208 protein-coding genes, 1 tRNA gene, 1 other RNA gene and 3 pseudogenes (2 of these 213 only partly in view) are annotated in these 230,686 nt (G+C 40.3%); 96 read left to right on the forward strand and 117 right to left on the reverse strand.

Annotated elements, in window-relative coordinates:
* Positions 1 to 411: the start of a methylisocitrate lyase gene (gene prpB, locus ACE01U_RS04080; RefSeq protein WP_086210224.1), read on the reverse strand. It extends 474 nt beyond the left edge of the window; the window shows 411 of its 885 coding nt (coding positions 1-411); its start codon is at positions 409 to 411; its stop codon lies off the left edge, out of view.
* Between the two features lie 248 nt (positions 412 to 659).
* On the opposite strand from prpB, the gene ACE01U_RS04085 reads away from it, so the two are divergent.
* The 3 genes from ACE01U_RS04085 to ACE01U_RS04095 all read left to right on the forward strand — a co-directional run bounded on the left by ACE01U_RS04085 (position 660) and on the right by ACE01U_RS04095 (position 2,915).
* Positions 660 to 1,310 carry a TetR/AcrR family transcriptional regulator gene (locus ACE01U_RS04085; protein ID WP_086210225.1) on the forward strand — a complete coding sequence of 217 codons (651 nt, stop codon included), beginning with the start codon at positions 660 to 662 and terminating at the stop codon, positions 1,308 to 1,310.
* 120 nt (positions 1,311 to 1,430) lie between these two features.
* Positions 1,431 to 2,351 (forward strand): ornithine carbamoyltransferase, encoded by a 921-nt coding sequence (gene argF, locus ACE01U_RS04090; protein WP_395578774.1) that lies wholly within the window; start codon positions 1,431 to 1,433, stop codon positions 2,349 to 2,351.
* Between the two features lie 90 nt (positions 2,352 to 2,441).
* The gene (locus ACE01U_RS04095; protein ID WP_395578775.1) at positions 2,442 to 2,915 is read left to right on the forward strand and encodes a hypothetical protein; all 474 of its coding nucleotides are present in this window, start codon (positions 2,442 to 2,444) and stop codon (positions 2,913 to 2,915) included.
* A gap of 29 nt (positions 2,916 to 2,944) precedes the next feature.
* Here ACE01U_RS04095 and ACE01U_RS04100 read toward each other — a convergent pair whose 3' ends face one another.
* The 8 genes from ACE01U_RS04100 to rpiA all read right to left on the reverse strand — a co-directional run bounded on the left by ACE01U_RS04100 (position 2,945) and on the right by rpiA (position 10,877).
* Positions 2,945 to 3,298, reverse strand: coding sequence for a YnfA family protein (locus ACE01U_RS04100; protein ID WP_395578776.1), 354 nt, complete (start codon positions 3,296 to 3,298; stop codon positions 2,945 to 2,947).
* Between the two features lie 92 nt (positions 3,299 to 3,390).
* Positions 3,391 to 5,667 carry an ATP-dependent Clp protease ATP-binding subunit ClpA gene (gene clpA / locus ACE01U_RS04105; RefSeq protein ID WP_086210229.1) on the reverse strand — a complete coding sequence of 759 codons (2,277 nt, stop codon included), beginning with the start codon at positions 5,665 to 5,667 and terminating at the stop codon, positions 3,391 to 3,393.
* 9 nt (positions 5,668 to 5,676) lie between these two features.
* Positions 5,677 to 6,093, reverse strand: coding sequence for an ATP-dependent Clp protease adapter ClpS (gene clpS, locus ACE01U_RS04110; RefSeq protein ID WP_086210230.1), 417 nt, complete (start codon positions 6,091 to 6,093; stop codon positions 5,677 to 5,679).
* Between the two features lie 17 nt (positions 6,094 to 6,110).
* Positions 6,111 to 6,857, reverse strand: a complete 747-nt coding sequence (locus ACE01U_RS04115) for a DUF6776 family protein (protein WP_395578777.1) — start codon at positions 6,855 to 6,857, stop codon at positions 6,111 to 6,113.
* A 79-nt stretch (positions 6,858 to 6,936) separates the two neighbouring features.
* Positions 6,937 to 7,992 (reverse strand): N-acetyl-gamma-glutamyl-phosphate reductase, encoded by a 1,056-nt coding sequence (gene argC, locus ACE01U_RS04120; RefSeq protein ID WP_171405790.1) that lies wholly within the window; start codon positions 7,990 to 7,992, stop codon positions 6,937 to 6,939.
* A gap of 107 nt (positions 7,993 to 8,099) precedes the next feature.
* Positions 8,100 to 9,212: a GGDEF domain-containing protein gene (locus tag ACE01U_RS04125; protein ID WP_395578875.1), complete on the reverse strand. Its 1,113-nt coding sequence runs from the start codon at positions 9,210 to 9,212 to the stop codon at positions 8,100 to 8,102.
* A gap of 182 nt (positions 9,213 to 9,394) precedes the next feature.
* Complete coding sequence (locus ACE01U_RS04130; protein ID WP_395578778.1) at positions 9,395 to 10,078, reverse strand: M48 family metallopeptidase; 684 nt, start codon at positions 10,076 to 10,078, stop codon at positions 9,395 to 9,397.
* A 127-nt stretch (positions 10,079 to 10,205) separates the two neighbouring features.
* Positions 10,206 to 10,877, reverse strand: coding sequence for a ribose-5-phosphate isomerase RpiA (gene rpiA, locus ACE01U_RS04135; RefSeq protein WP_086210234.1), 672 nt, complete (start codon positions 10,875 to 10,877; stop codon positions 10,206 to 10,208).
* A gap of 106 nt (positions 10,878 to 10,983) precedes the next feature.
* Between rpiA and ilvA the strand changes: the two genes are divergently transcribed.
* Positions 10,984 to 12,522 carry a threonine ammonia-lyase, biosynthetic gene (ilvA, locus tag ACE01U_RS04140; RefSeq protein WP_086210235.1) on the forward strand — a complete coding sequence of 513 codons (1,539 nt, stop codon included), beginning with the start codon at positions 10,984 to 10,986 and terminating at the stop codon, positions 12,520 to 12,522.
* A gap of 36 nt (positions 12,523 to 12,558) precedes the next feature.
* Here the strand turns inward: ilvA and ACE01U_RS04145 are convergent, their stop codons facing one another.
* Positions 12,559 to 13,056: a hypothetical protein gene (locus tag ACE01U_RS04145; RefSeq protein WP_395578779.1), complete on the reverse strand. Its 498-nt coding sequence runs from the start codon at positions 13,054 to 13,056 to the stop codon at positions 12,559 to 12,561.
* A 148-nt stretch (positions 13,057 to 13,204) separates the two neighbouring features.
* Here ACE01U_RS04145 and ACE01U_RS04150 point away from each other — a divergent pair, with 148 nt between their 5' ends.
* Together ACE01U_RS04150 and ACE01U_RS04155 are read left to right on the forward strand one after the other, a co-directional pair.
* On the forward strand, positions 13,205 to 13,858 hold the full coding sequence (locus tag ACE01U_RS04150) for a potassium channel family protein (RefSeq protein ID WP_395578780.1): 654 nt from the start codon (positions 13,205 to 13,207) through the stop codon (positions 13,856 to 13,858).
* Positions 13,855 to 15,204, forward strand: a complete 1,350-nt coding sequence (locus ACE01U_RS04155) for a TrkH family potassium uptake protein (protein ID WP_110974109.1) — start codon at positions 13,855 to 13,857, stop codon at positions 15,202 to 15,204. Before ACE01U_RS04150 ends, ACE01U_RS04155 begins: the two co-directional genes overlap by 4 nt.
* A gap of 62 nt (positions 15,205 to 15,266) precedes the next feature.
* On the opposite strand, the gene ACE01U_RS04160 is transcribed toward ACE01U_RS04155, so the two are convergent.
* From ACE01U_RS04160 to ACE01U_RS04175, 4 genes are all read right to left on the reverse strand, one after another.
* Complete coding sequence (locus ACE01U_RS04160; protein ID WP_086207563.1) at positions 15,267 to 16,406, reverse strand: phospholipase A; 1,140 nt, start codon at positions 16,404 to 16,406, stop codon at positions 15,267 to 15,269.
* A 17-nt stretch (positions 16,407 to 16,423) separates the two neighbouring features.
* Positions 16,424 to 19,363 (reverse strand): insulinase family protein, encoded by a 2,940-nt coding sequence (locus ACE01U_RS04165; protein ID WP_395578781.1) that lies wholly within the window; start codon positions 19,361 to 19,363, stop codon positions 16,424 to 16,426.
* A 173-nt stretch (positions 19,364 to 19,536) separates the two neighbouring features.
* On the reverse strand, positions 19,537 to 20,328 hold the full coding sequence (locus tag ACE01U_RS04170; RefSeq protein ID WP_395578782.1) for a COG4705 family protein: 792 nt from the start codon (positions 20,326 to 20,328) through the stop codon (positions 19,537 to 19,539).
* 178 nt (positions 20,329 to 20,506) lie between these two features.
* Positions 20,507 to 20,959 carry a GNAT family N-acetyltransferase gene (locus ACE01U_RS04175; protein WP_086207566.1) on the reverse strand — a complete coding sequence of 151 codons (453 nt, stop codon included), beginning with the start codon at positions 20,957 to 20,959 and terminating at the stop codon, positions 20,507 to 20,509.
* 138 nt (positions 20,960 to 21,097) lie between these two features.
* Between ACE01U_RS04175 and ACE01U_RS04180 the strand changes: the two genes are divergently transcribed.
* The 8 genes from ACE01U_RS04180 (at position 21,098) to ACE01U_RS04215 (ending at position 26,955) form a co-directional block, all read left to right on the forward strand.
* Entirely contained in the window at positions 21,098 to 22,102 is a 1,005-nt protein-coding gene (locus tag ACE01U_RS04180; protein WP_395578783.1) for an adenosine kinase, read from the forward strand.
* 14 nt (positions 22,103 to 22,116) lie between these two features.
* Complete coding sequence (locus ACE01U_RS04185; RefSeq protein ID WP_171264395.1) at positions 22,117 to 22,428, forward strand: Rieske (2Fe-2S) protein; 312 nt, start codon at positions 22,117 to 22,119, stop codon at positions 22,426 to 22,428.
* A gap of 18 nt (positions 22,429 to 22,446) precedes the next feature.
* Entirely contained in the window at positions 22,447 to 23,064 is a 618-nt protein-coding gene (locus tag ACE01U_RS04190) for an OB-fold-containig protein (RefSeq protein ID WP_086207569.1), read from the forward strand.
* A 545-nt stretch (positions 23,065 to 23,609) separates the two neighbouring features.
* Positions 23,610 to 23,801 (forward strand): cytochrome oxidase putative small subunit CydP, encoded by a 192-nt coding sequence (gene cydP / locus ACE01U_RS04195; RefSeq protein WP_086207570.1) that lies wholly within the window; start codon positions 23,610 to 23,612, stop codon positions 23,799 to 23,801.
* Entirely contained in the window at positions 23,801 to 25,381 is a 1,581-nt protein-coding gene (locus ACE01U_RS04200; protein WP_086207571.1) for a cytochrome ubiquinol oxidase subunit I, read from the forward strand. The genes cydP and ACE01U_RS04200 overlap by 1 nt, the downstream gene beginning before the upstream one ends.
* Positions 25,378 to 26,523, forward strand: a complete 1,146-nt coding sequence (cydB, locus tag ACE01U_RS04205; RefSeq protein ID WP_086207572.1) for a cytochrome d ubiquinol oxidase subunit II — start codon at positions 25,378 to 25,380, stop codon at positions 26,521 to 26,523. Before ACE01U_RS04200 ends, cydB begins: the two co-directional genes overlap by 4 nt.
* Positions 26,524 to 26,547: 24 nt before the next feature.
* Positions 26,548 to 26,649 carry a cytochrome bd-I oxidase subunit CydX gene (cydX, locus tag ACE01U_RS04210; RefSeq protein ID WP_002120988.1) on the forward strand — a complete coding sequence of 34 codons (102 nt, stop codon included), beginning with the start codon at positions 26,548 to 26,550 and terminating at the stop codon, positions 26,647 to 26,649.
* A 3-nt stretch (positions 26,650 to 26,652) separates the two neighbouring features.
* Positions 26,653 to 26,955 carry a cyd operon YbgE family protein gene (locus ACE01U_RS04215; protein ID WP_086207573.1) on the forward strand — a complete coding sequence of 101 codons (303 nt, stop codon included), beginning with the start codon at positions 26,653 to 26,655 and terminating at the stop codon, positions 26,953 to 26,955.
* A 48-nt stretch (positions 26,956 to 27,003) separates the two neighbouring features.
* On the opposite strand, the gene ACE01U_RS04220 is transcribed toward ACE01U_RS04215, so the two are convergent.
* Positions 27,004 to 27,618 carry a MarC family protein gene (locus ACE01U_RS04220; protein ID WP_086207574.1) on the reverse strand — a complete coding sequence of 205 codons (615 nt, stop codon included), beginning with the start codon at positions 27,616 to 27,618 and terminating at the stop codon, positions 27,004 to 27,006.
* 12 nt (positions 27,619 to 27,630) lie between these two features.
* Positions 27,631 to 29,691: a choline transporter gene (locus ACE01U_RS04225; RefSeq protein ID WP_086207575.1), complete on the reverse strand. Its 2,061-nt coding sequence runs from the start codon at positions 29,689 to 29,691 to the stop codon at positions 27,631 to 27,633.
* A 536-nt stretch (positions 29,692 to 30,227) separates the two neighbouring features.
* Here ACE01U_RS04225 and betI point away from each other — a divergent pair.
* The 6 genes from betI to ACE01U_RS04255 all read left to right on the forward strand — a co-directional run bounded on the left by betI (position 30,228) and on the right by ACE01U_RS04255 (position 38,118).
* Positions 30,228 to 30,854, forward strand: a complete 627-nt coding sequence (betI, locus tag ACE01U_RS04230; protein WP_086207576.1) for a transcriptional regulator BetI — start codon at positions 30,228 to 30,230, stop codon at positions 30,852 to 30,854.
* The gene (gene betB / locus ACE01U_RS04235; protein ID WP_395578784.1) at positions 30,847 to 32,325 is read left to right on the forward strand and encodes a betaine-aldehyde dehydrogenase; all 1,479 of its coding nucleotides are present in this window, start codon (positions 30,847 to 30,849) and stop codon (positions 32,323 to 32,325) included. Before betI ends, betB begins: the two co-directional genes overlap by 8 nt.
* A 111-nt stretch (positions 32,326 to 32,436) precedes the next feature.
* Positions 32,437 to 34,101 carry a choline dehydrogenase gene (betA, locus tag ACE01U_RS04240; protein WP_395578785.1) on the forward strand — a complete coding sequence of 555 codons (1,665 nt, stop codon included), beginning with the start codon at positions 32,437 to 32,439 and terminating at the stop codon, positions 34,099 to 34,101.
* Positions 34,102 to 34,593: 492 nt separating this feature from the next.
* Positions 34,594 to 36,228: a malate dehydrogenase (quinone) gene (mqo, locus tag ACE01U_RS04245; protein ID WP_395578786.1), complete on the forward strand. Its 1,635-nt coding sequence runs from the start codon at positions 34,594 to 34,596 to the stop codon at positions 36,226 to 36,228.
* Between the two features lie 73 nt (positions 36,229 to 36,301).
* Positions 36,302 to 37,576, forward strand: coding sequence for an MFS transporter (locus ACE01U_RS04250; RefSeq protein WP_395578787.1), 1,275 nt, complete (start codon positions 36,302 to 36,304; stop codon positions 37,574 to 37,576).
* Positions 37,577 to 37,632: 56 nt separating this feature from the next.
* The gene (locus tag ACE01U_RS04255; protein ID WP_395578788.1) at positions 37,633 to 38,118 is read left to right on the forward strand and encodes a hypothetical protein; all 486 of its coding nucleotides are present in this window, start codon (positions 37,633 to 37,635) and stop codon (positions 38,116 to 38,118) included.
* 82 nt (positions 38,119 to 38,200) lie between these two features.
* Here ACE01U_RS04255 and rodA read toward each other — a convergent pair whose 3' ends face one another.
* From rodA to pyrG, 6 genes are all read right to left on the reverse strand, one after another.
* Positions 38,201 to 39,337, reverse strand: a complete 1,137-nt coding sequence (gene rodA, locus ACE01U_RS04260; protein ID WP_086207582.1) for a rod shape-determining protein RodA — start codon at positions 39,335 to 39,337, stop codon at positions 38,201 to 38,203.
* 114 nt (positions 39,338 to 39,451) lie between these two features.
* Positions 39,452 to 40,162, reverse strand: a complete 711-nt coding sequence (gene ispD, locus ACE01U_RS04265) for a 2-C-methyl-D-erythritol 4-phosphate cytidylyltransferase (RefSeq protein ID WP_395578789.1) — start codon at positions 40,160 to 40,162, stop codon at positions 39,452 to 39,454.
* Complete coding sequence (locus tag ACE01U_RS04270; RefSeq protein WP_291373854.1) at positions 40,131 to 40,526, reverse strand: septum formation initiator family protein; 396 nt, start codon at positions 40,524 to 40,526, stop codon at positions 40,131 to 40,133. Before ACE01U_RS04270 ends, ispD begins: the two co-directional genes overlap by 32 nt.
* 13 nt (positions 40,527 to 40,539) lie before the next feature.
* The gene (gene eno, locus ACE01U_RS04275; RefSeq protein ID WP_110974122.1) at positions 40,540 to 41,829 is read right to left on the reverse strand and encodes a phosphopyruvate hydratase; all 1,290 of its coding nucleotides are present in this window, start codon (positions 41,827 to 41,829) and stop codon (positions 40,540 to 40,542) included.
* A gap of 60 nt (positions 41,830 to 41,889) precedes the next feature.
* Positions 41,890 to 42,747: a 3-deoxy-8-phosphooctulonate synthase gene (gene kdsA / locus ACE01U_RS04280; RefSeq protein WP_086207586.1), complete on the reverse strand. Its 858-nt coding sequence runs from the start codon at positions 42,745 to 42,747 to the stop codon at positions 41,890 to 41,892.
* Between the two features lie 31 nt (positions 42,748 to 42,778).
* The gene (pyrG, locus tag ACE01U_RS04285) at positions 42,779 to 44,419 is read right to left on the reverse strand and encodes a CTP synthase (RefSeq protein WP_395578790.1); all 1,641 of its coding nucleotides are present in this window, start codon (positions 44,417 to 44,419) and stop codon (positions 42,779 to 42,781) included.
* A gap of 226 nt (positions 44,420 to 44,645) precedes the next feature.
* Between pyrG and ACE01U_RS04290 the strand changes: the two genes are divergently transcribed.
* Positions 44,646 to 45,044: a hypothetical protein gene (locus tag ACE01U_RS04290; RefSeq protein WP_010326968.1), complete on the forward strand. Its 399-nt coding sequence runs from the start codon at positions 44,646 to 44,648 to the stop codon at positions 45,042 to 45,044.
* Positions 45,045 to 45,102: 58 nt separating this feature from the next.
* Here the strand turns inward: ACE01U_RS04290 and ACE01U_RS04295 are convergent, their stop codons facing one another.
* Positions 45,103 to 45,993, reverse strand: a complete 891-nt coding sequence (locus ACE01U_RS04295) for a LysR family transcriptional regulator (RefSeq protein WP_087526769.1) — start codon at positions 45,991 to 45,993, stop codon at positions 45,103 to 45,105.
* A 110-nt stretch (positions 45,994 to 46,103) separates the two neighbouring features.
* On the opposite strand from ACE01U_RS04295, the gene dkgB reads away from it, so the two are divergent.
* Both dkgB and ACE01U_RS04305 read left to right on the forward strand, forming a co-directional pair.
* Positions 46,104 to 46,928, forward strand: coding sequence for a 2,5-didehydrogluconate reductase DkgB (dkgB, locus tag ACE01U_RS04300; RefSeq protein WP_395578791.1), 825 nt, complete (start codon positions 46,104 to 46,106; stop codon positions 46,926 to 46,928).
* Positions 46,918 to 48,089 (forward strand): annotated as a pseudogene (locus tag ACE01U_RS04305) (MFS transporter). The gene dkgB and the pseudogene ACE01U_RS04305 overlap by 11 nt, the downstream one beginning before the upstream one ends.
* A gap of 57 nt (positions 48,090 to 48,146) precedes the next feature.
* Here ACE01U_RS04305 and ACE01U_RS04310 read toward each other — a convergent pair.
* The 3 genes from ACE01U_RS04310 to ACE01U_RS04320 all read right to left on the reverse strand — a co-directional run bounded on the left by ACE01U_RS04310 (position 48,147) and on the right by ACE01U_RS04320 (position 51,940).
* Positions 48,147 to 49,244, reverse strand: a complete 1,098-nt coding sequence (locus ACE01U_RS04310) for a YheT family hydrolase (RefSeq protein ID WP_395578792.1) — start codon at positions 49,242 to 49,244, stop codon at positions 48,147 to 48,149.
* 79 nt (positions 49,245 to 49,323) lie between these two features.
* A complete protein-coding gene (locus ACE01U_RS04315; protein ID WP_110974126.1) occupies positions 49,324 to 49,737 on the reverse strand; it encodes a nuclear transport factor 2 family protein in 414 nt (137 codons plus the stop codon).
* 178 nt (positions 49,738 to 49,915) lie between these two features.
* Positions 49,916 to 51,940: an NADPH-dependent 2,4-dienoyl-CoA reductase gene (locus ACE01U_RS04320; protein ID WP_110974127.1), complete on the reverse strand. Its 2,025-nt coding sequence runs from the start codon at positions 51,938 to 51,940 to the stop codon at positions 49,916 to 49,918.
* Between the two features lie 169 nt (positions 51,941 to 52,109).
* On the opposite strand from ACE01U_RS04320, the gene ACE01U_RS04325 reads away from it, so the two are divergent.
* Together ACE01U_RS04325 and ACE01U_RS04330 are read left to right on the forward strand one after the other, a co-directional pair.
* Entirely contained in the window at positions 52,110 to 52,649 is a 540-nt protein-coding gene (locus ACE01U_RS04325) for a PadR family transcriptional regulator (RefSeq protein ID WP_086208224.1), read from the forward strand.
* 21 nt (positions 52,650 to 52,670) lie between these two features.
* On the forward strand, positions 52,671 to 53,582 hold the full coding sequence (locus ACE01U_RS04330) for an alpha/beta fold hydrolase (protein WP_395578793.1): 912 nt from the start codon (positions 52,671 to 52,673) through the stop codon (positions 53,580 to 53,582).
* A gap of 157 nt (positions 53,583 to 53,739) precedes the next feature.
* On the opposite strand, the gene ACE01U_RS04335 is transcribed toward ACE01U_RS04330, so the two are convergent.
* Genes ACE01U_RS04335 through ACE01U_RS04345 form a run of 3 tightly spaced genes read right to left on the reverse strand, consistent with a single transcriptional unit; the run spans position 53,740 to position 55,750 of the window.
* Positions 53,740 to 54,519 carry a glutathione S-transferase N-terminal domain-containing protein gene (locus ACE01U_RS04335; protein WP_395578794.1) on the reverse strand — a complete coding sequence of 260 codons (780 nt, stop codon included), beginning with the start codon at positions 54,517 to 54,519 and terminating at the stop codon, positions 53,740 to 53,742.
* Positions 54,520 to 54,563: 44 nt separating this feature from the next.
* Entirely contained in the window at positions 54,564 to 55,076 is a 513-nt protein-coding gene (gene rraA / locus ACE01U_RS04340) for a ribonuclease E activity regulator RraA (RefSeq protein WP_086207595.1), read from the reverse strand.
* An 8-nt stretch (positions 55,077 to 55,084) separates the two neighbouring features.
* Entirely contained in the window at positions 55,085 to 55,750 is a 666-nt protein-coding gene (locus tag ACE01U_RS04345) for a Rossmann-fold NAD(P)-binding domain-containing protein (RefSeq protein ID WP_110974130.1), read from the reverse strand.
* Positions 55,751 to 55,963: 213 nt separating this feature from the next.
* On the opposite strand from ACE01U_RS04345, the gene rpsT reads away from it, so the two are divergent.
* Positions 55,964 to 56,230: a 30S ribosomal protein S20 gene (rpsT, locus tag ACE01U_RS04350; RefSeq protein WP_086207597.1), complete on the forward strand. Its 267-nt coding sequence runs from the start codon at positions 55,964 to 55,966 to the stop codon at positions 56,228 to 56,230.
* A gap of 236 nt (positions 56,231 to 56,466) precedes the next feature.
* Here the strand turns inward: rpsT and ACE01U_RS04355 are convergent, their stop codons facing one another.
* Positions 56,467 to 59,178 carry a M66 family metalloprotease gene (locus ACE01U_RS04355; protein ID WP_395578795.1) on the reverse strand — a complete coding sequence of 904 codons (2,712 nt, stop codon included), beginning with the start codon at positions 59,176 to 59,178 and terminating at the stop codon, positions 56,467 to 56,469.
* Between the two features lie 388 nt (positions 59,179 to 59,566).
* Here ACE01U_RS04355 and ACE01U_RS04360 point away from each other — a divergent pair, with 388 nt between their 5' ends.
* A complete protein-coding gene (locus ACE01U_RS04360; protein WP_086208226.1) occupies positions 59,567 to 60,007 on the forward strand; it encodes a hypothetical protein in 441 nt (146 codons plus the stop codon).
* A gap of 149 nt (positions 60,008 to 60,156) precedes the next feature.
* Here the strand turns inward: ACE01U_RS04360 and ACE01U_RS04365 are convergent, their stop codons facing one another.
* From ACE01U_RS04365 to ACE01U_RS04385, 5 genes and pseudogenes are all read right to left on the reverse strand, one after another.
* Positions 60,157 to 60,888, reverse strand: coding sequence for a histidine phosphatase family protein (locus ACE01U_RS04365; protein ID WP_086207598.1), 732 nt, complete (start codon positions 60,886 to 60,888; stop codon positions 60,157 to 60,159).
* 54 nt (positions 60,889 to 60,942) lie between these two features.
* Complete coding sequence (locus tag ACE01U_RS04370) at positions 60,943 to 61,797, reverse strand: 3'(2'),5'-bisphosphate nucleotidase CysQ family protein (protein ID WP_086207599.1); 855 nt, start codon at positions 61,795 to 61,797, stop codon at positions 60,943 to 60,945.
* 416 nt (positions 61,798 to 62,213) lie between these two features.
* Positions 62,214 to 62,450, reverse strand: coding sequence for a hypothetical protein (locus tag ACE01U_RS04375; protein WP_086207600.1), 237 nt, complete (start codon positions 62,448 to 62,450; stop codon positions 62,214 to 62,216).
* A gap of 308 nt (positions 62,451 to 62,758) precedes the next feature.
* Positions 62,759 to 63,004, reverse strand: a complete 246-nt coding sequence (locus ACE01U_RS04380; protein ID WP_086207601.1) for a hypothetical protein — start codon at positions 63,002 to 63,004, stop codon at positions 62,759 to 62,761.
* Positions 63,005 to 63,229: 225 nt separating this feature from the next.
* Positions 63,230 to 63,709: pseudogene (locus tag ACE01U_RS04385) on the reverse strand (LysE family translocator); the annotation flags it as partial.
* Between the two features lie 306 nt (positions 63,710 to 64,015).
* On the opposite strand from ACE01U_RS04385, the gene ACE01U_RS04390 reads away from it, so the two are divergent.
* Together ACE01U_RS04390 and ACE01U_RS04395 are read left to right on the forward strand one after the other, a co-directional pair.
* Positions 64,016 to 64,543 carry a GNAT family N-acetyltransferase gene (locus ACE01U_RS04390; RefSeq protein ID WP_395578796.1) on the forward strand — a complete coding sequence of 176 codons (528 nt, stop codon included), beginning with the start codon at positions 64,016 to 64,018 and terminating at the stop codon, positions 64,541 to 64,543.
* Between the two features lie 171 nt (positions 64,544 to 64,714).
* On the forward strand, positions 64,715 to 65,257 hold the full coding sequence (locus ACE01U_RS04395; RefSeq protein WP_395578797.1) for a GNAT family N-acetyltransferase: 543 nt from the start codon (positions 64,715 to 64,717) through the stop codon (positions 65,255 to 65,257).
* 204 nt (positions 65,258 to 65,461) lie between these two features.
* Here the strand turns inward: ACE01U_RS04395 and ACE01U_RS04400 are convergent, their stop codons facing one another.
* Complete coding sequence (locus ACE01U_RS04400; RefSeq protein WP_086207605.1) at positions 65,462 to 65,839, reverse strand: MerR family transcriptional regulator; 378 nt, start codon at positions 65,837 to 65,839, stop codon at positions 65,462 to 65,464.
* Positions 65,840 to 65,934: 95 nt separating this feature from the next.
* Here ACE01U_RS04400 and ACE01U_RS04405 point away from each other — a divergent pair, with 95 nt between their 5' ends.
* The 5 genes from ACE01U_RS04405 to ACE01U_RS04425 all read left to right on the forward strand — a co-directional run bounded on the left by ACE01U_RS04405 (position 65,935) and on the right by ACE01U_RS04425 (position 70,459).
* Positions 65,935 to 67,014: an SDR family oxidoreductase gene (locus tag ACE01U_RS04405; protein ID WP_395578798.1), complete on the forward strand. Its 1,080-nt coding sequence runs from the start codon at positions 65,935 to 65,937 to the stop codon at positions 67,012 to 67,014.
* A 462-nt stretch (positions 67,015 to 67,476) separates the two neighbouring features.
* Complete coding sequence (locus ACE01U_RS04410) at positions 67,477 to 68,151, forward strand: HAD-IA family hydrolase (protein WP_086207607.1); 675 nt, start codon at positions 67,477 to 67,479, stop codon at positions 68,149 to 68,151.
* On the forward strand, positions 68,144 to 68,587 hold the full coding sequence (locus tag ACE01U_RS04415) for an RNA-binding S4 domain-containing protein (protein WP_395578799.1): 444 nt from the start codon (positions 68,144 to 68,146) through the stop codon (positions 68,585 to 68,587). Before ACE01U_RS04410 ends, ACE01U_RS04415 begins: the two co-directional genes overlap by 8 nt.
* 114 nt (positions 68,588 to 68,701) lie before the next feature.
* Positions 68,702 to 69,745: a recombinase RecA gene (gene recA / locus ACE01U_RS04420; RefSeq protein WP_086207609.1), complete on the forward strand. Its 1,044-nt coding sequence runs from the start codon at positions 68,702 to 68,704 to the stop codon at positions 69,743 to 69,745.
* 108 nt (positions 69,746 to 69,853) lie between these two features.
* On the forward strand, positions 69,854 to 70,459 hold the full coding sequence (locus ACE01U_RS04425; protein ID WP_395578800.1) for a regulatory protein RecX: 606 nt from the start codon (positions 69,854 to 69,856) through the stop codon (positions 70,457 to 70,459).
* Between the two features lie 501 nt (positions 70,460 to 70,960).
* Here ACE01U_RS04425 and ffs read toward each other — a convergent pair.
* Positions 70,961 to 71,057, reverse strand: an RNA gene (gene ffs, locus ACE01U_RS04430) — signal recognition particle sRNA small type.
* Positions 71,058 to 71,331: 274 nt separating this feature from the next.
* Between ffs and ACE01U_RS04435 the strand changes: the two genes are divergently transcribed.
* A complete protein-coding gene (locus ACE01U_RS04435; RefSeq protein WP_395578801.1) occupies positions 71,332 to 72,186 on the forward strand; it encodes a tetratricopeptide repeat protein in 855 nt (284 codons plus the stop codon).
* A 59-nt stretch (positions 72,187 to 72,245) separates the two neighbouring features.
* On the opposite strand, the gene lpxA is transcribed toward ACE01U_RS04435, so the two are convergent.
* The 12 genes from lpxA to rimO all read right to left on the reverse strand — a co-directional run bounded on the left by lpxA (position 72,246) and on the right by rimO (position 84,540).
* Positions 72,246 to 73,034: an acyl-ACP--UDP-N-acetylglucosamine O-acyltransferase gene (lpxA, locus tag ACE01U_RS04440; protein WP_110974141.1), complete on the reverse strand. Its 789-nt coding sequence runs from the start codon at positions 73,032 to 73,034 to the stop codon at positions 72,246 to 72,248.
* Positions 73,031 to 73,516: a 3-hydroxyacyl-ACP dehydratase FabZ gene (gene fabZ, locus ACE01U_RS04445; RefSeq protein WP_162900230.1), complete on the reverse strand. Its 486-nt coding sequence runs from the start codon at positions 73,514 to 73,516 to the stop codon at positions 73,031 to 73,033. The genes lpxA and fabZ overlap by 4 nt, the downstream gene beginning before the upstream one ends.
* Before the next feature lie 7 nt (positions 73,517 to 73,523).
* Complete coding sequence (lpxD, locus tag ACE01U_RS04450; RefSeq protein ID WP_395578802.1) at positions 73,524 to 74,591, reverse strand: UDP-3-O-(3-hydroxymyristoyl)glucosamine N-acyltransferase; 1,068 nt, start codon at positions 74,589 to 74,591, stop codon at positions 73,524 to 73,526.
* Positions 74,592 to 74,595: 4 nt separating this feature from the next.
* Positions 74,596 to 75,090, reverse strand: coding sequence for an OmpH/Skp family outer membrane protein (locus ACE01U_RS04455; protein WP_110974143.1), 495 nt, complete (start codon positions 75,088 to 75,090; stop codon positions 74,596 to 74,598).
* Positions 75,091 to 75,126: 36 nt separating this feature from the next.
* Positions 75,127 to 77,601: an outer membrane protein assembly factor BamA gene (gene bamA, locus ACE01U_RS04460; protein WP_395578803.1), complete on the reverse strand. Its 2,475-nt coding sequence runs from the start codon at positions 77,599 to 77,601 to the stop codon at positions 75,127 to 75,129.
* Between the two features lie 45 nt (positions 77,602 to 77,646).
* A complete protein-coding gene (gene rseP, locus ACE01U_RS04465) occupies positions 77,647 to 79,002 on the reverse strand; it encodes an RIP metalloprotease RseP (RefSeq protein WP_086207617.1) in 1,356 nt (451 codons plus the stop codon).
* A gap of 2 nt (positions 79,003 to 79,004) precedes the next feature.
* On the reverse strand, positions 79,005 to 80,201 hold the full coding sequence (ispC, locus tag ACE01U_RS04470) for a 1-deoxy-D-xylulose-5-phosphate reductoisomerase (RefSeq protein WP_395578804.1): 1,197 nt from the start codon (positions 80,199 to 80,201) through the stop codon (positions 79,005 to 79,007).
* Positions 80,202 to 81,026, reverse strand: a complete 825-nt coding sequence (locus ACE01U_RS04475) for a phosphatidate cytidylyltransferase (protein ID WP_086207619.1) — start codon at positions 81,024 to 81,026, stop codon at positions 80,202 to 80,204.
* Positions 81,027 to 81,782 carry a polyprenyl diphosphate synthase gene (gene uppS / locus ACE01U_RS04480; RefSeq protein ID WP_086207620.1) on the reverse strand — a complete coding sequence of 252 codons (756 nt, stop codon included), beginning with the start codon at positions 81,780 to 81,782 and terminating at the stop codon, positions 81,027 to 81,029.
* An 8-nt stretch (positions 81,783 to 81,790) separates the two neighbouring features.
* Positions 81,791 to 82,345: a ribosome recycling factor gene (gene frr / locus ACE01U_RS04485; RefSeq protein ID WP_086207621.1), complete on the reverse strand. Its 555-nt coding sequence runs from the start codon at positions 82,343 to 82,345 to the stop codon at positions 81,791 to 81,793.
* A 79-nt stretch (positions 82,346 to 82,424) separates the two neighbouring features.
* The gene (pyrH, locus tag ACE01U_RS04490; RefSeq protein ID WP_086207622.1) at positions 82,425 to 83,153 is read right to left on the reverse strand and encodes a UMP kinase; all 729 of its coding nucleotides are present in this window, start codon (positions 83,151 to 83,153) and stop codon (positions 82,425 to 82,427) included.
* Positions 83,154 to 83,196: 43 nt separating this feature from the next.
* Positions 83,197 to 84,540 (reverse strand): 30S ribosomal protein S12 methylthiotransferase RimO, encoded by a 1,344-nt coding sequence (gene rimO / locus ACE01U_RS04495; RefSeq protein ID WP_395578805.1) that lies wholly within the window; start codon positions 84,538 to 84,540, stop codon positions 83,197 to 83,199.
* Positions 84,541 to 84,891: 351 nt separating this feature from the next.
* Here rimO and glnL point away from each other — a divergent pair, with 351 nt between their 5' ends.
* The gene (glnL, locus tag ACE01U_RS04500; RefSeq protein WP_004696555.1) at positions 84,892 to 86,001 is read left to right on the forward strand and encodes a nitrogen regulation protein NR(II); all 1,110 of its coding nucleotides are present in this window, start codon (positions 84,892 to 84,894) and stop codon (positions 85,999 to 86,001) included.
* A complete protein-coding gene (gene glnG / locus ACE01U_RS04505; protein ID WP_086207624.1) occupies positions 85,988 to 87,469 on the forward strand; it encodes a nitrogen regulation protein NR(I) in 1,482 nt (493 codons plus the stop codon). Before glnL ends, glnG begins: the two co-directional genes overlap by 14 nt.
* 54 nt (positions 87,470 to 87,523) lie before the next feature.
* Here glnG and ACE01U_RS04510 read toward each other — a convergent pair whose 3' ends face one another.
* Positions 87,524 to 87,850 (reverse strand): hypothetical protein, encoded by a 327-nt coding sequence (locus ACE01U_RS04510; protein WP_086207625.1) that lies wholly within the window; start codon positions 87,848 to 87,850, stop codon positions 87,524 to 87,526.
* Between the two features lie 62 nt (positions 87,851 to 87,912).
* Here ACE01U_RS04510 and ACE01U_RS04515 point away from each other — a divergent pair, with 62 nt between their 5' ends.
* The gene (locus tag ACE01U_RS04515; RefSeq protein WP_395578806.1) at positions 87,913 to 88,356 is read left to right on the forward strand and encodes a phosphohydrolase; all 444 of its coding nucleotides are present in this window, start codon (positions 87,913 to 87,915) and stop codon (positions 88,354 to 88,356) included.
* A gap of 101 nt (positions 88,357 to 88,457) precedes the next feature.
* Entirely contained in the window at positions 88,458 to 89,366 is a 909-nt protein-coding gene (locus ACE01U_RS04520) for a LysR family transcriptional regulator (protein WP_086207627.1), read from the forward strand.
* A 307-nt stretch (positions 89,367 to 89,673) separates the two neighbouring features.
* On the opposite strand, the gene map is transcribed toward ACE01U_RS04520, so the two are convergent.
* The gene (gene map / locus ACE01U_RS04525) at positions 89,674 to 90,468 is read right to left on the reverse strand and encodes a type I methionyl aminopeptidase (RefSeq protein ID WP_086207628.1); all 795 of its coding nucleotides are present in this window, start codon (positions 90,466 to 90,468) and stop codon (positions 89,674 to 89,676) included.
* A gap of 350 nt (positions 90,469 to 90,818) precedes the next feature.
* On the opposite strand from map, the gene brnQ reads away from it, so the two are divergent.
* Together brnQ and ACE01U_RS04535 are read left to right on the forward strand one after the other, a co-directional pair.
* Complete coding sequence (gene brnQ, locus ACE01U_RS04530) at positions 90,819 to 92,105, forward strand: branched-chain amino acid transport system II carrier protein (RefSeq protein ID WP_110974147.1); 1,287 nt, start codon at positions 90,819 to 90,821, stop codon at positions 92,103 to 92,105.
* 493 nt (positions 92,106 to 92,598) lie between these two features.
* The gene (locus ACE01U_RS04535) at positions 92,599 to 92,835 is read left to right on the forward strand and encodes a hypothetical protein (protein ID WP_086207630.1); all 237 of its coding nucleotides are present in this window, start codon (positions 92,599 to 92,601) and stop codon (positions 92,833 to 92,835) included.
* Between the two features lie 63 nt (positions 92,836 to 92,898).
* Here ACE01U_RS04535 and ACE01U_RS04540 read toward each other — a convergent pair whose 3' ends face one another.
* Complete coding sequence (locus ACE01U_RS04540; RefSeq protein WP_395578807.1) at positions 92,899 to 93,357, reverse strand: hypothetical protein; 459 nt, start codon at positions 93,355 to 93,357, stop codon at positions 92,899 to 92,901.
* Between the two features lie 123 nt (positions 93,358 to 93,480).
* Between ACE01U_RS04540 and ACE01U_RS04545 the strand changes: the two genes are divergently transcribed.
* From ACE01U_RS04545 to ACE01U_RS04555, 3 genes are all read left to right on the forward strand, one after another.
* Positions 93,481 to 94,338, forward strand: coding sequence for an alpha/beta hydrolase family protein (locus ACE01U_RS04545; RefSeq protein WP_395578808.1), 858 nt, complete (start codon positions 93,481 to 93,483; stop codon positions 94,336 to 94,338).
* A gap of 219 nt (positions 94,339 to 94,557) precedes the next feature.
* Positions 94,558 to 95,922, forward strand: coding sequence for an amino acid permease (locus tag ACE01U_RS04550; protein WP_395578809.1), 1,365 nt, complete (start codon positions 94,558 to 94,560; stop codon positions 95,920 to 95,922).
* Between the two features lie 216 nt (positions 95,923 to 96,138).
* On the forward strand, positions 96,139 to 96,624 hold the full coding sequence (locus tag ACE01U_RS04555) for an Lrp/AsnC family transcriptional regulator (protein ID WP_086207634.1): 486 nt from the start codon (positions 96,139 to 96,141) through the stop codon (positions 96,622 to 96,624).
* A gap of 175 nt (positions 96,625 to 96,799) precedes the next feature.
* Here ACE01U_RS04555 and ACE01U_RS04560 read toward each other — a convergent pair whose 3' ends face one another.
* The 9 genes from ACE01U_RS04560 to ACE01U_RS04600 all read right to left on the reverse strand — a co-directional run bounded on the left by ACE01U_RS04560 (position 96,800) and on the right by ACE01U_RS04600 (position 110,450).
* Entirely contained in the window at positions 96,800 to 97,021 is a 222-nt protein-coding gene (locus tag ACE01U_RS04560) for a hypothetical protein (protein ID WP_395578810.1), read from the reverse strand.
* A 59-nt stretch (positions 97,022 to 97,080) separates the two neighbouring features.
* The gene (locus tag ACE01U_RS04565; protein WP_395578811.1) at positions 97,081 to 98,262 is read right to left on the reverse strand and encodes a putative phage abortive infection protein; all 1,182 of its coding nucleotides are present in this window, start codon (positions 98,260 to 98,262) and stop codon (positions 97,081 to 97,083) included.
* A 124-nt stretch (positions 98,263 to 98,386) separates the two neighbouring features.
* Positions 98,387 to 101,026: a bifunctional aconitate hydratase 2/2-methylisocitrate dehydratase gene (locus ACE01U_RS04570; RefSeq protein WP_110974152.1), complete on the reverse strand. Its 2,640-nt coding sequence runs from the start codon at positions 101,024 to 101,026 to the stop codon at positions 98,387 to 98,389.
* A gap of 293 nt (positions 101,027 to 101,319) precedes the next feature.
* Positions 101,320 to 101,589: a hypothetical protein gene (locus ACE01U_RS04575; protein WP_395578812.1), complete on the reverse strand. Its 270-nt coding sequence runs from the start codon at positions 101,587 to 101,589 to the stop codon at positions 101,320 to 101,322.
* Positions 101,590 to 101,708: 119 nt separating this feature from the next.
* Positions 101,709 to 102,068, reverse strand: coding sequence for a hypothetical protein (locus ACE01U_RS04580; RefSeq protein ID WP_395578813.1), 360 nt, complete (start codon positions 102,066 to 102,068; stop codon positions 101,709 to 101,711).
* Between the two features lie 108 nt (positions 102,069 to 102,176).
* Positions 102,177 to 102,611: an I78 family peptidase inhibitor gene (locus ACE01U_RS04585; protein ID WP_395578814.1), complete on the reverse strand. Its 435-nt coding sequence runs from the start codon at positions 102,609 to 102,611 to the stop codon at positions 102,177 to 102,179.
* Positions 102,612 to 102,755: 144 nt separating this feature from the next.
* Positions 102,756 to 102,959, reverse strand: a complete 204-nt coding sequence (locus ACE01U_RS04590) for a hypothetical protein (protein ID WP_086207640.1) — start codon at positions 102,957 to 102,959, stop codon at positions 102,756 to 102,758.
* Positions 102,960 to 103,157: 198 nt separating this feature from the next.
* Entirely contained in the window at positions 103,158 to 107,672 is a 4,515-nt protein-coding gene (locus ACE01U_RS04595; protein ID WP_395578815.1) for a translocation/assembly module TamB domain-containing protein, read from the reverse strand.
* 24 nt (positions 107,673 to 107,696) lie between these two features.
* Positions 107,697 to 110,450 carry an autotransporter assembly complex protein TamA gene (locus tag ACE01U_RS04600; protein ID WP_395578816.1) on the reverse strand — a complete coding sequence of 918 codons (2,754 nt, stop codon included), beginning with the start codon at positions 110,448 to 110,450 and terminating at the stop codon, positions 107,697 to 107,699.
* Between the two features lie 176 nt (positions 110,451 to 110,626).
* Here ACE01U_RS04600 and ACE01U_RS04605 point away from each other — a divergent pair, with 176 nt between their 5' ends.
* Together ACE01U_RS04605 and coq7 are read left to right on the forward strand one after the other, a co-directional pair.
* Complete coding sequence (locus ACE01U_RS04605) at positions 110,627 to 111,946, forward strand: MFS transporter (protein WP_086207709.1); 1,320 nt, start codon at positions 110,627 to 110,629, stop codon at positions 111,944 to 111,946.
* A 4-nt stretch (positions 111,947 to 111,950) separates the two neighbouring features.
* Positions 111,951 to 112,586 carry a 2-polyprenyl-3-methyl-6-methoxy-1,4-benzoquinone monooxygenase gene (gene coq7 / locus ACE01U_RS04610; RefSeq protein WP_004696505.1) on the forward strand — a complete coding sequence of 212 codons (636 nt, stop codon included), beginning with the start codon at positions 111,951 to 111,953 and terminating at the stop codon, positions 112,584 to 112,586.
* A 65-nt stretch (positions 112,587 to 112,651) separates the two neighbouring features.
* Here coq7 and ACE01U_RS04615 read toward each other — a convergent pair whose 3' ends face one another.
* From ACE01U_RS04615 to ACE01U_RS04650, 8 genes are all read right to left on the reverse strand, one after another.
* Positions 112,652 to 113,209, reverse strand: a complete 558-nt coding sequence (locus ACE01U_RS04615) for a hypothetical protein (RefSeq protein WP_228199368.1) — start codon at positions 113,207 to 113,209, stop codon at positions 112,652 to 112,654.
* A 73-nt stretch (positions 113,210 to 113,282) separates the two neighbouring features.
* Positions 113,283 to 113,726 (reverse strand): 2-amino-4-hydroxy-6-hydroxymethyldihydropteridine diphosphokinase, encoded by a 444-nt coding sequence (locus ACE01U_RS04620; RefSeq protein WP_151706689.1) that lies wholly within the window; start codon positions 113,724 to 113,726, stop codon positions 113,283 to 113,285.
* Entirely contained in the window at positions 113,683 to 114,063 is a 381-nt protein-coding gene (gene folB, locus ACE01U_RS04625) for a dihydroneopterin aldolase (protein WP_151706690.1), read from the reverse strand. The genes ACE01U_RS04620 and folB overlap by 44 nt, the downstream gene beginning before the upstream one ends.
* A 146-nt stretch (positions 114,064 to 114,209) precedes the next feature.
* The gene (locus tag ACE01U_RS04630) at positions 114,210 to 115,508 is read right to left on the reverse strand and encodes an ABC1 kinase family protein (RefSeq protein ID WP_110974157.1); all 1,299 of its coding nucleotides are present in this window, start codon (positions 115,506 to 115,508) and stop codon (positions 114,210 to 114,212) included.
* A gap of 57 nt (positions 115,509 to 115,565) precedes the next feature.
* On the reverse strand, positions 115,566 to 116,336 hold the full coding sequence (locus tag ACE01U_RS04635; RefSeq protein ID WP_119062893.1) for a HesA/MoeB/ThiF family protein: 771 nt from the start codon (positions 116,334 to 116,336) through the stop codon (positions 115,566 to 115,568).
* Positions 116,337 to 116,900: 564 nt separating this feature from the next.
* On the reverse strand, positions 116,901 to 118,547 hold the full coding sequence (locus ACE01U_RS04640) for an AMP-binding protein (protein WP_395578876.1): 1,647 nt from the start codon (positions 118,545 to 118,547) through the stop codon (positions 116,901 to 116,903).
* Between the two features lie 258 nt (positions 118,548 to 118,805).
* Entirely contained in the window at positions 118,806 to 119,942 is a 1,137-nt protein-coding gene (locus ACE01U_RS04645; protein ID WP_395578817.1) for an acyl-CoA dehydrogenase family protein, read from the reverse strand.
* Positions 119,943 to 120,203: 261 nt separating this feature from the next.
* Positions 120,204 to 120,974, reverse strand: a complete 771-nt coding sequence (locus ACE01U_RS04650; RefSeq protein ID WP_395578818.1) for a 3-hydroxyacyl-CoA dehydrogenase — start codon at positions 120,972 to 120,974, stop codon at positions 120,204 to 120,206.
* A gap of 143 nt (positions 120,975 to 121,117) precedes the next feature.
* Between ACE01U_RS04650 and ACE01U_RS04655 the strand changes: the two genes are divergently transcribed.
* From ACE01U_RS04655 to ACE01U_RS04680, 6 genes are all read left to right on the forward strand, one after another.
* Positions 121,118 to 122,143, forward strand: coding sequence for an AraC family transcriptional regulator (locus tag ACE01U_RS04655; protein WP_395578877.1), 1,026 nt, complete (start codon positions 121,118 to 121,120; stop codon positions 122,141 to 122,143).
* Between the two features lie 330 nt (positions 122,144 to 122,473).
* A complete protein-coding gene (locus ACE01U_RS04660; protein WP_395578878.1) occupies positions 122,474 to 123,796 on the forward strand; it encodes a sphingomyelin phosphodiesterase in 1,323 nt (440 codons plus the stop codon).
* Between the two features lie 9 nt (positions 123,797 to 123,805).
* A complete protein-coding gene (locus ACE01U_RS04665; protein WP_119062898.1) occupies positions 123,806 to 124,765 on the forward strand; it encodes a hypothetical protein in 960 nt (319 codons plus the stop codon).
* Between the two features lie 479 nt (positions 124,766 to 125,244).
* Entirely contained in the window at positions 125,245 to 125,598 is a 354-nt protein-coding gene (locus ACE01U_RS04670) for a hypothetical protein (protein WP_110974163.1), read from the forward strand.
* A 290-nt stretch (positions 125,599 to 125,888) separates the two neighbouring features.
* Positions 125,889 to 126,848 (forward strand): aliphatic sulfonate ABC transporter substrate-binding protein, encoded by a 960-nt coding sequence (locus tag ACE01U_RS04675; RefSeq protein ID WP_395578819.1) that lies wholly within the window; start codon positions 125,889 to 125,891, stop codon positions 126,846 to 126,848.
* Positions 126,848 to 127,669, forward strand: coding sequence for an ABC transporter permease (locus tag ACE01U_RS04680; protein WP_395578820.1), 822 nt, complete (start codon positions 126,848 to 126,850; stop codon positions 127,667 to 127,669). Before ACE01U_RS04675 ends, ACE01U_RS04680 begins: the two co-directional genes overlap by 1 nt.
* A gap of 56 nt (positions 127,670 to 127,725) precedes the next feature.
* Here the strand turns inward: ACE01U_RS04680 and prmC are convergent, their stop codons facing one another.
* Positions 127,726 to 128,544 carry a peptide chain release factor N(5)-glutamine methyltransferase gene (prmC, locus tag ACE01U_RS04685; RefSeq protein WP_395578821.1) on the reverse strand — a complete coding sequence of 273 codons (819 nt, stop codon included), beginning with the start codon at positions 128,542 to 128,544 and terminating at the stop codon, positions 127,726 to 127,728.
* Complete coding sequence (prfA, locus tag ACE01U_RS04690; protein ID WP_110974166.1) at positions 128,544 to 129,632, reverse strand: peptide chain release factor 1; 1,089 nt, start codon at positions 129,630 to 129,632, stop codon at positions 128,544 to 128,546. Before prfA ends, prmC begins: the two co-directional genes overlap by 1 nt.
* 463 nt (positions 129,633 to 130,095) lie before the next feature.
* On the opposite strand from prfA, the gene ACE01U_RS04695 reads away from it, so the two are divergent.
* The 4 genes from ACE01U_RS04695 (at position 130,096) to ACE01U_RS04710 (ending at position 133,351) form a co-directional block, all read left to right on the forward strand.
* Positions 130,096 to 130,524, forward strand: a complete 429-nt coding sequence (locus tag ACE01U_RS04695) for a glycine zipper domain-containing protein (protein WP_086207722.1) — start codon at positions 130,096 to 130,098, stop codon at positions 130,522 to 130,524.
* Positions 130,525 to 130,747: 223 nt separating this feature from the next.
* Positions 130,748 to 131,275, forward strand: a complete 528-nt coding sequence (locus ACE01U_RS04700; protein ID WP_086207723.1) for a YMGG-like glycine zipper-containing protein — start codon at positions 130,748 to 130,750, stop codon at positions 131,273 to 131,275.
* 280 nt (positions 131,276 to 131,555) lie between these two features.
* Positions 131,556 to 132,557 (forward strand): LLM class flavin-dependent oxidoreductase, encoded by a 1,002-nt coding sequence (locus tag ACE01U_RS04705; protein ID WP_395578822.1) that lies wholly within the window; start codon positions 131,556 to 131,558, stop codon positions 132,555 to 132,557.
* Between the two features lie 230 nt (positions 132,558 to 132,787).
* The gene (locus tag ACE01U_RS04710; protein ID WP_395578823.1) at positions 132,788 to 133,351 is read left to right on the forward strand and encodes an NAD(P)/FAD-dependent oxidoreductase; all 564 of its coding nucleotides are present in this window, start codon (positions 132,788 to 132,790) and stop codon (positions 133,349 to 133,351) included.
* Between the two features lie 33 nt (positions 133,352 to 133,384).
* On the opposite strand, the gene ACE01U_RS04715 is transcribed toward ACE01U_RS04710, so the two are convergent.
* Together ACE01U_RS04715 and ppsR are read right to left on the reverse strand one after the other, a co-directional pair.
* Complete coding sequence (locus ACE01U_RS04715) at positions 133,385 to 134,062, reverse strand: hypothetical protein (protein WP_395578824.1); 678 nt, start codon at positions 134,060 to 134,062, stop codon at positions 133,385 to 133,387.
* Between the two features lie 144 nt (positions 134,063 to 134,206).
* The gene (ppsR, locus tag ACE01U_RS04720; RefSeq protein WP_086207727.1) at positions 134,207 to 135,043 is read right to left on the reverse strand and encodes a posphoenolpyruvate synthetase regulatory kinase/phosphorylase PpsR; all 837 of its coding nucleotides are present in this window, start codon (positions 135,041 to 135,043) and stop codon (positions 134,207 to 134,209) included.
* Positions 135,044 to 135,199: 156 nt separating this feature from the next.
* Here ppsR and ppsA point away from each other — a divergent pair, with 156 nt between their 5' ends.
* From ppsA to alr, 14 genes are all read left to right on the forward strand, one after another.
* The gene (ppsA, locus tag ACE01U_RS04725) at positions 135,200 to 137,578 is read left to right on the forward strand and encodes a phosphoenolpyruvate synthase (protein WP_119062902.1); all 2,379 of its coding nucleotides are present in this window, start codon (positions 135,200 to 135,202) and stop codon (positions 137,576 to 137,578) included.
* Positions 137,579 to 137,923: 345 nt separating this feature from the next.
* Positions 137,924 to 138,691, forward strand: coding sequence for an RDD family protein (locus ACE01U_RS04730; RefSeq protein ID WP_395578825.1), 768 nt, complete (start codon positions 137,924 to 137,926; stop codon positions 138,689 to 138,691).
* A gap of 302 nt (positions 138,692 to 138,993) precedes the next feature.
* Positions 138,994 to 140,067, forward strand: coding sequence for a ubiquinol oxidase subunit II (cyoA, locus tag ACE01U_RS04735; RefSeq protein ID WP_086207730.1), 1,074 nt, complete (start codon positions 138,994 to 138,996; stop codon positions 140,065 to 140,067).
* 3 nt (positions 140,068 to 140,070) lie between these two features.
* Entirely contained in the window at positions 140,071 to 142,059 is a 1,989-nt protein-coding gene (cyoB, locus tag ACE01U_RS04740; RefSeq protein ID WP_086207731.1) for a cytochrome o ubiquinol oxidase subunit I, read from the forward strand.
* Between the two features lie 4 nt (positions 142,060 to 142,063).
* The gene (cyoC, locus tag ACE01U_RS04745; protein ID WP_086207732.1) at positions 142,064 to 142,684 is read left to right on the forward strand and encodes a cytochrome o ubiquinol oxidase subunit III; all 621 of its coding nucleotides are present in this window, start codon (positions 142,064 to 142,066) and stop codon (positions 142,682 to 142,684) included.
* Positions 142,681 to 143,010, forward strand: coding sequence for a cytochrome o ubiquinol oxidase subunit IV (locus ACE01U_RS04750; RefSeq protein WP_171264398.1), 330 nt, complete (start codon positions 142,681 to 142,683; stop codon positions 143,008 to 143,010). The genes cyoC and ACE01U_RS04750 overlap by 4 nt, the downstream gene beginning before the upstream one ends.
* A gap of 10 nt (positions 143,011 to 143,020) precedes the next feature.
* Positions 143,021 to 143,899, forward strand: coding sequence for a heme o synthase (gene cyoE / locus ACE01U_RS04755; RefSeq protein ID WP_086207734.1), 879 nt, complete (start codon positions 143,021 to 143,023; stop codon positions 143,897 to 143,899).
* A 112-nt stretch (positions 143,900 to 144,011) separates the two neighbouring features.
* The gene (locus ACE01U_RS04760) at positions 144,012 to 146,120 is read left to right on the forward strand and encodes a PA5441 family protein (protein WP_395578826.1); all 2,109 of its coding nucleotides are present in this window, start codon (positions 144,012 to 144,014) and stop codon (positions 146,118 to 146,120) included.
* Positions 146,121 to 146,125: 5 nt separating this feature from the next.
* Positions 146,126 to 146,887: a DUF3142 domain-containing protein gene (locus ACE01U_RS04765; RefSeq protein WP_395578827.1), complete on the forward strand. Its 762-nt coding sequence runs from the start codon at positions 146,126 to 146,128 to the stop codon at positions 146,885 to 146,887.
* 141 nt (positions 146,888 to 147,028) lie between these two features.
* Positions 147,029 to 147,415: a 30S ribosomal protein S6 gene (gene rpsF / locus ACE01U_RS04770; protein WP_004696436.1), complete on the forward strand. Its 387-nt coding sequence runs from the start codon at positions 147,029 to 147,031 to the stop codon at positions 147,413 to 147,415.
* An 11-nt stretch (positions 147,416 to 147,426) separates the two neighbouring features.
* Entirely contained in the window at positions 147,427 to 147,654 is a 228-nt protein-coding gene (rpsR, locus tag ACE01U_RS04775; RefSeq protein WP_004278792.1) for a 30S ribosomal protein S18, read from the forward strand.
* A gap of 9 nt (positions 147,655 to 147,663) precedes the next feature.
* Positions 147,664 to 148,110: a 50S ribosomal protein L9 gene (rplI, locus tag ACE01U_RS04780; protein WP_086207736.1), complete on the forward strand. Its 447-nt coding sequence runs from the start codon at positions 147,664 to 147,666 to the stop codon at positions 148,108 to 148,110.
* A gap of 263 nt (positions 148,111 to 148,373) precedes the next feature.
* On the forward strand, positions 148,374 to 149,819 hold the full coding sequence (gene dnaB / locus ACE01U_RS04785; protein WP_086207737.1) for a replicative DNA helicase: 1,446 nt from the start codon (positions 148,374 to 148,376) through the stop codon (positions 149,817 to 149,819).
* A 47-nt stretch (positions 149,820 to 149,866) separates the two neighbouring features.
* Complete coding sequence (alr, locus tag ACE01U_RS04790) at positions 149,867 to 150,940, forward strand: alanine racemase (protein ID WP_395578828.1); 1,074 nt, start codon at positions 149,867 to 149,869, stop codon at positions 150,938 to 150,940.
* A 498-nt stretch (positions 150,941 to 151,438) separates the two neighbouring features.
* Here the strand turns inward: alr and ACE01U_RS04795 are convergent, their stop codons facing one another.
* From ACE01U_RS04795 to ACE01U_RS04810, 4 genes are read right to left on the reverse strand one after another with little or no spacing between them, the layout of a single operon-like run.
* Positions 151,439 to 152,173: a proteasome-type protease gene (locus ACE01U_RS04795; RefSeq protein ID WP_086207739.1), complete on the reverse strand. Its 735-nt coding sequence runs from the start codon at positions 152,171 to 152,173 to the stop codon at positions 151,439 to 151,441.
* 23 nt (positions 152,174 to 152,196) lie between these two features.
* On the reverse strand, positions 152,197 to 152,976 hold the full coding sequence (locus ACE01U_RS04800; RefSeq protein WP_119062906.1) for a transglutaminase family protein: 780 nt from the start codon (positions 152,974 to 152,976) through the stop codon (positions 152,197 to 152,199).
* Positions 152,973 to 153,575: an alpha-E domain-containing protein gene (locus ACE01U_RS04805; RefSeq protein WP_086207741.1), complete on the reverse strand. Its 603-nt coding sequence runs from the start codon at positions 153,573 to 153,575 to the stop codon at positions 152,973 to 152,975. Before ACE01U_RS04805 ends, ACE01U_RS04800 begins: the two co-directional genes overlap by 4 nt.
* A 24-nt stretch (positions 153,576 to 153,599) precedes the next feature.
* Positions 153,600 to 155,150 carry a circularly permuted type 2 ATP-grasp protein gene (locus ACE01U_RS04810; protein ID WP_395578829.1) on the reverse strand — a complete coding sequence of 517 codons (1,551 nt, stop codon included), beginning with the start codon at positions 155,148 to 155,150 and terminating at the stop codon, positions 153,600 to 153,602.
* 239 nt (positions 155,151 to 155,389) lie between these two features.
* On the opposite strand from ACE01U_RS04810, the gene ACE01U_RS04815 reads away from it, so the two are divergent.
* Entirely contained in the window at positions 155,390 to 156,391 is a 1,002-nt protein-coding gene (locus ACE01U_RS04815) for a helix-turn-helix transcriptional regulator (RefSeq protein WP_086207743.1), read from the forward strand.
* Between the two features lie 387 nt (positions 156,392 to 156,778).
* On the opposite strand, the gene mhpT is transcribed toward ACE01U_RS04815, so the two are convergent.
* The 3 genes from mhpT to mnmG form a co-directional block, all read right to left on the reverse strand.
* On the reverse strand, positions 156,779 to 157,981 hold the full coding sequence (gene mhpT / locus ACE01U_RS04820) for a 3-(3-hydroxy-phenyl)propionate transporter MhpT (protein ID WP_395578830.1): 1,203 nt from the start codon (positions 157,979 to 157,981) through the stop codon (positions 156,779 to 156,781).
* Between the two features lie 280 nt (positions 157,982 to 158,261).
* Positions 158,262 to 159,017 carry a tetratricopeptide repeat protein gene (locus ACE01U_RS04825; protein ID WP_395578831.1) on the reverse strand — a complete coding sequence of 252 codons (756 nt, stop codon included), beginning with the start codon at positions 159,015 to 159,017 and terminating at the stop codon, positions 158,262 to 158,264.
* A gap of 209 nt (positions 159,018 to 159,226) precedes the next feature.
* Entirely contained in the window at positions 159,227 to 161,107 is a 1,881-nt protein-coding gene (gene mnmG, locus ACE01U_RS04830) for a tRNA uridine-5-carboxymethylaminomethyl(34) synthesis enzyme MnmG (protein ID WP_086207745.1), read from the reverse strand.
* Between the two features lie 254 nt (positions 161,108 to 161,361).
* Between mnmG and ACE01U_RS04835 the strand changes: the two genes are divergently transcribed.
* The 8 genes from ACE01U_RS04835 to purD all read left to right on the forward strand — a co-directional run bounded on the left by ACE01U_RS04835 (position 161,362) and on the right by purD (position 169,351).
* Positions 161,362 to 161,712, forward strand: a complete 351-nt coding sequence (locus ACE01U_RS04835) for a hypothetical protein (protein WP_395578832.1) — start codon at positions 161,362 to 161,364, stop codon at positions 161,710 to 161,712.
* Between the two features lie 138 nt (positions 161,713 to 161,850).
* Complete coding sequence (locus ACE01U_RS04840; RefSeq protein WP_395578833.1) at positions 161,851 to 162,729, forward strand: bile acid:sodium symporter family protein; 879 nt, start codon at positions 161,851 to 161,853, stop codon at positions 162,727 to 162,729.
* A 53-nt stretch (positions 162,730 to 162,782) separates the two neighbouring features.
* Complete coding sequence (locus ACE01U_RS04845) at positions 162,783 to 163,670, forward strand: bile acid:sodium symporter family protein (RefSeq protein WP_395578834.1); 888 nt, start codon at positions 162,783 to 162,785, stop codon at positions 163,668 to 163,670.
* A 109-nt stretch (positions 163,671 to 163,779) separates the two neighbouring features.
* Positions 163,780 to 164,682 carry a 50S ribosomal protein L11 methyltransferase gene (prmA, locus tag ACE01U_RS04850; RefSeq protein WP_395578835.1) on the forward strand — a complete coding sequence of 301 codons (903 nt, stop codon included), beginning with the start codon at positions 163,780 to 163,782 and terminating at the stop codon, positions 164,680 to 164,682.
* An 18-nt stretch (positions 164,683 to 164,700) separates the two neighbouring features.
* Positions 164,701 to 165,600, forward strand: coding sequence for an MJ0042-type zinc finger domain-containing protein (locus ACE01U_RS04855; RefSeq protein WP_086207750.1), 900 nt, complete (start codon positions 164,701 to 164,703; stop codon positions 165,598 to 165,600).
* Positions 165,601 to 165,981: 381 nt separating this feature from the next.
* Positions 165,982 to 166,251: a DNA-binding transcriptional regulator Fis gene (gene fis / locus ACE01U_RS04860; RefSeq protein WP_001086304.1), complete on the forward strand. Its 270-nt coding sequence runs from the start codon at positions 165,982 to 165,984 to the stop codon at positions 166,249 to 166,251.
* 92 nt (positions 166,252 to 166,343) lie between these two features.
* On the forward strand, positions 166,344 to 167,918 hold the full coding sequence (gene purH / locus ACE01U_RS04865) for a bifunctional phosphoribosylaminoimidazolecarboxamide formyltransferase/IMP cyclohydrolase (RefSeq protein ID WP_395578836.1): 1,575 nt from the start codon (positions 166,344 to 166,346) through the stop codon (positions 167,916 to 167,918).
* A gap of 149 nt (positions 167,919 to 168,067) precedes the next feature.
* Positions 168,068 to 169,351: a phosphoribosylamine--glycine ligase gene (gene purD / locus ACE01U_RS04870; RefSeq protein ID WP_291373945.1), complete on the forward strand. Its 1,284-nt coding sequence runs from the start codon at positions 168,068 to 168,070 to the stop codon at positions 169,349 to 169,351.
* Between the two features lie 50 nt (positions 169,352 to 169,401).
* Here the strand turns inward: purD and ACE01U_RS04875 are convergent, their stop codons facing one another.
* Positions 169,402 to 170,490, reverse strand: a complete 1,089-nt coding sequence (locus tag ACE01U_RS04875) for an AraC family transcriptional regulator (RefSeq protein WP_291373946.1) — start codon at positions 170,488 to 170,490, stop codon at positions 169,402 to 169,404.
* A gap of 201 nt (positions 170,491 to 170,691) precedes the next feature.
* On the opposite strand from ACE01U_RS04875, the gene ACE01U_RS04880 reads away from it, so the two are divergent.
* The 10 genes from ACE01U_RS04880 (at position 170,692) to ACE01U_RS04925 (ending at position 184,253) form a co-directional block, all read left to right on the forward strand.
* Entirely contained in the window at positions 170,692 to 171,582 is an 891-nt protein-coding gene (locus ACE01U_RS04880; protein ID WP_395578837.1) for a 3-hydroxyacyl-CoA dehydrogenase, read from the forward strand.
* 674 nt (positions 171,583 to 172,256) lie between these two features.
* Positions 172,257 to 173,132 carry a MetQ/NlpA family ABC transporter substrate-binding protein gene (locus ACE01U_RS04885; protein ID WP_395578838.1) on the forward strand — a complete coding sequence of 292 codons (876 nt, stop codon included), beginning with the start codon at positions 172,257 to 172,259 and terminating at the stop codon, positions 173,130 to 173,132.
* A gap of 73 nt (positions 173,133 to 173,205) precedes the next feature.
* Positions 173,206 to 174,231, forward strand: a complete 1,026-nt coding sequence (locus ACE01U_RS04890) for a methionine ABC transporter ATP-binding protein (RefSeq protein ID WP_395578839.1) — start codon at positions 173,206 to 173,208, stop codon at positions 174,229 to 174,231.
* On the forward strand, positions 174,228 to 174,923 hold the full coding sequence (locus ACE01U_RS04895; RefSeq protein ID WP_086207757.1) for a methionine ABC transporter permease: 696 nt from the start codon (positions 174,228 to 174,230) through the stop codon (positions 174,921 to 174,923). The genes ACE01U_RS04890 and ACE01U_RS04895 overlap by 4 nt, the downstream gene beginning before the upstream one ends.
* Positions 174,924 to 175,078: 155 nt before the next feature.
* Positions 175,079 to 175,651 carry a hypothetical protein gene (locus tag ACE01U_RS04900; RefSeq protein ID WP_395578840.1) on the forward strand — a complete coding sequence of 191 codons (573 nt, stop codon included), beginning with the start codon at positions 175,079 to 175,081 and terminating at the stop codon, positions 175,649 to 175,651.
* Positions 175,652 to 175,833: 182 nt separating this feature from the next.
* A complete protein-coding gene (gene dnaE, locus ACE01U_RS04905; RefSeq protein ID WP_395578841.1) occupies positions 175,834 to 179,403 on the forward strand; it encodes a DNA polymerase III subunit alpha in 3,570 nt (1,189 codons plus the stop codon).
* 34 nt (positions 179,404 to 179,437) lie between these two features.
* Entirely contained in the window at positions 179,438 to 180,286 is an 849-nt protein-coding gene (locus ACE01U_RS04910; RefSeq protein WP_395578842.1) for an RNA methyltransferase, read from the forward strand.
* The gene (cysE, locus tag ACE01U_RS04915; RefSeq protein WP_086207760.1) at positions 180,279 to 181,088 is read left to right on the forward strand and encodes a serine O-acetyltransferase; all 810 of its coding nucleotides are present in this window, start codon (positions 180,279 to 180,281) and stop codon (positions 181,086 to 181,088) included. The genes ACE01U_RS04910 and cysE overlap by 8 nt, the downstream gene beginning before the upstream one ends.
* A 123-nt stretch (positions 181,089 to 181,211) precedes the next feature.
* Positions 181,212 to 182,114, forward strand: a complete 903-nt coding sequence (locus ACE01U_RS04920) for an ABUW_2363 family tetratricopeptide repeat lipoprotein (RefSeq protein WP_086207761.1) — start codon at positions 181,212 to 181,214, stop codon at positions 182,112 to 182,114.
* A 132-nt stretch (positions 182,115 to 182,246) separates the two neighbouring features.
* Positions 182,247 to 184,253, forward strand: a complete 2,007-nt coding sequence (locus tag ACE01U_RS04925) for an esterase/lipase family protein (protein ID WP_395578843.1) — start codon at positions 182,247 to 182,249, stop codon at positions 184,251 to 184,253.
* A gap of 132 nt (positions 184,254 to 184,385) precedes the next feature.
* Here ACE01U_RS04925 and ACE01U_RS04930 read toward each other — a convergent pair whose 3' ends face one another.
* On the reverse strand, positions 184,386 to 185,138 hold the full coding sequence (locus ACE01U_RS04930) for an SDR family oxidoreductase (RefSeq protein ID WP_395578844.1): 753 nt from the start codon (positions 185,136 to 185,138) through the stop codon (positions 184,386 to 184,388).
* A gap of 125 nt (positions 185,139 to 185,263) precedes the next feature.
* On the opposite strand from ACE01U_RS04930, the gene ACE01U_RS04935 reads away from it, so the two are divergent.
* Complete coding sequence (locus ACE01U_RS04935; protein WP_086207764.1) at positions 185,264 to 186,160, forward strand: LysR family transcriptional regulator; 897 nt, start codon at positions 185,264 to 185,266, stop codon at positions 186,158 to 186,160.
* Between the two features lie 58 nt (positions 186,161 to 186,218).
* Here ACE01U_RS04935 and ACE01U_RS04940 read toward each other — a convergent pair whose 3' ends face one another.
* The 6 genes and pseudogenes from ACE01U_RS04940 to ACE01U_RS17050 all read right to left on the reverse strand — a co-directional run bounded on the left by ACE01U_RS04940 (position 186,219) and on the right by ACE01U_RS17050 (position 194,628).
* Positions 186,219 to 186,920, reverse strand: coding sequence for a response regulator (locus ACE01U_RS04940; RefSeq protein ID WP_395578845.1), 702 nt, complete (start codon positions 186,918 to 186,920; stop codon positions 186,219 to 186,221).
* A 10-nt stretch (positions 186,921 to 186,930) separates the two neighbouring features.
* Complete coding sequence (locus tag ACE01U_RS04945; protein WP_395578846.1) at positions 186,931 to 189,579, reverse strand: ATP-binding protein; 2,649 nt, start codon at positions 189,577 to 189,579, stop codon at positions 186,931 to 186,933.
* Positions 189,580 to 189,591: 12 nt separating this feature from the next.
* Positions 189,592 to 190,227 (reverse strand): potassium-transporting ATPase subunit KdpC, encoded by a 636-nt coding sequence (kdpC, locus tag ACE01U_RS04950; RefSeq protein WP_395578847.1) that lies wholly within the window; start codon positions 190,225 to 190,227, stop codon positions 189,592 to 189,594.
* A gap of 9 nt (positions 190,228 to 190,236) precedes the next feature.
* Positions 190,237 to 192,249: a potassium-transporting ATPase subunit KdpB gene (gene kdpB, locus ACE01U_RS04955; protein WP_395578848.1), complete on the reverse strand. Its 2,013-nt coding sequence runs from the start codon at positions 192,247 to 192,249 to the stop codon at positions 190,237 to 190,239.
* A gap of 16 nt (positions 192,250 to 192,265) precedes the next feature.
* Positions 192,266 to 193,963, reverse strand: coding sequence for a potassium-transporting ATPase subunit KdpA (kdpA, locus tag ACE01U_RS04960; RefSeq protein WP_395578849.1), 1,698 nt, complete (start codon positions 193,961 to 193,963; stop codon positions 192,266 to 192,268).
* A gap of 144 nt (positions 193,964 to 194,107) precedes the next feature.
* A pseudogene (locus ACE01U_RS17050) lies at positions 194,108 to 194,628 on the reverse strand (hypothetical protein).
* A gap of 290 nt (positions 194,629 to 194,918) precedes the next feature.
* Between ACE01U_RS17050 and ACE01U_RS04965 the strand changes: the two are divergent.
* A complete protein-coding gene (locus ACE01U_RS04965) occupies positions 194,919 to 196,148 on the forward strand; it encodes a GGDEF domain-containing protein (protein WP_395578850.1) in 1,230 nt (409 codons plus the stop codon).
* Positions 196,149 to 196,735: 587 nt separating this feature from the next.
* A complete protein-coding gene (locus ACE01U_RS04970; RefSeq protein ID WP_395578851.1) occupies positions 196,736 to 198,100 on the forward strand; it encodes an amidohydrolase in 1,365 nt (454 codons plus the stop codon).
* Positions 198,101 to 198,289: 189 nt separating this feature from the next.
* Here ACE01U_RS04970 and ACE01U_RS04975 read toward each other — a convergent pair whose 3' ends face one another.
* The 9 genes from ACE01U_RS04975 to ACE01U_RS05015 form a co-directional block, all read right to left on the reverse strand.
* The gene (locus ACE01U_RS04975) at positions 198,290 to 198,577 is read right to left on the reverse strand and encodes a winged helix-turn-helix transcriptional regulator (RefSeq protein WP_395578852.1); all 288 of its coding nucleotides are present in this window, start codon (positions 198,575 to 198,577) and stop codon (positions 198,290 to 198,292) included.
* Between the two features lie 74 nt (positions 198,578 to 198,651).
* Positions 198,652 to 199,836, reverse strand: coding sequence for an acetyl-CoA C-acyltransferase (locus ACE01U_RS04980; protein WP_395578853.1), 1,185 nt, complete (start codon positions 199,834 to 199,836; stop codon positions 198,652 to 198,654).
* Positions 199,837 to 199,850: 14 nt separating this feature from the next.
* Positions 199,851 to 200,768, reverse strand: a complete 918-nt coding sequence (locus ACE01U_RS04985) for an SDR family NAD(P)-dependent oxidoreductase (protein ID WP_395578854.1) — start codon at positions 200,766 to 200,768, stop codon at positions 199,851 to 199,853.
* Between the two features lie 12 nt (positions 200,769 to 200,780).
* Positions 200,781 to 201,236 carry a MaoC family dehydratase gene (locus tag ACE01U_RS04990; RefSeq protein WP_395578855.1) on the reverse strand — a complete coding sequence of 152 codons (456 nt, stop codon included), beginning with the start codon at positions 201,234 to 201,236 and terminating at the stop codon, positions 200,781 to 200,783.
* A gap of 12 nt (positions 201,237 to 201,248) precedes the next feature.
* Positions 201,249 to 202,016, reverse strand: a complete 768-nt coding sequence (locus tag ACE01U_RS04995) for an SDR family oxidoreductase (protein ID WP_395578856.1) — start codon at positions 202,014 to 202,016, stop codon at positions 201,249 to 201,251.
* Positions 202,017 to 202,024: 8 nt separating this feature from the next.
* Positions 202,025 to 203,791, reverse strand: coding sequence for an acyl-CoA dehydrogenase family protein (locus tag ACE01U_RS05000; RefSeq protein WP_395578857.1), 1,767 nt, complete (start codon positions 203,789 to 203,791; stop codon positions 202,025 to 202,027).
* A gap of 14 nt (positions 203,792 to 203,805) precedes the next feature.
* Complete coding sequence (locus ACE01U_RS05005) at positions 203,806 to 204,594, reverse strand: enoyl-CoA hydratase/isomerase family protein (protein WP_395578858.1); 789 nt, start codon at positions 204,592 to 204,594, stop codon at positions 203,806 to 203,808.
* Positions 204,595 to 204,658: 64 nt separating this feature from the next.
* A complete protein-coding gene (locus ACE01U_RS05010) occupies positions 204,659 to 206,233 on the reverse strand; it encodes an AMP-binding protein (RefSeq protein WP_395578859.1) in 1,575 nt (524 codons plus the stop codon).
* Between the two features lie 86 nt (positions 206,234 to 206,319).
* A complete protein-coding gene (locus ACE01U_RS05015) occupies positions 206,320 to 207,000 on the reverse strand; it encodes a Crp/Fnr family transcriptional regulator (RefSeq protein ID WP_395578860.1) in 681 nt (226 codons plus the stop codon).
* 376 nt (positions 207,001 to 207,376) lie between these two features.
* Here ACE01U_RS05015 and mutS point away from each other — a divergent pair, with 376 nt between their 5' ends.
* The 4 genes from mutS to ACE01U_RS05035 all read left to right on the forward strand — a co-directional run bounded on the left by mutS (position 207,377) and on the right by ACE01U_RS05035 (position 212,172).
* Positions 207,377 to 209,992 carry a DNA mismatch repair protein MutS gene (mutS, locus tag ACE01U_RS05020; protein WP_395578861.1) on the forward strand — a complete coding sequence of 872 codons (2,616 nt, stop codon included), beginning with the start codon at positions 207,377 to 207,379 and terminating at the stop codon, positions 209,990 to 209,992.
* Positions 209,993 to 210,199: 207 nt separating this feature from the next.
* Complete coding sequence (gene fdxA, locus ACE01U_RS05025) at positions 210,200 to 210,523, forward strand: ferredoxin FdxA (protein WP_010327061.1); 324 nt, start codon at positions 210,200 to 210,202, stop codon at positions 210,521 to 210,523.
* 131 nt (positions 210,524 to 210,654) lie between these two features.
* Complete coding sequence (locus ACE01U_RS05030) at positions 210,655 to 211,374, forward strand: D-Ala-D-Ala carboxypeptidase family metallohydrolase (RefSeq protein ID WP_086208353.1); 720 nt, start codon at positions 210,655 to 210,657, stop codon at positions 211,372 to 211,374.
* 132 nt (positions 211,375 to 211,506) lie between these two features.
* Entirely contained in the window at positions 211,507 to 212,172 is a 666-nt protein-coding gene (locus tag ACE01U_RS05035; protein WP_395578862.1) for an O-methyltransferase, read from the forward strand.
* A 141-nt stretch (positions 212,173 to 212,313) separates the two neighbouring features.
* On the opposite strand, the gene ACE01U_RS05040 is transcribed toward ACE01U_RS05035, so the two are convergent.
* From ACE01U_RS05040 to nirD, 20 genes are all read right to left on the reverse strand, one after another.
* Positions 212,314 to 213,156, reverse strand: coding sequence for a universal stress protein (locus ACE01U_RS05040; RefSeq protein WP_110975168.1), 843 nt, complete (start codon positions 213,154 to 213,156; stop codon positions 212,314 to 212,316).
* 128 nt (positions 213,157 to 213,284) lie between these two features.
* A complete protein-coding gene (locus ACE01U_RS05045) occupies positions 213,285 to 213,896 on the reverse strand; it encodes an acyltransferase (RefSeq protein WP_086208356.1) in 612 nt (203 codons plus the stop codon).
* Positions 213,889 to 214,485, reverse strand: coding sequence for an IMPACT family protein (locus ACE01U_RS05050; RefSeq protein ID WP_086208357.1), 597 nt, complete (start codon positions 214,483 to 214,485; stop codon positions 213,889 to 213,891). The genes ACE01U_RS05045 and ACE01U_RS05050 overlap by 8 nt, the downstream gene beginning before the upstream one ends.
* Before the next feature lie 263 nt (positions 214,486 to 214,748).
* Entirely contained in the window at positions 214,749 to 215,495 is a 747-nt protein-coding gene (lptB, locus tag ACE01U_RS05055; RefSeq protein WP_086208358.1) for an LPS export ABC transporter ATP-binding protein, read from the reverse strand.
* Positions 215,495 to 216,061, reverse strand: a complete 567-nt coding sequence (gene lptA, locus ACE01U_RS05060; protein WP_086208359.1) for a lipopolysaccharide transport periplasmic protein LptA — start codon at positions 216,059 to 216,061, stop codon at positions 215,495 to 215,497. Before lptA ends, lptB begins: the two co-directional genes overlap by 1 nt.
* Positions 216,051 to 216,593 (reverse strand): LPS export ABC transporter periplasmic protein LptC, encoded by a 543-nt coding sequence (gene lptC / locus ACE01U_RS05065; protein WP_086208360.1) that lies wholly within the window; start codon positions 216,591 to 216,593, stop codon positions 216,051 to 216,053. The genes lptA and lptC overlap by 11 nt, the downstream gene beginning before the upstream one ends.
* A gap of 34 nt (positions 216,594 to 216,627) precedes the next feature.
* A complete protein-coding gene (locus ACE01U_RS05070; protein WP_395578863.1) occupies positions 216,628 to 217,167 on the reverse strand; it encodes a KdsC family phosphatase in 540 nt (179 codons plus the stop codon).
* Between the two features lie 3 nt (positions 217,168 to 217,170).
* Positions 217,171 to 218,148: a KpsF/GutQ family sugar-phosphate isomerase gene (locus tag ACE01U_RS05075; RefSeq protein WP_086208362.1), complete on the reverse strand. Its 978-nt coding sequence runs from the start codon at positions 218,146 to 218,148 to the stop codon at positions 217,171 to 217,173.
* A 276-nt stretch (positions 218,149 to 218,424) separates the two neighbouring features.
* Positions 218,425 to 219,168 carry an adenosylcobinamide-GDP ribazoletransferase gene (locus tag ACE01U_RS05080; protein WP_395578864.1) on the reverse strand — a complete coding sequence of 248 codons (744 nt, stop codon included), beginning with the start codon at positions 219,166 to 219,168 and terminating at the stop codon, positions 218,425 to 218,427.
* The gene (locus ACE01U_RS05085) at positions 219,168 to 219,770 is read right to left on the reverse strand and encodes a histidine phosphatase family protein (protein ID WP_395578865.1); all 603 of its coding nucleotides are present in this window, start codon (positions 219,768 to 219,770) and stop codon (positions 219,168 to 219,170) included. The genes ACE01U_RS05080 and ACE01U_RS05085 overlap by 1 nt, the downstream gene beginning before the upstream one ends.
* Before the next feature lie 2 nt (positions 219,771 to 219,772).
* On the reverse strand, positions 219,773 to 220,825 hold the full coding sequence (cobT, locus tag ACE01U_RS05090; RefSeq protein WP_395578866.1) for a nicotinate-nucleotide--dimethylbenzimidazole phosphoribosyltransferase: 1,053 nt from the start codon (positions 220,823 to 220,825) through the stop codon (positions 219,773 to 219,775).
* Entirely contained in the window at positions 220,822 to 221,340 is a 519-nt protein-coding gene (gene cobU / locus ACE01U_RS05095; protein ID WP_119063489.1) for a bifunctional adenosylcobinamide kinase/adenosylcobinamide-phosphate guanylyltransferase, read from the reverse strand. Before cobU ends, cobT begins: the two co-directional genes overlap by 4 nt.
* Positions 221,331 to 221,978, reverse strand: a complete 648-nt coding sequence (locus ACE01U_RS05100) for a 2'-5' RNA ligase family protein (protein ID WP_395578867.1) — start codon at positions 221,976 to 221,978, stop codon at positions 221,331 to 221,333. Before ACE01U_RS05100 ends, cobU begins: the two co-directional genes overlap by 10 nt.
* 148 nt (positions 221,979 to 222,126) lie before the next feature.
* A tRNA-Gly gene (locus ACE01U_RS05105) sits at positions 222,127 to 222,202 on the reverse strand.
* 64 nt (positions 222,203 to 222,266) lie between these two features.
* Positions 222,267 to 223,688 carry a cysteine--tRNA ligase gene (gene cysS / locus ACE01U_RS05110; protein WP_395578868.1) on the reverse strand — a complete coding sequence of 474 codons (1,422 nt, stop codon included), beginning with the start codon at positions 223,686 to 223,688 and terminating at the stop codon, positions 222,267 to 222,269.
* A 145-nt stretch (positions 223,689 to 223,833) separates the two neighbouring features.
* Positions 223,834 to 224,376 (reverse strand): molybdenum cofactor biosynthesis protein MoaE, encoded by a 543-nt coding sequence (locus ACE01U_RS05115; protein ID WP_395578869.1) that lies wholly within the window; start codon positions 224,374 to 224,376, stop codon positions 223,834 to 223,836.
* A 1-nt stretch (position 224,377) separates the two neighbouring features.
* Positions 224,378 to 225,403: a GTP 3',8-cyclase MoaA gene (moaA, locus tag ACE01U_RS05120; protein ID WP_395578870.1), complete on the reverse strand. Its 1,026-nt coding sequence runs from the start codon at positions 225,401 to 225,403 to the stop codon at positions 224,378 to 224,380.
* Positions 225,404 to 225,750: 347 nt separating this feature from the next.
* A complete protein-coding gene (gene mobA, locus ACE01U_RS05125) occupies positions 225,751 to 226,377 on the reverse strand; it encodes a molybdenum cofactor guanylyltransferase (protein WP_086208371.1) in 627 nt (208 codons plus the stop codon).
* Entirely contained in the window at positions 226,377 to 229,181 is a 2,805-nt protein-coding gene (locus ACE01U_RS05130; RefSeq protein WP_395578871.1) for a molybdopterin-dependent oxidoreductase, read from the reverse strand. The genes mobA and ACE01U_RS05130 overlap by 1 nt, the downstream gene beginning before the upstream one ends.
* Before the next feature lie 286 nt (positions 229,182 to 229,467).
* Positions 229,468 to 230,686, reverse strand: the 3' portion of a protein-coding gene (gene nirD, locus ACE01U_RS05135; RefSeq protein WP_086208373.1) for a nitrite reductase small subunit NirD. Its footprint extends 392 nt past the window's final position; only the last 1,219 of its 1,611 coding nucleotides appear in the window; its start codon lies beyond the right edge, outside the window; it ends in the stop codon at positions 229,468 to 229,470.

Genomic DNA, 230,686 nt, shown 5'->3' on the forward strand with positions numbered 1-230,686 from the left:
CATTTCTTGTTGGGTCACGATCTCTTTATTTGGGCGATGACCACAGCGTTTTTGTGCCACTTGGTCTTCGATGTGGACAGCAGCAGCTCCAGCAGCAATCATTTGTTTCACGGTACGTGCAATGTTAAATGCCCCACCCCAACCTGTGTCAATATCAACCAGTAGTGGTGTATCTACACGTTCGGTAATACGACGTACATCTTCCAAGACATTGTCTAAGCTGGTCATTCCCAAATCAGGAAGACCGTAAGAGTAGTTCGCAACACCAGCACCCGAAAGATAGATGGCCTTGTAACCCACCTGTTTCGCCATCATTGCTGCATAAGCATTGACTGTACCGATAATTTGTAATGGTTTTTCCACTTCCAGTGCTTGTCTAAATCTTAAGCCTGCAGACGTTTGTTCTGTCATAGTCCTTTCCACGGCATTTACTTTAATTTTCGAGTTTTGAGTATAGCCATAATGTTCCAATTGGCTATGACATTTTAGAATGATCACTCTAAAACTTTAGTCCCATGGTTCACGTTTTTATTGTGTAATTTTCTTCCATAAGCAGACCTTTAGTGCTAAACAGATACACCTCAAAAAGACAATGTGTGCATATTTTTGCTATGATAGCAACTAGAGATACACATTTTATTAGGCTGTTTTTAGTTATTATGCACACTTCTGTTCAACTTGAACCACTAACGCGGGATACACCACAAACTAAACGTGGTCATGAACGTTGCTTAGCGCTTTTAGAGAGTGCGACTAATCTTTTTCTAGAACACGGTTATGAAGCTGTATCACTGGATGATATTGTGAATCATGCAGGCGGATCAAAAGCCTCAATCTATAAATATTTTGGGAACAAAAAAGGCTTGTTTAAAGCAATTTGTGATTATCGGCGTGATCAATTTTATCGCGATATTACCCTGACTTGTATCTGTGAGACTGAGGAATTACGCACTTATCTTATTCGTATTTTAACCAACTTCCTCAAACACATCATTCAACCTAAAAACATTGCCTTTATTCGTTTAATACTCAATCAAACACAGAAAGATCCTGCGCTTGCACAATACATCCATGAAAATGGTGCACAAATGATTCAAAAAACTATTGCTCAAGCCTTATCTCAAGCACATGAAAAGGGACAACTCAATTGCCCCCAACCCAACAATTCAGCCATGCTGTATTTCGGTATTTTACGCGACTATGAGTGGCGAATTATTTTGGGGGTCGATCTTGTTCTTGATCGTGAAGAACTCAACAATCATATTGAATATTGTGTAGACCGCTTTTTAGCAGGTCATCAAAAACTCTAGTTTTTTTGCAATTTCCTTTGCTTATAGTATATTAATCAACTCTCGTTTTCTTTTAACCAACCAACAACTAATTGTTGTTCTGTTTTTATTTCAGTTTTCAGCAATTATTGTGGAGTAACAATGGCTCTACGTCACTTTCTTACCTTACGCGATTTATCTACTTTAGAACTTAACCAAGTTGTGCAACGCGGTATTGAACTGAAACGTAAACAGCACAATAGCGAAGTCTTCCAACCTTTTGTTGGTAAAGTTATGGGTATGATTTTTGAAAAATCGAGTACTCGTACCCGTGTATCGTTTGAAGCAGGCATGAGCCAGTTCGGTGGTAGCGCAATTTTTCTTTCTCCACGAGATACGCAACTGGGGCGTGGTGAACCGATTGAAGATTCAGCACGTGTGATCTCAAGCATGTTGGATATTGTGATGATCCGTACTTTCGGACATGACATTGTTGAACGTTTTGCGTCTTATTCAAAAGTTCCTGTGATTAATGCTTTGACCGATGATCACCACCCTTGCCAACTGCTTGCAGATGTTCAAACTTTTGTTGAACACCGTGGACCTATCGCAGGTAAAACTGTAGCGTGGATTGGTGATGGCAACAATATGTGTAATTCATATATTGAAGCAGCGCACATGTGGGGCTTCAAGCTCAAAATTGCAGCACCTAAAGGTTATGAACCCAAAGCAGAATTTTTAAGTGAATTTGCACACTGTGTAGAACTGGTTAACTCTGCTGAAGATGCTGCTGTCAATGCAGACCTGATCGTGACCGATGTATGGGCAAGCATGGGCCAAGAAGAAGAGCAAAAAATTCGTGAAGCAGCTTTTGCTGACTATCAAGTGAATGAACGCCTGATGGATCTTGCTCATCCTGATTGTTTATTTATGCACTGTTTACCTGCACATCGCGGCGAAGAAATTTCTGAAACAATGCTCGACCATAAAAATGCTGTGGTTTGGGATGAAGCCGAAAACCGTTTACATGCACAAAAAGCATTGGTTGAATTTTTAATCAATGAAAATGCAAAAAAAGACTGATTTATTTTTCCAAAGAAAAGCACCTAAGGGTGCTTTTTTTATACGTGCAAAGCTATAATTGGAACATAATTTTTATAAGCGACACTTTCCATGCATTTCAAAAAGACTGGCCTGTGCCTTGCTACACTCCTAAGTACTATATTTTGTCAGGTTCACGCTTCTGAATTCGATGACTACCTACAATCCAAACAAATTATTGATGCAAATTTTAAAATTCAACAACCTGAAACGTTGAATGAAATATTAACGGTATTAACAGCAGAAGACTCCAGAACACTTCCCATTGAAATTGATAATAACACCATCATTGAACAATTTAATCTATATGCAGACCGTACCGAACTTAAAGGGATGATCATTACCCCAGATTTCGCCCAGTTTGAACAAGATTTAGGTGAAAAAGAAGTTCAAAAAGTGATTAAAAATAATGTCCTGCAAAACTGCAATATTTTCTTCGAGCATCAATATCAGCGCCATAATCCCTACATTGTAAAACTACAGCTTAACTCCGAAAAAAACAGCTACGATCTAGAGCTAAAACAGAAAGACTGTGGTATCAAATAATAATGCCTTATAGTGATTGGTTCTCTGCTCTAGCGAACCAATCCTTGTGGTTGCAAAATAATCATAGCAGCACCCATTAAAACTACTGCACCACCCATTATATCCCAACGGGAAAGCTGGACCTGATCGACATAACGCAACCACAGCAATGCGGTAAAGATATAGATTCCACCATAAGCCGCATAAATACGTCCTGACGCAGCCGGATGTAAAGTTAACAGCCACACAAAAGCACCTAACGCTAAAGCTGTAGGAATCCACAACCAATGGCTTCTCGCCTGATTTAAAATCAAATAAGGAAAATAACAGCCTAATATTTCCATCACTGCTGTAATTAAAAACAGTACAAATGTACTAAAAATCTTAGTGAATTGAATATCCATACAGTCTATTTTTACTCGCTATTGGTCTTTAAATCGTTTGCTTTCAATAAAAAACCCGTGCGAACACGGGTTTTTAGATGATGTAAAAATCTTTAAGCAGGTTCAGCCGTTTGGTCTTCAAAAACTTCGAGTTTCAAACCAACCGCTTTACCATTTTCTTTTTTCACAGAGACCGCAACATTGCCACCATGTTCTGCAAGCTCACCGAATAGAATCATTTCAGCCAGTGGTTTTTTCAAATGCTCTTGAATCAATCGTTGCATTGGGCGAGCACCCATTAGACGATCATAACCATTTTCGGCCATCCACTCACGCGCACTTTGGTCCACTTCAAGAATGACTTTTTTCTCGTCCAGTTGCGCTTGTAATTCAGTTAAGAACTTATCCACCACATTTTCAATCACAGTAGTAGGCAGCGCTTTAAACTGAATTACGCTATCCAAACGATTTCGGAACTCTGGAGAGAACGCTTTTTTCATCGCATCTTGGTTATCATTGCTGTTGTCTTGATCCATGAAGCCAATACTCACACGAGAAATACTTTCCGCGCCAATATTTGTAGTTAAGACCAACACCACATTACGGAAGTCTGATTTACGACCATTGTTATCGGTCAATGAACCATGATCCATAATTTGCAACAATAAGTTGAACACGTCTGGATGTGCTTTTTCAATCTCATCTAGCAATAATACACAGTGCGGATTCTTATGAATCGCATCGGTCAACAGACCACCTTGATCAAAGCCCACATAACCGGGAGGCGCACCGATCAAACGTGAAACCGCATGACGCTCCATATACTCCGACATATCAAAACGAACCAGCTCAACGCCCAATAATTTCGCAAGTTGTTTGGTAACTTCTGTTTTACCTACCCCAGTTGGACCCGCAAAAACAAAACTACCTACAGGTTTATCAGGTGATTTTAAACCTGCACGTGACAGCTTAATTGCTGAGCCTAAAGCTTCGATGGCTTCATCTTGACCAAAGACCACTCGTTTTAAATCGCGCTCAAGATTTTCAAGAACAGTCTTGTCATCTTTAGATACGGTTTTTGGTGGAATACGTGCAATTTTCGACACGATATCTTCAATATTTTCCACCGTAATAAGCGTATCATCTTGTTCAGCTTTCAGACGACGCTGCGCCCCTGCTTCATCAATCACATCAATGGCTTTATCTGGCAAGAAACGGTCATTAATGAACTTTGCAGATAACTCAACCGCTGAAATTAAAGCTTTGTCATCATATTTAACATGATGGAAATCTTCAAACTTGCTTTTCAAGCCTCGTAGGATATCAATCGTTTCTGAAATAGATGGCTCATTCACATCAATTTTTTGGAAACGACGTGACAATGCATGATCTTTTTCAAACACTTGGCGATATTCTTGGAACGTGGTTGAACCAATGCAGCGTAATGAACCATTGGCCAAAGCAGGTTTAATTAAGTTTGATGCATCCATCGTGCTACCCATACTAGAGCCTGCACCAATAATCATGTGGATTTCATCAATAAATAAAATCGCTTCTGGTTTCTTTTTTAAGGCATTCAACAATTGTTTTAAGCGCTTTTCAAAGTCTCCACGATATTTTGTTCCTGCAACCAGCGCCCCAATATCTAAACTATACACTTCTGCATTTGCCAATGGTTTAGGTGCTTTACCATTGACAATAAGCCAAGCCAAACCTTCTGCAATAGATGTTTTACCGACACCAGGATCACCCACCAATAACGGGTTATTTTTACGACGACGGCATAGAATTTGTGCTGCACGCTCAATTTCTTTTTCACGACCAATTAAAGGATCTGTTTTTCCCTTTTGCGCTTCAACATTTAAATTGGTTGTGTAAAGCTCTAACGGGCCAGCATTACTTGAACTGCTCGACTCACCATCTAAATCTTCAACTTCTTCTTCAACTTGCACTTCGTCTTTACGAGTACCATGTGCTAAATACTGAGTTAAGGTTAAACGATTAATTTGATGACGTTTTAATAAATAAACAGCAAAAGAATCACGCTCAGAATACATTGCGACAAGGATATCTGCACCTTCAACTGTACGGTCTCCACCACTCGATTGCACATGGAATATCGCACGTTGCAAAATACGGTCAAAACTCTCAGTTGGATGCGGTGCTTGGTCGCTGTTCTCGCCCAATTTAGGGGTATGTTGCTCTACATATTCTTCGAGCTCTTTACGAAGCAAAATAATATCCGCACCACATGCTTTCAATGCATTCACGGCTGAATCATTATCAAGTAAAGCCAATAACAAATGTTCTACTGTTAGGAATTCATGTCTCTTTTGTCGAGCCATACTAACAGCCAAACGTAAGGATACTTCTAATTGACGACTGAGCATGGAACCCCCTTAATCTTTCGGCTCAATCTGACAAAGTAGCGGATGACCTTGAGACCGAGCGTAATTATTGACTTGGTTTGCTTTTGTTTCCGCGATGTCTCTCGGGTAAACGCCTGCAACACCCTTTCCTTCATAATGTACAGTTAGCATTACTTGAGTGGCTTGGTCAAGATTCAAAGCAAAGTATTGTTGTAAAATTTCAATAACAAAGTCCATTGGGGTATAGTCATCGTTCATTAAAACGACAGCATAAAGTGGCGGACGTTTCAATTCAGGTGGCGCTGTTTGGACAGCGACATCACTATTTTCGTCTTCATGCGGTTCATCATTGCTCAAGCGCGGGCTGATATGCCAATCGACATAGCCAGACTCATGAAAAGACTGCTTAATTTCGTTTAAACACGTTGAACGCTTAGAAATACCCATAAACTTACAATTCACAATTATTGTGCATTCGCCTCTGCCTGAGGAATTTCAGAGACAAATGCAGATTGACTTTCTACGGCCTCACCACGTGACCAACTAAAGCGTCGTGTCACTGGCGTGCTGCCTGTTAAACGGACTTCGATAAACTGTGGCGTAAAGCCTTTAGGCATCGTCCAACGCCCTGTTAAACGCTCATAGTTTTCAAAGTTAAAATTTTTGTCTTCCAAAGGAACAACCAAAACTTCTGTACCACGAATCAGTCTGAGCTCAACGGTACCAGAGGCTGCACGTTTTGAGGGACTGACTTGAACCAAATCAAGTTGGTATTCAAATGCATTTTCAGGCAAAGGTTTGATCGTAATATGCTGAACAGCCAAAGGAATACCGCCGCGTTGACGTAAAACCTCACGATAAATGACTGCTGTCGTTTCAGACTGTGCTTGTTGATCTAGCGCTTTTTGCAAAGACAAATATAGCTCGTTTGAATTGGTGACAGCCACATCACGCTCCTGAACAGCAGCATTATAGTTTTTATTTAAAGCATCCAGACTGATCTTTTGCTTTTGTACTACTTCGACCAGTTGCTCAGCATCTGCATCAAAACCCACGACCGTTAAACCCTGACGATGTCCAACGGTATAACCCAATAATCCGCTCGCAACAACCAATATTACTGCACCAATCGCTAAGGGCTTATTGGTCTGTAAAAACGGCTTTGCAGGTTCAGGCTGTTGTGACGTCATATTTGTGTCAGTGTTCGGCATCGTCATCTCTTATTTTGATTCAATTCAAAACACACATTTAAATCGAAATCTAAATGTGTGTGAAGTTTTAAAACGTTTTTTATGGTAATAAACCAATTCCATCTAGACCCGCAGTTTCGACAAATCCAAACATTAAGTTCATGTTTTGAACAGCCTGACCTGCTGCACCTTTAACTAAATTGTCTTGTACAGAAATTACCACCAATTTTTTCGGTTGTGGCTTATACAAAGCAATGCGTAATTGATTTGCACCACGCACAGAGCGTGTCTCTGGTGAACTTCCCGCAGGCATGACATCGACAAAAGCTTCATTGGCATAAAACTGCTCATATAAGCTCTGTACATCTATAGCTTCACCCGCATCAGTTAAATCCACATAGATCGTACTGAGCATGCCACGAATCATAGGCACCAAATGTGGCACAAATAAAATGTGATTAAACACATTTTTTAAGCCTGAAATATTTTCCAATGCTTCCACAATTTCAGGATGGTGACGGTGACCTGCAACGCCATAAGCTTTAAAATTATCCGCATTTTCAGAATAGATCATACCAAGGCTGGCTTTACGTCCCGCACCAGACACACCAGATTTCGCATCAATAATAATACTTTCAGGTTTAACTAATGTGTCGTTTTGCTTAAATAATGGCGCTAAACCCAGTTGCACTGTCGTTGGATAACAACCTGGATTACCAATGACATTGGCTTGTTTAATCTGTTCGCGGTTTAACTCAGATAAACCATAAACTGAATCTTTTAATAGTTCAGGACACGCATGTTGCATGCCATACCATTTTTCGAACTGTTCTAAATCTTGTAGACGGAAGTCTGCAGCAAGATCAATCACTTTGGTATTTGCAGTGACTAATTCTTCAGCATGCTTCATGGCAACGCCATGCGGGGTTGCAAAGAACACCACATCACATTTCTTCAGTTCATCAATATTCAAATCTGAATATTTGAGTTCAGTATGTCCACGTAGGCTTGGGAACATATCATCTACACGGCGACCATCTTCTGTACGCGATGTTAATACGCTTACTTGCACATTTGGGTGTCGTAGTAAAAGACGCAACAATTCAACGCCTGTATAACCTGTACCGCCGACAATACCAACTGAAATCACGTGTATTACCTCAAACTTAAACTATCCACTTTGTAGCTGCCTAGTATGACAGGAAGTTTCTGCTTTCTAAACTGTTTTACTTGGAATTTATGCGTTTTTGGTGCTATAGACATTTAATGTTGCGCATCTAATACAGTCAGTGATGGCTCAAAACAAATTTGGTTTCGTCCTGAATTTTTCGCATCATATAACAATTGATCGGCAGCATTTATAGCATATTTTAAATTGTGTTGATGCACTGCAGCGAGTCCAAAACTCGCTGTCACAGTTATATTTTCTGAGGATAATTGAGTATCCGAAATGCGTAAACGAATACGATTGGCAATACTATAAGCCAACTCTAGATCATCCACTTGCAATAAAATAATAAATTCCTCTCCACCGAAACGTCCAACAAGGTCATGACCACACACGTTTTGCCCAATAATTTGACTCACCTGCTGTAAAATTTGATCTCCAATCAAATGTCCATAGCGATCGTTAATTTTTTTAAAATGGTCAATATCACACATCAGTAAAAAATAAGACTGTTGAGATAAACAATGCAGCTTTACTTTGGCTGCTTCATTAAAACCACGTCGATTAAATAAATGTGTGAGTGGATCTCTTAAACGCTCATCATTCAGTTGATGGATAATATCTCGGACTAAAGTGCCCAATAAAACAATAGCAAACCACATGCTCAAGATAATGCTGGCAGCAAGCATCATTAACCACCAGACAGAAGTTGCCAACATATCTGCTTGTATATTTTTTAAAAAGAAAAAAGTGATGATGCCACGTGCGAAAGTATAAAGCACAATGAACAAATAGGAGAAATCAACTATTTTATTAAGAAAATCAACATTTTGATAATTTTTAAACATTAAAAATAACACCAATGACTCAACTACAGCAATGGATATATTTAAAACGAGCATTCTGATCCACAACTGATCGTCAATATAAGAATAATGGCTCAACAAAACCAATGTGATTGCAATCAATATCGCACATCCAGACGAATGTGCGTTGGCTGTTTTTCTTAGCCCCATAGCATAAGCACTAGACCATGCCCCGAACAAATAAAATGATCCCAAAATCGGAGCGAACAATGCTAGTTGCTTATTCGACATGAAACACTGCGTAGCCACAGAAAAAGACGGCACGATATACCCTAGACCCAACCACAAAAGATATGCAGGAGCCTTAAAAACAAAATGACATATTAAAAGTAAGCTACCCATTAAAATCAGGCATGCTGGAACAATTAATATAAAATAGTGGATATCTGCAAAATTCACATTAAATGTCTGTCGACTGAAATTGGTAAATATTGATGTTACTGCATGAGGTTTATAGCATTTTTTAATGGCATCTCAATCAATCTCAAGAAATATATTTTATATTTTTTGGTCAAAACTTGCTTTTATTTTTGGTACCACCAATGCGGCAATGCCGTTGTTTTTAGCGTTCTACGATGTTGTTGAAACGCTGGATCATGTTTCTCGACTTCCGACCAAAAACGTACACTGTGGTCAAAGTGCCGTGTATGCGCCAACTCATGCACACAGACATAACGCGTAATCGCTTCAGGGAACAGAGCCAAAGCACTATTCAGCATAATATCATGCTTTACACTACAACTTCCCCAGCGGGTTTTAGGCTGACGAACCGCGCATTGTACAAATTTTAAACCAGTTTCATGACTAATCTGTTGCAAATAGGCAGGCAAGTACTGTTTGGCATATGCAATTACAAAAGACTTTAAATAACTTTCAGGCTGGCGATCACTAACCCACAGTTGGTTAGATTGCTCATCAAAAAGATAAGCATGTCTTTGTGTTTTATAGCTGATCGTTAACGCATGCTGTCGATTAAATAAATGTAATTCTGACGGTAGGGTTCGATCGACTTGTACAAGGCTCACTTGCTGCTTTTGCCAAGTTTCAACCATCCATTGCTCAGACTGATTTAAAAATTCCTGAATTTGTCGTTTACTACAGAACTTAGGCACGGTTAAACGAATTTGAGTCCGTTCAACACGCAGTCGTAAACGGGTCGCACGTGCATGATGGGTGATTTGGATTTCGGGTAGGTCTGTTAAGGTCATTAAAATTATTCTTTTATTGAATCATCCTCCCCAGCCCTCCTTTGTTAAAGGAGGGAGAAAAACACCATAAAAATGCTGTTGCTTTTAGCCCCTCATTTTTTTAAGAGAGACTTGGGGAAATTTAAAATTAAACTGCAGTACGTTCTTCAATCCCGTTATCCGTTGCAACCACAGCAATATCCGCTTTATTGATCGCAAAAATACCGTTACATACCACACCAGGAATGTTATTGATGGTCTTTTCAAGCTCAAGTGCATTTAAGATGTTCAGGTTATAAACATCTAAAATCACATTGCCATTGTCGGTCACTACACCCTCACGGTAAGCTGGATCTCCACCAAGTGCCACAATTTTACGTGCTACAGCAGAACGTGCCATTGGAATCACTTCAATCGGAAGTGGGAAGTCGTGACCTAACTGATTGACCCATTTTGAGTCATCCACGATACAGACAAATTTTTTCGCAATTGAAGCTACAATTTTTTCGCGAGTCAGTGCGGCACCACCGCCTTTGATCATATGCATATGACGGTCAATTTCATCTGCCCCATCTACATAAGCATCTAAACCGCCAACAGAGTTCATATCAACCACTTCAATGCCTAATTTCTTTAAGCGCTCAGCCGTTGCTTCTGAACTTGCCACAGCCGCTTCAAGCTGAAGCTCAGGTAAAAGTTCAATCAAGAAATTGACAGTACTGCCTGTACCCACCCCTAATATGCCACCTTTAGGTAAGTGCTTTAAGGCAGCTTTTGCAGCAGCTTGCTTTTTTTCATCTTGGGTAGCATACAGACTCATAATTTGGCTCAACTATTTTTGACATTTGTTGCTGATTTTACAGCCCAAATGTACAGGGGTTTGTTACAATGATCCCCTATTTTAAACTGTTAAATGGGAAATTAACATGCTGTCTCGTTTGGTTCGACAAATATTACAAGCAACAGTCTATGATGTTGCAATCGAAACTCCACTCGAAGCGGCACCTCGAATTAGTGAGAAACTCAATAACAACATTCGTTTTAAGCGCGAAGATTTACAACCAGTCTTTTCATTTAAGCTACGTGGTGCTTATAACCGCATTAGTCAATTGCCTCGAGCACAACTCGAACGTGGTGTCATTACTGCATCTGCTGGCAACCATGCCCAAGGCGTAGCCCTGTCAGGTAAAAAGCTCGGAATTCGTGCCATTATTGTCATGCCGAAAACCACCCCAGATATCAAAGTACAGGCAGTGAAGCGTTTAGGCGGTGAAGTAGTCCTACATGGCGACTCTTTTGATGTTGCAAATAAATATGCGATTCAACGTGCAACCGATGATGGTATGACATTCATTCCGCCTTATGACGATGAATTAGTCATGGCAGGTCAAGGAACCATTGGTAATGAAATTTTACGTCAATGGCGCGATATTGATTATGTCTTCGTGGCTGTGGGTGGTGGCGGTTTAATTGCTGGTGTTGCCGCTTACTTAGGTGATGTAGCACCGCACGTCAAAGTGATTCCTGTTGAATACGATGAATCTGCTTGCTTAAAAGCTGCATTTGAAGCGGGTGAACGTGTAGTACTGCCTCAAGTCGGACTATTTGCCGATGGTACGGCTGTCGCGCAAATTGGTGAAAAACCATTTGAAGTGATTCAACTGCAAAAATCAGATAACTCTGGCCCAATCGTTGAACGTGAAGTAGTTTTAGTCAATACCGACGAAATTTGTGCAGCAATTAAAGATACCTATGATGAATGTCGTAGTATTGTTGAACCATCGGGTGCAATGGCTTTAGCAGGCATTAAAAAATATGTTGAAGCCCATGAGCTGATTGGCAAAAACATCGTCTCTATTGTTTGCGGTGCAAACATGAACTTTGACCGTTTGCGCTATATTGCAGAACGTACTGAATTAGGTGAACGCAAAGAAGCTATTTTTGCTGTGACCATTCCAGAGAAAAAAGGTTCATTCCTGAATTTCTGTCGTGCGTTACAAGGTCGCAACATCACCGAATTTAACTACCGTGCGAGCGATGCCAGTGCAGCACAAGTCTTTGTCGGCATTAGCTTAAAAGGTGGCGAAAAAGAACGTCACGATATTTTCGAGGCACTAAAAACGCAGTTTGATGTCGATGATTTGTCTGATGATGAAGTGGCGAAATTGCATATTCGCTACCTGATTGGCGGGCATGCAGACATTGAAAATGAGCGTTTATTCCGTGTTGAGTTCCCTGAGCGTCCAGGTGCACTATTAATGTTCCTTGAACGTCTTGGTCCAACGCATAACATCACCTTGTTCCACTACCGTAACCACGGCGCTGCTGAAGGTCGTGTACTGGTTGGTTTAGAAGCAAGTGATGCAAAACAGAACCCAGACGGATTGGTTGAAACTCTAGAAAGTATTTCATATCCATACGAAGAAATTACCAATAACTTAGGTTATCAACGTTTCTTAAAATAAAAGATTCAATACATAAAACCGCCTTTCGAGGCGGTTTTATTCTATGAGCTGGATTGGCTCTTCATCACCAAACGTATGGTTATATGTCACAATGATTCTCTCGATCAGCTCATCATTATGCGGAACCAACAGCCAATATGGATTTTCTCGCTCTATCACCAACAGGCTAAGTTCATAAGGTTCAATAAAAATCTTAATGTGGTTAAAAATCACATCAAAACTAAACTCAAAATCATAGCTGTGCATATCTGAGTTTTCTTTAAGTTCATCACTGTCGTACATATGGTAAAAAGAAGCCATATCATCGTTGATTTGATTTTTCAGCTGATCTAAATCAACCCCAAGTTGTTGTAGTCTGTGGCATTCATCAATCCCATTTTGCTGAAAATCATCGAGTGCTATTTTTTGTATATTTGAATAATAGGTATTTAACCAACGAACAAAGTGCTCGAACTCATCTTGTTCTTCAGGAATTGCGGTATCATTTAGTTCTGGAAAGGCAATTCTAAGGGATTCATATAGTGTCTTCCGCATTTATATACTCCTCTGTATGAGTGATATATTCGGTATAACTCAAAAATGATTGATCAAAAAAGTGTGTCTGTATAAAGATGACATCTTGTGAAATTCGGCACAACATGCGTTAACAATCGACGTATAAAAAATTTAAGGAAAAGATGACATGGCGCAATTTGCAGTGATTGGTTTAGGAAGCTTTGGAGCCACAGTTGCAACTCAACTTATTGAACTCGGGCATGATGTGATTGGCATCGACAGTGAAAAAAAGTATGTTGAAAATATCTCTGAACAAGTAACCCATGCTGTTATTGCCGATGCAACGGATGAACATGTGCTCGATGAACTCAATATTAAAAACTGCGATGCGGTTGTGGTCGCAATTGGTGAAAATATTGAAGCCAGTATTTTATGTGTATTACACCTCAAAAATATTGGGGTCGAGAAAATTTGGGTTAAAGCCAAATCCAAATCACACCATATGATTTTGAGCCATTTAGGTATCAGTAAAATTATTCACCCCGAAGAAGACATGGGCGTTCGGATTGCACAATCTTTATGTTACCCGATGGTCAGTCGCTACATGGCGCTTGAAGATAATCACTATATCGTCAAAATTGAAATTGACGAAAAATTGCAAGGTACACGCTTCCGCCAACTCATGGATCAAGCACCTGATGTAAAAACATTACTCCATAAGCGTAGTACAGAAGTTTTGTACAGCATAGATCCCAATTTAATTTTACAAGTGGGTGATATTTTAGTTGTTGAAGGAGTCCTTGAAACATTACGTCGTCTTTCAGCACGGTTCAAATCATGAAAAATCTAAAAGAATGGCAACCCAACCCGCAAAATACAATTAATTTAAGCCCGCCTAGCTTATTAGCTTTGGGTTTTTTAAGTTTTATTATTCTTGGTACGCTGTTATTAAAACTCCCTATTTCACACCATGGTGAACTCAGCTGGCTCAACTCTTTGTTTACAGCTACATCTGCTGTGACCATTACTGGACTATCTGTGGTGAATGTGGGGGAAACGTTTACCGTAACAGGTAAAGTCATCATTATGCTATTAATTCAAATTGGTGGCTTGGGGTTTATGACCTTTGCAATTTTGGCGGCATTAAGCCTATCGGCCAAGTTGGGCTTAAAACAACAAATCATGGCGCAAGAAACCATTGGTCAAACCAGTTTATCCAAAGTATCTTTTACCATTAAAGGCGTACTGCTTTATTCCTTATTTTTTGAAGCCATTGGTACTGTTATTTTAACCATTGCATGGATGGAAGACTATAACTTCAATCAAGCCTTTTTCTATGCTGCCTTTTATAGTGTCTCAGCATTTAATAATGGCGGGTTTTCACTCTTCCCGAACAGCTTGATGAGCTTCTCAGGTCAATATCTCATTACCTTTACCATCAGCATGTTATACATTATTGGTGGGATTGGTTTTGTGGTGCTGATGGATATTAAACGTAGTAAACGTTGGAAAGGCTTAAGTACCAACAGCAAACTTATTTTGTCTACGATTGCAGGCTTAAACATCATCGCCTTTATTCTTTTATGGGCAATTGAATCCAACAACCCCCTTACCTTAGCGCCAATGAGTTTAGGTGACCAAGCACTCAATGCATGGTTCCATGCAACCGTTCCTCGCTCATCGGGCTTTAACAGTCTCGATTTGGCACAAATGAAAGATGCTTCAACCCTAGTGACCATGTTACTGATGTTCATAGGCGGTGGCTCAATGAGTACTGCAGGCGGGATTAAAGTAGGTACTTTTATTATTGTTTTACTTAGTGTCATTAGTTTTTTAAGACGTGAAGATGAAATTCGTGTCTTTAATCATGCCGTTTCTGAAAAAACATCCTTCAAAGCAATGGCTGTTGTTTCTATTACCGCGACTCTGGTTTTTTTAGGCATCTTTAGCTTGACGTTAATTGAACCGAATCATGAGTTTATAGACTTATTATTTGAAACCATTTCCGCAGCCTGTACAGTTGGTTTGTCCCGCGGGATTACAGGCGAACTTCAACCTGCCAGTTTATTTGTTCTGATGCTTCTGATGTTTGCAGGCCGTTTAGGGCCATTAACATTGGCATACCTCATTGCAACACCGAAGAAAAGCCGGCTTAAACACCCAACCACAGATATTCAAATTGGTTAATCCTTAAAAACAATGTCATAAAAAAACCACGTTTGAAACGTGGTTTTTTTATTTACAGAGGCTTAGTACCAATTCATTAAAGACACACCCAAGCCCACATAAGTTGCCCGGTGATTATAATCAATCAAACTTTCTCCATAACCATCAAACAGTTGAAAATGTCCTCGTAGTTTGCCAGAGATAGGAAAAGCCCAATCAAACTGTGCCGCGCCACGAGAGTCATCCCCCCCTTTTAAACTATGTCGTAACATAAGCGAAAAATCATGCTCATTCCAACGATAGAATGCCGTTAAATCACCACGTCCAATATAGTCTTTAATGTCTGGGTTATTGTCATCTTTTGCATCTTCTTCTATTCGATACCATGGGCGCAGCATGAGAGCAAAGTTATCTCTTTCAAATCCAAGATTTAAAATGACACGATTCCAGCTACGAGAAAGCGGATCAGAGCGACCATTGGACTGATGGTTTAAAGTCAGCCCTAATAGGCGACCATTTAAACCAAACAATTCATAATTGGTTCTAAAGACCAAACTGGCTTCAGGCTCATAGTTGGTTTCACGAAATGGACGGGATTCATCCGCATTGTAGACTTGCCAACGCGAAGACTGGGTATACCCCAACCAGACATCGCCATTGTCCCCAAACAGATTTTCAACAGCTTTCGTTTTTAAAGACAGTTGGAATTTTGCTTCCATTGAATTTAAGTTTTGATCTTCATCCACCGTATTGGAAGGGTTTGGACTTTGAGGAAATTCATTTTTATCAGTCGTCCAAAAGCCTGGCATTAAATACACAGGCTGATAGGCACGAATATTCCATGTCCCGAGTTTACTTTCTGGAGAAAGCTCCCAACGGCTATCCATAAGAGATAAATTGGGCGTTATTTTAGGACCTTCCGAGGCAAAAACAGAGCTAACGCCTTGTGCGATCTTCCCTGAGATATTTTCAGGCGCTGGCGCGATTTCCATCGCTGCACGTTGTTCAGAAACAATATGCGGCTTTGCTACTGGAGGAATTTTAAATAATGCATCATAACAAGCCAAACGGTCTGCATTTGACTCTAATGCTACACATGCCTCAGCTGTTGCGGGAGCCGCAGGCACCTCTGAAACTTGTGCATGCGTTTTAGCGACAGCCAAAGCACTGAGCAAACTTACGCTCAGTGCTAAAGTTGAACGCTCAAATGGTTTAAACGCCATACGACCCTCTTATTATTTTACTGAACTTGTTGAATACTGAAACCTAGCTCAATCAAGGTATCACGCTTCGCAATAGGTGCAACCACTGCTTTCGTTGGTTTTTGTTCAAGCAAATATTGTACCGCAACACGCTTTAAATCTTCAAAATTCACTGCTAGAAGACGGCTACGCAACTGCTTGCGGAAGGCTGGAGTACGGGCATGTAATAGTGCATAACATGCAGTAATGGCTTCACCCGCTGGCGAACCTGGCTTATCCATACTTGCAATTAAACCCAAAATCGCTTCCTCAAGCTGATGTGGTTTTTGCTCAGTATTGAGTAACCATTGCACACTCCCTTCAAAGTCACTGAAAGTTTCCGCTAAACGTGGATCACGATAACTATAGAAGCGGAATGAGCATGCATTGCCATCATAGCTTGCACCGCCACCATACGCACCGCCTTTTTCACGAATCGCACTGTGTAGGAATCCATTGCGTAAGTAAGCAGCAAGAACCATCAGTGCTGCTGCATCTGGATGTGAAACTTCAACTGCTGGGTAAGCCGATGAACAGAATTGAACATTGGCCTGAATTAACCATGCTTCATCTGTATCTGTGTTTTCCTGCTCCACAGCTTTAAGACTCACAACTTGCTCAGAAACCTCTAGTTTGTCCCAGACATTTTGAACTTCTTCTAGCAAGCGCTCAGATTGGTGTTCTTCACACACCAACAAAAATTGTTTCGGTGCTTGTAAAAGTTTTAAATGAATGGCTTTTAATTCATGAATGAAATCTTCATAAGCAACTTCATCTTTTTCAATACGGCTAATCAACTCACCCAACCAGTTTAATGCACCTAAACCCGTGTTGTGATAATCACGATTAGCTAAAGCACTGTGGTTACGCCCTGCAATTTGCATAGCATAACTATGACCCGAGCCTGAAAGACGTGATGCCCAACGTGTTTTACGTTGTTGCAAGAGTTCAATAATGCGGTCTTTTTCATCGAAACGTAACTGCTCAAACGCCAATTTCAACAAGTTAATACTTTCTAAACTACTCACCAGCGATTTTGTAGTCAGCGTGAGCCACGCACTGATTTGGTTTTTATCATTCACGTGAGAACGTAACGACGCACCCATTCCTAAACCACCACTTACAGCAGTTTGCAGTTGTTGTAGCTCAAGATAATCGTACTGACCTGCCCCCACTTCACCCATCAAAATAGACAGTAAGTTAAAGTATGGTGACTGCACCACATCTTGTGGAATCTGAATCAGCACTTGGTTGTAGTAAATACCGTTCGTGCCTGCATGATAGAGATTGAGCGGGTAATCAGTACGATTAGAGATAATCTCCCGCAATTGACCTTGTACAATTTGCAATTCAGCTGGCACATCTTCCAAGCCCACCTTTGGCAATAAATTTAAGTCATCTGGTGTATCCTGACGGACTTTCAATGCCTCTGTCTGTGCTTCAATTTCTGCTTTTTGAGTTTCTGTAAGTTGCGCACCAATTGCAGCTAAACGTGCTTTCTCATCTGCGGCTTCCACCGCAGATTTATTGGCATCTGGCACCAAAGTCATTTGTACACGGTGTGAGTTATCAATTAGATGCGTCTTGATGAGATTGGATAACCACATCGGGTTTTTTAATTCTTCTTTCACCGCAGCAATAGCTGAGTCTACATCCCAAACAGTGACTGGATCGCTGTGGTGAATCGCACTACCCAAACCATTTAAAATCAGGCTTAGACCATAAGGCATACCGTCACCATTGATTTCACGTTGATGCAATTCAATCTGATGTAAAATCGCATCGACCATGTTTTGATCGACAGGTTTTGCAGCCACATCTTCTAAGATTTTAAAGACACCTGCTTTAAACTCTGCCGCATGTTCAGGGTTTGAACCCTGCACACCGCAGTAGAAGGTCATTTCGTAGTTCGAATCATCTACACCCATAATCGGGCCTGTAGACTGTGCATAACCACAGGTCTCAAGATAATGACGCAGTGGTGAAGCTGAGTCTTCTAAAAGTATACCTTCAACCAATCGCATACCTAAGCGAAGTTTTATATTGCTAGCTTTAGGCAATAACCACGAAATAATGTGATAAGTTTTATCTTTTAAATCTTCTGCATCTACCGCATAAGTTTCAGTCACTTCTACGGGTGCTGTTAAACGACGTTCTTCTTTAGAATAAAGCGTTTCACCTTTAGAAAATTTAGCCAAAGCCAAAGTTTCAAATTGCTCCTGCAAATTATAGGCAGGCTCATTACCAAAGGTCATGAAAACTGCGTTGCTTGGGTGATAATGCGACTTGTAGAAATCCACCAACTCAGGATAAGTCAAGTCTGGAATATCTTTCGGGTCGCCACCTGAATTGTAATGATAGGTCGTTTCTGGAAATAAGTGATGTGCAAGCTGATGATACAACTGGTCTGAAGGCGAACTCATCGCCCCTTTCATTTCGTTGAAAACCACACCTTTATAAACAGGTTCACTATTTTCAAGCTCAATACGAATACCTTCTTGAGCAAAATCAAGCGGATTTAAATTAGCCGCAAATGCTGCATCTAAATACACTTCCAATAAATTTTGGAAATCTTTTTTATTTTGCGTCGCAAATGGATAAGCCGTCCAATCCGCTGCTGTAAAAGCGTTCATAAACGTATTCAATGAACGACGAATCATTAAAAAGAACGGATCACGCACAGGGAATTTTTCTGAACCACAAAGCGCAGTATGTTCTAAAATATGCGCTTCGCCTTTTGAATCCATAGGCTGAGTACGGAATGCAACCAAAAATACATTTTCATCGTGATTGGTGGCTAAGTGATAATGCACCGCCCCAGTGATTTTATGTTTATATTCAGACACTAAGATGTCTAAAGCTTCAACATGGTGTTGACGTACCAACTGAAACGCAGGATGTACAGTTTGTGAAATGGTTTCAGTGACATCTACAGTCATGTGATCTCCTCAATTCAAAGCATTTTCTAAATGTTTCAAGTATAACCTGAAAATCAAGAACAAGACTCATTCATTGACAATTTTCCAAGTAACTTGGTCAACTTTTAAAAAGCGTTGAACTGATGGGACCTATACCCAACTGAATCCACCCGCAAATACTGAATCAATAACGATTAGACAGGATCATTAACCAGTTTTTCGGTTTTTTTTGCCCACCATACACAAAGCACTATTGCGATCAGTAACACTGCAGATGCGCCAAAACGACTCAAATCTAAACCACCAGAACTTAAAGGTTTATCTAAGAAATCACCAACAACCGCCCCTAAAGGACGCGTTAAAATAAAAGCGGACCAAAACAGAAAAGTCCTCGAAATGTGGCTCAACTTATACAAAAGTAAAATAAATAAAATCAGTCCACTAAATAGTGCAATCCCACCGCTATAACCTAAACCTGCTGTGTCTGCAGACCAATCACCTAAAGCAGTACCTAAAGTTTGGGAAAATGTCAGCGTTAACCAATAGAAAAGCTCAACTCGTGGCTGATTCACCACATGCGGTGAAATACTGCCTTCAGATTTATGCCAAATAAAAAGCGAAATCCCGACCAAACTTAATAATAATGCGCTCCCACCCACGTAACCAATGCCTAATGAGCGATCAACAAAGTCAGCTAAAGTTGTCCCCACAGTTGTACTGGCAATAATGGCGAACCAATATAAAAAGGGAAGATAACTCTTCGATCTGATTTGAAAAAATACAGCAACAATAAAAACGAGTGAAAAGATAAAAGTACTGAGTAAATAACCCAAGTTCATCGACATTGAAACAGCATCACCCGCCGTTTCACCAAATGTCGTTGCAAAAATTTTAGTTATCCAAAAAAGAGCCGTGATTTGTGGCACTTTCATTAATACCTGATGTACATCTTGTACACTTGCGGAGGAATTCACATCAATAGGCATTATTAACACCCCAATAAACAACAGATGCCCATTGTCAGCTTATTGGCTTAATATCAGATTAAAATAAGACCTAATCGGTGTCATAGCCCATTATAATTTTAGCTCTCATCGAAGCATTCAGCTGTATCACAAGCGGCGACAATACAGCTGTTCATGAAGACAATGTTCGCTATACTGATTAACCAATCAGGTATTTGAAATAATTATAGTTCGGATGATTTTCGACAAAAACATAATTTTGCTTTTGATAAAAACTTACAGCAGATAAATCTGCTGTGTTTAAACACAACGCAGAGAAATTCGGACGTGCATATTTTTCCAAATGTGCCAATAGTTGACGCCCCACACCACTTTTACGATATTTAGGATGCACATAGAAACGACGTACACGACCAATACGTGCCTCGATTTCGTTTTCACCCCATTGCTGGTTTAATCCACCACAGGCAATAAGCTGATCTTGATCATAAGCCAACAACAGCACTTCACCCTTTTGATTAAAACGATTTTTCCCACTTTGATATTCTTCGATCAAGCGGGTCAACGGTTCATATCCTTCTTTTGCTGCCAGTTGCGCCAAAGCTTGCATTTGAGGAGGTAATTGTTCTGCCGCTTGAATTAAAATTTCCATCTAAACTTCCTTGAATATAACCACAGCCATTTCACTACATTTGCCATGTAAATAAAATGAATTTTACTCAACAAACTACAGCAATTATGAGCATTAGTGTAAAATGTCGCTTTAATTTCAATACGTGACGAAAAACACATGGCAACTGTTGATCTTTTTGCAATTGGTAATGCACTAATCGACCAAGAATTTAAAGTCTCTGACGACTTCCTTATTCAACAAAATTTGCAAAAAGGCACTATGCAGTTAACTGATGGTGAAACACAAGCAGATCTGTATAAAAAATTAAAAGAAACACAAAGCTATAAAGGTCAAGCATCAGGTGGTTCAGCAGCAAATACTACCGTTGCCTTTAGTGCCTTAGGTGGCTCAGCCTTTTATGCATGTCGTGTAGGTAATGATGAATTGGGTAAAATTTATCTCAATGGTTTGCACGAAGCAGGGATTAAAAACACTGAGAAATCAATCAGCGAAGGCGTCACAGGCACGTGTATGGTTTTGGTCAGTGAAGACTCTGAACGGACGATGCACACTTATTTGGGTATTACCGCTGAGTTGACTGAACAACAGATAGATTTTGAACCTTTAAAAACAGCGAAATGGCTCTATATCGAAGGTTATCTTTCAACCAGCGATAGCGCACGTTTAGCTGTTAAACAAGCGCGTGAAATTGCCAAAGCACATGGTGTTAAAATTGCATTAACCCTCTCTGATCCAGCGATGGTGCAATATGCACGTCATGGATTGGATGAAATGATTGCAGATGGTGTGGACTTATTATTCTGTAACCAGCAAGAAGCCATGATGTACACCGAAACGGAAACGGTTGAGGCAGCTTTGGCAAAACTCAAAACGTTCAGTCAACACGTGGTCATTACCCTTTCCGCTGAAGGTGCTCTTATTTCAAATGCGCAAGAAACATTTAGTGTCGCAGGCCGTAAAGTTGATGCTGTCGATGCAAATGGTGCTGGCGATGCCTTTGCAGGTGCTTTCTTGTACGCTGTGAACAGAGGCTTAGGCTTACATACCGCAGCGCAACTGGCTATTTTGATTTCAAGCGAAGTGGTCGCTCAATTTGGTCCTCGCCTAGATATCGCTGATTACACTAAATTGTTCCAACAATTGCAAAAGGAATGCGCATAATGCACAAAATCTGCATGACGGAAGACATCCCAGAACGTGAAGCACGCTCCTTTGAGACACCCAATGGGGATACAATTTTTATCACCCAACGTGACGGTGCATTTTTTGCCTATCAAAATATCTGCCCTCACCTCCAAGTTGAACTGGAGTTTTTGGAAAATCAATTTTTAGATCGAGACCAAGAATTTATTGAATGCTCAACGCATGGTGCATTATTTGTAGTTGAAACAGGTGAATGCATCTCGGGGCCTTGCCAAGGTGAAGCACTTGAAAAAGTGCAGATTACCGTGCATTCTGATGGTGGAATTTACCTCACAGAAGAATAATATATTTGGACTTTCACCATGTATGAGCTGCTACACCACCCTGATTTGATGATTTTTCATTTCAGTTTATTGGCTTTGCTTTTACTCAGCATGGTGGAAACCCTTGGCTATTTTTTTAATTCACGCCCAAGTCACTTTCTCAAAAAACTATCTCCACAAAAGCTCACACAATCTCCATTATTAGACGTGAAATTTTCAAAAACCCTGATTGTGGTTTTTCTTTTGCTGAACTTCAGTGTCGCGGGTTATTTCCTTCAATTTTGTATTTATGCAAAGGAACAAGCCTTTACCTCCGCATACTACCTCATCCTGCCAGCCCTGATTATTGCAATCTTCTTCACCGTTTTTATGATTCACTGTCTAGATCAGGTGATTAAACCCAGACCCATCAAAAGACAAACCAATTTATTGGGTCGCCTTGCCACTATTTCCAGTGGCAATGCCCGTCCTGGCTTTTCAGCTCAAGCACGTGTGCGCGATGAGTATGGTCAACTACACTATGTCCAAGTTGAACCTGAGTTTGGCGAGCTCGAATTTCAGTCGCAAATTATTCTGATTCGACTAAAAAAATCACATTACATCGCCAAAAGAATTTCAAAATCTAACCAACTGTTTAGTGGTGAGATCAGCAACTAAACACGGCTCTCAAACATCCACTTGAGCTCCACTATTGGTCTGTTACACATTTTCAGTGTATCGGCTTTGCTTGCGCCATCATTGTAATATTCTCAGATCAATACAGAATAACAATATTTAAATATAACCTTGTATCACTCAACCTTACAAAAATGCTGCTGCCTAAAGCAAAGCCACACCAGAGTTTCGAGGCAAAAGGGCTATCGCTTCGACCAGCTATTCTTCAATGATTTAAAAGACCTATCAATTTTATAATTTTAAGACGAATTCTCGATAAAATGACATTTTTTTAAATATAAGCGTTTTAGTCGGATTTAAAATAAATATATACAAGTATTTCAGTCAGGTTTTTAAATATAAATATAAGTATTTTAGTCAACTTTAAAATGCTTAAATATTAGTTTATTTTTCATCACATAGCATCATTAAGTATTTGTATATAAACAAATTAATAATATATTTTTTATTTAAGTTTAAAGGCTATTTATTTTTTGTATGTTTTTGTTTAATAATATAAAGCAAGTTAAAAAAATAGGCTTTATGAAATGAGCTTAGTCCCCAAAAATCTCAATCAAAAAGTCACCAGAGAGATTATTGCCATTTTAATCATTAAAGTGATTATTTTAATGGTCATTAAGAACATTTGGTTCGACGCCCCAACGATTCCTAAAAATTTTGACAATCAAGTTGCTGAGCGTATTGCTGGCAATCCATCCCCAATCAAGGAGACACGTTGATGATTTCTGAAAGCGTGGTCGATCTCTCGCGGTTCCAGTTCGCTATGACCGCGATGTATCACTTTATTTTTGTTCCACTTACTATTGGTATGGCTTTTATTCTTGCCATTATGGAAACCACTTATGTGATTTCTGGCAAAGAAATTTATAAAGACATGACCAAATTCTGGGGAAAACTCTTCGGCATTAACTTTGCACTTGGGGTAACAACAGGTTTAACAATGGAGTTCCAGTTTGGTACAAACTGGGCGTACTACTCACATTATGTAGGCGACATTTTTGGCGCACCATTGGCAATCGAAGGCCTGATGGCTTTCTTCTTAGAGTCCACTTTTATTGGCCTATTCTTCTTTGGTTGGGATCGTCTTTCCAAAGTCCAGCATTTGGGTGTGACATGGTTGGTTGCACTTGGCTCCAATATGTCAGCCCTCTGGATTTTGGTTGCTAACGGCTGGATGCAAAACCCTGTTGGTTCTAAATTTAACTACGAAACCATGCGTATGGAACTGGTCGATTTTGGTGCCCTCATTTTCAACCCCGTTGCTCAAGTTAAATTTGTACATACTGTATCTGCAGGTTATGTAACTGGTTCGATTTTCGTTCTCGCTATTTCCAGTTATTACTTACTGAAAAAACGAGACGTTCCTTTTGCCCGTCGTTCATTTGCTATTGCAGCCATCTTTGGCTTGGCATCAACCTTATCTGTCATTTTACTCGGTGATGAATCAGGCTATGAAATTGGTGATGTACAAAAGACTAAACTTGCTGCCATTGAAGCGGAATGGGATACACACCCTGCACCTGCATCCATTACTTTGTTTGGTATTCCAAATAAAGAAACAATGACCACAGATTATGCCGTGAAAATTCCATATGTGATGGGCATTATTGCGACACGCTCGTTGGACAAACAAGTAACAGGCATTAAAGACTTAATCGCACAGCATGAAGTCCGTATTCGTAATGGTATGGTTGCATATTCTCAACTAGAAAAGCTTCGTGCAGGTGACACATCACCCGAACTTCAAGCAGCCTTCGAACATTCTCAAAAAGATTTAGGCTACGGTCTACTTTTGAAAAAATATACACCAAATGTTGTAGACGCATCTGAAGATCAAATTAAAGCTGCCGCAAAAGATACAATTCCGCATGTACCAAGCTTATTCTGGGCATTCCGTGCCATGGTGGCATCTGGTTTCTTAATGCTGTTGTTATTTGCCCTAGCAACCTTTGCTGTTGCAAAACGCAATGCAGAGAACAAACCATGGCTACTAAAATTTGCACTTTTCGCTCTGCCTCTACCATGGGTTGCTGCGCAAACAGGTTGGTACGTTGCTGAAGTAGGTCGTCAGCCTTGGACGATTGGTGAGGTTTTACCTACACACTTGTCAGCATCAAGCTTAAGCACAGGTGATGTATGGGGTTCTATCGCTGCCTTAGCTGCGTTCTATACTGTACTTTTGATTATTGAAATGTATTTAATGATCAAATTCTCACGTCTTGGTCCAAGTTCGCTTCACACAGGTAAATACCATTTTGAAAAACTTGAAGCAGCTCGCAATGAGGAGACTCAAGCATGATCGAATATGAATTACTCAAAATTATCTGGTGGGTTTTAGTCGGCGTCCTGTTGATTGGCTTTGCCCTCACCGATGGCTTCGATATGGGCTCTATGGCGATCATGCCATTTGTAGGCAAAACAGATGAAGAACGTCGCGCAGCCATCAACACGATTGCTCCGCACTGGGATGGTAACCAAGTTTGGTTCATTACTGCGGGTGGTGCATTATTTGCAGCATGGCCTATGGTTTATGCAACCGCATTCTCAGGCATGTATTGGGCGCTACTTTTAGTTCTGTTTGCCCTATTCTTGCGACCTGTAGGCTTTGACTACCGCTCCAAACTACAAAATACCAAATGGCGTACATCATGGGACTGGGGTTTAGCAGTTGGTGGTGCTGTGCCTGCGTTAGTCTTTGGCGTAGCCTTTGGCAATATGTTCTTGGGTGTTCCATTCAATTTAGATGAAACAGTACGCTCAACTTACACAGGGAGCTTCTTTGCTCTACTCAACCCATTTGCTTTGGTCTGCGGCCTAGTCAGTTTATCTATGCTGTGTGCCCACGGCGGTGCATGGCTTATGCTCCGTACTGACGGTGACTTACGTAACCGTTCAGCACAAGCAACCAAACTGATGGGTATTGTTTACCTCATCTGTTTCTTAGGTGCTGGTGCTTGGTTGTATTTTGGTGGGATCGAAGGTTATACCCTAGTGGCACCATTTGATACCAACGGTGTTGCTAACCCATTAGCCAAAGAAGTGGTGACCAATGCCAATCCAGGTTGGATGAATAACTATTCAACTTACCCAATCACGATGATTGCACCTATTGCAGGCATCTTAGGTGGTCTAATCGTCGTTCTTGCTGCAAGCAAAAATAAAGCGGGCTTAAGTTTCTTAGGTTCAAGCTTAGCTGTTATTGGTGCAATTTTGACTGCTGGTTTTGCACTATTCCCATTCCTTATGCCATCAAGCATCAACCCTGTTGCAAGCTTGACCATGTGGGATGCAGTTTCAAGTAAAACGACGTTGACTGTAATGACCGTTGCAGCCTGTATCTTTGTCCCACTTATTTTGTGTTATACCACTTGGTGTTACTACAAAATGTGGGGTGTTATTACCAACACTCACATTAAAGAGAATTCACACAGCCTTTACTAAGGTTGTGTCTAAGGAGATCAAATTATGTGGTATTTTGCATGGATTCTCGGCATTTTAATGGCTTGCTTTGCTGGCGTATTGAGTGCTTTATATATTGAACATCATCAAGACCTTGATGAGGAATAAACCATGACAGACGTTGCTATGGAAAACCAAACTGTAGATAAAAAGCCGAACAAAATTGCGATGCTAATTTCCTGCCTGTTGGCCTTTCCACTTGCAGCGGTGTTGTTAGTGCATCCTGCTGCTATGTTGGATGACAATGGTCACTATAGCCACAGCGCACTGATGTATATCATGATTGGTATTTCAGGTGGCTTTATCCACGGCGTTGGCTTCGTGCCACGCCACTGGATTTGGAAATGGTTATTTAGCCCGTTTCTATCGTGGCCACTGATGCTCTGGGGTTATTACACTTGGTTCTTCAGTTAAATAAAAAAGCCTTCATTTATTGAGGGCTTTTTTATTTGCATATGACAATTACATATCTGCAATCACACCTGTAATACCATTGATAATCATATCGACCGCGATGGTTCCAATCAGTAAGGCCGATAGTCGCCCAACGATATCAACATAACGGTCGATATATTTAGCATGCTTATAGCGCAAATGATCATGTGCAAATTTCATTAAAATCATCAATGCGCAGGTTAACGTTAAAGTTAAGAAAATAATCATGGCTGCGCCACCAATCGGTAAAGATATACCTGTCACCACAGCAGCACTGATCGTACCTGGACCAATCATAAAAGGCATCGCAATGGTTCCTGCCAAATGCTCAGGTGCACCACGCATTTCACCAATGGTATCTGCCCCCTGAAACACGTAGCGATAACCAATCACCAAGAAGATCAAACCACCAAATATTTGAAAGGCTTCAAAGCGTACATTTAAATATTTACTAAAGATCGCTTCTCCGCCCCATGCAAACAGCATAAATACCACAAAGGCAATGAGACAGCCCTGAATCAAGGCCTTATTAAACACTTTGGCTTCGGAGTTCCGAATCATGCCAATCATGTAAATACTCATTAAAAACGGATTCAACAATGAGAAGAACAAAGCAAAAGCATGTAAATATGAGGTCAACATGGTTCCTCCTAATTATCCTTGAGGATCTGGAAATAAGGGACGATTCCCCGGACTGATTCGATTGATATGTAAGAAGGTCATGTGGCGTTCATAACGATCCAGCACATCATTAATCACCTGCTCTTTGGTATAGCCGACTAGGTCGTTGCCTTGAGAGCCTTCATACAAATAGGTTTCAAGACGGTAATAGAAGCGTTTACCCAGTTTTCCGCGTTCACTAAAAGTCGGCGCGATATAACGTACTGGCCAAATTTGATAGACAAAGTTTTGTTCTTCTTCCAAATGAATCATCAAATCTAAATGATACAGATTTGGGTCTTCTTCTAAAGCACTCTCTTGAACACTGATGTCGATACCGCGTTTTTGCATTTCTTCTGCAACCGCCATCACTGCGGGTCGGCAAATATCATCAAGCATACGCCGAGTATCGGTTGTTCCTGGATGGTGCATGACTCGGGACAAGCGTTTTTTCCAGTTAAGGATGTCGACATTGCCCACCACGGGTGCGGCATTTAAACTGCTACTGGCTTGTCGATAGTCTTCTAACCGTAACGACTTATACAAACCTGCCATCACTAAGAACATCACAAAACTGAACGGCAACCCCATAATGATAGTGGCATTTTGCAGTGCCGTAATCCCATTAGCCATCAACATTGCAAGGGTCAATAAACCAATGGCTACGGCCCAAAAGACACTCAACCAGCGTGGTGCATCATGGTCGACATTGGTAAATTGAGTAGTGAAATTACCCAATACCAGTGCACCAGAGTCCGCCGAGGTCACATAAAACAATAAGCCTGTAATTGTGGCTACACCTGCAATAAACGGAAACCACGGATACTGTGCCAGCAAGTCATAAAAACCATGTGCAGGATTTGCAATGACACTTTGTGCAAGGGCTAAATTGCCATCAAAAATCACACTATGTAGTGCACTATTTCCAAATATTGATAACCACGTGAGTGTGAAAAATAAAGGAATAATGAGTGTCCCGCTAACAAACTCACGAATGGTTCGCCCACGCGAAATACGTGCTAAAAACAAACCTACAAATGGTGACCAAGCCACCCACCATGCCCAAAAGAACAATGTCCAACTGTTCATCCATTCTTTGGGTTGTTGAAAGGCAAAACTTTCCAAAGTCATACTTGGAAAACGGTTAATGTAATCCCCAATATTTTGCACAAAAGCATTTAGTAGAAATTCAGTATTGCCTAAAAACAAAATAAACAGCATCAACCCAACAGAGACATAGATATTGATCTCGGAGAGAACACGCAGTCCTTTATTGACTCCTGACGTCACTGAGATAATGGTCATGACAACCGCCACCCCAATTAATGCCGCTTGCATCCAGAGGTTCTCAGGTAAGTCAAACAGCACATGTAAACCATAGTTCAACTGTACCACCCCAATCCCGCAGGTGGTCGCAATACCAAAAATAGTCCCGATCACCGCAGCAGTATCGACGCTGTGACCAATTGGGCCATGAATCTTTTTCCCAAAAATTGGATAGAGTGCTGAGCGAATGGTCAGGGGTAAATTATAACGATAACTAAAATACCCTAATGCCATGCCAATCAAAGCATACATACACCATCCAGTGAGGCCATAGTGAAATAGCGTCCACACCATACCTTGACGTGCCGCTTCTAGGGTCTGCCCCTCACCCACAGGTGGATGCATATAGTGGGATAAAGGTTCCGCCACCGAGAAGAACATCAAGTCGATGCCGATCCCAGCTGAGAACAACATGGCAGACCAACTTAAAAGGCTAAATTCTGGCTTGGAATGTTTGGGGCCTAATTTAATGTTGCCATAGCGAGAACAGGCAATGAAAATGACAAAGACCATATACAAGGTCGCTGCGAGTAAGTAGTACCAACTAAAGGTAGAACTCACCCAAGCCAAGACCGTATTTAAGGTTCGATTGGCAAAGTCATTAAACAAAATGGTGGTAAGAGAAAAAATTAAAATAATGAGAGCTGAAATATAAAAGACCACACCATTTAAACGGTCTTTAGGCGCTAATGTTTGATCATCAACTGCTCTTGGATTATCTGTTGCCATACAATCCTCAAGAAAGTAAATAAAAAGACAAAAGCCAATTTTTAAACTTCTCGTGGTCGAGAGCTTAAAAATCGACTAACGAAAACGACAGTATTTTTATATGCAATAAAAATGCTATCTCTTTTAAACCCACAGGTCTAAATCATTTATTGGGTCGGTTTATTGGTACATATTAAAATATGTAAACCCGTTCCCTTTTCATCTATATCCCAATAGGAAACTTGTATCTTTCTCCCCACAAAATGACTATATGAGCTTTTGCCATCCTTAAAAAGTATAAAACCGTAATTTGCTTAAAATTTACACAAAATAAAACTACAGCTATTCATACCATTTATCTACCTGATAAATATAAATTTAGCTAAAAACCAAACCGCCAAATTGCTGACGCTTGCTGTGAATTTAAGCACCAGTGTACTTATTATTGATTGAACGTTCAATCAATAATAAGTATCATAAAAAAATGCTATGATACTTTCCATGTAAGTTATTGAATCTAACGCCTTTAAATTTAAGGCAAATTGTTCTGGATTGTGATGAATAAACGTAGAGTAAAACCTGAGCATGAGCGTCGTGAAGAAATTATCAATGCTGCCTATGCAGTCATTCACGAAGTAGGCTTATCCAACACCACCATTGCTCAAATTGCGAAAAAAGCACAGCTTTCTACGGGCATTGTGAGCCATTATTTTGGCGATAAACAAGGTCTTATTCACAGCTGCATGCGCCAAATGCTCAATGTCTTAGCCGAGACCACGGCAAGCTATAAGGCAAAGGTCGTGCAGCCCAATCCAGAACATTTACTCAAAGCCATTATTGATGCCAACTTTGACATCAGTCAGGTCAACAACACTGCTATGCGGGTTTGGCTAGATTTTTGGTCTGCCAGTATGCATCAAGCCGACTTAGGTCGCCTGCAACGAATAAATGATCAACGTCTTTATTCAAATTTGAAGTTTCATTTCTTGCAACTCATGCCGAGACCACAGGCAAGCCAAGCAGCTAAAGGGTTAGCAGCACTGATTGATGGATTATGGTTACGTGGAAGTTTAAGTGGTCATCAAGCATTTGATCGTGATTTGGCACGTTCTATTGCATACGACTATGTCGATATGCAACTTCGCTTAATTCAACAGATACGGCAGGAACAACAAAATGAGTAATGTACAGCTTCACTCGCTTTATATTCACGGACAATATTTCAATGCCACCAGTGGTCAAAGCTTTGACAGTATCAACCCTGCTACAGGTGAAGTCATTGCCACCATTCAACAAGCATCCAAAGCTGATGTCGATGCAGCCGTGCAAAGTGCTGTACAAGGACAGCGTGAATGGGCTGCCAAAACTGCGGTCGAACGTGCCCGTATTTTACGTCGTGCAGTCGATATTTTACGCGCTCGTAATGACGAGTTAGCTCGCCTAGAAACACTCGATACAGGTAAAGCATTCAGTGAAACCTCTATTGTCGATATTGTCACTGGTGCAGACGTTTTAGAATACTACGCGGGACTTGCAACTGCGATTCAAGGTGAGCAAGTGCCATTACGTGAAAGTAGTTTTTTCTACACGCGCCGTGAACCTTTAGGTGTAGTCGCAGGCATTGGCGCTTGGAATTATCCCATTCAAATTGCACTTTGGAAATCAGCTCCTGCCCTCGCTGCGGGGAATGCCATGATTTTTAAACCCAGCGAAGTGACACCGCTTACCGCCTTAAAACTAGCAGAGATTTATACTGAAGCAGGCGTACCCGCTGGAGTTTTCAACGTTGTACAAGGCTTTGGTGCTGACGTCGGTCAATGGTTGACTGGACACCCAGACATTCAAAAAATTTCGTTCACAGGCGGTGTGGCAACGGGTAAAAAGGTCATGGCCAGTGCTGCGGCTTCTAGTCTCAAAGAAGTCACCATGGAGCTCGGTGGCAAATCACCTCTGATTATTTGTGCCGACGCCAACCTTGACCGCGCAGCCGATATTGCGGTGATGGCAAACTTCTTTAGTTCAGGTCAAGTGTGTACCAATGGCACCCGTGTGTTTGTACCGCAAACCCTCAAGACTGCATTTGAACAAGCCATTATTGCACGTGTCAAACGTATCCGTATCGGGAACCCTATGCAAGCTGAAACCAACTTTGGACCTTTAGTCAGCTTTCCCCATATGGAAAAAGTCTTGTCTTATATTGAGTCAGGCAAACAACAAGGTGCAACCTTATTGATGGGTGGACAACGTGCCACCGAAGCAGCGCTTGCTCAAGGTGCGTATGTATTACCAACCGTTTTCACCGACTGTCATGACGACATGCACATTGTGCAGGATGAAATCTTTGGTCCAGTTATGAGCATTTTAAGCTATGACAGTATTGAAGAAGCCATTCAACGTGCCAACAACACCAGTTATGGTTTAGCTGCGGGTGTGGTCACACAAGATATTTCCCAAGCGCATCGCATTATTCATCAGCTTGAGGCAGGCATTTGCTGGATCAATACTTGGGGCGAATCCCCTGCTGAAATGCCTGTAGGTGGTTATAAACAATCGGGCGTTGGACGTGAAAATGGCATCACCACACTTGAACACTATACCCGCATCAAATCGGTTCAAGTTGAACTGGGCGAATACCAAAGTATTTTTAAAGTCTGAATTTTAACTATCTAAATCCTTAATCCATTTTATTTATTCTCTTTTCATCCTCAACTCAACATGTGGCCACGTTCTCATGCAACGTGGCCCTGCCATAGAAAAAGGATCATTATGCATTCTCAACACTACGATTATATTATTATTGGCGCAGGTTCTGCAGGTAATGTACTGGCTGCTCGCCTAACCGAAGACCCAGATGTTTCGGTACTCTTACTCGAAGCGGGTGGACCTGATTATCGTCTCGACTTTCGCACCCAAATGCCCGCTGCTTTGGCCTATCCTTTGCAAGGGCGTCGTTATAACTGGGCATATTTAACCGACCCAGAACCCCACATGAACAACCGTCGTATGGAATGTGGACGCGGTAAAGGCTTAGGCGGTTCGTCCCTCATTAATGGCATGTGTTATATCCGTGGAAATGCCATGGATTTAGAACAGTGGTCAACCCTTAAAGGTCTTGAAGACTGGAGCTATGCGGACTGTCTTCCTTACTACAAAAAGGCTGAAACCCGTGATATTGGTGGCAATGATTATCATGGTGATGCTGGCCCTGTTTCTGTTGCCACGCCTAAAGCAGACAATAACGTTTTATTCCACGCCATGGTTGAAGCGGGTGTGCAAGCAGGCTATCCACGCACCGATGATTTAAATGGTTATCAACAAGAAGGTTTCGGCCCAATGGATCGAACCGTAACCCCCAAAGGTCGACGTTCAAGCACCGCACGTGGCTATTTGGATATGGCCAAAGGTCGCGCGAATCTAACTATTACTACCCATGCCATGACCAATCAAATTTTGTTTAATGGCAAACAAGCAATTGGTGTTGAATATATTCAAGGTGCTAATCAAAACAACTTGCTTCAGGTCTATGCCAATAAGGAAGTTCTACTTTGTGCTGGAGCGATTGCATCACCGCAAATTTTGCAACGTTCAGGTGTGGGTTCAAGCACCTTACTTCAATCTCTCGACATTCCAGTTGTACACGACTTACCGGGTGTAGGTGAAAACCTGCAAGATCATTTAGAAATGTACTTACAATATAAGTGCACGCAACCCGTTTCTCTCTACCCTGCTTTAAAATGGCAAAACCAACCTGCAATTGGTGCAGAGTGGCTATTTAACGGTACTGGGATTGGAGCAAGCAACCAGTTTGAAGCAGGCGGCTTTATTCGATCATCTAAAGAGTTTGCTTGGCCAAATATTCAATATCACTTTTTACCTGTTGCAATTAACTATAATGGCAGCAATGCTGTCAAAGAACATGGCTTCCAAGCCCATGTCGGTTCGATGCGCTCACCTTCACGCGGTCGAGTACATGTGACCTCTAAGAATCCTTTCGACCATCCAAGTATTTTATTTAACTACATGTCGACAGAACAAGACTGGCAGGAATTTCGTGATGCCATCCGTATTACTCGAGAAATCATGCAACAACCTGCGCTTGATCCTTATCGAGGCGAAGAAATCAGCCCTGGAAAAGAGATACAAACCGACGCTGAATTGGACGAGTTTGTACGTAATCATGCTGAAACGGCTTATCATCCATCCTGTAGTTGTAAAATGGGGGAAGATGATATGGCGGTAGTCGATGGACAAGGTCGTGTACATGGGATGCAAAATTTACGTGTTGTTGATGCGTCGATTATGCCGCTCATTATCACAGGTAACTTAAATGCAACCACCATTATGATGGCTGAAAAAATCGCGGATCAAATACGTGGTCACCAAGCCTTACCACGTTCAACTGCTCCATTTTATCGCGCCGAAATCGCATAAATATTAATGGCGTAAAACCTGACCTTTTATTTAGCTTTAGGATAATAAGGTCAGGCAATTATTCATATTTTCTAAAACAACATAATCACAACTTACTTTATTTTTAGGACTTACTTTCCAACTCAACTTATACATTTAAACGTTAAAAAAATTGGACTCTTGTATAGATATTCAACATCTGTATTTTAAATACAGAAATTACACCTAAATAAAACTCAATAAAAACAATGAATAAAAGCAAACATCACTGATATTTATAATTTAACCGAACTCATTTACAATAAAAATTACTAAGTCAATACATATTTAGTCTAAAATATCCATAAATCAAAAATGCGTGATAGCTTAAAAAGTTAATCTTTGGCTGCTTGAGCTTTTAAGTATTACTTCAATTCTGCCAAGCTAATTTTTTACAAGCATCTCTATCACCATAATTGTTATTTTCTCTTCGCTATAAAGCGATCCAAAACCTGTCCCCAAGGTCATAATCGCATGAACAAATTTTTAAAATACCTTTTTGTATTGATCGTACTGCTTATTATTGCAGTCGTAATTTTCTTATTTAGACCCGTCACGTCTAAAAAAATTCAAACCACCAGCAACGAGCCTGTTGTTGACGCAGTCTTAGTTGGTGGTGGCATCATGAGTGCAACCCTAGGCACATACCTTAGTGAACTTGAGCCAAACTGGCAAATTCGCATGTATGAACGCCTAGACAAAGTTGCACAAGAAAGCTCTAATGGCTTCAACAATGCAGGCACAGGTCACTCTGGCTTTATGGAAATGAACTATACCTCTGAAAAAGATGGGAAAATGGACATTACCAAAGCTGTAAAAGTGGCTGAACAATTTGAAGTTGCAAAACAGTTCTGGTCTTATCAAGTCAAAGAAGGTGTTTTGGGACAACCCAATAGTTTCATCAACCCTGTACCGCACATTGCTTTCGTTTGGGGCGATAACGTGAATTTCCTCGAAAAACGTTATGCTGCAATGGTTAAAAACCCAATGTTTTATGGCATGAAATTCTCTGAAAATCCTGCTGAAATTAAACAATGGGCACCTTTGGTGATGAATGGCCGTGATGCTGCACAGAAAGTAGCTGCAACACGCATGGATGTAGGTTCGGATGTGAACTATGGTTCAATCACCACTCAATTGGTCGATCACCTTAAAAAACAATCTAACTTCCAGCTACAAACATCGACTGAAGTGACTGGCATTAGCCAAAACGATGATAAAACGTGGACTGTTGCATTTAAAAACCTCACTACAGGTAAAACAGATCATGTGAAAACGCGCTTTGTCTTTATTGGTGCAGGCGGTGCAGCGGTTAAACTTTTACAAATGACAGGCTTACCAGAAGCGAAGCAATATGCTGGCTTCCCTGTAGGTGGCGTGTTCTTAATGACCGACAACCCGAAAGTCACCGAAGGCCATACTGCAAAAGTTTATGGTCGTGCTGAATTAGGCGCACCTCCAATGTCTGTTCCACATATTGATACACGTTATATCGACGGTAAAAAATATGTGTTGTTTGGTCCATTTGCGACTTATTCAAACAAGTTCTTAAAACAAGGTTCTCAGCTTGATTTATTGAAATCAACCACTAAGAACAACGTTTTACCCATGACTGCTGTGGGTATGGAAAATCTTGATTTGGTGAAATACTTAGTTAGCCAAGTCATGATGACCGATGCCGACCGTTTTAACGAGTTGAAAAAATACTACCCTGATGCAAAACCAGAAGACTGGCGCATGAATCAAGGTGGTCAACGTGTTCAAATCATTAAGAAAGAACCAGGCAAACCTGCAAGCTTGCAATTTGGTACCGAGATTTTTGCATCCCAAGACGGTGCTGTGACTGCCCTATTAGGTGCATCCCCTGGTGCTTCAACTTCTCCTTATATTATGTTGAGCTTGCTTGAGAAAGCATTCCCTCAACAAGTAGAAGGTAAATGGAATCCGAAATTACATGAAATTGTAAAATCGTACCAACAAGAACTCAGCACCAATCCTGTTCTTCTTGACCAAGTTCGCCAGTACACCAGCACAACCCTAGGTTTGAAATATACACCTATGGCAAAAGCTGCAAATGACGAAACTGTTGCGGTAGCAAAAGCACAGTAATCCGCTTTAAACCCTAAAAAGGATGGACTTTGCGCCATCCTTTTTTTAATTCATATTTGAAACTATTCTGTTTATGTCGCTTTTCCATTCCGACGCTTTTTTGGCTTTTCGTTCACGTGATTTTTCACTTCTGAGTGCCAATCAGTTGTGTTTAATTCTAGCCATCATGATTCAAGAAGTCGTCATTGCCTATAGCGTCTATCAACTCACTCAGAATCCACTGAGCCTTGGCATCATTGCCTTAATTGAGTTACTTCCCTTTATTTGCCTCTCTCTTATTAGTGGTGACTGGGCTGACCGCTATAACCGGCAAAAAATTGTGCAGTGGAGTTTTAGCTGTAGCACTCTAATTCCCTTACTATTTATGGTTCTTTTTTCTCAGTACCAACAACAACACATTCAACAAAATACACTTTTATGTGGCATTTATAGCCTCATCTTTTGCTTAGGCATACTTAGAGGAGTTTACAGCCCATCATTTAATTCATTACGCCCTTTTCTCACCCCAGAATCAGCCTATAGCAATGCAGCCACTTGGACTGCACTCATTTGGCAAATGGGCGGAATTTTAGCACCTTTATGTGCAGGACTTTTACTTGGCCAACTTGGGCTTGAAAAAACCCTCTTTATTGTTTTTTTCTTATGTTGCATGGGTAGCATCTGCTTATTCGGATTAAGTCCTCGTCAATTCCCTAGTCCGCATAAACAACATTTAAGCAAAAGCTTAAAAGAGGCCTATTTGTTTATCTTTAAACATCCACTGATGTTTTGGAGTATGCTGCTAGATCTCAGTACTATGCTTTTTTGTAGTGTCATTATCTTACTACCTATTTTTGCACACGATATCCTGCATTTGGGCGTTGAAGGCTTAGGTATACTCAGAGCAGCACCAGCTATTGGCGCCTGTATCATGATGTTAATACTGACCTGTTATTCTCCAATGCAAAATGCATGGAGAAACATGCTCTATAGTAGTTTTGCAATTGCTTTGTGCACTTTAGCTTTTGCACTCTCCTCACATCTTTGGCTCTCAGCCTTCTTCCTTGTTTTAATCGGCGCCTTTGATAGCATCAGCATGGTCATTCGACAAACCTTATTACAGCAACTCCCACCGAAAGTACTATTAGGGCGTGTTGCAGCGTTAAATGGCATCTTAGTGACTTCAGGCAATCAGCTCGGTGCACTACACATGAGCCTGATGACGCGTTATTTTTCTGTGGTGCCAGCAGTGCTTATTGGTGGGACACTATGCTTAATAATTTGTGGTCTAAGTTCAACTCGTACGCGCCATTTATTCAAAACATCGCCAATACAGAAAAAACATACCATCATGGTAAAAAGTGAATAGCATGTTAAGCTTCAAATCCCCTTTTAATACGATGTGAGTTTTCAATAGAGCAAATTATGAAACAGATTCTGCCCTTTTCACACACTCTCTATGCCAGACTCTATTCTTTCGTACTATCCGTGTTGTTGGCTTATTGCCTATTCAATGCAATCTATAGTGTGATTATTGGTGGAAAAAGTGCGTACCTTTTCAGTGGTCTGGTTTTAATTTTTCAAACCATCCTTGTTTTTAAAGCATCTGTAAATAAAAAGATCTACAACTATATGGGATTGATTGGACTCATTTTAAGTCTGGTTTATCTCAATCATTGGACGTTTCTTTCTCAGCATGAAAGTATTGCCATTCTTCCCTCAGTCATACTCACCCTACTTAGCTTAGGCTATTTTTCACAGCAACATTCGCATTTAAATCTATTGAAGGCGGCTTTAATTTTTGGGCTATTAGTACTGGTCTATACGCAACATCACGACTTGAACACTCTGCAAAACTATTATGACAGCCTACATACAGGCGAAACATGGCAACAATATGGTGCTTTATAAAAAAACAAAAAACAGTTAGCGTTTTCTTCTTATTTTAAGCACAAAAAAGCCAGCAATGTCGCTGGCTTGATTCTTTTAAACTTTAGCGATGAGTATGAATCGACATTACAATTCCCATGCTAGCCAGCATGGTAATCACCGCGGTTCCACCATAACTCATCAGTGGCAATGGATCACCTGTTACAGGTAAAATCCCACTCACCATCCCAGAGTTTAACAATACAAAAAAGAAGAATGTTAAGCCCACAGCACCCGCATATAAACGCCCAAAATTATGGAAGCTGTTCATACCAATAATCAAACAACGAATGATAATGGCCGCAAACAAACTAAACAGCAAGAACACCCCAATAAAGCCAAACTCTTCCGCATAGGTTGACATAATGAAGTCGGTATGGTGCTCAGGCAAATACCCTAAATGTGACTGTGTGCCTTCCGTAAAGCCCTTCCCCATTAAGCCACCTGAACCAATGGCAATCTTGGATTGGATAATATTCCAACCCGCACCCAATGCATCTGACTCAGGATCAAATAAAGTGAGCACTCGCTTTTTCTGATATTCTTGTAAAAAGAACATCCACAGCAAAGGTGTAGCAACAGCTAAAGCACCACAGGCCAAAGCAATCAGACGCCAAGAAATACCACTGAGGAAAATGACACATACCCCGGGAATCAAGAGGCCTAAGTTTAAGTCAGGTTGCAAAGCTGCCAATAAAAACGGCAACATCATAATGCCCAACGAAATCACAATATGCATAAACTTCGGTGGAAAAGCACGACCTGCGAAGTACCACGCCATCATTAAAGGCATAGCAAACTTCATAAACTCAGAAGGCTGCATACTGCCTATACCCGGCAGACTGATCCAGCGCCTTGCTCCCATTCGAGTTTCACCCACAACCAAGACCAGTACCATCAAAATCACTGCGAAGATGAAAAAATAAGGACTAATGGCCTGATAGACTTTGGGTGGAATTTGCGCACAGATAATCATCACAATGAAGCCTACAGCAAAACTGGTGGCTTGGCGAAATACCATCCCCATATCTTGTGCTGAGGCACTATAGATTACCAGCAAGCCCAAAATGGCATTTAAAATAAGAAAACATAAAAGCCATGGATCTAAATGTAGTTTAGCCCAACGAGATGAGTCATGTTTAATGCTTCTGCCGTCACGTAAAGACTGACGTAAAAAACGATACTGTTGTGATGGTATCATTTGCGTAATTTGAATGAGCTAAAGACAGGGCAAATTATAAGTTTAAAGTGTTTTAGATAACATCATTCAAACCCATATTTCTGTAGTTTTAACCCAATAAACCCAATTATTTTTTTATTGTGCTGCTAAAATGAGGCGTGCAAGCTCTAGGTCATCAGGATAGGTAATTTTAATATTATCGGAGCGGCCTTGTACAACCTGAACGGGTTGACCTACAAACTCCAAAGCACTAGCTTCGTCGGTAATGACTGCATTTGCTACAAGTGCATGCTCAATGGCTGACTTCAAAACACCCAGTTTAGCAATCTGTGGGGTTTGTGCCTGCCAAAGCTGTGAACGGTCAATCGTTTCTTGAATATTTTGCGCTGAGACCACTCGCTTTAAAGTATCTCTAACAGGAATCGCTAAAATCGCCCCTGTATTGAACTGAATAGCAGTATCAACCAGTTGCCATAGACAATCCTGCGTTACACATGGACGTGCTGCATCATGCACAAAGACCCAGTCGTCAGCATTAGCGATTGTGGAAAGATAATTGAGCGCATTGAGCACCGAGTTTACACGCTCGGCACCACCTTCACAGAAATGTGCTTTTTCCATATTGGTAAAAGGCAAACTTTGAGCAACATCATCATCTGAACTAATCGCCAAAACATAGCCTTGTAAAGGTAAATGATTTAGACGAGAAACTGTATGCTCAAGCACAGTTTTTTGACCAATCATTTGGTATTGTTTCAGCTCTGATTTAGAGAAACGACTTCCAGAACCTGCAGCAGGAATAATCGCCCACAATTTATGGGGTAGCTGGAGGGAGTTCAGGCTCATCGTCTTCATTGGTCCGCAAATCAATTTGGGCGTTTGGATTAATATAAACAGGTTTATATTGAGTACTGATGGTACTCATTTGAATAAACGTTTCACGCGGTTTGATTAAACCCAAGTCCAAGCGCGCATGCTCTTCAATGGCTTCAATACCATTCTTCAAATCATACACTTCTGCCGCCAAGACACGATTACGTTCTTTTAAGTCGTTATTAATTTCAGTTTGTTGTTGAATTTTTTGTGTGAGTTGTAAATGGTCTTGATAACCACCCTCACCAAACCAGTATAAATACTGAAACCCTGCGATCAAAATGATCGCAAGGCCTAGTAGTACTTTACTCATCAACGAGTCGAATACATTTAACATTGACATCAGTCGCTTAGTTTAAACCTTTAAACTCAGCTTTACCGCGGTAAGCAGCATTTGTCAATTCTTCAATACGAAGCAATTGGTTGTATTTCGCTACGCGGTCAGAACGGCAAAGTGAACCTGTCTTGATTTGACCAGCAGCAGTACCTACCGCAAGATCCGCAATAGTAGAATCTTCAGTTTCACCTGAACGATGTGAAATAACAGTGCTATAACCATTTGCTTTCGCAAGATAGATCGCATCTAGAGTTTCAGTCAACGTACCGATTTGGTTGTATTTGATTAAAATAGAGTTACCTACTTTCTCATTAATACCACGTTGAAGGATTTTTGGGTTTGTAACGAACAAGTCATCACCCACCAACTGGATTTTATCACCAAGGATAGATGTCAAGTAAGACCAACCTTCCCAATCTGACTCATCTAAACCATCTTCAATAGAGATAATTGGATATTGGTTTACAAGGCCCGCTAAATAGTCAGAGAACTGGTTGCTTGTGAATGCTTTATTGCCTTCACCAGCAAGGATGTACTGACCATTTTTGTAAAATTCTGAAGATGCACAGTCAAGCGCAAGCATAATATCAGAACCTGCTTTGTAACCAGTTTGACCAATCGCTTCAAGAATAACAGTGATCGCTTCTTCGTTTGAACGTAAGTTCGGTGCAAAACCACCTTCATCACCTACAGCAGTGTTTAAACCTTTTTTGTTTAAAACTGATTTTAGAGAATGGAAGATTTCCGCACCCGCACGAAGCGCTTCAGAGAATGAAGTAAAACCTACAGGCTCAATCATGAACTCTTGGATGTCTACGTTGTTATCTGCATGCGAACCACCATTGATGATGTTCATCATTGGTACAGGCATAGTCAAAGTAGTTTGACCGCGTAAGTCTGCGATGTATTGGAAAAGAGGAATTTTCTTTTCATCAGCAGCAGCACGTGCAGCAGCTAGCGATACCGCTAAAGTTGCATTTGCACCCAATTTTTCTTTGTTTTCAGTACCATCAAGTGCGATCATCGTGTTGTCGATGTCTTTTTGTTCAAATACTGATTTACCCACTAGAGCATCACGGATCAAAGTGTTTACGTTATTAACCGCATTTTTAACACCCTTACCTAAATAGCGTGCTTTGTCGCCATCACGAAGTTCTAAAGCTTCACGAGAACCAGTTGAAGCACCAGATGGTGCACATGCACGGCCAACTACGCCAGATGCTAAGATTACGTCTGCTTCGATGGTTGGGTTACCACGAGAGTCCAAAATTTCACGTGCACGGATGTCAACGATTTGGCTCATGAACAATTCCTCAGTAGATTAATAACGAGATGCTTTAGATAGCACCAATGAGTTTATAATTTAGTGTGTATCTAACTTTTTGAAACCTTTAACCAAGGTATCCAATTCTTTGAGTTGTGCTAAGAATGGCTCAAGCTGAGACATACGTAATGCACATGGACCATCACACTTGGCTTTTTCTGGATCTGGATGTGCTTCCAAGAATAGACCAGCTAAACCTGTTGCCATACCTGCACGAGCAAGCGTCGTGATTTGCGCACGACGACCACCCGCAGAATCCGAGCGACCACCTGGTGTTTGAAGCGCATGAGTCACATCAAAAAACACAGGGACATTCATTTCTTTCATGATGTCAAAACCCAACATGTCTACAACCAAATTGTTATAGCCAAATGCTGAACCACGTTCACAAATAATGAGTTTGTCATTTCCTGCCTCTAAACACTTATGCAAGATATGACGCATTTCGTGTGGTGCAAGAAATTGTGCTTTTTTAATGTTGATAATAGCATCTGTTTTTGCCATCGCTTCAACCAAATCAGTCTGACGACTCAAAAAAGCAGGAAGTTGGATAATGTCTGCAACTTCAGCTACAGGTGCAGCTTGGTAAGGCTCATGTACATCTGTAATGATAGGCACATTGAAGTGTTTTTTAATGTCAGCTAACCACTCAATTCCTTTTTCTAGGCCTGGACCTCGAAACGAGTTCAAGCTCGAACGGTTGGCTTTATCAAAGCTCGCTTTAAATACGTAAGGAATCTCCAAACGCTTACAGATATCGACATAAGTCTCTGCAATTTCAAAAGCCAAGTCTTTAGACTCAAGTACATTCATGCCGCCGAATAGTACAAATGGCAAGTGGTTTGCCATTTGTATATCGCCTAAACGTACAATTTCTTGTGGTTTTAATTGTGACATTTAAACTTCCTAGTTTATTTATTAACCCAGATTACTTTGCTTTTTTATGCTGTGTTTTAGCAGCGTCAATAAAACTAGCAAATAATGGGTGTCCATCACGTGGTGAACTTGTAAATTCTGGGTGGAATTGTACAGCAATAAACCAAGGATGTTGAGGAATTTCAACTGTTTCTACCAAGTGCTGCACTGGTGAGTAACCAGAAACTTTCATCCCAGCCTCTTCAAGCGCAGGAATAAAACGGTTATTCATCTCATAGCGGTGACGGTGACGCTCAATAATGTCTGCTGAACCATACACTTCACGGGTTTTTGTGCCTTCAACCAATTCTGATTTTTGAGCACCCAAACGCATCGTACCACCAAGGTCAGAATCAACATTACGCTGTTGAACTTCGCCACGCTCATCTAACCATTCAGTAATAAGACCAATTAATGGAGATTTTGTTGAACGGTTAAATTCAGTAGACGTTGCATCACTAATGCCAGCAACATTGCGCGCATATTCAATCACAGCCAACTGCATACCTAAACAGATACCTAAGAATGGAACACCGTTTTCACGTGCGAATCTAATCGCTTGCATTTTCCCTTCAGTACCACGCTCACCAAAACCACCTGGCACCAAGATTGCGTCCATATCTTTTAATACTTCGCTTACATCTTGGCTTTCAAGTTCTTCAGCATTGACATAGTCAATTTGCACTTTAACGCGATTCTGAATGCCTGCATGTAATAGTGCTTCATTGACAGACTTATAAGCATCTGGCAGTTCAACATATTTACCCACCATTGCAACACGTACAGTGTATTCAGGGTTAAGTAATGCCTCTACGACATTGTCCCAGTCCGTCAAGTTAGCTTCAGGCAAGTCGTTAAAACCAAAACGTTCACAAATTAAATCATCAACATTTTGTTCGTAGAAGGTACGTGGAATTTGGTAAATGCTACGCGCATCTTTACACACCACAACTGCACGTGCTTCAACGTTGGTAAACAAAGCAATTTTACGGGTCGTGTCTGCATCAACATCGTGTTCAGTACGACAGATTAAAATGTCGGGTTGAATACCAATTGATAGCAGTTCTTTTACCGAGTGCTGCGTTGGTTTTGTTTTCAACTCTGCCGCAGATTTGATATATGGAAGCAAAGTTAAGTGCATAAGCATGGTGCGCTTATGACCTAGCTCAACCATCAGTTGACGTACAGATTCCATGAATGGGAGAGATTCGATGTCACCTACTGTGCCGCCAATTTCAACAATCGCAACGTCATAACCTTCGCCGGCACGAAGTACACGCTCTTTGATGTTGTCTGTAATGTGTGGAATAACTTGAACAGTTCCACCAAGGTAGTCACCACGGCGTTCTTTATTTAAAACGTCTTGGTATACGCGACCAGAAGTAAAGTTATTTAACTTGGTCATTTTCGCACGACGCAAGAAACGTTCGTAATAACCCAAGTCTAAATCGGTTTCTGCACCATCCTCTGTGACAAAAACTTCACCATGTTGGAATGGGCTCATAGTCCCTGGATCGACATTAATGTATGGATCCATTTTTACCATGGTTACTTTTAATCCACGGGCTTCTAAAAGCGCAGCAACTGAAGCAGCTGAAATACCTTTACCTAGTGATGAAACTACACCACCAGTCACGAAAATAAAATGGGTCATTGGGTTTCTCGTACAATCGAGCCTAATTCGGCCTGCAATGTTGCGCAATTTTACTTTACCTTGCACCAATAAAGCAAAGTCAATCCGCATCAATTCATAGAACAATAAACAATTGGATATTCTATCAGCATTTGGCAGATAAAATTAAGCTAAGTTCATAGGATTTTCATCTTGCATTTTGCTGTTATACTAGTGAAATCCCTCAAACACTCAATTTTGTGTAATTATGAATAAAAAACTTTTAATTTGTGGTGCAATTGCAGCAGGTTTACTATTAACAGCATGTGTAAAGAAAGAAGCACCTAAAGAAGATGAACAAGAACAAGTTGAAGTAACAACAGAGCAACAACAACCTGTTGAACTTCAACCCTTAGAAGCATCAGAACCTGAGATTCCAGCACAAGTTGAAGTGATTCGCGAAGAAACGCCGAACACCACCACTGAAATACGTCGTGAAACACCAGCACCTGCTCCAGCAGCAGAGCCTGCACCTAAAGCAGAGGCACCAAAGGCTGAAGAAAAACCAACGCAAGCGCGCCCAAGCAATACAAACCCAAATACACAAACTGAAGATGATGCGGTTGCAGCAGCAATTGCAGCAGCGACACCAGCTTTAGAAAACTAATCATCGCTGTTTAGACGATTAAAAAACCCGATTAATATCGGGTTTTTTTATTGTCAACTTATAAATAAGCTTTTAATTTTTCTGCAAGAAAGTCGATAAACAAGCGAATACGTTTTGGCACATAGTTCTGTTGATAGTAGACCGCATGTATTTTCTGCTCTTTAATCTGAATCTGATCTTCCAGCAAAGCAATAAACCGCCCATGTTGAATATCTTGTTCAACCATAAAACGTGACAAACATGCAATCCCTGCCCCTTGCAATGCCAACTGGCGAACCGTTTCTCCATTTGAGCATTTAATTTTGGCCTGAATAGTTAAAGGTTCATCCTCCAACTGAATAGGCCACGTATTTAAATGTGCAGGTTGGCTAAAACCAAGCAAAGTGTGTGAGCTTAATTCTGCTGGATTTTTAGGTAGACCATGTTTTTGCACATAAGTAGGGCTTGCCACTATATATAAACGACTTTTACAAAGCAGCTTGGCATGTAAGCTTGAATCCGCCAACTCACCAAACCGAATCGCAACATCGGTTTTATGTTCAAGTAAATCTATGACCTGATCGTGATTGGTAATTTCTATATCAATTTTTGGATAGCACTGCATAAACTCTTCAATCAGCGGCACAATCACATGCAATACAAAGGGCGTTGCTGAATCAATCCGAATCAAACCAGACGCCTCCGCATCAGTATTTTGCAGACTCTCTTCAGCTTCGGTCAGATCAAGTAAAATCTTACGCGCCTTTAGCAGGAACTGCTGCCCTTCATAAGTCAGCTTGAGCTTCCGTGTCGTTCGCTCCAGCAAAGTCACATTCAACTTCGACTCTAAACGTTGCAATGCACGGCTGACACCCGATGTAGTTTGATCTAACTGCTGCGCAGCTTTGACGATAGAGCCACTATCAACAATGCTCACAAAAGCCGTTAATTCTTCTATGGTTGATTTCATGTTTAATTATTGATTATTAGTCAATAATATTTTGCAAATTACCCAGTTTTTAAGCAAGCCCTTTTTCTACAAAATAGCCTCATTCCATGAAACAAGTTATCGAGTAAAAAATGAATATCGTTCCTCAATTCGGCTTAGGCACTTTCCGTTTAACAGGTGATACTGTCATTCAGTCTGTGAAAACTGCGTTAGAAGTCGGTTATCGCGCAGTCGATACTGCTCAAATCTATGGTAATGAAGCCGAAGTTGGTCAAGCCCTTGAGCTGAGTGGTATCAATCGTCAAGATCTTTTTCTCACCACAAAAATTTGGACGGAAAATTATTCAGCCGAAAAATTGATTCCAAGTTTAAAAGAAAGTTTGAACAAATTAAAAACCGATGCAGTAAATCTAACCTTGATCCACTGGCCTGCCCCAAGCGCAGGTGTGAACATTACAGAACTCATGCAGAATTTATTGGAAGCAAAACAACAAGGTTTGACCGAACACATTGGTATTTCTAACTTCAATATTGAGCTGACTCAACAGGCAATAGAGAGTATTGGGTTAGAAAATATCGCAACCAACCAAATTGAGCTCAGCCCCTATCTACAAAACCATAAGTTGGTTGATTTCCTCCAAGCTCAAAACATTGATGTCACTTCATATATGACACTCGCTTACGGTAAGGTTTTGCATGATCCAATTCTAATGCGGATCGCGCAGCAACATCAGGTATCCACTGCACAAATTAGCTTAGCTTGGGCATTACAACGTGGTTTTGCAGTCATACCCTCTTCAACCAAACGCGAACACTTGATATCCAACTTAAAGGCACAAGAGATTCAACTCTCGACTGAAGAAATGATGGCAATTACGCAATTAGACCGAAATCAACGTGAAGTGAATCCTGAAGGATTAGCTCCCATTTGGGATGAGCATCGCTATGAAAATTAATTTTCCACTTTTGGCGCTTGCAGTGGGTGCTTTTGCCATTGGAACCACCGAGTTTTCACCCATGGGCTTTTTGCCTGAAATTGCCAATGATTTGTCCGTGTCAATTCCACAAGCTGGACTGCTGATTAGTGCTTATGCAGTAGGCGTCATGATTGGGGCTCCGCTCATGACCTTATGGCTGGCACGCTTTCCTAAGAAAACAGCTTTAATCCTATTGATGGCAATTTTTACGATCGGAAATGTGTTGGCAACCGTTGCGCCTGATTATATAAGCCTGATGGGAGCACGTTTAATGACCAGTTTAAACCATGGCGCATTCTTCGGTTTAGGTTCAGTCGTAGCCTCAAGTGTAGTGCCTAAAGACAAACAAGCCAGTGCGGTCGCTATGATGTTTATGGGCCTCACCATTGCCAATATTGGCGGTGTCCCACTTGCAACGTGGCTCAGTCAAAATACCAGTTGGCGCGTGGCTTTTGCTGCAATTTCAATCTTAGGCATCATGACCATGTTGGCACTATGGAAAGCGCTTCCACAAGATCACGATGTGGTTAAACCGAATGTGGCAAAAGAATTGCGCGTTTTAACACGTGCGCCTGTCGTCCTTGCCTTACTAACCACGGTCATGAGCGCGAGCGCAATGTTTGCGTTATATACCTACATTGCTCCGAGCGCCTACACGTATTTATGCATGCATCACCACAAACCATCACCTTCATGTTGGTTTTAATCGGGATCGGTTTCTCTATTGGTAACCATTTTGGCGGAAAGTTTGCCGATCTATCCTTAGAGAAAACCCTGATAGGCTTCCTTGTCCTTTTAATGCTGATGATGCTTATTTTCCCCGTACTAGCGCAAACAACTACTGGTGCAGCGATTGGCTTGGTGATTTGGGGTGCGGCAGCATTTGCGGTTGTACCGCCACTGCAAATGCGCGTCATGTCGGTCGCAGAAGATGCGCCTGGACTCGCCTCTTCAGTCAACATTGGTGCGTTTAACTTAGGTAATGCCTTAGGTGCCTTTGCAGGTGCAACGGTACTGAGTCTGCAACTCAGCTATGCAGCAGTTTCATATACAGGTGCCGCGCTCAGCTTTATGGCCTTGATCTTAGTTTTACTGCAGATGAAATTTGGTCTCAGCAAGAAAGCTTGTGAAGCCGTCTAAGTTTTAGATGACGAATCCAATCAAAAAAGACCTACACTACTGTAGGTCTTTTTATATTTAGTGTTTTTGTTGTTCCAGTTTCAAAAAGTCCGCAATCAACTTGGTTGCCCAAGACTCGGTATTGAGCGTCCCTTCATAGAAACCACAATGACTGCCCTTTTTCGTCGTCACTACAGCAATATTCGGCATTTTTTGAATCATATCTTTATACGGTTCGAAGTTCTTAATGTGACAGACGGGATCATCCTCTGCATTTAAAATCAGCAATGGAATGGCGACATTTTCAAATACATAGATTGGATTTGTGGCTTGGTTATAACTGTCATAGTCTACATAACCCGCCATTTCATAATAACTCGATTCAAACTCAGCCAAGGTTTTGGTCATTAAGACTTGCGATACAGAGGTCGTTTGTTGCCACGTTTGGTGGTAAGGAAAAATAAATTTCTTAAACAGTTTCTTGGTCATGACTTTACTGTAAAAGGGATGTACATTTACAAAACCCAGCTCCGTATTATAGCCTGGGCACAGGGCAAAAGCCGCTTTAAAAGGGGTTTGATTACCCTCTTCTCCCAAATAACGCACTAAAAGCCCCGTGCCCGCAGAAGAACCTACGGCAAAAAGAGTTGAAGTTGGAAATGTGCTTTGAATAAAGGCAATTTGTTCACGTAAATCATCAGTTGAACCGAAAAGATTCATTTTCGGTACAGGCATAGGTAGGTCAGCATGACCACGGCGTAAACAGAGTGCAATGCGCCAACCTGTATAGCGATTTAAGTCACGTACCACCTCACGCATACTTTCAGGCGAACCTGTAATCGTATGCATGACCACAACCGTTGGCGTCGCTTCAGGTAAGTCATAACCGAACCACATAATGCCTGTGACCCCACCGTCTTGCATCTCTAATTGATCAAAATGATCATACTCTAATTGAATTTGACGTTTCCGAATCACATCAAAATACAAAAGATGGGCATGCGAGTTGGATAACCACGGTGTCGGTCGGTACTTTTGTTGAAGCTGTGGTAGTGCACCTATCGTCTCTTGAATTTCACCTTGCGGATTAAGAAAAAGTTTCGGGTGTTCCGCACCAGTTACTCGATCCAATGCCGTTTGACGTAATTGATTTAGCAAACTGAACACAGCATTCATATCAATACCTTCTTTTCCTATCTTTCTTAGTGATGCATCAATTTTCGTGCCTAACTATAAATAACAAGTCACACCTTTATCATCCAGCTTGAGGTGCAAACGCTGCCATTCGCTGTCCCATTTGTACAGCTAAGGCCTCTAGCCCCGACTTAGGACGAATCATCACTTCAAAATCTACAATTTGACCTTGCTCATTAAAACGAATCATGTCAATCCCTTTGAGCTTTTTTTCGCCTACATTGGCTGAAAACTCAAGAACGACACTTAAACCATCTTCTGTAAAAAATTCACGGTGGTAAGTAAAGTTTTCAAAAACCTGAATCACATTACTCAAAATAAAAAAAACAACTTGCTTCCCTGAGTAAGGATTAAAAGCCACTGGAGAGCGAAACACGACATCTTCGGCCAAGAGCTCACTTAAAGCACCCATATCACGGTTGTTGATCATCTCATGCCAACGTTGCAGTGCTTGTTTTGTTATTGCTATGCTCATTATTCTATCCCTATGAATTTGAATGTTTTTAATAAATCAAATGAAGACAGTTTGACCTTCTAGAAAAGGTAGAGGTGAGGAAAAATACTCATATTTCTGACAACACCTCTCATCCCCCTTCCTTAAAGGAGAGGGACTTGTTTACAATTTATTCAACTGATTCAAAAATGATGATGCTTTAAATAGTTGCAGCTAATTCAGCGCCTTGACGAATTGCACGCTTTGCATCTAACTCACCCGCTTCTTTTGCACCACCAATTAAATGCACATTCTTACCATCTGCTTTTAACTGATCATACATAGCTGTGTAAGACTCTTGACCTGCGCAAATAATGACATTATCCACTTCTAATACTGTTGGCTGATCATTGACAGTAATGTGTAGTCCTTGATCATCAATCTTGTCGTAACTTGCACCTGCAATCATTTTTACATCACGATGCTTCAAACCAGTACGGTGAATCCAACCTGTCGTTTTACCCAAGCCTGCACCTACCGCATTCGACTTACGCTGCAATAAGTAAATTTCACGCTCAGACTGCTCAACGCTAGGCTGTTTTAAACCGCCGACATGTGCATAACTGGTATCAATACCCCATTCATCATAGAATTTTTCAGGGTTTAGACTACCGCTTTCACCTTCATGGCTTAAATATTCTGCTGTATCAAAACCAATCCCACCTGCACCAATAATGGCTACACGGCGCCCAACAGGTAAACGCTCTTTAAGTGCTTGGATGTACGTTAGTACTTTTGGATGATCCACACCCGGAATGTTCAATTCACGTGGCGTCACCCCTGTCGCAACAACGATATCGTCATAATCTGCATCTTGTAGTTCTTCATAAGTTACTAAATGATTAAGAACCAAACGGATATTAGGTTGCAACTCTATTTTACGTTTAAAATAACGAATAGTTTCGTAGAACTCTTCTTTGCCCGGAACCGTTTTTGCAATATTAAACTGTCCACCAATTTGATTGGCTGCATCAAACACTGTCACTTGATGCCCACGCTCAGCAGCATAAGTAGCAAAGCTTAAACCTGCAGGGCCAGCACCAATCACTGCGATATTTTTCTTTTCTGCACTTTCTTTAAAAATCAGTTCAGTTTCATAGCATGCACGCGGGTTGACTAAACAGGTCGCAATTTTCATCGAGAAAATATGGTCTAAACACGCTTGGTTACAGCCGATACAGGTATTGATTTCATCACTACGACCCTGCTCTGCCTTAAGGACAAACTCTGAATCAGCTAGCATTGGTCGTGCCATAGAGATCATGTCTGCGTGACCTGACGCCAATACATGCTCAGCCATTTCAGGAGTATTGATACGGTTTGACGTAATCAATGGCACTTTGACAATGCCTTTTAATTTTTCAGTTACCCATGTAAATGCAGCACGTGGGACTTTGGTTGCAATGGTCGGAATACGTGCTTCATGCCAACCAATCCCTGTATTAATAATTGTTGCGCCCGCTTTTTCGATTTCTTTAGCAAGCTGAATTACTTCTTCTAAGCTTGAACCACCTTCGACCAAATCCAACATGGATAAACGATAGATAATAATGAAGTTTTCACCCACCTCTTCACGTGTACGTTTGACAATTTCTATTGGGAAACGAATACGGTTTTCATAACTTCCACCCCATTCATCATCACGATGATTGGTACGCGCTGCAATGAATTCATTAATTAAGTATCCTTCTGAACCCATGATTTCGACGCCATCATAGCCTGCATACTGTGCCAACTTTGCACAATGAGCAAAATCTGCAATGGTCTGATTCACCTCAGCAGACGTTAAAGCATGTGGCTTAGTAGGATTAATAGGTGCTTGAATTGCAGAAGGTGCAACCAACTCTGGCTGATAAGAATAGCGGCCTGTATGTAAAATTTGCATTGCAATTTTACCACCAGCCGCATGCACAGCTTCCGTAATCACTTTATGTTTGTCAGCTTCTTCACGGCTATCTAACTTTGCACCACCTGCAAAAGTCAAACCTGCATCATTCGGTGAAATACCACCTGTTACGATCAGTCCTACACCACCTGCTGCACGCTCTGCATAGAATGCGGCCATACGATTATAACCGTTTGGTGCTTCCTCTAATCCAATATGCATAGATCCCATGAGTACACGGTTTTTTAATGTGGTAAAGCCTAAATCTAAAGGCGCAAGTAAATGCGGATAATTAGACATATATACTCCTTGGCGTGCTTTCGCTGGCTGGTATTTTAAATACAAGGTTAAATCAAACTATTTAATGCAACAAGTTGCATACTTTTTATCTTTATAATCGAGATTTGTTTTTTATGCAACATGTTGCATAATGACTCTACGTCCATTTTATTTGCGAAATATTACCAAAATGTCATTAGCTCATGTTTTATTGACCAGTTTGATTGAAAAACCAAGTACAGGCATTGAGTTAGCACGTCGCTTTGACCGTTCAATGGGCTTCTTTTGGAATGCAACACATCAACAAATTTATAGAGAACTCAGCGCTATGCAGAGCAAAGGCTGGATCTCAACCATAGAAGAAGATGGTGCAACGTCTAGAAAAAAAACCTATCAAGTTGAACAACTTGGACGCACAGAATTGGCAGATTGGTTGGTAAAACAAAGTCCACCTGCTCAACTAAGAGAAGAAGTCATGGTGAGACTTCGTGTTGAAGCTCAGTTAGGTGGTAACGCTGTCTTACCTGAGCTGGAACGCCATTTAGCTCTACATAAAGAAAAATTACAGATTTACCAAACGATTTTTGCTAAAGATTTTGGACAGGCAGATCCTCATGATCGAACCTTGTATATTCATAAAATGATCTTACAACTTGGGATCAATTTAGAGGTCGGCTGGATTGAATGGTTAGAAACCATTATTCCCACGCTTAAAACATTTGAAAAATAAAAATCATACAAAGGATTGACCATGCCACACTATACGATGCCCGATGGTGAAAAACTCTATGTTCGCGAATTTGGACAAGGCGAGCCTGTACTCGTACTTTCTGGTTTAGGCATGCAAAGCTGGCAATGGCTCCCTTTTTTATTTCAACATCGGAAAAAATATCGTTTTTATATTCCCGATTGGCGTGGCTTTGGTGGTTCAGCACAGTGTCGAATTCCAAAACTAGACGCTATCTCTAGCCATTGGCAAGATTTAAATTGTTTTTTAGAACAACAAACACATCATCAATTTCGTGTTATTGCCTATTCTATGGGGGCCACCACAGCTATGCATGGCCTGCAATACGGTCACTTTCAAAAACATGTACATAGTTATCTACACATTGACCAAACCCCTAAAATTTGCGTAGATGCAGAATGGTCACATGGTCTATTTGCAGAAAAACATAAAGATTTTAAAACCATCTTACAAAACATTACGGAACTTTTGGCACAAAATACTCAGTACAATTTGGTGTCTGAACTAAAGCCAACGACTCGCACACAACTGGTCGACTACTGGTTCGCGTTTATGCAACTGCAAGCCAAGCCATCTCGAAGCACAGTTTTATTTCAAAAAGCTTTTCAACAGCCACGCTTACAGAAGTTTATGCTTCCTATTCAGCGTTTAGACTATATGGCTTGGTACATCCATAATTATCTTTACCATCAAGAAGATTATCGTCTCGCGCTGAGTCAGATTGACCGTCCCACCACATTCTTTATAGGTGAGATGTCTAAGCTCTATCCTTCACAAGGACAAAAACTGATTGCATCAAGCGTACCTTATGCCAAAACAGTGATCTTCAAAAAGTCAGGGCACACACCGCTGTTAAGCGAACCGCTCAAATTTTCCAAAGAAATTATACGTTTCCTCAAAGCTGCGGATGTTTAAATGTATATCGTATTATCAGTCAAATGATAAATATTTTTATAACAGCTGAAGATAAATACAATTAATCATTCCATTGTAATGACAAAAAAATCAGATCAACCTGATAAAACATCAATGCTTAGAAATCAAAAGAGGCATCTCTTTGAGATGCCTCTTTTTATGCTGCATAGGTCTGCTTGAGATAAGCAACAATATCCGCTGACTCAAACAATGCCGTGCCTGTATTCGGATCGACGAGATAAGGCACTTGAATATCACGCCCCATCACTTGCACAACTTGCTCACGCTTTCCACCTGCAAGTGGGACATATTTGCCTGGCTTTAAGCGTAGTACGGCAGGACCTTGATCTTGCCAACGTTCTTTCGGCACATTATTAAATTTAAATGCTAACTCCAGTTCAGTCAGCACCCCCCGCACAACACGTGTATATGGACTGGCTTCAAATCCCCACAGTTGAAGCAATTGTTCAGGTGCGGCACGATTTTTAATTTTTTTATTCAACCAAACACCACGCGCGCCATTTACCAACGTGCCCACATAAGCGACATAAGGTGTTTTAGGATAATGTGCATACTTTTTCGGCGTGTTACCACTTCGACCATACTGTGCAAATAAATAGTGAATGATGTCTTCTGACTCGTACAACTTGGTATCTGTATTTTCATCCACCAAGAATGGAAACTGAGTCTTACCACCTAACTGTTTCACTAGGGGACGATATTTAGTACCACCCTTAGGACATGGATACACTTCATAATCCAAATTGAGCAAAGTCAACACTTCACGCACACGGCGACAGTATGGCGAACCTTCAAATTCATAGAGCTTTAAAGCTTGCTCTGGTTGGTTAGGATACGGCGTTCCCGTTACACCACGCCCACCTTGAGTCAGTCCCGAAAAAAGAGCTTGAATCACTTTAATTTGATGCTTCACCATAATGTACGTCCCTATGTTGTATTCAGGTCACCATGAAAAAGTTTTTATACTTCTACTAATTTTTCTTTTGAAATCACAATACCGTTATTATCTGCATAGATATAGTCACCCGATTGAATGCTGACTCCACCAAAATGCAAGTCAATATCTACCTCACCTACACCTTTACGCTGACTTTTTTGCGGGATAGCTGCTAAGGCATGTACACCCAAGTCTAATTCAGCAATGGCGTCAACATCACGCACACAACCATAAATCACCACACCATTCCAATGATTTTTCACAGCCGATTCAGCAATCAAGTCCCCCATCAATGCGCAGCGCATCGAAGCTCCACCATCAACAACCAACACCTTACCTGCCCCTTCAGTTGCGAGAAGCTCTTTCACACGAGAGTTATCTTCAAAGCATTTCACTGTCACGACCTGACCCGCAAAGGTTTTGCGTGCGCCATAACTTTGAAAGAACTTACCATCCATGGATGGCGTTACCACTTGTAAATCAAGCTCAGGATGATCATCCAATAAATCACATGTCACAAATGCTGTCGTCACCACACTTCCCCTCATTTTGTCTTTTGTATGCGTAAATTATCATAGATTTCAAATTTATTGGTCTGCGTTTGAGCAGCCTCCACCATAGTATGAGCCACTTGCTCTGCTGTCACTGGCTTATATTTAAAATGATTCGGTATAAAGTGCGAAAGTTTCAAATAGCCTTTTTGGAAAATATCTTCAAGTAAACGATTTTCACTACGTTGGCCAATCAATAAAGACGGTTGTAATATACTTACTTTATCTAGCCCAAGCCCCCGAATCGTATCTTCAAGCTCGCCTTTGACTCGGTTATAGAACAGTTTTGAATTTGCTTGTGCACCTAAAGCACTAATCAACAAATAATGCGTTTTGGTTAAAACAAATAATTCAGCAAAATGTGCATTCACTACATAATCTATGGCATAGAAATTTTCTTTAGAGCCTGCTTTTTTCAGTGTTGTGCCCAAACAACTAAAAGCATGACTAAAGCCTTGTACATCCTCATGGTTTAGCAAGAGAAAGTCATCCAGCTCAAGTTGCTGTACTTTATCATACCGATCGAGCTCAACATTATGTCTTCTAACTACCGCTAAAATTTTGCTACAATCTTCGAGTTGCTGTAATTGTTGAATCAGGTTTAAACCCACTAAACCTGTTGCTCCAATCACAATCGCTTGTTCTATATTTTGTGTCATTTTTATACAAACTCCCATGTAGATGGCTAATCTTAACGTTTCTTTAAAATTTTTATGTATCTTAAATATGGTCAAGGCATGTCAAGACTTGACTTCATGGCGTATATTAATCAAAATATGGCACTTGTTTACGGGCTGGTGATTGTTCTTCTGATGTGGTTTTCAGTTTGAATTTCAGCCCGCCCAGACCAATTTAATTCAAGGAGTGCACGAGTGGCAAACTCTGCTCAAGCTAAAAAACGTGCTCGTCAAAACGTTAAAGCACGCAAACACAACGCTAGCTTACGTTCTATGGTTCGTACATACATCAAACGTACAGTAGCTGCTATCGCTGCTGGTGATCATGCAGTTGCTTCTGAAGCATACAAAACTGCTGTACCAGTAATTGATCGTATGGCTGATAAAGGTATCATCCATAAGAACAAAGCTGCTCGTCATAAGAGCCGTTTAAATGCACAAGTTAAAGCTTTAGCTAACTAATTTATGCATTAAAAAAAGCCCTTTTTAAAGGGCTTTTTTTGTATCTAATTTTCCCTACGGCCGCTCATATCACTTTTGATGCATGTATCTGATACATAAACCTGTCTATTTGTTCTATAGAAATAGAACATCACAGTTATTCAAACCCATCCAAATATTAACTTACAAAAAAAGCCCCCTGCCGAGAGCTCTCTTTTAATTTCACTTTAAAATACATTACTCACTTAATAACGTACTTAATTCACAGATCCAGTTTTTAAGTGTTTAACTAAAATACCAATGTTTTTTGAGCTTGCTCCAGCCAAAATCAAACTTGTATTTTGGTTCAGCATCGTCCACCTTTGATTATTATTACCAGAGCAACTGTATCGAATTGCAATTTGACGATTACTCACCAAATTACCAGTATTCAAATCTAGGCATTGTCCAGCTTGCTTAATGGCAGAAGTCGATACATCCATTGACCACACTTGTGCTGAGTTATTCTTCACACACTCCGTGAGAGTTACTTTTGCACTCCCTCCATTGCCTGTTAAACACTGCCCGATTGCAGCCTTATTATGAATACGACCTAAGCCATCATAAACCCATTGTTCCGTATCATCACCCACACAGCCCGATGGCCCACTAATATAAACATCTATATTCTGGCCAGATGTCAGCTCGGTTTTTAAGCAGTTTTTATTGTTTTTCAATAATGCACTTTGCTCAAGCGGGTTATCTTGTTCCAAGCCTAATTTCACAACAAAAGCATTCATTGCATCAACAGCTGCAGATACCTCTTTGGCTAAATCGTCATAGTAGACATTTATCCAACGGTTTAAACGCATCAACTTGTTTTCTTGCTCTTCATAACGCACCAATTGCTGTTGAGCAGCTGCGCTCATTTCATTCTTATAAGACTTATAAGCTTGATAAAGCATTAAACCATTTGGAGATAAAACAATCATATTGTTTGTCGCTTGGTTAAGTAGCTCTTGTTCAAGTAGTGGCAACTCTAAATCACGTAAGGCTTTATAGCCTTGAGCCTTTCCAATTTTTACCGCAGGCGTAATCGCCGTAGCATATTGTGGAATCACAATGGTTGATAATAATTTTGCCTCCGCATTGGCTTGCTTACAGTATAAATCAACTTTTTGCGGCTGCTCCGCAAGCGCTAAATTGACATGCAATTTATTGGCATTACTGCCTAAACGTGTCGGGGCTAGAGCGATATTGGTCACTGTCTTTGGATACTGTACATTTAACCAACATGCAGCCTGACCCAACGCCGTGTTGGCTACAGGTAAATCATAGACATTACCCCAGTTTGAGCGTGCTGCTGGATATAATAATCCAACTTGGGCTACCGGATCGTAACCACCTAAAATGGTCAATACAGGTTCGCCAAAGATTCGTGGACGTAGATAGTTTTGCTTTGGCTGATACCAAACAGGGGCAGTAGAATCTGGCATGATTGGCTGTGCCACATCCATCTGACGTGTGACTTCATTCCACTTTTTATAACCTGTAGGCGAGCTCTTATCCCAAACATAACGGTTAAAGTGTGGTTGAATTTTCAAGTAGGTACTATAACCCGTATAGTGGGTATAGCGTGAAACTGAGCTTGATGCATAACCACCAGACATGGCATCTCGGCTATGTGGATATAAAGCCAAGAAGTTCGCAATTCCTGTGGAAGCCGCCCATAAGTCCTTGCTATTCCAAATCAAATTACCCCGCATCATATTCCGATACGGAATATAGCCCCAGCCACTGTCAGCATGATGAGAAGTCCAAAACTGATTCTCACCTTCCTGCCCTGGATAATGTCCAAGTCCATAATGATGCCCTATTTCATGGCTAAATTCGTTGCCAACCGAATCATATAAGGTCAGCATGCCATTCCCCCCACTTAAACCATGAGTACTTTCACCATTGGCATATTTCCCACGACTATGATGTGCAACCACCGTTTGAGTTAACTGAGGCTGACTTTGGCTAGCCATTGAGGCACTGGTGACACCCCAATTCGCCAAATTTATTCCTACACTAAAAGTCGATTTACCAACATTTTCACGCATGTCACCTTCATACACACCACCTTGATCCGCACTTGCTGTATCGTAAATAGTTCCATCCGCAATCATGACCCGATCAAGCTGAATATCATCATATTTTGCAATAGTCATTTCAGCAGCAGGGATTGTTTGGAAGTAATCCGAACCTGCACGTACTGGATCATTCAACATATAGTGCCCTGTAGCGACAGGCGATGCAGTTAGCATCCCGATACGAATATTGTTTAAGACCAACTCTCCTGGAGAGGCAAAATCAATTTTATCTTGCGTAATTTGTCCTTGACGGCCAGTAGAGTCTTTCAGTTGAATACTCAACCCTGGACGAATTTCATCCCAATTGAGTCGCGCACTCCATGCACGCTGACTATATTGCACTCGAGCCCGATCATCAGTATTGGTCTGATCCGATGCAGGAATCTGTGTTGGGTCATCCAGCTCAATGGTTCTTAACCATTGGTTATTCATATAAATATCTGCTCTCAGACTCTCAATTTTCCCCATAGCATCATTTGGCGTAACTAACAACAACGCTTCTTTTTCCATCGTTAGACGTGGCATTTTTTTACTTTCATTGCCATTTGGATCAACCACATGACTCTGACCGAATTGCAACATGGCCTCAAAACTACCAGTTAAATCGTTACGTATTACGCGTGTCTTCGCGTTTGCATCGTAATCAAAATAACCCAAGGTATTTGAGTCTGAAACATCATGTGTAGGCTCAGCATAAGGTGTTACGACAGGTGCTGTGGAATCTTCAACTCCTTTATCCCCATCATCATGACCACCGCCACCACCACATGCTACGAGCATCAGCGTCACAACACAGAGGCTTAACTTACAATATATAAACCCATTCGCACTTTTCACAACTTTCCCCAAAATCATCACAAAAAAACTTTAATTTTTTAAATTTAAACATATAAATCAAAAACTTAATTATTAAACCTGATTTGGCGTTTATATTCAATTCACATCATCTGTTACATAGTGACGAATATTTTCAACTCTAGAAAATGCAAGTCCGAAAAATATAAATTATGTGATACAGCTTAAATTTATAAAAAAGAATGCTGAACGTTACAGCTAGATTCTCAGCAATTTAGTAGAAAGTTTTTATCAATCAATTTTAAAAATTTGAATCTTTTTTTAGCAGCCTGACTTGTCGCTCTCATTTTCAGATTCGTAGCGATTAAAAACATAATTCCATAAAAATAATATGGTATTCTGTTTTCCTACAATGAAACCAGATAAAACCTGCACCTGGGGGAATAAAATGATCAGCAAATTTCTGCCAACACTTGAAAAGTTTCAACCTACAGAACAACAATATATTGACTATTTTAATACCAAAGGTGAAAAAGATGTTCTCGCCAAAGTAATTTCAAATATGCGTGGTACTGCTGAAATTCAAGCCTCACAAGGGGTCGATGCATGGCTAGGTTATGGTGTGTATTTACCAGCCATTGAACGTATTTTTGCTTTGCACCAAGGCGAGACTGAAGCTGAATTTTATGCGCGTACACAATACCCTGTCGATGTTGTGAATGCGTACACGCTTGCCAATCATGAAATTGCAACACTCATTGCTGCAGATAAATACAGTCGAATGCATCAGCAAACTGTGGCAGTTAATACTTCTTTATGGCCGTTGAATGATGAAGGACTAAGTATCGACTTACATGACTTCCCTAACCGACTGAAAGCAAAAATTTAGTTTTTTACACGACAGTACATGCTTTGATTAGCATCATAATACCTTGCCATCTCGTTGATTATTTTCAATATTAAGTTTATTAAAAACAATAAAATCAATGAGATGCCATGAAGAAGCAACAAAAATATCTATGTTTTTAAACCCCAAACTTAAAGCTGCTGAAACTCTTGAATATTCAGCTCATGAATTTCACCGCGCCAAATCCATTTTAATTTAGATTCCAAAAACACATCGCCCTCAAACCAGACAAATAGACCTTCCATCATTTTTGGCCAATCTTCTTTGGTTACTATAGTACGCCCCGAAATCACTGCCAAAATTGCAGCTAAGATCGTATCGTGGCTAACAGCAAGGCTCAAACCATAAGGGTTGCTCGGATGAGTGTTATATATGAGTTCCAAGACATCAACCACACCATGAATCGGATGCTTCATACCTGGCAAGGCATTATTAACAAAACTATTAATAAAACCCAATGCGCCTTGCCGCTGAAAATAAGGACCTGCTTGTTTAATGTCTAACACAAAGCTTCCGGGTTCAACCAATAAACCCTGCTCAATAATTTCTATGCGGTGAGTATTCGGTTCAAGCGTTTGCGCATCTGCACCCTGAATCATTAACGCAGCAGTATCAATACAACGCTGAATTGGGCTAGAAATACAGTGTTGAATAACTCGGTCAGTATTATCAATTAAATATGAGCCCCAAGCTTCAGCCAAATCACGCCCTTGATGGGTCAATTGTAAATCATAGCCTGCAAGACCCTGACCAGTGACAACTTCACGAATAGAATGACGTGTAAATAACGTCACCGGCGTTTTTGCATCGGGCAATAAGTCGATGGCTTTCAGCATACTAGGCGGGAGCAAGTCTAAGGCCATAATCAACAACAACTCAATAATTCAAAAAACACTATAGCACGCTTAATTTTTAGCTCAAGCCAATGAAGGCATTAGTTCAAGTGCTTGTAATGCGAGTTTTTTCATATCGTTATTTCGATAAGCAATAAAACCGCCATTTAATAAACTCGCTCTTTGGTTATATACGAATGGCCGTCCCTGAAAATCAATCAAGCCACCACCGATGCGCTCCAACAAGCATTGACCTGCACTGGTATCCCATTCAGACGTTGGGTGGAACCGTGGATAAATGTCTACACGATCTTCAAGCATCATACAAAACTTGTAAGCGCTTCCTGCACGGTATTCTGTAATTTCAGTCAGCTTTTCTAATTGATCTAAATAAAGTTGATATTGAGGCTTGCTCTGGCTACTTTGGCTTAAACCGACTTGTACGGTGTGTTGCTGTTCCGATAAATAATATTCAGACCATACATCTTTTTCAATAGCGTATTTTAAAGGCTGACCTTGCTTTGGGCAGAAGTAAATTTGTTGCTCACATGGAATTGCAAGCACGGCAAAACTTGTGTGTGCTCCATCAATCAAACTCAAATTGATAGTAAATTCGGGACGCTGATGTAAGAACTCTTTAGTACCGTCTAAAGGATCAAGCATCCAAAAAGATGTCCAGTGCTGTCTATGTGTATGCTTCCCTTCTTCAGACAAAATAGGCATTTGAGGGAATATTTTTTCTAAAGCCTCTGTAATGTATTGATTAACACGATAGTCCGCTTGCGTCACAGGCGAATCATCTGTCTTTTTTTCAATGCTAAAATCATCGCCTGCAACATACGCTTGGTATTCTGCACGCAAAATTTCACATGCCTGAGTCACAATAGGTACAAGTTGCTGAATTAAAGCATCTTGCGGTGCAATGATTGTTCTGAACATGCGATACCCTTTTTTATTGAATCAAGCAACTCAAAAAATTTTCAACACTTAAATGCCGATACATACCCATAAAGACGCTCTAGATCTTAAAGTATCTTTTCAAAAAACATTATACGCTGATGATACTAGAAAAATGTAAAACGATTGTGCAGCCTAAACCAATCTCTACTTGGGGCCACTACATGACATGATCATTTCATCAAGCACATCTCATGGGCAAATGTTTACATGATCACTGATGACAAAAATTTTGAGCAAAAAAAATCCCACGCATGGAAGCGTGGGATATAAAACGAGAAAAGCTACAGCACTTTAATTTCGTGACACAGTATAAACCTATATTTTGAATACATCAATTAAAAATGCACAATCCGACACATTTTTATGCATTTTGTACAGACCGCTGTTATTTACTATTAATCTGCGCACTTTACTTCAAGCTGATACTCATCCTGTGTCACTTTAATTTTAATTTTTTGATATTTTCTTTTATTCGGATCCATCGCAGAACCCGCGACTTCAGATAAGAACTTCCGATCATTCATTAGTTCACTATAAGCTTTATATCCAATCAAAATTTTTTCGGGTTTTTTATTTTTGGAAATTAATGCGTTCAGAATGTCGTCTAGTTCATTTGCAGTAACAATTGGCATATAAATCAACTCAAAATAAAAAAGAGTATCTATGAACAATATGATGAAATGATGTCAAAACAATATTTTGAAAAATATAAATTAAAAATAAAGCCCGATCACCACAAAAATAGATAGGGCTTTTGTCTAAAAATCAGACCATAAAATTATTTTATTTAACAAAAAAGCCTGTTTATCTCTCTCCAAATAAACAGGCTTAAACTACACACCGCATTTAATCATTTAGCATTTATATTTATGACACAGATACTACAGCTTAAATATTTCAAATTGATGAAGCTGAATTGCTTTTATAAAACCACGCCGACTCAATCGTCATTTCTTAAAAATGTGAGCTCGTATTCATCATGGGTAATTTTAATCTTAGTATTCCGATAGGTCCGCTTTTTCGGGTCTAGCGAAGAATTGATGACGTTATCTGCAAATTTCGGATTCGACATAAATTTTGCATATAACATATAACCGATACGAATCTTCTTAATTGCTTTTTTCTTTCCTTTTGCCTCATATTTATCTAGGGTTTCATCTAAAAAATCTAAACTGAGTTCACTCATTTATTCATCTCTATTTTATTGTCATTCGATCCATGTTTTACCTGATTCTAAGTTAAATAACCAGTGCAACATCTTTATTTATTAATCATTCTGATCAATCACCAACATCATTTTCTTAGCATAAGTCAGCCAATTTTTATCTACTTTTGCTACACATATACAAAAGCCACCTTAAAGGTGGCTTTGATTTTAACAATGCAAAATGAAAATCTGATGAAAATCACATTACATAGACATAACTGCAGAATAACTCAGTGGAATTGAAAAACTAACCAAAACTAAAGAAGCTGTACGCTGCAAGTTTTTTTGATTTAGCCATGAAATTCTATTAGCAACCAATACAGAACCAATAAATATCCAAAATAACGCAATTGGAGTAATTAGACATAAAAATAACCCCATGTGCACCGTATATGATTGAAGACTTGACCATGCAGCAATTGGAAAAACGGCTGAAGCAAACAACAGAGCTTTTGGATTGAGCATTGTCGCGCAGAAAAGTGACTTGGCTGTAATTGAGGGTTGGTTTAAATCTGCATCAACTGTAGAAGTTTTCCATAATTTAAAGGCTAAATAAATAATATAAGCTGCACTGCAAAGTTTCAGTACTGGCGGTAAAATGGGGAGAGATTCAGCAATTGAGTCAATTAAAACGCCCCATACGGTGATTGCAATAAAGTAGCCTATCACTTCAGCAGGAATCAATTACAAGTTAAGAATCGTCCTCTCTCAAAATTTTTCAGTAGTGAAATAGACGGCGAAAAATTAAATAAACAAGCAAGCGTCCTCGCAATTATTGCTCTGGCTCTACTCATCAGCTCTACAATTTTGTTTTATATGAGTTAGTTTGAATAGCAACCCGTTTCTTGATTGGCTGACATTACTGATTGAGAAAAAAGTTCAACCATAGTAATCACACCGACAACTATTGCTGATTGAAAGAGCTTGATGAAGGCTTATATTTGTTTATGTATTATGCAAATTTTATCAAAATCATAAGGTGTCTTTAAAGTGAGAATACATATTGATAAGTTAAGTATTCGTTCGACCACCGAAGAAGATTGGGAAATATTAAAAACTGTGCGCTTAGAATCTCTCTTAGAGAGTCCTAATGCATTTTCTGCAACATACTCTACCACTGAGCTGTATAGTGAATTGCAATGGCGTGATCGTGCAGCACATAAAACTCAATATCACTATATCTTAGCTCTAAATGGGCAACGCGCTATTGGTATAATTGGTGGAAAACAAAGTACTGAACTAGAGTTTGGCTTGATCGCCATGTGGGTCAATCCAGAGTTTCGCGGTAATGGTATAGCAGATATGCTGATCAATGCTATAAAGAAATTAGCAATTTCTAAAGGGCATTTTAGAATAGCCCTGAGTGTTTCTCAAGATAATATTCGGGCAATAAATCTTTACTCTAGGCACGGTTTTTCATATATAGCCGACTGGGAAAACTCATCTATAAATGCTCGCCCAAGAAATCAAAAAATGGAATGTGTCGAATTAGACAGAGTGATACCCAAATTTGCATAAAGCTTACTTGTAGGTTCAATGGTATATCAGGGCACTCCCGTACAAGTCTATATGTTTAAAACATCAAAAATGACTGACTTATACAAAGTCAAAAAAGTGAATATGATTTTTCAAATACTTGAGAAATGTATTATTTTACTAAATAAAATTAGGTGTATAGAGAGTAAGTTAATGAACCACCCTGAGTCTAAAATTGATGATATACAGATTGTAGGTTTACAACATTGCAAGTCGGAAAATTTAGTTCATTTTTATATAAAAAATAAAACTCATTTAGCCGATGCAATGCCCCTTAGAGATGAATCTTTTTATCAGTCTCACTACTGGGACGAGCAGATTGCTGATTATGCTCAATTATTTAAAGAAAAGTGCGCGATTAAATTTGTTTTACTCAAACATGAGCAGGTGATTGGAACCATTACATTTGATCAAATTTGCTATGGTGCCTTTCGTTCTTGTTATCTTGGATACTTGTTAGACCAAGATTATCAAGGAAAAGGCATAATGACTAAAGCTTTACAGTTTTGTTTAAGCTATATAATTAAAGACCTCAACCTAAATCGTGTAATGGCTAATTACGTTCCTGAAAACCTTCGTAGTGGAAAACTACTCCGTCAGTTAGGATTTGAGCGAGAAGGCTATGCCAGAAAGTATCTTTTACTCAATGGTGTATGGAAAGATCATATTTTGACCAGCTATATTAATGACACCTAATATTAACCAAATAAAGTTCCAGTTTAAATTTTCGTCTGTAAACCAATTAAAAAAAATCGCATCTACCCAGAGGATTTTCAATTCACACTCTTAAGACAGACAGTGATATGAGCGTTTCTGGAAAGCGAGTCTGCGTTACAAATAACAATTTCACACAGACCGTTTAAAGCAACGTGAAATTTTTAATTTAGTTGGGAGGATTGATTACCCAATATCCCCTATTTCACACCCACTCCTTAAAGGGCAAGGCTCACCATCCAATAAGTTTTCAAGCATGCTCTGCATCTGTAGCAATTGAAATATTTTCTCCTGTATCACCCCTAGTTTTTCCGACAAAATCGAACGAAATTGTGTAGCCGGAATTTCATTCTCATTGATTAATTGAGTGATTTGCCTTATCTCAGCCAGTGTAAAACCTAGATTTTTAGCCGTCTGGATGAGTTTCAATTGTTGCAGCGTCTGTTCAGGATAATCCTTATAACCATTATTACGGACTAAAGGTTGAATTAACTCCATTTTTTCATAAAAACGGATGGTATCTCGACTCAAATTCATCTGTTGTGATAGTTCACCGATCAACATATCTCATTTCCATGCATATTTTTAAAACCCTCTTGACCATGGAGTATACTCCATGCTTTAGCGTAAGCAATGACTAATGAATAGGAGTTAGTTCTATGTTTACATCACCCCAAACCGCCTTAATAGTCGGCTCAACTGGATTTATTGGTAAATTCCTTGTCGCTCGTCTGCTCCGTGATAATGCACGGGTCTTTGCTCTCTGCCGTAATATAAATGAGCAACCGCATAAACTAAGATCTTGGCTAACACAACAGGGAATTGACTATCGCCAACTTAGTTTCATTCAAGGTGATGTTACCCTTCCCCATTTAGGTCTATCACCTCAGGATTGGGAAACATTAAAAGAAGTTAACTATCTCTACAATACGAGTGCATTGTTTAAATGGAATCTCACTATGGAGCAAGCTAAAGCAGTAAATGTTGATGGGCTGACCAACCTGTTACATAGTGTATGCAAGCATTGTCATTTAGAACGTGCAATACACTTGTCTGGCTATATGCTAACTCTAGACAAGCATTTACAGGCAGCAGGCATCTATAGAAAGAATATTGAAAAAACGGATTGGCCCAAAATTTATGACAGATTGGGTGCTTATGAAGCCTCAAAGATCCAAGGGCATTTTAACTGGATCAAGCAGGCTGACACTCTCAATATCCCATGGACAGTCATTCACCCGGCCACAGTAATAGGTGATGAAATGAGTGGAGAAATTCCTGCAAACCAGCCTATTGCCACCCTAATTCAACAGCTCAAACAAAGAAAAATGAAGGCACTGCCCGGGACACCTCAGCATTCACTGCCTCTAGTATCCGTAACAATGCTTGTGAATGCTATTTTCCATGCAGGCAAAGATATCCAAACTCTAAAACAAGAAATTTTAGTAGCCAACCCTGAACAATTATCCTTACAGACTTTGGTCAGCATTATTGCTAATGCTATACAGGTCAAAGCTCCACATCATTTTGTATCACTCTACTGTTTAAAATGGATTTTAAAATGGCATTGGTTGGCAAAAAAATTAGATATGTCTGGAGAAATGCTAAATTTTATTAGAACTGAACAGATTGACCTGAGCTTATTCAACCAACTCAATCAAAAGTGGGAAATTCCACCGACCGTACTACTAGAAACCATAGAAAAGACTGCAGGATGGGTGATTAAGCAATCGAAATAAAACAATACTAAGCATGGGCAATATTGAGTGACTCAAGATGGGGACTCTCCTCTCTAAGTTTCAGCAGTCATGGATTTATTCACTTATTCAGTTCTGATTTATATTTGCATACTTGTGAACAAGCATCTGTTGTTAATCCAAGTAATGGGTAAGTGCATAAATCCATCTATTGAGTTATTGGGAGTAAAAGAATACAAAATTGGAAAATAATCTTACCCTTAGGTAAAACCCTAATAAAAAACCTTCCGATCCGTAGCCATCAACTTCTTATCTCAAAGTTTTCTGTTGCTAGATTTAAGCTAACTATCACTTAATGCCATTCGTTTTTTTCAAGCTAGTTGTTTTATACTCTAATGCTGCTATGTACAGATAGAAAATATGTACACAGATATGTACATAATTTTTCTTGAAAGGTTTTTCTATAAACTTTGTTGAACTTGAAAAAACATTGGAGATTTTTAAATGGAAAAACCGCTTATTATTTTTGATATGGACGGTACATTACTGGATCTTGCTTACGATGATTTTATTTGGAATCATCAACTTCCAATTCGTTATGCGGAACAGCACCAGTGTTCTTTAGAGCAAAGTCGACAGGCTTTGTTTCAGTTCTATCAAACCCATAATCACACTTTAAATTGGTATTCAACCCGCTTTTGGACAGCAAAAGTTGGTGTAGATACGCTGGCTTTACAGCACGAATTTAAGCATAAAGTCAGCCTCCGCGAAGGTTGTATTCAACTTCTCGACTACTTGAAAACCAATGGTTATCCTTGTTGGCTTGCAACCAATGCGGATTGCGAAGGCTTAAAATTTAAGCTTGAACACACTGAACTGGCCTCATATTTTGATGTCATCATCAGCAGTGAAACACTTGGTCATGCCAAAGAATTTACCGAGTTTTGGCAACATCTTCATAAGCACCATCCTTTTAACCCATCACATTGCTATTTTATCGACGACACGGAGAAAGTGCTTAAAGGTGCTGAAAGTTTTGGAATTCAAAACTTATTTACCATTGCTCAGCCTTCATCACTGGGACAATCTAAAGTATCGAGCTCTTATCCCATATTAAATCAACTCACCGATTTAATTCATTATTTAGAGCAAGCTGAGGTCACTACAAAATATGCGTAAATCCGCTTTAGCTGAAGATGCTATAGGCATGCGTATTGATAAATGGTTATGGGCAGCACGTTTTTTTAAAACGCGCTCGATTGCCAAAAATGCCATCGAGGGGGGTAAAGTCCACCACAATGGCGAACGTGTCAAAGTATCACGTGAAGTCCGTATTGGTATGGAACTCACGATTCAACAAGGTATTGATAAGAAAACTGTGGTAATCAAAGAGCTCTCTGATGTTCGCGGTCCTGCACCAGTCGCACAAAAGCTTTATGAAGAAACCGAAGTCAGTATTACACGACGGGAATTGATTGCAACCCAAAGAAAGTTGCATAATCTAGCTCGACCTGATCATCGCCCGAGTAAAAAAGATCGACGAGATATCAGCAAGTTTAGACAAGAAAATGATCAACAATTTGACCAATACTGGTCTTATAATGATGATGAATGACATGCGTCATATTGTGTCGTACACGATATGACTTTTATAGAAGATACGGACTAAATCTGTCACTATAGTGATCATATTCAGTAACTATCCGTGACATCGTTTTGAGGTTGTAAGATGGATGATAATAAAAGCAAGGCGCTTAATGCTGCGCTAAGTCAAATTGAAAAACAGTTTGGCAAAAACACAGTAATGCGCCTTGGCGATAACACGGTACAAGCTGTTGAAGCGGTATCGACGGGTTCTTTAACACTTGATATTGCGCTTGGTATTGGCGGCTTACCTAAAGGTCGTATCGTTGAAATTTATGGTCCTGAATCTTCAGGTAAAACAACGATGACTTTGCAAGCGATTGCAGAATGTCAAAAAGCAGGTGGCACTTGTGCATTTATTGACGCCGAACACGCTTTAGATCCTCAATATGCACGCAAACTAGGTGTAGACATTGATAACCTACTGGTTTCACAACCAGATAATGGTGAACAAGCTCTTGAAATTGCAGATATGTTAGTTCGCTCTGGAGCGATTGATCTGATCGTTGTCGACTCAGTAGCTGCATTAACACCACGTGCAGAAATTGAAGGTGAAATGGGCGACTCTCACATGGGCCTACAAGCACGTTTGATGAGCCAAGCATTACGTAAAATTACAGGTAATGCAAAACGTTCAAACTGTATGGTGATCTTCATTAACCAAATTCGTATGAAAATTGGTGTGATGTTTGGTAGCCCTGAAACCACAACTGGTGGTAATGCGCTGAAGTTCTATGCTTCTGTTCGTTTAGACATCCGCCGTGTAGGTCAGGTCAAAGAAGGCGATGAAATTGTTGGTTCTGAGACCAAAGTCAAAGTTGTTAAAAACAAAATGGCACCGCCATTCCGCGAAGCACTCTTCCAAATCCTCTATGGTAAAGGTGTGAACCACTTAGGTGAGCTTGTAGACTTGGCTGTTCAGCAAGAAATCGTACAAAAAGCCGGCGCTTGGTATTCATACCAAGGCGACAAAATCGGTCAAGGTAAAAACAACGTGATTCGTCACCTTGAAGAAAATCCTCAGTTGGCTGAAACCATTGAGAAAATCATCCGTGATCAACTGCTTACCACTTCAAATGCTGCACCCGTAGAAGAGAATGAAGAAGAGCCAGACTTTTTAGATGCTTAATTTAAAGTATCTTTCTAAAGAATAAATGTGATTACACAACATTTAGGCTTACACTAAGAAACGCCCTACGGGGCGTTTTGTTTATTCAGATCTATTTCATAGCCGATTATGCCTAATTCAAAATTCCCCAAACTTCTTGACTATGATGCTCTCAAACAACAATTTGGTGAGGAAGAATCCCCTGCTACTCAATACAGCCACACGCAGGCAACACAAGAAACGGTTGATGCCTTAGATTTTGATGAAGAGAATCAGCCCAAACCCACAGGTTTAACAGGTTCCCGTCTACGTTCTTATGCATTTGCGGTACTGACACGTAAAGAGTATTCAAAAGCAGAATTGATTGAAAAATTAGTCACATGGGCAATGTACCGTGAAGAAGTGATTACACTGGTTGAAGAGCTTTCCGCACAAAACTACCAAAGTGATCAACGCGTTGCCGAAATTATGCTATCGAGCCAAAAACGTAAGGGCAAAGGCCCTAACCGTATCAAAATGGCGCTAAAAACAAAAAAGATAGATACAGGGTTAATTTTAGAAGAACTGAGAGAAACCGATTGGGTCGAACAAGCCTATCAACTCAAAATTAAAAAGTATGGAACTGAGGTCGCAACAGATCCAAAACTCAAAGCCAAACAAATCCGTTTTTTAATGTATCGTGGCTTTGAAATGGATGCGATTATGAAAGCCATTTCGAGAAAAATGGAAGATTGAATCGTCATTTAACACTCATATCATAAGGAATTTAAGGCTGAGATACATCACTAAAACTTGAGCATACGAAGAAGTCTTTGAGACTTTAAATACAGATAAAACCCTCAACTTACTGCAATTCATAACTAGACCCAGTAATGCCTAAATTACTTTTATGTAGTGTCATCTTATAAGCACCATCAATGCTTGTATTATAGTAGTCACCCGATCTAGCCTCGATCCTCTGGATCTCGCCATTAGGCATACGCACATCTAAATAATAATGCGAAATAATACACATAGATAAAATATAACCATACCTATGGAGATATAATTTAAAAAGCCATTTGAAATAAAATATAAAATCGAGAAATAGATAAAAATAATGGTAATTACAAAAAAGAAAATAAAAAGTAAGACACTTTTAATTTTTTAGAGGATTCAATAGTAAGAACTAAACCAGCATCAATGCCGTAATAATCTTTCATTTTTATTCTTTTATATTTATAAAACTGGTGGCAACCCTACCAGCAAGCCTTCGGCACATCATATTTCTACTACCGTTGCTACCTTCCGGTCCTGGCGGGGTTCGTAGAGTACAATTGCGAAGTAACCGGCAGGGCTACCATTGCAAGAACAGAGTATAGAGATTTTCTCCCAAGTTGCAAGCCTATAAATGCTTTTTAAGTAAGCATTTCATTCAATTGATTATTTATAAAACAAACTGAGAAAAAGACATTCTATTTTGAACAACATCGGTACTACAATCCTTTACCTAAATACACGACAACAATGTAAAAGCTTATTGCATTTCAGAACATTGCCGTTTTTAATGGGGTAAATAAATTTTGTTTGATGTGTCTACATCAAAAGCATGACAACACGGATATTTCATGATGCTAAAGAAGCATAGCCTATGTGCCCTCACCCTACTTTGCACAACGTCTGTTTTCGCCAACGTTCCAATTGAATCACTAGGCTTAAGTCAAGCCAGTAATAACAGTGTCAGCTCAACTAGCTTAGCTGTAGATACGGGTGCAGGAGCCACTGCAACCAATATCAATTGGCAAATCATGCAAAAAAACCAGCAACTAGAAAATGATTTGCGTATCTTGCGTGGCAAGATGGAAGAACAAGATAATGAAATTGCTCAGCTTAAACATGAATTAGAAAACCGCTACGCTGACCTAGATCAGCGTTTAGAATTACTTCAACAAAAACTAGACCCTGAAGCAAATAATGCAGCGGAGGATAATCAACAGGATATTACTCCCAGCACCAACACAACCAACACAAGCTCCGGTAACAACACAGCCCCCCCAGTAAACCCAGCAAATAAGCCGCCTGTAGTTGTCAGCACACAGAATACGTCTGAACCATCGGAACTAGAAAAAGCAGCCTATACCGTAGCTCTAGATGCGTATAAGCAAGGCGGTGCAAAGAAAGCGATTGCACCTATGCAAAATTTTATTAAGAACAATCCCAATAGTGTTTATATTAGCAATGCCTATTTTTGGTTAGCAGAATTCAACTTAGCCGTTGAACCCACTAACTATGCAGAAGCAAAGAAAAACTATGGTATTGTGGCGAACAAATACCCTAACTCCTCGCGTGCACCACGCGCTGTTTATCAGCTCTATAATATTGCCAAAGAAGTAGATAAAAACACGACTCAAGCCAATCAATATAAAGCCAAGCTACTTAAACAATATCCTAAGTCTGAAGAGGCTTCTTTCTTTAAAAAATGATTTTCCTATAGATATAAAAAAAGACACGCGAAGTGTCTTTTTTTATATTTAGAATGAGCTTAACGCACAATGCCTCGTTCTGACTGTTCTAATGAGTCGATGAGCAGTTGTACCTCAGCAACTTCAGGCAAAATTTCTGCACGGATACGTTCTAAAGCCTGCTCTGTCGTTAGACCTTCTTTATAGATCAATTTAAATGCTGTGCGTAAACCTTGAATCACATTTTTAGACCAACCTTTACGACGCATGCCTTCAACATTCATCGCAAAAGCATGTGCAGGATTACCAGAAACCATTACATAAGCAGGTACATCTTTCACGATCAAGGATGCACCACCAATCATACTGTAAGAATCAATCTTACAGAACTGGTGTATCCCTGAGTTACCGCCGACAATCACATAGTCTCCTACATGAACATGACCAGCCACACCAACATTGTTTGCAAAAATATTATGATTACCTACCACACAGTCATGTGCGATATGTGTATTAACCATCAATAGATTATGGCTACCAATCTTAGTAAGACCGTGATCCTGAACTGTACCACGGTGTAAACTACAATGTTCACGAATTTTATTATGGTCGCCAATTTCTAACCAGGTTTCTTCACCTGCATATTTTAGATCTTGGCAGACCTCACCCACGCTTGCGAATTGGAAAATTTCATTCTGCTCGCCAATACGCGTATAACCACCGACCACCACATGTGAGTGTAACTGTGTACCTGCACCAATGGTGACATTTGGACCAATAACACAATACGGTCCAATCTTTACATCTGCTGCAATCACGGCAGATGCATCGATAATTGCTGTAGGGTGAATAAATTCGTTATTGCTCATGATTGCTCTATTTTCTGATGCGAAACCATAATTTCCGCAGATGCTGCTACTACACCGTCAACGGTGGCAATACAATTATATTTGTAAATACCACGTTTCTGCATAACCAATTCTGATTTTAACACCAATTGGTCACCTGCAACGACTTGCTTTTTAAAGCGAACTTTCTCTGCACCTGCAAACAAGAACAAAGAGCCTTCACTCGGTTTTTCATCGTTCATGATAAAACCAAGAATGCCTGATACTTGTGCTAATGCTTCGACAATCAAAACACCTGGCATAATTGGATAATTGGGGAAGTGTCCTTGAAAAAATTCTTCATTAATAGACACATTTTTATAAGCCACAATACCATTTTCAGTCACATCAACAACACGATCGACCAATAAAAAAGGATAGCGGTGTGGCAAGTATTCACGGATCGTTTGAATTGTCATTGGCAATTCAGGTTTCGTGAAACTAGTAGAATTCGACTCAGTCATCATATTTCTATTTACGCAATTTAATTGTTGATTCAAGGGACTCTATTTGAGTCTGCATATGATCAATTTTTTTGACCAGTTGGGTCAATGGCACATCTGCTAATTGTCTTAAACGCACAACCGTACGTTTCCACTTTTGATTTTCAAAAAGCCCTATGCCTGAAGAATAAGTTCCAGCCACAGAAATATTATTTGTGACCATTGACATTCCTGTTAACGTCACATTATCAGCAATATTTAAGTGTCCAGCAATTGCAGAACCACCACCAACAATACAATTTTTGCCAATGGTCGTGCTACCAGCTACAGCTGTCTTTGCAGCAAATGCAGAATTTGCACCGATTTTAACGTTATGTGCAATTTGCACAAGGTTATCAATAATGACACCATCTTCCAAAATCGTGTCATCCAAAGCACCTCGATCGACACTACAATTCGACCCAATTCGCACATCATTTCCAATAATGACAGAACCCAATTGTGCAATGCGATGCCATTTACCTTGGTATGGAGCGAAACCAAAACCTTCGCCACCTATTGCAGTATTGGCATGGATACGTACACGATCGCCAATTTTACATGACATTAAATTTACATGCGATTCAATCAGACCATTACGTCCAATTTCAACACCATCATGAATGGTGACATGCGACTGGATAATTGTATGATCACCGACCACACAATCTTCGCCAATCACAACATAATGACCAATATAGGCACTATCCGAAATAATTGCTGAGGAATGAATCTGTGCAGTACTTTCGATACCCTGCTCAGTATGCTTAGCCTCAAAAGCATGCGTTAAAATTGCAAATGCTAAATAAGGATTAGCAACAATAATAAAGTTTTGATGTTCAACCAAGTGATCTTTCAGAGCTGCTGTAACAATGAAGGCTCCAGCTTTAGACTGTCGTGCTTGATCTAAGTATTTTTCACTATTCACAAAAGCAACATGTCTAGACTCAGCAGAGTCTAGACTAGCCAATCCTTTGAAGATCAAGTCTGCTTGACCTACGCACTCACCCTGAACTAAACGAGCAAGATCTTCTAAGCGATATTGTTGAGGATTCATTGGATTACTTAATTGCGTTAACCTTTTGAATCATTTTATCAGTTAAATCATACTTAGCGTCATAGGCAAGTGCCGAGTTTTTATTCAAAACAACATCTAATTGATTTTCTTTACGCAATTGTTCAGCAACTTGCTTCACTCGCGTATCAAAAACTGAACGAACTTGTTGAATAGAACTTTGTACACTACTTTGCATTGTTTGCTGTAAAGCATTGAACTCTTTCAGCTTCGTTTGGTATTGAGCCACTAATTTTTGCTTTTCTGCATCGCTTAATTTATCGCCAGTCTGCAAACGCTGTTGCAAGTCCTGAAGCTCTTTACCTAGTTGATCAAGCTTAGTGCTTTGTGGCTGTATTTTTTGTTGGAAGCTTGAGTTTTGTTGTTTTAAATATGTGCTATTTTCAACCACACGCTCAAGATCCACGACACCATAACCTGCCGCATTGACTACTGTTGAAGTTAAAGCCGTTAAAACCAATGCTGTAAAAATTTTTTTCATGATTTAATCTATCATATAAATAAAGAAAGGTCGACCTTAGAAGGTACGACCAATTTCAAATTGAATGCTCTTCGTCTCATCACCGTCTTTATCATTCAGTGGGAACGCATAGCTTAACGATAATGGGCCAATCATCGTAATCCACGTAAAGCCAACACCAACACTATAACGCAAATTACTTAGGTCAAAACCATATTCATCTTTACAAGTTTTTCGCTCAGTTTCTGTAGAAAATACATCACATTGCGTATCGAAAACCTGACCACCTTCAGCAAAAATCACTGGGCGAACTTGACGCGTCCAATCGCCTTTAAATGGTAAAGGTAATGCCAATTCCGTACCAAATTGTACAAGTGCGTTACCACCCACTTCTTCAGGAGAAGGATCATTTTGACCTGTTTCAGTATAATAAACACCATCGTATTTAGGACCCAATGTACTTGTGTCATAACCACGAACCGAACCAAAACCTCCAGCATAGAAGTTTTTGTAGAATGGAAGGTCATTACCATAACCCAACTTACCATAACCACGAAGTACGAAGTCCTTACCTAGTGGAAAATACCCTTGTGCATCATAGGTAATTTTTTGATATTCAACATCACTACCAGGTAATGCAATTTCACCATTCACACGATGCGACATACCTGATGTTGGGAATACTGGACGGTTTAATGTATTATAAGACCAGCCAAGGTTAATATTATAAGTAAAGAAATCGCCTTGATACTCTGAACTATATTCTTGGGTTGAAAGGATATTATCATTTTCATCAACACATACACCATCGCTCCAAGAACCCGGACAATATGTACTTGTGCCAGTTTTCTTACCGCCATGCGCTAACAAATAATCACGCACATAGGTGGATACGTATGGACCAGTGGTTACTTTAGTTTTATCAATCGTTAAGCCTGCACTAATATTTTGGTTTTCATCAATTGGATAACCAAAAGTCAGACCACCACCTAAACTGTCTGTAACATAGTTGTTGACGTTATAGTCATCATCAAGCTTGGTTTTACGGTAATACATGTTATAACCACGTTTTACACCATCAATGGTGAAATACGGGTCAGTTACACTTAAATTATAATAGTCTTGCGTCTCTGAGCGTGTTAAATCAATAGCAACCGAATTACCCGTGCCCAAGAAATTCGTTTGACTTAAGCCTGCTTGGAACGTGACACCACCACTTTGCGAGAAACCAACAGCTAATGTTGTTGTACCAGAATGTTGTTCTTCAACATTTACATTAAGATCGACTTGGTCTGCAGTATTCGGTACACGTGCTGGTTTAATATCAACAGTTTTAAAGAAACCTGTACGCTCTAAACGCACTTTAGATAAATCAATCTTTTCATTGCTCGCTAATGCACCTTCCATCTGACGCATTTCACGACGTAAAACCTCATCCGCAGTCTTGGTATTTCCTGCAAAGTTAATACGACGAACTGTCACTTGTTGACCCGGATTAATATAATAATTTAAGCCAACCAAGTGGGTTTCTTTATCAATCTGAGGCACTACATTAACTTCGGCATAGTAATAACCAGCATTGCCGTATTTACGTAGAAGCAACTGTTTAACTGCATTTACTTTTTCTTGCGAGTAAATATCGCCATCTTTATAAATTTGTAATGCTTTTAGTTCTGAAGGTGTATATAAAGCATCACCTAAGAATTTGGTTTCGCCAAATTTGAATTGCTCACCTTCATCAACAGAAACTTCAACAAAAATATTCTTCTTGTCTTCACTTAAGTTTAAGCTTGAGTGATTAATATTAAAGTTGATATAGCCTTTGTTTAAATAAAGTGCACGCAACGACTCTAAGCTTGCGGCCATCTTTTCACGTGCATAACGATCATTACGCGAAATAATAGAGGTCCAACCACTCTCTTTTACTGCAAACGCTTGTTCAATTTCGCTTTCTTTAAAAACGGTATTACCAATAATATTGATATCTACAACTTTTGCAGCTTTACCTTCTACAAACTCAATCGTCAAATCTACACGATTGTTCGGCTTTGGTGTACTGACAACTTTTACATCAGCATCATAACGACCTTGCTGCATGTACTGTTGTTCAAGTTCAGACTCAACAGTTTGTAAGGCTGATTTTTTCAGCACTTCACCTTCTGTAATACCCATTTTTTTGAGACCTTCTTCTAAGGCCTCTTTAGGGATAAGCTTATTTCCTTTAAATTCAACTTTAGAAATAAGAGGACGTTCGACAACCTTGAAAACCAGCGTATCGCCCTGCTTTTCTGTTTTAATGTCATCAAACAAACCTGTTGCATACAAACTACGAATGGCATTGGCAAGCGCAGCATCGCTCACACGATCTCCACTGTTCAACGGAATCATTCCATAGACATTTGCTGGCGTTAAACGAACAAGTCCATCAACCTTAATATCACGTACTATATAATCTTCTGCTGCATATACTTGTTGTACTGTTGCCATAGCACTAACGAGCGCCAGAGGCATAAATAAATGTGTGTGCTGCATGCCAGTCTTTTCCGATGTAAAATTTAATTCCGTATCTACGCTTTCTTACAAACGCATAAAATCATTGAATAGTGCCAGAAGCATCATACTTCCGAGCAATACCATACCAATTTTCAAACCAACCAATTGTATTTGTTCAGAAACAGGTTTACCACGTATCAGTTCTATAAAATAATAGACCAAATGTCCACCATCAAGCATAGGAATAGGTAATAAATTTAATATCCCTAAACTAACGCTCATCAGCGCCATAAATGAGATGAAAGTCTGCCACCCCATTTCTGCACTTTGTCCCGCAACTTTGGCAATGGTAATCGGCCCAGATAGGTTATCTAAACCAATCAAACCGCGTACCATTTTCACAATCGAGTTTAAAATCATACTCGACAATTGACCAGTTTTGTCCACCGCCATCATGAAGGCTTCGGCAGGATTATATTGTATCGTTTGTTTATATTCTGTAGGAATACTGATCTTTCCTGAGTCACTTTGTACACCCAAGACACCAGAAACCTTACCCATATTGTCGCGTTTACCTTGTGGCATCACTTCAAGCTGTACCAACTGATTATTGCGAAGCACCTCAATTTTTAACAACTTTTCAGGCGATGCTTGAACAACCTGCACCACATCAAACCAGTCTTTCATTTTGACGCCATCAATTGCAACAATTTTATCGCCTTGTTGCATGCCTTGACGAATAGCTGCGCCATCTTCACTTAGCTTTGTAACAACGGCTGGAATTTTAGGCCTGTATGGCATAAAACCAAGCACATCAAGTGGAGACTGTGTTTGATCTTTCAGAAAATGCTGTATAGGCAGATTAAAAGTCTTGATCTGACCATTCCGTTCGGCCTGAATCTGAATTGAACCTGTTTCACCCACACGATCAACCAAAGCAAAATTCAACTTTTCCCAAGTCGGTGTTGTTAAACCATCAACTGCGGTAATTTTATCGCCGACTTGCATTTGAACTTGCGCCGCGGGGGTATTCGGTAACACTTTACCCACACGCGTATTCAATTGCTCTTGTGCAGGTAAAAAGAGTATCCAGAACAAAACTATTGCTAATGCTAAATTAATCAACGGGCCAGCTGCAACAATCGCAATACGCTTCCACGGATGCTGACGATTGAATGCTTTAGGCAAGTCTTCTTCAGATACATCGCCTTCACGCTCATCAAGCATTTTGACATAACCACCCAATGGCAGTGCTGACAGTTGATACTGAATGCCCGATTTTTTAGAAGTCCACTTTAAAAGCGTTGGACCAAATCCAATAGAATAAACTAAAACCTTTACGCCCAATTTACGCGCAACAAAATAGTGCCCAAACTCATGTATTGCAATAAGTGGGCCTAAAAGCAAAATTGCCGCAACAATAATAAACAAGGCGCTCATGCTTAAATTCCTATATTCACCACATATTGCTGAGCAACATGACGTGCGTTTCGATCTGCTTCTAAAATAACATCAAGTTCTGTTGCAGCTTGATATTGGATAGTATTTAAAGTGTGTTCAACAATAGCAGGAATATCCATAAAACCAAGCCGTTGATTCAAAAATGCAGCAACGGCTACCTCATTAGCAGCATTTAAAATTGCTGGAGCCGTACCACCTGTTTTCATCGCTTGACGCGCTAAACCCAATGATGGAAAGCGTATAGTGTCTGGTTCCTGAAAATCTAACTGATGATTTTTAAATAAATCCAAAGCAGGTACATGTGTTTCAATACGCTCAGGCCATGCTAAAGCATGCGCAATCGGCGTACACATATCTGGGTTACCCATTTGTGCCAACGTTGATCCATCCACATACTGCACCATGGAATGAATGATACTCTGTGGGTGCACGACTACTGTAACAAAATGTTCTTCAATTGAAAAAAGATGACACGCTTCAATCAATTCCAAACCTTTATTCATCAGCGTCGCTGAATCTACTGAAATTTTTTGCCCCATCGACCAGTTCGGATGCTTACACGCCTGCGCAGGAGTTACCTTTCGAAGCTCATCTAAACTATGCTTTAAAAAAGGGCCTCCTGATGCTGTAAGCAAAATCCCCGAAACGCCAAGTTTGGGTTGTCCTGAACGCTCAGTATCTAAATAACTGTGTGGAAGACACTGAAAAATTGCATTATGTTCAGAATCAACAGGAAGCAATAATGCCTGATGATCATGAGCAGCCTGCATCATGATGTCACCAGACATTACCAAAGCTTCTTTATTTGCAAGCAGTACCCGCTTGCCTGCTTTAACCGCTGCCAACGTCGGCATTAAGCCTGCTGCTCCAACTATAGCAGCCATCACAATATCAACTGCGGGATGCTCAGCAACTGCAATCAATCCCGCTTCATCAGCTAGAATTTCAATATCCTGTAAATTGACTGCAACTAAAAGCTGACGCAACTCATCAACTTTAGTTTGGGGAACCACCACAATTTTAGGATGAAACTGTTGGCATATTTCAACAAGCTCACCAAGTCGACTGTGAGCCGTAACCGCAAATACTGAATAGCGTTGAGCATGTTGCTGCAATATTTTTAAGGTGCTCTGTCCAATTGACCCAGTAGCACCCAAAATACAAACTGATTGTGACATTTACAAATCTACGCCAATGAGTTTTAACACATATACACCTGCTGCAAAGATTGGTGCAGCAGCGAGTAGGGAATCAATACGGTCGAGCACACCGCCATGCCCTGGCAAGATACGGCCTGAATCTTTAATTCCAGCACGACGCTTGATCATGGACTCAAACAAATCACCCAACACTGAACTAAATACTGTCACTACAGATAAAATAAGAAACAATAAATGCTGTGCATAAGTTAAGTTTAAATAGAGGATTTCAACTGCAACCACGATGATCATGGCAGTAATCACACCACCATAAAGACCTTCTAATGATTTATTTGGGCTGACTTCAGGTGCAAGCTTACGCTTGCCCAGTTTTCGCCCAACAAAATATGCTCCACTATCAGCACCCCACACCAACAAAAACAGATACATGAGCCACCAAGGCGACATTTTCCATAATGCAAAAATAGCGGTCACTGCAGAAGAAACAAGTACGATCCCAATAACATTTAGTGTTGAGTTATACCAAGCATCGTATTGCGGATAAGTTTTCACCCAATAAAGACTTAGTAGCCAACAGAGAATAGACGCCGCCCAGAGCAACAGTGCGATATCATTAAAATATAAAGCCAAGGTTGCTAAGCCTGCGGTTAACAGACCAAAACCCCATGCAAGAGGCTTATTTACATTTTTTGTTGTGCGGGGCATGAGTTTAAACCACTCATAGCCTGCAACCCCTGCCGCAATAATCATCAGCACAAACATTGGATAGTGTGACTGGGTTGCAAACATACAACTCAATACAACGGCCACCAAAACCAATGCGGTTATAATCCGCTCTAACATTTATTTTTTCTCAATTTTATCTTGTAGAATTTGTTCAGTCGTTTTTCCAAAACGACGTTCACGACCACCAAATACAGCCAAGGCGTCATCAAACTCTTCCACACTAAACTCCGGCCAAAGCGTTGGAGTAAAGTAAAGCTCTGCATAAGATGCTTGCCACAACATAAAGTTCGATAAGCGAAAATCCCCACCTGTTCGAATCAATAGATCCACAGCGGGTAAGTCACTCAAACTGACATATTTTCCAAACAATTGTTCATCAACTTGCTCAGGATCTAACGCTTGAGATTGAACAGCAAGTGCAATTTGCTTGGCAGCATGTGCCATATCCCACATCCCACCATAACTGATAGCAATGGTTAAAGTCATGCCCTTGAAATTAGCAGTCTCTTGTTCAGCATGCAACATCAAGTCACGCAATTGCGGGGATAATTTTGCTCGATCACCAATAAAACGCAAAGACATTTGATATCTATGCATACGAGGCAGTTGTTCATGAATAGTATCTTCCAACAACTTCATGAGCAAATCGACTTCAGCTTGGGGGCGCTTCCAATTCTCACTCGAGAAAGCAAAAACGGTTAATGCTTCTATATTTTTTGTTCGACAATGCTCAACAATCGGATCTAGGACATTCTTACCTTCACGATGACCATCCCCCTTTTGTAAAGCATTTTTTTTGGCAAAACGATTGTTGCCATCCATAATGATGGCAACATGTTTTGGAAGAGAAAGGTTGTCTTCTGAATCGGTCATTATAAAGTTTAGACCTTCAACAACTCAGCTTCTTTAGTCGCAAGACGTTTGTCCACTTCTGCAACAAACTTATCTGTGATTTTTTGAATATCATCAGATGCACGGCGCTCATCATCTTCAGAAATTTCTTTTTCTTTCAATAATGCTTTGATATCACCCAGTACATCACGGCGAATATTACGAATTGCAACTTTTGCATTTTCTGCTTCGTTACGTGCAACTTTCTGCATGTCACGACGCGTTTCTTCAGTCAACGCCGCCATAGGAACACGAATCGCATCAGCTGTAATTGGGTTTAAACCCAAGTCTGATTCACGAATCGCTTTATCAATTGCTGCAACCATTGTGCGTTCAAATGGCTGAACCAACAGTGTACGTGAGTCTTCAACACCCACGTTTGCCACTTGGTTTAATGGCACGTCAGAGCCATAGTAAGGAACCATTACACCGTTTAAGATAGATGGATGCGCACGGCCTGTACGAACCTTAGCAAAACCATGCTCTAACGAGTCAAGTGACTTGTTCATACGGTCTTCTGCGTCTTTTTTAAGATCGTTAATCATGTGATCTTCCTTACTTAATTCGAAAAGATATAAATTCTAAAATAGTGTGTAGTATAGAGAGCTTTCAAGGTCACGTACATTAGTTCGTTACGTGAGTACCCTCTTTTTCACCCATAACCACTGAAAGCAGTGAACCTGCTTTATTCATATCAAAGACTTGAAGCGGTACATTATGGTCACGGCATAAGCAAATCGCTGTTAAATCCATCACACCCAATTTTTCATCTAGCACTTGATCAAATGTCAGACTGTCATATTTCACTGCATCATCATATTTACTTGGGTCTTTGTTGTAGACACCGTCAACTTTCGTTGCTTTCAAGATAAGGTCTGCTTCGATCTCAATACCACGTAAACATGCTGCTGTATCTGTAGTAAAGAATGGATTACCTGTACCTGCTACAAACACACATACTTCACCTTGGGTCAGGTGGCGAATTGCATCACGGCTTGAATATGATTCAACCACTGCACCAATTGGAAGTGCTGACATTAAACGGGTTTTGATGTTACGACGTACCAAAGCATCGCGTAGAGCCAAACCATTCATCACGGTTGCAAGCATACCCATTTGGTCACCCGTTACACGACCAACCAAACCATCTTTCTGTAATTGACTACCACGATACAGGTTACCACCACCCACAACGATTCCGACCTGCACACCCAAACCAACTAAGTGAGCAATCGACAAAGACATCTGATCAAGCACTTGTGCGTCGATCCCCATATCTTTATTTCCAGCCAATGCTTCACCAGAAAGTTTCAGCAAGATGCGCTCAAAACGTGGTTTTTTAGAATCCAACATCGCAATAACTCCAATATCTAAATTTTAAAATTTTATTTGTGTCTTAATTCGATTTAATCGAAATCAATTGTGCATACAGATCATATTCATCTGCATCGGTAATTTCGACTTCTAACAAATCACCTGATTTAATCTGGCTTTTATCAATGTCTTCCACAAAGACATTGCCATCAATTTCAGGAGCATCTGCGTATGAGCGTGCAATCGCAACTGGGAACTCTTCGTCCAGTTCATCGACCAGCACCGTCATTTTCTGACCAACACGCTTTTGAAGTTTTGCAGCAGAAATCGCCTGTTGCACTTCCATAAAGCGTTCATAACGCTTTTGCTTAATTTCTTCAGGCACATGATCTGGCAAGTCGTTTGCTGTTGCACCTTCAACAGGCGAATAGGTAAAGCAGCCTACGCGATCCAGTTGTGCTTCTTTTAACCACTCAAGTAAGATTTCAAAATCTTCTTCAGTTTCGCCAGGGAAACCCACAACGAAGGTTGAACGAATCACCAAGTCAGGACATTTTTCACGCCACAACTTTAAACGCTCAAGGGTATTTTCACTATGTGCAGGTCGTTTCATTAGTTTTAAAACTTTTGGACTTGCATGTTGGAATGGAATATCCAAATAAGGCAAAATTTTGCCTTGTGCCATCAAGTCAATCACTGCATCCACATGTGGATATGGATAGACATAGTGTAAACGTACCCAAATACCCAGTTGACCTAAGGCCTCACACATGTCATAGAACTTTGTCTTAACAGGTTGACCATTCCAGAAGTCTAATTTGTATTTGGTATCGAGGCCGTAAGCAGAAGTATCTTGGGAGATAACGAGTACTTCTCTAACACCCGCACGTTTCAGCGCAGCCGCTTCCTCTAAAACAGAACCGACTGGGCGAGACACTAAGTCACCACGCATGCTTGGAATAATGCAGAAGGTACAACGATGGTTACACCCTTCTGAGATTTTTAAGTACGCATAATGCTTTGGGGTTAAACGAATCCCTTGTTCTGGAACAAGGTCAATAAATGGGTTGTGTTTTGGTGGCTCAGGCACGTATTGGTGCACGGCTTCCATCACTTCTTGATATGCTGCAGCCCCTGTCACTTTTAAGACATTTGGGTGCATTTGGCGAATTTTGTCTTCGTCTTTGCCTAGGCAGCCCGTAACGATTACACGACCGTTCGCACTCATGGCTTCGCCAATGGCATCTAAAGACTCTTGCACTGCAGATTCAATAAAACCACAGGTATTTACAACGACTAAATCCGCACCATCATAATCTGATGCCACATCATAGCCTTCAGTCTTCAACTGAGTTAAAATTCGTTCGGAATCAACCAATGCCTTAGGACAACCTAAAGAAACAAAACCGACTTTGGGGGATTTCATGAATCTGCGCTCCACTAGAATGCGCGTATTGTATGTCTTTTCTGTTTATAAAAATAGGTCGATTCCATACTCTTTGTGCAATGCACTAAAATAAAGCCAATAGTGTAGTAAAATTTAAATAACGCACCATTTTAAACCACTTTCGGTTTACTTGATTTTTAGAATCCGCTATATCTTAAGCCAATCGTTCATTTACAGCGCATTCCGCAAAAAAAGTGTGCTCATTCCACTATACAAAATCAAAGTTGGCGTGCATTTTGCTTAATTTGCATCAATTCAGTCCGCTATTTGGAACGCTTAATGCTTTATCAAGATGCCATTGCGCTATTTTAATACAGGATACATTCGCTAATGGATCACCCTATTTCTATCGACTACCGACTTTTAGTGGACAATTTGACCACTGCGATTTTATTGGTCGACAGTAAATTAAATATTTTTTACTTAAATTCCTCTTGCGAAGCATTATTTGATATCAGTCTTTTACGTGCCTCTGGCCAACCTGCGCTTAATTTACTCCATGCGCCCAATGATGAGTTCAATACAGAAGAAGCACTTCTCAATACTTTAAACTCGGGACAACACTACACCCGTCGTGAAGCCATTATAAAGGTTAACTTTAAAGATATTCATGTTGACTATACAGTGTCACAGCTGAATTCAAATAAACCCTATCACCCTTTGCTTTTAATTGAGATCAATCCGATTGATCGAATGCTCAAAATTTCCAAGGAAGAAAATTTTTTACAACAACATCAAGTCGCACGCCAACTCATTCGCGGTGTTGCACATGAAATTAAAAACCCTCTGGGCGGGATTCGTGGTGCTACACAACTGTTAGCACGTAGTCTCAATGATCCGCAATACAGCGAGTTCACTGATATTATTATTAGTGAAGTCGATCGCTTACGTAATTTAGCAGACACCATGCTTGGTTCTCGTCAGCTCCCAAGTTATGAGTTGGTGAATGTACATGAACCCTTAGAGCGTGTTCGTTCACTCATTACCAACCAAACCAAAAAGAAAATTAAGATCACCCGTGATTATGATTTGTCATTACCTGAAGTGATGGCCGATCGTGATCAACTAATCCAAGTCATGTTGAACATTAGCGTCAATGCAGTGCAAGCCATGACTGAAAATAAAGAGTTCTTTGTCGACCACCAACCTGAACTCATGTTACGCACCCGTATTCAACGTTTAGTGACCATCAATGGTGTACTGCAACGTTCCGTGGTACGGATTGATATCGAAGACAATGGTCCAGGCGTTCCAGAAGAAATTTTAGAATCCGTGTTTTACCCACTGGTCACGGGTCGTGCTAAAGGCACAGGACTGGGTTTAAGTATTGCGCAAAATATTATGCATCAACATAACGGAATGATTGAATGCCAATCTGTTCCCGGAAAAACAACTTTTAGCTTATATATACCTTGGGAGTTAAACCATGTCGCGAAATAAAATATGGGTAATTGATGACGATCGCGCCATGCGCTGGGTGCTGGAAAAAACGTTCAAAGAAGAAGGTTTTGACGTCACAAGCTTTGAAGAAGCTCAATCCGCTTTAGACCAACTCAGTTTAGATGCACCCGATGTGATTTTGACTGATATTCGTATGCCCGGCATTGATGGCTTAACTTTTTTAGCGAAAGTTAAAGCTAACTATCCTGACCTACCTGTCATTATTATGACGGCTCACTCCGATCTGGAATCTGCTGTTTCAAGTTATCAAACAGGTGCATTTGAATATTTACCTAAGCCTTTTGATATTGATGAAGCCTTGGCTTTAGTGAATCGTGCGATTTTGCACATCACCAAAATGCAGCAGCAAGAATCAGCAAAAACGGTACAACCGATTCAATCGACCGAGATCATTGGCGAGTCTCCTGCCATGCAGGAAGTTTTCCGTGCGATTGGTCGCTTGTCTCAGTCACACATTACCGTGCTGATTAATGGTGAATCTGGTACAGGTAAAGAGTTGGTTGCACATGCTTTACACCGCCACTCACCACGTAGCAGCAAGCCTTTCATTGCACTCAACATGGCCGCGATTCCAAAAGACCTGATTGAAACAGAACTTTTTGGTCATGAGAAAGGTGCATTTACAGGGGCAAATACACAACGACAAGGTCGCTTTGAACAAGCCAATGGCGGAACGCTGTTTTTAGATGAAATTGGCGATATGCCTTTTGAAACGCAAACGCGTTTACTGCGGGTACTGGCTGATGGCGAGTTTTACCGTGTCGGTGGTCATATTCCAGTAAAAGTAGATGTCCGTATTGTCGCAGCAACACACCAAGACTTAGAAAAACTGGTACATGATGGCCGCTTCCGTGAAGACTTATATCACCGTCTGAACGTGATTCGTATTCACATTCCAAAACTGGCACATCGTAGCGAAGACATCCCTATGTTGGCACAGCACTTCTTGGCACGTGCGGGCAAAGAATTAGGTGTAAGCCCTAAAATCCTTCGCCCAGAAACGCAAGAATATATGCAACAGTTACCTTGGCAAGGCAACGTACGTCAACTCGAGAACACCTGTCGCTGGCTAACAGTCATGATTACAGGACGTGAAGTCTATCCTGAAGATCTACCATCAGAACTGAAGCAAATTCCAATTACACGCTCAGGTGAAGATGCGCAGTCCGCACATAATCTAGACCGTATTGCAGTTCATCATTGGGATGAGTTATTGGGTCAATGGGCTGTACAGAAGCTAAAAAATGGCGAGATGAAAATTCTCGATATCGCCACCCCGATGTTCGAACGCACTTTAATCATTGCTGCGCTACAACAAACCCGTGGCCGTAAACGGCATGCGGCTGAGTTACTCGGTTGGGGGCGTAACACTCTCACCCGCAAACTCAAAGAACTCGGTATGGATACCGCAGATGATGAAAGTGAAGAAGAAGCTTTAGAAAACTAAAAGCAGCTTCATAACTGACTCAAAATAAAAGCGCCACAATGGCGCTTTTATTGTTTAAGCCGTGAAGCCTAAATAGCGTGAATAACCTTCAACACCAAGTGGTGCTTTTAATATAATAAATTTCGGGTAACTGGCTTGCGTTAACTCTTCAAACATAATGACTTGATCATCATGTGCATGGAGATCATCAACACTGCGCTGCATAGTCACTTCAAACTCATCTGTGATATATTCAAAGCCAATATCCATTGCAATAAATAAGGTATGTTCACAGGGCTGAACATACTGTTCTTGTGACCAATCAATCACCTGTTGTTGGCAGTGTGGACACGCTACAGGATCTGTCGCTTCACAGTCTAATGAGATCAATTGGTAAGTCATAATTTAGTTTTTAAACAAAGATGCTGCGAAGTTTAGCATAGGATAAAGTGCCTAGAACAATCATGTCGACTTTGGAAAATGCCATTGTATTGGCTACAACTCAACATGCAGGACAGCTCGATAAGGCTGGACAACCTTACATCCTGCATCCACTACGCCTCATGTTGCAATTTTCCAATCCCACCCTACAAATCATTGCTGTGTTGCATGACATTTTGGAAGATACCGCAACGACTGCTGAAGACTTAAAAGAGCTTGGCTTCAGTACCGAAATTATTCAAGCCATACAAGCCCTCACCAAACAAACAGGCGAATCCCGTTTGGAAGCAACCAAACGCACTGTATTAAACCCTCTTGCAACCCAAGTCAAATATGTTGATGTGCTAGACAATATGAACCTTGCGCGCATAAACAATCCAACATCTCGCGACTTTGCACGTTTTGAGGAATATAAAATGGTACTTGAGATACTCGAACAAGCAAAAAAACACAGTGAAACATCTTGAATAATTAAGTCTTTTTAATTGAATCTCTACAATTTCAAAATTGACAAATCGCAACGATCACTTTTTAATTAAGCACATCGTTGCACAAATGGACATGGTGAATGTTAAGCGATTTAGATGATTTTTATTGTTTTGCTCAAGTGGTTGAACATGGCGGGTTTAGTGCAGCAGAACGCGCAACAGACATTCCCAAATCCAAGCTCAGTCGACGCGTGTATAATCTTGAAGAACGCTTAGGGGTCCGCCTCATTCAACGCAGTTCTCGACATTTCGCAGTGACCGATATCGGGATGAACATTTACCGTCATGCACAAGTGATGATGAATGCTGCACAAGCCGCACACGACTTGGTCGATCATCTCAGCTTACAACCCCGTGGTGTGATCAAACTCAGCCTACCTGTCTCAATTGCACAAAATGAAATTGCACGTATTCTCCCAGGATTCTTAAAAGCCTACCCTGAAATCAAAGTACAAATGATGGTGACCAATCGCCGAGTTGACATTATCAATGAAGGTTTTGATATTGCTCTTCGTGTCCGCTCTAACTTAGATGATGATCCAAGTTTAGTGATTCGCAAATTTGAGAACATCGAACAGCATTTATTTGCCAGCCAAGCGTATTTGAATGAATTTGGCGAACTGAAACAACCCGAAGATTTAAGCCAACATCATATTTTGAGTATGGTCGATGAGCATTTAGATCAACACATCATCGTACATAATGATGCACAGCAACAAAAGAAAATACGCGTAAACCCTGTAGTGATGGGCTCTGATTTAAGCATGTTGGCTCAACTAGTCCGTAAAAACTGCGGTATTGCCTTACTTCCAGACAGCATCGTACAAGATATGGTAAAAAGTGGTGAGCTGGTTCGTGTCTTGCCCGACTGGAAAGCACCGCATGGTATTTTTCATGCAGTATATCCTTCACGTCGTGGTTTACTGCCTGCTGTCCGCGTGTTTATTGATTATTTAATTGATCAATTGAGTTCAAATAAGTCCCTTTAAACCAAGCCAATATAGACTCAATGCCTAAAAAATAAATATTTTTGGAAAAAAAAGAGCTTAACCGAGGTGGATAAGCTCATAAACTTTCAAAAATAAGAAACTACAGCGAGTATCTTGGAAACTATTTTAGTGAAAACATAAAGTCCAGACCAATAGCTTACATGTATAAGTTTTAATCAAAAAGCATCAAAGATGCGACAAATAAAGGGGCTTAGAAATATCAGTTATTGCTTTTAAGACTTAATTTAGCTTTTAGACCACAAAGCTAGACCAAAGTCTAAAATTTAACCGCACACAAAACATCAAGTTAAATTTCTGGATAACTGCCCGTGCCTTCAGGCCAAGGAGACAGCAACTCAAAACCTGTTTCAGTCACGAGTACCATATGCTCCCACTGCGCAGTCAAAGAGTGATCTGCTGTAACAACGGTCCAACCATCCTTAAGTTCTTTGACATGTGCTTTACCCATATTAATCATCGGTTCAATGGTAAACACCATGCCCGCTTTAAGCTGCATTCCCTTACCCGGTTGACCATAGTGCAATACGCTTGGCTGTTCGTGATACACCTTACCGATACCATGACCACAATACTCGCGTACCACACTATAGCCTTCACGGTGCGCAACTGTCTGGATGGCATAACCAATATCACCAAGTGTTGCACCTTGCTTCACAGCATGAATACCTGCAACCATCGCCTCATAAGTCGTATCGACTAGCTTTTTAGCTGCTGGCTTTACTGTACCCACGTAATACATACGACTAGTGTCACCAAAGTAGCCATCTTTAATAATCGCCACATCAATATTAATAATATCGCCATCTTTCAATACAACATTCGGCGATGGGATGCCGTGACAGACCACTTCATTTGGTGAAATACAGGTAGTCTTGGTATAACCGTGATAACCAATATTGGCAGGCGTTACTTTTAGAGTATTTACAATGAAGTCATGACAAATATCATCTAGATATTCCGTCGTAACGCCTGGCTTCACATGCTCACCAATCATCGCTAAAACTTCGGCAGCCAAACGACCAGATATACGCAGTTTTTCTACATCTTGTTCAGTTTTTATGCTCACATTTAAGCCACGCATTGAAATACCCTCAATTATGAAGTCGCAAGTATAGTCCTTTTCACATTGTTTTTGTTCAAACTTAAATCGTCTTGCGATAGTAAAGCCTCATATTGAAAATAATTTGTATAGTTTTAAGCCACTCAAACTACAATATTGGATGATCAAAATATTAAAACCCAAGCTTTTAATATTTATAATTTTTCTATTTTAAAATGGATAATCAAACACATATATCAACCCATTTTTTACGTGTTGATATATTCACTTTTCATCTTATAAAAAAATTTAATACTACCCATGAAATAAATTAGCCAAAAATACACTTATGCACTAAAATCGTCCCCTTTGTTCAACTCGATCTCCCTTTTATGACAAGTCTCCGTACTCGGGATATTGTTGCTTTGGGTTTTATGACTTTCGCACTCTTCATTGGTGCGGGCAACATTATCTTTCCACCGATTGTGGCTCAACAAGCGGGTGAACATGTTTGGCTAGCAGCGTTTGGTTTTCTAATCACCGCTGTAGGCTTACCTGTCATCACTATTATTGCACTATCTCGTGTCGAGGGTTCGATTCAGATTTTAAGTTCGCCATTGGGTAAAATAGCCAGTCTCATTTTAACCATTACATGTTACTTAACTGTCGGACCACTGTTTGCAACACCACGCACAGCAACCGTTTCCTATGAAATAGGTTTTTCATCTTATCTTGGAACATCAAGTAGCAGCTTGCTGATCTATAGTGCAATTTACTTTAGTGTCGTCACTCTCATTGCACTGTATCCAAACAAGATTTTAGATACGGTTGGTTATGTACTTTCTCCGTTAAAGATCTTATCTTTAGCCACCTTAGGTATCGCCGCAATGGTGATTCCAACAGGTTTTGTTCCACCAGCCATTAACAACTATATTGATAGCCCTGTTTCTGAAGGTTTTGTCAATGGTTACCTGACCATGGATACTTTAGGTGCACTGGTTTTTGGTATTGTAATTATTCAAGCCATTCGTTCACGTGGGGTCAGCAACCCTAAGCTAATTACACGTTATGCAGTGATTGCAAGTATTATCTCTGGTATTGGCTTAACTTTAGTTTATCTAAGCTTATTCAAACTTGGCCTCGGAAGTCACGAAGTCGCAGCAAATGCGAGCAATGGTGCAGTGATCCTGCATGCATATGTTCAACATGCATTTGGTGACTTAGGTTCATTTTTCCTGTCAGGTATGATTTTCATTGCGTGTATGGTTACTGCAATTGGTCTAACCTGCGCATGTGCCGAATATTTCAGCTCAATTTCTAAAATTGGCTACAAAACTTGGGTCTTCATCCTGATTGGCTTCTCTTTTGTTATTTCCAATTTAGGTTTAACCAAACTGATTGCCTTTTCTGTGCCTGTTTTAAGTGCAATCTATCCACCAGCGATTGTGGTGATTATGCTGAGCTTTGGCTGGAAATACTTTAACCATCCTAGACGTGTAATTGCACCAGTTACAGCTATTTCATTAGTCTTTGGTATTCTTGATGGTTTAAAAGTGGCCAACTTTGAACTTCCTTATGCCCTCACTCACCTGCCACTTGCGGAACAAAATCTTGCATGGCTAATTCCATCACTCATTGTATTTATCATTGCAGTTGTGATCGACAAAGTGAAAAAGTAAACACAAACTGATGTCATTAAAATCTTGTTTTACCCAAACCTGATTTTAATTATGATCAATATTTGTCACATTTTATCCAAATGGACATATATTGTTTCATTTTAGCTCACATCAGTTTTTGTACATTTCTATACATAAACCATACACCGCTAAAGTCGTATACCAAGCACTTCATATCTCTTATAAATTTAGAATTAGAAAACAAAAAACGTGTTAAAGCCCATCCTATCATGCCATTCATGGCATCAATATTGCTTTATACAATGGGCATATAAGCTTAGGCACAACATTTATTTGCTATCTTATACCGTACGGAAATACTATTTATTCGCTAAAAAAATGCTACATACTTATATTTTGATTGGTATAGCATAATTTTTCTGAAAAATAGTTTGTTTTGCTCTTGATCAACTCAAATTTTAGCAGTACAACAGTATGAACTAACCCGACTAAATACATTGGTTTTTAGTCAAAAACTCAAGGAGGGATGGAGATGTTATCATTACATTTCAACAAGCAAGTCTTCATTAGCGCTCTGAAGGCAAACAAGAATATGGTGACGTATTTAAGTACCACCATTGCCCTGATGGTTATTATGATCATGCATGGCTTAATTCAAGGTAACCTTAAAGCTGAATATTTTATTTATGCTATTGTCGTTTCACTGGCCTTTTACTTATGGGCAGTTGTCGACCAAAAATTCCGAAAGGCCACACAGTCAATTGACTAGCAAACAGGTGGATGATCAGTCATCCACCTTTGTAAAAGTACCAAGACTAAAAATCATAACAACTTAGAATAAACCTAAAAACATACCCCATAGTAATCCAAAAGTTGCCACAATTTCCCCTACAACCAAAGCCATCATTGCCATCACCATGACGGATTTGGGTAAAGTCCATTTGCCTAAAATGTGCGGACTACGAAACTGGTTATTGGTATCTTGTAATACACCATGCACAATATAGCTCAGTATCGAAAAGCTAAAAAAGAATAGATTAATTCCCACAAACAACATGTTTACAGGCTCTGACCACACTGAAATGACCGCCATGACGGCAATGATTAAGCTAGCAGGTGCATATAGCAAACTACTACGATGAGCAATGTCAACATAATAATGTGCGCGAAATTGTGGCGAATGGCGAATTTGAGCATATTTCCACACCCCAGTTAGCATGCCTACAAATAGAAAAATTGCACTGAATAAAAGTGCGAATTTAACTGACATCTCTAATTCAACAAACTGCATGTGTTTTCCTTTTTATTTTCGACCCATTCTATACAAATCCACTTGACTTTAAAGTCATAGATTTGACAAGTTTCTTTTTGGAACTCAAGTAAAGTATGAACAACTTAAATCTATACGCCAACCATGCAGAATTACGAAACGCTCAACATCACCTGTTCCGACCATTATTTACTCAGTGGACGCTTTTATGCTGCCCAAGCTACGCAGCAAACCTTTCCTATTTTAATCTGCCCTGCAACTGGCATTACCCAACAGTTTTACCACCATTTTGCATCGTGGCTTGCTGAACAAGGTTATGCTGTTTTGGTTTTTGACTTCCGTGGAATTGGGAAATCTCTGCACGAACCACTTAAACAGTCAAAAGCGAGTATTGTACAGTGGGGACAATTGGATATTCCTGCTGCGGTAGATGCTCTATTAGATAAAACCCAAGCAACTCAAGTGATCTTGCTCGGGCATAGTGCAGGTGGGCAACTTTTAGGTATTAATCCCAACTTTAAAAAAGTAGCAAAGGTCGTAGCTATTGCTGGTTCTACTGGACACGTTAAAGACTTAAAGGGCCGCACCAAACTACTCGCTCCAGTCATGTTTAAACTAATCTTCCCAATTGCTCGATATACATTGGGCTACGGCCCAACTCAAGCCATCGGGATGGGTGAAAACTTGCCTAAAGATGTGGCACGTGAATGGGCACAGTTTTGTAGCAAACCTGGTTATGTCATGAATGCCATAGGAAATACAGTCCAAGAGGACTTCCACCATCAAATTCGTTGCGCCATTACCTCAATTTGGGCATCGGATGATGAAATTGCCACTCAGGCCAATGTCAAAGGACTGCTTAACCTCTATCCCAATGCACAAACAGAACATATTGAATTAAAACCACAGGCTTATGGGCACAAAAGCATTGGTCACATGGCCATGTTTAAACGTTCCCACCAAAACTTATGGCCCGAAATTGCAGCACAACTGCAGGCTTAACTTCATATAAATCACGACCTCACGTATTACACCAGTTCAAGCACTCAATGTCTGAACTGGTTTAATTCTAACCAGCAAGCGCTATATTTCACTAAAAACCACAAGCATTGATAAATTTAGTTTTATTAATTGATAAATAAATATTATATTTCCATCACAAATTTTTATTAAGTCATAGTTCATGTGATGTCTATCGCATGTGCTAGAGATGGATGAATCATGTCTGCACAACAGCAACGTCAGCTTAATCATGGGCTGAGCAACCGCCATATTCAGTTGATTGCTTTAGGTGGCTCTATCGGTACAGGTCTATTTTTAGGCATTTCTCAAACCATTAAACTGGCGGGTCCCGCTGTCATTTTAGGTTATGCACTTGCAGGTTTAATTGCCTTTTTTATGATGCGCCAATTAGGTGAAATGGTGGTTGAGGAACCAGTGAGTGGCTCTTTTAGCTATTTCGCCTATAAATTTTGGAGCCCTTTTGCAGGCTTTATGTCGGGCTGGAACTATTGGGTGCTCAATGTCTTAGTCTGCATGGCAGAGCTAAGTGCCATCGGCCTCTATGTCCAATATTGGTGGCCTGAAATTCCAACGTGGATTTCAGCACTTGCTTTCTTTGTACTGATCAATGCCATCAACCTGCTACATGTCAAAGTCTTTGGCGAAACAGAATTTTTATTCTCCATGATTAAAATTCTCGCGATCATTGGCATGATTGCTTATGGGGCTTGGTTGCTTACCAGTGGGCAAGGTGGCGAAACCGCTTCCATTTCCAACCTATGGGCTCTAGGTGGTTTCTTTCCTAATGGTCTTTCAGGCTTAATCATGGCAATGGCCATCATTATGTTTTCTTTTGGTGGAATTGAATTGGTCGGTATTGCTGCGGCAGAAACCAAAAATCCAACGACAACTATTCCTAAAGCCGTAAACCAAATTGTCTATCGTGTTTTATTGTTTTATGTACTGACCATTGTTGTTCTGCTTTCCTTATTTCCATGGAATCAAATTGCAGAAGGTGGTAGTCCTTTTGTGTTGATCTTTGACTCATTGGGCAGTCAAGGCGTTGCAACTGTACTGAACTTTGTAGTTTTAACTGCAGCCATCTCGGTATATAACGGCACCAGCTATGGCACCAGTCGCATGCTTTTGGGACTTGCTGAGCAAGGCAATGCACCACAGTTCTTAAAGAAAATTAACCAGCGCGGTATCCCTTATGCTGCTATTTTATGCTCTGCACTGGTGACATTGATCTGTGTGATACTGAATTATATTTTTCCAGAAAAAGCCTTTAAATTGCTGATGAGTCTTGTGGTTTCAGCCATTGTAATTAACTGGATGATGTTGGCACTGACTCATTTAAAGTTCAAGCAACACATGCTGGCTTTGAAAAAGCCGACTTTATTCCCTGTGCTGATGTATCCGTTAAGTAATTACATTTGCATTATATTTATGCTAGGGATTTTAGTAGTGATGTGGCTGACACCTGATATGCGTATTGCGGTGGCATTGATCCCACTCTGGATTGGATGTTTAACGCTTACCTATTGGTTTAAGCAAAAGCGAATGAAGCAGAAGATACTGTAAATAAGTGCGTAAATAACACCATGTAAAGGCACCCTTCCCTTAAATGGTGTTATTTACAAATCAAAGCCAATCTCCCAAATGACTTTGATTGAATAAGCTTATTGTAATCAGAAGACGCTTCAATAGTTTCTCTATTATTTGCTTGTTTCAAAGTATTTTTGAGAAATATTTTCACATAAAATCATTTATAAAGAAAATTATTAGCAGGAATTGCACATGAATGACAATCGCCATGTTTTAGATAAAATTGACCGCCGTATTTTGTCAGAACTTCGTCAAGATGGGCGTTTGACTGTGACTCAGTTAGCTGAAAAAGTTGGTCTTTCCTCCTCCCCTTGTTGGACACGGCTTAAACGTCTTGAAAATGCAAAGATTATTGAAGGCTATACTGCCAATATCAATCCCAAAGCGATTGGGATTAATGAATTGTTTTTTATTGAAATTACACTTGAGCGCCATGATGATGAAATTTTGGAGCAATTTAGTGAAGCACTGGCCTATATGCCTGAAGTCGTTGAGGCGCACTTAGTCACAGGTGATTATGACTACTTACTCAAAGTCGCTGTAAAAAATGCAGAACACTATGAACGCTTTTTACGTAAGAACTTATACTCCATGAAAGGTGTGCGCCATACGCGGTCTATTTTTGCCTTACGTCCATTAAAACTTGAAAACAAAGCAGATTTAACCCTCATTGAATAAGAGCTGAAAATATTTAAGGAATATGCTTTAATATACTTAGTATGAGATGAGCCTTATATGAGTATGGCGCGAGCTATACGACTAGCCCCTGAAAAATGGGGCTTTTTAATGTCTATTATTTAACAACATCCGCGTGTCGTATTCTATTTTTTGGATTTTTCCAAATGAATCGAAATTAATTGGGCTCAATGTCATAAACCCAATTCCTAGCTTGTTGCTCTGTTGTCGTTTCACACACATAGTAGTCATGGTCCCATGCGTCTTGATGGAAAATTTCCATTTTTCGATAAGTCACGTTTTTAGCGTTTTCGACACAGACGAAACTACCGCCTTGGTCTTTGACTTGAGTTCCATTGAGGAAACCACCAATACAGAGGAATCGAGATTGTTTGGGCATTTCACAACAACCTTAAAAACAACATCAAAAAGAAAGAATTATACTCGCTAAAATTTAATTTATTTTAATCCATGTTTACTGAACTCGAAATAACTTATCATAAAGCTATTAACATCTTGTTTACATTCTTTTTTTATAAAAGCTTTATATTCAGTTGCTATTTTTCTAACTTCACTTTCTAAATCAAACCAATAATCACTTCCAAAAAAATCTTTAGGTATATTTTTTACTAATTTATATTTAACAATATATCCTTCCCAATCTTTACCAAAATCACTTTTACAATTGACCATTAGTAAAGCTTGCTCAAAGGTATTTAACTGAACTCTAAAATTCTTTATATAGGAGACTTTTTCCTCAAAAAATAGATTACTATTGGAATCAATAAATTTTACCACATGGAACATATTTCTATAATAATGTCCCAATCTAGATTGATGTCCACCAAACAGCTTATATTTAAATTTATAGTTCTCTTTTATTTTATCTCTAAAATTTTCATCAGAGAACATTTTTATCACTTGCTCTGAATCCAAAATATCATCAAATTTCAATAGGTAGTTTTTTAATATTTTACTTGATCTTTCACCACAACCTATAAACATTATTAAAAAAGAAACCTCATATATAATAGAATTTGCTCTAGAACAAATTTCTTTATTTTTTTTAAAAATTTTATAGTCGCCTTCATATGAGAACATTATAGAAAGTAAGCTATTTTCTCTTTCAGAAAAACTCAATTGAAAAATTTTTTCTACATCAGTTTCCATGAACACCTTTATTTTTAGTATTTTTACAATAACCTCTAACTCTCTAAATATATTTAATATTGCTTTTGAATTCTCCAATCTCCCACCATTATAATCAATATTCATTGACTTTACATTTTCATTGTGCATCATTAATAAATGATAAAATCTATCCTCCAATCTCTGAGTATTCACACGTTTTCTTTCTATTGAAAATGTAATAAAAACAGTGAACATTATTACTATTGATACTATTAAGCCAATACTTCCTTGTAAAAAGCTACCCAAATACCCTAAGTGAATTATGTAACTATCTTGCTGATTGATCAAAACACCATTTTCAGGTGCTACTCTTGGATAGTTATTTATAAGATTAATAACATTAGAAATACTTTCACCAAAAAAGAAACAACTTAGAAAAAAAATAAAAAAAACAACTAAAAAGAATATTAGAATCTCTTTATTGGCTAAATTTTTAAAAAAATTACACATAAAAAATAAGGGCTGAATTAATCAGCCCTTATTTTATACCGCTTATTGCTTAATTTTCAAAGCAAATCATAGATTTGCTCTTGCGCTAGGGAAAAGCCTTTCGGCTTTTCTTAATCCTAGCTCATTAAGTTAATTGAGCAGCAGCAATTTTCTTCGTATCAATCTCAGATGCAGGTTTAGTATAGTCTGTCATCTTGTCGAAGCTTAAGTATTGGTAGATGTCAGCAGACATGCTATCAATCTGAGCTGCATACTGTTGATATTCTTCTGGAGTTGGTAATTTACCAAGTACAGCAGCAACAGATGCAAGTTCAGCAGACGCTAAGTAAACGTTCGCACCTTGACCTAAACGGTTCGGGAAGTTACGAGTAGAAGTCGATACACAAGTAGTGTTCGGAGCTACGCGTGCTTGGTTACCCATACACAATGAACAACCTGGCATTTCAGTACGCGCGCCAGCTTTACCATAAGTATTGTAGAAACCTTCTTCCATCAATTGACGTTCGTCCATACGCGTAGGCGGAGCAATCCACAAACGAGTTGAAAGTACGCCACCAGGAACTTTCTCTAACAACTTACCAGTTGCGCGGAAGTGACCGATGTTAGTCATACATGAACCAACGAATACTTCGTCAATTTTCACGCCTTGAACATCAGAAAGCAATTTCGCATCATCTGGGTCATTCGGGCAGCAAAGAACTGGTTCAGTAATTGTCGCAAGGTCAATTTCATACACTTTCGTGTATTCAGCGTCAGCATCAGCTTTAAGAAGTGATGGGTTCGCTAACCATTTTTCCATGTTCTCTACACGACGAGCCATCGTACGCGCATCGCCATAACCTTCAGAAATCATCCACTTCAACATTGTGATGTTTGATTTCAAGTATTCAGCAACTTTCTCTTCAGAAAGTGTAATAGAACAACCCGCAGCAGAACGTTCAGCAGACGCATCAGAAAGTTCGAATGCTTGTTCAACAGTGAGGTCAGTTTCCATTTCTGTTAAGTCGATCTCAAGGATACGGCCAGAGAAGATGTTTTTCTTACCTTTCTTCTCTACAGTTAAGTCACCTTGCTGAATCGCAACGTAAGGAATTGCATGTACAAGGTCACGTAGTGTGATACCAGGTTGCATTTTACCTTTGAACTTAACAAGTACAGATTCAGGCATATCTAGTGGCATAACACCAGTCGCAGCAGCGAATGCTACAAGACCAGAACCCGCTGGGAATGAAATACCAATTGGGAAACGTGTATGTGAGTCACCACCAGTACCAACGGTATCTGGAAGAAGCATACGGTTTAACCAAGAGTGGATAATACCGTCACCTGGACGTAGAGATACACCGCCACGGTTCATGATGAAATCAGGAAGCGAGTGTTGCATTTGAACGTCAACTGGCTTTGGATATGCAGCTGTGTGACAGAAAGATTGCATAACTAGGTCAGCAGAGAAACCTAGGCAAGCCAAGTCTTTCAATTCGTCACGTGTCATTGGACCAGTGGTATCTTGCGAACCAACAGTTGTCATCTTAGGTTCACAGTAAGTACCTGGAAGTACGCCTTGACCTTCAGGAAGACCACATGCGCGACCAACCATTTTCTGTGCTTGAGTGAAACCTTTGCCAGTAGCAGCAGGTTGAACTGGAGTACGGAATAAAGTAGATGGAGCAAGACCTAAAGCTTCACGTGCTTTAGCAGTTAAGCCACGACCAACGATTAAGTTGATACGACCACCTGCACGTACTTCATCTAGAAGTACTGGCGTTTTAAGTTCAGCATCAGCAATGACTGCACCATCTTTAGTTGCAGTTACTTTTGCAGCAGCATGATCAATGTTAAGAACGATTTCATCGCCCATGTTCATGTTTGCAACATCAATTTCGATTGGCAACGCGCCAGCATCTTCCATTGTGTTGAAGAAAATTGGAGCGATTTTAGAACCTAAGCAGTAACCACCGTCTTTTTTGTTCGGGATGTGAGCAATTTCGTCACCGAAGAACCAAAGTACAGAGTTAGTTGCAGATTTACGAGATGAACCTGTACCAACAACGTCACCAACGTATGCAACTTGGTTGCCTTTCGCGATCAAGTCTTTGATTTGGTTTAATGGACCAACTTCACCAGGAACTTCTGGGTTGATACCGTCACGTACGTTTTTCAACATTGCATTTGCGTGCAATGGAATGTCTGGACGGCTCCATGCGTCTTGTGCAGGTGACAAGTCATCAGTGTTGGTTTCGCCAGTAACTTTGAAAACTGTCAGTTTGATTTCAGTAGGAACGTCTTTACGAGTCGTGAACCATTCAGCGTCAGCCCAAGATTGCATAACCGCTTGTGCATTCGCGTTACCCGCTTTTGCTTTGTCTGCAACGTCATGGAACGCATCAAATACAAGAAGCGTTTTCTTCAATGCTTCAGCTGCTAATTCAGCAAGTTCAGCATCATCAAGAAGTGCAACTAAAGGAGCAACGTTATAACCACCAAGCATAGTGCCTAGTAAGTAAACCGCACGTTCTTTAGAAACTAGTGGTGAAGTCGCTTCGCCTTTAGCCAAAGCAGCTAAGAATGCAGCTTTAACGTATGCAGCTTGGTCAACACCCGCTGGAACACGGTTTTCTAGTAAATCAACTAAAAATGCTTCTTCGCCAGCTGGTGGGTTTTTTAATAATTCAACTAATGCAGCTGTTTGAGCATCGTCAAGTGGCTTCGGTGGGACTCCGAGTGCGGCACGTTCTGCAACGTGTTGGCGGTAAGCTTCTAGCACGGTGTTATTCCTCTTTTTTAAAAAATTATTTACGTATTCCTGCTTTAATTAAAGCTACGTAAATAATATGGACTGCTAAATTTTACTAAAATTCCAGTTAAAAGTTAATGCAAGCAGCGTGTTTCTTCGTGATGCCCATTATTTTCTAACTAAATGATGTTCATACCGATTGCACAATGAATACCACATTTACTGCTATTTGCTCAGTCTTTAACACATTAACTTTGGACTGACATTTAAAAACAAAAAGGCAACTCATGTTGCCTTTTTTTTCCAAATATAAGTATTCAACCTTAGTGTACTGTTGTGGCTTGAATATATTGTTTGAAACTTTCACGGCAGCCTTCAAATTTCATCTGAATTTCGTCGTCATGTAAGTTTTGGTGCGCAGAACTTGCAAAAGAAATTTGAACCAAAAACCTTGTAGGTTCCTGAGCAAGCGCGTGTTTGAAGTAAACCTGATCGCCCAAGCTAAGGACATAATGCCCTCCACCAATCACAGCCACACCATTTTCATCTTCCAAGAGTAAATCTGCTTGATTTAAATAGCCGACAACTTCCATTTTCTGCTCCTCTCGTTTTTGTTCTCTTTTTATTATTCTTTATTTTTATATGCTTTTCTATATATATGATTTAGTGTTTTGTCACAAAAGAATACCAACTTAAAATAAAAAACCGTTCATTAGAACGGTTTGTAATCTGGCATGTCTTTATGAGGGGTCGCTATACATTTTTCAGTATATGCCACACGAATTTTTTCTCGTGCCCCTTCAATATCACTCTTGATATCCGCTTCAGGCAAAGCATATACATGCTCAATAATATCTAAGATAAATGCTTTGGTCGTCGCATCTTCTACTTTATTGGCATGTTCAATTGCTTTGTCTTTTTCAATTGCATTTTGACGATCTAGCATAATCGAACGTGCTGCATTTCCTACACTTTTACAATAGCCATGCCATTGCTCTTCTGGCGTTAACGGTTTTTTTTCTGCACAACCCACCAAAGCAATGGCAGCAGCCAAAACAAATAACTTTTTCATTACAACTCTCCTATGTGCTCTATCATAATCAAACTTTTAAAAATGAAGAACCACTCCCCTGCTTTAAATGTGAAAAAAGCCCAGATTTGGGCTTTTTGACTGAACAAATCAACCGCAGCTTGCTTGAACTACTTTATTGGTTTTTGGATCGACTGTTACCGTTACACGTTCTTCACGATAATCCATCGTGACTGGCTGCCCTGGTTGGACTAAACGCACGATCTTCGCACTGGTTTTTTGTTTGATTTGCGCTTCGGTTAAATTTGACTGGCCAATTAAGGCTGTCGCTTGCTCAGTAACACATTTACTCTGACTAGTGCGAAAAAGTTCCCATTCTTCAATGACTTGACCATTAGGTAAATGACAATAACCCACTTCACCATTGGCCTCTTTTCTAATCTCTAATTTTCCACCCTGTTCAACACAGTACGTACTGGCAGGATTAGCCATACCAATATTCGGCTTTTCTGCGTCATTCTTTTGGGCAGTACTACAACCAGACAAAGCTGCCACAATCAATCCGAACATTACAGTTTTTTTCATAAAGGGGATTTCTTTAAATAAAAGATCAACATAGCAAATAAATACGAATGAAACTGTGCGAGTTTTGCAAAAGATTAAACAAAAAAGAAAAGTCCATCAAAAGATGGACTTCTTATACTTAAAACTTGCCTTGTTAAGCCTGTTTTAGTTGACTGAATGGATATCTAGTTCTTCATTTTTCGCTAAAACGACCGAAGCTAAAATTGGAGTACCTAAAATGAATGGTACGGAAAAAATCCAAAAAATCACGGTATAGTGAGGATCGAAGAAAAATTGAATAGCAAGTGCCACCAAAATTAAAACGGAAAATAGAATTGCAGCAAAACGCATTACAAATTTGATCGGCATTATGATCTTCACTCTTAATTTAGCTAATCCATTTACTATACACCTACTTTTAATATGGCTTAATTGATTTTAAGTATCTACTGCCTGTTATTTATAGATTTTATTCATCTACACAAAGACTATTTATTCTGAAATATAATGCGCCATTTAACCGAAGATAAGCCTACATTGATGTAGGCTTATCTGGAAATAGATGCGTTAGAACTTCCAATTGTAGAACAAGTCTATTGCACGCTCTACTGATTGACTCGCCTCTAAGTACATTCGCTTATTCATTTGATAGCGTAATGTCAATTTATTCACAGGAGTAAACACCCCCACACCATAACGAATATACAAATCAGGAGTGATATAACCCGTCAGACTCACTTGAGTATCATCGCCAGTTCCTTGCGCATCTAAAGCCAAACCACTTAATCCAAAAGTACGCCCAAGTTGGTTGGTAAATGCACGTGTTCCTCCCAAACCTAAACTAATCCCTGCAGCAGCAATCGTATTATTAACATCTGATTTGAAACCTTCCGTTTGGCTTAGGCTACTAGAACCTTCATTAATTCGTCCGGTCAGTAATGCATTTAATGCTTCTTGCTCAGACAAACCAGCGTCGTTATACACTTGAATATTCGGTGAGGTTGCCGTACCTGTTACGCGTACTCCAACCGTACTGCCCTGTACGGCTTTGTTTGCATCAATATCTAAAGTTGGGTTACTTAGAGCTCCATTGAAACGCGCAATTGCACGGTTTAAATCTAAACTTTGACCATAGGCTTCAATTTTAACCCGTTGACTAACCCCAATTGCGCCATTAGCACGCATAGCAGTTTCTGCACCACGCTGTGACAAATACAAACGTCCTAATAATGGAATGCGACTGTTAAAGCCCTGGAAAATGACCTGATTACCTAAGCCAACCATGACATCAGCACGGATGTCCCAAGGTTTAGAACTATTTAAAATTGCTAACTGATTTTGCCCTTCTTTGACTATACGAACATCAGAAGATACATTCACCACAGGTACAGACGCTTCTGGCATTGAAATTAAAGCACGCGGAACTTGAATTTCACCATTTAAAGTGAGTTTCTTACTTAATGGTAAAACATCAAGCATAACTTTAGGTGTTACTAATGCCGTAATTAAAGGAGCTTGACGAATAAGTAAATTCTCACCATTCAGCTGCAACTGAATACGCGGATCATTCTTCCAGTCGACGGTTCCTGTTAATTTGCCAACACCACGACCACTATTAAACGCACCATTGATTGTTGCTTGGTCTTGGCGAATTGCTGAATAAAGCTGGATATTGGTCAAGTTCACTGGCAGTGAGATCATGCTAATTGAACCATCTTTTAAACGGACATCCCCCGTCAATAATGGTGCTTTCAACGTACCATTGATTTTACCTGCATAAGAAAGTGTACCTCCCATAGAACGTACATCGGCTATGAATGGCTTAAAGACTTTGAGTTGTACTTGATCAAATGCAATTTCACCACGCATAGGCATGTTGTCACGGTAAGGATCAATAACCACATTGGCATATCCCACGCCAATTTCTGGCGTTTTAACATCCAAACGGATTTGTAGACCTTCAGCCACGCTTTTTGCAACCAACGCTACTTGTTCATATTTTAGTGTTGAACCTAAGTCTTGTGGATCATCTGCAGCTAAGCCAATCACGCCATCACGCGTGACTAGACGAGCATCAATTTTCGGTTTGGCTCCTTGTGCCCAAACCGCTTTTGCATGCCCATTTAGCTTACCAGTAATCGCTAAACCTTCAGGCATAAATGCAGCAAAATCATTTAAGTCTAAATTTTGTGTTAAAAATGAAACATTACCACGTGTTTTGCTCACCCGAATTGGTTGATCAAAACAAAGTTGACTTTGCTGACTCATCCAACAATGCGCACCGATCAGTAAATCTGTATTCGCGCTACTATAAATAACCGAGGCATTTTGGCGCTGAACCAAACGCGCACGCACAGAGTCAAAATCACCTTTTTGAATTTGCCCTAACCAATCATTTTGACTATTAAAGCCACCAGCAAGTTGCACATAAAATTTGGACTTTTCATTTTTCGCAGTGACTTTTAATAGATGTGCTTTACGTGTTCCTGCAAGTGAAATTTCACCTTGTTGAATTTCACGATTACCACTACGTAAACTTTCCATTTTTGCCGTCATAAGTGACGGTGTCGTTTCTGATGTCGGCAGCTGCCCAATAATACGCAATTTACGCATATCTATTAGATCTTTAAAGCCAAAATTATCTACCGCTAAGTTTGCTGTTGCTCTTAATCGGGGTTGCGACTGAACATTTAAATATCCGTATGCGCGACCACGCAAGCCTGCATAAATTTCATACAGTGCAGGTGCATTAATATTCAGTCTTAAATTTTGCGCATTACCCGTCGCTTGAATTTGGTTTTTAGCATAAGCCAACAGCAAGTTATTCGCTTCAAACTGCTGAGGTAAAAAGCCTTTTTGATTAGAGTTTAATACCAAAGCCAAGTTACCTGTACCACGTACAGGTTTGTTATTCAAAGTACCTGCCAAATTTAAACTTTCAATGTTAATTCGCTTTAAAGCATCCGACCATGTGCCTTTCGTCTTCACCACACCAGACAATTCACCTGTGACACTCGATGCAAAATACTGTGGCTTGAAACGAATGAATGCTGCATTCACATCCCAAGTGATGCCGTGAATAAAATGCACCAGACCACTGGCATTAATTTGACCTGCAACTCCGTTATGCTTGAGCTCAGTTATTTTAATAAACTCAGGTGTTCCTGATAATCTTAGGTTTAATGTACCTTGACTGGCTTCAAGCTGGCTGGCTTTTAAAGCCCCGTCATAGTTCATAGCATAACCTTTAAAGCCACCACCTGCTTTTTCATCATTAAACAACAATGCTGCAGTTGACTTGCCAGTTAAGTGAACAGTTTCATTGTTGCTAACCATTTTTCCAGTCAGATCAATACCCTGTAATTGAATAATCTGTTGATTCGGCTTGGCATACCCACTAGCTTGAAGTTTTCCATTCAATAGATTAATCGGTGCTGCTGCTGTAACAGTTTGCGGATTAAAGTCTTTTGCGTTTAAAACAGCTTTCCATTTTAATTGACGTTTATCACTTGGAAGCTCAACAAATGCATTACCTGTTAAACTTCCTTGGCCTGCAACATAGCTAAAACTTGGAACATTTAAGTTATTATTTTTAAGATTTAACTGTGCAAGGTAATGACCCGCAGGTAAGGTCGCTTTTTCGTGTTTACTCACAACAGTCGCAACATGAATATCTTGCTGACCTTCAACTAAAGCCAGTTTTACATCACCTGAAGCACTACTTAACCAGCCAACATAAGGTACGGCGCGATCAATATTTTTCCAAGAGACATCCATCAACATTGGCTGGACTTTATTATTTTTCTCTGGATTTTGGTCTAGCGCAAGATGCCATGATTCATAACGATCAAAGTCAAGATTTGCAGTTAAATGCAGGCCTTTTTCAAGTGTACCCTTCGATGCAATTTTGGCATCTAAGCTGGGCGGTAAAAAATCAGAAATAACTTGAGGCAATACATCATCTTTAGGATTTAGTTTATCCAAACGACCTTGTAAATTCCAAGTAACATGGTCTTTCCAGCTCACCACACCACCGACATTAACAGAACCCTTCATCAACTGCGCATTTAGGTTATCAATGTCAAGTTGATGAACCAAATCGGTATGCATCAAAGCAGTGTATTGGCCTTTAGGAATGTCTTTACCACTCAAATCTGTGTTTAAGTCGATATCCAACCGTTGAATATCACCTGCAAATTTAGCAACACCTTTTTCAGCATACAATTTGTAATCGCTGAGCAGTGGCACATGATAATGATTAAATTTGAGCTGTCCTTGCATCGGCACATGTTTACGTACGGGATGTATAATCGCCCAACCTGTTAGTAAGTCAGGCGTTCGGGTCGCAACACCCGCTTGAATGGTATCTAAGCTACCTTTGGCATGAACGGCAATATCATGTACGTTTAAACTGTTATTTAAGGAAGGGATGTTTGCAATTGCTGTCGCTTCAAGCGGATATTTTCCTGAAAATTTCATTTTTCCAGTTGCATTACGTACAGCCAAATACCCCATATTCATACTTGAATTTTCAAACTCAAGCTCTGTACCCGACCATAAGGCATCATTTAAATGTACATCATAAAAATCAACATGCGCGCCTGTCGCAGTTTTAATATTTAAATGATCAACATCAGCCGTATCTAAGCGCAACACAAAAGGGAGTTTAATTTCATTAAACTTAAATGGTTCATCGCTTGGCTTACCTTTGGTTATAATTCTAAGGTTGCGAACATCAGCTCTACGTAAGTGAATTTCTTTATCTAATATAGCGCGCCACCCCAAACTGACATCGGCACGATCAATTTTGACATCAACAGGCTTTAATGTGACCACTACATTTTTAAGAATAATACCTTTCCACAGATTACCGCTTTCATATTCATAGTTAATAATCTTTTGGCGCTCTAATACTTGATCGAGTAAGAACTTACTGCCTCTATCTGTAGAAAACATAACTGCAAGTGATATCACCAACAAGATGAGTGTCAACATCAGCGTCAAAATGACACTTCTAAAAATGCGCCGCTGTTGTTTTAACGGCGTAGGTGTTGGTTCTTGCTGCTGCTCTACTTCAGCCATAATCTTCCCAAAAAATGCTAAATTTTATAATAATGAACCGATAAAGAAATGTAGACGGATAGGATGACTGTCATCTGAAATCCCTGATGCTACATCAATACGAATTGGACCAATCGGTGATGCCCAACGAATGCCTAAACCAACACTGTATTCGGTGTCATTGCTAAAATCTTTATCATACGCATTACCAAAGTCACTAAAAATAGCTGCACGCCAGCCTTCCTTAAATTGATAGTTGTATTCCATTGAACCTACAGCTAAGGCTTGACCACCTACTTTAAACCCGTCCACAGTTGGAGATAAACTCTTATAATCAAAACCACGAATACCTTGGTCGCCACCCGTAAAGTAACGTAAGTTATATGGTACTTTACTAAAGTCTTGAGTAAAGATATAACCGAGATCTCCACGTCCTACGAATTGGTGATTATCATTTTCACCCAATGAATAAATAAAACGCCATCCTGCATTCACAATTGCCATGTCTGCATCTGAGAGTAGGCTTTCACTCCCCAGTTCAAGCTTATAAGTTTGTTTAATGCCCTTACTTGGATTGACACGTTTATCGCTATCAATTCTGGAAATTTCATAACCAAATAGCAGTGACTCTTGCTCAGGGTCGTCATTTGCAATAAAGGCATCTGGAATATCGTCTTCATCTGCAACCCCTTTTTGGGTTAAACGATCTAAACGATAACGCACACCATAGGTATGTTGCCAATTTCCCATCGGATTTTTAATAACACGGTCTGCACCAATAACTGCTGATTCAGTTTGTAAACTTACGCCCTGTCCAACATCATCTTGTTCTTCACGCTCATAACCACCCACAAGGCTCACATAGTCATTCAATGGATGCTTATAGGGGATGTTATATCGACCGTCAATAGACTGACGGATTTGTGAAAGTTCTAAGTTCGCATCAAACGAGTGGCCACGATTGTTAACAATGGCACGGCGATATTGCGCACGTAAACGAGCACCTGTATCACTACCATAACCAGCACCCAGTTCAGCGCTATTCAATTGATCGGCATTTAACGTGACTTTAACAGGGATGACCTTTGTATCTCGCGCTTCAATTTTTAGACGTTCTTCTTCGCTTTGTTTTAATTCTTGTGCAGTTTTTAATGCCGCTTGTGCTTGATTTTGTTCTACATCATTCACACCTGCAAACTGAGTTTCGCTTACGACAGACTGAGTCACTTCACGATTTGACACAACCTGTTGTTTTTCCTGAGCCAAAACATCTTGACGAGAAAGTTGCTGTTCATCGACCAATTTCTGCAAATCAGGAGGTAATTCGCTTGGCATTTCAACTGGATCTGGTCGAACAGCATCTACCAAACTATAGTTAAAGTAACGTGAGTTGGTCAAATTGTTGGCCAAACCATTTACACGCCAAAAGGTATAATCCGCCCCGGGCTCCCATGTCACTAGACTTTGTAAAACATCTAGATCAATTGGTAGCGGCTTATCGGGATCACTCATTACAAACTCTACGTCGCCCAGCTTATAACGACTGCCTGTCTCAAAACGCAGGTTAATATCTGCTGTATTTTGTGGTTGTTCCACTTTCACATCGTGTAAGCGCCAATAACTATCAAAGAAACCGTTATTACTTGCAGCCTCATTGACTCGTCCTTTAGTTGACTCATATAAGCCATGATTTAATACATCGCCCACGTCTTGTTCAGGCAAAACCCGTATCACTTGGAACTGCGGTAAATTTGCACCTGCACCACTAAATTCAATGTTTTGCTCTTCGATACGAACGGGTGTATTCGGCGTGACTTGAACACGGACACGACTACTACTGGTTTTTTCAAACTTAAACTCAGCATTATAAAAACCAACCGCTTGCGCTGCTTGATTCGACAGTGTACGAAGTTGCGGTAATGCCGATGGGAAATCATCAAAAGATTCTTGGGTGAAACTCGATAACTTGCCCTTAATATTGTCTTTTAAATTAACCAATGCTGCTTGATAAGCTTTATTCGATATCTCACCTTCATATTTTGCATTGATAATTTCAACATCAGCACTGATCCGTGGAACTTTGGCGCTATCCATTTCTTTTGGTGGTCGAATCTTATAGAGCATCCGTTTAAAGAAATTCGGTTCTTTGGCGATTTTCTCTTCGGTACTCATGTCAAAATCTAAGGTATTTCCGGCGGTATTTGCCTCTACCGAAATTTGACTATCCGCCTGAATATTTCGCATCAAATCGTCGACATTAACAGGTGCTTGATTAATCTCAGCCATTTCCTGCTGTGTCGCATCTGCCACGACAAGCTCTTTCTTTTGACCACTGCGGTAGGCCTGTGCTTCTGCTTTGGCTTGCTCTGCTACCTGATAAATATCATTTGCCATATTCTGATCAACTTGAACATCAGGCAAATCCTCAAGGTCTTCAAATTGAATTGGTGCAAATTCAGCTAAGTTTTTTAAAGAAGTTTGTTGCTGTTGCAACATTTGCATACTGTCTGGAACAGTAGGTTCAACCGCCATATTTTTAACTTTCTGTAATACTTCAGTACTGCTCACCCCCTGAAGAATCGCTTCTTTTTTAATCTCTTCAGTCATTTGTGCATTTGTTTGCGTATTCACTTGCACACTGCTTGGCTCAATAGCAACAGGCGTTTCTGCAAAACTTGCTTGTGACAAAAGCGTTAAAAAGATACTCAGGCATAAATATTTATTGTTATGATGCCACGGTATGAAAGAATTCATACTCAATGAAAGAGTCGACTTTTTAAAATTTGTTTTGGCAAGCATAGAAAACTCTAAATTTATTTAATCTTTATGGATTTGCTCTAATGAAATGACCCAAAAGAACTGAAATCTATTGATTATTTTACCCAATTTCAGGTTTTAAATATCTTACATGATTTTATTGAACGATTGAGCAATTAGTCACATTTCTTAATAAAACTTAATGCAGTGCAAAAAGCATGAAAAACAATGAACATCTATTAAGTACCCGTCGCTTTCTTCCCATGTTTATTACCCAATTCTTTGGTGCATTAAACGACAATGTTTATAAACAAGCTTTGCTTTTAGTCATTACTTATGGATGGATTAATCAACAAGCAGCCAGTGTAAGTACACTCAATAATCTAGCTGCACTTTTATTTATCCTACCTTACTTTATTTTCTCCGCAACAGCAGGACAAATTGCTGACAAATTTGAACGCTCACAGTTGATTCGCGGCATTAAAATTTTAGAAATTGTGATTATGCTGATTGGCTCAGCAGGATTCTTATTGGGAAATCTATGGTTGCTGTTGTTGGCTTTATTTATGATGGGCACACACTCCACCTTCTTTGGCCCAATCAAATACGCCATTTTACCTGAGATTCTCAAGCCAAATGAACTCATGTCTGGCAACGCATTGTTCCAATCAGGTACATCTATTGCCATATTGGTGGGCATGATTTTAGGTGGTGCGGTCATTTCAGCGTCAAATGGCAATTTGTTTTGGATTAGCCTGACTGTGGTTACGATTGCTATTTTGGGTTATTTCTCTAGCCGCTATATTTTAAAACAAAAAGTCAGCGCACCCGATTTAAAGATCGACTGGAATTTCTTTAGAACCAGTTTTCAAACACTTCAATATGCCAAAAGCCTGCCCCTCATTTTTATGGTTTTACTGGGGAATTCATGGTATTGGTTTTATGGGGCGACCTACCTCACTCAAATTCCGCAGTTGACCTTGCAAAATCTACACGCTTCAGAAAATGTCGTAAGTCTACTCTTGACCTTTTTCTCTGTCGGCATTGGGGTCGGTTCGCTGTTATGCCGTAAGATTGGTGGTTCAGAAGTAAATATAAAAATGGTGCCTGTGGGTGCTATTGGACTGACTTTATTTGCCTTTTATTTGGCCTTGAGTCTCGCTTATGTCCCAGAACGTACAGGGGCAATGCTCAATGTTAGCGATATGTTCAACCACGGTATGGTTTACTATCATGTCATGCTCGCAGTGACTTTGCTTGGCATTAGTGGTGGTTTTTATATTGTACCCTTGTATGCCATGATGCAAGCGTATTCTCCGCGGTCACACCGTGCACGTGTTGTTGCCGCAAACAACATTTTAAATGCGGTGTTTATGGTGTCATCTGCTGTATTTTCGATTATCATTTTAAGTGTTTTAAAGATTGATATTAAAATACTTTTCAGCATTACCGCTATATTAAGTGCAGTTTTTACAGTATGGTTGTTATATCGACTTAAGCCTATGCTAAAAACTGTACAACCTGAGTTAGAGGACTAAAGTTATGCGTCATTACACTGGCATAGATAAATTTATCAATTCTTTTGATCAAGCCCTGCGCAGCTTAGTTCCTGGCACAACGTCTGCTCAACGCGAGAACCCAGGTAAGGCGGTAGAAACCCAACTGGCCGTCAGTGAAGCGCGTCATGTTGCTGGTTTAATGCGAGTCAACCATAGTGGCGAAGTCTGTGCTCAAGCGCTCTATCATGGTCAGGCCTTAACTGCAAAACTGCCAAATGTACGCCGTGAAATGGAACAAGCCGCGATTGAAGAACAAGACCATCTCGCATGGTGTGAAGACCGCTTAAAAGAACTGGATAGCCATACCAGTCTGCTCAATCCAATTTGGTATGGTTTGTCTTTTGGTATGGGCGCAATCGCAGGCATTGCAGGCGATAAATATAGCTTAGGTTTTGTTGCAGAAACGGAGCGCCAAGTCAGTCTGCATTTACAACACCACATCAGCCAACTCCCTGCTCAAGATGATCGTTCACGCAATATCCTTGTACAAATGAATGAAGATGAATTACATCACCGTGATACAGCACTAAATGCTGGCGGTGTCGATTTACCTATTCCTGTCAAAATCACCATGACGGCTATATCAAAACTCATGACCAAGACCAGTTATTTTATTTAAACAACAAGGGTTTAAATAAAAAAGCAGTGGAATCACCACTGCTTTTTTATTGACTTAGTTCTGAGTTATTCCACAACGATCGGCAACAATAAGGTATTGCTTACTTGTTTCAAATTCGCTGTATATTTAGTTGCCAATGAAGGGTTGGATGGATAACTTTTTCCGTTGAACTTGAGTATGACCTGTCCTAAACCACGTGTGTAAACCGACAAATCATGCCAACCTTGCGTCTGTGTACTTAAAGCATAAATTGGGGTAGATGATACGGTCATTTTGCTATGTGGTTGGAAGCGTCCATTAGCAAGTCCTTTAAAGACCAATAAAGTACATCCACCAGAACCACACCATTCTGAACCATCCAGCAGTACCACTGCATCAGCCAGACCATCCTGATTCAAATCAAAAGTATTAGTTTGATAATTTGACTGATCTTGCGTATAGGCATGCACCGCCTGCTCTAGCGCTTTATTTTCAGCAGATTTCGATGCTGAGACTTCATTCCCAACTGTACTTGTCACTACTGAAGTCAGATCTGATTCCGCTTCAACCATGTTTGATGGATTTGATTGACAACCCGCTACAAGCATTGCTAAAAAAAGCGCACTCAAAATTTGTATTTTCATGAAATAACTCGCTTTGAATTGTATTTTTATATACATCTTAAAGCAGTTATAAATGCAATCACACTTCAATATGTTAATTGGTTTCTAAACAACTGACCGTTGGAAATGTATGCTCTGCATGTTGAAAGGCAGCATCCTTCCACACATCAAACATTGGAATTTTAACATCTAAAGCCAAAGGCAGTTTCTTAGGATTAAATTGCATATGCTCTAGGTTGTCACCCCATGCAATCAAATCAACATCCAAAGCAATTTGATGCGATGGACGAATTCGTCCAGAGGCATTTTCCATTTTTTTCAGCAGGACTGAAATCTCAGAAGCAGACAAAGTTGATTTCAGCAAACACGCTGCATTCCAATAATCTGCTCCGACACCATCACGACATGGAATTAAATAAATGTTCGAAAATTGCAACTGCCCAATTTTAGATAACTCATCAGAGGCATATAAAAAATGTTGCTGAGGGTTATTATTACTCGCCAGAGCTAAGGCGAAAATCGTTTCGGTGGCGTTCAAGACGAATTCCTACAGAATTTGCTTGCGCGATAATGGCAGGCTTACGGATGGTAATATTAATTGATTCAATCGCATGAAAGGTAGAAAAAAGTGCGTTGATGACCAACTTTGCCGCATGTTCAATCAGTTCAGGCTTGGCTTCTTGAATAACCTTTGCCGCGATTTCACAAATTTCAGCATAATTTAAGGTATGGTCTAAGTCATCTGAGTTTGATGCTTGCTCCAAATCTGTTTGAATAATCATATCCAACATTAAAGGCTGAATAATCTGACGTTCCCAGTTAAAACAGCCAATCACTGTTTCAACTTTTAAACCTTCAATGATAATTGCGTCCACATTATTACCTTTAACCGATTTTGACTTTTTAATTCCTGCATTACGAAACCATGTTTCTCACCCCTTTAACAGGAAAGCGTTTTTCAGTCCCTCTTTTCAAAAGAAGGACTGAAAGGGATTTTTTGGAGAATGTGCTTCAAAAGAATTTAGTTTTTTAACAACACATTTGGGTCGATAGTTTGCACCATTTGCAAACGCTGGTCAGCATAGATGTCGGTATACGGTGCAAGGATGCGCATGAAACGATCGAAATACAGCATCTGTTTAAATAACAAGGCAAAATCACGTGGGAAGCGAATGCCGTGACGCTCGCCCACTGCGACCATATCCATCATAATGTCATTCAAATCTGCTGGGTTTGAACTCAGCAATTCTTGCGGATCTGCCAACAGCACACCACTAAATAAACGCTCAAGATCTGCGGCCAACACTTGCGTATCAATCTGCACTGCGGTCATGCCCATTTTCAGCATGTTTTCCGCCATGAGTGCATAATCGGTTTTTTGTAAGGCATCCATAAAGGCGATACAAGCTGTCCAGACTTCAGGTTTCAACTGGCCCACAATTCCAAAGTCAATAAAACCGACACGACCATCATCAAGCAACATCAAGTTTCCAGCGTGTAAGTCAGCATGGAAGCTATTACACATCATCAGACTACCAAACCATGTATTCATGGCAGTAATCAGGACTTGTGATGGATCTTTGCAACGCTGTTTCACCACATTAAAATCGGTTAATGGTACACCATATAACCGTTGCATGGTCAGCACACGGCGAGTCGAATATTGGTGATAGACCTTCGGTGCCATGGCTTTATGGTTTTGTGTGATATTGAGATAGTTCACAAAGTCATCCAGATTACTGGCTTCTTCAATAAAATCGACTTCACGAACCATGCGGGTTTTGATTTCTTCTACAATGTCTGCAAGAGATGCAAATTTGACTTTAGGCACCGCTTTTTCCAAGACCTTGGTTGCCCAGTGCAGCACATTTAAGTCAGTATAGAGAATTGTTTCTACACCTGGCTTTTGCACTTTAATCACTACATCTTCGCCCGTTACCAGTTTTGCGGCATGGACTTGGGCAATAGATGCCGAAGCTAACGGTGTTTCATCAATTGATGCAAAAATCTCAGACAGATTTCGACCTTCAAACTCAGACGCCAAAACCCCTTGTACATAACTAAACGGTAAAGATGGGGTTTGGTCTAAACAGCCTTGGAATTCTTCAACGTATTCACGTGGAAAAAGTGAAGGTGTACTGGCAATAAACTGACCCAACTTGATATAGGTTGAACCCAAAGACTCAAAGGTTTCACGCATCAGTTTGGCATTACTTGGTTTTTCAGTTGCGTACTTAATACCTGCACGCGCTGCAATGACTGCTGTTTCCCCAACACGGGCAACAGAGCGCAGTCCATCTAAAAAGATATTGTTTTTCATAATATCGGTCAAAAATAAATTGTATTGAGTGTATCAAAGAATGAAAAAATTGCAGGCTTATCTTGCCTGACAAACTGGACAATCTGTATCTTTTTCGAAAGCAAGCAAACGTTGTTTCATACTTAAGCCATCCCAAAGCAACAGGCGTTGTTTGAGTGCGGAGACATTTAAACCTAAGTATAAAAGTGCATGATGCGCTTGAAGACTAGCCATTACGTTCGGAGTGGTGGCAAGAACGCCCGAATCTGCACAGCGTAGGCTTTCATTTTCATGTTCTTCTTTCGGGAACAGACATTCATAGCAAGCGGACTCACCTTCCACCATAAAGAGTTGCCCTTGAAAACCAATAGCTGATGCACTGATGAGTGGAATATTGGCCGCTTTACACTGCTGATTGACCAAATACCGCGTCGTAAAATTATCACAACCATCAAGAACTAGGTCTTGACCAACAATTAAGCGAGCTGCATTAGATGTATCAAGCTTTACAGTATGCGCATGGACTTGAATATAGGGATTGATCTGCTTTAAACGCTGGGCCAAAACCTCTGCTTTATAGAAACCGACATTGTTTTCTACATAGGCAATCTGTCTTTGCAGATTGCTTACTTCGATCGTATCTGCATCAATCAGAGTGATTTGCCCTACGCCAGCACGTGCCAGTAACTCCGCAGTCAAACAACCGATGCCTCCACAACCCACGATGAGTACATTGGCTAACTTGAGTTTTTCTTGTGCCTCTATATCCCATCCGTCCAATAAAATTTGGCGGCTATAGAGATGCATTTCAGCATTACTGAGTTCTAGACTTTCATCTAACTCGTCCATGATTCAGCCTTTTGCTAAAGAAAATATTGATGTCGAATTATAACTATGAAACTAAGATTGGCTATGCACAAATTCAATAAATGCGATGTGCTTCAAATGGCTCATCTTTTCATTTTTAAATTACGGATATTGAATCATAGTAGTTGCCTAGTTAAATTTACTTAGGCTATTTATACATCTAGCTATATTTCAGGCAGTGTTCCCACAGGTCACATATCACTATAAATGGAGCAAAGAAAAGCCAGCCTATTTAGAACTGACTGGCTTTAATTCTAATTAGAGTTCAACAAAAAATATGATACGCGAAAATGTCATCTGCAACCTGCATGGTCTAAGCAAGATAATGTTTCTTCGATATCTTTTAATAAATCCAAGAAAAGAACAGGTTTTGCAGGTGACAATGGTTTTGCCTACTTTTGCCGAAACAAAAGTAGGGCGAGCAGCAGGCTAATGACAAAATTGGATGAAAATTCGATAAAACTCCGCCAAGATAATTTTTTTCAATCGGTTAGATCAACAATTACTGCGAATTCGACTTACCACTAAGACCCTTTTATTTTTAAATTAAATTGCAGCTTGTATGGTTTGTATCTTTGCCACTTCTTGCTGTTTCAGTAAATTACGTTGAATTTTGCCACTCGACGTTTTCGGCAAGCTTTCAACAAACTCAATCTCTTTCGGATATGCATGTTTAGATAAACGTGAACGCACATAGGCTTGGAGTTTGCTATCCAATTCTTTAGAGGCTTGGTACTGAGGTTTCAGCACCACAAAAGCTTTCACCACTTCAGTGCGTTCTGGGTCAGGCTTACCAATCACAGCCGACTCTAAAACCTCTACACACTCAAGCAAAGTACTTTCGACATCAAAAGGCCCAACTCGATAGCCTGACGTTGTAATGACATCGTCAGCACGTCCAACAAAATCGACACCGCCAATTTCATTCAGTTTGACCGTATCACCAGTTAAATAATACTGTCCCACAAAGGACTTTCGATTATTGCCACCATAGCCCTTAAACCATGTCAGTGGTGACTGGCTAAAGTCTATCGCCAACGTTCCAATCTCTCCGCGCTTCACTTCTTGGTGGTTCGCATCCAGTACAGCAAAGCGGTGTCCAGGATTGGCAAAGCCTGCCGACCCGACTTTTTTCTCATGCTCCAGTGCATGATGGTTGGCAATCACCATGCCCAACTCAGTTTGTCCATACTGGTCATAAATGTTGACGTTCAGATCATTATTGAACCAATGAATCACTTCTGGGGTCAAAGGCTCACCTGCACTACTGACGGCACGTAAGTGAGTTTTAATGGAAGGATCAAACTTTTCTTTGAAACCGAAGAACATTCGAAAAGCTGTAGGCGACCCCGTTAAGTTACTGACACGATACTTTTTAATAACCTCAACCGCATGATCCACGCTAAATGCACGCTCATCCATAATGATGCTATGCCCCAAGCTGAGCGGGCCTGTGATTCCATAGTACAACCCATAAGCCCAGCCCGGATCGGCTAAATTCCAGAATGAATCATCATCTCTTAAATCTACCGCATATTGCATATAGCCCTTAAAAGCCAAAACTGCTTTTAAAGGGACAGGCACTGATTTCGCCAAACCTGTGGTGCCCGAGGTAAACATCATCAGGAAATCATCATCAAAGCTACGTAAAACAGCTTCACATTGATCGGACTGTTGTTCTGCTTCCTGCCAAAAATCAGCTTCATTACTGGTGAAATTTATTCCCGCATTCACAGTCAGAATATGTTTGACTTCAACATGATTTAACTTTGGACGTTGCTCTGCATTGGTCACAATCAATTTAGTATTCGCAGTTAAAACTCGATGTTCAATCGCCTTCGACTCAAAAGCGGTGAACAGAGGTTGATAAATTGCACCGATCCGCCATGTTGCTAAAATCGTAATCAATAGTTCTGGCGTACGCGGTAACAGCCCTGCGATGCAATCACCCACTTGAATGCCAATATGTTTAAAATAATTTGCCAACTGTGCTGAGGCAACATCGAGCTGTTCAAAACTCCATTGCTCAGACTCTCCATTTTTTCCTTCCCAAATGAGTGCTATTTTTTGCTGCCCGACATAACGCTGACAACACTCAATATAGGCATTCATTGCATTGGGTTGACCGACCAATTGTTCTTGAATCAGTTGCTCATAGTTAAATTCTTGATGGGCTTGTTCTAATGTCTTCATCACGACAACCTCGTATTATCCATTTTAAAAGGCCAAATCCACTTTGGCCGTCCATGTTCTTTATCGTTTTAAGCGTTGAACTGACCTCATTGTCAGTCCTTATTGTTTGAATACCCAGAGCAGCTCAGCTACTCGACTTAATACCTGTAACTAACGGCTACACCTAGATAACCATGTTTTAAATGCACCTACAATTTCCAAATCCCTCAATGAAAATGCAAGCTTTGAACATCGACCAAGGTCTAAAACTGAGTCAACTTAAACCTTGGTGACTTCACGTGCAATGACCAGACGTTGAATATCAGATGCTCCTTCATAAATCTGGCTCACACGAACATCCCGATAAATTCGCTCAACTGGAAAATCTGAGACATAGCCATAACCACCATGAATTTGAATAGCATCAGAACAAACACGCTCCGCCATAGTTGAGGCAAACAGTTTGGCCATAGACGCTTCTTTTAAACACGGCAATCCTGCATCCTTCAAAGCGGCTGCATGGAAAATTAACTGCCGTGCCGCTTCAATTTGTGTCGCCATATCAGCTAAACGAAAAGCAACCGCCTGATGTTGTACAATTTCAACACCGAAGGCTTTACGGTCATTGGCATATTCAACCGCAGCATCTAAAGCGGCGCGCGCCATGCCTACTGATTGTGCAGCAATACCGATACGTCCTGACTCCAAATTTGAGAGCGCAATTTTATAGCCCTCACCTTCCGCGCCTAGCAAATGATCTGCTGGAATGCGGCAGTTCTCTAAAACAATGGTTGCCGTATCTGAACAGTGCTGCCCCATCTTTTCTTCTATACGAGAGACGATATAGCCTTCGGTATCGGTTGGGACTAAAAAGCAAGAAATACCTTTCTTATCCGCAGCCTTGTCTGTGACTGCAAAAACCAAAGCGACTTGAGCATGCTTTCCTGTGGTAATAAATTGTTTGGTTCCATTCAGCACCCATTCATCGCCCTCACGAACGGCTTTACACTCCAATGCTCCTGCATCTGAGCCTGCTTGTGGTTCAGTGAGACAAAAACATCCTAACCACTCACCTGTGGCAAGCTTACTTAAATATTTCTGCTTTTGCGCATCAGTGCCATAACGCTGGGTAATGCCACACGGCAGTGAGTTTTGCACACTGACAATAGTCGAAATAGCACCATCACCTGCTGCAATTTCCTCAAGTGCCACCACCAGTGAAATATAATCTAGGCCCGCACCACCCCACTCAGGTGAAACAGTCATACCCAAAGCACCTAACTCACCCAGCTCTTTGAGTTCTTGCGCAGGAAACTGTGCCGTTTTGTCACGTTCAGCTGCGGTTGGTTTCAGTTTTTCCTGCGAATAACTACGCAACATATCCTGAACCATTTTTTGTTCTTCATTTAAAAGCATGGAGTGTCCCTTCTCTGTTCAGGTTATTAAATTTAATAAATATTTGATACACGGTGACCCATTCGCAACCTGAAAGCCTTTCAAAAGATAATGTTTCTGCGAGAAAGTAGTCTGTAAATTCAATAAAACAGGTTTTGCGAATGGAGATGGTTTTGCCTACTTTTCCCGAAAGAAAAGTAGGTCGAACCGAAGGTTATAAGAAGCCTTTACTTATCGACGCAAGACTCCGTTATAAATTCAAAGATCACAAGTCAAAATAAATTATTTAGGCTGCATACGAATCGCGCCATCTAAACGAATCACTTCACCATTCAAATAACTATTTTCAAAAATATGCCCCACAAGCTGAGCAAACTCCTGCGGTTTTGCCAAACGCTTCGGAAATGGAACCATTTCACCTAGCGCATCTTGTACATTTTGCGGCATCGCCTTCAACATTGGCGTTTCCATAATGCCTGGAGCAATGGTCATCACTCGAATTTTTTCACGTGCTAGCTCGCGTGCCAGCGGCAAAGTCATTGAGACAACCGCGCCTTTCGATGATGCATAAGCGGTCTGGCCAATTTGTCCGTCATAGGCTGCAACTGAAGCTGTATTCACAATCACGCCACGTTCTTCTTCACCGGCTTGAGGTTCATATTTCGCGATTAACTGCGCAGCAAAACGCAGCATATTAAAAGTACCTGAGACATTGATGTTTAATACTTTTTGGAATAAAGCCAGCTCATGAATACCCTCACGACCCAACACTTTGGCTGAAGGCGCTACACCTGCACAGTTCACCAAACCATTCAATTGTGCATATTCCGCCTCGACTTCTTGGAAGAAACTTTGCACGGCGTGCTCATCAGTAACATCAAGGCTTTTAAACTGAGCATTTTCACCCAACTCACGCTGTAGCTCTTCACCTAAAGCTTGGTTCATATCTACCAAAATGACTTTCGCGCCTTGTTCAATCAAATGACGTGCTGTTGCCGCACCTAAACCCGATGCACCACCTGTAACGACAAAAACCTTCCCTTGAATCTTCATTTATTTTTCCTTGTATGATTGAATGCTACCACTTAAGAAGAAATGTAAACACAGAACCCTTTAAGTACAATTTCCAAATATTGCATCTTCCATGATGGTTTTGGACAATGCTCAAAATGCACAATAAAAATATGGAAGCCACTATGACTGCATCGGAACATGCAAACGCCAAGAAAGATTCCATTTCAATTGCTTTGGTACACGAAGCATTGTTTGAAGCTGAAAAGCAGGGATATGCAGTTGCTGATATTTTGAAAAATGCAGGCATCAATAACGAACTGTTAAGTGCGACAAAAGCACGAGTCTCAGTCAATCAATATGCACAGCTCTGGATTGAACTGGCCAATGTCATGAATGATGAGTTTTTTGGGATGGATCGTCATGCTATGCGCCGTGGCAGTTTTCAGTTTTTGTCTAAATCACTATTACACACCACCCAGCTGGACCAAGCCATTCAACATATTTTGCAGTTTATGAATCTGGTGCTAGATGACTTTAGCAGTCAACTCATGGTGCAAGAGCATTATGCCTATATTGTGATTTATGAACGACAACAGCCCCAACGCATGTTTAGTTACGCGACTTATATCATGCTGATTCATGCACTTATGTGTTGGCTAGTGGGTCAACGGGTGATTTTGAATCAAATTCAACTCAAATGTGATGCGCCTAGAGATGATATCGACTACAAAGTTCGTTTTTGTGAAAATATCCAGTATCAAATGGCTGAAAACTACATTCAGTTCGATGCCAATTATTTAAAAATGCCAATAAAACAGGACAGTAAATCGTGGTATCAATTTATTCAGCAAACTCCACATATTTTACTGACCCGTTATAAAAACCCACATTCAACCAGTGCCCAGATTCGTCGCTACTTAATGCAAGAGCCACCTATACAATGGCTTGAACTGTCTGAAATTGCCCATCATTTCAATATGTCTGAGGCGACTATTCAGCGGCGACTGAAAAGCGAAGGTTTCAGTTATCAGCAACTGAAAAATGATATACGCCGTGATATGGCGATTGAGTTGCTCAGTAACAGCCAAGTATCATTACAAGACATTAGCACTGAACTCAATTTTCATGATCCGAGTGCGTTCCACCGTGCTTTTAAAAAGTGGACTGGGGTCAGTCCCGGTGCTTATCGTCAAAATAAGGACGCTTAACTCAGGTCGATTGGTATAAGCAACTACGAGATGCTCTTGCTCTTTCTACATCACAAATCACTAGCCAATAAAATTCTCTCGTTCAAGTAAAACCTTAACATTCTATTGTTCTGACTTGGGTTTTAATTTGCCAAATGAAATGTCAACAGAGCTTATACATTAAATTGAATTTTTGATGCTCATTCATCGGAAAATCAAGGTGCTGTCGCACTTTGTCACTGACTTCAAAAAATTAACTGCCATAGTGATCTCGTCATATTGTTCTTGACACAATGTTGAATAAAAACATCATGGAGGGAAAACATGAGTAGCCAATTAAATAAAAACTTAATGAAAAATATCGGATGGTTATCATTATTAGTGTGCAGTCAGCCAGTGATAGCCGACTCATACGTTTATGTGACCAATACCACCCCTGAAACAGTCTCCGTCAATATTAATCATCATGGTACACGCACCTTAACGCAAGGGAGTCAATGGGCTCAAGAAGCCACTCAAATTGCCCCTTATGAAACCAAACGTGTACTGCGTTATAACCGTTATACTGGGCTAAAGTCAGGCCAAACCTATAATTTTGATACCGTGATTACAGGCGGTGGTTCAAGCGTCACCCTGAAACAATCTATGACTGGCACTTGGTCTGGCAGCGATATTAAACATTCTGCATCTGGCAGTGATTTCTCTGCACCATGGTTCAACGACCGTAACATTCAGCGTTTCAACACCAATTATGCAGGAAAAACGGCGCAGACTGCTTTTAAAGCTGAATACACTGGTGGTTATGACGACTTCCACTACACCATCCATCAAAATACCGTGCCAGAACCTGTTGCCAGCAGTGCCGATGAGTTTAAAGTTTTAACCTACAATATTTATGCCCTTCCTTTGGTGGCAAGTAAAATTGATGAACGCTTAGAACAACTACCACAAAACCTAAAAGGCTACGACGCGATTTTATTCCAAGAGACCTTTGCTTCTGGTCGTACCGCCATGTTGGCCAAATTAGCTCAGGAATATCCGTACCAAACTTATATTCCAGTCGGTTCAGGCTACAACATTTATGACAGCGGCATATTGGTTGCCAGTCGCCACCCGATTGTACAAACGGATCATTTTATTTACCCAAGCTGTACAGGGATTGACTGTTTTGCCGATAAAGGCGTGATTTATGCTGAAATTCTCAAGAATGGCAAAGCCTATCATGTGACCTCCACGCATACCGCATCGTTTGATACCGACGCGGCACGTGATATGCGCCAGCAACAATTTAAGCAAATCCGCGCTTTGGTCGATAAGCAAAATATCCCGTCATTTGATGCAGTACTTATGGGCGGTGACTTTAATGTCAACAAGCTACTGTGGCCGCAAGATTATGCACAAATGCAAATTAACTTGAATGGTACGGTACCAGTCAGCACAGGATATACCGAATCAACCTTCGATCCACGGGTGAATAAACTCGCAGGTGCAGGACTCACGGGCGGCTCTACCGTAGAGTATTTAGACTATGTGGTGTCATCCAATAACCACCGTCAGCCTATACAAGCACGTAATGATGTCCGTATTCTTCGCTCGGCTACCGATCCCTTGTTTATGACTTGGGACTTATCTGACCACTTCCCTGTCATGGGCCAATTCCAATACAACCCATGAGGAAGAATAATGAAGCGCTTACGGCTTATCGCTTTGGTGCTGAGTGTATTGGTGATCGGTGTGGTGATATGGTTGGGCCTTGGCCCATCCTATGCCACATCGGGTCAAACTCAGGCATCCTCACCGTCCCTTACAGAGACTGCTCAACCCAGCAGTTTGCAAGAGAAGCTTGCTGCTGCAAACAACGACGAGTCAAAAATGCAGCAACAACAGCAACAAGAATCCATCCAACAAATTATTCAACACTTTCAAAAAAATCCGGGCAATATCACACAATTATTAAACCAGTTACAGCTAAACTGCCCCGATACCAACTGTCAGGCATTATTAAAACAGGTATTGGACAAATATCCAGATCAGCAGTTTGCCCAGACTTTAAAACAATTGATAGAACGCCTGCCACTGTATGAAAAAGAAATGCAAGCTAGAACTATGTCCACACAAATGACTCCACAACAGCGTTATCAGGAAATTTGGAACTTACGTGAACAGACTTTAGGTAAGCAAGAAACACAACTCGGCTTTGCTGAAGAAAAAGAATTTGCCAGCTATCAGTTTGCTTATGGTGAACTCTTGGGCCGAGCACCGCAAATGACGCTACAACAACGTCTGAGTGAACTCTCGCAATTACAGCAACAATATAAAAACCCGAGCAAAAACATTGATGGTCAAAGTGGTGGTTATGATAAAGCCCTTAAATTGGCTTTAATTGGCGTCACCGATCCAATACAACAGCAAGAAATTACCCAACAAATTCGTAACAGCTACTTTTCAGGCAAAGAAGCAGCGCAAATGGCTGAACGCGAACAACAAGTCGCTCGTCAGCAACAACAGATCGCCAGTTACCAATCTGAGCTTACTGCTCTAAACCAAGAAATGAACCAGCAAAAACAAAACTTAGCTGAAAGTACATGGCAACAGCAGTACCAACTCCGCCTAGAACAACTGAGGCAAAAGCACTTTAACTAGTGGCTTAAACGTTCATCATTCTCCACCCCAAACAAAGACAGCTAAAGCAAGGTGATGTACCTCATCTTGCTTTAGCTTGTATTTATAAATTGAAATTCCACAATCTTTTGAATCTGCATCTGTAATCTCAAAATAAAGTAATTTGCAACAGCACTGACAACATAAGTAATATATTTCAATAGCTTAAAATAAACTCAAATAAATTTTTAATTAAAATTTCACAATATTCCATATTAAATTGCTTCTTTTTGATCTATCCGAGCCCCTTGCAACAGTCGTATGAAATGCACACAGGCACTCAATTTAATAAATTTAAGCTTTTCATTCACTTAACAAATCCATCTTTCATTTATCGGAATCTATTTGCAAAAAGCTCCAAAATGGATTATTTTTCAACCAATTTTAAAGCATTCTTTAATGCTTACTTTCTGGCTGTACTCCCCCTGTTTAATCACCTTATTTCTTTTAAAGGTTATGACATGCTTAAAATGATTGATGTTCTCGATCAACGTCTGGTGCAAAACTTTACTCAAGCTTTGCAGTCTCCTACCCCACAATTTGAAGAGCAACTGGATCAAGGCATTCTCAATGCATCAGACCTCGAATTAAATCATGCTGTTACTGCATTTTTTAATGAAGTTGATGCGATTGAAGCTGCTCAAGCGTTGGATATTAGCGCTGACCGTATTCAAGCCCTGCAGTTAGGTGCATCGTTTAAAGATGAACAATATCTAGCCGATCTAAAGAAAATTGTGACGCTTTGCCTTGCACTTGAAACTGATGCTTTAGAGCAAGTTGAAGTGTCTGACAGCTTACAAGACTATCCTATGTAAGCGTGTCATCCCTCAAAAAAAAGCGACTTTTACAGTCGCTTTTTTACATTCAAAATGAATGATTTAGTTATGCAATCTTCATATAAGAAGAAATTATTCTATGCTTTTTGGAAGTTATTCTATACTCCAAAAACTGCACATAGCTCAATCAAGTTATTAAAATTCAGATAGTTAAACTAAGACCACCCGTTTATTTCAATTTAATATTTTGTTATCCATTTTTCTTTTTTTATTTTTCGCATCCATCAGGTTAAAAGAACCCACAAATGAACTTATTTAAATGATGCAACATGAAAAACTTTAAACTACTGAGCACTTCACTGATTTTAGGTCTGATCGGCTCTTATGCCCATGCCGCTATTCCAAACACACTCAAACTCGATTATGCCTATTACGCACCAACCAGTCTTGTGGTGAAAGAGCAAAAACTGTTAGAAAAAGCCCTACCTAAGACTGAAATTAAATGGGTGTTTAGCCAAGGCAGTAACCGTTCGCTGGAATATTTAAACAGTGGCAGTGTCGATTTTGCTTCAACCGCAGGGCTTGCAGCCGTACTCAGTCGTGCCAACGGCAGTCCAATTAATACCGTATATATCCAGAGCCAACCTGAATGGACCGCTTTGGTGGTTGCTAAAAACTCCCAGATTAAAAGTTTAAAAGACTTAAAAGGAAAGAAAATTGCAGCAACTAAAGGCACAGATCCATTTCTGTTTACCCTACAAGCATTGGATACAGTGGGTCTAAATAAACGTGACGTGCAACTGGTCCATTTACAACATCCAGATGGCAAAACAGCTTTAGAACGTGGTCAAGTCGATGCTTGGGCAGGCCTAGATCCGCTGATGGCTTCGGCACAAGTGCAATCTGGCGCAAAACTACTGTATCGAAATATTGGGTTTAATAGTTATAGCGTGCTCAGTGTCAAAGAGTCTTTTTCTCAGCAAAGCCCCGAAGCCATTGAAGCGGTAATTAAAGCCTATGAACAAGCACGTAAGTGGGCCAAAGCTAATCCAGAGAAACTGGCGGAGTTATTGGCACGCGAGTCCAAACTTCCGTTGAATGTCGCAAAATTACAATTAAGCCGTACCAACTTTGATCAAAACATTCCTTCAGCCAAACAAATTGCAGCATTACAAAAGTCTGGCAGTATTTTGAATGAAGAAGACTTAGTCCGTAAAGGAACAAATGTCAATCAAGTCGTGACTCAGTTGTTTAAGCCACAATATGCACAAAAGGTTGTAAGCAAATAATGACCAAGTCAGTCGCGAGCTCTTTCACCCCTATTGAAGTGAAAAAGGGTTCCTCATTTCAGTTGAAATTGAAGAGTGTTCTCAAAGCGATCACCCTTCCAGTGCTCTTACTGATTGCTTGTGAATATCTGGTCCGTGCAGGTTTTATTGAACCTTATTTATTGCCTGCACCCAGTAGTTTATGGCAAACCTTTCTAGATTTATGGCAGGCAGATTTATGGATGCATGTCTGGACCAGTACATGGCGGGTATTCTTAGGCTTTTTTATTGGCAGTGTTCTGGCATTAATTTGTGCGATTTTGGTCGGACTCAACAAACAGGTTGAAGCATTTTTAGAACCCAGTTTTTCAGCGATTAAATCCATCCCAAGCTTAGCGTGGATTCCTCTACTTTTACTGTGGTTGGGAATAGATGAAGCATCAAAAATCACCCTGATTGCGATTGGCGCATTTTTTCCGACCTATACCAACACGGTCGCAGCGATTAAAGGTGTCGATCGTAAGCTCATCGAAGTCGCGCAAGTCTATCGACTGAAATACTGGCAGCAAGTCCAACAGATTATTTTACCTGCGGCATCTCCGGGAATTTTAACGGGACTACGCAACAGTTTAAGTTTGGCATGGATGTTTATGATTGCCGCAGAACTGATTGCAGCGACACAAGGCATTGGTTACTTACTGAGTGATGGACGAGAAACTTCGCGTCCCGATATTGTGATCTTAGCAATTATTCTTTTAGCCGTACTTGGAAAATTCAGCGATGGCATTATGAAAGCCATGGAGACTTGGCTACTGCGTTGGCGTGACGTATTTGGAACATAAGGTAGAAAAAATAAAAGCGCATCAACTGCGCTTTTATTTTGAAGGGAACAATGAAATTATTGTGTCCACTGCCCTAAAGTGACGCGGTCATTCCCACCATAATCTTTTACCGTACGGACTTGCTTATAGCCCGCTTCTTTAAAGATTTTCTGTACAGCGGCAGCTTGATCATAACCATGTTCAAGCACCACCCAGCCATCGAGGGTTAAATGCTTTTTGCCTTGCTGGATAATGACTTTTAAATCAGCCAAACCATGATCCGCAGCAACCAAGGCACGTTCAGGTTCAGTTGCTAAGTCTTGCATGTGTGTATCATCAGCATCAATATATGGCGGATTCGATACAATCACATCAAAAAACTTTCGATTCAGCGGTGCAAACCAACTACCACACACAAAAGTTACGTCATTTAAGTCATGTTTTTCTGCATTTTGCTGAGCAACGGCTAAAGTCGGCTCATAAATATCGGTCGCCGTGATGTCCCACGTGTCCCGTTCACTGGCCAATGAAAGCGCAACCGCACCCGTCCCCGTGCCTAAGTCGACAATGCGCGCATCTTCAGGTAAGTCTAAACGTAGTACAGTTTCAACCAGTACCTCGGTATCTGGACGTGGCACTAAGGTATCAGGAGTGACAATCAGATCCAGCGTCCAAAATGGCTGTGAACCTGTCACATAAGCCAAAGGCTCTCCTGCTTCGATTCGCGCAAGTGCTGCAACATAGGCTTGCTCTTGCTCATCGGTCAGCACTTGGTCTTTTTTCATAACCAAATCAAAAGAATCAATTTTGGTAATGTGTTCCAGCAACCATGCATTTTCTTGACGTTCGTAACTCTCAGCTTCACCACGTAAAGCCAAAGCTTGGGCAATATTCATTATCCACCATTCTGCTGTGCAAGCATCGCAAGCTGATCTGCTTGGTATTCGCGGTGTAAGCTATCTAATAGTTCAGTTAAATCGCCTTCCATAACCGCATCTAACTTGTATAATGTTAAGTTAATACGGTGATCGGTCATACGACCTTGCGGATAGTTATAGGTACGGATACGCTCTGAACGATCACCCGAGCCGACCAAGTCACGGCGCATTTCAGACGTTGCTGCATCAGCTGCTGCACGTTTTGCATTTTCCAAACGTGAAGCAAGTAAAGCCATGGCTTTAGCTTTGTTTTTATGCTGTGAACGCTCTTCCTGACATTCCACCACCGTTCCTGTTGGAATATGGGTAATACGCACAGCCGAATCGGTTTTGTTGATGTGCTGACCACCCGCACCTGAGGCACGGTAGGTATCAATACGTAAGTCTGATGCATTAATCTCGACCGTTGTATCAACATCAATTTCAGGCAAAATCGCAACAGTACACGCCGAAGTATGCACGCGTCCTTGAGACTCCGTTGCAGGTACGCGTTGTACACGGTGCGCGCCACTTTCAAACTTCAAGCGGCCGTAAACGCCCTCACCATTCACCAAGCAAATGATTTCTTTATAACCACCGTGTTCGCCTTCATTTTCAGACAACACCTCAATACGCCAGCCTTGTGATTCAGCGTACTTGGTGTACATGCGGTATAAGTCACCCGAGAAGATAGCGGCTTCATCACCGCCTGTACCCGCTCGAATTTCCAAATAGGCAGAATTGGCATCATTTGGATCTTTCGGAATCATTAAAATATTTAAATCAGCTTCTAGAGACTCAATAATGGCTTTATTTTCTTTAATTTCTTCAACAGCCATTTCCTTAAAGTCAGGATCTGACAACATCGCTTCAGCCGTTTCAATGTCTGCTTCTGCTTGTTTGTACTTGGTCCAAACTTCTGTAATTTCAGTCAAATCACTATGTTCACGTGACAGTTGGCGGAAACGCTTGTTATCTGAAATCACTTCTACATCTGCAAGTAATGCTGTTAATTCTTCGTGACGGTCAGAAAGTTGATCTAATCGTAAACGTAACGATTCTTTCATTAGGAAAATATCTCAATATAAAGGCTGCAATACAGTTTCACAGCACCAAAAAATTTGCGCTTAGTTTAACGACTCTATCGCCCAAAGAACATCTTTATTCAATATGGACTGATTTTTACTCCATATAAGCTAAATCGAATTTGTATATTTTTGAAAATAGGTTCAGCCATTGACGTTAAAAATTAAAATAATGATCTACACCCACTCCAACTACTTTTAATAGCACTTCATTCGTCTATGACGCAGAGTGTGAATTACATCACTCCTAGGTTTATCCACATTTGCACGAGTCTGGATAAATTTCATTCGCATTATTCACATTTGTAATAAAACTGATACAAACAAGAAACCAACGGGTTTCAATTTGGTTTCAACTCTTCACAATTAACTAGAATCTTTTTGTTACATTAGCGCCATCGAAATAAATACGACAGTTCAACCAATGTTGGACATGGAGAAACACATGAAACTAAATACACTCTTAATGTCAGCAACATTAGCGACAGCATCCATGTTTACTGCAACTGCGTATGCAGATAATACAACCCGCGTTGCTGCTGCAAGTGCTTTAGGTAGTGTTGCAGGGACTGCAATTGGGAAAAACATGGGCGGTAACACTGGTGCAACCATTGGTGCAGCACTGGGTGGCGCAGGTGGTGCAGCTGTTGCAAGTGACAAACGTAATCGTACAGAATCTGCTATTGGCGGTGCCATCGGTGGTGGTGCGGGTTATACCGTAGGTAAAAGCATGGGTGGTACCAACGGTGGTTATGTCGGTTCGGCATTAGGTGCAGCAGGTGGTGCAGCACTAGGGAATAAAATCTCAAAAGACAAACAAACCAGCTCTTACCATGGAAAAAAATGGAAAAAGAAACACCGTAAACACCATTAATTTACAGCATTGTAAAGATGTCATAGAAAGCACCTTCGGGTGCTTTTTTATGGCACAGATCAAGACGTAATTCCACAGAGCTAAACTGGTAGAAAATACGAAGAGTCGTTACATAGCATTTACCAAAGCAACAATTTTGATAAAGTTTCTCTTCATTATTCTTCCTATATGTTTCGCTAAAGTGAAATCAAGACGAAATGAACATACTCTTAGGAGTCTAAAAATGAAAATCAAATCAATTTTAATGAGTACTGTAATTGCAACTTCTGCATTAACAATGACGACTACATACGCAGGCAATAGTACGAATACAGCACTGACTTCTGCGCTTGGTGGTGTAGTCGGTGCCGCAATTGGTAACCAAATGGGTGGACAAACTGGTGCTATGATTGGTTCTGCCATTGGCGGTGGTGCAGGTGCAGCCGCTTCAGCCAACAAACGTGACCGTAATGGCGCAATCATTGGTGCAGCACTTGGCGGTGCAGGTGGTTATACAGTAGGTAAAAACATGGGTGGCACCAATGGTGGTTATATTGGTGCGGGCTTAGGTTCAGCAGGTGGTGCCGTTCTCGGTAAAAAAGTCTCAGAAGACCGCCGTTACGATGATGAAGATGACCGTCGCTACAATGATCGTTATGACCGTCGTGATAACAACCGTGGTTACCGCTACAATAACTATAAATACAATGATCGCGACTACCGTGGTGACAATGGTCGGCACTTAGGCTGGTACAAAAACGGCAAACGTTAAGTCATCTATAAAAGTTTCCAAATAAAAAAGCACCTTCGGGTGTTTTTTTATTTAAGAAATAATCTCTGTCTCAAAAAGCTAAAGTACAACCGATCAACAGCACAATTTGAATATGATCTTCTCATTCATTTTTAATGGTTGTATTAAATTTATCACTGTTGCAATTCAACATATTAGCGACTGATTTATCGTGCAGACAAAATACATCGAATAAAAACGATATACAAAACCCTGCTTATATCGTATTATTTCGATATACACCGCAAATTTGAGAAGCCGAATGCGCACATTGTCCGAAACTCAATTTTCTATTTTAGAATTAGCTCCTGTCCGCGAAGATCAAACTGTACAACTCACCCTACAGCATAGCTTAAAATTGGCCCAACAAGCTGAACGTTTAGGCTATAGCCGACTTTGGCTTGCAGAACATCATAATATGGATGGTATTGCCAGCTCTGCTACTGCGGTGCTACTCGGCTATTTACTCGCGAATACCTCAACTTTAAAAGTCGGCTCAGGTGGCATTATGCTCCCAAACCATGCGCCACTTGTGGTAGCAGAACAATTCGGTACACTTGCTACACTCTACCCGCACCGTGTTGAGTTAGGTTTAGGTCGCGCACCCGGTACAGACCAAGTCACCATGCGCGCACTTCGTCGTGGTCGTCAAGAAACTGAAGAACAATTCCCACAAGATGTCTTAGAAATTCTGCATTACTTTAAAAATGCTGAGCCGAATCAACGTATTGTTGCAACGCCGGGACAAGGGACTCATGTGCCAGTATGGTTACTCGGTTCAAGTTTATTTAGCGCACAACTCGCAGCAAAACTCGGTCTTCCCTACTCATTCGCATCACACTTTGCACCGCGCATGCTGAAACAAGCGATTCAGCTCTATCGTGAAAACTTTGAACCTTCTGAATACTTATCAAAACCTTATGTGTCGATGGGTGTTCCTACGGTCGTTGCTGAAACTGATGCTGAAGCGGAGTTCTTGGCAACAAGTGCCTATCAACGTGTTTTAGGTCTGATGCGCGGTCAAAGCTTAAAGTTAAAAGCACCGATTTCCAGCATGGATGGCCTTTGGTCAGCTGCGGAAAAAATGTCCGTAGACAGTTTCTATGCTATGGCACAAATTGGTTCCAATGGCACCGTAAAAGAAGGCTTGAAACAACTTCTTTTAGAATATGATGTCGATGAATTTATTTTCACTTGTGACATCTATGATACAGAGAAACGTTTAGAAAACTTTGAACGTTTAATGCAGATCAAAAATAGCTAAGCGGACGTGAACCTATTTGCCCAATGACTGTTCTATCGACATTCATTGGGCAAAATGAATACTAACCCTTTGCATCTCTGTCCATCCTTAAAAGCATAATCAAAATATGTTATCGCCTTAGACTAAAGTTAACGTGACTGCTCAGACAGTTAATCATTTTGCCTTTTTAGAGTAAAAACACTAAAAATAAAAGATTAAGGAAAAACTAAAAAAACAATTAAGGATCGAGCATGGTTAATTTACATCCAACAGATAGCCTATCGGGTTTATTTCAAAACTATCCCGAATATTTTCAGCATTTCAGAGGTCAACTGATTGCATCATCAGACATTAAACAGCATGATTTTAACCAACAACGTGTTGCGATTATTGGCACCAATCAGCACACGGTAAGTGGACTTGAGTCAATCTGTCAGGTGGCACAATCTGTTCGTGTTTTTCAAAATGAACCTCACTTCATTTTACCCAAAACAGAACGCGGGGTTCAGCGCTTAATCCAGCATCCATTAGTCATTAAAAACCGCCGATTATTTAGTACCCGTATTAAATGCCTATTGGCTTTACGTTTTTTAGAAACCCAAGTTGCTGACCCATGGCTCAGACACCAACTTAAGCCTAATACTGCTGCCAATAAACTCAAATTCTTTAAGTCCGATTTCTACTACCATGCTTTACAGCGTGAAAACTGTAAATTGGTGACTTGGCCAATTGTGAAAATTCGAGAACATGATATCCAGAGTCTTGATGGTGCAGAACATCCAGTTGATGTGATTATTACCACCTATACACACTAGACATCCGTGGGTAAGCATTTTAGCTTGCCCTCTTTAATTCACTACACCTTGATATTGATAAGCTGACTTTCCACGTGTATAGCGCAAATACTGACCTGTTGGCTGACTATTTTGATTCAGTAATTTGATATCAACATACTTTAAATCTTTCGAAACCCGAATATACGAACCCTGACGCGCTTCATCATAATGACAGTCATAATCTACTTCTATCGAACTCAACTGCTTCTTATTTTTCGTTTGAAAAATTGGGGCTGGTGTTAAAGCTTGAGCATGCATTTTAAAGGCTTGAATTTGATATAGACCGTGGCAACTATCCCCTTTGTAATAGCTTTGCACCAAGTAAATCGGTTGCGTCCCCATTTTCACTTGATCAATATTTAAAATATAGCCCGTATTGATCGCTTGAAGCTTGCTAGACGGTCTCGATTTCATCTGTACATAGGATGAAAATTCACCCATAGTGCCACCACCGCCCACATCAAAGGTATAGAATTTAAGCAGTCGATCAGGTGAGCTATTAATCTTTAGTCTAAGATCTTCAGTTAATTTGGGGAAAGAATAAGCATAGCTTGCAGTATTTTTCTGGATTAAATCGACAATATCCTGTTCGATTTTCTGATTGACTTCATAAAAATCCAGTGCTGCATATTTTAAAATAATCGCTTGTTCGGACTGCTGAATGGATATATTTTCCGCATAAAGTGTCATATTAAAAGAACTGAACAAAATAAGACTAAAAATGCGTTTTGATATTATTTTCATATAATCTGATCTATATTTTTCTATTTATAGCGAAATTAATAAACAGTATAAAGCATCACCACGATGACCCTTTATACTGTCATCTCGATATCAACCAATGCGACGTTTTAGACCCGTCATTTGGAGTACACGAGTAGAAATTTCCTCAATTGACATTTCAGAGACATTTAAATATTTAATCCCCTCAGAAATATAGATCCCTTCAATGGCGCGTAGTTCCATTTGGCATTGACTAAAGCTTGCATAGCGACTATTCGCCTTACGTTCAGAGCGAATGGCAACCAAACGTTCAGCATCAATCATTAAACCAAACAGCTTATGCTTATGCGCTCGAAGTACTGCAGGTAAGCGGTTATCATCCAAGTCTTCTTCAGTCAGTGGGTAATTAGCAACACGAATTCCAAACTGTAATGACAAGTAAATCGAGGTCGGTGTTTTCCCCGAACGTGAAACCCCAATCAAAATCAAATCGGCCTTGTCATAGTGACGTGTACGTGCACCATCATCGTTATCTAAGGCAAAATGCACCGCATCAATACGCGCTTTATAAGACTCAGAATCGGTCACCGCATGGGTCTGTCCGACTAAAGTTGTAGGTGGAGTGCCTAACTCTTCAGACAACTTACTTATAAGCCCCTCAAATACATCAAGATTTACTGCATTTGCAGTATTAATAATATCCCGCACATACGGGTCAACCAATGTGTCAAACACCAATGGTTTTTGACCATCTTGTAATGCTCTTTGATTAATCTCAGCTACAACATTGGTCGCAGCTTCTTCTGAACTAATATAAGGAATAATATGAATGTCAAAGTCAACATTTGGAAACTGCGCCAATAGAGAGTGCCCAAGGGTTTCTGCGGTAATTGCAGTGCCATCTGAAATAAAAAAAACACTCCGCTTAAACTGTTTACTTTCTGACATTAAAATTCTCCTTAAACATTTGTCTTAGTGCTATATAATCTTTATAGTAAACCGATCTTACATGACTGTCGCTTAGTAAAATCAAAAAGCTAAGTAGATTTGTTATAATCTGATGCCAAGATAGTGATTAAATACTGCAAAAGTGGAGTAACAACTTTGGAAGCGCGCGTAATTGGTCTAGAAAAATTAGGGAAACACGACGTTGAACTCGTAGGTGGGAAAAACTCATCTCTAGGTGAAATGATCAGCCACCTATCAAATGCAGGTGTATCTGTACCAGGTGGCTTTGCTACTACAGCTCAGGCATATCGTGAATTTCTCGAGCAAAGCGGCCTAAACGCTAAAATCAATGCAGAGCTAAAAACACTCAATGTTGATGATGTAAATGCTTTGGCTGAAACAGGTGCTAAAATTCGCCAATGGATTGTTGACACTCCACTTACAACAGAACTAGAAAAAGAAGTTCGTAAAGCATTTGAAGAACTTTCAAACGGCAACCCTGACATCGCGGTTGCCGTTCGTTCTTCTGCAACAGCAGAAGATTTACCAGATGCGTCTTTCGCAGGCCAACAAGAAACTTTCTTAAACATTCGCGGTATCGACAACGTTTTGATCGCAATCAAAGAAGTGTTTGCATCACTATATAACGACCGTGCAATCTCTTATCGCGTACACCAAAACTTTGCGCATGATGTGGTGGCTTTATCTGCTGGCATTCAACGTATGGTCCGTTCTGAAACGGGTGCAGCGGGTGTAATGTTCACTCTTGATACTGAATCTGGTTTCCGTGATGTCGTCTTCATCACTGCTTCTTATGGTTTGGGTGAAATGGTTGTTCAAGGTGCAGTCAACCCTGACGAATTCTACCTCTCTAAACCACTTTTAAATGCAGGCAAACACGCTGTATTACGTCGTAATTTGGGTTCTAAACACCAAAAAATGATTTATGGCGAAGAAGCATCTGCGGGTAAATCAGTTGTTGTGGTTGATGTTGAAAAGCAAGAGCGTCAACAATTTGCATTGAACGATCACGAACTTCAAGAACTTGCAAAACAAGCGCTCATCATTGAAAACCATTACGGTTCTCCAATGGACATCGAATGGGCAAAAGATGGTGATGACGGTCAAATTTATATCGTTCAAGCACGCCCTGAAACAGTGAAGAGCCGTGAAAACGTCGGCACAATGGAACGCTACCTTTTGAAACAAAAAGGTACAGTAATTTGTGAAGGTCGTTCAATTGGTCAACGTATCGGTTCTGGTAAAGTACGTATTGTTACGTCTATTAAAGAAATGGACAAAGTACAAGACGGTGACGTTCTTGTATCAGACATGACTGACCCAGACTGGGAACCAGTAATGAAACGTGCAGCTGCGATTGTTACTAACCGTGGTGGTCGTACTTGTCACGCTGCAATTATTGCGCGTGAACTGGGTGTTCCAGCAATCGTGGGCTGTGGTAATGCAACTGAAGTTCTAGTAGACGGTCAAGAAGTGACTGTTTCATGCGCTGAAGGTGATACAGGTTTCATCTATGAAGGTTCACTAGACTTCGAGATTCAAACCAATTCAATTGAATCTATGCCAGCACTTCCATTCAAAGTAATGATGAACGTTGGTAACCCTGACCGTGCATTTGACTTTGCACAAATTCCAAATGAAGGGATTGGTCTTGCGCGTCTTGAGTTCATCATTAACCGTATGATCGGTGTCCACCCTAAAGCATTGTTGAACATTGACAGCTTGCCACGTGAAACACGTGCTGCGGTCATGGCGCGTACTGCGGGTTATGCATCTCCAATCGAATTCTATGTTGAAAAACTAGTTGAAGGTATTTCTACCCTCGCTGCTGCATTTGCAGACAAGCCTGTGATTGTTCGTATGTCTGACTTTAAGTCAAATGAATATGCAAACTTGATCGGTGGTAAATTATACGAGCCTGAAGAAGAAAACCCAATGTTGGGCTTCCGTGGTGCAAGCCGTTACGTGTCTGACAACTTCCGTGACTGCTTCGAGTTAGAATGTCGCGCGTTGAAAAAAGCACGTGACGAAATGGGCTTAACCAACATTCAAATCATGATTCCTTTCGTCCGTACTGTACACGAAGCAAAACGTGTCATCGAATTATTGGCTTTAAATGGTTTGAAACGTGGTGAAAATGGCCTGAAAGTAATCATGATGTGTGAGTTACCAACGAACGCATTATTGGCTGAACAGTTCCTTGAACACTTTGACGGCTTCTCTATCGGTTCTAACGACTTAACCCAGTTAACACTCGGTCTAGATCGTGACTCTGGTATCGTATCTCACCTATTTGATGAACGTGATCCAGCTGTTAAAGCGCTTCTATCTATGGCAATTCATGCATGTCGCAAAGCAGGTAAATATGTGGGTATCTGTGGCCAAGGTCCTTCAGATCACCCAGATCTTGCGCAATGGCTCATGGAACAAGGCATCGAATCTGTATCACTAAATCCTGACTCAGTATTAGACACATGGTTCTTCCTTGCAGCAGAAAAAGTTCAAAAATCTTAATTTTTTGATGCGATAAAAAAAGACCCTTTCACGGGTCTTTTTTTATGCCGACTACTTTTAGGTGTCGTCATTAAAATAAGCCCCTTTATACAAAGCTTCAGCTAAATTCAGCATTCATATATCAACATCTTGATTTAGCAAAGATCGTATTGCGATAAAACTAGAAGAGACGACTCATTCCTTGCTACACTGTCATAAGTTTTGTGTATCTTTGGTTAATTTCATCTTGAATTTTCCCAGACTATCCACAAGTTTTAACATAAGATTTTTCTATTTGTTTTTAATTTGAAAACAAATACATCTATTATTTTGACATCCCAATTTATATTTTGAGATTAAGTTTATATGCAGATTTACTTGGCACGAAATAATCAACAAGCCGGTCCATATACCTTAGAGCAACTGAATCAGATGCTCGCAAGCCAACAAGTTTTATTGACGGATTTAGTTTGGCATCAAGGTATGCCTGAATGGAAAGCTTTAGGTGAACTCACCCAAGGAAAACTGGCCTATGAACCTGCAGGCTATCAAGCTCAGCCTCCTATTCCTGAACCAGTACAGCTGACAAACCAATTCGCACAGCAGAACCGTACGACTGCAAAAGCGGTTCAACCTGAACTTGCCTCTATTGGTACTCGTGTTTTGGCGAAAGTCATTGATTTATTATTATGGTTACCTGCAGCTGCCATTCCCTCATTTTTCTTGCAAGCCGATCAGTTCGGTGAACTCACCGAAATTCAGCAGAAAATGCAAGCAGCTACAACGGCAACTCAAGCCAGTGAACTGCAAGCGCAACTATTTCAATTGATTCCCACTGAAGCTTGGACAAGCATGGGCATTTATTTGCTGATCATGCTTGGTATTCAAGCCTTTTTCTTGGCAAAAAATGGTCAAAGTATGGGTAAAAAAATCACCAAAATTAAAATTGTAGATATTGAAACCAACGAAAAAGTTAGTTTAATGCGTGTATTCACATTACGCAGTGTTGTCTTTATTGTGCTCAACATGCTATTTATGCCATTCATCACGATCGTCGATCACGTCTTTGGTTTAAGCGCAAAGCGTCAAACTTTGCACGATAAGCTGGCTAAAACCAAGGTTATTAAGCAATAATTTGGGCATATTCGGACTGAGGTTTAGCACACCTCTATTTCCCGCAGTATATTGATATTCAATATAAATATCCAAGGAAAAACACCCAATTCCGAGTAAAAAAATCGGTTTTTATAACAGTCATTTAAAGCATCTTTACGTATAGCTTAGTTTGTCGATATGAGGCATAATGCCCTACAACGTAGCGGTGTCTTATGATTGAGAAGTGTTTTTAGTCTTAAAAAGAAACTTTTCAATCATGCGACACTTTAATCGCTATCCCAATTTTATTAGGGAATGGGACTCTTCACCGAGGTTGTAAAATGAGACAAACGATTTTAGCTGTATTGTCTTTATCTACGATTGCCGCGCTCTTGACTGGGTGTGGCGGTGATATGGTACTTCTAAACTCGAAAGGTCCAGTTGCACAAGGTCAATCTGACTTAATGATGACTGCGATCTATTTAATGCTGTTGGTGGTTATTCCATCAATCATTATGGCATTATGGTTTGGTTGGAAATATCGCGCGTCGAATAAAGATGCAGACTATAAACCTACATGGGCACACTCTACTACAATTGAAATTGTAGTTTGGGGTATTCCTGTCATTATTATTGGTATTCTGGCGTGGTTAACTTGGTGGGGTTCACACAAGTATGACCCTTACCGCCCTATCGAATCCGATAAAGCACCTGTAAATGTTCAAGTCATTGCAGAACAGTTTAAATGGATCTTCATTTATCCTGATCTTAATATTGCTACGGTTAACGAAATTCGTTTCCCTGAAAAGACTCCAATTGCACTTAAATTAACTTCTAACTTTACGATGAACTCATTCTTCATCCCTTCGTTAGGCGGTCAAATTTATGCAATGGCAGGTATGCAGACTCACTTGAATTTGTTAGCAGATGGAACTAGCCCAGCTGAAGGCTACCGCGGTTTCTCTTCAAACTATTCAGGTTATGGCTTCTCGCAAATGCGCTTCCGTGCTCACTCTTTAACAGACGCTCAATTCGCTGAATGGGTTGCTGCTATTAAAGCAGGTAACGGTACAAGCATTAATCCAAAAGCTGTACAAAAAACAATTTTAGATCAGTCTGAATTTGCATCTTTACGTGACGGTAACCGTGGTAAGCATCAAATTGAAGCTTTAATTGCAAAAGCAAAAACTCCTGAAGAGAAGGCTGCTGCTGAAGCAATGAAGCCTTACCCAACTAAGCCACATCCAGTGACTTACTACTCTTCTGTAGAGCAAGGCTTGTTTGAATCAGTGATCAACAAATACATGAGTAACTATCACGGTGCTGATCATTCAGCAACTGCGGGTGCTCACGGGGCTGCTGCTTCTGAAGCACATGCCGCAGTTGAACCTGCTTCATCAGTTGTAGGGGAATAAGACATGAGCTTCTTAGGTAAGTTAGGTCCGGACGCTATTCCATATGATCCAATTGTACTGGTAACAGTTGCAATGATGATCTTAGGTGGCATCGCAGTTGTTGCTGGTGTTACCTACTTTAAAAAATGGAGCTACTTGTGGAACGAATGGTTCACATCGGTAGACCATAAAAAAATTGGTATTATGTATCTAATTGTATCAATCATCATGCTTGTGCGTGGTTTTGCTGATGCATTTATGATGCGTTTACAACTTTTCCTCGCTCGTGGTGGCGGTGAAGGTTATTTACACCCAGAACACTACGATCAGATCTTCACCGCTCACGGTGTGATCATGATCTTCTTCGTAGCAATGGGTCTTGTTGTAGGCTTAATGAACATCTCTGTACCTCTTCAAATTGGTGCACGTGACGTTGCCTTCCCATTATTGAACTCACTCAGCTTCTGGTTATTTGCTGGTGCTGTTGGTTTGATGATGGCATCTCTTGCAATTGGTGAATTCGCTGCTACAGGTTGGATGGCATACCCTCCTCTTTCAGGTATCGAATACTCTCCAGGTGTGGGTGTGGATTACTATATCTGGGCACTTCAGATTTCCGGTTTAGGTACGCTCTTAACAGGTGTTAACTTCTTCGTTACCATCATTAAAATGCGTGCGCCTGGTATGTCGCTTATGGACATGCCGATCTTTACTTGGACATCTTTGTGTACAGCAGTATTGATCATTGCGTCATTCCCAGTGTTAACAGCAACCATTGCAATGTTAACGCTTGACCGTTACTTCGGTTTCCACTTCTTTACAAACGACATGGGTGGTAGCCCAATGTTGTACGTAAACTTGATTTGGACATGGGGTCACCCAGAAGTTTACATCTTAGTATTACCAGCATTTGGTATTTACTCAGAAGTTGTAGCGACGTTCTCTCGTAAAACGTTGTTCGGCTACAAATCAATGGTGTATGCAACTATCGCGATCACAGTACTTGCGTTCGTGGTATGGGTTCACCACTTCTTTACTATGGGTGCTGGTGCCAACGTGAACGCGTTCTTTGGTATCATGACCATGGTGATTGCGATTCCCACTGGTGTGAAGATCTTCTCTTGGTTATTCACCATGTATAAGGGTCGTATCAGCTTCACAACACCAATGCTATGGACACTTGGCTTCCTTGTGACTTTCGGTATCGGTGGTTTAACAGGTGTATTAATGGCAGTTCCACCAGCGGACTTCTTGGTACATAACTCGTTATTCCTTATCGCTCACTTCCATAACGTAATTATTGGTGGTGTAGTATTCGCAATGTTCGCAGGTATCATTTTCTACTGGCCAAAAATGTTTGGTTGGAAGCTCAATGAAGCTTGGGGTAAAGCTGCGTTCTGGTTCTGGTTCTTTGGTTTCTATTTTGCGTTCATGCCGCTTTATATCCTTGGTTTCATGGGTATGACTCGTCGTTTGAACACTTATGACAACCCAGAATGGGACCCGTACATCGCCATTGCATTCTTCGGTTCAATTTTAGTCGCGCTTGGTATTGCATGTTTCATTATGCAAATTGTTGTTGGTTTCCTACAACGCAACGACCATCTCGACCTTACAGGCGATCCATGGGATTCTCGTACGCTTGAATGGGCGACTTCGTCTCCTGCTCCGTTCTATAACTTTGCTCATGTTCCAAAGATCAATGGTATTGATACCTTCTGGAATGACAAAGAAAACGGTGTGGCTTATGCGAAACCAACGTCGTACGAAGACATCCACATGCCAACGAATCGTGCTGCCGGCTTTGTTATTGCAATGTTCATTACTGTGATGGGCTTTGGCTTAATCTGGCATATCTGGTGGTTGGTTGCTGTGACTTTCATCGCTGCTATTATCAGCTTCATCACTTCTTCATTCACGAAGAAGGTGGACTACTATGTTCCTGCTGCTGAAGTTGAGCGTATTGAGAATGAACGTTACGCGATTCTTGAAAAACACTTGAAGAAGGACTAAGACAATGGCTGACGTACTTCATCACGAAAACCACGGACACGATGAGCATCATCACCACGATGATACGGATATCACCGTCTTTGGTTTTTGGACTTATTTGATGAGTGACTTGATCTTATTCGGTACACTCTTCATTGCATTCGCTGTATTAAGTAGCCATGTACCTATGGGTACACCAAGTGCAAAAGAACTATTTGGTGAGTCTTTAGGTTTCGTTTTAACTGAAACTTTTGCTCTCTTGATCTCTTCTGTGACTTTTGGTTTTGCGGTTCTTGCTGCATACAAAAAGAACGTCAACCAAGTGTTAGCTTGGTTAGCGATCACTTGGTTATTCGGTGCTTCATTCATCGGTATGGAACTATATGAGTTTCATCACTTAGTTCATGCTGGCCATGGTCCAAGCGTGAGTGCGTTCTTATCGTCGTTCTTTACTTTAGTAGGTACGCACGGTATTCACGTAACTTCTGGCTTAGTCTGGATGATCGTGTTAATGATTCAAATCAAGAAAAATGGTTTGACTCTTCCAAACACGCGCCGCCTTGCTTGCCTAAGCTTGTTCTGGCACTTCCTTGACATCGTTTGGATCTGTGTATTCAGCGTAGTTTACTTGATGGGAGTTCTATAATGAGTCACGATCATAACTCTGCTGGTGCTTCACACGGTAACACGAAGCAATATACGATTGGTTTCATCCTTTCAGTTATCCTCACCGTAATTCCATTCGGTATGGTTATGACTGGCGGTTTTGGCCGTGGTATTTTGATGACTGTTATTGCAATTACAGCGGCTGCTCAGGTTCTTGTTCAATTAGTTTACTTCTTGCACATGAACTCATCTTCAGAGCAACGTTGGAACGTGATTGCATTTATCTATACAGTACTTTGTATTGCCGTACTTCTGGTTGGCTCTGTATGGATTATGAACTACTTACACTACAACATGATGATCTAAACTGGTTGTCATGCTGAAAAAGTATTTATTCCTGACTAAACCAGGAATTCTCTTTGGTAACTTCGTTACCACTCTGGGCGGCTTCTTTTTAGCCGCTCAGGGGTCTGTAGATTTCCTTCTTCTTATCATCACACTACTTGGTACAACATTAGTTGTTGCTTCTGGCTGTGTCGTCAATAACGTCATTGATCAAGATATTGATCAAAAGATGGAACGGACGATGAACCGTGCATTAGTTAAAAAAACCATCAGTCCTTCCGTTGCTCTAGCATTTTCTGCTGCGCTCGGAATATTGGGCTTTGCCCTACTCTGGTTCTTTGTAAATGCCTATGCCTTTGGCTTTGCTGTACTTGGTTTCGTGGTTTATGTGATTTTTTATAGTCTATGGAGCAAACGTACATCTATTCACCAAACCGTGATTGGAAGTATTTCTGGTGCTAGTCCACCAGTGATCGGTTATACAGCTGTAACCAATGAATTTGATGTTGCCGCATTACTAATTTTCTTAGCATATGCACTTTGGCAAATGCCTCATTCATGGGGAATTGCGGTATACCGCTTTAATGACTATAAAAATGCAGGCATTCCAATTTTACCTGTCGCACGTTCAATTTTTCGTACAAAAGTTGAAAGCTTGATTTATGTCTTGCTGTTTGCTGCGGTGTTAAATGGTTTGTATTGTTTTGGCTATACCAATGTGTTTTTCCTCATCACTTTTAATGCACTTTGTGCTTATTGGGTGTATTTATCACTGATTGGTTTTAAAGCCGAAGATGATCAATTATGGGCAAAACGCTATTTCTTATATTCAGTGATTTTAATTACCGCATTAAGTTTTAGTTTTAGTTTTAGCTACGTTTCACCTGCTCCACATTTGCCACTGTTTTAAAAAAGATAGAGTTCTCTCTATCTTTTTTTATTTCAACTTATTTAATATTTAAGTCTAATCTTTAAATTGTTACTATAGCAGGCACAACAATAACTCATGCACTGCAATCAAAATGCCATCACAATTCCTAAAAAAATCTATTTTTATTGGTTTGTTTCCTATCAGTCTTGCTTATAGCACGCACAGTTTTTCTGGTTTTGATGTTTCTTGCTACCCATCGACCAACATCCAAACCAATGCCTATACAGCCTGTGACAATTTACCAGCACTCACGCCTGCTAATGACAACCAAACCAATATGCTTCTACTCCTGAGCGACATGGGGTTGGCCAAATTGAATTTTAATCAACCAAATAGCCCGCTTTGGGAAACCGAATATAGCAACGTACCATTTGCGGCTAAAACACTGTTTGAAAGTGTAACCAATAAACGCCCCAATGCTCGCTTAAAACCAAGTAATGAAAAGACACCCTACCAAGAACATTGCTCTAGTTTAGACAATGGTTCGGATCAATTTACACAGCAGGTAAAAGCCGACAAAAATCTCAGCAAAGCGGAAAAAGATTTACTGATTCAAGAAAGACAAAATATCTCGGCCTGCGACCGTGATCTAGCCCTCATTCAAGTTAATCCGAACTGGTCAATTCAAGCACGTCAATATGCGTCTTATCTAAATGCAACCATTGCCTTTTACAATAGTAACTTTTCCATAGCAACTAAAATTTACTCAGTATTAACTACGGTTGATCATCCTTGGATCCAAGAAACCTCTCAATATATGTTGATTCGTAGCAGCCTCAATGAAAGCTACCAATCTGGAGTTGGTAAATATGGTGACTTAAAAATAGATAAAGTAGATCAGACTTTACTCAAAAACACCTATGAGCATATCGCTACATATTTCAAGCGTTTTCCCAATGGAAAATATGCAGCCAGCGCACGTGGTTTGCTGCGTCGTTGTTATTGGCTAAGTGGCAATACCGAACTCTTAACCAACGAACTCGCATGGCAAATCAATCATCCAGAGTCGAAATACTATAATTTAGAACTCGATAATCTAGTTTTCGAAATGGATCGCCATGTTTTTCAAAGCCGCTCATTCAATGCAAAAAATTTAAAAGATCCCTTCTTTCTAGCCATTTCAGATTTAATGCAAATGCGTCAGGCAACATCGGCAGAAGCTAAAATCTTGAGCTGGTCTGAACTCAACAACCAAAAAACACGATTTAAGAGTCAGCCAGAACTGTTCCAATACCTACAAGCCAATCACTTATTCTTTGTACAGAACAAGCCAGCCGAAGCTTTAAAATATTTGCCAGAACATTCCTCAAATTCAACCAATAGTTACCTGCAACTCAGTCAAATACTGTTAAAAGGTCGTATTTTAGAAAAACTCGGACAAACTCAAAATGCCCAGCAATATTGGGAAAATTGGTTAGACCGAGCTAAAACAATCGAACAGCGTGGTTTATTTGAGCTGATGTTGTATCCACATTATGCCCAACAGCAAAATGCCAGCGCTTTTATCAGCGCAGATGCTAAAATCAAACAAGCTTCATTGCAAAAAAGCTTTATTGAAAATGAAGCCAATGAAAAAAGCTTAATGCACATCATTCAGACTAAAACATCAAGTACTGACCAAAAAAATTTAGCCTTGTATAAAGCTTTGCAAAAATCATTAATTCATCAAAACTATAAGCTGTTTAATCAAGGCTTTGTACTGCTACCACAAGACGCAGCAAAGTATAAATATAATTCGGAAACATATACGAACTATAAAAATCAGCCACCCTTCAGTGATTTCATTTGGACAGGAACAAAAATCACTGCGCATATTCAATGCCCTGACTTATTCAACCTGACTCAAAAACTGGAAAATTCACCTCAAGATTTAAAACTCCAACTGTGTCTGGGTGAATATGCACGCTCGCCTCAAGGCTACAACATCACTTATGTCACCGCTTTAGAAAAAGAAACCGCTCGCTTCCAAGGTTCAATTTTTACCCGTGGGCAAGTGTATAAAAACATTATCAAATCCAGTTCTATACCCGATTTAAAAGCTTATGCACTTTATCGCTCAATCATGTGTTATTCACCAAGCGGAATGAATGACTGTCAGGATGCAGAAGTTGCTAAATCCACCCGTAAACAATGGTTCGATCAAATGAAACAAGACTATCCAAATACCTCTTGGGCACAATCTTTAAAGTATTACTGGTAAGATTCATGATAAAGCAGTTTTTTTCATTTGGCCTAATGTTGATCTGTATGTTGGGCATCATGGCTTGTCAGCCAAGTCAGTCAGCTTCAACATTAACATCTAGTCAAGTAAATGCCGAAGACTATGATTCATTTTGGGTTTGGGGCAACATTTCATCAGCCCCTTATCTCAAAACAGCCAAAGAAATTTATATATTACAGGGTGAAGTTCGTCTACATCCGCAAACTCATCATTCACACCTCATTCCACAAGGGGTGCAGGTTTTAAATATTCCTCAACAAAAGGTGTGGCTGGTTTTTCGTAATTATCATTTAAATTGGCAAGGCCATGAGCTTACACAAATTTTAAAACGCGTTCAGCAATGGGAAAATGCAGGGAATCATATTCAAGGCATACAAATTGATTTCGATGCCAAAACCAAACACATTCAACAATATGCCCTATTTTTAAGTCAATTAAGAAAACAATTGCCTCAGCACTATCAACTCAGTATCACAGGTTTAATGGACTGGACCAATGTCACAAATCAGGAGACGTTAAAGCTCCTCAATAACACCATCAATGAGTTGGTTATTCAAACTTATCAAGGCTCAACGACCATACCCAATTATGCAGCTTATCTAAAGAAAGTTTCAGCACTGAAACTTCCTTATAAAATTGGCATCGTTCAACACGGTGAGTGGCGAAGCCCGCCAAAGCTTGCGAATGATACAAACTTTAAAGGTTATGTGGTCTTCCTTTTACGCTCAAAACCTCAAAATAATTAGGGCTTTTTAAGAGAAGTCCTTGAATTTGGCGAGCAAAGTCTCTAAAATTCCCCCTTCGCATCTAATGCGACACAACCTTGGTTGTGACTCCTTGCTTCTAACAATTATGTTAGGGGCTGTATAATCCGTAAGGAGCTGACAATGCGTCACTACGAAATCGTACTTCTGGTACACCCAGATCAAAGCGATCAAGTTGTGGGTATGGTAGAACGTTACCTAACTCACATCAAAGAAGCTGAAGGTCAAATCCACCGTCTTGAAGACTGGGGCCGTCGTCAATTGGCTTACCCAATCAACAAGATCCACAAAGCTCACTACATTCTTATGAATGTTGAGTGTGGTCAAACTACTCTTGATGAGTTGGAAGAATTGTTCCGTTACAACGATGCAATTATTCGTAGCTTAATCATCCGTCGTGAAAACGCTATCACTGAAGAGTCACTATTGGCTAAGAGTGCTGAAGAAAAACGTGCGCGTAAAGCTCAACGTGAAGAAGCACAACAAGCTCAAGACTCTGCTGAAGCATAAGGAGAACATCAATGGCACGTTTTTACCGTCGTCGCAAGTTCTGCCGCTTTACAGCTGAGAACGTTACGTACATCGACTACAAAGATATCGACACTTTAAAACAGTACATCACTGAAAACGGCAAGATTGTTCCTAGCCGTATTACAGGTACTAAAGCTCGTTACCAACGTCAATTAGCGCTTGCTATTAAACAAGCTCGCTACTTGTCTTTGATCCCTTACACTGACAATCATAAGTGAGGTTGAGCTGTGGATATTATCTTATTACAACGCATTAAAAACCTTGGTAAATTAGGCGATAAAGTTTCAGTTAAAGCTGGTTACGGCCGTAACTACCTTATCCCTCAAGGTCAAGCAGTTGCAGCTACTGAAGCTAACACTGCTGCTTTTGAAGCTCGTCGTGCTGAACTTGAGAAACAAGAAGCTGAAATTTTAGCTGCTGCTCAAGCACGTGCTGACCAATTGAACGAAGTTAACATCGTGATCACTGCTAAAGCTGGTGACGAAGGTAAACTATTCGGTTCTATCGGTACTCGTGACATCGCTGACGCGTTAACAAATGCTGGTCTTACAGTTGACCGTGCAGAAGTTCGTTTACCGAACGGTGCACTTCGTCACACTGGCGAATTCAACATCGCAATCCAATTGCACCATGATGTTGTTGCTGAAGTTCTCGTTACTATCGTATCTGAGTAATTTCTTGCAAAAAAAAGAGCATGCCTTGGCATGCTCTTTTTTTATCTCTATCAAAAAGCCATTTTTTACACAGTCCTATTTAGGCTTCCAAAATCCATTTTTAACATGATGGTTTTTATCCATAACACAGTTTTTCAATTCAACACACAGCACGCACATTTTTTGGTAAAGTGCATATTGCTGATCAACTGAAATTTTAAAAAAAATTTCAGTGAAATTGACTTTTGTTTCAACATTTACTGCATTAAAAATCAGGGCGTTATATGTCACAGGCGACTGCCACTGCTCAAAAGAGCTCATCGAAACAAGACAATAAACCGAATGAGTCAGGGCAACTGAAAGAATTCCGCACGCCTCCGCACAATTTAGCATTAGAACAAGCTGTTCTTGCCGCGCTAATGACGGTTGCTGAGTCCTTTGAACAAGTCGGCGATGTACTTACTGAAAATGACTTCTATGCAACACGCCACAAGTATATTTTCCGTGCCATTGCACAACTTTCTAAAGACAGCTCCCCCTATGACGCTGTTTTAGTGCATGATTGGCTCACCACACAAAACCTACTCGATGCTGTAGGCGGTGAAGAATATCTAATGCAACTGATGGCAGACTCCCCTTCCAGTTTCTATAACATGGAAACTTATGCCACCAAGATTAAAGAGTTTTCAACTTTACGCAGCATGATTAAAGTCAGCTCTGAGATTCTACAAAATGCCTATGACACCAAAGGTCGTAGTGTCAGTGAAATTTTAGATTTGGCAGAAACCAATATTTTCTCATTGGCTGAACAACACAATAACAATGCGAAGGCACAAGGCCCGAAAGCTATCAACACCGTTGTAGCAGATGTTTTTGATAAGTTAAATGAACTGTCTCAGATGGAAGGTAGCATCACTGGTTTAACCACAGGTTTTGTTGAACTAGACAATAAAACATCAGGTATGCAAGCAGGAGACTTGATCATTGTCGCAGCACGTCCCTCAATGGGTAAAACCACCTTTGCAATGAATTTAGTGGAAAGTGTGCTATTTAATAATGACTTACCTGCTCTGGTTTATTCCATGGAAATGCCAGCAGATTCGATTGCTATGCGTTTGATTTCTTCTTATGGGAAAGTGCATCAAGGGCATTTGCGTGCGGGCAAACTTGATGGGGATGAATGGTCTAAAGTTACGGGCACTATTTTGCAACTGCAAGAAAAAAAGCTCTATATTGATGACTCCTCTGCACTTCCCCCAACAGAAGTTCGTGCGCGTGCACGTCGTATTGCGAAACAGCACGATGGTAAATTGGGCTGTATCATGGTCGACTATTTACAGTTGATGAAAGTGCCTGGCATGGGTGATAACCGCGTAGGCGAGATTTCGGAAATTTCACGAAGCTTAAAAGCCCTAGCCAAAGAAATGATGTGCCCTGTGATCGCACTATCTCAGCTTAACCGTTCTCTTGAGAACCGTCCCAACAAGCGCCCCGTAATGTCGGATTTACGTGAATCTGGTGCGATCGAGCAGGATGCCGACTTAATCATGTTCATTTACCGTGACGAAGTCTATAACAAAGAGTCCAAAGAAGCAGGCACAGCGGAAATCATTATTGGTAAACAGCGTAACGGACCTATTGGTACCGTACGACTTGCCTTTGAAGGCCAATATACCCGCTTTAGTAATCTATCCCCTGAGTTTTATGCTCAGTACGATGATGAAGAATAGTTAATGCTTCATCATCGCCTTTCCATGACCCTGTAGGAGTAATGAGGGTGCGTCAAGCAACAGTTTATATTGACAGTACAGCACTGCAATATAATTTAAACCGTGTCAAACAACTTGCCCCAAACGCGAAAATCGTCAGCATGGTCAAAGCCAATGCTTATGGACACGGAGTCAAAGACTGTTTAGCAGCCTTAAGTGAAACAGACGCCTTTGGTGTCGCCTGTTTAGAAGAAGCACTGGAAATTCGTGCACTCGGTTTTGAGCAACCGATTACCCTGATTGAAGGGGTTTTCACGGCCGATGAAATGTCGAGTGTCATCGAACAAAAGCTTGAATGCGTAATTCACCATTCACAACAAGTCGATTGGTTACTCGCGAATAAAACTGCATATATCGAAAACAAGCTTAAAGTGTGGGTCAAACTCAACAGCGGTATGAACCGTTTAGGTTTTAAAGTTGCTGAAATTGTAGATGTAATCAACACACTGAAAGCCGAAGGCTTTACATGTGTACTGGCTATGCACTTTGCGAATGCTGATAGCGAGCAGCACCCACTGAATGACCAACAGCGAGAACAATTCCTACAGGTTAAAAATGCCTGTGCTCCGATCCTCGCATCTTGTTGTAATTCGGCTGCTATTTTTAAATGGCCAGAACTTAATTTTGATTTTGTCCGTCCGGGCATCATGCTTTATGGCGCATCGCCTTTTGCCGATAAAAATGCACATGACTTGGACTTAAAACCTGTTATGACTTTCACAGCAGAAATCATTGCGTTGAATACCATTCAAGCAGGTGAAGCAGTTGGTTATGGTTCACATTTTGTCGCAAACAACAAAACTGAGCTGGCTATTGTGTCTATTGGTTATGGTGATGGCTACCCACGTGCATTTCCAAAGCAAAACTATGTTGCTATTAAAGGACAAACTGTCCCAGTGGTTGGACGTGTGGCAATGGACATGATTGCAATTGACGTGACTGGACTCAATGCTCAATTAGGCGCAAAAGTTGAACTTTGGGGCAATACCCGTTTAGTCGATGAAGTAGCTGAAGCCAATGGAACCATTGGTTATGAGTTACTTTGCCGTTTAAGTAACCGCCCTACCCGCAAGCAAATCTAACAAAAAAGCCCAAGTTTTAACTTGGGCTTTTTTCAGTGCGAACCATCATCAGCCTGAGCATCATCAAGATCTTGCAACAACTAAACAATTTACTGTTGGTGCATGGTCTGTGGGGCAAATTAAGTAGAACTCATCTCATACATTTTATGATGTACACGCTTCAGGTGTTACAGATACTTCATGCCTCAAGTCTGAAAATATCTTGCCCGTATGGTTTTCATCTCAAAGACCTTGATATCTTTATGTCTGGGGTGCTTTTAATAATTTTGACATTAATCATCATAAAACAACGTCATCACCTACTAAGTATTAAAAAATAATGCTGATCTACACCGTAAAGAACAACCGAAATATCCAACAACGCATTAAAATTGCGCGCTTGCTTTAAAATATCTCAAACATCTTAAAACAGTTGTACATGACTTGAAGTTGAAATACTTGCATAGAAAATTTGCCGCATAAACTTCTACAAGTTTCTATTTTTAATACCGAGGACTATTATTCTAAATAGTCATCTGTAGGTTTTGCCAGTTCTTGCAACCCTTTTCTTAAAGTGTCTGACCATTGCTTACTGATACTTGAAAAGTACGGATCCTCTTCGTAAATCCTTTTACCTACAGGAACATGCAGACTATCTTTTTTATATACCAATGCGTCTAAGGGTAAGCCAACAGAGACGTTAGAGCGTAAGGTCGAATCAAACGAAATGAGACTACATCGTACGGCCTCATCTAAAGGCATGTCATAGCGTAGCGCGCGGTCTAAAATTGGTTTGCCATACTTACTTTCACCAATTTGAAAATAAGGGGTATCTTTCGTTGCACAAATAAAGTTACCTTGTGGGTAAATATTATAAAGTTGCATTTCTGCACCTTTAATTTGCCCGCCGACCAATAAACTACAGTAATAATTACTTTGTTCCTGCGTATCTGAAGTCACATCTGCCAAAACCTTTTTTAAGGTATGCCCAACCAGCTCTGCGGCCTCAAACATAGTGTTGACACTATATAAATTGGGCTCTTGGCTTAACTCCAAATGATTTTTTAGATGTCCTATCACAGCTTGGGTTGTGGCTAAGTTTCCAGAGGTCTGAATGGCAATAAATCGTTCACCCTCAATCCCAAAGGTATACAGCTTTCTAAACACTGATATATGGTCTACGCCCGCATTGGTACGTGTATCACTAATAAAAACCAAACCATCTTGAAGACGAAGAGCACAACAATAGGTCATAGAACATCCTTTTCAGCTAAACCTTAACAACTTAAAACTTGTACAATGGAATGCATAGATTCCACTCCACCTTTTTCACGTACACCGCGAACGGGTGCAACATCCCAGTAATCACGTCCTATAGCTACATAAATATGCGACTGCGGTCTAAATAATTGATTACTGGTGTCAAAACAATACCATACATCATCAATATACACCTCTGCCCATGCGTGACTGGCGAGGTGCGAAGTTTCAGGTACATGTAAATAACCCGAAACATAACGTACTGGCAAGCCTAAATGCTTACACATCGCAATAAAAACATGACTATGGTCCTGACATACGCCTTGCTGACCATTAAATGCATCAATTGCAGATGTATGTACCGACGTTTCTGCAGCTACATAAGGAATATGCCCCAAAATTGCATTGGATAGTTGCATTAAATTTTCACGATTAACTGTCGGCACATACTGATGTGCAAAAGCCTTCATTTCAGCATTACATTGAGTATTCGGCGTAGGCTGTAAAAATAAATTTGGGTTAAGATGATCTTGAATACCATGCTCGGCCTGCGTGTTAATCTCAACAATACCTTGTGCCATAATGGTCAATTGTTGATAAGCTTCACGCTGTGAACTCGTGATCCAAATATTTTGAAAGGCATCTCGTTTCTCTTCACGTACTCCTGGCACACTCACGTGCCAGTGGCAAACTTCCTGATGCGAATTATCCGATGGTGTCATTTTAATATATTGGATGCTATTGCATGCAACTTCACTATATTGATAATGCGTCTGATGGTTGATCATAAGTCTCATACATCTACCTCAAACAGTTGTTGGATATAATCACTAAAATGATAAAAACTCATTGCATCTGGCTGTGCTTTAAGTTGTGTCCACGCTTGAGCGAGAGCAATCCACCCCATTCCTTTTAACACATCAACAATATTATCAATCTCAACCAATGTACGATGCTTCTCTTGCTTCAGACGAATTTGCCTATCAAGCTGTTCAATCATTTGTCCTAAACTAAAAAATAAAAATACATCACTTGCTTCTGCTTCGAGCACATCCTGACATTCACCAACAACATCACAAATATAAGCTGCATTTTCTGTAGCATTTTTTATAAATTGATTTAGTTCCGCATAGGCTTTTGCCGATAAAATACCACGCAAGTCTTGCACATTGGATTTAGCATTTTGAAATTGTTGATTAAATGATGCAGGATTGCTTTGGTCTAAAATCAGTTCATTCAACGAACAAGCATCAAAAGCAGGTAGGCAAAACGCATGTGCATAGTCCATTGCAGGTTGATCTTGTGTAAACGGAAACTGTGAACACAAATATTGAGTACGAGTTAAATAGCGTCCTAACCAAAAAATATTTTCTGCATTGGTGCTTAATAAAATCATTCTTATACCCTCATATTTAGTTATTTATGAATGTAAATTTTCTACAACCCAAGTATCTTTAATTCCTCCTCCTTGGGATGAGTTGACCACCAGTGAACCTTCTTTCATCGCAACACGGGTTAGTCCACCAGGGACGATTTCGGTACGATATGGGGAACTAAGTACAAAAGGTCTTAGATCAATATGGCGCTCTGAAACACCCAATTCAGTCATCGTTGGGCTAACAGAAAGCTCTAATGTAGGCTGAGCAATATATAAATGTGGCGTAGCCATCAGCTTGTCTCTGAACTGCTCAATTTGGCTTTTGCAAGCTTGCGGTCCAATCAGCATACCATAGCCACCTGAGCCTTGTGCCTCTTTAACCACTAATTGCTCAAGGTTATCCAGTACATAAGCCAGATCTTGCTTGTTACGGCATTGATATGTTGGAACATTTTTTAAAATAGGTTTTTCACCTAAATAGAATTGGATCATTTTATCGACATAAGGATAAATTGCCTTATCATCTGCGACTCCTGTGCCAGGCGCATTTGCAATCACCACGTTATGGCTGAGATAAGCCGACATTAATCCAGCTACACCTAAAGTACTGTCTGGCATAAAACATAAAGGATCAAGATAAGCATCATCCAAACGGCGGTAAATGACATCAACACGCTGACGTCCACGAATCGTTTTCACATAGACTTTATCATGCTCAACAAAAAGATCACGTGATGTCACTAAAGGCACATCCATTTCACGGGCTAAAAAGGCATGTTCATAATAAGCACTGTTAAAACGTCCCGGTGTTAACACCACAATAAAGGGCTGATCGACATAGGCATTTTCAGCCAAAATTTCTTTGAGTAATTGTGGATATTGTTCTATGCCTAAAATATTGCTTTTTTGCATTAAATCAGGCATTAATTTTTCACTAATTTTGCGACTCTCTAGCATATAAGAGACGCCTGACGGCGTTCTTAAATTATCTTCAAGTACATAAAACTCACCCTGACCATCACGTATAATATCTATACCACTGATTTGACTGTAAATTTTACCTTTTAAGCTATGTTCATACATATGTGGCTGATACGCTTCATGTGTTAGCACTTGAAGTTCTGGAATAATCTTAGCTTTGAGAATCTCTTGTTGATGATAAATATCATGTAAAAATAAATTTAAAGCCCTTACACGCTGTGCGGAACCCGAGGAAATTTTATTCCATTGCTGTTTCGCAATTACTCGCGGAATCAAATCGTAAGGAATAGTGCGTTCAATGCCCTCAGATTCTCCATAAACAGTAAAAGTAATACCTTCATATAAAAAATGTTGCTTTGCGACTTGGTTTAATCCTTCAAGTTCTTTTAAGTTGTACTGTGACAACCATTGCTCAATCCGTACACAGGCATCGCCTGACATCGCGTTATCATCCGTCATTTCGTTAAAGAAATTTGACGTCATTTGATGGAATAATCCAACAGATTGGCTCAATAAGCGATCTTGAGAGTCGATCGGGTTCAATACAGGTTGGTCTAGGTTGTAGCCTTCCAACATCGTATTCACATTTGTATCTTTATCTTCTTTAAACATACAAACCTCTCAATTATTATCGGTATGTAATACTTATGAAGCAATAACTATGCCATAGGTATGGTGATTGCTTTCTTTCATTAATTGATAAAAAGCCAAACACTTCAATTCTATTTCGCATTAAGTTGTGTCAAAAAATATAACTGAAAAAATTAAAGCAAAGCTTGCTTAAACGAGTGAGTTTTTTTATTGTGTTCTCATTCAAGTAAGTAATTTCGCCTTCTATATTTTATTCCATTATGTCTGCACAAGAAAAAGAAACGTCCAATAGCCTCTACCGTCAGTGGCAAATTTTATCCCGCCTTTCTACTGGAAAATGGATGGGGACACGCGAGTTGCAAGAGATTTTGCAACGCGAAGGCATCGACATTACTTTACGTACCATTCAACGTGATTTAAATCAAATTTCGCAACGTTTTCCTATTGAAAATAATGGTACGGTTCCTCAAGGTTGGCGCTGGCGCTCCGATGCACCTATTCAGAGTTTACCGCACATGACCAGTTCGCAGGCGGTCACTTTTATGATGGTTGAGGAACACTTAAAACATCTGCTGCCACCAAGTTTGATTGAAGAAATGAATCCTTGGTTTGACTTGGCTCGCCGAAGTCTATCCACACAAAACAATGTGCGTCAATGGATTAACCGTGTACGCATCGTGCCTGCAACTCAACCTTTGATTCCTCCGATTGTTGAAAAATCAGCACAACAAGCAATCTACGAAGGACTACTACAAGACAAACAACTTGAATGTGTATATCAAGGCTTAAATCAAGCTATTGAAGCAAAAACCTATACATTAAACCCACTGGCATTGGTCCAAAAAGGTGCAATTATTTATCTGATTTGTACCCGCCACGATAAAACGGATATCCAAACTTTCGCGCTGCACCGTTTCAAGTCAGCCACAGTTTTGAACTCTCGCGCCTTACATCCTGTTAATTTCGATATTGATGAATATATCGAATCAGGTGCTTTGGGTTTCCGTGTTGACTTCTCTAAACCCACAGAGAATGTTGCACTCACTCTGACCATGACTGAAATTGATGCGTTGTATTTGGAAGAAACCAAACTCAGCACCAATCAAGTATTAGAACCGCTTGGAAATGGACATATTTTGGTTCATGCTACAGTACCTTTCACCTCGCAACTGGTGTGGTGGTTACGTAGCTTTGGCAATAAAATTAGCCATATTGAACCCAAAGAAGTGCGTGATGCTGTGAATCAAACAGTTACAGATTAAAATAAAAAAAGCCCCAATCTCAGGGGCTTTACAGTTTTTTTGGTATTAGATATTTGAATTGCTTGTGGTTGTCATTTTCATTGCTCATCTTGATTTGATACCTCCCCTAAACCAAGACGAGTGCGCTGTTTTTGGTGATTCATACAAACTAGCATTGGCATGCAAGTTTTCCACTGTTAAAACGGATACATTTCATCGTCATGTTATTGACCTCATATTAAGAACGTAAAATCAATTTAAGATACAGCGACGATTTTGTGAAATAACATAATTGGCAATTTTTATCTATTTTTCTATTAAACAACTCTTAAGCTTAGTTTATCTGTCAAAACAAAAAGCAGACAATCTCGTCTGCTTCTTAAATACCCCTTTACACCAAAAAGTTACTTATGCTTTCGTTTTATAACGAGACAAGACTGTCACAGCTGCCGCTGAAATCATTACTGCTGGTAGGCTTGCGACTAAAATTCCTGTAGCTCCAAGGCCAAGTGCTAAAATTTTTCCCGTTAACAATGGTCCAGTCATTGCACCCAGACGACCTAGAGAAATAGCACTTCCCACCCCTGTAACCTTGCCCGTACCAGAGTAAAAGATAGGTGAAATACCATATAAAATCGACTGTCCACCCGTTGAAAATATTCCACCCATTACACCAGCAAAAACCAATAGCGGAATTGATGTGGTTGTGAACAACAAAACAAGTGCTACAGCAAGCCCGATATAAATAATGCTAGCCATTTGCCAAAGTTTCAAACGATCTAACAAATAGCCCAAACCCAAAGTACCGACTACAGCCCCGACTTGAAAAATCAGCATAATACTGAAGGCTTGTTGCTTCGTTAAACCTTGTTCCATCAATAAATTCGGTAACCAACTAATTAAAATATAGTTGATCATAAGGGTAAAAAAGAAACCTAACCATAAAGGCACTGTTCGTTGATATTGCTGTGCTTTAAACAGAACATCTGCCATTTTTGGAACAGCTTGATTAAATTCAGTTTCGATCTGTACAGTTCTAGGCTTATCTTTCAAAATCATCGCCATAAACGGCAACAAAAGTAGTGGAGTCAATCCACCGACTAAGAACAAAGTTTGCCACTGAATGTCTTTAAAATAAATCGCTAAGCCTGCAACAAAAATTGCTCCTACAGGCAAACCACAGTACATCAAGCTATTGAGCTTACCGCGGTTGGCTTCCGTAGCTTCATCTCCAACCACCGAAATCATGGTTGGCATAGCTGCCCCTAAACCGAGTCCAGTCAGGAAACGAGCAAGATATAGAACTTCAAGATTCGGTGCGATGGCTGTGATTGCGAAAAATACCCCAAAAATACCAATAGACAACATCAAAACTTTCTTTTGTCCCAAGTAGTCTGCAATGCGTCCACCAAAAAAAGCTCCAAACAACATACCAAACACACCAAGGCTAAACACATAACCCATTTGCACTTGATCTAAAGCAAAGCTTTGCGCAATTCCCTTTGCCGCAATTCCTGGGGCTTGCAGGTCAAAACCTTCAAAGAAAGCGACCCAAAAGCATAAAAAAACCACCAGAAATTTTTGTAATTTTTCACGTTGTGTTAACGCCATGATTGATCTCCATCCATAGTAAACATCCTTATGGCAAAACACGCATAAGCACGTGACTAAATTGTCAGCTCAAACATAATCAATAAACACCACGACAATGGTCGGGATTCACTCTCTACAATGTATAAATAGCTTCATTATTTAGACCTAAATCATAATAAACCTATAGTTTAAAGCTATTTCACATAAAAATAGTTTATTAAATACATATATTTAGATTTATAAAAGCTATTAACGATACAACCATAGCAAATAGCAATCGTTGCAAAAAATTTACTTTTTATTTCTTCCAAAATTGCCACCTGCTACGTTTCGGTCGCTTTTCTTCAATACACACCAATCCCTTGAGTGCTTCATTATTGATGCTGTCATACATTTTTAAATACTCAGGATTCAGCGGCTCTCCGACATATTCAGGCGTATACGCTGTACAAAGTTTTCGTAATGAACGCTCATACCATTTTTCTGCAATGTCTAAATCTGCATTAAAATAGAGCCCTTTTTCATATATATATCCAATCTTGCATTCTACATACGGGTCTTTCTGATCCGCCGCTTTATGAATCCAATACGCCGTTTCCTCTAAATTTTTTTCGGTATAGAAACCATTTAAATACCAATAACCCACTTGATACTGTAAGGAATCAATTTTTCGGATCTGATCATTAATCTGATCAATTGAGTAATCCCTTGCGTTTTTAAGAAAATATTGTGCCTGCTGCAATGAGTTGTCTTCTGTAAAGGACGCGATTAATTGCATTGCTTCTACCCGCATCTCATCTGTCCCACTAATCCGGGCATCCAGTACCACATTTAAATGTTTTCGAGCCAATTTGAAGTCTTGATCAACACCTCGTCCCTCTAAATACATACAACCCAAACTTAAATCTGCCACTATGACCTGACCTGCTACTTGTTGATATAGTTCAATTGCCATATCTAAATCCAGCGGTACACCTAAACCATACTCATACTTATCTGCTAAATTATTGATCGCGACTAGATTCCCCAAATCGGCAGATTTTGGTTTTAGCAAGCTCCCAAACTTTCATAATGGCTCAATCAAATTGATAAAACTCACCACTTTGATTGAGCCAGATAACCACATCACCCGCGCGAATCTCTTCTCCGCTTTTATACTGTAATGACATAATTCACCTTATTTTTTATTGTATATTCCCCCTGCGCAGTTTTTACCCCAAAAAAAGCCCGCATAAAGCGGACTTTTTCAATAACTTTCAAAGATTAAGCAGATTTTTTCGCTTGTGCATTTTTACGGATCGTAATCATGATCAATTGCACTGCTGCAGGTGTTACCCCTGGAATACGATTTGCTTGAGCTAATGTTTCAGGACGTACATCTTTCAATTTTAAAGTAATTTCACGGGATAAGCCTGAAACGACATCATAATTAAAATCGGCAGGAATTTTAGTTTCTTCCAAACGCTTCATTTGTGCAACGTCTTCATGCTGACGGTTAATATAACCTGCGTATTTCACCGCGATTTCAATTTGATCGCCCACTTGTGCAGACACTTCTGAACCTGTGAGTTCTGCAATTTGAGCAAATGAAATATTCGGACGTTTTAACAAATCAATCGCAGAGCATTCTTTCGATAAATCCGCACCCGTCATTTCGACAAATTTCTTGCCCATCGGGTTGTTTGGTGCCGCCCAAAGGTGTTGTAAACGGCCTGTTTCCAATTCAACTGCTTCCATTTTTTCACAGTAAGCAGCCCAACGCTCGTCATCTACCAAGCCCATTTCACGACCCACTGGCGTTAAACGTTGATCCGCATTGTCTTCACGTAGCATCAAACGATATTCGGCACGTGAAGTAAACATACGGTATGGTTCTTTCGTGCCTAGCGTAATCAAGTCATCCACCAACACACCCATATAGGCTTCATCACGTTTTGGTGTCCACTGCTCTTGATCCCACGCACGACGTGCAGCATTTAAGCCTGCAAGCAAGCCTTGCGCACCCGCTTCTTCATAACCCGTTGTACCATTAATCTGACCCGCAAAGTACAAGTTATTGATGGCTTTGGTTTCTAAAGTAAACTTTAACGCTTGTGGGTTGAAGTAATCGTACTCGATGGCATAGCCCGGACGTAAAATGTGCGCATTTTCCATCCCGCGAATTGAACGAACCAACTCAAACTGCACATCAAATGGCAGTGAAGTTGAAATACCATTTGGATAAAGCTCATGTGTATCTAGGCCTTCAGGCTCTAAGAATACTTGGTGTGAGTCTTTATCAGCAAAGCGGTGAATTTTGTCTTCAATAGATGGACAGTAACGCGGACCCACGCCTTCAATAACACCAGTATACATCGGTGAACGATCTAAACCGCCACGGATGATGTCATGGGTTTTTTCATTGGTGTGTGTGATATAGCAGTTGACTTGTTCAGGGTGCATAGATGCATCACCCATGAAAGACATGGTCGGTGATGGGAAATCACCTGGCTGCGGAATCATCACAGAAAAATCAACTGAACGCGCATCAATACGTGGTGGCGTACCTGTCTTTAAACGTCCCACTGGCAAATTCAATTCACGTAAACGGTGAGCCAATGAAATTGAAGGTGGATCGCCTGCACGGCCACCGCTTGATTTTTCAAGCCCTACGTGAATTACCCCCCCCAAGAAGGTTCCTGCTGTGAGTACCACTGTTTTCGCATCAAAGCGAATCCCCATTTGGGTCACAACACCTTTTACGGTATCACCATCAACAATTAGGTCATCTGCCGCTTGTTGGAAAATATCGAGATTAGCTTGGTTTTCTAAGGTGTCACGAATTGCAGCTTTATAACGAATACGGTCTGCCTGTGCACGCGTTGCACGAACGGCTGCACCTTTACGTGAGTTTAGGATACGGAACTGAATCCCCCCTTTGTCGGCAGCCAATGCCATTGCACCGCCCAAGGCATCAATCTCTCGTACTAAATGCGATTTGCCAATACCACCAATCGCTGGATTACAGCTCATCTGCCCTAAAGTCTCAATATTGTGAGTTAAGAGTAAAGTCTGTCGCCCCATACGTGCCGCAGCCAATGCTGCTTCTGTACCTGCGTGACCGCCGCCGATAACAATGACATCGTAAACTTTAGGATAATGCATAGTGGTAAGGAGATTAAAAAAATGATAACGAAAGATTATAGCAAATTTTCAATTGTAAGTTGACTGCTTCCGTAGAATTTATTGTATATGCCATCAACGTATTAGACCGTTCAAAGCTAATTTTATGTAAGTTGACTTGCAGTACAATAGCAAAAAATCAACAAATGAATCGTTTTGTTACCTGAAAAGCCTTGTATTAATTTGATCATTTTTTATTCTATAAATTGATCATACAACAACCAAAGGTAAACATTATGAATAAGAAGATTCTTTTTTCATCCATTCTCTGCGGTTTATTCTTTTCACCTTTCGTATCTGCCAATGACAAGGTCGAAAAAGTTTATGATAGCCAACGCTATCAACAAGTATGTAAAGGTAAATCTCAAGGAACAGCCGTCAGTTTTGCTTACCGTGGCATTATTTGGAATGGTACTTGTGAACCTCAATTTTTCCCGAGCTCAAAAAACGCCAACATTCATGGTGATGAGGCTGAATTAACCAGCATCTGCCACGGTGATCCTAAAGCAATATCCATTAATATTGAAGGTAAAGAAATTAAAGGTAAATGTGCACTCGGATTTAGCGCACCAAAACCTAAAATGTAGATTAAGCCACTAAAATCAAGTTGTTTCACTAGGGTAAAAAATCGTCTTTTTTACCCTTTTTTTGCGTCTTGTAAATTATTGGATTCGGTATACACTCAAGCAAAGATGAAAAATAAAAACCAATAAAAAAGGGATTCCATGGATTCGGAATTATTTACTGTTTTTTTGCCTTTGACCTTGGCATTGATGATGATGGGATTGGGTTTACACCTACGACCCGTCGATTTTTATCGCCTCGCACAATACCCCAAAGTGATTTTTATTGCCTTATTTTCACAGTTAGTGCTACTGGTGGGCATTGCATTTCTCATTTGTAATTTTTTAAATTTATCTCCTATTTTTTCTATTGGCTTAATGCTTGTTGCAGCGTCACCCGGTGGACCAACATCAACTATCATGACCTATTTATTTAAAGGTGATATTGCACTCAATATCACCTTAACTGCGGCTAACTCAGTCATCGCGACATTTACCCTGCCGTTTATTCTTAATCTCTCCATGATATATTTTTTGCAAACAGCTCAACCCATTGATATACCTGCAACAAAAATCGCAAAAGTCTTTTTCCTGACTTTAGTTCCAGTCAGTACTGGGATGTGTTTACGTTATTTTCTTCCAAAATTTGCCATACGACTACACCACCCTATGCGAATATTATCGCTTAGCTGCTTATTTTTTATTTTTTTCATTGCTTTATATCTAGAACGACACAATCTGATTCAATATATTTTTGAAGTTGGACCAGCAATTGCGTTATTTTGTTTCAGTAGCATGTTCATTGGTTTTTTTATACCTCACATTGCCGATATTACAGAAAAACAAGCATTAACCTGCTCATTTGAGATCACCATTCATAATACAGCGCTTGCGATTACTGTTGCACTGTCAGTATTGGGTAATACAGCCATGGCAATTCCTGCGGGAATTTATTCTATTTTCATGTTCGTTTTTGCCACCCTCTTTGGCTTATTGGTATCACAAAAAAAGACCGTTTATTTTTCAAAAGGCAAAACTTAATAGACTAATTTCACAGCCGTTATTAATAATGATTTTAAGGAGAAAATAAGCGAATGGATTCTAGTATTATTACCATTTTTTTACCTATTGCTCTTGCTATTGTTATGGCAGGTTTAGGTTTAGAGTTAACCCCAAATGACTTTAAGCGAGTTAGCAAACATCCTAAGGCTGTTCTTTTGGCATTGTTCTGTCAGCTCGTCATTTTGACCAGTATCGCGTTTGTCATTTGTAAAGTTTTGACATTACCACCATTACTCGCAGTTGGACTCATGCTACTCGCAGCTTCTCCAGGTGGACCAACAGCAAACTTATTTAGCTATTTATATAAAGGAGACATTGCTCTCAATATCACCCTCACCGCAGTTAACTCAATTATTGCTGCATTCACCTTACCTTTAATTGTCAACTTTGCAATTCAACATTTTATGAATGATGGTCAACATGTGGGCTTACAGTTCTCTAAAGTCATACAAGTCTTTCTTATCATTATTATCCCCGTATGCTTAGGGATGCTAGTTCGGTATTTCAGACCTGAACTCGCCGATAAACTGAATAAACCCGTTCGGATATTTGCTGTGGTATTTTTAATCATCATCATTATTGGCGCGGTGGCTAAAGAGCGAAGCAATATCATGCAATATATTGGTGATGTAGGCGCAGCTACTGTTCTGTTCTGCATCTGTAGTTTAGTTATCGGTTATTTTGTTCCTCGTCTTTTTGGTATCAGTAGTACTCAAGCACGTGCTTGTGCCTTTGAAATTGGTATTCATAACAGTACTCTTGCCATGACGATTGCACTGACGGTAATGGCGAGTACGACCATTGCAATGCCCGCAGCTGTTTATTCTATATTTATGTATATCTTTGCTGCTATCTTTGGAACATTGCTCAACCGTTATGCTCCTTCCGTTCAACCCAGTATAGAACAAGCCCCAAATTAATGTTGTGCATAAGGATGCTTCGGCATCCTTTTTTATTTTGAGGAATGCTGTCGAACTGCGCACCGTTCCGCTACAATATTTATTTATACATAAATATTAGGTTATTCCTGTGAAGTGGTTACAAATTCATATTACGGTTGATCAAGCGCAAGTCGATTTTACTGAAACCCTTTTAGAATCGTTGGGTGCAGTCAGTGTCACATTAGATGATGCAGAAAACCAAGACTTACTTGAACCACTTCCTGGTGAAACACCACTTTGGAATAAAGTTATTGTAACGGGTATATATGCGCAAGAAGACGACGAAGAAATTGATGTAAACGCATTAGAAACTTTTATTCGTACTCAAATGCCTGATGCACCGATGCGTAGCGAATTTCTTGAAGATCAAGAATGGGAACGCACATGGATGGATGCCTATGAACCAATTCAAATTGCTGACAAGTACTGGATCGTTCCTGAATGGATGGATGCACCAGTGCCTGATGCGGTCAACATTAAACTCGATCCAGGTTTAGCGTTTGGTACAGGTAACCATGCCTCTACATTCCTTTGCCTTCAATGGCTAGGTAAAACCGATGTTAAAGACAAAATCGTGATCGACTACGGCTGTGGTTCAGGTATTTTGGGTGTTGCCGCTTTATTGTTAGGTGCAAAGAAAGTCTACGCAACCGATATTGATCCGCAAGCTGTTTTAGCTACGGAACAAAATGCACTATTGAATGGTGTTTCTGAAAACCTATATGTCGGCTTACCAGATGAGTTCAATTTAGAGCTAGCTGACCAAAAAGCAGATGTTTTTGTTGCCAACATTTTAGCAGGGCCTCTCATGATGTTAGCGCCACAGTTCGCAACTTTAATTAAATCTGAGGGAGAGTTCGCACTTGCAGGTGTAATTGAAGAGCAAGTTTCTGATGTTTCTAGTGTTTATTCTGAATTTTTTGATATATTAGAGGTCGAAAAACGCGATGAAAACTGGTGCCGAATTTCGGGTAAACGCCACACCCTTTAAACGAACCACTAAAACACTATGAGCGACAAACAAACATCTTGCCCAAAATGCTTAACTATCTATAAAGTAAGTGTTGCACAACTGACCGTTGCACAAGGTATGGTTTGTTGCCCAAAGTGCTCAATGACCTTTAATGCCCTTTCACATTTGACGACGGGTCATGCGGTTAATGAGAATGAGGAAAAAGCGTCGAATTTGAATAACTATTTAGAGCCTTCAAATCCAGCGCTTTCATCCACTCATATCGACAGTATCCATTTTGATCTATCACAATCTGCTGCTCTTTCGATGACCACAGCGAACTTGCTCGATATTTTCAATTTGAAAATTGAACATTCCAACATTGATCTCAAAACCTATTTAAATAATTTAAATTACTTTAGTACCGATCCAATTGGTAACTATCCTGCGATGAACTTAGCTGAGCATAGTCCAGCTAAACCGCCAAAACGTCCCATGTATTATGTGCTTTGGGGAATGATCAATTTTGGTTTATTGGCACTATTGTGCTTTCAATATTTATGGTTTAACCCACATATCATTAATAACAGCCCAGCATTGGGTGCAACATATAACAAAGTTTGTCTTGTACTGAATTGTAGTAGCCTTCAGGAACGCTACAGCCTCATCAGTATTAATAAGTTAAAAGTGAAAAGTACAGGCTCACAGGAAACCCAGTTTTCAGGAGAGCTCATCAACTACCATGAAACGAGCTTACCTTTGCCGATCATCAAAGTGATCTTAAAAGAAGATGGTGAAATAGATTCAACTTATCAATTGCATTCCAATGACTATTTGATCGACAGTCTAGTTGGAATTAAGCGGATTCCTAAAAATAGTCCATTCAAATTCAAATTTAGCCTGCCAGTAAGCCGTAAAAGCTTCAATCATTACAGTTTAGAAATAGTCCAGCCCTAAAATTTAAAAAAAATGTAAAAAAAGTGAAAAAAAATGCAGTTTTCTTGCTCACTTTTTCTTAGACAATGGTATGATACGCGCCACGAAAGCTTAGTGCTGCAATCTCCTCAGTCTTTTAATACAAATAGAACATCAGCTAAAATACGCGTTATCCAAATATCGCGTATCGAGCAGATTTTTTTTGTTTAAAAAAGGTCAGTAACAAATATTTAACTATTGTTACGCTTATATTTCGACCAACTTAGCGATATTGTGGCATGCTAAATGTACAGTTTTAGAACTACTCGTTTTAGGATCTAAAACGAAGTTCATTTTAATTTTAGACCACTTTATATATGTCACTTTACCCAAGTGATATTTAGATTTTTCGGATTAATTCGCATGAATAGCAAATCTCCTATTTTTACTGCACAGTCTGATGTCGCTCTTCGTATTCACGTAGATCGCGCAGTTCGCCACTATTTTGCACAATTGCAAGGCGAGCAACCATCTCAGGTCTACGACATGGTGCTAGCAGAAATGGAGAAACCTCTTCTATCTGTAGTTTTAGAATATACCCGCGGTAACCAAACACGTGCTGCGGAGATTCTAGGTCTTAACCGTGGCACTTTGCGTAAAAAGTTGAAAGCTCACGGTTTAATGAGTGAATAAATGATAAAATGCTTGCGGCTTCCGCGGGCATTTTTTTTTACCTGCTATTTTTGGCTTTTTTGTTTTAATTCTTGATAACTGTGACGAAGATCATGACCATTAAACGCGCTTTAATCTCTGTTTCCGATAAAACTGGCATTGTTGAGTTCGCTCAAAACCTTGTAGCTCTTGGGGTAGAAATTTTATCTACTGGCGGTACATATAAGTTGTTAAAAGACAACAATATCGCTGTAGTCGAAGTTTCAGAGCATACGGGTTTCCCAGAAATGATGGATGGTCGTGTAAAAACGCTACACCCGAAAATTCATGGTGGTATCTTAGCTCGTCGCGGTCTAGACGAAGCTGTGATGGCTGAACACAACATTGATGCGATTGATCTTGTGGTTGTGAACCTTTATCCATTTGCTGCAACTGTAGCTAAACCAAATTGCTCACTTGCAGATGCGATTGAAAATATCGACATTGGTGGCCCAACTATGGTTCGCGCTGCAGCAAAAAACCATGCGTCTGTGGGGATTGTAGTTAATGCTACAGACTACGACACTGTTGTTGCTGAGCTAAAAGCAAATGGTGCTTTGTCTTATGAAACTCGTTTTGATTTAGCCGTTAAGGCATTTGAGCATACAGCACAATATGACGGCATGATTGCTTCTTACCTAGGCGCTCGTGTAGGCAAGGAAGAAGGTCAAGCAGACAAGTTTGCACGTACTTTTAATACACAGTTAAATAAAGCTCAAGACTTACGTTATGGTGAAAACCCGCATCAGTCAGCAGCATTCTATGTAGAAAGCACAGCAACTGAAGCTTCTGTTTCAACAGCGAAACAACTGCAAGGTAAAGAACTTTCTTATAACAACATTGCAGATACAGATGCCGCACTTGAATGTGTGAAATCATTTGCAAAACCTGCTTGTGTTATTGTTAAACACGCAAACCCTTGTGGCGTTGCGGTGTCTTTAGATGGTATTCAAGCAGCATACGACTTGGCTTATGCAACTGACCCTGAATCAGCTTTTGGTGGCATCATTGCATTCAACCGTGAATTAGACGTTGCAACTGCACAAGCCATTGTAGATCGTCAGTTTGTTGAAGTGATCATTGCACCGAGCATCGCTGAAGGCGTGCTTGAAGTCACTGGTGCAAAGAAAAATGTTCGTGTACTCGTTTGTGGTGAATTACCAGCAATTGACGCACGCCAAGCTCAACTTGACTATAAACGCATCAATGGCGGCTTATTGGTTCAAGACCAAGACTTAGGTATGATCACCAAAGATGACCTAAAAGTTGTGACCAAACGCGCACCAACTGAAGCTGAAATTGATGATTTGATCTTCGCTTGGAAAGTTGCGAAATACGTGAAATCAAATGCCATTGTTTATGCTAAAGGTCGTCAAACCATTGGTGTAGGCGCAGGTCAAATGAGCCGTGTTAACTCAGCGCGTATTGCTGCGATTAAAGCGGAACATGCCGGTTTAGTGGTTGAAGGTGCGGTTATGGCATCGGATGCATTCTTCCCGTTCCGTGATGGTATTGATAATGCAGCGAAAGCAGGCATTAAATGTATTATCCAACCAGGCGGTTCTATGCGTGACGAAGAAACCATTGCTGCTGCGGATGAAGCAGGCATTGCGATGGTCTTTACTGGTATGCGTCACTTCCGTCATTAATTGATTAGAAGTCATATTTATTAATCCCCCTAAATCCCCCTTTGTAAAAAGGGGGACTTTTCACGTAAGAAACCTTGGTTTTCATGCGTGATCCCTTCCCTTTTTTAAAGGGAGGTCGGGAGGGATTCTTTTCTTTGAGGGATTTTTAGATGAACATTTTAGTTTTGGGTAATGGCGGTCGTGAACATGCATTGGCATGGAAAATCGCACAAGATGAGAAAGTTGCAAAAGTATTTGTAGCTCCAGGTAATGCAGGTACAGCGACAGAAAATAAATGTGAAAATGTTGCGCTTAACATTTTAGACAACCCTGCAATTATCGACTTTGCAAAAAATAATGCGGTAGATTTGATTATTGTTGGCCCAGAAGCACCTCTTGTAAATGGTGTAGTGGATGCCTGCCGCGCGGCAGAGCTTAAAATTTGGGGACCAACTCAATTTGCTGCTCAGTTAGAAGGCTCGAAAGCTTTTGCTAAGCACTTCTTAAAGCGCCACAACATTCCTACAGCATTCTATGATGTATTTACTGAAGTCGATGCAGCGAAAGCTTTTGTTGAAAAAAATGGTGCGCCTATCGTAATCAAGGCAGATGGTCTTGCTGCGGGTAAAGGCGTGATTGTAGCCATGACCAATCAAGAAGCTTTTGATGCAATTGATGACATGTTGGCAGGCAACAAATTTGGTGATGCAGGTTCACGTGTCGTAATCGAGCAATTCCTTGCAGGTGAAGAAGCCTCTTTCATTTGTATGATTGATGGCGACAACATTTTACCAATGGCAACGTCGCAAGATCATAAACGCATTTTTGAAGGTGACCAAGGTCCAAACACAGGCGGTATGGGAGCTTACTCTCCTGCTCCTGTGGTGACTGCCGATGTCTTTGACAAAGTCATGAAGGAAGTGATGCGTCCGACAGTTGATGGTATGAAAGCCGATGGTCATGTCTATACAGGCTTCTTATACGCAGGCTTGATGATTGATGATGCGGGTCAACCACGTGTGATCGAATTCAACTGCCGTTTTGGTGACCCTGAAACTCAACCGATTATGATGCGTTTACAATCATCTTTGGTTGAATTAGTAGAAGCAGGTATTGCAGGAAAGCTTCCAGAAGAAGCACAGTGGGATGACCGTAAAACGGTCGGTATCGTACTGGCATCTAAAGGCTACCCTGAAACATCAAGCAATGATGATGTGATTTCAGGTTTAGATACACAAATGACCGATGCTAAAGTGTTCCATGCTGGCACGAAGGCCAATGAAAATGGCGAGATCGTGACTGCTGGTGGTCGTGTACTCTGCGTAACTGCACTAGGGAATACAATCGGTGAAGCACAAGCCAAAGCTTTAGAACTTTGCCAAAAAGTAACTTTTGAGGGTGTTCAATATCGTAAAGATATTGGTTACCGCGCGATTGCTCGTGAAAATGCTTAATTTCAACTGAGTCAGTTAAGTTAAAAACCCGCATAATAATGCGGGTTTTTTTATTGATCTTGATTTCTCAGCTTTTTCAACTGGCGCGGTGCCACACCAAACCAATTTTTACAAGCACGACTTAAAGCAGATTGTTCAGAAAAACCCAATACTGAAGCAATTTGGCTCATTGATGCTTTTGAGTCGGCTAAATATTGCAGTAATAATTGCTGTCTAAGTTTATCTCGGATCTGTTCGAAACTTGTGCCCTCTTCATCTAATTTACGTTGTAAGCTTCGCGGGTGCATCGCAAGCATACATGCAATATCCGTTTTATTGGCTTTAGGTCCAGACAAATGAATACGTATCGCATGTTGTACGCGATCACTCAATGAACCCTGATGACTGCGAAAGCTCCGCTCAAGATAACTATCCACAATTTCACGTAGACCATGATCAATACTAGCCAAAGTAATATTCAACATATCTTTATGTAAAAATAAGGCTGCATGTTGTTGGTTTTCAAGCACATCTGTATGAAAAAAACGCTTATACGTACTTAAAGGCGCGATTGGACTATGTGGTAATGTCACCTTCAGTGGCTGATATTGTTCACCACTTAAATAGCGCATAACACGATGACATACGGCAAGCCCAAGATCCATAGACTGGCGTTTACTCAAAATAGGAGTCGAATCATTTAGCTGTATATCAAAAACGATTGCAACAATATCCGCATGTGGCTCAAATAAATCGGCGGCAATGGCTTCATTAATATATAGCCGCAATGCCGAACCATGAAGAAACAATAAATCTGAACTGTACTTAATCACTTCTCGCAGTGTAGAAGCACTCTGTAAAATTAGCCCGAGCACACCTAAAATACCAATGTCTTGATACTGGGAAATACGTAAGCCGAAATCAGGACAATGGGTCTGCTGTGCACTATCCTCTAAAAGCTGAATCATTGCAGTGTGTGATATCCACGCATTATCATCTTGTAATTGCCCAAGTTGAATACCATATTTTTCCAATAACGGTATTGGGTCTATTCCCAATTGTTGCATAAGATCCAAGTATCCCCGTAAACCGGAACTATGCACCATGTCATCATGGATATTTTTATGGCGTAAAACCGCGAGCGAATCTTCCTGATTCATTCCAACAATTCCTGTCTCAACAAGTCAAAAAATAGACTCATTCTGTCAAGTTAACATATAAATGTCTCGGCAGAATAGCTCCAATGAACATTTTATTGCTTCATTGATACTGTATATCAAGCAAATAAAATGTTGTCCTAAAAATGTAGCTCATGGATATGAAAACTACATTCATCATTAAAGACAAAAAAGGAAAATAGAATGAATTTTAAAAATGTCACTGTTGCAGGTAGTGGTGTACTCGGCTATCAAATTGCATTTCAAACCGCATTTCACGGCTTTAAAGTCAGCGTTTATGACATCAATGATGAAGTGCTTGGCAAAGCCAAAGCCAAATTTTTTGAATTATGTGAATGCTATAAACGTGATCTCAATGCAACCCAATATCAACTCGACAATACATTTAACAATCTTAGTTATCATTCGAACCTTGCCGAAGCAGTCAAAGATGCAGACCTTGTGATTGAAGCTGTACCAGAGGATCCAGCTATTAAACGGGATTTTTATGAAAAATTAAGCCAAGTTGCACCTGAAAAAACTATTTTTGCAACCAACACGTCGACGTTATTGCCAAGCGAATTTGCTGAAGTGACTGGACGCCCAGAAAAGTTTTTAGCCTTGCATTTTGCTAATATGATTTGGGTGAATAACATGGCTGAAATTATGGGACATGCATCTACAGATCGTAGCGTCTTCAACCAGTTAGTTGAATTCTCCAAAGCGATTGGAATGTTACCACTGCCAATTTACAAAGAACAACCTGGCCATCTCCTCAACTCAATGCTGGTTCCGTTTTTAATTTCGGCACTAGATCTTTGGATCAATGAAGTGTCTGATCCACAAACCGTAGATAAAGCATGGATGAAGTCATTTGGTTCACCCAAAGGTCCGTTTGCAATCTTAGACATTATTGGCATTAACACAGTATATAACGTTGCAAAATTGCATGCCGATACCAACCCACTGATGGCACGTCTCATGAATCGACTGCAAACAGAATTTATTGAGCCTGGTCACCTCGGTATGCCAACAGGACAGGGTTTTTATAGTTATCCGAATCCAAATTATGAATCTAAAACCTTTTTACAGTAATTTGAGTTTTTAGCCTTAGCCGCCTATGGCTATTCTAGGATAGTCGTAGGCAATACCAACGAATATGCTCGATTCTCCTGTCTTCACTACTATCTAAGAATAAACAGCGATAGGCTCAGTTTTTGCATTGACTCAAATACTCAAACAAACCTAATCATAAGCATTGAACTGCTTACATCTTTATAATTTCATCTGATTCAGCCTTTCAATCGCAGAAATATCCGTATTTTCGTCCGAGACTTTATTCAGCTTATATCTATTTTTTGTATTTAGTTTAGATAAAATCTTATAAAGAACAAAATTTAAACAAACCATTATTTTTTAATAGTTTAATTAAAAATAATATATTGTTTTCACTATAAAAATATAAAGTACCGCGCCATTGCTAATCTTAAAATCAGATAAGTATTAAATTTTTATGCTCTATATCGAATATTACTTTGTTGATATGATGTGCAAAATTTAACGATTGAGCATATATGTTACTCGTTATTTGAAAAGCATCATTTTTTAAATATGAAGGAAACATATACGACTGATATAGCATTGCAAGCTTGCAAAACACACATTACAGTCTTATGCATCAAATCAGGAATGTCTGATTTAAAATCAATTGATCTCTCTATAGTTCAGGTAAGTGATACCTCATTTGGATGCTTACTCGGGAAGAAAAAATGAAAAAAATTCTAGGAATTGCACTGGGTTTATCTGTTGTTTTAACAGGTTGTAGTAAACCTGAAGCACCTGCAACAGATGCAGCTAAAAAGGATACAGCAACCACTGCTGAGCAAACAGTAACTATCGCATCGACAGGGTCTGATGCGGACATTTGGCGCTATATTGCAACTTTGCCAGAAACCAAAGAAGCAGGTTTAAAATTAGACATTAAAAACTTCACTGACTATGTTGCAATGAACACTGCTGTTGCAAACAATGAAGTCGATGTCAACGCATTCCAATCTTATGCTTATCTGGTTGCCTACAACGAAGCAAACACAGCGAAGATTGCTCCGCTTTCTACCACCTACCTAGAGCCAATGGGTATTTACTCAAGCAAAGTAAAAACACTGGCTGAGTTTAAAACAGGTGCAACGATTGCGATTCCAAATGACGGTGCGAACGAATCACGTGCATTGTTATTATTACAATCTGCGGGTCTCGTGAAGTTAAAAAATGACTTTGACTTTGTGAAAGGTACATCTCAAGACATCGTTGAAAATAAAAAAGCATTGGTGATTAAACCCATTCAAATGGCAACGGCTGTACGTGTGAAAGACGAAGTTGATGCAATTGTCTTGGGGAATACCCTTGCAATGGAAGGTGGTCTAAACGTATTGAAAGATGCGATTTACTATGAACCAATCGACCAAACCACGAAAATGAACGTCAACGTTCTCGCTGTGGCTGAAGCGCGTCAAAACGACCCTGTACTGAAAAAAGTTGGTGAGCTTTACCATGTCGCTGCAGTAGGCAAATATGTTCAAGAGCATTTTGGTGGCACAAAAATTGATGTGAACAAGCCAGTAAGCTACCTTACTCAAGCTAAATAGTAATATAATCAAATCAACGAAACAGGCAAAGTCTCTTTGCCTGTTTTTTCATTTTTGTGTAGTTTTTGACGATATGATTCAATTTAAAAACATTTCAAAGCACTATCAGCTAAAAGGCCAAACCATTCCGGCACTGGACCAAATCAATTTGGACATTCCAGAAGGCAGTATTTTTGGCATTATTGGCTATAGTGGTGCAGGTAAAAGTACCCTCATTCGATTGATCAATTTACTTGAACGCCCAACCCAAGGCCAAGTGATTATCAATCAAAAAGACTTTACTGCATTAGATGCAAAAGCATTACGTCAAGAACGTGCAAATATTGGCATGATTTTCCAGCATTTCAATTTACTGCAAACCAAAACTGTTGCAGCCAATATTGAAATGCCAATGAAACTTTTAGGTTATAGCAAAGCTGAACGTGAAAAACGTTTAAATGAGCTACTTGAGTTTATTGACCTCAAGCATAAAAAAGAAGCTTATCCAGACGAGCTCTCGGGTGGTCAAAAACAACGTGTCGGTATTGCTCGTGCGCTTGCCAACCATCCTAAAATTTTACTTTGTGATGAAGCAACTTCTGCACTAGACCCACAAACCACCAAGTCGGTCTTAGACTTGCTCAAAAAAATCAATCAAGAGCAAGGCATTACCATCGTCATGGTGACACATGAGATGGATGTGATTCAAAGCATCTGCTCACATGTGGCCGTGATGGAACTCGGCAAAGTAGTTGAAACAGGCAAAACGGTAGACTTATTTAGTCGCCCGCAACATGCAACAACACAGAATTTTATCCAAACCATTTTGCATCAACAGTTACCGATTAAACTGCTGAATAATTTGGAACATAAGCACCATCACAGTATTTATCGCTTACAGTTCCTTGGTAACTCTGCACATGAAACCGTAATTCAAAATTTAATTAAACAGTTTGATATTAGTCTCAATATCCTATTTGCCAACATGATTGAAATTGATGGCAATGTGATTGGCCAAATGTTTGTTCAGTTATTAGGGGATGAAACTTTAATTACTGAAGCAGTGGAGTTTTTAAAACAGCATGGTGTGGCTGTTGAGCAATCAGGAGAACTGGCATGAGAGATTTAATTGTCCAGTGGTTAACTCAAATTACCGCGCCGTTTTGGAAAAGTTCACTATCTATTGATCAGTTCATTACCGCTTTGCAAGAAACCTTTCATATGGTGTTTTTTGCAATGCTATTTGGCTGTATTTGGGGCTTTATTCAGGCCATCATTTTATTGGTGACACGCCCAGATGGTATTTTGCCCAACAAAGCGATTTATCACATTCTTAACCCGATTGTGAATGCCCTGCGCTCTCTACCCTTTATTATCTTGCTCATTGCAGTTCTACCTTTAACTAAACTGATCGTAGGCACCTCGATTGGCACGTGGGCGGCAATTGTTCCTCTTACGATCTACGTTGGACCCTATATTGGTCGTTTGGTCGAAACGTCATTGCTTGAAGTGAATGAAGGAATTATCGAATCTGCTCAAGCCATGGGCGCAACGCCACTACAAATCATTTTTAAGTTTATTTTACCTGAAGCACGTAGTTCACTGATTTTGAACTTAACCACAGCCACGATTAGCTTAATTGGCGCAACCGCGATGGCTGGTGCAGTAGGTGCAGGTGGTATTGGTGACCTTGCTATTTCTTATGGTTATCAACGTTTTGATACTAGTGTTGTAATACTCACGGTGATTGTGCTGTTGATCATGGTACAAATTGTACAATCCGTTGGAGATTGGCTGTCTAAACTGCGTTAACAAAATTAAGCTCTCAATATTGAGAGCTTTTTTTCAGATTTAAATTTTATATAATGACAACACAAAGAATTCAAAATTACGACTTTAAAATCATCACCATGAAAACACCCATTTTATTTCTAAGTATAAGTCTTTTGCCGATACTCAGTCATGCAGTGTCAAATACGTATGACTACGTCACCAGTGTGAAAGTGAATCAGGTCGAACTGAATGCCCCTGTGACAGCAAATCAAGTCAGTCAATTACTCGCTCCTCCGAATGGAAAAACCAGCAAACAATATGTCGAATGTACAGGCAACTATGAATACAGTATTACAAGCACCCAACCCAAAATCCTAAAGTTTGAAATTTTTAACGAAGATAATCCAAAGATTCAGGCCGAAAAATTCTATAAAGACAAAGCGAATTTTAAACAACTCGGTCAAACCAAAGGCCGTGTTTGGCTTAACTGGAAAAGTACTCAAGGCATGAGCGAAAACATACGCGTACAAAATATTCAAATCACGCCCAATTATACTTTGCAGCAATTTAAACAAGACTTTAAATACAGTGCACACGGCATGGCAGCATCAGGTGAAGCTCAAGTCCTGCTCTTGCAGCTCAGTGAAATCAAAGCTTTTTTGAAAGAACCGCAAGACTTTGCCCCACCCTACACGGCTTATCTCAACTTCGGTTTTAAAAATGGACGGCTAAACAGTTTTGCCATTCAGCAAGCGGTGGCCTGCTAAAATCTTTTTATGCCAAGAACAAGGACTGCCATTGCCTTTTCTAAGTTGTTTTGAACTCACTGACAATAAAATATACAGTCCAAACGCTACATGCTATTAAATTTTGCCAATTCATTTGAATCGCACTCAGAATGAAGGCAGAGCATGTTAAACTATTTAGCGGTTTTTGCAGGGACTCACTTATGCACTTTGTACATCTTGGTATTCATACAGAATTTTCAATCACAGAATCAATTGTACGTATACCTGATTTAGTCAAAGCTGCTAAGGCAGAAGGTATGCCAGCCCTTGCCATTACTGACCTATCTAACTTACATGCTGCTGTAAAGTTTTATGGTAAATGCTTAGATAATGGCATCAAACCAATTATGGGTTCAGAAGTTCGTTTGAACGATGCTGAACATCGCGTAACTTTATTGGCGATGAGCAATGTTGGCTGGCGTAATCTAACCGAACTGGTTTCCGAGGGTTTTATCCGCGGTCAACAGCTTGATATTCCTTGCGTTGCAAAAGACTGGATTTTAGAGCAAAACCACGACCTGATTGCACTACTTGGCATGCAATCTGATGTCGGCAAAATGCTCTGTACATCAAATCCGCAAAAAGCTGAACCTTTACTCGAAGAATGGATTGCAAAGTTCGGCAATCGTGTTTATTTGGCCCTATGCCGAACAGGTCGTTCAGGCGAAGATGACTTCAACTATGAAGCTTTAAAATTAGCTAAAAAATATAACATAGGTGTGGTTGCGCATAACGATGTGCATTTCATGAAAGAAATGGACTTTGAAGCACACGAAGCCCGGGTCTGTATTGCCGATGGTTATGTATTAGGGGATAACCGCCGACCAAAAAATTACTCTCCAGAGCAATATTTTAAATCTGGCCAACAAATGGCGGAATTATTTGCAGACATTCCCTCTGCAATTGAAAATACTTATCAAATTGCCAAACGTTGTAACGTTACCCTGCAATTAGGTAAATACTTCCTGCCTGACTACCCTATTCCTGAAGGCCATACCATTGATACCTACTTTGCACATTTATCCAAAGAAGGTTTAGAAGAGCGTTTAGACTTTTTATATCCACCAGAAACACGTGATGAATACTGGCCTGAAAAACGTAAAGAATATGATGATCGTTTAGAGTATGAAATAGGGACCATTCTTAAAATGGGTTTCCCGGGCTACTTCTTGATTGTCATGGACTTTATCCAATGGTCCAAAGGTAATGGCGTGCCCGTTGGTCCAGGCCGTGGTTCAGGTGCAGGTTCGTTGGTTGCCTACAGCTTAAAAATTACAGATCTCGACCCTCTCCCATACGGGCTACTTTTTGAACGCTTCTTAAACCCAGAACGTGTTTCAATGCCCGACTTCGACGTCGATTTCTGTATTGCTGGTCGTGACCGTGTCATTGACTATGTGGCGCGTACCTATGGACGCGATGCAGTATCACAAATTGCCACTTTCGGTACCATGGCAGCCAAAGGTGCTATTCGTGATGTGGCACGTGTCTTGGGTAAATCCTATGGTTTGGCTGACCGAATCTCAAAAATGATTCCGACCAAACCTTTAGGTTTAAGCCTTGAAGAGTCGATTGAAGCAGAGCCACAGCTGAAAGACATTGTCACTAACCCATCCAACCCAGACAATGACGATGCTGCTGAAATTTGGGAAATGGCATTAAAACTCGAAGGCATTACCCGTAACACAGGTAAACACGCAGGTGGCGTGGTCATTTCCCCAACTAAAATTACCGACTTTTCTGCCGTCTTATGTGACGCAGATGGTACAGGCCGTGTTGCGCAGTACGATAAAGACGATGTTGAATCTGCAGGTCTAGTGAAGTTCGACTTCTTGGGTCTACGTAACTTAACGGTTATTGAAGATGCCGTAAAGAATATCAATAAGCGCATTAAGCTCGATGTGCCTTTAGACATTGCTTTCATTCCACTCGATGACAAAGATGCATACCTCATCTTTGCCAATGCCAACACCACAGCGGTCTTCCAGTTTGAATCCGTGGGCATGAAAAAAATGCTCAAGGAAGCACGTCCAAGCAAATTTGAAGAAATTATCGCCTTTGTATCCCTTTACCGTCCGGGTCCGATGGACCTGATTCCAGACTTTATCCACCGTATGCATGGCGGCGAGTTTGAATATCTCCATCCCCTACTTGAAGGTGTACTTGAACCGACTTACGGCATTATGGTTTACCAAGAACAGGTGATGCAGGCAGCACAGTATTGTGCGGGCTATAGCTTAGGTGGTGCGGACTTACTACGTCGTGCGATGGGTAAGAAAAAGCCCGAAGAAATGGTCAAACAGCGCCAAATTTTCACGGAAGGTGCAGCCAAAAAAGACATTGATGAAGCCACGGCCAACCATATCTTTGACTATATGGAAAAGTTCGCAGGTTATGGCTTTAACAAATCACATGCCGCAGCTTATGCATTGGTTGCCTATCAAACCGCATGGCTCAAAGCGCATTATCCAGCTGAATTCTTAGCAGCAGTGATGTCATCGGAAATGCAAAACACCGATAACGTGGTGTTCTTGATTGATGACTGTCGACACAATGATATAGATGTATTGCCACCTTCGGTCAATATGTCTATCTATCAATTCCATGCTTCGGACGACAAAACGATTGTCTATGGACTCGGTGCAATTAAAGGCGTCGGCGAAGCGGCTATGCAGTCGGTCATTGACTCGCGTATCCAAGATGGGCCGTATCGTGACTTGTTTGATTTCTGCCATCGTATTGATCTGAAAAAAATCAATAAACGGACTTTAGAAGCATTAATTCGCTCAGGTGCTTTAGACTGCCTCGGCATTGAGCGCTCCAGTTTAATGGCGCAACTTCCAGAAGCAGTACAAGCGGCGGAGCAAGCTCGTTCAAACCGTGAAACAGGCATCATGGACTTGTTTGGTGAGGTTGAAGAAGTACAGCGTAAACCTGCCAAACCTGTGAAACCGTGGTCAGATGAAGTCCGTCTCAAAGGTGAAAAAGACACCTTAGGTTTGTATTTAACTGGTCACCCAATTGATGTATACCGTGCAGAGCTGAAAGCATTTATTCCAAATAAAATCAATGAACTCACCCCTACACGTCGTGGGGTAACCACTGTTTTTGCTGGTCTTGTAGTCGATGTAGCCAACTTCCCGAACCGAATGATGGTCACCTTAGATGATGGTACCTCCCGAATTGAAGTCTCTGCGAATCATGAACGCTTTATGCGTTTTAAAGACATCATTCAAAATGAAAAAGTGGTGGTGATTGAAGGTGAAATTTACGAGCGTGAAGGCTTTGACCGTCCAATGGGACGCTTGACCAAAGCATTTACCCTAAATGAAATTCGCCAAAAACGTGCCAACTGTATTCAAATTCGCCTTGACCCAACGCATAGTACAAAAGCACTGAACCAAGATTTGAAAAATATTGTTGCACCCTTCTGTAATGTCGATATGTGTAATCACATTCCGCTACAATTACTGTTGGACTACCCGTATGCCACAGCTGAATTGCACTTAGGGATCAATTGGAAAGTGGCACCGCTAGATGAACTGCTGTCTAAACTTCGTGACTATTTTGGTAAAGAAAATCTTCATGTGGAATATCAAGTCAAATCTAAAGCTGCCAAAGCGGTCAGCTATGAAGAAGCCAAACCCGTAGATATACCACCGCCACCTGCGGATATGAGCATGGATGATGCCATGGACTTATATCAGGCTGAGGTCGGTCAGTTCTCTTAAATATTTTCAAATTTTAAAATTCATTGGAAAAATCATGAGCCAATTTGACAATGCCGCTGTTTCAGCGCATCTCTCCCATGTGCGTATTGTCATGGTCAATACTACACTCCCTGCGAACATTGGAAGCGCATTACGTGCCATGAAAACAATGGGACTCTCAAAGCTGGTTTTGGTTGCGCCAAAAACCTATCCACATCCCGATATTGATGCTTTAGCAGCGGGTGCAACTGATTTAATCGCGCAGATTGAAATTGTTGAAACCCTTGCCGATGCCATCAAAGACTGCCATTTAGTGTTTGGTACCAGTGCACGTAGTCGTACTATTCCTTGGCCTTTGCTAGACGCACGTCCTGCGGCAGAAAAATCAATTTCAGCAGTGCTGAGTGATCAACAAGAGGTTGCTGTGGTCTTTGGTCGTGAAGACCGCGGACTGACCAATGAAGAACTGGCGATGGCCAACTACCACGTTACTATTCCAGTCAATACAGACTATGGCGTACTGAATGTAGCCCAAGCTATTCAGGTCATCTGTTATGAAATGCGTATGGCAACTTTGGCTGCTGTAGAAAGTGGTGAAGATGAAACTGCAACCATGCCTGTGACAGATACAGAGTCCATGCAGTGGGATGAGCCTTTGGTCACACATGAGCAAATGGAACAGTTCTATCCACACATTGAAAAAATGTTGGCTGAAATTGAATTTTTAGATCCAAAAAATCCACGATTATTGCCTTTACGCTTGCGTCGCCTTTTTGGACGTATACAATTAGATCGTATGGAATATCATTTACTTCGTGGTATTTTTAGTCGTGTACAAGCCTTAAATAATGGCACATGGAAAAAGTCAAATACGGATCAAATAGAGGATCAATCTAATGCTTAAACAGCTCAAAGAAGATGTACAAGCTGTATTCGCGCGCGATCCTGCAGCACGAAACACTTTAGAAGTTCTAACCACATACCCAGGTATCCACGCGTTGATCATGCACCGTATGGCGCATGAATTATGGAAAAAGGAATGTAAGGGCTCTGCACGCTTATTGTCTTCTTTCAGCCGTTTTGCAACAGGTATTGAAATTCACCCAGGTGCTAAAATTGGTCGTCGTTTTTTTATCGACCACGGCATGGGCGTTGTGATTGGTGAAACAGCTGAAATTGGCGATGATGTAACCCTCTATCACGGCGTAACTTTAGGCGGTACAACTTGGAATAAAGGCAAACGCCATCCGACTTTAGAAGACGGCGTAGTTGTTGGTGCAGGCGCTAAAATTTTAGGCCCCTTTACAGTCGGTAAGAATGCGAAAGTTGGCTCAAATGCAGTTGTGACAAAAGCAGTACCTGCCGATACCACTGCCGTTGGCAACCCAGCGCGTTTCATATCAAAAGATAAACCAAAAGATGAGGCTGAAACACATCGTCGTGATTATGCAGAAAGTATCGGCTTCCAAGCTTATGCTGCAACGCAAGACCAATCCGATCCTATACTTGAAGGCATGCGCGTCCTGCTCGACCGTATTCAGTTGAATGAAAAACGTATGAATACCTTATGCCAACGTTTGTCGTTACTTGATCCAACCTTTAAAAAACAGCAACAAAATGAACAACCCTTTAGTGCTGAAGAACTGAAAATTTTGGAAGACGTTCGCCGTGAATGTGAAGCTCAAAGCACTCCATCAAATGATTAAACATGAAAAGTGTTAGTTTTTGAAAACCAGCCTATAGCAAGCCTTGCATGTTCCTCAGAGTTTTCTTAGACTGACGGACATGCCTTTTACACCACTTCTTAAAATAATGAATGGATGAACCTTATGATGCTTAAACCCTTAGCGGTTGCTGTACTTACAGTGTCGTTTTTAACAGCGTGTAGCACAACCCCACCGAAAAATAATAACAATACCATTGTGTTTACTGAGCCTGAATTAACTGCACCGTTTTACGCATTAAATCCATTTAACTATGATGCGCCTCCTCCGTTTGAAATTAATTTAAAAAAGGCTGCTTCACAACCTGTAACCAAGATGGAAGTGACACGTTCTGATGATCCATCGAAGAAAATGGTTTTAGACACCAATAAGTTGATTATTCCAACTGTTAACAGCAAAGAACGTCAGTTGAAATACGCGGTGCTAGCAGGTGACAACGAAGTCGACATCACTGAAATTGATGACTTCTTGCAGTTGGTTGAAGGTAAAGCACGCCATTACCCACCTCGTTTTACAGAGCGCCAAGAACGTAAGGGTTTTGAGTCAAAACTAAAAGAAGTGACCCAGCAGTTAGATACGTTGGCATCAAAAGACAATGCATCATTTGATGTACTCATTCGTGCATTCAAAGCTAGCGTTATGGCTCGTAATTTAGACTTAGGTTCCGTGTATACCACCAAATCTTTAACTTATGCTCAGCGTATTTTAAAGCTTAATCAAGAAGACCCTGAAGCAAACTTCTGGTTTGGTTTTGCCCTGTCTGAAGGGGGTGGTCAACGTGAAGCTATGCCGTATTTAGATAAAGCCATGAAGTCTGGTGTTCAAGAAGCTTATTTAGCGAGTGCAAATAACTACATCGCGATGGAACAGAAGAAGAATGCGGTGCAAACGCTGAAAAACTACAAGTTGAAATACCCTCAAGAAGCTGAAGTTGCAGATCGCTTGATTACTGAAATTGAAAAACAAGGCCGTTGGAATGTTTGGCAAGTATTAAATACGAGCAAATAATTCGCTACTTTTGTAACACACTCTAAAATAGACCGAACTTTTCGGTCTATTTTTTTTTGAGCGAATTGATAAATCCGAGAATTATCGTATGATTTAAAAAATTCAAAAAAATAGATCGCAGTAGACTCGTTTATGCCTAAATACATCCATAGCACCTTAATGCTCACTGCTCTGATTTCTATCTTGAGTGGTTGCCAAGTGGTCAGTGTAAAAAATCAATCACTGAACGTCACCATTAACAACGAACGTGAAAGTATTTTAACGCGCGATAAACTCAGTGAAGCAAGTCTGAATGTATTATCTATGACAGGCAGAGAAGCCAAAGTCTGTTCTGAACAGCCTGAGGAATGTGTGAACGAACTCAAACAAATTCCCCAAATTCAGGATGAGCAATTACTATCAACGGCAAGTGAACTTTATCTTGCCAAAGCACTTTCTTTAGAAAAATCATCTGCATGTAAAATCAGTATTTTGGCTAAGACGCAGTCAGAAGAAAAAAAGGCTGTTCAAAAGCAAAATTACCAAAACTGTTTAGATCAACAGCTCGGCATGCTCGATAAAAGTATTCGCTATAGTTATGCTTATATGTTTAAAACTAAACGTGGCCCACAAGATCGAATTTTTGATAACCGTCAAGTACAACTTCGGGACTTTTATAACCAAGCAATTGCCAAACTAGTTAGTGCTTATGGTTTACGTTATGAGCCTTCAGATGTTACGACCCAAATCCAAGTCGGCAAAAGCATTTATCGCATTAATTTCGACAAATATTCACTTTTAAAAAATCAAAAAATTGAACAACTCATGTCGACGTATAATTTGAACTTTTCAGGTTTGCGTTCAATTACCCGTCGAGATGGATTTGGTTCTGAGTTTTTAATTGTACTGCCTGCAGAACCTCACGACATCTCACCTGAAAAAACAAAATATATTGTTGATCCATTACATCATCAGTATACAAATGGTCATAATCCCAATATTCATAATGCTCGTTATTTAGCAGCGACCATCACAGCCCAACCTCGTTCTGCGGCAAGTGTGGATGAAATCTTAAATAGTCCAGAGTTTGAGATGACAGCCTATGATCCATATAAATATGAAACTGCTGAAATAGCTGGAAAGACTTATCCACTGGCAGCAAATTTTTCAGCACCATATGGCTTATGGCTGGCACAAAATAATCTAGGTAAGTCTGCTTATTTGTCACTGATAGATCGTGATGAACGCCTGACCATGCCTCATTTGTATATGCTTGAACCTTATAACCCGAACAAGAAAGTCATCGTTCTTATTCACGGTCTTGCAAGCAGTCCTGAGGCATGGATTCGTCTAACCAACGATGTAATGGGTGACCCTGTATTGCGTGAGCATTATCAAGTGTGGCAGGTTTTCTACTCCACAAACATGCCTATTTTGGAGAGTCGCTTTCAAATTTATGCAGTGATCCAACAAGCTTTTAGTCAAGTCGATAACAAAGCTTCTGCAAAAAAAGACGCAGTGCTGATTGGGCATAGCATGGGGGGCATTATTGCGCGGCTTTTAGTCAGTGATGCAGACTTAACATCTGCAGCAATCAAATTACTTCCAGATTGGCGCGCCAAACAATTTAAAAATGATCCATTATTTAAATCACGCTTAGATATTCAGCCAATTCCAAACTTTAGTCGTGCCATTTTCTTGGCAGCACCACATCGAGGAACAGAATTTGCTGACCGTTGGTTTACCCTTGCTGCGCGTAAAGTAATTAAACTACCAGGTGCTTTTTTAGGTGCATTAACTGATGTATTACAAAGTAGTGACCCTGATCTACAAGCATTTATCAAAGATATAGATAATGGGTTAATTCAAAATGGCCCAAGCGACCTCAGTAAAAACTCTAAATTTACTCAGTTAACTAAAAATATTGTTCCATATAAGGGGATGAAATTTCACAGTATTATGGGGAATATGACCAACAGTAATGATATCAATGTGATTACTGATGATGTCGTACCTTATACCAGTGCCCATCTGGATGGGGCATTGTCTGAGAAAATTATTAAAGGTGGACATTCTATTCAGGAAACCCCTGAAGCGGTACTTGAGTTGCGCCGTATTCTGCGACTACACCTTACAGAATTGGGACTATATAAACCTTGATCATAAAAAGCCTAAACTTTTGTTTAGGCTTTTTTTATTTACTTCGTTTATATCAACAGTTGAGTCTTAAATAGGTACAGCCAACTACAATACTTCTCAACCCTTGTATTCGTGGGATACTACAATTTTTATTTAAACAACCCCACCATTGACCCGAAGTATTTGGGCATTGACCCAATTACTTCCTTCATTGACTGCAAAATCTAATACAGCAGCAATATCCTCAACTGTACCTAAACGCTCTAAAGGCGCCGCCTGAATTAGCCGTGCAATCAGTTCATCACTTTTCCCTTCGAGAAAAAGCGCTGTTGCTGTTGGCCCTGGTGCAATCGCATTCACCGTAATATTTTTACCTCTTAACTCTTTGGCTAAAATCGCAGTTAAAGACTCTATGGCAGCTTTTGACGCAGTATAAACACCATAACTTTCAAGTTTCATCCCCACTACACTGCTGGATAAGTTAATAATTTTACCGCCATGAGCCAAGCGCTTGGCCGCTTCACGCATGGTATATAATGGTCCTTTTAGATTGATTGCCAAAAGTTGATCAATCGTTTCATCATCCACGTCTTCAATTTTATTGAGTCGCATAATGCCTGCATTATTCATCAGCACATCCAGTCTGCCATAAGTCTGAATTGCATAATCAAATAACTGAGTCACTTCATCTGAATGGCTAATATTTGCCTTAAATGCTGTTGCTGTTCCACCATTCGCTTGAATTTTTTGCACCACAGCATTTGCCTCTTGATCATTATTGGCATAATTAATGATGATGCTATGTCCTTGCTGGGCCAATAAACTTGCTGTAAATGCCCCTATACCTCTTGAGGCCCCTGTAATTAAAATTACTTTTTTCTGTTTTTCTTGCACTGCTGTATTCATTGATGACCTCATCGAGTGAAACTTACCATGGGATACGTTCTATGATACTGTTCATAAATAGCAAGATAATCTAGCCAGTTCTGACATCTTTATCCGAATTAGCCGAACAAAGGATCTACAAAAAGATGGATAAGTTAAATGCGCTGTCTGCTTTTGTACACGTTGTAGAGCAACAAAGCTTTACCAAGGCTGCACAAATACTGAACTTACCCCGTTCAACTCTCACCGATGCCATTAAGCAACTGGAAGTACAGCTCAACACACGCTTATTATTTCGTACCACGCGTCAGGTACGAACAACTGATGAAGGTCAAATTTATTACGAACGTTGTAAGTATATCTTGGACTATATCAATGAATCAGATCATGATTTTCTCAATGCAAAACCTCAAGGAACCTTAAAGATAGAAGTACATGGAGTGTTTGCTGCGTATTTTATTTTGCCTCATCTGCATAAGTTTCAAAGTGAATATCCTGGCATTCAGGTACAACTGACAGAAAGTGACCGCTATGTCGATGTGATTAAGGAAGGCATTGATTGTGTTATTCGTATTGGACAACTGAACAAGAGTGAACTAATTGTAAGACACTTAGGTCATTTGCAACAAATAACTCTTGCGAGTCCAAGGTATTTGGAAAAGCACGGTACTCCAAATCATTTAGATGATCTGCATGAGCATTTTATGGTGGGCTTCTATTCAAGTGCACGCCAGAAACATCTGCCACTCGAATTTATCATTCAAAACAAAACGCAACTTTATGACTTGCCTTTCAATATTCAAGTCAACGGAGCAAATACCTATTCAGCCGCAGCCCAACAGCATTTTGGGATTATTCAAGTGCCTCACTATGCTCATATCAAAGTGCTAGAACAAGGATTGCTTTGCCGAATTTTAGAACACTATACTGTACCGTCTATGCCTGTGTCTCTGCTCTATCCGTCTAAAAGATTGGTTTCACCTAAACAAAAAGTCTTTATTGAATGGATATTACAATTGTTTAAGGATCATCCCATCGTATAATCTTGGGTCTTTTTATGAATCAATATTCAACCTAGATAAGCAAGAAAATACCAATACCTTATCTTTCCAAAAATCGTAGCCCCACGCCTGCAATGGTAAAAATATATTTTGGAGTGATCGCAGAATCTCTAATTTTGGTACGGAGTTTTTTCACCAAGATTCGAAGATAATGAGTATCTTCTTCATGGCTAATGCCCCATAACTCGGTCATAATTTGCTTTTGCGTAACGATCTTACCCTGATGGCGAATCAAGAGTGCTAACAGTTGAAATTCTTTTTTGGTCAGAATAATTTCTTCATTCGTGAACCTCACTACATGTTCAGCCACATCCACAGATAATTGACCATCATCAAATACAATATTCTGTTCAGACTGTTGTGGTTTATTGCGAAACATCACCCGAATACGGGCACATAATTCCTGAATGCTAAACGGTTTAGTAACATAGTCGTTTGCACCTGCATCGAGCAATTTAATTTTTTGATTTTCATCAGGACGGGCAGATAACACAATCACAGGAATATCTGACCATTGCCTCATCTCAGTCAATACTTCCTGTCCTTCCATATCTGGCAAACCCAAATCTAAAATCAGTAAATCCGCACCTCGTGTTGCCAAAATTTCTAAGCCTTTCACGCCATTTTCAGCAACATGCACCTGATAACCTTGTGCGCGTAAGGCGATGTCTAAAAATTTTCGAATTTGAGGCTCATCATCAATAATCAGAATTGATGCATTTGGATAAATTGTTTGCGGCATAAAAGATCGTTTAACCCTGATGTAACGGTAATCGTATGCGAATTAAGGTACCTTGACCATCTGTTCCAGCAAAAGCTTCAATACTGCCCATATGAGCGCCAATAATGGCTTTGACAATCGCCAGTCCTAAACCTGTTCCCGTTTTACCTCGATCACCGCGTTGCATGGTGTAGAACATATCAAAGATTTGCTCGCGTTCATCTTCGGGAATGCCAATCCCTTGATCAATAATGTCAATTTGCAGAAATTGTTCCTCTTGCTGAATCTTCACTTCAATCGGAACATCATTTGGTGAGAACTTGGCTGCATTTTCCAAAACATTAAAAATGGCTTGTTCAATCAAAGCAGGATGCACATACAATTGTGGAAATTCTTCGACCAAAGCAACTTCGATTTTCACCTCAGGCTGATAGCGTTTAAGCCGTTGCGTTGCTGAGCCAATCAGTTCATCTACACCGATCCAAGCACGACTTAAAGTCAAACCTTGATGACCTAGTCGCGTCATATCCAACAGGTTTTGAATATAACGATCCAGTCGTTCCCCTTCAATGTGAATGGTGTCTAATAATTCATGGCGATCGCTTTCAGGCATCTGTTCACCATAATATTTAAGCGTATCTGCTGAACCAATCATCGCTGCTAAGGGTGAACGTAAATCATGCGATACCGAAGAAAGTAAGGCTGAACGCAACTTTTCCGTTTCAGCCACCACCCTAGAATTTTCTAACTGTAAAGACAGTTGTACCCGAGCAACAGTTTGCGCAATATCTTCAATCATCAACTCAGTTAAACGCTGCAATTCAAAGCTAATCGTCTGAGCATTTTGATGAAAGCGAATTGCAATTACGCCATATTCTTTCACCAAATTTAATGGAATAAACCACCATTCAGAATTGGTCAACGTATTGGTAAAACGTCCACAGGGTTTCGCATTCTTTTGTGTCCAATCTGCGGCTATCTGATCTTTTTCATTTAAAGCAGAGACATCGCCTAAAGACTTATTTTCAACTTTCAACCAGACCGTCGCATTTAATGAGGCTTCTAAATGTTGTTTAGCGACGGTTAACACCTGTTCAATATCCACGCAGGTCGATAGCTTTCTTTCCAATTCTTGCAACTGTAACGAGACTGAATTTGCAGCACGTAAACTCAATACCTGAGCGCGTAATTGGTTGGCCAAACGCCCGACCAGTAAAGCTGAGACAATGAACGTGATAATGGTAATCACGCCACGTTCAGCACTAATCATAAAGGTAAAACGAGGTTCAATAAAAAAGTAGTTATAGAGTAAAAAACAGATGAATACGCTAATAATCGTAATCAGCATGCGGGCGCGTATCGCAACCAGTAATACGGTCACAATAAAAATTAAGGCTAAATCACTATATCCAATAAAATGATCACTGATTACTGCCACAATTAGTCCTAGCAACACAATGATAATACTTTCAAACACTTCACGTTGATTAAACGCTAAACCTTGTTCCAGCCAAGATGAATGCGCCACATCTTTCTGCAAACGCTTTTCATTATTTTTGGCTTTTAAAGGCTGAACAAAGGTGATTTCAAAAGGATGCTGTTTCTCTAACAGTTGATCGGCAATATGATCTGAAAATAGACGCTGCCATAGCGATTTTTGAGGACTTTTGCCAAGTAAAATATTAGATGCACCATAATCATAAGCTGCCTGTAAAATGGTCGATGCAATATGATTGCTATAGAGTAAATAAGTGTCTGCACCGAGCTTACGTGCTAGATTAAAAGCCTTCGTCACTGCAAAGGCTTGGGTCGTTTCAACCTTACTTTTTTGAATCGAAATGACGCTCCACGTTGCATTGCGCCTTTCCGCAATCCGATGGGCACGGCGTACCAAATCTTCTGAAAACTCAGAACCATCTATCGCCAACATGACATGATTTTGAATCGGGATAATCTGCCCTTGTGCAACAAACTTTTCTCGATAATCAATATCGACCTGCCCTGCAACAGTTTGAATTGCCAGATCACGTAACGCTGTCAAATTTGCAGCTTTAAAAAAACCTTGTAATGCATGAGGGGCAACATCGGCGAAATAAATCTTGCCATTATTCATCCGTTCTAATAATTCAGGAACAGGTAAATCAACCAAACGAATATCTTTCAAACGTTTCAGTAATGCATCGGGAACGGTTTCAGTTACCCGAATCCCCGTAATTTGAAAAACCACATCATTCAGACTTTCCAAATGCTGAATATTTAAGGTGCTATAGACATCTATGCCTGCATCCAACAACTCATTGACATCTTGCCAACGATATTCATGCCGACTATTGGGTACATTGCGATGGGCAAGTTCATCAACAAGTACAATTTGAGGCTTTAATTTAAGAATTTGGTCGAGATCCATCTCGTCTAACATTTGCCCTTGATATTCCACAGACTTTCTTGGAATAACATTGAGCCCTTGAATCAAAGCTTCGGTGTCAGATCGACCGTGAGTTTCCACCACACCGACCACCACATGCTGCCCTTGCTGCATCAGTTCATGCGCTCGGGTCAACATGGCATAGGTTTTCCCGACTCCAGGTGCTGCACCCAAGAAAATGGTCAAACGTCCAGATTGTTCACGTTGACTATGTGCCAACCATGCATCTGCTTTGTTATTACGGTCGATCTGCATAATTACGCTCTATCAACGTGTGGTCGATGACAATTGATCTAAGGCTAAATTTAGCTGTAACACATTCACTCGGGCTTGCCCATATACGCCGAATTGCGCAGGCTGAATTTGTTGTTGTACCAAATCACGAACTTGCTGCTCAGGCAAATGATGTTGCTGTGCCACACGTTTCACCTGTAATAAAGCACTTTCAGGTGAAATATCTGGGTCGATTCCGCTTCCTGATGCTGTCACCATCTCATTTGGCACTTGTTGCTCAGTAATATGATTATTCTGGGCAAATTGCACGGTTCTTTCCTTAATTTGTTTTTGTAAGTCAGGATTAGAAACCGCTAAATTACTTCCCGCCATCCCATCAACATTGTAACTTACCGCACTGGGGCGGCCATGGAAATATTGTTCACCGACAAAATTTTGCCCCACTAAACTTGAACCAACAATTCTGCCATCCAGTTCGATTAAGCTGCCATTGGCTTGTTTGGGAAAAATCAACTGCGCAATCGAGACACTTGCTGTAGCATACAACATGCCTGCAATGAAAAAACCAACCACAATCAAACCCAGACTCGGACGTAGGACTGAATGTCCTTGACCCGATAATGCCAAGTCCTGTTGATTCAATTGCTCATGATTCAATAAAGTATTCATTTCTCACTCCTAAATCCACAAGGACACAACAAGGTCAATTAACTTGATCACAATAAACGGAAAGATCACCCCACCTACACCGTAAATCAGCATATTACGGCGTAACAATTGCAGTGCACTAGCAGGTTTGAATTGAACGCCTTTGAGTGCCAATGGAATCAACATTGGAATAATCAAAGCATTAAAGATCAAAGCGGAAATCACGGCACTGCTTGGACTACTAAGCTGTAAAATATTCAGTACTCCAAGTTGTGGAATCGCCACGGCAAACAATGCAGGTAAAATCACAAAATACTTAGATACGTCATTTGCCAACGAAAAAGTGGTTAATGCTCCACGAGTAATCAATTGCTGTTTACCAATTTCAACCACATCTAGCAATTTGGTTGGATCAGAATCCAAATCCACCATATTGCCAGCTTCTTTGGCAGCTTGCGTACCCGAATTCATGGCTAAACCAATATCTGCCTGCGCCAAGGCTGGTGCATCGTTAGTACCATCACCGACCATTGCGACTAATTTTCCTGCTGCTTGCTCGTTACGAATACAAGCCAATTTGTCCTCAGGTCTCGCTTCTGCAATATAGTCATCCACCCCTGCTTCAGCCGCAATCGCAGCCGCAGTCAATGGATTGTCTCCCGTGACCATAATGGTTTTAATGCCCATCTCACGTAACAGCGCAAAACGTTCTTTAATCCCTTGCTTAATCACATCCGAAAGTTCAATCACTCCTAAAATACTATGATTCGAAGCCACTACCAGTGGTGTCGCACCTTTTGATGCCACCTGTTCTACACGAGTTTTAAGCTCAACGTTATCCTTGATTTCTTGGCTGGTAAATTTAAGAATCGCGTCCACGGCACCTTTTCGAATCTTTTGTCCTGTGACCAAGTCCACCCCAGATAAACGTGTCGACGCACTAAACTGGATGAATTCGGCATCTTGAGGCTCACGAATGCTCTCTCCCATTTCTTTACCCAAACTCACCACGGATTTACCTTCAGGGGTTGGATCAGCAAAAGAAGTCAGCATTGCCGCTTGGCGTAACTCACTTGGACTCACACCAGCCAATGGATAAAAAGCGGTCGCTTGGCGGTCTCCATAGGTAATCGTGCCAGTTTTGTCCAACAGCAACACATCAATATCACCCGCAACTTCAACTGCTTTCCCTGATTTAGCCAAAACATTGGCTTTTAAAGCGCGGTTCATCCCAGCAATCCCAATTGCAGGCAACAAGCCCCCAATCGTAGTTGGAATCAAACAGACCAACAGTGCAATCAGCAAGACCATACTGATTTTGATCCCGACCATTGAACCAATCACAGGTAAGGTCAGCACTACGACAATAAAGGTAATGGTCATGATATTCAGTAAGATACTCAGTGCGATCTCATTAGGTGTCTTTTGACGATTGGCACCTTCCACCAAGGCAATCATGCGGTCTAAAAAGCTATGACCTGCCTCATTACTGACTCGAATAATAATTTCATCCGACAAGACCTTAGTACCACCAATCACGCCTGAACGATCTGTATTGGCTTCACGTAATACAGGCGCAGATTCACCTGTGACAGCCGATTCATTGATGGTCGCAAAACCCTGAATAATCTCACCGTCCGCAGGAACAATTTCACCTGCCTTGACGATGACTAAATCATCTTTTTTAAGTAGATTGGCAGAAATCACGGTCGGTACAGCATTTAAATCGAGAATCCGATTTGCAGTTAAGTTTTCACGCGCCTGACGTAATGATGCTGCTTGTCCACGCCCTTTGGCTTCTGCAACCGCTTCAGCATAATTGGCAAATAGTACTGTCACCAATAAAATCAAGCTCAAAACCAGACCAAAACCGAAACTGGTACTCCCCATCAAGGTTGCGACAATTGTTAAGATTGTGCCCACCCAGACACAGGCCATCACTGGATTTTTAAAAGCGTACTGTGGTAACAGTTTATGAAAAGTTTGCTGAATAATTTCTTTATTCAAGATATCCATCTGTTGTGTCGCATTTGAATGTTTCATTGTGCTTGCTCCACACTTAAACTTTTATCGACAAATAGTCAGCAATTGGCCCAATCACCAACACTGGCATGAATTGCAACAAGGTCAGAATCAGCACGATCCCAATCAAGGTCAACGCAAAAGTTGGAGATTCAATATGTAAAGACCCCTTGCTTTCGGCTGCTTGCGGTTTGGTTGCTAAACTCACTGCGATCAAAACTGGAATAATCAACACGCTATAACGCCCTGCCAATAAAGCGATACTGGCACTCAGGTTCCACCATAAAGTGTTATCGCCTAAGCCTTCAAAACCAGAGCCATTATTGGCATAGGCAGAGACATACTCATAAAACACTTGGCTAATACCATGAAACGCTGGATTGGAATTCCCTGTAATCGATGGAAATGCTATGGCAATCGCCGTCAGACCAAGAATCACCACAGGTTGTAAGAGAATCACTAGCGCTAATAACTTAATTTCAGTGACTTCAACTTTTCGACCAAATAATTCAGGGGTGCGCCCTGTCATCAAACCTGCGATAAATACTGCGAGAAATAGGTAAATAAAGAACTGTAATAGACCACAACCAATCCCGCCCCAAATGGCATTGATCAGCATATTGCACAGTTCAACCAATCCTGTCAGTGGTGAGGCAGAGTCATGCATCATATTCACAGAACCATTGTTGACTTGTGTGGTCAAACTTCCCCACAGTGCCGATGCCTCAGCACCAAAGCGAACTTCTTTCCCTTCCATCAAAGCAATATTTGAAATGAGCGAAGATTTTTCAGTCCATAGGGTCAACATCGTTGAAGCCAACGACATCAACAACATTGTGCCAAAAATCATCCACATCAGTTTCTTACGTTGAATAAAACGCCCAACCATAAACACCGCAGAAAGTGGAATCAGTAAAATCGCGATCATCTCAATCACATTGGATAGTGGCGTTGGATTTTCTAAAGGCACAGTACTGTTTGGCCCATACCAGCCACCACCGTTACTACCAAGCTGTTTAATTGCAACCATGGGCGCAACAGGACCGAGCGGAATATGTTGTGCTTGTACCTCGGAACTTTGATCTAAAACCTGCGCTGTTGGCCCCGCAGATAAGGTTGCTGGCACACCTTGAAAAGTGAGCAGTAAAGAAAAAATTAAACCAAGTGGAATAAAGAATCTAAACAATGGTCGGATGATATCCATCCAGTAATTACCTAGATTAATATGGTTCCAATTCTTTTGATCTGAATCTTCCGCTTGACGTGATTGCAGGAATAAAGCCCTTAACATGGCGACCAATAAAGCAAGTCCCATAATTGGCGACAAATATTGCAAGCCCACAATCACCGTCATTTGCGATAGATAAGACAGTTGAGCCTGTCCTGAATAATGTTGCTGGTTGGTATTGGTCAGAAATGAAATGGTGGTATGTAAAGCCAGATCCCAATTCATATTCGGAATATGATCGGGGTTCAAAGGTAACCATACTTGAGTCATTAAAATAGTGACACTTGCCCCAAGCAATAAAATATTGCTAAAGATAAAGGCAGCCAAATATTGTCGCCAATTCATACCGACCTGCTTCACATTTAGAACAGCATAAATCGGTTGTTCAATCCACTTAAAGAAGCTATCACTCTTCATTGGTTTGGTTTGCATGACATCCGCAAGATAGTGTCCTAACGGATAAGCCAGCAGCAATGAAAGGATAAATACTGAAATAAATTCCCACATAGCATATGCCATTAAAAATAGGTCAGCTTTAGTATGGAAATTAAGAGCGTAAATTCTCTATATTGAAAAAAGTAAGAAGCGTAAATTTTGCGTAAATTTATTTAAAATAATCCATCAAGAAATACATCAAAACTCGCAACCTGTTTAAGCTGATGCCTCCATAGCATGAATCATCGGCTTATTTTTATGACAGAGTTGATAAGCATATAAACATGCGTAAATTCCTACCAAATAGCCTAAAAACGTCGAGTTTTGCTCGTGACCAAAGTGTATGCCCCGTTGTGCACGCTGAATAAAGTTTTTATTTTATTGCATTGGCTTAGATCATATTTATCACCTTTCAATCCACGCAACAGATTACATATTGCTACGCTGATAGCTCATTGAATCTATCTTGTGCTCTTTACAGTGTATTTAAGTTCATCACTAAATATAGCCAGTTGATGTGTATTCATCAGGTGAAACATACGCTGCTCACATAACAAACTTTTGAATAGGCAACTATCGTCAGGATTTAGCGCCGTAAAGATAATTGTGGAAATACTGAGCTAAGCACAACGAATTCTGCAATATGAGGAGTTCTGCTTTAAAAATTTCCAATAGATAGTTTCAAATGTAAGGAACTCATCACCCATTACACAACATAATGGGGTACTGTCAAACATCAGGACTGTGGCTATGAATCGAGTGTAGTAACCGAAACCACTATCTTTGACCCTTCTCTGCTTCAAGCTAATTTCTTAGCTTAGATTTAGGCTAATATCGTACACTTATCCATAAAATCGCTAATTTTTCTTGTTAAACAGTAAAACTAAAAATAGCTTTCTTGGGTCCTTATTTTAACTATAAGTTATTATTTTTCTTCATACAGTTCACACTTTCATTAATTAAGTGTAATTTTATATAAGCGTAATCCCTGTTTAAGATAAAAATATTGGGGGGGATAAAAAATAGAATGAAACTGGAAGCATCAACACTATTCAAACAAGAGCAAATTGATCTTTTAATTGCTCGCGGACTAAATTTGGTTCGATTCCCTAAAAGGCTAGAGACGATCTATAAAAACCTATACAGAAATGGGGCGGCTTTGGAATTTCGCTATCGTGCCCCTATCATTTTAGGACTATATTTGTATCTATGTATAGGGACCTACCAAATATTGCCAACCGAAATACGTTCTGAATGGATCATGTTTTATGGTTGGGTCGGTTTAATCATTTTTTTCGCATGGTTTCTTTCATTTATTCCAACAATGAATAAATGGTTTGAACATTATGTTTGTCTAGGATCTGTAGGGTCTGTCGCTCTTACTTTCACATTAATCAATGTATTGGAACAAGGTCAAAATAATGTACTTTTTCATGCTGCAATGATGTATGCAATTGTTATTATTTATGGTTTTGTCGGGATGAGATTTTATACTGCTGTGATTGCAGGTTGGTGCGGTGGTTTAATTGGTATAATTGTAACTACATGGCTAAACATCTCTATTGATTGGACTTTTTTAAATCGAACTTATACATTCAGTAGCTTTCTTGGTATGGCTTTAGCGTATGCAATTGATCGCCAACATCGAGAAAATTATTTGCAAAATTGTATGATCGAATTAAACAGAATAGAACTTAAACACCAAACAGAACAACTTTCAATATTATCAAATCATGACCCCCTAACAGGTTTAGCTAATCGACGCTATTTAGACAAAGTTCTCGAAAATGAATGGAATCGCTCAATAATTCACCAAAAACCTATTACAATCATGATGGTAGATATTGATTGCTTTAAACAATATAACGATACATTAGGTCATCTTCATGGTGATGATTGCTTAAAGCAGATTGCTAATATACTAAATTCAGTGCCTTCAAAAAATAATGATCTTGTTGCTCGCTATGGAGGTGAAGAATTTCTATTACTTTTCACTTTAACAAATGAAGATCAAGCTCTGATTAAAGCAAAATACTTAATGGAACGCATACATGAAATTGGAATTATTCATCCACAGAGCAGTATTTCCAAATATCTGACAGTGAGCGTTGGGGTCGCAACTATCATTCCTAACTTGAATAATAGCCTTTCAGAATTTATTGCTCATGCAGATCACGCCCTATATATCGCTAAAAGCAATGGAAAAAATCAATTTCACCTGAGTACGTCATACAAGGAAACTCATCAAGTTTTGTAGCTGGGCGTATTAGCTCAAACCTGAGCTAACAACTGCCAATATTTGATTAAAACTATCAAATGAAATTTGAGCTAAATTCCAATGACCTTTGCTCGCAACTAATGTTTCAATCTTGCACAGCAATACTGCCCATCTGCCATTGCACTCCTTATCCTGATCAGTTGCATCAGTACTATAGAAATTCAGCTAATCATCTAGATTAAGTTGTAACTCTTTCAATGAGCTCTAGAATTTCTTTTGAAAAGTAATCGAATATAACGCTGCAAAATCATCTTAAAGAATTCAAAATTAAAGCAGTCAAGTAAGTGACTGATAAAAATTAGAGCTGAGCAGAAGTTGCCACACATTTAGGTAAAACCCTATGTAGTCTTTATGTCTGGATTAAACCTTATGATCTGCAATAACCTAGAATTACTGAATTTTAAGCTTTGCTTTTCCCATAAGAATAAACTTATATTCATGGACTTTAGATTTACATCTGTAAAATTGAACATATTTTATTCAAAAAAGTATTGTAAATTGCACTTTTTCAAACTAAAAATTAAACATAAGAATCATCAAAACAAAAACCTAAAATGGATAAGAACATGTTAAGTATAAAGACGATAAAACCCCTAATGATATTGAGTCTCGGATTAAGTTTGTTTAGCAATAGCTATGCACAAGAGACTAAATACCTCATTGAAAAAAGTGTCAACCAAGATAGTGAGAAATTTGTCAAAATATTCAAGGATATTCATCAAAACCCTGAACTGGGCTTTATGGAGTCTAGAACTGCAACAATCGTTGCAAAAGAATTAAAATCCTATGGATATCAAACCACTGAGAAAATTGGTAAAACTGGTGTGGCGGCTGTCATGAAAAATGGGGACGGCCCTGTTGTCATGTACCGCGCAGATATGGATGCAAATGCAGTTAAAGAAACAACTGGTCTGCCATATGCAAGTACAAAAATAGTGAAATTAGAGGATGGATCCGAAACGCCCGTTGCACATACTTGTGGGCATGACGCCCATGTGGCGTGGATGCTAGGCACTGCAAAGTTTTTTGCTGAGCATAAAAATCTCTGGAAAGGAACGGTCATATTTATTGGACAACCTGCAGAAGAACCGATCTTAGGTGCAGAGGCAATGGTAAATGATGGTTTATATACAAAACATAAAATTCCAGTTCCTGACTACCTATTCGGCATTCACGCTGCACCAGTTGCAGTTGGCGTAATTGCAGCAGCGACAGGTGTCCGCATGGCAGGTACAGATCAATTTGATGTGACATTTCATGGCATTGGGGGACATGGCTCCACCCCAAATTTATCCAAAGATCCTATCGTCATGGCCGCAACTGCAATAACTCAATACCAAACCATTATCAGTCGAGGAATTGACCCGAAAAATTCTGCAGTAATTACAGTTGGGTCTGTGCAAGCTGGAAGCAATAATAATGTAATCCCTGCTTCCGCATTGCTAAAAATTAATTTACGTTGGTTTAATGAAAATGACCAAAAGTTAATGATAGACGGTATTAAGCGAATCAATGAAAGTATTGCTTATGCTTATAATATGCCAAAAGACAAGTATCCAACAATTGCATTTAAAGGCTGGGCTCAACCTTTAAATAATGACATAGCTCTAACCAAAGTAGTTCAAAATACATTATCAAATTCAGGACTAATAGAAAATCCCAAATATTTATTAGATGAGAATGTTCTCCCATCTGTAATGGGTTCTGAGGATGTTCATCACTTAGTGATTCATAATCCAAAATATGCATACAGTTATATTAATGTTGGTATTGCCGAGCCTAAACGCTTTATCGAAGCCTTTAAACAAAAAAAACTACCATTCAATGCACATAATGGAGACTTTGAAATTGATCTATCCGCAATTCCATACGGGACTAAAGCTGGTATTACATCAATGTTAGCTATCTTTAATGAAACAACACAATCTTAAATTAAATTGCTCTTTAAATGATCAAGAAAAACTGATTTTTTCATTATTATTTAATTGTTTTCCGAACTTAAAACGACTTTAAATTGTATCGAGTATTGAATAGCCACTAAAAATCTATACCAATATCATCTATTCTTTTTGTTTAGGAGAGTGATGGCTATTCAAACTTATCTTTAGAAATTGGAAAGTTTAGTATGTAGGTTCACTATCTAATAATAACTCAAAGATTTTCTTATGAAATATATTCCCTTCTTTGCTAATTAGATAAATAGCCCTTTTTTTAAACTTTGCAGTAATATTCTCCCTTCTTATAATATTTAATGAAACAAGTCTATTAAGCTTTCTTGTTAATACTGATCGGCTAATTTTTAGTTTTTTTTGTAATTCATTAAAACTTAGACCGTCATTACCACAATAATAAATAATTTGAATCTGCCATTTATCTCCGATGATTTGGCTAAGCTGTTCAATATCCATATTTCATCCTAAAAAAACTTTCTTAGCCCGATAACAAACTAAGAAAGAAAAAGGAAACAAAAAATTAATAAGCCCTAATACACTTCAAATAAAGCGGCTGCTCCCATACCTCCACCTATACACATTGAAACTACAGCATATTTTTCTTTACGACGCTTTGCTTCCAATAATGCATGCCCAACTAAGCGAGAACCCGTCATGCCATAAGGATGGCCAATCGAAATACTGCCACCATTAATATTATATTTTTCAGGATCAATGTCTAAATGGTCACGACAATATAGAACTTGGCAAGCAAATGCTTCATTGAGCTCCCAAACACCAATGTCATCAATTTTTAAACCATGTTGTTTCAAAAGTTTTGGAATTGCATAGATTGGTCCAATCCCCATTTCCTCAGGCGCGCAGCCACTAACTGCCATACCTCGATAAACACCTAAAGGTTGTAGTCCCTCACGTTCCGCAAGTTTTGCTTCAACGATTACACAAGCTGATGCACCATCAGACAACTGACTTGCATTACCCCCCGTAATTACACCACCTTCAATCACTGGCTTTAATGATGATAAGCCTACTAAAGTTGTATCTGCACGATTTCCTTCATCTTGATGAAGTAAAATGTCTTTAAAACTCAGCTCGCCTGTTTCTTTATTTTGAACTTTCATCGTGGTTTGAATGGCTACGATTTCATCGTCAAATATGCCATTCTGCTGAGCCCGTGCGGTACGCATTTGTGACTCAAATGAATAAGCATCTTGCTGTTCACGGCTAACGCCATACTTCTTCGCGACATATTCCGCAGTCTGTAGCATTGGCATATAAGCAGCTTTCACATGTTTGACTACATTTGGATCAAACTCTTTTCCAACCCATTCAAAATAAGGGTTTTGTACTGCGGTAATATTTTCCTGGCCACCCGCAATCACAGCTTCCATACCGTCAAATGTAATTTGTTTGGCAGCGGTTGCTATCGCCATTAATCCAGAAGAACATTGGCGGTCTATGGTTTGTCCTGGTACTGTTACTGGTAAGCCCGCTGCGAAGGAAGCCATGCGTGCAATATTTCCGCCCGCTGTTCCCACATTTAAAACTGAACCAACCACAACATCTTCAAAAATATCGGATTCTAAACCTGTTTTAGCAACTGCATGTTGTATTGCATGCCCCATCAATGTTGGTGATTTTGTATCATTAAATGAACCTCTAAAGGCGCGACCAATAGGTGTTCTTGCTGTAGAGACGATGACTGCTTCACGCATGATTCTTTCCTTATTTATCCGTTCAATTGAGTTTCTTTCATTGCTTTTTCAGCAAAGCGTAGTGTCTGTTGAGTTGCTCCAGCCAAATAATGGCTATGTGATGTATCAGAAATCTCATCGAACCTTTTGGCAATCGTTGCCGCATTACGATCAGCCTCTGGCAAATAGATACCTTCAGTTTCAAAAAGATAGCTACGAGCATAAACACCTGCCCCAGCCCCGATAATAGTTTTTGAAGGTGCTTCAGGGCTTGCGAGGAAAACAGCTGCGGGTGTAATGGTTTCTGGGCGAAGTAGAGGTTTGGCTTCTTCGGGAATTAACTCTTCTGTCATGCGTGTTGCCGCTGTCGGTGTGAGTGTATTCACATGAATGTTATATTTGATGCCTTCTTCATGTAACACATTCATAAGCCCTAACATTGCAGATTTTGCAACAGCATAATTACTTTGACCAAAATTCCCATAAAGCCCTGATGCAGATGAAGTCAGCACGATACGGCCATATTTTTGCTGTTTCATGATATCCCACACAGCTTTACAGCAATTCACTGTACCTTTTAAATGGACATCAATGACTTTCCAGAAATCATCCATCTCCATTTTCGAAAAGGTTGAATCTCGCAAAATTCCTGCATTATTAATTAAAATATCAACACGACCCCATGCATCTATGGCTTGCTGAACCATACTTTGCACTTGGTCAAATTGCGTGATATCTGAATTATTACTAATGGCTATACCGCCTTGAGCTAATATTTCAGCAACAACCATTTGGGCAGGACTCGCATCGCTTCCTGAACCATCTCGATTACCACCGACATCGTTAACGACAACTTTTGCACCCAGTTTTGCCAAGGCTAAAGCATAGGATTTACCTAGACCATTGCCTGCACCTGTAATAATGGCAACTTGATCTTTAAATTCGTGATTCATATTTTAAGTTCCTTATACAACTGCGATACTGATCCATTCAGCAACTAAAGCTGTTTTATTCAGTCCTTCAATTTCCACAGAAATATCTGTCACAAGTTGATATTTATCTTCGGCAATTGCTTCAAAACTTTTAATCAAGAAATTAGCGCGAATATGACTACCACTCGGTACAGGGTTTAAAAACCGTATTTTGTTGTAGCCATAGTTGATGCTTAATTTCATCCCTTCTAATAGAGGAAAAGTTGTTTCAACCAAATGAGGTAAAACTGATAGGGTTAACAAACCATGTGCAATTGTTCCCTTAAACGGCGTTTGAGCCGCTTTTTCAGGGTCAATATGAATGAATTGGCGATCTTCTGTCACTTCTGCAAATGCAGATATCCTCTGTTGATCCATCAAAAGCCTTTCGGATTGTAATATTTGACCAACTAACTTTTGATATTCAGTAAAACTTAGAACTTTATCCATGACATATCCCTGTTATCGTATGGTTGAATATCCACCATCAAGTGGAATAACGGCACCCGTTATAAAAGATGATGCTTGAGATGCTAAAAACAAAACCGTACCGACAATATCTTCTGCTTGCCCAATACGTTTTAACGGAATGGTATTCACGATTTCATCACGGTTTTGTTGCAACATGAATTCGGTCATTTTGGTTTCAAATGGTCCCGGCGCAATTGCATTGACATTAATATTCTGTCCAGCTAAATGCCCTGCCAAATGTTTTGTCAGTTGATGGACTGCTGCTTTACTTGCTGAATATGAATAGTTCCCAAAAGTAGGTACAGTTAAACCATCAATTGAGCCGATATTGATAACACGACTCGGAGACTCCGATGTATGATTTAGCAATTGAGGCAGTAAAGCTTGCGTTAGAAAAAACACAGATTTTAGATTGGTATCCAGTACTTTGTCCCAACCTGCTTCGGGGAACTTTCCAAGTTCAGCACCCCATGTCGCACCTGCGTTATTCACCAAAATATCAATTTGAGGTTCCAATGCAGAAAGTTTTTCAGCAAAGATTTGAATTTGCGCTAAATTGGATAGATCAGCAGCAATCCCTTTAACCTGACCGTATTGTTGTAATTGTTGCTCCGCAACCTGACAAGATTCTTCTTTACGTGAAACCACATACACCTTTGCACCATTGATCAATAAACCTTGTGCAATCATGTAGCCAATACCACGTGTACCACCAGTCACTACGGCAACTTTACCTTTTACATCGAATAAGTGATTCATTTTTTGACCTATAATTCGGGTTGAAAGTTTTGTAATACAGCAGACATCGCATTCGCGCGTTTCAATCGTTCATGTCGAGTGAATGTGTCAATTTGCATATAGTTAAAATAAAAAGCCGCTTCGGCATATTTATTCTGTTTATTAACAGCAAGGTTTTCTGAATGGGTCAAACTTGAAATGACACGTAGCCAAAGCACAGACATCATGCTATGCGCGACATACCACAGATAATCTTTGGCATACTGCAAGGCTGCGAAAGGGTTCTGCTGTAAATTGCCTTTAATACTTTCCGTTGTTTCTTTGAGTTGCTCGAACAAATGTTTGCTTTGCTCAAGATAGATTTGATCGCATTCATTCAGTTCTAAATCATCGAATTGCTGTTCAAGCCAATTCAACAAAATTGAAACGGTCTCATGCTTACCGTCAAAGATACGTCGTAAAATAATATCGAGTGATTGCACATCATTTGTACCTTCATAAATCGGTAAAATTTGTACATCTCTTAAGGCGTGTTCAATCCCACTTTCATGAATATAACCATGACCACCATAAGTCTGCATGGCAGCAGTTGCGACTTCTACGCCATATTCACTACATACTGTCTTAGATACAGCCATGAAAATTGGTAATATTGCATTTGCCAATTTTTTCAGTTCAGGATGATCTGAAGCTGTAGTTAACCCATTTAAAAGCGTGGTTTGGAATGCCAGTAACCGCCCAGATGAAATGCTGGTCTGCATACGGAGTAATTCACGTCGAATATTAGGATGCTGAATGATGGCAATAGAATCTTTTGATTTATTGATCAGATCACGACCTTGAATCCGATTCTGCGCATAATCTACTGCTTTTTGATAGGTATATTCAGCTACACCTAATGCTTGGAAAGAAGTTCCAATACGCGCTAACTTCATCATACTGAACATACCAAGTAGCCCCTGCCCCGGCTGACCCACAATCCAGCCTTGGGCCTGATCAAAGACTAGCTCAGCAGTCGCCGATGCATGAATCCCTAATTTATTTTCAAGGCGCGCACAACTGACATGATTTGAATCACCAATTTTCCCATCATCAGAAAGGTATTTAGGAACAATGAATAACCCTAGTCCAGCCAGTCCCGTTGGTGCTCCTTCAATTCGAGCAAGAACCAAATGAACGATATTATCCGTCAGATGATGATCTCCACCTGTGATAAATATTTTGGTTCCACTCAGGCGATATGTACCATCTTCATTCAAAACAGCTTTGGTTTTGATGAGTGATAAATCTGTACCGCACTGAGGTTCAGTTAAGCACATCGTGCCATTCCAAACACCAGTGCCTATTTTTTCTAAATATTTTTGCTTTAAATAATCAGAACCTAGAGTTTTGATGACTTCATAAACACCAAGCCTAATACTGATGTAAAGTGCAAAAGCCATTGAGCCACTGCTCAATACTTCGTCACAAGCAAAACTTAAAGGAAGTGGTAAACCTTGCCCACCATCCTCTACAGAGGTATGAATTGCACCCCAGCCGTCCTGAATATAATTTTGATAAACTTCTTTATAACCATCAGGTGCAAATGCTTGATTTCCTTTTATTGTACAACCTTGTTCATCCGCGCTTAACGCCAATGGTAATAGTTGTTCATCAACAAAAGTACCAACAGACTCTAAAACTAATTTAAAATCTTCAGTTAAGTTGACGTCATAATTCAAGAGCTGAATTTCTCTAGCCAGAACATGTCTGACTAGAAAATCATACTCATGAACAGGTGCATTAAAATTGCTCATGATATTTTCCTAAATTATTCGCCTTTAAATTCCAATAAACCTTTTACAAGAATATCTGCACCTTCTTTAGCAAAGCGGTTGACTGAACCCACCATATCCCCTGTTGCAAATGTACCTGCCGCAGCATCAGCCAAACGTAAATCTGCTGCCCCCATACCATGACTTACGGCAGCATTAATCATATGTTTAGAAGCGGCATAAGCGACCGTTGGTCCCTCTGATAATCTTTTTGCAAAGGTGTAAGCTTTTGCTTCAACAGCATCGTCGGCATAGACTTTGTTTAACAAACCCCAATCCAACATGGTTTTGGCATCATAGATACCTGCTGTTAGCACCATTTCTTTCGCGCGTTGTAAACCGACTCGTGCCACCAAACGCTGTGCACCACCTAACAAAGTCGTTGTACCAATACGCGCTTCAACTTGACCAAAGTTTGCTGTTTCACTTGCAAATGCAATGTCATGCAGTTGTAAAATTTCACAACCACCCCCTAGACACATTCCACGAACAGCAATAATGGTTGGAAATGGTAAGTTTTCAAAACGATGCATTTCTGGGATTGCACCACTGAGCATACGTCGCGCGAAATTAGCATCCTGCCCGAGAAAATTCTCAACTACATGCGCGCCTGCACAGAAATGATCGCCTTCTGCAAGTGTTAACAATGCACGGGCTTTGTTCTCAATCGCTTGATCCACTGCTTCCATAAGCCCATAAAATGATTTCATGGTGAGTAAGTTCATTGGACCATCAGCAAAAGTTGCAATCGCTAAATTGCCATCCATTTTAAATTTAACAGTCATGGAAATCTCCTTGTAAGACTGGTGTGGGAATTGTCTAGTATTGAAAACTGAGTGAGTAAAGGCGTTAGGACACTTGCCGATCTTGTTTAGACCAGTAAGGCTCTCGCAAAATTCGTCTTAAAACTTTACCTGCGGGATTTCTTGGGAGTTGCTCGACAAAGTCGATCGACTTAGGCACTTTAAAATTTGCCAATTTTGATTTTGAAAATTCCAAAATGTTTTGAGCAATAGATGCAACATCTTGGTTATTATTTTTTAAGACTATGATTGCTTTTAAGCACTCTCCCCAAGTTTCATCAGGCACACCGATGACAGCGACTTCAGAAATATTTGGATGCTGATATAAAATATCTTCAATTTCAGTTGGATAAACATTCTCTCCACCACTAATCACCATGTCTTTCTTACGGTCATAGATGTAGGCATAACCTTGCTCATCCATATAGCCAAGATCACCTGTAAGCAAATATTCGTTATGGAAAGTCTGAGATGTTTCTGTAGGCTTTTGCCAATAGCCGTTCATGTTTTGAATGCTTCGACAGGCAATTTCACCGATTTGACCACTAAGTAGTTGTTCAAATTGTTCATTCAAAATTTGAATTTCGACGCCATGCGTGGCTCGACCACAAGAATGGGAAAGTCTGTCATTTCCTTGAGCAATATCTAGATGATCCTGAGCATCTAAATAAGTAATTGGACCTGAGCTTTCTGTTAGCCCATAGATCTGACCAAAATGTGTATGAGGTAAACGTTTGATAGCAGCTTTTAATAATGCTGTTGGCATTGGAGCTGCACCATAAATCACATTTTTTAATGTATTGAGTGCTTGGTTATTTTCTGACAAAGTATCTAATAAATGCTTCAGCATGACAGGTACAAGCAACGTTAAAGAAACTTGCTCTTGTTGCATGATTTGTAGAACATTTTGCGGATTGAACTGTTCAACCAAAACCAGTTTACAACCTAAATACAATGCAAATAACCCAGCAAGTGAACCTGCAATATGTGCATGTGGTAAGGACAGTAAAACATGGTCGTCTGAATGAAATTGTGCCAATGGACTGAGCCCATGATTTTGTTTGGCATCTAAAGCAGTATGAAATAAAGATAAGCTACAGAGCTCGACACCCTTGGATACGCCTGTTGTTCCGCTGGTATATAGCTGTAAACAAATTTCTCTAGTATCTTGCTGATAGTCGATAGGGTTTATACTTTGGTGATCACGCCAGATTTCATATTGTTCATCTGTACAAATAATCGTAAATGTATCGCCGAGTAAAGCCTGTAATTGTTCACCAATTGCAGTATAAAAAACTCGACCAATAAACAAAACTTTCGCTTGCGAGTCCTGAATAATGGGCAAAATTTCATTCAATATAAATTTGGCATGAATGGGAACAATGACCGCACCAATACGACTAGAGCCAATCGCCACTTCATAAAAGCGATCATTATTTACATCTAAAAATAAAATACGATCTTGTGGTTGAACATCTAGTTTAGTTAGGCCATGAGCGACCTGATTTGCAGACTGATTTAAATTGGCGTAACTAATTTGGCGATCTTTAAATACGATAGCCGTGCGTTCAGGTTGCTGCGCATATTGTTGTGCTATTTGCGCAAGGGTCATTCCTGACATGTCTTTCTCCTTGGGTAAGTTCCTAAGAGAAAGTTATGCCTTTTTAAACCTGTAGAATGTCGGCTAAATTACATTGTGGGCTATTTTTAAATTTCATCGTTATCTTTTAAGTTTTCCTGAATAAATTCTTCTAACTTATGTTTATCTGTAATTTTAATTTTTCCATAATGGCTTTCTATCAACCCTAAAGTCTTCATTTGCTGTAGTGTTTTATTGACTGTTTGTCGAGTCGTACCAACCATCATCCCTATATCCATTTGGGACAATATTAAATGGGTATCTTGTGCATATAATTCTTTGATTCCATTAATCTGACTTACACGAGATGCGATACGCAAACTGACAGGTAAAGTGAGTATTTCTTTGACCAATTGTAAAGTTGCACGTAATCGCCTATTGACCTGTTGGATCATTGCTTCTTCGACTTGAACATATTTATGTCGAAAATAATGAATGTCCTCAGCTTGCCATACACGGAGTTTTGTTGTTCCTCGACTTGTTAAAGTAACAGGATATGGTAATTGATCCACGACAGCACTATCCGCAATTAACTCTCCTTCTGAATAAACATAGAGTAAAATTTCTTGACCTGATTCTGTTATGATACTTTTTTTTATTTGTCCATCTATGATTTGGAATACAGATGTAATCGGATCACCCTCTTGGTACAGAATATGATCATTTAAAATAGTAGATATTTTGGCTTTCTGAAGCATTTCAGTACGAATATGTTCTGGTAAAGTGTCAATCCAATTAAATCCCAACATTGTATATGTACTCCCTGTACCATTAACTTATTAATCACATTAGCTTAATCGCATTTTATTATTCTAATCATTTTGATGAACCTATTAGTTTTCCACTTAAGTTATTATCCATCACTTAAAGTCAACTTCACATGATTCACAGGGACTCACTAACTTTGTTTAATGGAACTCACTGATGCAGTGTGCAATTTGTTAATATAAGCGTATGCACTATTTATGCTCAATAAGGTAGCATTAAGTCCCACAACCTATTCTCACTAGGAAATACAGTCTAGGTTTAGATTGAATTGAGATGGATTACATCAGACAGTTACCGTGTGTATTTTGAAAATATATTAAATTTAAAGGCTTTATTGTAGTGAAACAAGATAACTCAATGATTGACACATCCACTCTCACCCCGATGATGCAACAGTACATGGGCGTCAAAATGCAACATCCGCATTCTTTGATGTTCTATCGTATGGGTGACTTCTACGAGCTATTTTTTGAAGATGCACACAAGGCCGCTAAACTTCTCGGAATTACACTGACTCATCGTGGCAAAGCCAATGGTGAACCCATCCCTATGGCAGGTGTTCCTTATCATGCAGCTGAAGGCTACCTTGCGCGCTTGGTAAAAAAAGGTGAAACAGTCGTCATTTGCGAGCAAATTGGCGAAGTTACAGGTAAGGCCCCTGTTGAACGTGGGGTTGTCAGGATTATTACACCAGGTACACTGACCGATGATGCCTTGCTGACTGCACATCAAAGTTCAAACCTTGTGGCGCTTTGCATACAACAAAACGAAATTGGTATTGCACTGTTAGATTTGAGTGCAGGTTTATTTAAAGTTCAGCAACAAGAGTTTCAACTTGAGCAACTCGGTATTGAACTGTCTCGCCTCATGCCAAGTGAAATTTTGGTCGATGAAAATATTGTCGATCCCAACATTATTGAACACATTAAAAAGCTGCTCGACTGCCCGGTAACACGCCGCCCGAATGTCGACTTTAACCTAAACAACGCACAAAAAACCTTATGCGATCAGTTTGCTGTATCGACTTTAGCAGGTTTCGGTATTGATCATTTGCCACTTGCCAAAGCGGCAGCAGCATCGCTGATTCATTATGCCAAAGAAACGCAAAAGACAGCCTTACCGCATATTCGCTCTATTCAGTTGGAACAAAGCAGTGATTTCATTGCGCTTGATCCTGTGACACGTAGAAACTTAGAGTTGGTTGAACCTCTGTTTGAACACGGCACGTCATTGTTCCAACTCATCAATGACTGTCAAACAGCCATGGGCGGACGTTTACTTAGCCGCACGCTAATGCAACCATTACGTGACACCAAGCTCTTAGACGCACGTTTAGACGCGACTAAAAGTCTTGTAGATGGCTACCATGAATCACCAGTTCGTTTAGTCTTAAAAGAAATTGGAGACATCGAACGCGTTCTCAGTCGCGTGGCTTTAGGCAGTGCCCGTCCACGAGACTTAGTGCAACTGCGCCAAGCCTGTGCGCAAATCCCTTATTTACGTCATGCCATTCAACCCGTGATCCAAAGTAAACAGTCCGCACTCATTTCTCTATTGAATGAGGAGTTGGGCGATTTCCATGGCTTACATCAACGTTTAATGTCCGCCATTGTTGAACATCCGCCTGTGCTTTTACGGGATGGAAATGTAATAGCCGAAGGTTTCGATCATGAACTGGATGAACTACGTAAAATCCGCGATCATGCGGGACAGTACTTGATCGACCTTGAAATTCAAGAACGTCAAAATACGGGAATTTCGACCTTAAAAATTGGCTATAACCGTGTCAGTGGGTACTACATCGAACTGACCCGTGCGCAAGCTGAGCAAGCGCCTGATCACTACATTCGCCGTCAAACCTTGAAAAATGCTGAGCGTTATATCACGCCTGAGCTAAAAACCTTTGAAGACAAGGTGCTTTCGAGTGAATCCCGTGCATTAGCCCGCGAAAAAATGCTGTTCGAAATGCTTTTAGATGAACTGCGCGCCGATATTGGTCATTTACAAATGATGAGCAGCGCTATTGCGCAGATCGACCTCTTAGCCAACTTTGCACATCAGGCTCGCTTACGCAATTGGTCACGTCCTGAGTATAGTCCCGAAACTGGGGTTAAAATTATTGCTGGACGTCATCCAGTGGTTGAGGCATTGAACAAAGCTACATTTACACCGAATGACACGACACTTGATTTCAACCACCGTATGGCCATTATTACTGGTCCTAATATGGGGGGTAAATCAACCTTTATGCGCCAAACGGCTTTAATTAGCCTATTGGCCTATTGTGGCTCCTATGTCCCTGCCCAATCGGCAGTATTAGGTCCTATTGATCGAATCTTTACCCGTATTGGTTCTGCCGATGACCTATCTACAGGCAAATCAACCTTTATGGTGGAAATGACTGAAACCTCGCAAATCCTACATCATGCAACCAATCAGTCTCTGGTTCTGATGGATGAAGTTGGTCGTGGCACCAGTACCTATGATGGTTTATCTTTGGCATGGGCTTGCGTACTTGACTTAACCAAACGCATTAAATGCTTATGTTTATTTGCCACACACTACTTTGAACTAACTGAGCTGGCCAAAGAAACTGCAATTGATAACTACCATGTCACCGCAAAAGAACTCAATGGCAACCTGATTTTGTTACATAAAGTCCAACATGGGCCTGCAAGCCAAAGTCACGGCTTACAAGTGGCAAAATTGGCAGGTATTCCTGCCAGTGTGATCAAAGAAGCACAAAATCGTCTGAAAATTTTAGAGAAACAACAACTGCAAAAACCTAAAGTCGTTCAAAACGATTTGTTTGCTGCAATAGAAGCACCTGAAATTGAAACCATTGAACGTGTAGTCGAAATTGAGAAACCTTCTGCTGCACTTGAACTACTCAAGAGTATTGATGTCGATAATTTAAGCCCACGTGAAGCTTTACAACAGCTTTATGCATTGAAAGATCAGTTACATTCATAGTGGTTTTCTATTTTTGTCACCCATTTAGACCGTCAAAATGACGGTCTTTTTTATTGTCAAAAGCAGTTTTCAGCAGAATGTTCAGTTTTTATCAAATTTAACAGCCGTGCATATAACAAATATCAATAAAAGCAATTGTTAGTTGGTGCCGTTTTTGCCTAAAATACACATTAGTTATTAGAACCATATTTTTAGGTAGCCTTCGCCATGACCTTTGTTGTCACTGAAAATTGTATTAAATGTAAATATCAAGACTGCGTAGAAGTTTGTCCAGTAGACTGTTTCTATGAAGGTCCAAACTTTCTAGTGATCAATCCAGATGAGTGTATTGATTGTGCACTGTGTGAACCTGAATGTCCTGCAAATGCAATTTTCTCTGAAGATGAACTGCCAGAAGGTCAAGAAGTCTTTATCGAACTGAATGCTGAATTATCACAAACTTGGCCAAACATTACCCAGATTGGTGATCAACCTGCTGACCGTGAAGAATGGAACGGTAAAACAGATAAGTTACAATACTTAGAAAAGTAACTCTAAAAAGATCAGCATAAGCTGATCTTTTTTTATACCTAAAACACACATTTGATTGCAATATTTCCAAATTTTCCCCATCAATATAGATTAAAATAATAGCCGTATTTTTTAAATATTTGATTTCTATAATGAAGAAATTTTTAAAGGGATTATTTGCGGTTAGCATAATCCCCTTGGTGATGATTGGCTGTACGACTTCATCTCACAAAGGCAAAACCATTACGACTCCCGATGGAAAACGTATTTTTATCCCACAAGAGCAAATTAGTTTTGACCGCCCTGCACCACCTAAAATTATTCCTTATACCTATAATGCTTGGATGTCTGTGGGTGACACACTAGCACGCGTACGTGAGTATGAAGTTTTCCTTGAACGTAATGGCGTTGGGAATATCATTCCAAGCTTTGAACTGCTCAGAACCGCTCGTGACTGGCAAAAATGTGGTCGCTCACAATATATGATTCCAAACCGTGAGCTTTGGAAAAACCAAATTGCGACTCTAAAAGTGTTTAAATATTTGGTTGCAGCCAAAGTACTGACCGATTTTGAAGTTACTTCAGTTTATCGTGATCTGCCTTTAAACCAATGTGCAGGTGGTGCCAACTCATCCCGCCACTTATTCAATTCTGCTATAGATTTTCGAATCGGACCTGAAAACCCGCAGCCGCAAGATTATGCATATATTGAAAATACTAAATTCCGTCTATGCCAATTTTGGGCTCAACACGGACAAAGCTTAAACATGGGCTTAGGCTTATATGCATCTGGTCAAATTCACATTGATACCCAAGGATATCGCACATGGGGCCCTGACCTTAGTCGAAATTCATCAATGTGTAATTACTAACTATTTTATAAGGAAAAGAGGTCGATTAGACCTCTTTTTTTAAGCATTGATTTAAACAAATATGGTCGGATAAATTGCACTCTGAAAATAAAAGTTTAAAATGCTCCACATCGCAACCAAGGTGAACATGCTATGCAACAAATGTGGACAGAGATTGATAACTATATCGACGCACATTTAATTCCTGAAGACCCCATTCTGACTCAAACTTTAGAAAATACAGAGAAACATGGTTTTCCAGATCACTTAGCTGTTGCACCCAACCAAGGCATGCTTTTACAAATGCTGATTCAAATGAATCAATGTAAGCGTGTGTTGGAGCTTGGTACTTTTGCTGCCTATAGCACCATGTGGTTAGCGCGCGCTTTGCCTGAAGACGGCTATATTTTAACGATTGAAGGGCGTGATACGCATGCCGCGATGGGTCAAGAAAATATCGACAAAGCTCAGCTCAAACAAACCGTTGAACTCAAATGTGGACGCGCAGCAGATATCCTTAAATCGCTGCCCGCAGACATTGAACCTTTTGACTTTATTTTTATTGATGCAGATAAGCAAAGTTACCCAGAGTATTTGGAATTAAGCCTCAAGCTATCTCATTCAGGTACTTTGATTTTCCTTGATAACGTGATTCGTGCAGGCGATATTATCAATCCTGAAAATCATAAGCCAAGTATTGAAGGGATCCGTGATATGTTTAAAGCGATGCAAAATCATCCGAAAATTTTGTCGTGCACCGCCATTCAAACTGTCGGTAGCAAAGGACATGATGGCTTTGCCTTAGCCATTGTAAAATAAGCTAAAACTTAGATTAAAAAATACCCAATTAATTTAAGCTTATATAAATTATAAACTTACATTTACTGTCCATATAGTTATCCACAATTAATGCGGATAACTATGGATAAAAGGGGCACAATTTAGAGAAGTCACTCGATATTAGCGTGCCACCAATAAAGGCACTTTGGCATTCCTAAAAATAGTCGTAGCAATGCTACCCAAAAAGAACTGATGAATTTTACTGTGGCTAAATGCCCCTAGAACAATCAGTTGTATACCATGCTCATTCTGATATTCCAAAATATTTTCAGCCACGTCACCATAGCGATATTCAGTAATCACATCCAGATTCGCCTCTTTTAAATAACGTTCTGGCTCTGCTAGGATTTCAGGGTGGTCGCCAACATAGACTAAATGGCATTGTAAAAGACGCAGTAAATCACTTTGAGCAATTCGCTTCATCATCTTCACACAGGTCGGGGAATATTCATAAGCAAAGATAAAACGTGTAGGCGGTTTGAATGTATCACCCACGGTCATGACCGTGCATTTTGCTCCGCGAATAAAGTTTTCAACATTACTACCCAGTGGTTTATTACGTTCAGCCGATTTTTCTCCGACTCGACCAATCACGACAATGTCATCTTCATGTAATAAGTTAAAACTTTGCTCGAGGAAGTCTCCTTTTTCTTGAATATGTGTCGTATGCAAGCCGTGTGTTTCAAGAATGAGTTTAGAAATATGATCAAGTAGATTGTTACTGTAACTGAGTGCAAGTTCACTTTGTTTCTGCTCCAACTCAGCTAGCTCTTTGAGCAACATTGCATTGCTTTCAAATCCAATCACCCCACTAATTTCACCCAAGTGATAACTTGCAGGGTAATAATCCAAAACTTGTAAAAGGACCAATTCACGCCCTGTTTGTTTTGCAATCCAAGCAGACGCTTCTGCTAAGGCATTGATACAAGGGGAAGAATCAATACATGCAATGACTCGTTTCATTATCGCCTCTCATTACACCGCATTTGGCATAAGGTCTCATTGTTGTTCTAAACTTAGCATATCTTTTTTTTTGATGGCAGATTTTTATGTAATTAAGTATTGATAAATGTTCAAGATTCTTTGATGTCTTAATCACGTAAACGAATAAGCTGAGCAGGATTGCCTGCCACAATGGATCGCTCCGCAATATCTTTGGTCACCATACTATTCATACCTACCACGGCATGTGCACCAATTTTCACTCCATCTTTCACGCCCACATGGGCCCCCAACCAAACATCTCGTCCAATTTCTATCCCTCTTGAACGTACAGGCTGTTGATAGATCGGATCACTGAGTGCCATGCCATGATCAAAGGCATATAAGTGACAATAGGCTGCAATACGTACTTGATCATCTAACTTAATCCCCACACGGCCACCATCCAAAATACAATGATGGTTGATTGCGACCTCGCTGCCAATGTCTAAAGGCCCGTGCAAAGTACAATCAGCAGCAATAAACGTGTTGTCCCCAATAATAATTTTACGGCCTGGCTCTGCGAAAATGTGTGCCAATGGAGAAATAAAACAGTTTTGACCAATTTCAACGGTTTCCATTTCCATTAAGTAAGCTTGGTACTCTTGCTGCCATGCCTCAGCCCACATCCGATTTTTAGGCTTGAGTGACCAATACAACCATGGCATATAATTTAAGCGGTGCTTATGCTGTTCACGATATTTGAGTAAGGGATCAGTCATGATGGTCATCCACAATTTTTAATGCTTCACGCCCACGGGTTAGGTCTTGTATTTTAACTGCGAGCGCTTCAATCTGATGCACTTGTAATAATGCCTCTACAAGCACGCCCTCCGCAGTATATTGCTCATTAAACTCAATCTGCCCGCTATTCAGCTCATACTGGAAAATTGCCCATTCATTAAATTGACAGGCAAAATGTACTTTTTTCTTTTCAATGAGCTCGATTTTTTCAGCCAACAGTAAACACTGTCCTGCTGTTCCACCATAAGCACGTACCAGTCCACCTGTGCCTAACTTGACACCACCATACCAACGATTGACCAAAACCAAAACATTGGTTAGTTCATTACCTTCGATGGTGGCTAAAATAGGACGGCCTGCAGTTCCTGATGGTTCACCGTCATCATTAAAACGAACATTATGACCAATTTTCCATGCCCAACACTGATGTGTGGTGCTGATATCTTTATATTGCTCTAAAAAGTCTTTAACAGCCTGTTCATTTTCAACAGGCACAGCAAAAGCTTGAAAACGACTTTTTTTGATGTCCTCTTCATAGCTCACTAAACTAGAGATGGTAAATGGCATAACATAATTTTTAAAAATTTCACAAAAAATTATAACGTATTTTCAATCAGCTATCATATGAAAATGGCTCATTACTTCAAACCAACACGATGATCAAATAGGCAATGCATAGCAGTATAAAAGGGAAAAGATGCTTTAAATGCTCTACGATCAAACATAGAACAAAAAAACGAGCTATGTAACTGAGTCAAAATGGGATATCCATAACTCTAAAATTTCAGCTCAAAATCTGCGCCAATCAGACCAATTGGCGCAGTAAATACTTATACAGTAAAGTCATCACCCAGATAGACTTGGCGCACGGTTTCATTGGCTAAGATTTCATCAGGAGAACCTTCAGCAATTACCGCACCCTCACTGACAATATAAGCACGCTCACAAATCGCTAAAGTCTCACGAACGTTATGGTCTGTAATCAATACGCCGATCCCGCGCTGTTTCAATGTAGTAATAATATCTTTAATATCACCGACTGAAATTGGATCAACTCCAGCAAACGGTTCATCCAATAGCATAAATTTTGGATCAGCGGCCAATGCACGTGCAATTTCCGCACGACGACGCTCACCACCAGAGACACTCATACCCAATGAATCTTTAATATGACTGATTTTGAAATCAGCCAATAATTCATGCAAACGTTGTTTACGCTGCTCTTTATTCAAATCTTTTCGTGTTTCCAGAATCGCCATAATATTTTCAGAAATGGTGAGTTTTCTGAAAATAGATGCCTCTTGCGGCAAGTAACCAATACCTTTACGCGCACGTTCATGCATGGCCAAATCAGACATATCCAAGTCATCAAGATGAATTTCACCTTTATCCATGCGTACCAGTCCAACCACCATATAGAAGCTAGTGGTTTTACCCGCACCATTTGGTCCAAGTAAGCCAACAATTTGCCCACTTTGCATGCTAAAAGATACATCTTTTACCACCCAACGCTTACTGTAGTTCTTCGCAAGATGCTTGATGCATAAGGTCTGTGGCTGATTGAGAGTTTGCTCCATTAGTCACGCGCTCCAGGGAAGGATTGAGAGGCTGAAGGTGGAATCACAATTTGAACTCGACCGCCCGATGAACCACCACTACTCGGTGTACCAATCGCTTCAATATCCCCTTTGTTCATACTATAACGCAGCGTATTACCCCGAATACTGGCACCATCCTGCTCCAAAAGTGCACTACCTGATAAGGTAATAATGCCTGTTTCTGCATTATAAATAATCTTTTGCGCCTGACCTTTGGCAATGCCTTTATTGGTACTGACTTGCTGCTGAAAACGTGCAGGCTTGCCATTTGCAGTAATGGTACTGATTTGACGGTTTTGGTTCAAATTCGCAACAATCGAGTCAGCCTGAAGTTTCATTGTCCCTTGTTCAATAATGACATTACCCGTATACGTCGTGACTCCTGTTTTTTCATTAAAGGTTGCACGATCCGCCAACAATGAAATGGCTTTGGTTCGATCACTTGGTAATGCTAAAGCAAAAGTTGAAACTGCTACACCTAAGCTCAGTGCAAGCGTTTGCTTGAGGAAAGTTTTCGAAATAGAAAATTTTGGATTATGGTTCATACTTCCCTCGAATATGGAAAAAGTCATATTGACCCGTATTTAAATTTGCTTTTAAACCCTGACTGACAAATTCTGCTTGTGGTGTTGTGACCACCACTTGCTGTTGAGATTCAAGTTCACGTGTTTTTGGAAAAGCAGTCAGTTCGACCGTCTCAAACTGCATACGGCCATGATCTAACATTTTTTGAGCAACAACCTGATTCGTTAATACGACTTTTTCGTTGTCATTAGAGCCATTCGCCTGCTTTGCATAGAATATGGCATCGACTTTTCCTGCTTTATACATTTCAGCATTTAAGTTTTCTAACTTCGATGTCTTCTTTTGCATATCTTGCTCAAGACGATCTATCTTTGCTCGGACGTATAGATTTCCCCGCTCATCCGTTTGTGTCAGCTGGATCTTCTCAGCAGAATAGGTCATGCTCTGCGCAGAATCGACTTCGAGCTTATGCCCCTTTCCACTATAATAGTAATAACCACTGCTGATAGCAGCAATCGCTACGGCAGTGATATATAAAACTTTAGTATCCATAAATGTTAACTAAACTCTCATGCATGCATACTGATTAATGCGGGACTGCGGTATACTTTTCAAGTAAAGTTTCGTATACGCCTTTGGCTTGTAAAATCATATCGCAAATTTCACGTACAGCACCACGACCACCCATCGCTTGAGTGACTAAATCCGCACGACGACGAACTTCTAAGTGACCATTCGGTACTGTAACTTTCATACCAGCAATCGCAAATGCAGATAGGTCTGGCCAGTCATCTCCCATATACAAACAGTCCTCTGGCACAATGCCGAACTTTGCACAAGCTTCACGTAGCGCCACACCTTTGTCTTCACGGCCTTGATAAACAAGGTCAACGCCCAAATCAGACATGCGTTTTTCTACGATCTGGCTCTTACGACCCGTGATAATAATCACTTTCACACCAGCCCGCTGAACCAGTTTCATACCTAAACCATCACGGATATCGAAGGATTTAATTTCGTCACCAGAGTTGGTTAAAGTTACAAAACCATCACTCAAAATACCATCGACATCCAAAACTAGAGCTTCTACATGACGTGCTTGTTCTAACAAAATATAAGAAGCCATTTCTTAGTTCACCCCAGCTTGAATCAGGTCATGCATACTCAACACACCAATCACTTTATTGGCATCATCAACGACGACAAATTGGTTAATTTTCTTTTCGTTCATTCGCTCTAAGGCTTCGACAGCACGTGCTTCGGCAGAAATTGTCAGTGGATTTTGAGTCATCACATTTGACACAGCCAAGTTCACATCAAAACCTTGTTGCTTATCAATCAAACGACGTAAGTCACCATCGGTAAAAATACCCAACAGTCGATCATTTTCATCCACAATTGTGGTTAAACCTAGGCGTTTGTTTGAGATTTCGTAAAGAACTTTGTTCATTGCTGTATCTGGAGACACTTTTGGTAGCTCATCCCCTGTATGCATTAAATGTTTCACATGCAACAACAGACGTTTACCGAGTGCACCAGCGGGATGGGAACGAGCAAAGTCATCTGACGTAAAACCACGAGCTTCGAGTAGTGCAACAGCCAATGCATCTCCCAAAGCCAAGGTTGCTGTGGTACTTGATGTTGGTGCCAAACCCAATGGGCACGCTTCTTGGATATCACCTAAGGTCAGCGCCACATCAGCATTTTGTGGCATTGGTCCACGTTCATCACCACTGATGGTAATTAAAGGTACACCTAAATATTTAATCAAAGGCATCAGCATCATAATTTCATCACTCTTGCCCGAGTTTGAAATCGCAATCAATACATCGCCTGCAACCAACATCCCTAAATCACCGTGACCTGCCTCACCAGGATGCATGAAAAATGATGGTGTGCCTGTAGAAGCAAACGTAGCTGCCATTTTTCGTCCAATATGTCCCGACTTTCCCATTCCAGTTATGACTAAACGCCCTTTACACTTTAAAATAATTTCACATGCACGAGTGAAACGATCATCTATTTGCTGTGCAAGAACTGATAATGCTTGTCGCTCTATCTCAAGAGTTTCTAAAGCCACTTTTTGGAAATCAATAGGATTTGACATATTTTCAGAATTCAATGCTGTTTTACCTGAATTGCATGATGATATTAAACACTACCATCACATAAAAAATAATTTCCAAGATTTTATCATATCTAGGTTGTCAACTAGCGTGGAAATCTTTGGATTTTCACAACATATCTACAAATGATCCATTCGAACAATTGAATCTCTATTTTAATGATCTATATTGTCCGCTTTTATACTGATACTTTTACCATTCGATCAAGATCTGCTATCGCTTTACATCAAACGACGATTTTTTTTGGTTTATAATAGTTAGGCTAAATAAAATACAGCAAACACAAAACTCAATAATGTGGCTAATTCAATTATTTCAATACTTGCCCCGATGGTATCGCCTGTCACTCCCCCGATGCGCTGTATAAATTTACACCGTAAATACCACAATGCTAAATAAAATGAGGCAAGGACAACAACTCCAATCCATGCCCAATACAAGGCCACTAAAGGCGTAAGCAATAAAAGTGCTATTGCCATTGGTCGAGCTAAATGTTGACCCAACTGGCTACCAAGTCCTTTTTCACGTACATAGTCTGTGCTTAAAAAGAAAAAAAGAGGTACGAGACGCCCTAACAGAGGAAAAAGCATCAGCGCTGTATACAGCTTTTCTTGTAATAACACATACAATACCGACCATTTTAATAGGCACACAATGACAAGACTGAGTACACCTATAGGCCCACAACTCGGATCTTTCATGATCGCCAGTGTGCGTGCTTTATCGCCAAAACCACCAACCCAAGCATCTGCGGTATCGGCCAAACCATCCAGATGCAAACCACCTGTCAGCCAAATCCAGAGCACTAGAATTACACTGCTTAACAGCACAACTGGCAAAGCATGTAATAACAGAGCAATTCCATACAGAATGCTTCCTATGAGCAAACCCACTACAGGATAAAACAACAATGCCTGCGCATTTTGCTGAGGCGTTGGCATTGCGCTTAAGCGAACTGGAAACGTCGTTAAAAACTGTAATGCAATCCAAAAAGGTGTCATTACACATCCTCACTTTGAATAAACTGAAGCTGCCCTTGAGTAAAAACAAAGCAGTTCAACTGCCCTAACTCTGCTGACATTTTTAAAAGATCATTATCATGCTGTTTTAGCGCTTGGCATTTTAAGAGTTTAATCACTCCAGCATGGGAAATAATCAATGCACGTGTCCAGCCCTGCGCATGCATTTGTTGGGTCAACATCTGTATAGATTCGACAACGCGGCTTTTAAATGCCAATAAGCTTTCTGCCTGAGGCGGGGTAAAGCTTAAAGGTGATTGCCAAAATTGAGCCAATTCATTAGGAAATTGTTGGTAGAGTCGTTCGGTCGGCTGAGCTTCCCATTCTCCAAAATCCATTTCTTGCAAATTCGGTTCTATAAACAAAGGAAGCTGTTTTTGCTCGGCCCATTGCTCTGCAAACAGACGGCAGCGCTGTAGCGGTGAGCTATAAATGACATCCCATGCCTGACTAACCTGCTCAGCCTGCGTGAGGGTAGATTGCATTTGCATCCAACCTTTCGCCGTCAAAGCATCATCCGTTTTACCCCGTAGGGTATGACTTAAGCTGGTTTCGCCATGGCGCAGAAAATCTAAATACAACATCTTTAAACTTTCTCACCAATCACGGCTGCTTCAGCAAATGTTGCCATCTCATTATGTAAACGACAGGCGAGTTTGATCAATCCAAGTGCAGCCCCTGCACCACTGCCTTCTCCCAACCGTAGGTTCAGCTTCAATAAAGGCAGCGCTTTAAGTTCTTGTAACAAACGCACATGACCATATTCAGCCGACTGATGTCCAAAAAGCATCCAAGCGCGAACCTGTGGATTTAAACGTACTGCGAGCAAAGCCGAAACAGTACTGATAAACCCATCCACCACCATCGGCAGACCCAATTGCGCACAGCGAATATACGCGCCTGTCATGGCTGCGATTTCAAGTCCACCCACGGCACATAAGGCTTTAAATGGATCGTTCCCGACATATTGGGCATGCAGTGCAAGTGCTTGGTCGATCACCTGTTTTTTATGTATCAATTGTTCAGTACGGATACCCGTTCCAACACCTGTTAACTTTTCAGCAGGTTCAGCCAATAAAAAACAAGCGACAGCTGAGGCTGAACAAGTATTTCCAATGCCCATTTCACCCGCAACATAGATATCCGCCCCATAAGCGATGGAATCTTCCACACTTTTTTGCCCCAAAGCAAAAGCAGCTTTACATTCAACTTCAGTCATAGCCAGGGTTTGAGCAAAGTTAGCCGTACCCGCGCGGATGCAGTGGCGTTCAACTCCGACATAGTCATAAGCTTCACCGACTGAACCACAGTCGATGACTTGTAATTTAGCTTGATACTCTTTAGCAATCACACTAATACACGCCCCACCTGTTGCGAAGTTCTGCAACATTTGACGTGTCACCGCTTGTGGATAGGCAGAAATATTTTCTTCCATCACTCCATGATCACCTGCAAAAATCGTAATCCATGGGCGGTCAATCTTAGGTTTTACAGTGTTTTGCAAACTGGCTAAGGTTACAGCAACCGATTCAAGCTCCGACAACGAGCCAGTAGGTTTGGTCAACTGTGACTGGCGTACTAGGGCTTGAGCCAATACGGACTCACTCGGACTTTGACATGCTTCTAACCACCAACTCACACTTGTTCTCCTTTTAAAATCATGGGAAATCCTGCCACGCAGAACACCACTTTTGTTGCGATTTGACCTAACTGCTGATGCAATCGCCCTGTTTCATCGACAAAGCGACGGCTAATTTGCCCCATTGGAACCACACCTAAACCTGTTTCATTACTCACTAAAATCAGCTCGGACTGTAAACTTCCCACAACATCTAACAACTTCTGACATTCTTGAACTTGTAAGTTTGAGTCAGTCTGCATCAGTAAATTACTCATCCATAAGGTCAGACAATCGACTAAAATGGTTTGGTTTGGGCGATCTAATTTGAGCAACTGCTCTGCAAGATAAATGGGTTCTTCACACAGCCCCCAATCTTCGGGTCGTTGCTGCTGATGGTGTTGAATACGCGCTTGCATTTCCCCATCTAAGGCTTGTGCTGTGGCGACATAGACCACTGGCTGCGCTAACTGTTGTGCAACCTGCTCTGCCAAGCGGCTTTTCCCCGAACGTGCACCACCTAAAATCAGTTGCATTGTGCATTTCCCAACTTAATTTGTGTATGTGAAAACAATGGCCCTTGTAAAACATCTGCCTGATAAAAACCAAACGTGAGCTTTGAGATGTGTAAGCTATAGTTGATGTCTTCAATTTCAGCCATACGTGTCAATACATGATCACTACTTAACGCTTCACGGTATAGACCTAATGTAATATGCGGACAATAACTTAATGCCGCGACTTCCTGCGATGTATGCAACAATGTTTTTCTAATTTTTTTCAACACGCCTGCGGTATCATCCACTTTTAAAAATAAGGCACTTTCAAAACTATTTAATGCACCTATCTGTAACTGAAAAGATTCTAGCTTTAAATTTTTAAGATGTTCAAGCTGCTGATTCAGTTGCGCTCGACTAAAGTCGTCCGACTGTGTTGCCTGTTCTACCCAAAAACCAGCAACAAATAAGGTGATATGAAACTGCCGTTGATTCGGTTGATAAAGTAAATCTGAAAACTCCTCACGAAGCTGGGTTAAATAGCTGACCAAAACAGGATCATTCACTTCAATATACCAAAGTGCATAGTGCTCACGTCCCAAATGCCATTCAGGATAGTCTCGAGCTTCGGTCGGTACGACAGTGCTATTGGGTTGAAGGAACACAATTTTATTCACAAATGAAGATGAATGATTTAAGCATATTTTTGTCAAAATGATGGGCTGAAACGCCGAGATAATTTCACATTTAAATGAATTATTTTCAACACACTCAAATTACAGACATAAAAAAAACCTCAAGCTTAGCTTGAGGTTTTTTAAATTTTGGAGCGGGAAACGAGACTCGAACTCGCGACCCCAACCTTGGCAAGGTTGTGCTCTACCAACTGAGCTATTCCCGCAATATGGATGTGCATTATAGAGAGTTTCATCAAACTGTCAACACTCTATAATGCAATTGCTGAATTAATCAGCACGGCGCCAAATTGTCCCTTGACGGGTGTCTTCTAAAACAACACCCTGATCTAACAAGGACTGACGAATTCCATCCGCTTTGGCAAACTCTTTGGCTTTTTTCGCGTCTTGACGTTGTTGAATCAAATCTTCAATTTGTTCTTCAGACAAAGCCAAAGCCTCTTGCCCAATGTCAGACTTCAGAAATTCTTCAACATTGTGCTGAACCAAACCTAAAATATTGGTTAAATGACGCAAGGTTGCATAGTAAATTGCCGCTTGCTCAGCGTGTTGCTCTTTCACTGCACGGTTCAATTCTTTGTTAACTTCAAACAACACCGCAATGGCTTCGGCGGTATTAAAGTCATCCCGCATGGCACTGTTGAAACGCTCAAGCAATGTTTCATCCAACGTATCGACGTGCGTATCACCATAGGCTTGTTGATATGCCTTAAATGAATGGTAGAAACGTGACAGTGCCGTTTTTGCTTCTTTTAAAGCAACATCAGAGAAGTTCACAGGACTACGATAGTGCGATGACACAATAAAGTAACGAATCACTTCAGGGTGAAACTTATCCATCACATCACGAATGGTAAAGAAATTGCCCAATGACTTCGACATTTTCTCGCCATCAACGTTAATGAAACCGACATGCATCCAGTAGTTGACATACTGCTCACCAGTTGAAGCCTCAGACTGTGCAATTTCATTTTCATGGTGTGGGAACATGAGATCCGAACCACCACCATGAATGTCAAAATGGTTACCTAGGCAGCAAGTCGACATGGCAGAACATTCAATATGCCAACCTGGACGACCTTTACCCCACGGCGAAGCCCATGCAGGTTCATTTTCTTTGGCATGTTTCCAAAGCACAAAGTCAAAGGGATGTTTTTTCTCAACTTCAAGATCGACCCGTTCAGAAGCACCCGCTTGCATGTCTTCCAGTTTGCGACCTGAAAGACGACCATATTTGGCAAATTTTTCTACTTGGAAATACACATCACCATTGGTAGATGGATACGCAGTGCCTTTTTTAACCAAATTGCCAATCATGCTCTGCATTTGGTCAATATAATCCGTTGCACGCGGGGCTTCGTCTGGATGTAGACAACCTAAGTTTTCAGCATCTTCATTCATGGCTTGAATAAAGCGATCTGTTAGTTGAGTAATCGACTCGCCATTTTCATTGGCACGTTTAATGATTTTGTCGTCAATGTCGGTAATATTACGCACATATTTCACGCTCCAACCTTGGCTACGCAAGAAGCGAATAATATAGTCAAATGCAACCATCACGCGCGCATGTCCAATATGACAGTAGTCATACACCGTCATACCGCAGACATACATATCAATATGCCCCTCAACACGAGGTACGAATTCTACTTTTTTGCGTTGCTCTGAGTTATATAGAACAAATGGTTGCATAGCGATTCAAAAGACTTTAAATATAAGAATGGATTATCTTAACCTAAGCATTATTTTTCATAAAGTTTTCAGAAGATTTTTCTTCAAATTATCTCACCGCTTTCCTTTTTAAACTCATCAAGTGCTAAATTTTCTCATGCAAATCTTAAAGGTGCCACTGGTAAATATTGGCATTGAATAATGCGCTTTGCTGGGCATGAACATACGCATGATCACAGTGCTCGTGGCTATGAGGTTTTGGCACTTCATGGTCTTTTCGAATACAACAACCTTCGACATATTGACTGCTACCATCCAGATAAAACTCTTCTTTCCATACAGGAACTTCATGTTTCACTCGTTCGACAGCTTCCTCACAGGCTTGAAAGGCTTCATGGCGGTGCGCAGCGTAAGCCATCGCAATAATGGCAGTATCGCCAATAGCTAAAGTACCAATCCGATGTACCAGCCGAACATAAGACACGCCATATTTGAATTGGATCTCTTGTTCAATTTGACGAATCATTTTTTCAGCGGCAGGTGCATAAGCACTATATTTCAATGCTTGGACAGCTTTACCTTGATGGTGATTTCGCACCGTACCAATAAATATACCCATAGCGCCGCACTCAGGAAAATGATGGATACCATCAAAGTCATTTTGACTAAAAGCAGATGCTTGAATACGTGAAAACTGTTTTAAGGTCATTTTAGCCCCCAATCATATGCATACTGATTTTGCGAATAGGTTGGAGTACTTGCTGTTGAATAGTCTGAAAGCCCTGTTCTTTATGCCAGATATAAGTCATCAGCTTACTTTTCAAATGCACAGATGCATGTTGATAATCTTGAGCAAGCTGTTGAATATCTGGTTTCAGTTTTAAACCTTGCTTAGCAAAGAGACAATTATAAAACTCGCCCTGCGCATTCAAGCGCAGTCGATCACACTCCCCACAAAACGAGTTGCTAATGGTCGATATAACGCCAACCACACTGCCATCCACACGATAACTACGCGCTGGATTGGCACCTTGTCCCTCAAGCACTTGCACCGTAAATTGTGAGCTGAGTTGAGATAAAATTTCTTGCTCAGTGATAACATCAGCTTGTGACCAATTTTGATCGCCATCTAAAGGCATAAACTCAATAAAACGTAGTTCTAGCTTTTGCTGCTTGGCCCACTGCACCAAAGGAATAATTTGATCCTCGTTCATTCCTTTCATAAGGACTGTATTGATTTTAATGTTAAAACCAACATCTTGTGCGGCTTGTATTCCCTCAAGCACAGTATGGAATTGTTTCTTGGTCAGTCTTTGGAATTGATCCGCATCTAAGCTATCCAGACTAATATTTAAGTCATCCAGTCCAGCTTGTTTTAAAGCATCTGCATATTGTTTTAAATAATGACCATTGGTGGTCATTGAAACACGCTTGAGACCCATTTTTTTTAACGATTGGAGTTGCTCGATAAAATGCACCACTCCCTGCCGCATCAATGGTTCACCCCCCGTAATACGAATCTGCTCAATTCCTTGTCGCACCATAAATTCACAAAAATGATAGAGTGCTTCAAAACTCAGTAGATCATGTTTTTTCATCCATTCAGGATGTTCAGGCATACAATAGACACATTTAAAATTACAACGATCCGTCACGGAGATCCGTAGCTTTCGCTTTTCTCGCCCAAACTGATCTTGGAATACGCCAATTGCGGCTAACTGTGTCATGCTGTTCATCTGTCTTGCCTACGCATCATTTGCGCTGTTATTGAACAGTTCAAATTTCACGCCCTAATTTCTTGGTTTTAAAACAGCAATAAATGTTCCAACTTTGTGCTATTCAACAGATGGAATACGCTCAATTCATAACACGAATAGAACAATACACAGCACATTGTTATATAGATAAAGTAAATCAGACACGTAAAAACGGTTTAAGATATTGTTTTATTTATTTTAAATATATTTCTATTATTAGCTAGTATTACTATTCATTGGTCAAATCACGAGATAGTATCAAAATCATTTTTATTTATGCGATCTGTGCCTACTGCGCAGAATCCGAACCGTTTAAACGCTACTTTTTATAAAAAATTTAACTGACGATGTTGTTGCAATTCATCTAACGAATTAATGCTATGAAAAAACAGTGCATGATTTTTGAAACGTGCCACTTGTGGGTGCAAATCTGCAAAGCACTGTCTTAAACTGCGCTGATTTTGTTCAAGGTGGCAAATCAAAGTCGGTAAGCTACTGCGTTTTACCAAACAAAATGGATATAAAGCACGGTCATTCATTTCAACGATCGCCACACCACAGTTTGGGTCTTGTTGCATCGCCTGATGTAAGCGTGAAAATACTTTTTTCGGAATGAAAGTCACATCACAGGGTACAAACAGTACATAATCTGATTGTACATGCGCCCATGCACTTTTCATCCCCATTAATGGGCCTTGGAAGCCTGTTTCATCATCTTCAAAAAAGCCAATGGATGGAATCAATCGTTCATAAATGGAATGGTCACGGTGGCTATTCACCCACACTTTTGTTGCCCGTGATTTTAACTGTTGATGAATTTTGATGAGCTGGATTTCGTCATCAAACTTTTGTAGCAGTTTATTAATGCCGTTCATACGACGTGCTTGTCCACCTGCTAAAATCACAACTTCAGTGTCAGGATACGTCACCAGTTTAAATATTTTTCTTTTCATTATACATCCTCAGTTTGACATGCCTTAATCAACCCTCGAATTTCAGGTAAACATGAACCACAATTTCCACCGGCCTTTAAACATGCAGTGACTTGTTTTTCATCGGTGATATTTTTTTCTTTAATGGTCTGAATAATTCTATTTTTACCCACTTTAAAACAACTACACACCAACGGTCCTTCACTTTGCCCCATCGACATTGCTTGACCAGCTAACAATGCCTTACGATGCATTGCGCTTAACCGCTCACGTTTAAAGAGACTTGCAACCCAATCCCGGTCTGGTAACAATGCTTTCGGAGCAATATAAAGACTCGCAATGAGATGTCCCTCTTGTAACACCACACTATGACTGATGTGCGCTGTTTGATCTTCTAAATTCAGCCATTCAAAGCTTTCATCTTCAAAAGGAAGTAAGCTCTTTAACTTCTCTGTCGTTTCAGTAAAACGATGGCGATCTGCTAACTCATAGCGCACTGCTTTGGCTGTTTGAATCTTTGTCCACCATACTGTACTTTCAATGGTTTTCTGAACGATGTTTTCAAAGCCTTTACGTACATAAAATACCCCTTGCCATTGGGTATAAAAGGGTTGAATCATCACAGGCGTATGTTTAAATTCAGGTTCCCCTGAAATAGCATCCACCACAGGGTTTACGACTTTACCTATACGTGCATCTGATGCAAATTGATCATTCCAGTGAATCGGTGCAAAAATTTGTCCCCGACGAATATTATCACTCACTGTGGCACGTAATACACAGTTCCCCCAAACCGATTTGATTTCAACTAACTCTCCATCTTTGAGTCCATATTTTAATGCATCGCTAGGATGAATTTCGCAATATGGCTCTGCTTTATGTGTACTTAAGTTGGCTGATAAACCTGTACGAGTCATGGTATGCCATTGATCTCGAATTCGACCAGTATTCAATACCAATGGATATTCACTGCAAGTTTTATTAACTGCACCAACAGCAGCTGTTGCAATAAATTTTGCTTTACGATCCGCATGACTAAACTGCCCTGTTTCAAATAACTGAGCAACAGCACCATCTTGTTGATTTTTATTTAGAATAGGCCATTGAACTGGCTCAAGATATTGATATTCAGTAAATGAAAGATCACTTAAACCTTTCAAATTGAAATAGCGAAAAACCTCAGACGCCGAACACTGACCCAGTCCCGCATTTTGATAAGCTGAAAGCTCTGCGTGTTCCTTGAAAATGTCATGGCTACTTTCAAAGTCAAAACCACTAAAGCCCAGCTTTTTAGCCACTTGAGAAACTGACCACCAATCTGCTTTGGCTTGTTCTGGGCAGTCCAAAAAGGCACGTTGTCGTGAAATACGACGCTCTGAATTGGTGACTGTACCATCTTTTTCTCCCCACCCAAGAGCAGGCAATAACACATCGGCATATTGCGTGGTATCCGTATCTTTGCAAATGTCTGAAACAATCACAAACTCACATTTTTCTAGCGCACGTTTTACCTGATCAGCATTTGGTAAACTCACGACAGGGTTGGTCGCCATAATCCAAATGGCTTTAATTTTCCCTGCCTCAACCGCTTCGAAAAGGTCAACAGCTTTTAAACCCACTTGTTTCGCAATTGTCGGGCTTTGCCAAAACTGCTGTACTAATTGTTGGTGTTTTTGATTATCCAAGTCCATGTGTGCCGCAAGCATATTTGCAAGACCACCAACTTCACGCCCACCCATCGCATTCGGTTGTCCTGTCATTGAAAACGGCGCAGCACCCAACTTGCCAATTTTTCCAGTCAACAAATGACAATTAATAATACTATTGGCCTTATCTACCCCACGTGAAGATTGGTTTACCCCCATTGAAAACAAGCTCATTACTTTGTCTGTTTGAGCAAATTTTTCAAAAAACAAGGTCAATTTTTCCGCTGAAATTCCTGTACGCTCAATCAAACTTTCGATCGAAAACTCAGTTTCACTGCTGATAAGCGCAGCGTCTAAGCCTTGGGTATGCTTTGTAATAAAATCGGTATCGGTATAATGATTGGTTGCCAAATACTGCAATAGACCATTGAACAAAGTAACATCTTGACCCGGCAAAATTGGCAAGTGTAAATCTGCTGCCTCACAAGTAGCAGTAAACCGTGGATCAATCACAACGACAAAAAGATCTCTTTCTTCTTTAGCTTTCATTATGCGCTGATACAATACAGGATGGCACCATGCTGTATTTGAACCAACCAGAACCACCATATCCGTATGTTCAAAATCATGATAACTAGCAGGAACTAAATCTTCCCCAAAGGCACGTTTATGTGCTGCTACCGCTGAAGACATACATAGTCTTGAATTGGTATCAATATTGGCTGTACCAAGATAACCTTTTACAAATTTATTGACCACATAATAATCTTCTGTCAACAACTGACCTGACACATAAAAAGCAATACTTTCAGGACCATATTGATCTATATAGTGTTGGAATTTATCAGCAATTAAATCAGTTGCAGTATCCCAATCTGTTTGTATTCTCGATGTTTTTTGGATACACGTATCTAAATCTTTTTTGCGGCCTAACATTGGGTGTAAAACCCGTGTCTCTAAGCCCACTGTATCGGCTAAATTACTACCTTTGATACACAGTTTTCCGTAATTTGATGGATGATTTAAATCCCCCACCACAGACACTTTTCGCCCTAAAGCCGTTTCTTCAACAGTTGCAGTTACTCCACATCCCACACCACAATAAGGGCACGTCGTTTGTGTCGTTTTAATCATTTTTTCTGTGGAGCTATGCAGTTCCATTACAGGGATACTATTCATAGAAACTCCTTAATTTTGAAATATACAATTTGATTCATTACGACGACGTCTTTGCAAGAAAGTTAATTTTCAGGAATAAACTTCGGTTAGACCTACTTTTCTTTGTAGAAGAGTAGGCAGAACCTAAGATGCGACTAAAACAACGCAAGATCCGCAAACTCATTGCATCCGTCATTTACCTAAAAGTCCGCAGAAACATTTGTTTCCATGTTTGCTATCAACTCAAACCATGGTAGATAACGTTTCCGCGTATCGAGCTTCAATACATTAAAAGGTTGGGTTTTGATCACCCTGCTATTTTTAATGCAAAATCTTTACCAAATAACAATTTATTGCGAATGGATGAAATTGGCGTTTGATCCGAAATAAGTTCTGCATACCAAGCTCCATCTTCCGTGTCACCAAATAGAACTGCACCAATCACCTTATCCTTTTGAATAATAATGCGTTTATAAATCTGACGCTTTTCATCATTTAAAATAATATCTTCAAAATCATCTTTCGGTTCAAAATTGCCTGCTGAGAACACATCACAACCGCTGACTTTTAATTGAGTCGGTACTGTTGGCGCTTTAAACGTCAAGCTGCCGTGCTCAGCCAAATGCGATGCACAAATAAATGCTTGCCCCCAAAGTGGCTCAACCAAGCCAAAAGTCTGGTTACGGTGTTCGATACATTCACCTACCGCATAAATACTTGGGTCATACGTTTGCATGGTGTCATTCACCAAGACACCTCGGTTACAGCGGAGACCTGCACTTTGTGCTAAGGCCATATTAGGACGAATACCTACAGCAAAAACCACTAGGTCTGCATCTAAAACTGTGCCATCTTTCAAACGAACCTGTGTCACATGACCATCCACCCCAATCAAAGCTTCAGTATTCGCCTCTGTAATGATTGAAATGCCCTTTTGTTCGATACTATGACGTAACATTTGGCTCGCTTTACTATCTAGCTGACGCTCCATAATGCGATCCATCAAATGCAACACCGTCACATTCATACCACGCTGTTTTAGGCCATACGCCGCTTCCAAACCAAGTAAACCACCGCCAATCACCACAGCATTCTTTTTAGATTTACTGTATTCAAGCATGGTATTCACATCGTAAATATCACGGAAACTCAGCACACCTTTTAAATCCGAACCTTGCACAGGCGGGATAAATGGTTTTGAGCCTGTCGCTAAAATCAAACGATCATAATCTACCATCACGCCTTTTTCGGTATAAACTTGCTTACGTGGGCGGTCAATACGCACTGCTGGGTCGCCTGCAATAAAGCGAATATTTTTATCGCTATACCATGCATGTGGATGCAACATGATGTCATCAATAGTCTTATCACCAGATAGAACAGGTGATAGCATGATGCGGTTATAATTACCCCATGGCTCTTCACCAATCACCGTCACTTCATAACGATCTGGTGCCATATCGAGTAAATCCTCTAGGCAACGCATACCTGCCAAACCGTTCCCCACCAAGACCAACTTCATTTTT

It is taken from the genome of Acinetobacter halobius (assembly GCF_044130335.1).
Taxonomy (GTDB): Bacteria; Pseudomonadota; Gammaproteobacteria; order Pseudomonadales; family Moraxellaceae; genus Acinetobacter.

Excerpts from the sequence above, each read along its gene's own strand:
- rpsR (WP_004278792.1), top strand. The coding sequence starts at position 147,427 with ATGGCACGTTTTTACCGTCGTCGCAAGTTCTGCCGCTTTACAGCTGAG.
- lpxD (WP_395578802.1), bottom strand. The coding sequence starts at position 74,591 with ATGAATCCTCAACAATATCGCTTAGAAGATCTTGCTCGTTTAGTTCAG.
- ACE01U_RS04315 (WP_110974126.1), bottom strand. The coding sequence starts at position 49,737 with ATGAGCATAGCAATAACAAAACAAGCACTGCAACGTTGGCATGAGATG.
- ACE01U_RS05085 (WP_395578865.1), bottom strand. The coding sequence starts at position 219,770 with ATGTTGTATTTAGATTTTCTGCGCCATGGCGAAACCAGCTTAAGTCAT.
- ACE01U_RS04660 (WP_395578878.1), top strand. The coding sequence starts at position 122,474 with ATGAAAAATATCGGATGGTTATCATTATTAGTGTGCAGTCAGCCAGTG.
- ACE01U_RS04680 (WP_395578820.1), top strand. The coding sequence starts at position 126,848 with ATGACCAAGTCAGTCGCGAGCTCTTTCACCCCTATTGAAGTGAAAAAG.
- ACE01U_RS04590 (WP_086207640.1), bottom strand. The coding sequence starts at position 102,959 with ATGCCGATCAAATTTGTAATGCGTTTTGCTGCAATTCTATTTTCCGTT.
- ACE01U_RS05050 (WP_086208357.1), bottom strand. The coding sequence starts at position 214,485 with ATGCCATTTACCATCTCTAGTTTAGTGAGCTATGAAGAGGACATCAAA.
- mutS (WP_395578861.1), top strand. The coding sequence starts at position 207,377 with ATGATTGACACATCCACTCTCACCCCGATGATGCAACAGTACATGGGC.
- pyrG (WP_395578790.1), bottom strand. The coding sequence starts at position 44,419 with ATGACCCATTTTATTTTCGTGACTGGTGGTGTAGTTTCATCACTAGGT.
- map (WP_086207628.1), bottom strand. The coding sequence starts at position 90,468 with ATGCGTGGCTTAAATGTGAGCATAAAAACTGAACAAGATGTAGAAAAA.
- ACE01U_RS05115 (WP_395578869.1), bottom strand. The coding sequence starts at position 224,376 with ATGACCTTAAAACAGTTTTCACGTATTCAAGCATCTGCTTTTAGTCAA.
- ACE01U_RS04425 (WP_395578800.1), top strand. The coding sequence starts at position 69,854 with ATGCCTAATTCAAAATTCCCCAAACTTCTTGACTATGATGCTCTCAAA.
- betI (WP_086207576.1), top strand. The coding sequence starts at position 30,228 with ATGAATAAACGTAGAGTAAAACCTGAGCATGAGCGTCGTGAAGAAATT.
- ACE01U_RS04540 (WP_395578807.1), bottom strand. The coding sequence starts at position 93,357 with ATGCAGTTTGTTGAATTAGAGATGTCAGTTAAATTCGCACTTTTATTC.
- uppS (WP_086207620.1), bottom strand. The coding sequence starts at position 81,782 with ATGACCGATTCAGAAGACAACCTTTCTCTTCCAAAACATGTTGCCATC.
- ACE01U_RS04945 (WP_395578846.1), bottom strand. The coding sequence starts at position 189,579 with ATGCAGATCGACCGTAATAACAAAGCAGATGCATGGTTGGCACATAGT.
- ACE01U_RS04615 (WP_228199368.1), bottom strand. The coding sequence starts at position 113,209 with ATGAAAATACAAATTTTGAGTGCGCTTTTTTTAGCAATGCTTGTAGCG.
- ACE01U_RS04800 (WP_119062906.1), bottom strand. The coding sequence starts at position 152,976 with ATGAGACTTATGATCAACCATCAGACGCATTATCAATATAGTGAAGTT.
- lpxA (WP_110974141.1), bottom strand. The coding sequence starts at position 73,034 with ATGAGCAATAACGAATTTATTCACCCTACAGCAATTATCGATGCATCT.
- ACE01U_RS04880 (WP_395578837.1), top strand. The coding sequence starts at position 170,692 with ATGAATTTTAAAAATGTCACTGTTGCAGGTAGTGGTGTACTCGGCTAT.
- cydP (WP_086207570.1), top strand. The coding sequence starts at position 23,610 with ATGAGCTTAGTCCCCAAAAATCTCAATCAAAAAGTCACCAGAGAGATT.
- ACE01U_RS04545 (WP_395578808.1), top strand. The coding sequence starts at position 93,481 with ATGCAGAATTACGAAACGCTCAACATCACCTGTTCCGACCATTATTTA.
- ACE01U_RS04555 (WP_086207634.1), top strand. The coding sequence starts at position 96,139 with ATGAATGACAATCGCCATGTTTTAGATAAAATTGACCGCCGTATTTTG.
- ACE01U_RS04215 (WP_086207573.1), top strand. The coding sequence starts at position 26,653 with ATGACAGACGTTGCTATGGAAAACCAAACTGTAGATAAAAAGCCGAAC.
- cyoE (WP_086207734.1), top strand. The coding sequence starts at position 143,021 with ATGCTGAAAAAGTATTTATTCCTGACTAAACCAGGAATTCTCTTTGGT.
- ACE01U_RS04940 (WP_395578845.1), bottom strand. The coding sequence starts at position 186,920 with ATGCCGCAAACAATTTATCCAAATGCATCAATTCTGATTATTGATGAT.
- mqo (WP_395578786.1), top strand. The coding sequence starts at position 34,594 with ATGAACAAATTTTTAAAATACCTTTTTGTATTGATCGTACTGCTTATT.
- ACE01U_RS04805 (WP_086207741.1), bottom strand. The coding sequence starts at position 153,575 with ATGATTTTATTAAGCACCAATGCAGAAAATATTTTTTGGTTAGGACGC.
- ppsR (WP_086207727.1), bottom strand. The coding sequence starts at position 135,043 with ATGTCAGAAAGTAAACAGTTTAAGCGGAGTGTTTTTTTTATTTCAGAT.
- purH (WP_395578836.1), top strand. The coding sequence starts at position 166,344 with ATGACCATTAAACGCGCTTTAATCTCTGTTTCCGATAAAACTGGCATT.
- dnaE (WP_395578841.1), top strand. The coding sequence starts at position 175,834 with ATGCACTTTGTACATCTTGGTATTCATACAGAATTTTCAATCACAGAA.
- ACE01U_RS04985 (WP_395578854.1), bottom strand. The coding sequence starts at position 200,768 with ATGAATCACGAATTTAAAGATCAAGTTGCCATTATTACAGGTGCAGGC.
- mhpT (WP_395578830.1), bottom strand. The coding sequence starts at position 157,981 with ATGGCGTTAACACAACGTGAAAAATTACAAAAATTTCTGGTGGTTTTT.
- ACE01U_RS04375 (WP_086207600.1), bottom strand. The coding sequence starts at position 62,450 with ATGCCAATTGTTACTGCAAATGAACTAGACGACATTCTGAACGCATTA.
- ACE01U_RS04225 (WP_086207575.1), bottom strand. The coding sequence starts at position 29,691 with ATGGCAACAGATAATCCAAGAGCAGTTGATGATCAAACATTAGCGCCT.
- ACE01U_RS04645 (WP_395578817.1), bottom strand. The coding sequence starts at position 119,942 with ATGCTTTTAAATGAAGAACAAAAAATGGTTCAGGATATGTTGCGTAGT.
- ACE01U_RS04995 (WP_395578856.1), bottom strand. The coding sequence starts at position 202,016 with ATGAATCACTTATTCGATGTAAAAGGTAAAGTTGCCGTAGTGACTGGT.
- ACE01U_RS04630 (WP_110974157.1), bottom strand. The coding sequence starts at position 115,508 with ATGAAAAACAATATCTTTTTAGATGGACTGCGCTCTGTTGCCCGTGTT.
- ACE01U_RS04250 (WP_395578787.1), top strand. The coding sequence starts at position 36,302 with ATGTCGCTTTTCCATTCCGACGCTTTTTTGGCTTTTCGTTCACGTGAT.
- fdxA (WP_010327061.1), top strand. The coding sequence starts at position 210,200 with ATGACCTTTGTTGTCACTGAAAATTGTATTAAATGTAAATATCAAGAC.
- ACE01U_RS04550 (WP_395578809.1), top strand. The coding sequence starts at position 94,558 with ATGTCTGCACAACAGCAACGTCAGCTTAATCATGGGCTGAGCAACCGC.
- ACE01U_RS04335 (WP_395578794.1), bottom strand. The coding sequence starts at position 54,519 with ATGGTGAAGCATCAAATTAAAGTGATTCAAGCTCTTTTTTCGGGACTG.
- ACE01U_RS04695 (WP_086207722.1), top strand. The coding sequence starts at position 130,096 with ATGAAACTAAATACACTCTTAATGTCAGCAACATTAGCGACAGCATCC.
- ACE01U_RS04345 (WP_110974130.1), bottom strand. The coding sequence starts at position 55,750 with ATGACACAAAATATAGAACAAGCGATTGTGATTGGAGCAACAGGTTTA.
- glnL (WP_004696555.1), top strand. The coding sequence starts at position 84,892 with ATGGATCACCCTATTTCTATCGACTACCGACTTTTAGTGGACAATTTG.
- recA (WP_086207609.1), top strand. The coding sequence starts at position 68,702 with ATGGATGATAATAAAAGCAAGGCGCTTAATGCTGCGCTAAGTCAAATT.
- ACE01U_RS04270 (WP_291373854.1), bottom strand. The coding sequence starts at position 40,526 with ATGTTAAATGTATTCGACTCGTTGATGAGTAAAGTACTACTAGGCCTT.
- ACE01U_RS05130 (WP_395578871.1), bottom strand. The coding sequence starts at position 229,181 with ATGAATAGTATCCCTGTAATGGAACTGCATAGCTCCACAGAAAAAATG.
- kdpC (WP_395578847.1), bottom strand. The coding sequence starts at position 190,227 with ATGAATACTTTATTGAATCATGAGCAATTGAATCAACAGGACTTGGCA.
- ACE01U_RS05030 (WP_086208353.1), top strand. The coding sequence starts at position 210,655 with ATGAAGAAATTTTTAAAGGGATTATTTGCGGTTAGCATAATCCCCTTG.
- kdpA (WP_395578849.1), bottom strand. The coding sequence starts at position 193,963 with ATGTGGGAATTTATTTCAGTATTTATCCTTTCATTGCTGCTGGCTTAT.
- ACE01U_RS04840 (WP_395578833.1), top strand. The coding sequence starts at position 161,851 with ATGGATTCGGAATTATTTACTGTTTTTTTGCCTTTGACCTTGGCATTG.
- ACE01U_RS04145 (WP_395578779.1), bottom strand. The coding sequence starts at position 13,056 with ATGCGGAAGACACTATATGAATCCCTTAGAATTGCCTTTCCAGAACTA.
- ACE01U_RS04855 (WP_086207750.1), top strand. The coding sequence starts at position 164,701 with ATGAGCGACAAACAAACATCTTGCCCAAAATGCTTAACTATCTATAAA.
- ACE01U_RS04360 (WP_086208226.1), top strand. The coding sequence starts at position 59,567 with ATGATCAGCAAATTTCTGCCAACACTTGAAAAGTTTCAACCTACAGAA.
- lptB (WP_086208358.1), bottom strand. The coding sequence starts at position 215,495 with ATGGAGCAAACTCTCAATCAGCCACAGACCTTATGCATCAAGCATCTT.
- ACE01U_RS05005 (WP_395578858.1), bottom strand. The coding sequence starts at position 204,594 with ATGACTGTTAAATTTAAAATGGATGGCAATTTAGCGATTGCAACTTTT.
- ACE01U_RS04150 (WP_395578780.1), top strand. The coding sequence starts at position 13,205 with ATGGCGCAATTTGCAGTGATTGGTTTAGGAAGCTTTGGAGCCACAGTT.
- ACE01U_RS04980 (WP_395578853.1), bottom strand. The coding sequence starts at position 199,836 with ATGCGTGAAGCAGTCATCGTCTCTACAGCAAGAACACCTATTGGTCGC.
- ACE01U_RS04290 (WP_010326968.1), top strand. The coding sequence starts at position 44,646 with ATGAATAAAAAACTTTTAATTTGTGGTGCAATTGCAGCAGGTTTACTA.
- ACE01U_RS04605 (WP_086207709.1), top strand. The coding sequence starts at position 110,627 with ATGAAAAACAATGAACATCTATTAAGTACCCGTCGCTTTCTTCCCATG.
- ACE01U_RS04380 (WP_086207601.1), bottom strand. The coding sequence starts at position 63,004 with ATGAGTGAACTCAGTTTAGATTTTTTAGATGAAACCCTAGATAAATAT.
- ACE01U_RS04155 (WP_110974109.1), top strand. The coding sequence starts at position 13,855 with ATGAAAAATCTAAAAGAATGGCAACCCAACCCGCAAAATACAATTAAT.
- ACE01U_RS04100 (WP_395578776.1), bottom strand. The coding sequence starts at position 3,298 with ATGGATATTCAATTCACTAAGATTTTTAGTACATTTGTACTGTTTTTA.
- ACE01U_RS04970 (WP_395578851.1), top strand. The coding sequence starts at position 196,736 with ATGTTAAGTATAAAGACGATAAAACCCCTAATGATATTGAGTCTCGGA.
- moaA (WP_395578870.1), bottom strand. The coding sequence starts at position 225,403 with ATGAACAGCATGACACAGTTAGCCGCAATTGGCGTATTCCAAGATCAG.
- cysE (WP_086207760.1), top strand. The coding sequence starts at position 180,279 with ATGCTTAAACAGCTCAAAGAAGATGTACAAGCTGTATTCGCGCGCGAT.
- ACE01U_RS04575 (WP_395578812.1), bottom strand. The coding sequence starts at position 101,589 with ATGGAAGTTGTCGGCTATTTAAATCAAGCAGATTTACTCTTGGAAGAT.
- bamA (WP_395578803.1), bottom strand. The coding sequence starts at position 77,601 with ATGCAGCACACACATTTATTTATGCCTCTGGCGCTCGTTAGTGCTATG.
- ACE01U_RS04560 (WP_395578810.1), bottom strand. The coding sequence starts at position 97,021 with ATGCCCAAACAATCTCGATTCCTCTGTATTGGTGGTTTCCTCAATGGA.
- ACE01U_RS05000 (WP_395578857.1), bottom strand. The coding sequence starts at position 203,791 with ATGAGCAATTTTAATGCACCTGTTCATGAGTATGATTTTCTAGTCAGA.
- betB (WP_395578784.1), top strand. The coding sequence starts at position 30,847 with ATGAGTAATGTACAGCTTCACTCGCTTTATATTCACGGACAATATTTC.
- ACE01U_RS04730 (WP_395578825.1), top strand. The coding sequence starts at position 137,924 with ATGCAGATTTACTTGGCACGAAATAATCAACAAGCCGGTCCATATACC.
- ACE01U_RS04665 (WP_119062898.1), top strand. The coding sequence starts at position 123,806 with ATGAAGCGCTTACGGCTTATCGCTTTGGTGCTGAGTGTATTGGTGATC.
- ACE01U_RS04595 (WP_395578815.1), bottom strand. The coding sequence starts at position 107,672 with ATGGCTGAAGTAGAGCAGCAGCAAGAACCAACACCTACGCCGTTAAAA.
- lptA (WP_086208359.1), bottom strand. The coding sequence starts at position 216,061 with ATGAACCATAATCCAAAATTTTCTATTTCGAAAACTTTCCTCAAGCAA.
- ACE01U_RS04640 (WP_395578876.1), bottom strand. The coding sequence starts at position 118,547 with ATGAAGACATTAGAACAAGCCCATCAAGAATTTAACTATGAGCAACTG.
- ilvA (WP_086210235.1), top strand. The coding sequence starts at position 10,984 with ATGCTGTCTCGTTTGGTTCGACAAATATTACAAGCAACAGTCTATGAT.
- eno (WP_110974122.1), bottom strand. The coding sequence starts at position 41,829 with ATGAGCCAAATCGTTGACATCCGTGCACGTGAAATTTTGGACTCTCGT.
- ACE01U_RS04635 (WP_119062893.1), bottom strand. The coding sequence starts at position 116,336 with ATGGACGAGTTAGATGAAAGTCTAGAACTCAGTAATGCTGAAATGCAT.
- ACE01U_RS05045 (WP_086208356.1), bottom strand. The coding sequence starts at position 213,896 with ATGACTGATCCCTTACTCAAATATCGTGAACAGCATAAGCACCGCTTA.
- prmC (WP_395578821.1), bottom strand. The coding sequence starts at position 128,544 with ATGAATATTGCCCAAGCTTTGGCTTTACGTGGTGAAGCTGAGAGTTAC.
- ACE01U_RS04930 (WP_395578844.1), bottom strand. The coding sequence starts at position 185,138 with ATGAATACAGCAGTGCAAGAAAAACAGAAAAAAGTAATTTTAATTACA.
- ACE01U_RS04520 (WP_086207627.1), top strand. The coding sequence starts at position 88,458 with ATGTTAAGCGATTTAGATGATTTTTATTGTTTTGCTCAAGTGGTTGAA.
- ACE01U_RS04875 (WP_291373946.1), bottom strand. The coding sequence starts at position 170,490 with ATGAATCAGGAAGATTCGCTCGCGGTTTTACGCCATAAAAATATCCAT.
- ACE01U_RS04920 (WP_086207761.1), top strand. The coding sequence starts at position 181,212 with ATGATGCTTAAACCCTTAGCGGTTGCTGTACTTACAGTGTCGTTTTTA.
- kdpB (WP_395578848.1), bottom strand. The coding sequence starts at position 192,249 with ATGAAACATTCAAATGCGACACAACAGATGGATATCTTGAATAAAGAA.
- ACE01U_RS04815 (WP_086207743.1), top strand. The coding sequence starts at position 155,390 with ATGTCTGCACAAGAAAAAGAAACGTCCAATAGCCTCTACCGTCAGTGG.
- ACE01U_RS05075 (WP_086208362.1), bottom strand. The coding sequence starts at position 218,148 with ATGTCAAATCCTATTGATTTCCAAAAAGTGGCTTTAGAAACTCTTGAG.
- ACE01U_RS04295 (WP_087526769.1), bottom strand. The coding sequence starts at position 45,993 with ATGAAATCAACCATAGAAGAATTAACGGCTTTTGTGAGCATTGTTGAT.
- ACE01U_RS04400 (WP_086207605.1), bottom strand. The coding sequence starts at position 65,839 with ATGTTGATCGGTGAACTATCACAACAGATGAATTTGAGTCGAGATACC.
- ACE01U_RS04325 (WP_086208224.1), top strand. The coding sequence starts at position 52,110 with ATGTCATTAGCTCATGTTTTATTGACCAGTTTGATTGAAAAACCAAGT.
- ACE01U_RS04170 (WP_395578782.1), bottom strand. The coding sequence starts at position 20,328 with ATGCCTATTGATGTGAATTCCTCCGCAAGTGTACAAGATGTACATCAG.
- ACE01U_RS04355 (WP_395578795.1), bottom strand. The coding sequence starts at position 59,178 with ATGATTTTGGGGAAAGTTGTGAAAAGTGCGAATGGGTTTATATATTGT.
- ACE01U_RS04370 (WP_086207599.1), bottom strand. The coding sequence starts at position 61,797 with ATGTTCAGAACAATCATTGCACCGCAAGATGCTTTAATTCAGCAACTT.
- ACE01U_RS04190 (WP_086207569.1), top strand. The coding sequence starts at position 22,447 with ATGTATGAGCTGCTACACCACCCTGATTTGATGATTTTTCATTTCAGT.
- ACE01U_RS05070 (WP_395578863.1), bottom strand. The coding sequence starts at position 217,167 with ATGGCTTCTTATATTTTGTTAGAACAAGCACGTCATGTAGAAGCTCTA.
- ACE01U_RS04535 (WP_086207630.1), top strand. The coding sequence starts at position 92,599 with ATGTTATCATTACATTTCAACAAGCAAGTCTTCATTAGCGCTCTGAAG.
- ACE01U_RS04810 (WP_395578829.1), bottom strand. The coding sequence starts at position 155,150 with ATGTTTAAAGAAGATAAAGATACAAATGTGAATACGATGTTGGAAGGC.
- ACE01U_RS04405 (WP_395578798.1), top strand. The coding sequence starts at position 65,935 with ATGTTTACATCACCCCAAACCGCCTTAATAGTCGGCTCAACTGGATTT.
- rpiA (WP_086210234.1), bottom strand. The coding sequence starts at position 10,877 with ATGAGTCTGTATGCTACCCAAGATGAAAAAAAGCAAGCTGCTGCAAAA.
- ispD (WP_395578789.1), bottom strand. The coding sequence starts at position 40,162 with ATGAGCCTGAACTCCCTCCAGCTACCCCATAAATTGTGGGCGATTATT.
- brnQ (WP_110974147.1), top strand. The coding sequence starts at position 90,819 with ATGACAAGTCTCCGTACTCGGGATATTGTTGCTTTGGGTTTTATGACT.
- ACE01U_RS05080 (WP_395578864.1), bottom strand. The coding sequence starts at position 219,168 with ATGACACCTTTTTGGATTGCATTACAGTTTTTAACGACGTTTCCAGTT.
- ACE01U_RS04885 (WP_395578838.1), top strand. The coding sequence starts at position 172,257 with ATGAAAAAAATTCTAGGAATTGCACTGGGTTTATCTGTTGTTTTAACA.
- argF (WP_395578774.1), top strand. The coding sequence starts at position 1,431 with ATGGCTCTACGTCACTTTCTTACCTTACGCGATTTATCTACTTTAGAA.
- rpsF (WP_004696436.1), top strand. The coding sequence starts at position 147,029 with ATGCGTCACTACGAAATCGTACTTCTGGTACACCCAGATCAAAGCGAT.
- ACE01U_RS04220 (WP_086207574.1), bottom strand. The coding sequence starts at position 27,618 with ATGTTGACCTCATATTTACATGCTTTTGCTTTGTTCTTCTCATTGTTG.
- ACE01U_RS04125 (WP_395578875.1), bottom strand. The coding sequence starts at position 9,212 with ATGGGTAGCTTACTTTTAATATGTCATTTTGTTTTTAAGGCTCCTGCA.
- frr (WP_086207621.1), bottom strand. The coding sequence starts at position 82,345 with ATGATTAACGATCTTAAAAAAGACGCAGAAGACCGTATGAACAAGTCA.
- purD (WP_291373945.1), top strand. The coding sequence starts at position 168,068 with ATGAACATTTTAGTTTTGGGTAATGGCGGTCGTGAACATGCATTGGCA.
- ACE01U_RS04320 (WP_110974127.1), bottom strand. The coding sequence starts at position 51,940 with ATGTCTAATTATCCGCATTTACTTGCGCCTTTAGATTTAGGCTTTACC.
- clpS (WP_086210230.1), bottom strand. The coding sequence starts at position 6,093 with ATGGGTATTTCTAAGCGTTCAACGTGTTTAAACGAAATTAAGCAGTCT.
- mnmG (WP_086207745.1), bottom strand. The coding sequence starts at position 161,107 with ATGCATTATCCTAAAGTTTACGATGTCATTGTTATCGGCGGCGGTCAC.
- ACE01U_RS04255 (WP_395578788.1), top strand. The coding sequence starts at position 37,633 with ATGAAACAGATTCTGCCCTTTTCACACACTCTCTATGCCAGACTCTAT.
- cyoB (WP_086207731.1), top strand. The coding sequence starts at position 140,071 with ATGAGCTTCTTAGGTAAGTTAGGTCCGGACGCTATTCCATATGATCCA.
- ACE01U_RS04185 (WP_171264395.1), top strand. The coding sequence starts at position 22,117 with ATGACGGAAGACATCCCAGAACGTGAAGCACGCTCCTTTGAGACACCC.
- ACE01U_RS04310 (WP_395578792.1), bottom strand. The coding sequence starts at position 49,244 with ATGAATGCTGTGTTCAGTTTGCTAAATCAATTACGTCAAACGGCATTG.
- ACE01U_RS04890 (WP_395578839.1), top strand. The coding sequence starts at position 173,206 with ATGATTCAATTTAAAAACATTTCAAAGCACTATCAGCTAAAAGGCCAA.
- ACE01U_RS04670 (WP_110974163.1), top strand. The coding sequence starts at position 125,245 with ATGCTTAAAATGATTGATGTTCTCGATCAACGTCTGGTGCAAAACTTT.
- ACE01U_RS04795 (WP_086207739.1), bottom strand. The coding sequence starts at position 152,173 with ATGACCTATTGTTGTGCTCTTCGTCTTCAAGATGGTTTGGTTTTTATT.
- ACE01U_RS04455 (WP_110974143.1), bottom strand. The coding sequence starts at position 75,090 with ATGAAAAAAATTTTTACAGCATTGGTTTTAACGGCTTTAACTTCAACA.
- ACE01U_RS04705 (WP_395578822.1), top strand. The coding sequence starts at position 131,556 with ATGCGCACATTGTCCGAAACTCAATTTTCTATTTTAGAATTAGCTCCT.
- pyrH (WP_086207622.1), bottom strand. The coding sequence starts at position 83,153 with ATGTTGGATTCTAAAAAACCACGTTTTGAGCGCATCTTGCTGAAACTT.
- ACE01U_RS04200 (WP_086207571.1), top strand. The coding sequence starts at position 23,801 with ATGATTTCTGAAAGCGTGGTCGATCTCTCGCGGTTCCAGTTCGCTATG.
- kdsA (WP_086207586.1), bottom strand. The coding sequence starts at position 42,747 with ATGTCACAATTAAAACCACAAGAAATTGTACGTTTAGGCGATATACAA.
- fabZ (WP_162900230.1), bottom strand. The coding sequence starts at position 73,516 with ATGACTGAGTCGAATTCTACTAGTTTCACGAAACCTGAATTGCCAATG.
- lptC (WP_086208360.1), bottom strand. The coding sequence starts at position 216,593 with ATGGATACTAAAGTTTTATATATCACTGCCGTAGCGATTGCTGCTATC.
- ACE01U_RS04565 (WP_395578811.1), bottom strand. The coding sequence starts at position 98,262 with ATGTGTAATTTTTTTAAAAATTTAGCCAATAAAGAGATTCTAATATTC.
- ACE01U_RS04330 (WP_395578793.1), top strand. The coding sequence starts at position 52,671 with ATGCCACACTATACGATGCCCGATGGTGAAAAACTCTATGTTCGCGAA.
- ACE01U_RS04115 (WP_395578777.1), bottom strand. The coding sequence starts at position 6,857 with ATGCCGAACACTGACACAAATATGACGTCACAACAGCCTGAACCTGCA.
- mobA (WP_086208371.1), bottom strand. The coding sequence starts at position 226,377 with ATGAAAAGAAAAATATTTAAACTGGTGACGTATCCTGACACTGAAGTT.
- ACE01U_RS04910 (WP_395578842.1), top strand. The coding sequence starts at position 179,438 with ATGAGCCAATTTGACAATGCCGCTGTTTCAGCGCATCTCTCCCATGTG.
- ACE01U_RS04365 (WP_086207598.1), bottom strand. The coding sequence starts at position 60,888 with ATGGCCTTAGACTTGCTCCCGCCTAGTATGCTGAAAGCCATCGACTTA.
- rodA (WP_086207582.1), bottom strand. The coding sequence starts at position 39,337 with ATGATACCATCACAACAGTATCGTTTTTTACGTCAGTCTTTACGTGAC.
- ACE01U_RS04655 (WP_395578877.1), top strand. The coding sequence starts at position 121,118 with ATGACTGCATCGGAACATGCAAACGCCAAGAAAGATTCCATTTCAATT.
- ACE01U_RS04700 (WP_086207723.1), top strand. The coding sequence starts at position 130,748 with ATGAAAATCAAATCAATTTTAATGAGTACTGTAATTGCAACTTCTGCA.
- cydX (WP_002120988.1), top strand. The coding sequence starts at position 26,548 with ATGTGGTATTTTGCATGGATTCTCGGCATTTTAATGGCTTGCTTTGCT.
- glnG (WP_086207624.1), top strand. The coding sequence starts at position 85,988 with ATGTCGCGAAATAAAATATGGGTAATTGATGACGATCGCGCCATGCGC.
- ACE01U_RS05010 (WP_395578859.1), bottom strand. The coding sequence starts at position 206,233 with ATGTCAGGAATGACCCTTGCGCAAATAGCACAACAATATGCGCAGCAA.
- ACE01U_RS04990 (WP_395578855.1), bottom strand. The coding sequence starts at position 201,236 with ATGGATAAAGTTCTAAGTTTTACTGAATATCAAAAGTTAGTTGGTCAA.
- ACE01U_RS04585 (WP_395578814.1), bottom strand. The coding sequence starts at position 102,611 with ATGAAAAAAACTGTAATGTTCGGATTGATTGTGGCAGCTTTGTCTGGT.
- cobU (WP_119063489.1), bottom strand. The coding sequence starts at position 221,340 with ATGCAACTGATTTTAGGTGGTGCACGTTCGGGGAAAAGCCGCTTGGCA.
- cydB (WP_086207572.1), top strand. The coding sequence starts at position 25,378 with ATGATCGAATATGAATTACTCAAAATTATCTGGTGGGTTTTAGTCGGC.
- ACE01U_RS04760 (WP_395578826.1), top strand. The coding sequence starts at position 144,012 with ATGCCATCACAATTCCTAAAAAAATCTATTTTTATTGGTTTGTTTCCT.
- cyoA (WP_086207730.1), top strand. The coding sequence starts at position 138,994 with ATGAGACAAACGATTTTAGCTGTATTGTCTTTATCTACGATTGCCGCG.
- ACE01U_RS04415 (WP_395578799.1), top strand. The coding sequence starts at position 68,144 with ATGCGTAAATCCGCTTTAGCTGAAGATGCTATAGGCATGCGTATTGAT.
- ACE01U_RS05035 (WP_395578862.1), top strand. The coding sequence starts at position 211,507 with ATGCAACAAATGTGGACAGAGATTGATAACTATATCGACGCACATTTA.
- prfA (WP_110974166.1), bottom strand. The coding sequence starts at position 129,632 with ATGAAAGAATCGTTACGTTTACGATTAGATCAACTTTCTGACCGTCAC.
- ACE01U_RS04510 (WP_086207625.1), bottom strand. The coding sequence starts at position 87,850 with ATGACTTACCAATTGATCTCATTAGACTGTGAAGCGACAGATCCTGTA.
- ispC (WP_395578804.1), bottom strand. The coding sequence starts at position 80,201 with ATGTCACAATCAGTTTGTATTTTGGGTGCTACTGGGTCAATTGGACAG.
- ACE01U_RS04965 (WP_395578850.1), top strand. The coding sequence starts at position 194,919 with ATGAAACTGGAAGCATCAACACTATTCAAACAAGAGCAAATTGATCTT.
- ACE01U_RS04715 (WP_395578824.1), bottom strand. The coding sequence starts at position 134,062 with ATGACACTTTATGCGGAAAATATATCCATTCAGCAGTCCGAACAAGCG.
- cyoC (WP_086207732.1), top strand. The coding sequence starts at position 142,064 with ATGGCTGACGTACTTCATCACGAAAACCACGGACACGATGAGCATCAT.
- ACE01U_RS04895 (WP_086207757.1), top strand. The coding sequence starts at position 174,228 with ATGAGAGATTTAATTGTCCAGTGGTTAACTCAAATTACCGCGCCGTTT.
- ACE01U_RS04845 (WP_395578834.1), top strand. The coding sequence starts at position 162,783 with ATGGATTCTAGTATTATTACCATTTTTTTACCTATTGCTCTTGCTATT.
- ACE01U_RS04515 (WP_395578806.1), top strand. The coding sequence starts at position 87,913 with ATGTCGACTTTGGAAAATGCCATTGTATTGGCTACAACTCAACATGCA.
- dkgB (WP_395578791.1), top strand. The coding sequence starts at position 46,104 with ATGAATATCGTTCCTCAATTCGGCTTAGGCACTTTCCGTTTAACAGGT.
- dnaB (WP_086207737.1), top strand. The coding sequence starts at position 148,374 with ATGTCACAGGCGACTGCCACTGCTCAAAAGAGCTCATCGAAACAAGAC.
- ACE01U_RS04165 (WP_395578781.1), bottom strand. The coding sequence starts at position 19,363 with ATGACTGTAGATGTCACTGAAACCATTTCACAAACTGTACATCCTGCG.
- ACE01U_RS05015 (WP_395578860.1), bottom strand. The coding sequence starts at position 207,000 with ATGTTGGGATTTAATTGGATTGACACTTTACCAGAACATATTCGTACT.
- ACE01U_RS04650 (WP_395578818.1), bottom strand. The coding sequence starts at position 120,974 with ATGAAGATTCAAGGGAAGGTTTTTGTCGTTACAGGTGGTGCATCGGGT.
- ACE01U_RS04935 (WP_086207764.1), top strand. The coding sequence starts at position 185,264 with ATGGATAAGTTAAATGCGCTGTCTGCTTTTGTACACGTTGTAGAGCAA.
- ACE01U_RS04765 (WP_395578827.1), top strand. The coding sequence starts at position 146,126 with ATGATAAAGCAGTTTTTTTCATTTGGCCTAATGTTGATCTGTATGTTG.
- ACE01U_RS04435 (WP_395578801.1), top strand. The coding sequence starts at position 71,332 with ATGATGCTAAAGAAGCATAGCCTATGTGCCCTCACCCTACTTTGCACA.
- ACE01U_RS04180 (WP_395578783.1), top strand. The coding sequence starts at position 21,098 with ATGGCAACTGTTGATCTTTTTGCAATTGGTAATGCACTAATCGACCAA.
- ACE01U_RS04095 (WP_395578775.1), top strand. The coding sequence starts at position 2,442 with ATGCATTTCAAAAAGACTGGCCTGTGCCTTGCTACACTCCTAAGTACT.
- ACE01U_RS04835 (WP_395578832.1), top strand. The coding sequence starts at position 161,362 with ATGAATAAGAAGATTCTTTTTTCATCCATTCTCTGCGGTTTATTCTTT.
- fis (WP_001086304.1), top strand. The coding sequence starts at position 165,982 with ATGAATAGCAAATCTCCTATTTTTACTGCACAGTCTGATGTCGCTCTT.
- ACE01U_RS05040 (WP_110975168.1), bottom strand. The coding sequence starts at position 213,156 with ATGAAACGAGTCATTGCATGTATTGATTCTTCCCCTTGTATCAATGCC.
- clpA (WP_086210229.1), bottom strand. The coding sequence starts at position 5,667 with ATGCTCAGTCGTCAATTAGAAGTATCCTTACGTTTGGCTGTTAGTATG.
- rseP (WP_086207617.1), bottom strand. The coding sequence starts at position 79,002 with ATGAGCGCCTTGTTTATTATTGTTGCGGCAATTTTGCTTTTAGGCCCA.
- ACE01U_RS04410 (WP_086207607.1), top strand. The coding sequence starts at position 67,477 with ATGGAAAAACCGCTTATTATTTTTGATATGGACGGTACATTACTGGAT.
- ACE01U_RS04925 (WP_395578843.1), top strand. The coding sequence starts at position 182,247 with ATGCCTAAATACATCCATAGCACCTTAATGCTCACTGCTCTGATTTCT.
- ACE01U_RS04475 (WP_086207619.1), bottom strand. The coding sequence starts at position 81,026 with ATGTTAGAGCGGATTATAACCGCATTGGTTTTGGTGGCCGTTGTATTG.
- ACE01U_RS04160 (WP_086207563.1), bottom strand. The coding sequence starts at position 16,406 with ATGGCGTTTAAACCATTTGAGCGTTCAACTTTAGCACTGAGCGTAAGT.
- ACE01U_RS04130 (WP_395578778.1), bottom strand. The coding sequence starts at position 10,078 with ATGACCTTAACAGACCTACCCGAAATCCAAATCACCCATCATGCACGT.
- ACE01U_RS04975 (WP_395578852.1), bottom strand. The coding sequence starts at position 198,577 with ATGGATATTGAACAGCTTAGCCAAATCATCGGAGATAAATGGCAGATT.
- ACE01U_RS04600 (WP_395578816.1), bottom strand. The coding sequence starts at position 110,450 with ATGCTTGCCAAAACAAATTTTAAAAAGTCGACTCTTTCATTGAGTATG.
- coq7 (WP_004696505.1), top strand. The coding sequence starts at position 111,951 with ATGCGTCATTACACTGGCATAGATAAATTTATCAATTCTTTTGATCAA.
- ACE01U_RS04675 (WP_395578819.1), top strand. The coding sequence starts at position 125,889 with ATGAAAAACTTTAAACTACTGAGCACTTCACTGATTTTAGGTCTGATC.
- rimO (WP_395578805.1), bottom strand. The coding sequence starts at position 84,540 with ATGAAATCCCCCAAAGTCGGTTTTGTTTCTTTAGGTTGTCCTAAGGCA.
- ACE01U_RS04085 (WP_086210225.1), top strand. The coding sequence starts at position 660 with ATGCACACTTCTGTTCAACTTGAACCACTAACGCGGGATACACCACAA.
- ACE01U_RS04710 (WP_395578823.1), top strand. The coding sequence starts at position 132,788 with ATGGTTAATTTACATCCAACAGATAGCCTATCGGGTTTATTTCAAAAC.
- ACE01U_RS04580 (WP_395578813.1), bottom strand. The coding sequence starts at position 102,068 with ATGAAAAAGTTATTTGTTTTGGCTGCTGCCATTGCTTTGGTGGGTTGT.
- cysS (WP_395578868.1), bottom strand. The coding sequence starts at position 223,688 with ATGCAACCATTTGTTCTATATAACTCAGAGCAACGCAAAAAAGTAGAA.
- betA (WP_395578785.1), top strand. The coding sequence starts at position 32,437 with ATGCATTCTCAACACTACGATTATATTATTATTGGCGCAGGTTCTGCA.
- ACE01U_RS04175 (WP_086207566.1), bottom strand. The coding sequence starts at position 20,959 with ATGGAAATTTTAATTCAAGCGGCAGAACAATTACCTCCTCAAATGCAA.
- ACE01U_RS04395 (WP_395578797.1), top strand. The coding sequence starts at position 64,715 with ATGAACCACCCTGAGTCTAAAATTGATGATATACAGATTGTAGGTTTA.